Below are 230,686 nucleotides of genomic sequence, written 5' to 3'. Positions count from 1 at the left end.
CTGCGTCCCGAGGCCGGGGGCTTTGAGCATAATCTGCAAAGTCTGCGGGTGGTGGACGAGCTGGAAGAGCGCTATGCCGCCTTCAATGGCCTGAACCTGTGCTTTGAAACCCGCGAGGGGATTTTGAAGCATTGTTCGCTGAAGCACGCCCGTGAATTGGGCGAGGTCGGCCAGCGCTTTATTGATCGTACCCAACCGTCGCTGGAAGCCCAAATGGCCAATCTGGCCGATGAAATTGCTTACAACAATCACGATATTGATGACGGTTTGCGCTCCGGCCTGATCCGCTTGGAACAGTTGCTGGAACTGCGCCTGTTCAACAGTCATTACGAGCATGTACAAGCCCAATATCCGGGCTTGAGCGGTCAACGTTTGGTGGCGGAGATTATCCGCGGCATGATCAATACGCTAGTGGTGGATTTAACGGAAACCACGCGCGCCAAGCTGGAAGAGCATCGCCCGGACAGCGTGGATGCGATTCGTCATTTGCCTCGTTTGGCCGGATTCTCGCCAGAGATGCGGGCGCAGGCTGATGAGCTCAAACGCTTCTTGCACGCGAATCTGTATCGCCATTACAAGGTGGTGCGCATGATGAGCAAGGCGCAGAATATTGTGCGTGAACTGTTCCACGCTTTTCTGGATGATCCTCGTTTGCTGGCGGCGGAGCATCGCCGTGAAGATCCGATTGCTCAGGCCCGTGCCATTGCTGATTACATCGCTGGCATGACGGACCGCCATGCCATTCGCGAGCACGACGCTATCTTCAAGATGTAGCTCTTGCAGCCTGTGGTGGAGTTACGCGATCTGCTATCGGCCAGTAACCGTGTGCTGTTCAGGGGCTCTTCTTCATTGATAAAGCGTCAAAAAACCATGTTTTTGGTGCTCGAGGCCTGAACAGCGTGGTCTTTTAAGGGAGACAGCCTTTAGCGCTGCAATAAAGGCTTCAGATAGCGCCCGGTATGGCTTTGCTCGCAAGCAGCAACCGTCTCCGGGGTGCCTTGCACCACAATCTGCCCACCGCCCTGGCCACCTTCCGGTCCCATGTCCACAATCCAGTCTGCCGTTTTGATCACATCCAGATTGTGCTCAATCACGACCACGCTATTGCCCGACTCAACCAGTTTGTCCAGCACTTCCAGCAAGACAGCAATGTCCTGAAAGTGCAGGCCGGTTGTGGGCTCGTCCAGCACATACAAGGTTTGACCGGTACTGCGCTTGGACAGCTCCAGTGACAATTTCACCCGCTGCGCCTCACCACCAGACAGGGTAGTCGCGCTTTGACCCAGGCGGATGTAGGACAAGCCCACATCAATCAAGGTAGTCAATTTACGCGCGACCGCTGGCACCGCATCAAAGTATTCCAGCGCCTGCTCAACCGTCAGGTCCAGCACTTCGCTGATATTGCGGCCTCGGTAGCGAATGTCCAGCGTTTCACGGTTGTAGCGACGGCCCTGGCAGACATCGCAAGGCACATAGACGTCCGGCAGGAAGTGCATCTCTACCTTGACCACGCCATCGCCCTGGCAGGCCTCGCAGCGGCCGCCTTTAACGTTAAAGGAGAAGCGGCCTGGGTCGTAGCCACGCAAACGCGCCTCGGGCACGCTGGCGAACAGCTCACGAATAGCCGTGAACATGCCCGTGTAGGTGGCTGGATTACTGCGTGGGGTACGACCAATCGGGGTTTGATCGACGTTGATGATCTTGTCGAAATGCTCCAGGCCTTCCATACGATCGTAGGGCGCCGGTTCGGCATGGGCACGGTGCAACAAATGCGAGAAGGCGGTTGCCAGCGTGTCGTTGATCAGCGTGGACTTGCCCGAGCCGGACACGCCCGTAATGCAGACTAGTCGCCCAGCCGGAATCGCCAAATCAACAGACTTCAGGTTATTGCCGCTGGCACCGTACAGACGCAGCCAGTTCAGGCTGTCATCCACCGGGCGACGCTTGGGGATGGCAATCTGGCGCTTGCCGGACAGGTACTGGCCGGTCAGAGAGTCGGGGTTCTGGGCCAGCTCTGCGGGCGAGCCTTGAGCGGTAATTTGACCACCATGTTCACCTGCGCCGGGGCCCATGTCGATGACATAGTCGGCGGTGCGTATCATGTCCTCGTCGTGCTCGACCACGATCACGCTATTGCCTAGGTCCCGCAGGTGCTGCAGGGTCTGGATCAGTTTGTCGTTATCGCGTTGGTGCAGGCCAATGGAAGGCTCGTCCAGCACGTACATCACGCCGGTCAGACCGGAACCGATCTGGCTGGCCAGACGAATGCGCTGGGCCTCGCCACCGGAAATGGTGTCGGCGCTGCGGTCCAGAGACAGGTAGTTCAGACCCACATTGTTCAAAAACTCCAGCCGCAGGCGGATTTCACGCACGATGCGGTCGGCAATTTCTTTTTTCGCACCCGTCAGCGACAGACGCTCGAACCAGGCCAGGCAGTCGGACAGGGCCAGGGCTTCGACTTCATAGATGGCCAGACCTTTGGCTTGTCCTTGCGCTGCGGAGTGAGTCTGCGTGCACTGTGCGGCATTGTCAGACAGCTGGTCGACATTGAGGGTTGCGGAGTGGGCAGACGCGGTGCCTGCATGATGCTTGCACCCAGTATGGCTGGGAATCGGATCATCCCCGATACGGACGTGACGCGCCTCCAGACGCAGGCGTGCGCCATGGCAGGCTGGGCAGGTCTGGGTGCGTCGCAGCTTGTTCAGTTCCTCGCGCACGGCGCTGGAATCAGTTTCCGCCCAGCGACGCTGCAAATTCGGAATCACCCCTTCAAATGGGTGAGTTTTCACGGTGGTGCGGCCTTTCTCATTCAAATAGAGAAAGGGGATTTCTTCCGCGCCGGAGCCATACAGCACGGTGCGACGTAGCGCTTCGGGCAGGGACTCGAAGGGGGCCTCTATATCAAAGTGATAATGAGCCGCCAGGCTGGTCAGCAAAGTGTAGGTAAAGGCATTGCGCCGGTCCCAGCCCGCAATGGCACCGCCTGCCAGGCTCAGTTCCGGAAAGGCCACCACCCGTTCGGGGTCGAATACATCCACTTGCCCCAGGCCGCTACAGTCCGGGCAGGCTCCTGCTGGATTGTTGAAGCTGAACAGGCGTGGCTCCAGCTCGGGCAAGGAGTAATCGCAGACCGGGCAGGCGTAGTGACTGGAATAGGGCTGTTCCAGGCCTGTGTCCAGATTCACCACCAGACAACGCCCGTTGCTGGTGGACAGGGCGGTTTCCAGGCTCTCGGCCAGACGCTGCTGGCTATCGGGTCGAATGCGCAGACGGTCTATGACCAGGTCCAGGTCGTGTGCCTGTTGGGCATTGAGTGCAGGCAGATCTTCAATGCTGGAGATCTCGCCATCGACGCGTACCCGTACAAAGCCTTGGGCTTGCAGGCCGCGCAGTTCAAGCTGCAGGTCACCAACCAGGCCACGGTGCATGGGTGCCAGCACAGCAATACGGGTTTCAGGTTCCCATTGCAGAATCTGGTCTACCATCTGGCTCACGCTATGAGCCTGCAAGGCCAAGTGGTGTTCCGGGCAGTAAGGAGTCCCGACCCGCGCGTACAATAGGCGCAAATAATCGTGGATTTCGGTAGTGGTCCCCACGGTGGAACGCGGGTTATGGCCTGCTGCTTTTTGCTCGATGGCAATGGCAGGCGACAAACCTTCGATCAAGTCCACATCTGGCTTGTCCATCAGTTGCAAGAACTGACGTGCATAAGCGGACAGGCTTTCCACATAGCGCCGCTGGCCTTCGGCATACAAGGTGTCGAAGGCTAGAGAGGATTTCCCAGAACCGGACAGCCCCGTCAGCACGACCAACTGGTGGCGTGGCAGGTCTACGGAGACATTTTTCAGGTTGTGGGTACGGGCACCACGAATGCGGATGGCTTCCATCGCTTTATTTAGGCTTGTCAAAAGGCAACTTGCTACTATAGCGCGTTGCGTCAGAATTTATGTGAACGGGTATCCGGGCTCTCTGCTAGCCCAGTTGTGACAGAGTATTAAATGAGTACACACCAAACCATGAATACGGCCGGATCGCGCCCAGCGCGCCTGAGTCTGACTCAGCAAGAGCGCAAGGCCAGCATCCTGCTTGCCCTGTTGTTTGCCTGTCGAATGCTGGGTCTGTTTTTGCTGACCCCGGTCTTTGCAGTGGCCGCGCACTCCTTGCCCGGCGGTAATGATGCCGCCCGTGTGGGTCTGGCATTGGGGGCCTATGGTCTGACGCAGGCTGTCTTGCAGATCCCCTTGGGGATGGCATCGGATCGCTTCGGACGCCGACCGATTATCGTCATCGGCATGGCCTTGTTCGTGATCGGTGGGGTGATCTCCGCGCTGGCCCAGAATATTGACTGGGTGACGGTAGGCCGCTGTATTCAAGGTCTGGGGGCAGTTTCAGCGGCAATTTCCGCCTGGGTTGCCGACTCCACCCGTCCCGAAGTGCGCACACGTGCCATGGCGATGGTGGGTGGCTCCATTGGGCTGTCTTTTGCTGTATCGCTGGTGCTCTCGCCAGTGCTGGTGGGGCAATTTGGTTTGTCGGGACTGTTCTGGGCCATCAGTTTGCTGGGCTTTGTCTGCTTGTTGATTGCCGCTTTTGTCGTGCCCAGCGCGCCTAAAGCACCCGCCTCGATTGTGCAGGTTACCGCCGGACAGGTGTTGCGTCATTTGGACTTGCTGCGCCTGAACTTTGGCGTGTTCTGCCTGCACTTTATCCTGATGTCCTTGTTCATCGTCGTACCGGGCATTCTGGCGACCTTGGGTGGCTACGGTACTCAGGATTTGTGGAAGGTGTACCTGCCCGTTATTCTGGTTTCCTTTGTGCTGATGGTTCCTGCGGTGTTCTGGACAGAGACCCGCAAGCGTCACAAGCATGCGCTGGAACTGTCTGTGTTGCTGCTGATTGTGGTGCTGGCCGTGATGCCATGGGCACGCGATTCGCTGGTTCCCATGGTGGCCGCGCTGACGTTTTTCTTCATCGGCTTTAATGTGCTGGAAGCCTTGCAGCCTTCCTTGGTGTCGCGTGTGGCGCCACCAGAATACAAAGGTTTGGCGCTGGGTTTTTACAACACCTCTCAGTCCCTGGGCGTGTTTGCTGGCGGCCTGATCGGCGGCATCCTGGCAGGGCGAGGGCTCACCCAATGGGTCTTGTGGACCGGCGCTGCCCTGGCTTTGCTCTGGTTGCTGACAGCGCGTGGTTTCAAAGACAAATATTAAAAGGCATTGCCTGTTACGCTTGTGCAAAGACGTGGCAGGCAGCAACAAGTAAAGTGGCTGGATTGGCCGCAAGAATCAAGAGCTGGGCGGAACAGGTGACACCATCAGGTGCTTAGCCATATACGCCGTTCAAGGTGCCGTAACAGGATCGATGGCATGGATAAAACTGCCCTTCCCGGAGCGGGGAGGGAGTGTTAATTAAGGCACGAATCCACGATAATACGGCTTGATTTAGAATTTTTGACTACAGGATTTTTTCATGGCATCGGTAAATAAAGTCATTCTGGTCGGCAATCTTGGCCGCGACCCAGAAGTACGCTACAGCGCGGAAGGCTCGGCCATCTGCAATATTTCCATTGCCACGACTTCGCAGTGGAAAGACCGTACCTCTGGCGAGCGCCGCGAGGAAACCGAATGGCACCGTGTGGTGTTCTACAACCGTTTGGCTGAAATTGCAGGTGAGTACCTGCGTAAAGGCCGTCCCGTCTACGTAGAAGGTCGTCTGCGCACCCGTAAATGGACAGGTCAGGACGGTCAGGAGCGTTTCACGACCGAAATCATTGCCGAGCAAATGCAAATGTTGGGTGGCCGTGACGGTGGTGATATGGGCGGCGGCAGCATGGGTGGTGGCGAATACGGTGGCGGCGGTGGTGGTGCACCAGCTCCGCAACGTGCTCAGCGCCCAGCGCCTCAACAACAGCAGCAACAACAGGCCCCACGTAATAACGCTCCTATGTCGGACAATCTGGCCGATATGGATGACGATATTCCGTTCTAATTGGGCAAGATGAAGCTCGGCCTGGCCCTGTCAGGACAAAGGGTCTCTCTTTCCTGAACTGTTGATTGGCTCGGCAATACTAAAAACCCCCGGCGAATTTAAAATTCACCGGGGTTTTTTATGCATCTCTGCGCGGCGCTGCGGCGCAAGAGTGGGGCAGAATGGGCTGCCTTGTCGTACTGCGATTAGAAACGGTGCGTGAGTGTAGCCAAGGCAGTGCGCCCTTCGCCGTAATATACCGAGTTGTAAAAGCCCATGGCACGGTAATAGCGTTTATCGGCCAGGTTACGCACATTGAGCTGCAACTGAGTTCGTTTGCCAAGGTCGTATTGCGCCATCAGATCGAACAAGGCATAAGGTTTTTGTTCAACCGATGCTGACTGTTCGCCGTAATAGCCTTGTGCATGGGTGCGGCTTTGCCAACGTATTCCCGCTCCTACCACCAGGTTCTTCAAGGTGCCTGGCAATCGGTACGTGGTATTAAGCTTGAGCATTTGTTCGGGTTGCGTAGTCTGGACCTTGCGCCCTTCGTTGTCCTTGGACACGCGGTAGGTATAGCCGATAAAGGCATTCCAGCCAGGGCTTAGTTCGCCGGCCAGTTCCAGTTCCACGCCCCGCGTTCGTGTGCCATCCAGCATTTCGTACCACGATTCGTTACGAGCGACATCAAAGCCGCCGTACTCGGCCACGTCTTTCTGATTGGTCTGGAAAACAGCCAGCGATCCGTTCAGGCGTCCATCCAGGTAGGACGCTTTGATACCTGCCTCGTAGTTGTGTCCGTACGCTGGCCCTGTCATTTCCCAGTCTTTGGTCTTGTACATCTGGGGCTGGAAGATGTTGGTGTAGCTGGCATAGACCGTATAAGTGTCATTCAGGTCATAGGTCACGCCCAGATACGGTGTTATTTCCGAGTAGCGCTGTGACTGGGACAGAATGATGGGGGTGGTGCCCGGTGTCCATTGGTTCCAGCGGTACTCATCGGCTTCCCAGCGTGTCCAGCGTGCCCCGGCGAGCAGGTGCAGATCATCGGTCAAATTAAAGCGGGTTGTGCCGAAAATTCCCGTCTGGGTGGTACGCAGGATTTGATCGGAGACGGCTTGATCCCAGACAGGTTCTGGCCAGTTGCCGTGCCAGTCATGAATATTGGGTATGGGATAGCTTGCCTGGTCGGAAGAATTCCATCCCTTGGTTTGACTACGAGATTTGGAGTGTGAGAAGCCCAGATTGAACTCGTGGTTTGCTCCCAGCAGATCGAAATCCCCTGTCAATGAGCCGCCATATACATCTTGCTTGCTATCGCCTTTGTATTTGCGCAGGGTGGGTGTCCCGGATAGCAAGCCCGTATTGGCATCGACAGGAAAGTCGGCGGCAAACAACAGGGAGGCATTAAAGTCATTGTTCAGCCTGGAATAGGACAGTCTGCCGTCCCAGCCATTGGCAAATGTGTGCTCCAGCGAGGCAAAGTATTCTGTCGCGTCGGTATCCCAGGTCGTCCATTTGGCGCCGACCGTTTGCCCTTTCTCCCAATCGACTTGCTCGCCATTGGTGTCAAAAATGGGCAAACCACCCCACATAACGCCTTTGGGACGAGAACGCTGAGTGGACACACCTGCGCTCAAGGTGGTGGCTTCACCCACGTCGGCTTCGATAATGCCGTAGAGAACATCGCGTTTTTTGCGATAAAAATCCAGCGTATCGCCTCTTCGCTCTTTGGCACCGACCAGGCGGGCGCGCAAGGAGCCTGACTCGTTCAGTGCAGAGGATAGATCCAGCTCGCCGCGGTAGGTATCGTTGCTGCCGCCCATGGCGCGGATAGTGCCCTGGAACTCACGGCCAGGACGTTTGCGGATGAAGTTCATGGAGCCGCCTGGGTTGCCGGTACCACTCATCAGGCCCGTTGCACCGCGAATAATCTCTACGTGATCATAGATAATCGGATCCAGATTGCCATCTCCGAACTGGTAGGTATCGTCCAACGGCTTGACCACACCATCAAACTGCATGGTGTCCATCTTGAAACCGCGTGAATAGTAGCTGAGCCGGTCAGTTTCGCTTTGCTGCACGTTCATGCCGGTGGCATTTTCCATAATGTCGCGCACGCTGCTCATCGCGTGATCATCCAGTTGTTGTCGGGTCAGGCTGCTGGTTGATTGTGGAGTATCGCGTTGCGTCAGAATCAGGCCGTTGGCCGAGCGCATCCAGTCAGTTGTATAGGAGCCTGTATGTTCCGTGGTATCGCCTGCACCGCGCACCACAACGGTGCCCAGTTGCGTGATGGGGGCGTTGGGAGTGTCCGTCAGGGTATAGCTGCCGTCAGTTTGCCGCTGAATCTGCAAGGGGGTTTGACTCAGGAGCTGTGCAAAACCCTCGTCAAGGCTATGGATTCCTTGCAGGCCAGGGGTCTGAAGGCCATCGGTTTGGGAGGGAGGGAATGAGAGCAGCACCTGCATGTGCTGGGCGTAACGTGCCAGAGCCGGTCCCAACGGCCCGGCAGGAATGTTAATGGCGCGCCCGCTGTTTTGCGCTGACCCTTGTGCCCATACGAGGGAGCTGGGGGGCAGGACACCTAACAAGGAGATCAGGATGGCAGTGGCCAGGGGGGCCAAGGTATGGCGCGGCTGGCAGGTGCCGCGAGAGTGCAGGGAAGGGGTGTACATAGTGTTTGGTTTCCGGGAAGAGGTTTACTACTTCACCCTGTATGCCAAACGAGATTGGAAAAGTGACAATTTTTAGTGCTTAACGTGCAATGATCCGCGTCCAGTACGCCGTGCGGCGTTCTGTTCGAACTGGTAAAACTCGTTCGATAGCACTAAGGCTGCGCTCAATGTCGCTTAAGGGGTAGGCACCAGAGATGCGCAGCGCGCCCACGGCTGGATCACAACTAAGAAAGCCTGGCTGGTAGCGGGCCAGGGCGGCTATCAATTCATCAAGGCGCATATTGTCGGCATAGAGCATGCCATCTAGCCAGGCGTGTTGTTGAGTGGGCATAGCCGTGGGGATGCTGGCTCGGTGCGCATCCAGTGTGGAGCTCATGCCTGCGGGCACGATCGTGGTCAAGTTAGCGGCCAGCGCAGGTTCCAGCCTGACGCTGCCTTGACTGACATGAATATGGGCTCTGTCTTCGCTCCAGTAAACAGAGAACTGCGTGCCCAACGCCACGATTCGCCCTGCTGGGGTGCTGACCACCAATGATCTGGCTGGCAAGTGAGGATCGGCGTGCGTTGCAATGTGGATTTCTCCCCGGCGCAGCTTGATTTCACGGATTTGATTGTTATAGGAAATGTCGACAGCGCTATCCGTGTTCAGGCTTAGCTGGCTGCCATCTTCAAGTGTAGTCTGCCGGCGCTGGCCAACGGCCGTGCGCTGATCAGCGGTCCATACCTGCAGGGGAAGCTGCTGAATCAATGCCGCACTGGCACCAGCGGTCAGCACAAAGGCAAAAGACTTGAGTACGGTACGTCGGCGTCGAAAGAGCGGTGTGCTTAATGCATGGAAACCAGCGGCCTGATCAAACTGGCCAAATTGCTGATTCAGTAATTCGATACGTTTCCAGGCATGTTGATGCAAGGGGCTGGCGGCGAGCCATGCTTGCCAGGCTTGGTGGTCGGCGGGAGTGCACTCTTCCGCGCTCAAGCGCACAAACCATTCGCTGGCCGTAGCGATGACCTTTTCAGGCAAGTTTCCCGTATCCGGTGGATTCAACACGATGTCAGGCAATGTCGAATAGCCAGGGCTAAGTACTGCCGAACCGAACTGACAGAAACTTGCAGCTGTGCAGCGATCTGTGCGTGTTTCAGCCCCTCTAGCTGCAGCAATAAAAAGGCCTGGCGGGCTTTGGGAGGCAGGCCGTCAAGCAGTCTGTCTATCTCGACCAGTGCTTCCACGGCCAGGGCACGACGCTCCGGGGACGGCGCAGAATCGTCTTGGCGAGCAGCCAGTGCTTGCAGATAGGCACGCTCGATATCTCGTCGACGAAACATATTGACCAGCAGGCCGTGTGCGATGGTGACCAGATAAGCACGAGGTTCGCGAAAGCTGCGAACATCGTCACGGCGCATGAGCACTTTCAGGTAAGTGTCGTGGGTCAGGTCCGCCGCATCCTCCGGGCATCCGGTTTTGCGACGCAGCCAGTCGCACAGCCAAGACTGGTGCTGGCTGTAGAGCCCTTCAAACGAGGCGTCCGGACTGCTTTGGGTCATGATCAGGTGGAAATATACGACAGTTGCTAATAATAACCATTATCAATAATTGATCGCAATGTCCCACACAAACAATGCCTGGTTCGTACAAACACCAATGTGTACCAATATCAATTCTTGTATACAATCCATAAAAAATGAATGCAAAATAGGAAAACAATGACCACGATCAAAACAGCAAGTCACAGCGATGGGGTGTATGAGTCGGTGCGGGCTCACGTTCTTGGCCTGGTGAAAAACATTGATGAGCCCGTGCGGGTTCGGGAAGAAGAACTGGCCAAGATGCTCAATGTCAGCCGCACGCCGGTACGGGAAGCACTGCTGCGTCTGGGGCAGGAAGGTATTTTGACCATGGAGCCTCGTCGCGGCGCCTTGCTCTCGCCCTTGACCAAGCAGGACTACATCGAGTGGCTGAAGCTGCGCATTGAACTGGAGGCCTTTGCGGCGCGTGAAGCCGCCTTGAATGCCTCGCAGCGGGATGTGGATGCCTTGCGCGCGCTGTTTGCGCCCTTCAATCAAGACAATGTGGAAGAGCGTGTCAGCGAATATGCGGCAGCCAATGTGGAATTCCACGCGGCCATCATGCGTCTGGCTGCAAATAGCTTGCTGGAGAAGGTATGGAAGTCCTTTGGGCACCGCGACATGCTCAAGACCAAAACCATCGAGCGCCTGAAACGGGCGCACGAGTCTTTGGCCGAGCACCTGGCCATGATCGACGCGATTGAAAAACGGGACGCAGCGCTGGCAGATCGTCTGGCGCGCGAGCACGTTCAAGGGCTGCTGACGCAAACCTTGAACAGTTCCAACAACATCCGATAAGGAGGTTTGCTGTCATGAAGTTACTGACCTTTGTAGCCGCAGGGGAAACGCATTTGGGCGGCATGCTGGACGATGATCGGGTGGTGGATCTGACACAGGCCTGGGGGATGTACGAGCATCCTTTACGTGCTCGGCAGGCTCCCACTGAGGTCATTGACGCTATTTTTATGGGCGATGAGATCCTGATCAGCCTGCAGCTTTTGATGGAGCAGGCAAGCCAGGCCAAGGCTCCCGTCCATGCTGCTTCAGATCTGTGCTTTCTGGCTCCTGTCCCGAATCCGGCCAAAAACATTTTCTGTGTGGGGCGCAATTACCGTGCCCATATCGTGGAAGGCAATCTGGCACGTGGCCGTGCGGCGGATGACTTCCCCAAAGCCTTGGAGTTCTTCAGCAAACCGCCCACCACGGTGGTGGGGCATCAGGCCCTGGTCAGCCGCCATGCGGCTCACACAAAGATGCTGGATTATGAAGTGGAGCTGGGCATTGTGATCGGCAAGGAAGGCCGGGACATACCAGTTGAAGACGCGCTGGACTATGTCTTTGGCTACACGGTGATCAACGATATTACGGCGCGTGATCTGCAAGCGCTGCATGGTCAGTGGTTCAAGGGCAAGTCACTGGACGGCACCTGTCCGATTGGGCCGGTAGTGGCATTGAAGACCTCCATTGCCGACCCCAACGCGCTGGATCTTGAATTGGAAGTGAATGGCGAACTGCGCCAATCGGCCAATACGTCGGACATGTTGTTCGATGTGCCCAACATCATCGCCCAGTTGTCGGCGGGCATGACCTTGGAGCCTGGGGACATTATTGCAACAGGCACGCCCTCCGGGGTTGGCTTTGCCATGCAGCCTCCACGCTCTTTGGAACCAGGCGATGTCATCAAAGCTCGTATCCCCGCTATAGGCGAGCTGGTCACTACTATTGAGTAAGGTTGACGACTATGCGCTTTAAATTAATCCTGTCAGGCGTGGCTGTATTAAGCGCTTTAACGGCTGTGCCCTCGCTTGCGACGGCACAGGAATATCCCACCAAACCCATCACCATCATTGTTCCGTTCCCGGCGGGCGGCACACTGGATAATCTGACCCGCAGTCTGGCGCAGAAAATGTCGGATGACTTCAAACAGCCCGTCATCATCGACAACAAGCCCGGTGCCGGTACGGTGATTGGTACGGAAATCGTGGCCCGCGCCGCGCCGGATGGCTACACCCTGGGGATGGTGGCGAACAGTTTTGCCATCAATCCCAGCCTGTACGACAAGCTGCGTTACGACACGGTGAAGGACTTTACGCCGGTTAGCTGGGTGGCCTACACACCGCACCTGCTGGTGGCGAATCCGGATGTGCCCGTCAAGAGCCTGGCGGATGTCATTGCTACAGCGAAATCCAAACCGGGCGAGCTGTCCTTTGCGTCCTTTGGTGCAGGTACATCGCCGCATATTGCCATTGAACGCTTGAAAGCAGAAGTCAAGATTGATGTGCTGCATATTCCGTACAAAGGCCAGGCTCCGGCGTTGAACGATTTGCTGGGCGGTCATGTAGACATGATGTTTGCTAACACGCCTGATGTTTTGCCCCACGTGAAATCCGGCAAGCTGCGTGCAATTGCCCTGGCGAACGATACTCGTCTGGAATCTATCCCCGAAGTGCCTACTTTCAAAGAAGCAGGCGTGGACAATATGAACTCCAACTCCTGGTATGGCGTGATAGTGCCTTCTGGTACCCCAGCACCGATTGTGGAGAAGCTCAGTGCTGAATTTGTCCGTATTGTGAACCTGCCCGAAATTCGTGAACGCTTGTTGGCCCAAGGACTGGAACCTGCGGGTACGACGTCGGCCGAGTTTGCCGAGTATCTGAAGTCTGAAATGGAAATGGCCGCCAAAGTGGTAAAAGCCTCCGGCGCCAGCGTGCAGTAAACCCTTAACGAATACGAAAGAGCCCAGAGAGCTCAAGCTACTAATCAGGAGATGAATATGATCAAAGAAATTATCCGTTCCGACAAAGTGACTCCCCCTCGTGCCCCCTTGTCGCCTGCTGTGCGATCCAATGGCTTTGTGTTTGTGTCGGGCCAGCCAGGTTTTTTTGATGATCGCCAGATCGCTGAAAACGACTTCGACGCACAGATGCACCAGGTCATGGCCAATGTGAAAGCGCTGCTGGAAGAGGCGGGCTCCACCCTGGACCATATCGTCAAAGCCAATGTGATTCTGAAGAACGCTGGTGACTTTGCTCGCATGAACGAGATCTATCGCACTTACTTCAAGGACGGCGAATACCCGGCCCGCACCACGATTGCGGCGGATATGGGGAACCCCTTGTTCCTGCTGGAAATTGAATGCATCGCCGCTGTCGCGGAATGATGAAATGAAAAAAGGCCGACATGAAGTCGGCCTTTTTGTTTCAGAACGCTCCTTGAGCGGAACGTCGCAAGGTAATCAAACCTAGGCCAGTTAAAACCGCAAAGATTGCACCAGCGGCAAAGGTGCCTTGGAAACCTATGGTGTCCCAGAGCACGCCGGCAATGACGCTGGCCAGCAGCAGAGCGATACCGGTTAGCAGGTGGAACATGCCAAAGGCGGTGCCGCGCAGTTCGGCGGGGGCGCTGTCAGCGATCAAGACGTTGAACAGGCCCTGGGTAAAGCCCATATGCAGGCCCCACAAGGCAACGCCCAGGCCCAGACCCAGCAAGCCGGGCACGAAAGCCAGGATCAGGTCCGCTGCGATCAGCAGGGCCACACCGATCAGCAGCAGGTCAGTTTTACGCATACGATCTGACAGCACACCGGCGGGGTAGGCGGACAGGGAAAAAGCCACGCTCATGACGACCAGCACGGCAGGGGCCCACATGGGCGGCAGTCCGCTGGATTCACCGCGCAAGATCAGAAAAGCTTCGCTGAAACGGGCCAGGGTAAAAGCCAGGCCAATTGCGACAACCCACCAGTAGCGGGAACCCAGGCGGCCCAGATCTTCCCGGTTCAGAGGCAGTTTGCGGGGGCGGGTGGTGGCCGGGATCTTCGGTTCGCGTACAAAGAACACCAGAACGGCGATGGCCGCAAAGGCAGGCAGCACGGCAACCCAGAAGATCAACTGATAGTTGTTTGCTGTCCACCACATCAGGGCGATGGCCAACAGGGGCCCTACAAAGGCGCCAATGGTATCCAGCGTTTGCCGCAAGCCATAGGCTGCGCCGCGCAGCTCGGGCGGGGTGACATCGGCGACCAAAGCATCACGCGGCGCACCGCGTATGCCTTTGCCGATGCGGTCTACAAAGCGGGCACCGACCAGCCAGTCCAGCGAGTTCGCCAGTGGAAAAATGGGTTTGGTCAGGGCGGCCAGGCCATAGCCAATTACTGCCAGCAGTTTGCGCTTCCCAAAACGGTCGCTGACCGCTCCGGAAAACACCTTCATGATGGAGGCGGTGGCCTCGGCAATGCCTTCAATAAAACCGACCGCCAGTACCGATGTACCCATGACGGTGACCATATAAATGGGCAGCAGGGCGTGGATCAGCTCCGAGGAAATATCCATGAACATGGACACAAAGCCCAGTGCCCAGACGCTGCGGTGGATTTTGGCACGGGAGGCGTCGGCCGTCGGGGTAAGCGCGGGATTAGCGGTTTTCTTCATGAGCGTCATAGACCATTTGGGCATACGCATCCAGCCGTGCCTTGCACTCTTGCAGGCGCTCTTGAGCAACCTGTGCCAGGGGGGCGCCATAAAAATCCAGTTTCTGGATTTTCTCGTACCAGTTTTCCAGCTTCTTCAGATCGGTTTCTTCTTCGTCCAGCTCGGCGTAGGTGAATTTCTGAATCGAAATTTCCTTGTCGATTTCGGCCTCGAAGTCTTTGCAACGGCCCAGCAGTTCCTGGTACTGCTCGTTGCGGTCGTCCGTAAAACGGGCGATGACTTTGTCCTCTTGTGCCTTGTCCAGAGCAATGGTCTCCAGCAAGACGCATTCACCTTCCATGGTCGTGATGTCGTTTTCCAGCACCTTCAGACGGCGCACATGCTCGTCGGTTTTAGGCAGAACACATACCCCGTTTTGCAGATACACCGCGCCCAGCGCTTTCAGGCGCCGCCATAAGGCCAGCCGTTTTGCACTGGGTTCAGAGGGGACCTTATAGGTAAGAAGCAGCCAGCTCATTGAAGTCATGATCGTGAATTTAAAGTAACGATCGTTTCATATTAATCGAACTATATGATTCTGAAAAGAAGAACTGAAAATGTCGTTCGAAACCGAGGGTATGTATCCAAGTGTTTGGTCTTGTATCCCGGCTTGTACAGAATCAGGCCATTTTCGGGTCGCGATTGCCGGTAACAATTTCTTCCCCCAAGCCGCATGTGTCATGAGTTCTGGCGACTTTCGCTTAAGGGATTTCCCGGTTTTCTATCCGAAAACAGCCACCTTCCAAGGAAGGAAAACAGCCGTTTTGCGCTTTCCAAGCCAAGGAGCAATCGCTACCATGACAGCACCTATCCACTTTGTTCAGTTTCTTGCACGACCGGTCTCAACCACAAGCAGCGTGCAGACTTCAAGCCCAGGTTTAGGTAAAGCGCTTGTCCTTGGACAAGCTCTTGTTGGTTATGGAGTCAGTGTGTTCGTTTCCGGTTGTTGCGCGATACAGCGCCGCACTTTCGCGGTGGGAATCAATACGGAGGAATGCAATGAGTAAGCAGAAAGCAGTCCAAGCAAGCCAAGGTCCAATCGATGTTGCCGCTATCCGTGCAGCTGCCAAGAAGTTTGTGGACGACGGGGCGGTGGCATCCGGCTACAAGGGTAATCGTGAAGAAATCATTCAGATGCTCAATGAGGCCCTGGCCACCGAGCTGGTCTGTGTGATGCGCTACAAGCGCCACTACTTCACCGCTACCGGCTTGAACAATGAGCCTATCAAAGCCGAGTTTCTGGAACATGCCCAGCAAGAAGCCGAGCATGCCGACCGCATTGCCGAACGTATTGTGCAACTGAACGGCGAGCCGGATTTCAACCCGGCCAATCTGGTCCAGCGTAGCCATGCAGAGTACGACGATAGCGACGATATCAAATCCATGATTCGCGCCAACCTGATTGCCGAGCGTATTGCGATCGAGTCCTATCGTCAGATGATCGAGCGCATTGGCGACACCGACCCGACCACTCGCCAGATGCTGGTTGAAATCATGGCGGTGGAAGAAGAGCACGCCGACGATATGGGCGATCTGCTGGATATCTAAGTAAGTTGCGAAGGTGCCCACCAAAACCCCGGTATTTTCCGGGGTTTTTTTCTGCCTGAATTCTGAAAAGGAGTACAGTAGCGGCTTTCCTACCTATCGGTAGGTAGTTTTGATTGACGTCGCTATATACGGGGGTGTGAGCGTGTTTGAATTTCTGTTCTTCCGCAGTGTAGAGGGTGTGACATGAGCGAGCTGTCACGTGCCAGAAGCCTGGCCTGGCCCTTGATCTTGTTGCTGGCCTTGTTGACGGCATTGGATGCCATGGCCATTGATATGTATTTGCCGGGCATGCCTGCTATCGCGCAGGAGCTGGGGGCTTCCCCCGGCCGGATTCAGCAAACCTTGTCGGTGTTTCTGGCAGGCCTGGCCTTGGGCCAAGGTATTTACGGCCCTTTGCTGGATCGCTTCGGGCGTCGAGTGCCCTTGCTGCTGGGCGTGGTTATTTTTGTGGTGGGCTCGGTTTTTGGCGCTTTGGCCACATCGGTTGAAGCCTTGTTGGCGGCGCGTTTTATCCAGGCGTTAGGCGCCGCAGCGGGCTTGGTCACACCGCGTGCCATTGTGGCGGACTTGTGCGATGTCAAAGAGTCGGCAAGCATCTTTTCCCTGCTGATGCAGGTGATGATGATTGCACCGATTGTGGCCCCCATTCTGGGTGCCTACCTGTTGAGCCATGCAGACTGGCGTGCCATTTTCTGGATGCTGGCGGCATTAGGGACGATGGGGCTGCTCTGGGGACTTAAAGCCATACCGGATTCGCTGCCCGTGAGCCAGCGTGTGCCCTTGAACCCCGGTCATATTGTTCGCGCCTACGGTCGCGAGCTGGGTAACAAGGCTTTCATGGCATATACCGGCTCCGGTGGTTTCGCACTGGCAGCCTTGTTTGTCTACATCAGCGGCTCGGCTTTTGTGTTCACGCAGCATTTTTCCTTGTCGCCGGCCGTATTCAGCTATGTGTTTGCCGGTAACTCGGTGGCGCTGGTTCTGGGTGGGGTCGTCAGCAATTATTTGTTGAAGGCCGGGATGCCCACCTCTCGGGTGCTGGCTTTGGGACTGATTGTTCATACGGCCTCGGCTCTGCTCCTGTATGCGGTGGTGCAAGCTGATGTCGCGGGCCTGATTCTGTATGCCGCCTTGATTGCTGTTTCGGTGGGCTCTTTAGGCATGGTGTTTGGCAACGTGACGGCCTTGACCATGGATGTGGCTGGCCCACAGGCTGGGACGGCTGCAGCCTTGATGGGCATGTTCCATTACTTGATTTCGGCGGTGGTGGGCTATATCGTCAGTCTGGCTGTGCCTGGGCCGCAGGTTTTGCCTGTGGCAATTGGTGGCTGCGGTCTGTTGGCTATTGTTCTGTATGTTCTGGCTGGCCGTTGCCGCACGGTGACCCGATCAGTCAGTGAGCTGGGGGTTGTAAAATAGGCAGTTGCTGCGGGCCGCGAAAGCGGCCCTGATCATTGGCCTTTGACTGAGAGCTGTTGGACTGTGAGCAAAACCACGACTGAAAAACTGCAGGATGCCGCGTTGGCGCGCTTTGCTGTTCAGGGCTTTGATGCCACCACCATGAACGAGATTGCCGCTGATGTCGGCATCAAGAAGCCCTCGGTCTACGCCCATTTCCGCAACAAGGACGAGCTGTTTCTGAACCTGATTCCGAAGATTGTGGAAGATGAGCTGAACCACGCCCGTCAAGTTCTGCAGGGAGGCGATGACATCAAGGAGCAGTTGCGAGCGTACCTGGAAGGGATACAGGAGCGCTTTGAGCAGTCACATCAAGTGCGTTTCTGGATTCGCACCTTGTTTGCGCCGCCTGTGCATTTGTACGATGTGGTGATGCAGCCCATGCATGTGTTCATGGACGATCTGGAACGCATCATCCATCAAGCCTTGGCACAGTCCGCTTTGGCCAAATCGGAAACAGGTTTGAGCGTGGAGACCCTGGCCATGACGTACATGGCCTTGATCGACAGTCTGCAAAGCGAGCTTTTGTTTGGTGGTGCGCACAAATACCAGCGGCGTCTGGCATCGGTCTGGAGGGTATTTGAGGCGGCCTTGAGAGCAGGCCGCCCGGCCTGATCAGGTTTTCTCGCCGTTCTGGGCGTCCTGATAGGCTTTGGCTGCATTGTGCACGTGTTGGGTGGCCAGCAGGTTGGCCAGATCACCATTACCGGCCACAACCGCATTGAGGATCTGGGAGTGATCTTCCCAGTTTTGGCGGATGCGCTGCAAATTGCTGGGCGCAAATAACAGGGCGGTGCGGTCACGCAGGGAGCGCATGAGCTCGGTCAGAACAATATTGCCCGACATGGTGGCCAGGGTTTCATGAAACTGGCGGTTCAGGGATTTGAGCAAATCCAGATTGCCGGCATCCATGGCTTCATGGCCCTGGCTCAGAATGGTTTGCAGCTTTTCGATATTGGCTGGGTCCCGGCGTTGGGCGGCCAGTTTTGCATTCAATCCTTCGAGCGTGGCGCGCACTTCAGCCATGTTGTAGGCAATCTCGGTCGACAGGATAGCCACTGAGGCCCCACGTCGTGGTTCGATCGTGACCAGACCTTCGGAGGCCAGCTCGCGCAGGGCTTCCCGTACCGGAATACGCGAGACGCCCAGTTCGCTAGCCAATTTACCTTCTACAAGGCGATCCCCCGGATGAAATTCTCCGCTCAAGATGCGCTCGCGCAATTGGTCACGGATAACCGCAAACAATGACGCATGTTGATCGCCCAAGCGACGGCTTTCCGCGCCGGAAAGGGTGTTGGGAAGGCTGAAACTGGGGATATTCATGGTGCGACCTGTGCAATTGGGCAAAAGGGCCAGCCACGATTATACGGTGTGAGCGCATTTTTCTGAATATGGTATACAGTTTGCGGCCTAAGCATCCTCATCACACGCTGCGGGCGATCAAGACCACGGCGCTTAGCGAACAAATCCCCAATAGCAGTCTACGCATTAGCGGCATGCTGACTTTATGACGCCATCGTCCTGATAAGGCGAAGCCCAGCAGCATGAAGGGGTAGAGCACAATGCTGAGCATTGCCTGTTGCCAGGAGAACAGGCCAGCCACCATAAGCAGGATCAAGGACAGGCTTGCCCCTAAAAACAGAATAAGACCCAATGAGGCGCGTAGCTGTGCAGGAGCCAGGTTTTGCATGGCAATTGCCAGAGCGGGAGCGCCTACCGAGGTCAGGGTTCCCATGATGCCCGAGGCAATGCCCGCCAGGATCATGTTTCGTTTGGAAGGCAGGATGCGCAAGCCCCAGGCACTCAGTGCGACTGCGGCCAGAATGGCCAGGGCAAAACCCAGATTCACCGCCTCTATGGGTAGTTGTGTCATGGCCAGTATGGCAATGATCGATCCGGTGGAACGGCCACTTAGAGCACAGACAACCACATCGGGCACGATATGTTGACGCTCCCGCAAGGCCGCCAGCAAAGAGACGCTGCCACCCAAGGCCAGTAGAGGGCCAGGAACCAACTGCGGGAATATCAAGGCGGCAATCGGCGCGACCAGCATTGCAAACCCAACTCCGCCAACACCTTGCAAAAAGGCGGCCAACACGACCAGCAAGGCCATGAGCAGCCAGGAGAGCGGGTCCACCAGATCAATCAAAGCCGCCATAGTTTCCTCTTCATTTGTATAAGGTATTCCATCTAAGTGTTTCAAACATAAAACTCTTAGAGTTTTCCCCAGTTTTTGATAGTTTTTTCTGATTGGAAATCACAATTGAAGATAGTATACCGTTTCAGATGTGCTCGATATTCAGAAAAAAGAGAAGGAAGGGGGATACATGCAAAGCGACGTGGTGCTCAGTGCGGCGCACTGGGCTTATTTGATCAGCGTTCTGGTCATCATCATTACGATGATTTTCCGGGCCAATGTGGTGGTGCCATCGGTTATTGGCACCTTGGCGGTCGTCACCGCCATGACTGGCAGCCCTATCCAAGGCTTCATCAGTATTTTTTCAGCCAGCTTTGTGGCGGCCCAGGAACTGTTCAATATTTTCCTGGTAATCACGTTCATGACTGCCCTGCTGAACTCGTTAAAGAGGCTGGAGGCCGATGTGAAGATGGTGGCCCCCTTCCGCAAGGTCATGGTCAATAGTGCCTCGTCCTTTCTGATGATTGCGGCGGCTACCTACTTTATTTCCCTGTTCTTCTGGCCCACACCCGCTGTACCTCTGGTGTCGGCCATTTTGCTGCCGGCGGCGATTGCGGCTGGCTTGCCTCCCCTGGTCGGGGCGATGGCTATCGCCATCTGTGGGCAGGGCATGGCGCTGTCGTCCGACTACATCATTGGCGTTGCTCCTGGCATCAGCGCCAAGGCAGCCGGTGTCGGAGCCGATGTTGCCGTGCTGGCGGATCGTGCGCTGGTGCTTTCCTGGATTACCGGTGGCGTTGCGTTGACGTTGACATTTTTGCTGATGCGCCGCTATTTCAAACCGGCAGATAGCCGTTTGCTGGATGCCTGGATGCGCCAGGCGCCGGATAGCACCCTGGATGAAGTGGAATCCCAAGGCACGTATGACAAGGCCGAGATTGCTCGTGGAACGGCGGGTAATGAACACACGGTGCATCCTGGCCTGAGCCCCAAGGAAGAGCGCTATTCGCGCATTCTGGCCTGGATTACGCCACTGGCGTTTCTGGCGGTGATTGGCATCATGCTGTTGCCCCGCTTTATCCCGTCCTTGCCAGTCCTGCGGGGTGGCGACGCCGCCGGTCTGGTGGGGGGTGTGGCCTTTGTGTTGATGATGATTGCTACCTGTATGGCAGAAGGGCCGCGGCGCATGCTGGACACCTGCCCGGATCATATGACCGATGGTTTTGTATTCGCCTTTCGCGCCATGGGTTCGGTGCTGCCCATCGCCGGTTTCTTCTTCCTGGGCGCCAGTGAAGCAACGTCTGCTATTTTGGGCACCCCACTGGAACAAACACCCAGTCTGCTGTTCGAGCTGATCTCGGCGGGGCAGCATCTGATTCCGGACAATCATTTTCTGGTGGCTTTTGGTGTTCTGTTGGTGGGCATGATCTCGGGCATTGATGGCTCGGGCTTCTCGGGCCTGCCATTGACAGGAACCCTGGCCTCGGCCTTGAGCCCGGTATCCGGGCTGGAGGTTGAAACCTTGGCTGCGGTAGGACAGATCGGTGCTATCTGGACGGGCGGTGGCACTTTGATTGCCTGGTCTTCATTGATTGCCGTGGCGGGCTTTGCCCGAGTGCATGTTCTGGATCTGGTGCGAGCCCTGACGGTTCCTGTGCTGGCGGGGATGGCCCTGTCAACAATTTGCGCTGTGCTGGTGTTCGGATGAGCGATATGGGTACGACAGCCTACCGCGCCGGTGAAAAACAGGGCTTGGGGAAACATTGGGCCGTTGCTGCCGGGCACCCCTTGGCGGTGCGGGCCGCGCAGGCCATGCTGGAACTCAAGGGTAGTGCAGTGGATGCGGCTATTGCTGCCGATGCTGTCATGGGGGTTGTCGAACCTATGGCGACAGGCATTGGTGGCGACCTGTTGGCCATGATTGCATCGCCCGACAGTATGCCAGTGGCCTATAACGGCAGCGGAGCGGCGCCCCTGCTGTTGAAGGCTGAGCATGTTCAGGCTTTGCCTGGGGGACGGATTCCGGAGCGTCATGTGTTGTCCATTACCACGCCTGGCCTGGTGCGAGGGTGGTGGGATATGCACCAGCGCTATGGCCGTCTGGACTGGGCCTGCTTGTTTCAGCCTGCCATTCAGGCAGCGCGGGAAGGGTTTGCGGTAGCGCCGGTGGCGGCGCGTGAATGGCAAATCTTTGATTTTGTACTGCACCGCGATCCCGTGTGTGCCGCCCTTTATAGGGCGGGCAAGCCGCCCAAGGCGGGGGAGCAATACCTGAACCCTGAACTGGCAGCTGTCTTGCAGGACATCGCCACGCAAGGCCCCGATGCCTTCTATCTGGGGCGTCCCGCGCAGCAGGCAGAGCAGGCAATGGAGCAGGTACAGGGGCTGTTGAGGGCTGAGGACTTTCGCCGTCATAAAGGGTTTTTCTGTGAGCCTGTCAGCGCATCGCTGGGAGAGTTCAGTCTTTATGAATGTCCCCCCAACACGCATGGGGTGGCAGTCCTGGACGCCGTGCAACGCGCCTGGAAACGCCCGGTTGACCAGGATGCGGCGGAGCTGGAACTGGTCAAGGCGACCGAAGCGGCGATGGTTCAGGCTTCACGGGTCGTGTGTGATCCGGCAGGCAATACGGTCTGCACGGTTGTGGTCGATGCAGACGGGTTGGCGGTGACGTTCATGTCCAGCATTTTTAAACGATTCGGCTCTGCGTATGCCGTGCCCGGCTGTGGATTTGTGCTGCAAAACCGGGGTTTCGGTTTCTCCGAGCCTGGGCATGTGAATGGCCCTGGGCCGGGAAAACGCCCTTATCACACGGTTGTTCCGTCTTTGGCCTTGAAGTCGGGGCAGTTCCATATGGGGCTGGGTGTGGTGGGTGGTTTGATGCAACCCCAAGGCCAGATACAGATATGGACTCGTGTTCTGCGTGATGGCTGGCCTTTGGAGAAAGCCTTGTTTGCACCGCGCTGGCGTTTGGAGGGGGCTGGGCGGCTGGCCCTGGAAGACGGCTTTGGTGCAAGTCGGGCGGCCTTCCTGCGTGAACATGGGTATGTGCCACCCGATAAAGGCGTAGGCGAGCTGGCTGGTCGCAGCGATTTTGGCGGCGCTCAGGCCGTCGAGCGCTTGGCGGACGGCCGTTTGCAGGCTGTTTCTGACCCACGCAAAGATGGTTGTGTGGCGCTGGATTGATAATCGGGCAGGGTTATTCCCTACTTTCTAAAATAGTAGACGGTATACAATATACTTAAATAGTCCAAAACTCATCTTTCGTCGGCTGCTGTCAGGGCGACGTCTTTCAACAAGGAAACAGTCATGGAAAAACTGCTGAATCGCGATGAATTTCGCACCGCATTGGAAACCGCCATTAAAGGGAAAAGTGCCAATACTTCCCCTTTCAGCATTGCCTGGGCCAGCGGCAAATTAAGCCGTGAGCATCTGGCTCGCTGGGCTGAAAACCACTACCACTATGTCGGCCCTTTTGCTGATTACCTGGGCTATCTGTATGCCCGCACCCCCGCCGAATACGTAGAAGCCAAAGACTTCTTGCTGGCCAATATGTATGAAGAGGAAATTGGGGGCGACCGTCACACAGACCTGCTGATCCGCTTTGGCGAAGCGTGTGGCACGACACGGGCTCGGATCGAAGATCCTGACAATATGAATGCCACCACCCGCGCCTTGCAGGCCTGGTGTTACGCCATTGCCATGCGTGAAGACCCCGTTGTTGCCGTTGCAGGGCTAGTCGTGGGTCTGGAGTCTCAGGTGCCCTCCATTTACCGCAAGCAGACACCGACCCTGCGTGAAAAATACGGCTTCACCGATGAAGAAGTGGAGTTTTTCGATCTGCATATCGTGTCCGACGAGATTCATGGCGAGCGCGGCTACCAGATCGTTCTTGAGCACGCCAATACCGTAGAGCTGCAACAGCGTTGCCTGCGCATCTGCGAAATTGGTGCCGAGATGCGTCTACTGTATACCACCTCCTTGTACAACGATTACGTCAAAGACGAAATCAGCCTGCAAGAACTGCAGCTGGAAGCAGCCTGAGCCAGACAGCCGAGCGGGCAGATGGGCTGCCCGCCGACCTAGAAACAAGGAAGTACAGCGGTGGACAATCTCAAGGACGTCGTTTTCGACAATTACATTGATGGGCAGTGGCTGCCCAGCCAGAGCGGGCGTACGCAGCCCAATCTGAATCCGGCCGATCGTGATGATGTAGTGGGGGCTTTCCCATTGTCCACGGCTGAGGACGCAAAGGCGGCCGTTGCAGCTGCTCAGGCTGCCTTTGCAGGATGGCGAGCCACGCCTATCTCCGCTCGAGCTCGTGTGCTGAATGCGGCGGCAGCCTGGCTTGATGCTAATGTGGACCGTATCGCTCAGGGCCTGACGCGAGAAGAGGGCAAAACGCTGGCGCAAAGCAAGATGGAAGTCGGGCGCTCGGCCCAGACCTTGCGTTTTTATGCGGTTGAAGGCCAGACCTATACCGGCGAGACCTTCCCCCAGGATGATGCGCAGCAACTGGTGTACACCCAGCGTGAACCATTGGGCGTGGTGTCCGTGATTGCGCCCTGGAATTTCCCTATCTCCATCCCGGCACGCAAAATTGCCCCCGCCTTGATCACCGGTAATACCGTCGTGTTCAAGCCTTCATCCGACACACCTTTGACGGGCTATTACCTGTGCGAAGCCTTTGCGCAAGCCGGGATTCCGGCGGGTGTGCTGAATCTGGTGCATGGCAGGGCCAGTGAAGTGGGGCCCACGCTGGTGCAATCTCCTCAGGTACGCGCTATTTCGTTTACTGGTTCGACCCAGGCGGGTGAAGACATTTGTCGTCAGGCACGCATGAGCACCCGGACTCAGATGGAGCTGGGTGGCAAAAATCCCTTGATTGTCATGGAAGACGCCGATCTGGATCTGGCCGTCAAACTGGTGGTTCAAGGCGGATTCTCCTTGAGCGGCCAGGCCTGCACGGGAACCAGCCGTGTGCTGGTGCATCGTCAGGTCAAAGAAGAATTCACGCGGCGCCTGGTAGAGAAAGTCAGCGCTTTGAGCGTGGGTAATGGTTTGAATGGCAACCCCGATCTGGGCCCGATTGCCACCGAAAGCCAGTTGGAAAGCATTCTGGAATATGTGGCCATCGGCAAGCAGGAAGCCACCCATTTACTGGGCGGCGAACGTTTGACTGAAGGTGACTACGCACGGGGCCTGTTCATGCGTCCGGCTTTGTTCACAGACGTGACCCAGCAGATGCGTATTGCCCGCGAAGAGATTTTTGGCCCGGTGATTGCCTTGCTGGAAATCGATTCCTACGAGCAGGCACTGGCCATGGCCAATGACACCGAATACGGCTTGTCTGCCGCCATTGTGACGCGCAGTGCTGAATATGCGCATCGCTTCGCCAATGACATTGAGGCCGGGACGGTCAAGATCAATCGCACCACAACCGGCAACTTGATCAATGCTCCCTTTGGTGGACTGAAACAGTCCAGCACCTCCACCTTCCGCGAGTCGGGCCGGGCGGGCCTGGAGTTCTATACCCAGATCAAGACCGTGTATCGCGGTATCTGAATTTTATTAACCCGAAATACTGAGAAGACATATGAAAAAGATCCTACGTCTCGAACAGCGCGAAGCGCGCTTGATGGTGGACGCGGCGATTGCCAAATCCAAGGAGATTGGCGTGCTGGAGACCGTTTGCGTGGTTGACGAAGGGGGCTACCCCATCGTGATGGAGCGTATGGATGGGGCACGTATTACCGGCGCCCAGATTGCCTGGAACAAGGCGTTTACCGCTGCAGGCCACAAGCGCTCCACCCATTTGTTCACCACGCCGCCTAATGGCCCCGCCTTGCCGGGTAACGAAGCCTTCGGGATTCAGTTGAGCTTTGAAGGTCGCTTTGCTGCTTTTGTAGGCGGCTACCCCATCGTGGTCAACGGCGAAGTCATTGGTGGCATAGGCCTGAGCGGTGGTAACGGCGAGCAGGACACGGCAGCCGGTGTTGCTGGCTTGCAGGCCTTGGCCGAGGCTTTGAAGGCAGAGGGTCTGGACGTGCTGGTTCAGGCGGACATCAAGAAATAGTGGCATCAGGAGGACGGGTCATGGCCCATCGTGTCGATATCAAGGAAACCGGCGAGCAGTTTTGGGTAGAACCGCAAGAGACCATCTTGCAGGCCGCCCAGCGCCAAGGCGTGCGCATTTATAGCGACTGCGAGTTTGGTGGCTGCGGGACCTGCCGCATTCAGGTCACCCGTGGGAAGGTTTGTTATGAGGATGACTGCCTGCCCATGAGCATTGCTGATGAAGAACACGAGCAGGGCCATGCCGCCGCCTGCCAGGCTCGGCTCGATGCCGATATTGAGATCAGTCTGGCCGCGCATCGAGATGACTTGCCTGAAACCCGGCAAGTCCGGGCGCAGGTTCACAGCGTGGAAAGGGCATGTCAGGGGATCTGGCGTCTGATTTTACAGTTGCCGCAGGATGTGCAAGTGCCGTTCCGTCCAGGTCAGTATCTGAACATCTTGTTTGAGGACGGGCGTGCACGCAGTTTTTCCATGGCCAATGCCGATGCCGAACAGGGGCGCATTGAATTGCATGTGCGGGAAGTGGAGGGTGGGCGTTTCACCCAGGTATGTTTGCCGACCCTGAAAGCCGGCGACGAGCTGCTGCTGGAACTGCCCTTGGGCGTGTTCTATTGGCGTGAGCGCGACTGGCGACCCATGGTCATGGTGGCAACCGGAACTGGCATTGCCCCCATCAAGGCGATTCTGGAGTCCTTGCTGGACAAGGATGATTGCCCGCCTGTCAGCCTGTATTGGGGAATGAATCGGCCCGAAGACTTGTATCTGGCCCAGGAGATCGAATCTTGGGCTGAGCGCTTGTGCGAGTTCCGTTTTGTCCCTGTGCTCTCCCATGCTGACGAGAGTTGGCAAGGCGCGCGCGGCTATGTGCAGCAACAGGTGTGCCGGGATGAACCTGACCTGTCAGAGCATGCCATTTACTTGTGTGGCTCGCCCGTGATGATTGAGCAGGCCCGTGGTTTGTTCAAGGAGCATGGCGCCAATGAGCAGTTCATGTATGCCGACGCCTTCAACTTTCAGTCTGATCCCAGCTCGGCAGAGCCTTCTCTTGTCTAGGCTCGGTGGGGGAGTTGGTCCTGACCGGCTTTGGGGTCGCGCTTCTTGCGGCCGCCAAACAGTTCAGTTAATGAGGGCAGGTTGATGAGCGGGATACGACGGCGCAGATGCTTGCGCTTTGCCAAGTGTGGCAGCAACTGCTCGCCGACGGGACGCTGCAGATAGCGAAGTTCGACGGGGGTTTTCATGATGATCTCGTTAATGGGTTTGAATTGAATTAAGTATACCGCAATAGGGGTTTCTACTCAAATTGACGGATATTTGTGTCTAAAAACAAGAAAAACTGTTGCTTGAAGGTTGCGGTTTTTATCTTGGTATACCGTTCTTGGTTTTTTCAGGCGGTCAGGGCTCGCAATCCGGTCGCATTATTGGCAGCCAGCAGGAGGTTTCATGCCAACCATTACTTTTCATAAAAACGGCCAGACGCATGTGGGTGAGGTGCAGGAGAACACCAATCTGGTGGTCCGGGCGGGTATCAAGCAATTTCCCTTTCCGCATTTGACCTACGGTTGTGGCATGGGCAAGTGCGCTAAGTGTGCCTGCCGTGTTCTGGAGGGGGGCGAGCATTTGCCAGCGGCCAACTGGAAAGAGAAAAAACAATTGGGCGAGCGACTCGATCAGGGCTGGCGGCTGGCCTGTCAGCTATGGATTAATCAGGACATCGTTCTGGAGCAAGCTGAAACACAGGAGGTGCAGTGATGTATGTGGTGCTGACCAGCAAGCCAGGGGAATACCGCACGGAACCGGGCGTGGGCGTGGAGATGGTGGCGGCCTATGAATACCATTTTCAGGGTCGCTTCAAGGCGGTGTTTGCCATTGCGCGTATTCAGGAAGGCTCGCGCGTTCGCATTGTGGAAGAGACGCCAAATGGCACGGTCAATGACATCCCTACCCGGCAAATGGAAAAGTTTGCAACAGTCGAACAGGCTTATGAAGAACTGGCCGGATTGACGCACTTTGGCAGCATACAAGCCGAATTGCGTCAGTGTGAGCTTGACGGACACCAGGCAGGGGCACAGACCCCGGCACAGCAGCAATCCTGAGGTAGCAGAATATGGTTCAGATTACATTTGCGTCGAATAATGATTTGGTGGTGTCTGCCGCCGAGAACAGTAACTTGCTGCGGGTTTCCATCCGCGAGCGCGGTGGCATCCCGTTCAAGTGCGGGGGTGGGATCTGCGGCACCTGCAAGTGCCGAATTACGGAAGGGCTGAGCAATACGGATGAGGTCAAGGCCAAGGAACACAAGCATTTGTCCGAGCAGGATCTGGCAGAGGGTTTTCGTATGGCGTGCCAGACCTTTGTTCGTGGTGACGTTACGGTGAGCTGGTAAAAGGAGCGGCCATGCTGCATTTGACCGATCAGCAACTACACGAGCTGCTTGATGCGCCTGCCGTACAAGAGGTGCTGGAGCAGGCTTTCATCGAGTTTGGGCAGGGCCAGGCGGCCCAGCAGCGTCGTGTGCGCACGCAGGTGGGCGATACCCGCTTGTCGACCTTGGGCGCGGTCATCCCAGGCCAGCAAGTGGCGGGTGCCAAGATTTATACGACCGTGCATGGCGCATTCAATTTTGTCATTGTGCTGTTTGATGCACTGAGCGGACAGGCTTTGGCCACTTTGGATGCTGGCGCGATCACGCAATGGCGTACTGCAGCCTGCTCGGTACTGGCAGCACAGCGTGGCGCCAATCCCCATTCGCAAACCTTGGGAGTGCTGGGTCTGGGTGCCCAGGGGATGGCGCATGCCCTGCAGTTTTGCCAGACCTTTGATTTGCAGCGTGTGCTGGTGTGGAGCCCGAATGTCGATGAGAAGCGCTGCCACCAGCTGGAGCTGGAGTGTGGTGTGCCTGTGCGAGCCGCCCGAGCGGAAGAGATCGCCGCACAGGCGGATATTCTGGTCACGGCCAGCCGCAGTCGCGATCCCCTGTTTGATGGACGCAGCCTGAAGCCCGGCTGCTTTGTCGCCGCCGTTGGCTCCAGTTTGCCAACAGCGCGGGAATTGGATGATGCCTGCCTGCAGCGGGCAGGCAAGATTGTGGTGGAGTGGGGCGAGCAGACTCTCTCGGAGGCGGGGGATCTGATTCTGGCCGCGCCCGATTGTGGCGTCTCGGGAAAATTGTGCGAGTTAAGCGATTGGTTGCAATTAGACCGGGGACAAGGCTACGACGCACAGGGAATTTGCGTGTATAAATCAGTGGGTGTGGCGATTGAAGATATTGCCGTCGCTGGATTGGCGTATCGCCGTCATCAGCTTGGCAAGACAGCGCAGGAGGCGCTTGCCGCACACTGAAAAACGACAATAATTCAAGCATGTTGGGAGTAGGCAATGGGGATGGCAGGCTTTTCTTCTTTAGGCGAATTCAAGCAGGCACTGACCCGGGACTACAACCGCATCAACAGCAGTATTTTTGCATCAGGTGTCGTGACGCTGAAGATTGATGTGCTGGAGGATCGGATCAGCATGTTGGCGGTTCATAAACGCCAGCCTGCCTTGCAGACGTTGAGCCGTGAAAATGCACATATTGCTGATCTGGCGGATCTGTATCTGATCAAGGCCTTCAAAAAGGAGATGAAGCAGGTTTTGGTGGACGAATATGGGCTGGATGTGGTGGCCATATTCAAGGACTACGACGCCGCGGCGCAATTGTCTTCCACCATGGTGTTGTTGCAAAAAGGAGTGTGAATGCAGTGGCATTGGTGAGAACCGTTGCCCTGAATTCCGAACCGATAAAAAGAAGCTGACTGGTAGACAGTCTTGTTGTCCTTCCGTCCGCAGTGGATTGCCTGATGTGCAATTTGCTCTGGAGCCAAGCCCAGGCCCTGACAGGTCCGCTTGGGGAAGTTGCCGACAGGAAGTGCTCGCATACCGCCGGCCTCGGACTCTGGGATACCCCAGGGTTCGAGGCCGGCTTTTTATTTGGAGACAAAATCATGGCCTATGTAGCCGATTTGCTGGATGCATTGAACGTAATCACGGGGGGACGCATGGTGTCCTGTATGGATGAGGTCAAATGCGGCCACCATCCCTTCGTGATCTGGAAGTCCTCTGGAATTTACGGCAAGGAAGTACTGGAAATCCCAGGCTTGATTCATGGGGATCCTAACAAGGAAGTGCGCAAGGTGGCGGTGTGCATGACCATGTCCGAATTGAGCATTGAGCTGGCGGGCGCAACCGGGGTGGACGCCATTGTTGCGCATCATCCGATCGCCGATGCCGCCAGTTGCGGCGGCGTGACCCTGAAGGATTACCTGGACCTGTATGGGGTGGCTGCCCTGGAGTGTCATGAGGCGTTTCATGGTCTGCATCCGGGCATCGCGTATCTGCATGGCCACAAAGTAGCAAAAAGCGATATTGCCTATGGAGGCATTCATGGCAATGTGATGTTCGTGGGCGAACCATTGGATGGGGTGAGCACCTTGGGCGACATGCTGGATCGGCTTGACGGCTTCATGGGGCTGGATCTGGAGGATCAGGTCTTGCAGGCTGAACGCCGCATCAAGGGCAATGAAAACATTCTGGAGACCAGCACCTTGACGCGTGGTGCGATTCGGCTAGGGGAGCGCAACAGTCGCGTCGGGCGTATTTTGCACATTTTTCCGCATACGGGATTCAGCCCCGACCATCTGCGTCAGGCGGTGGCCGAGAACCCGGGCGTTGACACGGTGCTGGCCTCTATCAGCCGGGTCTACGACGGTCATGCGCTTATCGAATGTGCTCGTGAATTGGGTCTGAATTTCCTGGTGGGCAATAGCCACGTGCTGGAGATCCTGGAGAATGGCCTGCCCTTGGCCTATGCCTTGAGTGCCTTGCTCGATGGCGTCGAGGTGGTGATGTTCCGTGATCGGGTGACGTCTACGCCTGTGCACCAGGTGGGGGGTGCCCGCCTGCGTGAATACGCCCAGCATTTTTCGACCGCCCACCTGATGGGCAAGAACGTGTTGAGCTTCCAGTAGGTCCAGCTTCCTGAACGGAGAGAGACATGGATAACAAAACAATAGAAATAGACAAAGTAGTGCATGTAGCGCCTGCGGGCCGTCGGCCCATGGAGCGTATCGAGGCGGTGGGCCTGGGCTTGCTGCTGCTCGCCATGCTGACGCTGTTTTTCTTTCCCGCTACCTTGTCGGGCGCGTTTGATACGGTGCTCAACAAGGTCAAGCCCGTGGTGGTGGATGTATTTTTGACCGGGCAGGTTGGGGTGGCTGTCATTATCAGCGTCATCATTGGACGCTTGCTGGAGCGTTTGGGTTTTACCGATGCCATGATGCGAGTGTTCATGCCGGCGATGCGGGCCATTGGAATCAATCCGGCCGTCATTATTCCCAGCGTGTACAACATTTTTGGCGATATCAACGCCGCTGGTCGTATTTCGGGGCCTTTGTTGCGGCAGGCTGGTGCAACAAAGGACGAGCAAAAGATTGCGGTAGCCACGATGGTGCAGTCTCAGCAGTCGTTCTCCACGTTCATGCTGGGCATGATGGCTTTGACCTTTGCCGGGGTGAATGTCTTTGCCGTGGTGCTGATTGCGATCTTCGGCCCCTTGTTGCTCTCCCCCTTATTGCTGTCGCGGCTGGTCTACCGCAATGTTCGTTCGGTGGATTTGCTGGCAGCCCCCCGTTTCACGCCGAATATCGATTTTGCGCCCATGCTGTTCAAGGCTGCCCGCGAAGGGGTGGAACTGTTGCTGCTGATCCTGATCCCGGCTGTGGCCCTGGTGTTCTGTGTCATTGGTTTGCTTGAACATATCGGCATTTGGGCACCTATCAGTGATGTACTTGAACGCGGTTTGCTTGCGCTGAATATTCACCCTGAAACCGGCGTGCTGGCGATGCTGGTCAGCCCCACCTTGGCAATGGGCAAGTTGCAGGCGATGGCTGCAACACTGGATCCATCTCTGGTGGTGGGTTCCTTCGTACTGGCTTCTTCGGGATTGCCGCTGTCGGCCGTCTTTGGGCAGATTCCGGTGGTCTGGGCTGAATGCTCGGATCTGAATGAAAAAGAAGTCATGCTGGCCGCCGTTCTGGGCATTGTGATGCGCTTGTTGACGGCAGTGGTACTGGCTGTGTTTCTCACGCCTTTGATTGTCTGAGTTCCTGTTTGTAGTTCCCCCCACTTTAGGAGCGCTGATGTTGGCGCTCTTTTTTTATTTTGTCTGTTTTCTCCAGGCGTGGTGACTGCCATCGAACTGCCATAAAACTGTAACAGGGCTGAAAGAACACTTGTTTAACCTGAGCCTGTCGTAGTCTTTTTAAGGCAGGGCACCTCGGTGACTCTGGTTCTTTAAGTTGATGCCTTTTTCTGTCCGGCAGCGTGCGCTGCGGCCCATTGCGCTTATTGATGCTTTGCTTTTGTGTCCGGTGTTGCGCCGTGCTGCAAAGCAGGATGCCGGGTGTGGCTTGGCGATGTATTGGCCTGAATGCCTTGTAGGGGACGGAGCATGATCCAGACCCTGGTGACGGTGTTAAGCGGCTATGGAGGCAAAGCGCCAGCCGCCATTCTCGTGCAGGCATGCGGCTTGCGATTGCTGCTGGATGCCGGCGGGCCTTTGTATCCTGGGCAGGTGTGCGATTGGTATGAAGGGCTGGAGGTGGATGCCATTTTGGTGACGCATGATCACCAGGATCATATTGGCTCCTTGTCCAAGCTGCCTGAACACATACCTGTTTATGCCACGGCCTCTACGGCGCGCAGCCTGCCTGCTGGGCGGATCTGGCGTGAGCTGCCAACCCGTGGCACAACTTATATCGGCGATATTGCCGTGCGTACCGGCTTGTCCGGCCATGCTTTGGGGGGTGTCTGGCTGCATCTGGATGTGGGCGGTGGGCTGTTCTATAGCGGGGACTTTTCCTGCGAATCCTTGCTGTTCCCCTTCGATTTGCCGCCGCCTGCGTATCTGGCTTTGCTGGATGCGTCTTACGGTTTGTACGATCAGTCTCATCACGTGGCCTGGAGCATTCTGGAGTCCTTGCTGGAGTCCCATCCCGCCTTGCTGCCCGTACCGCCGTCAGGCCGGGCGATAGAGATTGCCTTATGGCGCCAGCAGCAAGGTTTTGAGGACTGGAGCATGGACGCGTCCTGCTACGAAAACCTGACCCGCATGATCAGCCAAAGCAGTGACTTGTTGTTGCCGGGTGTGCAGCAATCCTTGCGTGAGTTGATGCCGCGTGCGGCTACGTTTGATCCGCAAGCGCACCTGCTGCTGGCCGGTGAGCCGGACGGCTGTCAGGGCAAGGCAGGGGAGCTGATTCGGGAGCGTCAGGCACGGGCTGCGGACCCCAATGCCGAGTCTGGTGAACGCTTGTTGATTCACACCGGCTATGTGGCCCCACATGCACCACGTGGCACGCATACCCTTTGCTGGAATGTGCACCCGCGTTTGACGGATTTACGCTGGCTGGTGGACATGGTGCAGCCACGTTATTGCATGCCTTTGTTCACGCAAATGCATGATTTGCCGACCTGGCGCAATGTGATGGGACCGGCCCTGAGCCTGGAAGGTCACTGGGAACTGCCAGCGACCTCCGTAGGCGTGGTTTAAGCGGTGTAGCGCTCCAGCAAGGCCTCGCGTCGGGCGGGGCTGAGCTTCAAGGCGTTCTGAAAGAAGTTCTCCAGATTGCCGTACGTTTCATCAATCGTCTTGAAGGCGGTTTCCAGAAACTCGGGCTTGACGCCCCATAGAATATCCAGCACTTCGTCACTGATGCCACGGTTGTCGGGCAGATCGGGGCGGCGGAAGAATTGATTGGTCAGCAGATAGTCGTGCATGACATCGTCAGGGTGCACCCCGGCAGCGCGGTGCAGCAGGGCGACGGCAAAGCCGGTGCGGTCTTTCCCTGCCGTGCAATGCATGACTACTGGCGTATCAGCTTGCAGCAGTTGATCAAAGACTTGGCCAAAGGTGGCGGCGTGCCCGGTCACAAATTCGGTGTAGGTCTTGTTCATGGTGCTGTGTGCCGCATCCACATCCACCTGACCTTTGGCCAGCATGTCCATAAAGTCCGGCAAGACGGTGGGCTCGACGGTCAGTGCGTGGCTGGTCAGAAAGCTGTACTGGTAAGGCGAGCGTTTGCGCTCGTGTGCTCCGCGAAAGTCCAGGGAGCGGGCAATGCCCAGCTCTTGCAGGGTGTCCAGGTCCTGGCTGCTCAGATCCGCCAAATGGTCTGAACGATAGACGCGACCCTTACGAAAGGAGCCGGAGTCTGTGGCATAGCCGCCTATATCACGGAAGTTGCTGGCCCCTTCTAAAGGGCAGGATAGGGAACTGGGCAGCGGCGATACGGACACGGCGGACTCCTGTTGAAACGGTGAAAGTCCCATGTTAACGGTCTTGGACGGGATCTGCATATGACAATGCGGTGACAGTTGGGGAGTGCGGGAGGACCGAAAGCACAATGAATGCAAGTGCACGGTTCTGTATCCTCAGAAAGCCATGTATATTCTTTGCTGGCAAGGCCCAGGCAGACAGGCTGGTACACCGCGTTCACGTTCTTGAGGCTTCGGTTTGCTGAAAATGTGAACAGACTTCAAGGTGACGCTGGCGTTTGACAGCCTGCACCGACTAGACAAGAACAGGTGCCGTGCCGAGCCAAGGGGGGACAAGTCTGATGACGCATTCACGCATCGCTCGCGTGCTCATGTGCTGCAAAAAGAGCCCCAGGATATTGGCTAAAGTAGGCCCAAGGTATAAGGTCAATGGTTATTTGAATAGACCGGCGATCAGCCCGGGCGGCCCACAACCGTAATTTTTCAAGGAACAAGCATGTTTGAGCATTTGCAGGCCTATGGTGGCGATCCGATTTTCCGTTTGAACGAGGCATTTCACGCCGATCCGCGCGATCGCAAGGTCAACCTGACCATTGGTTTGTATTACGACGATCAAGGCCGTCTGCCTTTGCTGGATGTGGCTCGCCGGGCTGAAGAACAATGGGCGGCCAAGGGCCAGCCCCGTGGCTATCTGCCTATTGAAGGTTTGGCTTCCTACCGCAGCGCCGTGCAAAAACTGGTTTTTGGTGCCGACAGCAAAGTGCTGCAAGAAGGTCGTGTTGCGACCATTCAGACATTGGGCGGTTCGGGTGCCTTGAAAGTGGGTGGCGACTTCCTGCACGAAGCCTACCCCAATAGCGAAATGTGGATCAGCGATCCAGCCTGGGATAATCACCACTCCATCTTCCGTGGATCGGGCATTCCTACCCACACTTACCGTTACTACGATCCAGCCACGCGCGGTCTGGATTTCACCGGCCTGATGGAAGACATCTCCGTCCTGCCCGAGCACAGCATTGTCTTGCTGCACCCCTGCTGTCATAACCCCACCGGGGCTGATCTGAGCGACGAGCAGTGGCTGCAACTGATCCCTGTGCTGCAACAGCGCAAGCTGATCCCTTTCCTGGACATGGCTTACCAGGGCTTTGGCCGTAGCCTGGATGAAGACGCTTTCGCCGTGCGCGCCATGGTCGATGCTGGCCTGACGTTCTTGCTGGCCAACTCCTTCTCCAAAAACTTCTCCTACTACTCCGAGCGCTGCGGCGGCTTGTCGGTGGTGTGCCAGAGCGCGGATGAAGCTGATCGCGTTTTGGGTCAGCTCAAAGCCGTGGTGCGTCGCATCTACTCCAACCCGCCATCGCACGGTGGTCAGGCCATCGCCACCATTTTGTCCGACGAGTCCTTGCTGGCTGAGTGGACTGCAGAAGTGGAAACCATGCGTCAGCGTATCGCTGCCATGCGCAAGCGTGTACACGATCGTCTGAAAGAACTGGCTCCTCAATACGACAGCAGCTACTTCGTTAAACAGCAAGGCATGTTCTGCTACACCGGCCTGACGAAAGAGCAGATCCAGAAACTGCGTGACGATTTTGGCGTGTACGTTCTGGAGTCGGGCCGCATCAGCGTGCCAGGACTGAATCAGTCCAATGTGGATTACTTTGCGGAGTCGCTGGCTGCTGTCGTGGCCTAAGACGCCGAGGTCTTTCCTGCAGGATTAAAGAGCGTGTTTATGGCCCCTTCGGGGGCGGTAAACACGCTTTTTTTAATGCTGAAAATGCATCCGCAGCTGCGTTGATCGTATGGTGGAAGCCGCTTATACGTACCTGTCTGATTGATGCATTCGACTTGTTCTGGCCACTTGGCTGGGGGCTTGAACCTGAACTGAAAAGCGGAACGGTGTCGAGCTAAACCATTGCATAGCCCTGCGCTTTCATAGCTGAAGCACTCAACGGTTCATTAGTGCTTAGCCATGGTCAGGCAAGCAGGTCAACCGGCAAGCTGACCGTATTTCGTCGTATTGCGACATTGCTCAGGCTAATGCTTGCAGGAGCAGTTCCTTATTGATCTGCTCCTGCTGCCGCGCCCGGTTCAATAAGTAGCGATGAAAATCCTGGCTATGAGGTGACTCAAATGCACCCGCTCGTCGAGTCAGCACATAGGGCCAGGGCAGGGGCAAGGAATGGGAAAAAGGCAGGATCAACTGCCCGCTGCGCACTTCCTTTTCTATCATCGAGCATTGCGCCAATACAAAACCCTGACCGGCCACCGCAGACTCCAGCGCCATATGCGACAGGGAAAAAACCCGGAAGCGGTCCAGTGGCGTATCGCCTATATCTATCTCCAAGGACTCAAACCAGTCGCGCCAGGAGGGGGGCGAGGTAAAGCGTGGCTGCCAGTCCGAGGACAGCAAGGGATAGTTCAATAGATCACGAGGATGTCGCAAGGCGGCTTGCCCTTGGAGCAGGGTCGGGCTGCAGGCGGGAACGACACGGTCTGTATACAGCTCGGTAAAGCTGCGGGGGCGGGCGGCGGCCTGACCGTAGGTAATCCGAAAGTCGATTTGCTCGGCTTCCAGATCGGGCTCGGCATGGCTGCCTTTCAGATGCAGTGTCAGCTCCGGGTCATACTGTTCCTGCCATTGAAATGCCAGCGGTGCCATCCAGGTTTTAAGCATGGACGGCAAAGCGCTGATCGAAAGCAGGCTGGTGTTGCGCGACCGCTCCATTTCTTGCTGGCCGTCGCGCAATAGCTCAAATGCCTGGGTACAGATTTCATGAAAGCGCACCCCCGCCGCTGTCAGTCGCAAGCGTTTGCCTTCTTTGTAGGTCAGGCTGCAGCCCAGCGAGTCTTCCAGCAAACGTAATTGCTGGCTGATGGCACCGGGAGTAATTTTCAGACGACGGGCGGCTTCTTGCAGGCTTTGGCTATGGCCCAGCGTCTCAAAGACTTGCAATGCACGTAAGGGAGGCAAGGTATCCATGATGGTCAGACCCCGTCCAGAAAAGTAATTTAACTTTAGAAATTCTAAACGATATGGATAGTAGGCTGAATTTGATTGCGACTATCATCACAAACAAGAGAGCATGAATGGGCTCGTTCAGCCATCATGCACCGTATTCAGAGTTGGGGGTAAATCATGTTTGTACGCAATGCCTGGTATGTAGGCGCATTGGCTACGCAGCTCGGTCGCAGCTTGCAGCCTGTGCGTATGCTTAGCGAGAACCTGGTGCTGTATCGCCGTGAGGACGGCCAGCCAGTCGCCCTGGAAGATTCCTGTCCGCACCGTCGCCTGCCTTTGTCCAAAGGCCGCTTGATTGGCGATCAGGTGGAATGTGGCTACCACGGCCTGACATTTGATTGCAGCGGCTCCTGTACCAAGGCACCCGGTGTGGCGCAAATCCCTAAAAGCGCGGTGGTGCGCAGCTACCCCTGTACGGAGCGTTTTGGCCTGGTCTGGGTCTGGATGGGTGATCCTGAATTGGCTGATCCGTCCAAACTGATCGACATTCCCGAGTGGGACAATCCCGAGTGGGGTGTGAACCGTGGCGACGCCATGGAACTGGACTGCAATTACCTGTACGTCACCGACAATTTGCTGGACCCCTCGCACGTGTCCTGGGTACACCAAAGCTCATTTGGCAGCCCCGACATCATTGGTCTGCCCTTGACTGTCAAGGTTGAGGACAATGGCGTGACGGTCTCGCGCTGGTCCAAAAATGTGGAAGTTGCGCCGTTTTACAAGCAGTTTGTGAAATTTGAAGGCAATTGCGACCGCAAACAGCAATACGAAGTGCGCTTCCCGTCGCTGGCCGTGATCAAGGCCATCTTTCTGCCCGCCGGTGCGGCTACCGAGGAGCCCAGCGAGTACCACCAGGACGTTTTTCTGATGGATTCCTATAACTTCCTGACGCCTATCGACGAAGAACACACCCGTTACTTCTGGTTCCAGCTGCGCAATTTCAGCCCGGATGACGAGGCGATCTCCAAGATCTTCAACGAAGATGTACGCCACGCGTTCCTGGAAGACAAAGTGGTTCTGGAAGAAGTGCACAAAGCCCTGAAAGAGCGTCCTGCCGCGTTGGATTTGCCCTTGGATTCAGGCCCCTTGCGCTTCCGTCGCAAGATCAGCCAGATGATCCAGGTCGAACAAGCTGTCGCCAGCGAGACAACAACGGCTTGAGCGTGATGAATACGACTGCATCACCTGTGTCCACCGAAGCCGCGGCCAACCGCCGTTTTCGGGACTATCGGGTACTGGAAAAGCTGCGCGAAAGCGACGTGATTACTTCGTTTGTGCTGGAGCCAGTGGACGGTGTTGTGCCACCTTATCAGCCAGGCCAGTATCTGGTGTTCCGTCTGGAGATTGACGGGCAAACTGTGCTGCGCAATTACAGCGTGTCGGGGGATCCCGACTGCACGGATCGTCTGCGCATTTCCGTCAAACACGAGAAGGCCCCGGCAGGGTCAAGCGTGGCGGATGGTTTGGCCTCCTCCTATCTGCACCAACAGGTGCAGCCGGGCGATGTGCTGAGCGCGGCCGGGCCGATGGGCGAGTTCGTGCTGGATGAGAGCAGCCAGCGGCCTGTGGTGTTGCTAAGCGGTGGCGTGGGCCAGACCCCTTTGCTGGCCATGCTGCATCGTCTACTTAAACGCAGCCAGCGTAAGGTGTATGTGATTCATGCGTGCGATAACAGCGTGGTGCATGCCTTTGCCGATGAGATGCGTGAGCTGGTGGCACAACGCGAAGGCGTGCAGCTTTACTTCTGCTATCGCAACCCGACTGAACATGATGAGCAAGCCGGTTTGCACCATGTGGCGGGACTGATTACACGTGAGCAGTTGCAGCGTTGGCTGCCACTGGATGATTACGAGTTTTACCTGTGTGGGCCCAGTGCCTTCATGCAGAGCAATTATGGTGTGCTGCGTAGTCTGGGTGTGGCACGTGAGCGCATTCACTACGAGTTTTTTGGCCCGGCGACGGTGCTGGAAAACACCTTGGCGGATGATGGTGCAGCCAGTGCGGTTCAGGATCAGGTCCAGCCTGCCCCCTCCAGTCGTGTCGATGCGAATGTGTTGGAGCTGGATTCGCCTGTAGAAGCAGTAAGGGGAGCCGCGACAGCAGCGGAAGATGCGGCGCAGACGGTGACATTCCTGCCCGATGGCCGCCAGGCCCAATGGCATGAGGACTGCCCCTCCTTGCTTGATCTTGCGGAAGAAACGGGCTTGAGTCCGGACTTCAATTGCCGGGCGGGTCTGTGCAATACCTGCATGTGCACTCTGGTATCGGGCGAGGTCGACTATTTTGAAGAGCCGCTGGACCCTGTGCCAAAGGGCAAAATCTTGTTGTGCTGTTCCCGTCCCCGTGGTCCGGTGGCCGTGGAATTACCTTAAGAGTTTTTCAATTGCTTGTTGAGGTTTGCCCCGTCCTTTTGGGACGGGGTTTTTTTTCAAAAAAATCATATGCTTCCTTGTTGGAAGTCAGGCGGATTTTCGATGTCTGGAGCAGGGGGCGTGGACATGAGGACTGTTGAAGTGGTGGTACTACATAGACTGGCTACCTTGCTATAGCTGGGCTTGTTCGCTTATCCAATCACTAAAGGCACGGACCTCTGCTTTTTGTGTCGCATCGGGCAAGGTCACCAGATAGTAGGCAAAGCGGGCGGGCCGTTCCTGCGCTGGATTACGGCGCAGGACAATGTATAGGCGCGCAGGCTATACGATGGTTTGACTCAGGCAACAGCGTGGGTGACGTATGACTTGAGTTTGGGGATGGCTGGCGACACACAGAATTGAGTACGTCTGATTGCATTGTCGTCCGCCGTAGCTCGCTCCTGACATTACTCATGAACAGTGACGACGGGTGATCTAAATGAAGGGAAGGCTTATCGAAAGCCTTCCTTTTTTAACCTTAAACCTCGCGTTTGGGCCTTGCCTCCAGCAACATCAAAGCAAGCAAAACCACACTGCTCATTCCCAGCCCAAAGACCACCAGTGGCCATGCCGTATCCCCACCCAGCAAGGTCACAGCTAAGGTACCGAACACGCTAACAATCAGGCTTTCCACGCAAAAGTAGATCGCCACGGCGGAACCGGCCACATCATTGAACTGGGCCAAGGCGCCATTGGCGGTGACGGATACCGTCATCACAATGCCCATGGCGGCTAGCCACATGGGCAGGATAAAGCTGCTAAAGGAGGGTTCCAGCAGGAGTTGTCCTGTTGCCAGCAATAGGGCGGCCAGGGCGATCAAGCCCATGCCGCGTTTCAGGCTCCCGGCAGTGCCCCAACGAGCCACGAAGGTTTTGGACAGGCGGGTGGTGGCAATCATCACCAGGGCAACGCTGGCAAAGGCCAGGCTGAAGCTCATTTCTGAATAAGCCGCTTGTCCGATCAAGACTCGTGGCGCGGTCGAGAAGTAGACAAAAAATGTCCCCATCCCGGTGGAGAAGCCCAGGGTATAGACCCAAAAGGCCGGACTCTTGAAGACGGCCAGTGCGCACTGCTGTGAATGCAGCGGTTTGGCAGGTCGGGTCTCCTGCCATCTGCACAGCGCATGGATCCAGGCTATGAGCCCCATCGCCGCCAAACTCAGGAAGATGGCTTGCCATCCTCCCATGCGGGCAATCAGAGCACCTGCAATAGGCCCCAAGGCGGGAACGAATGCCAGGATGGAACTGAACAGGCTGTAGATCACTACCCCTTCGGGGCGGTCTGCATACACATCGCGCACTGTGGCAAACAGGGCCACAAGGGTGGCCGAAGCCCCCAGTGCCTGCAGCACCCGAAAACCAACAAAAGCCCAGGCGGAACTGGACAAGGCAGCGGCGGTTGAGGCCAACACAAACAGGGCGGCCCCTGTCAGCAAAACAGGTCGTCGGCCTATGCGATCCGACAGGGGGCCAAAGATCAGTTGCCCTGCACCTAATAGCAGCATGTAAAGGCTAAGGGTCAGCTGGATGATGGCTGGGGTCGTACCTAGAAGTTCCGGCATGGCCGGGACGACGGGCAGGTAAATATCCATCCCCAGGGAGGCGAGGATGTCAAAGGGCGCCATCAGCAGCAGGGCAGCCGGCAGCGTATAAGCCCAGGAAGAGCGTGAGGAAGACATAACAAAATTACCACTCGAAAAAGAAATCGGGCGGCGTCTGTTTGTTATCAATCAGCGGGATTGGAAGTACAGAACGCCGCAACAAGACAAGAGCTTGTTGCGGCTTACTCAGTTGCTGACTTAGTGCTCGTCATGCAGACGGCTCCTCTCATCATCGTTTGTTGGTGTGTCGCGGATTGGATGCTTTAAGGCGGCGGCTGGCCTGGCCTTGCTGCGACAACTGCTCATTATAGGGGGAGGTTCTTACAGCCTTGAAGCGTCGGCTTGTGGTGGTTGTTTTTGTACCCGACACCGTTTTGGCAAGATGCGACATCGCTTCTTTGGAGCCGCTGGTCTTGTTCTTCTTTACCCGGATGGCGGCGGCTTTCAGCAAACGCTGGAATGTCGGGCACTGCGTATGGTTGGCGGCCGGGCAGTGCGCGGCGTGGCGCAAACCTTCGCTCATGGTTTTCAGGCGCTTGATGGTGGCATCCAGTTGATCGGCCTTGGATAGCAGCAATTGCCTGTCCACCTGCGCAGAACCATCGGGAGGCAGCATGGCCCGTATTTCTTCCAGCGACAAACCGCCCGCTTGCCCCAAGGCAATCAAGGCCAGTTGATCCAGCACTTGGGGCGTAAAACGACGCCGTTCTCCGGGGGCGCTGACTGCACGGATCAGGCCTTCTTTCTCGTAGTAACGCACGGTGGAGGAGGGTAAGCCGGTTTGCTTGGCAACTTCTGAAATATCCATCTTGTACCTGTTGACTTGAAGTTGACTTCAACTTCTATGATTACTCAAAAATAAGGTGCTTATCAACGGAAAGGATTGCCAATGTTGTCGATCAATGAATGGGTGCATGTGATTCTGATCGGGGTCGGAGCCACTATTTTCATGGATATCTGGGGCCTGATTCAAAGGGCGATGGGCGTTGCCACGCTGAACTACGCCATGGTGGGGCGCTGGGCCGGGCATTTGCTGCGTGGCCGGATCGCACACAGCAGTATCGGCAAGGCTGAGCCGATTGCGGGAGAGTCTGCCTGGGGCTGGTTCATTCACTATGCTGTGGGCATTGTTTTCGCCTTTTTGCTGCTTGCGGTTTACGGCACTGAGTGGCTGCAAGATCCCCGCTGGTTGCCCGCCGTCATGGTGGGCATGGCTACGGTCGTGATGCCCTTTTTTGTCATGCAGCCCGCCATGGGAGCCGGAGTGGCGGCCTCGCGTACCCCCACGCCTTGGACTAACCGTTTGCGCAGCCTGCTGACACACGCGGTTTTTGGTTTGGGCATGTACCTTGCGGCCTTGCTGATCAAGCAGGTGGCTTAAGGAGATGTCATTTGTTGGGGCCTCTGTCATGGGTGGCCTGCTCTTTTTGTGCGTCAGCCAGTCCCAGGATGCCGCTTCCGAGCTGACCGGGGACTGAGCAGGAGGCACTAGCAGTATGTGTTTGGTTAGGCCTGGAAAACCGCCTCGCTCATGCAATTAATAAAGGCGCGCAGCTTGGGCGACAGGTTGCGGCTGGCAGGCCAGACAATCCACAGTGGCACGGTGTTATGGGTGCATTCATCCAGAATGGTTTGCAGCCGTCCGCTGCTTAAATGTTCCCCCACGGTGAAATCTGGCAGGCAAGCGATGCCTTGCCCTTGCAAGCTCAGATGCACCCGCATTTCCACGCTATTGCAAACCAGTGTGCGGGGCAGCTCGGGTACGTCCTGAGTTTCGGAAATTGGCCATTGTTCCAGCCGCCCGGTATTGGGGAAGCGGTAGTGCAGGCAGGCATGGTGTTGCAGATCTTTGGCGTGCAAGGGGCGACCATGCTCTTGTAGATATTCGGGGGAGGCAGCCAGGACGCGACGGAACGTGCACAGACGGCGGCGCATCAGGCCGGAATCACTCAAGGCGCTGGCACGGATGGCAGCATCAAAACCTTCGCCAATCACATCGACCAGACGGTCAGAAAAGTCCAGATCCAGTTCTACAGCCGGATAACGCTGCATGAAGTGGCTGATGGCCTGCTGAAACAGGCCGCTGTAGCGCGGCAAGCTGATTCGCAAGGTGCCACGCGGCATTTCACTGGCTTGGGACATTTCCAGTTCTGCCGCTTCGATTTCACTCAATATGCGTCTGCAGCGCTCCAGAAAAACTTTGCCATCGGCAGTCAGGGCCAGAGTGCGGGTGCTGCGGTGAAACAGGCGCACTTTCAGCCGCTCTTCCAAGCGGGCGATGGACTTGCCTACTGTGGAGGGCGACAGGCCGGACTCGCGGGCCACGGCCGAAAAGCTCAGGCGTTCCGCCACGCGTACGAACAGGCCGATATTGCTCAGGTTTTCCATCATGGTGCCAACTCTATTTAAGAATTTACTTCCTAAGTATTAATAACTGTAGTGTATTTTTCTTTGATGGGGTGACGCTTAAGCTCCTGAAATCGACCCCGATCATGCGGGTATTTCACGCCGTGTTCATTTCTGTTGGGCACGCACGCTTTAGCAGTCAATGAGAACCATGCTTTCCTCTTCTTCATCGCCGGCCATGCGTCGGCTGCAATTATTGTCAGCCTGTTTAACGGCTTTATTGATCCCCTTGTGCTTCACCGGTCCAGCAGTGGTGCTGTCGGCCATCAGTGCAGAGTTAGGTGGTAGTGCCGCCCAACTGAGCTGGATCATGAACGCGTACATCCTGAGTTACGGCGGTGCCATGATGGTGTCAGGCAGCCTGACGGACATTTACGGCCAGCGCCGCATCTGGCTGATTGGCATGCTGTGGTTTTGCGCCTTTACCATTGCCATTCCTTTCATGCCCTCCGTGTTCTGGATTGATATTTTGCGCATGATGCAGGGCCTGGGCGGTGCCGCCGCTTTTGCCGCTGCCATGTCCTCCCTGGCTCCCTTGTTTGAAGGACGTGCACGGGCGCGGGCGTTCAGCTTGTTAGGCACGTCTTTCGGGCTGGGGCTGTCTTTTGGTCCCTGGTTTTTCGGCTGGATTGTGGAGGCGCTGCAATGGCAAGGCGTGTTCTACGCGACCGGGGCTATTGGCGTGGTCGGTTTGTTGCTGGTTCTGATCAGTACCAAGCCCAGTCAGGGCGGCTCGCAGGGTGCATTGGACTGGCCGGGTGCCATCAGCTTTACGCTGGCTTTGGGCCTGTTTACTTATGGCATGTTGCTGATCCCGGAACGGGGCTGGTCCGATAGCTGGGTGCTGTCCACCCTGCTGGCCTCTGTTGTCGCCTTTGTGGGCTTTGTCTGCATAGAGCGCCGCGTTGCGCAGCCCATGATTGATTTGAGTTTCTTTCGTGACCCCGGCTTTGTGGGTGTGCAGGCTTTGGCTGCAGCCCCTGCATTCCTGTTCATCGTGCTGATTGTGTTGTTGCCCGGTCGCTTTATGGGTGTTGATGGTTACGGTGCATTGCAGGCCGGGCAGATGATGGTTTGGCTGGCTGCGCCTTTGTTGATCGTGCCTTTTGTGGCGGCCTTGCTGACTCGCTGGCTATCGGCAGGCACCTTGTCCAGCCTGGGTTTGCTTCTGGTGGCCGTGGGTTTGTGGACTCTGGCTGAAGGCTTTGAGGCAGGTGGCGGTCCAGCCCTGCATCTGCCTTTATTGCTGATCGGCGTGGGTATCGGTTTGCCCTGGGGCTTGATGGACGGGATGGCGGTCAGTGTGGTCAGCCCGGATCGGGTCGGAATGGCGACGGGTATCTTCAATACGGTGCGGATCTCTGCGGATGGTGTGGCCATTGCCGTGGTCAGTGTGCTGCTGGCTACCTTGATTCAGCAGCACCTGAGTGTGGGCAGCACTACGTTTACACAAGCCGCAGTTCTGGAAGCGGCCAGTCGGGCGGCTTTGGGTGAATTGCAGTTGGCCGCGCAACAGCTGCCTGGTTTGGAAGCGCAATTGACTGCCAGTTATGCCGCTTCATTTTTGACGGTGCTGCATGCGCTGGCAGGCCTGGCGGCCTTGATTGCCGGTCTGCTCTTTGTCTTGTTGCGACAGCCCAAGCACGCTTTGCAAACGGCCTAGAAGACACCGCGTGCGCTGCACGCGATGCCCAAGGTGAACGGGCCCCAAACGCCTGGGACAGGTATCCAGGTTTTGGGGGCCGTTCTACACCCAGAGCGGCGGCGTGGGTGTGGGTTACGACAGGTGTTCAGGCCTGTTGTTTGGGCAAGGCCAGCCATTCCTGAGCTGTGATGCGGCTGATATGTTCAGTTCGGTAGTCCTGCAGGAACGGGTTGTACCTGTTTTCCTCGGTGTGATGATGGCGAAAGCCACACTTGGTTTGCGCAATCTGCGATTGGGCATTGTTGGCAAAGTAGCCGCACCACAGGGCCTTCAGCTTCAGCGTTTCAAAAGCGTGTCGCATCACTTCGCGCATGGCCTCGGGGATCAAGCCCTGGCCCCAGTAGGGGACGCCAATCCAATAGGCAATTTCGCCTTCTTCTTCGCCGATCTCGAAGTTGCTGTTCTTGCCGATCAGGATGCCGATGCAACCGACAGCCCGGCCATTATCTTTGTGCTCGACGGCATACACTTCAGGCATATTGAAAACTGTGCGGATAATTTCGGCACTTTCCTCAACGCTGGTATGCACCGGCCAACCTGCAATCGGGCCGACTCGCTCGTCTTTGGCGTATTCGTACAAGTCCTTGGCATCGGTGTCCTGCCAGGGGCGTAAAATAAGTCTTTCTGTTTGAAGTGTCATTTTCTTTACTCACCATTCATCAGAAAACAGAATAGAAGCTGGCTGGTTTGGCGAACAGAGCAGGACCTTGGTAGTTTCGGTACTTTTAGCAAGTCCTGTCGGTTGCCGGGCCATGAAGGGCAGAGGAACACCATGCATCAGATTCCACAACTATTCAGCGCCAAAGATAGCTGGCTGACAGGCCAGACCACGCTGGCTGAAGGCGTGGGAATGCCTTTGTCTTTCGGTCATGCCTATATGGCCTTGATGATCTGCCTGTCGGGTCGTGCTTTGGTCAGCTTGAATTTCAAGGATCAGGTCGTACGGGCCCATGATGTGCTGGTGCTGGCCGAAGATACGATTACCTTGCTGAGACGGCGCTCACGCGGTTTCAAGGTGTTTTTTCTGCTGATGCCCAAGAACCTGGCGTCAGAAGTGGCTTATCAGCTGCCTAATTCCTTGTTCGTGTTCTTGCACGACAATCCGCTGTGTGTGCCTCCGCAGAAAGATCGAGCTTTACTGGCGGCCTGGTTGCTGCAACTGTACGAGATTGTGCAGACCAGCACGCTGCATCAACACATCATGCTGCGTAATCAGCTGCAGAATTTCTTTCTACATATTGCCGAGCAGATTCCGTCCGAGTATCAGGGCGGCCAGCCGTTCAGCCGTCAGGAAATGATCAGCTGGCGGTTTTGGGAACTGGTTGGCCAGCAATGCCGGCAGCACAGAGAGGTGAAGTTTTATGCCGATGCGCTCAACATCACCCCGTTTTATCTGTCCCAACTGAGCAAACAGTTTTTTAACGACAGTCCCAAGGCCTTGATCGACAGGCAAGTGGTCCTGGAGATCAAGGCGCTGCTTTCCTACAGCCAGCTGGCGATCGGGCAGATTGCCGATCAGCTGAATTTTGAGGATCCCTCTTATCTGTGCCGGTACTTCAAGCGCCATACAGGCTTGTCGTTGACCCGCTATCGCCAGCATGAGCAGGCTCGTTCCGGTGTGGTTGGCAAGTGATCAGCTCAAGGGTTGGTCGTGCCAGGTCAATGCGACAAGAAAATGGCGATGGTGTATGACTCAGGAGGCCAGAAGCCTGTGCGCCTGATCGATGCGTTTGGGAGTCAAACTCTAGGCAGAGCAGATTTACGGCCTACATCTTGCCGGTGAATTTGTAGCGATCCCCTGGATGCCACAGTCTGGCGTGCGTTGTGAACTGCTCGCTGGAAAAAGTGCGGCGGTCCATCACCAGACAGGGTTGCTGCTCTTTCATGTGCAGGGCCTGCGCGATTCCGGCGGGCGGCACCAGCACTTCAATGCTGTAAAAGCCGGTTGGCAAGGGGGCAACGCGCACCAAGTACTCATTAGGCGTGATCTGGCTCCAGTCCTGCTCCATGTAATCCGGCGCCATTTGCGCGTCCACCAGACGATCTTCGTACTGGATAGGCAAGCCGTTTTCGGCATGAACAATAATGGAATGAAACAGCGCTGCGCCCGGTGCAATGCCATATAGCCGTGCTTGAGCCGGGCTGGCCTGCAGCCGCTCCATGCTCAGCACTTGGCAACTGTGTTGGTGGCCGCGCTCCCGTATGTCTTGCGCGATGCTGCGTATCTCGATCAGGGTGGACTGGAATTTGGGCTGCGCGACGTAGGTGCCCGAGCCTTTGATGCGGATCAGCAGCTCATCATTCGTCAACTCCCGCAGCGCGCGGTTGACCGTCATGCGCGACACGCCAAATTGTTCGCATAAAGCCAGTTCAGTGGGGATCAGATCACCTTCACGCCATTGGCCGGACTGGATTTTCTCCAGCACAAAATTCTTGATTTGCAGGTAGGCGGGCATGCTTGGTTCAGTTGACGAATGACTCGTCTGGGGGACATCCATTTTTATGCTTTCCTGTAGGACGTGTTCACACTCAAAAGAGTTTCGCGCAGGCCAGATCTGAGGTCGTGCACCAGGCCGCGAGTGATGCCTTCCCATGTTCGCATTCACGGGCTTATGCAAGGCTCTCTTTTATATGTATAGACAACTTGGAAAAATGACTATACATTGGCATGAGCTTACAAGAAAACCGTTGTTTTGTCGGCGCCAGGACCTGCCCTTCGGGTGTGGAAACAGCCTGCCAGATAGAACCAGCGCGTATCCAGAGACACCTCAGATGGAGGACATCACCATGCCTGATCATCGCTCTTCGGCGGCCAGCCACGATCCTCGCTTCGATCCTGCGCGGCAGATTCATGCCCCTACGGGTACCCAGCTCAGCTGCAAGAACTGGGTGGCGGAAGCTGCGTACCGCATGATTCAGAACAACCTGGACCCGGCCGTGGCCGAGAACCCCCAGCATCTGGTGGTGTACGGCGGCATCGGGCGTGCAGCCCGGAACTGGGAATGCTATGACCAGATTCTGGCCAGCCTGCGCCAGTTGGAGGATGACCAGACCTTGCTGATTCAGTCCGGCAAGCCGGTGGGTGTATTCCGTACTCATAGCGATGCGCCACGTGTGCTGCTGGCCAACTCGAATCTGGTGCCCAAATGGGCTACCTGGGAGAAATTTCACGAGTTGGATCAAGCCGGTTTGTTCATGTATGGACAGATGACGGCGGGTAGCTGGATCTACATTGGTAGCCAGGGCATTGTGCAAGGTACGTATGAGACTTTTGCTGAAGCAGGTCGTCAGCATTTTGGTGGTTCGCTGGCCGGGCGCTGGATTCTGACTGCTGGTCTGGGTGGTATGGGCGGCGCACAGCCTTTGGCGGCGACTTTTGCCGGGGCTGTATCGCTGACGATTGAATGCAAGCAAAGCAGTATCGACTTTCGTTTGCAGACCCGTTATCTGGATAAACAGGCGCGGGATCTGGATCATGCGCTGGAGTTGATTGCCCAACACACGGCCGCCAAGGAAGCGGTGTCGATTGGCTTGCTGGGTAATGCTGCCGATGTACTGCCTGAACTGGTGCGACGTGCCCAAGCGGGTGGTTTGAAACCTGATCTGGTGACGGACCAGACCTCTGCCCACGATCTGCTCAATGGCTATTTGCCGTCAGGCTGGACGGTGGAACAGTGGCAGGCGGCGCAGAAAGACCCGGCCCAACACGCCCGCATTCAACAAGCGGCTGCCAAGTCTTGCGCAGTTCATGTACAAGCCATGCTGGATTTCCAGAAAATGGGTATTCCGGTTGTGGACTACGGCAATAACATTCGCCAAGTTGCGTTTGATGAAGGCGTGGCTAATGCCTTCGATTTCCCTGGCTTTGTGCCTGCCTACATTCGCCCCTTGTTTTGCGAGGGGAAAGGCCCGTTCCGTTGGGTGGCCTTGTCGGGCGACCCGGAGGACATCTACAAAACCGATCAAAAAATCAAAGAGCTGTTCCCTGACAATCAGCACGTGCATCGCTGGCTGGACATGGCGCAGGAACGCATTGCTTTCCAGGGCTTACCTTCACGAATTTGCTGGTTGGGACTGGGCGAGCGTCACCGCGCTGGTCTGGCCTTTAACGAAATGGTGCGTAAGGGCGAGCTGAAAGCGCCCATTGTGATTGGCCGCGACCACTTGGATACAGGCTCGGTGGCCAGCCCCAACCGCGAAACTGAAAGCATGCGTGATGGCACGGATGCCGTGTCGGACTGGCCTTTGTTGAATGCCTTGTTGAATACCGCAGGCGGGGCCAGCTGGGTTTCGCTGCACCACGGGGGCGGGGTGGGCATGGGCTACAGCCAGCATGCTGGCATGGTGATTGTGGCCGACGGTAGTGAGCAGGCTGCGGCCCGTCTGGAGCGGGTCTTGATTAACGATTGCGCCAGTGGTGTGATGCGTCATGCGGATGCAGGCTACGAGCTGGCGATTCAAACGGCCAAGAATTTCGGGCTGACATTGCCCATGATCAAGTAAGAAAAACAGGACAGATAAATGAGCAAGAGTATCGAGCTTTCTCCCGGCGCACTGACTTTGGCACAGCTGCGCCAAATCTGGCAGGAACCGACTGTTCTGACTCTGCCACCAGAGGCGATCGGGGCCATGGATGCGTCCTCGGCCATTGTGGCCAAGATCATCCGGGAAGGGAATCCGGCTTATGGCATCAATACCGGCTTTGGCAAGCTGGCTCAGCAACGCATTCCCGACCATGATCTGGAGCAACTGCAAAAGAACCTGATTCTGTCGCACTCCGTGGGGGTGGGCGAGCCGGTGTCCGATGCAGTGGCCCGCTTGATCATGGCCATGAAAATTGCCAGCTTGGCACGGGGCTTTTCGGGCATACGTTCGCATGTGGTTACGACCTTGCTGGATATTCTGAATGCGGGCGTGGTGCCTTTCATCCCGTCCAAGGGTTCGGTGGGCGCATCGGGTGATCTGGCGCCCTTGTCGCACATGACCTTGACGCTGATCGGGGAAGGACAGGCCAAGTGGCAGGGCGAATGGATGCCAGCCCAGCAGGCGTTGGCCAAGGCGGGTATCACTCCCATTGTGCTGGCTGCCAAGGAAGGCTTGGCGCTGATCAATGGCACGCAAGTGTCTACGGCTCTGGCCCTGAACGGCCTGTTCCGTACCCAGACCTTGTTCCGCAATGCGATTCTGGCCGGTGCCTTGAGCGTGGACGCCGCCAAAGGCAGTGATGCGCCTTTTGATGCGCGCATCCATGAGGTCCGTGGACAGCCGGGGCAAATATATGCGGCTCGCCTGTACCGGGAGCTGCTGGCTGGCAGCCAGATTCGTCAGTCGCATCGCGACAATGACAACAAGGTGCAGGATCCTTATAGCTTGCGCTGTCAGCCCCAGGTCATGGGTGCGATTCAGGATCTGATCACGCAGAACGAACGAAGCCTGCTGACGGAAGCCAATGCTGTTACGGATAACCCGCTGGTGTTTCCCGGCAAGAATGGCGAACCGGATCAGGTGATTTCCGGAGGCAATTTCCACGCCGAGCCGGTGGCGTTCGCTGCCGATGGCTTGGCTCTGGCGATTGCTGAAATTGGTGCCTTGGCAGAGCGTCGAGTCGCTTTGTTGATTGATGCCAGCATCTCTGGCTTGCCACCGTTCCTGGTGCCTTCTGCGGGTTTGAATTCGGGCTTCATGATTGCCCATGTGACCGCAGCGGCCCTGGCTTCGGAAAACAAGTCACTGGCACATCCTGCCAGTGTGGATAGTCTGCCTACTTCGGCTAATCAGGAAGACCACGTCAGCATGGCAACCTTTGCAGCGCGCCGTCTGGAAGACATGGCACAGAACACGGCCGCGATTGTGGCAATTGAATTGCTGTGCGCGGCACAAGGCATTGATTTCCATGCGCCCTTGCTGACTTCCGAGCGCTTGAAAAAGGTGCAAGACGCGATTCGCCAGGCCGTGCCTTTTTACGATCAGGACCGTTACTTGGCTCCCGATATCGAGGCCCTGAAAGCCTTGGTGCTGGATGAGAGCCTGGCGGCGACGGCGGCTGATCTTTTCTAGTTTTCATGAAGTACTGCTGATTGTTTTTGTCTCCACGAACTTGTCCCTGGCCTGGATCACCAAGCCGGGGATTTTTTTGCTTCACGACGACCCTAGCATTGCATTTCTCTGGGCTACGCCCTGCTGACATAAGTCCACGGTGAACACGACGGCTGCTGCGTCCCCTACGTAGGCAGGCACGGTATCTGTTATCGAGCGACGGCCTGTATTGCCAACTGAGGCGTGCCAATCAAGATGGATATAAAGCTCACAAGTCACATGGCTGTGGCGATGTGCATGCGCTATGTTCATAAGGAGGATAAGCCCGCGTGGGATGGGGCGAGCGGGTGGCGAATCGGCTGCTCCACGGCGAGAGATTGATAAGTGTATCCGATACGGGTATAGTTTGGAAGTCGATATGACGCGCGTTCTCAAGCGCAAAGACTTTGCGCGATGGCAGGCGGCGGAGAAGCTGCCCGATATTGCCTTGTGCAAGGCAGTTCAGGAGATGGAAAGCGGTCTGATCGATGTGGACTTGGGTGGCGCCTTATACAAGAAGCGGGTAGCTCGTCCGGGTGGTGGCAAAAGCGGCGGCTATCGCAGCTTGCTTTCGGCCAGAATAGGTAGCCGTTATGTGTTCCTGCATGGGTTCTCCAAGAGCGACAAGGGGAACATCACGTCGGATGAAAAGAAAGCGCTGCAATTTGTAGGGAAGGTGTTCCTGGGCTTGTCGCCTGAAGCCTTGTTGAATGCATTGCAGGCTGACGTGTTATTGGAGGTGCATTGTGAGCAAGATCATCGAATCGCTACGCGGCGACCTGGCGGCGCTCCAGGAGGCAGGAGCGATCGACAAGGTGACGATGCGCGAGTTTGACGCAATTTGTCCACCGCCAGTTCGGGAGTTCGATGCGGCCGACATCAAGCGGCTGCGGGAAGGCTTGAAGTTCAGCCAGCCGGTATTTGCGCTTTATTTGCATACTACGGCATCGACCATACGCAAGTGGGAGCAAGGTGAAACCCATCCCACTGGCCCGGCGCTCAAGCTGCTGAATATCATTGCTGACAAGGGCTTACAGGCCATCATTTGATTTTTTTGTAGCTAAGCCTTGTTCAGTAGACTGCTCAATGTTTTTTTATAAGCCGCAAATGCCGCCTCTTCCTGAGGATGATGGCCCTCTGTCACACAGGCCTTACCACTGACGAATACATCACGAATCGGATTGGCGTTGGCGCGTTCGGAAAAGACCAGAGCCGACAGCCAATGCTGCTTATCCAGCCCCGCCAGACTGGGGTGCTCCAGGTCAATCACCATTAAATCTGCCTGATGACCGGGGCTTAGTTGCCCACTGGCTCGACCGGACGCCTGTGCGCCACCACGTGCGCAGGTGTCAAACAAGTAGTCCGCGACGAAAGGTTGTTGGGACGAAGTCAGCACATTGCGTTGCTGGCTGGTCAATCGTTGACCATATTCCAGCAAGCGCAGTTCGGCGCGCCAGTCTACGCAGATATGGCTGTCTGAACCTAGGCCCATACGTCCTTGCTCCGCCAGAAAGGCGGCAGCAGGGAACAGGCCATCACCCAGATTCGCCTCGGTGCTTGGACACAAACCTGCTACGGCACCGCTGCGGGCAATTTGCTTGCGCTCCTGCTCGTCAATATGAGTGGCGTGGATCAGGCACCAGCGTTCGTCCACATTGAAGTTGTCATAGAGATAGGCCACCGGACTGCTGCCTTTGATGTCCCGGCAGGCCAGCACTTCGGCTATCTGCTCGGCAATGTGGATGTGAATCGGGTGGCGTGACGGCAGGCTGTGCAGGCCGTCGATCAAGGTACTGATGGAGCCGACGTTGGCAGCGCGCAGGGAGTGGGGCGCAACACCGTAACGCCGGTCAGCATTCAAGGGGTGGCTGTTGTGCAAGGATTCCAGCAGGTACAGCAACTGTGTAGGGCTATTCAGAAAGCGCTGTTGATCCTGACGCGGCGCCTTGCTGCCGAAATCGCTGTACTGGTACAGCACGGGCAGCATGGTAATGGCCAGCCCGCTGGCGCTGGCCGCTTCCATGACGCCTTGGGCCAGCAGGCCTATGGGTGCGTAATGCTGACCGTCGCGCTGGTGATGCAGATAATGGAACTCGCACACGCTGGTGTAGCCCGCTTTCAGCATCTGTATATAGAGCCATTGGGCAATGGCCTGCATGTGCTCGGGCTCCAGACGGGCAGCGAAGCGGTACATCAGGTCGCGCCAGCTCCAGAAGCTGTCCTGGCCTTGCCCCCGGAATTCAGTCAGCCCGGCCATGGCACTTTGAAAAGCATGTGAATGCAGATTGGGCATGCCCGGCAGTACGGCACCTTGCGCTGTGTGGACGGAACCCGCCGCGTCTATGGCCTGCTGACTGGCTTCGGGCAGAACGTCTGTCAGTGTGCCGTCCTGGTCCCAGCGCAGCAGTACATTCGCTTGCCACTGGCCGTCCAGATAGGCCCAAGGGGCCCAGAGCGCTTCATGTTTTCGGGGGATGCTCATGGCGATTCCTTACGCAGGTCACGGCTGATTGTGCCTTGGTATACGACCAGGGCGCAGCGTGGCAGGCCCAGCCAGTAGATCAGCTCGGGCAGGGAGTCTATGTCCCAGGCGACAAAGTCGGCACGGGCCCCGATGCTGAGTTCACCGTTGATGTCGGGGGCACCCAAGGCCTGAGCAGCATGGCGGGTGACACCTGCCAGGGCTTCGGGGACAGTCAGTCTGAAAAGCGTGCTGCCCATGTTCAGCATCAGTAATAGGGATGCACAGGGGGAGGTGCCAGGGTTGCTGTCAGTGGACAGGGCCATCGGCACGCCGTGTTTGCGCAGCAGTTCAATCGGGGGTAACTGGGTTTCGCGCAGAAAGTAGTAGGCTCCGGGCAGCAGCACGGCCACGGTTCCGGCTTTTTTCATGGCGATGACGCCTGCTTCATCCAGGTATTCCAGATGGTCGGTGGACAGGGCCTGGTAGCGGGTCGCCATTTCCGTGCCGCCCAGATTGGAGAGCTGCTCGGCGTGCATTTTGACGGGCAAGCCCAGCGCTTGGGCCGCTTTCAGAACGCGTTCGGACTGCTTCAGGTCGAAGGCAATACGTTCGCAAAAGACGTCAACCGCGTCGATCAGTCCTTCTTGTGCCAGAGTGGGCAGCATTTGATCACAGACCAGATCCAGGTAGGCATCGGTTTGCCCGGCAAATTCAGGGGGCAGGGCATGGGCACCTAAAAAGGTGGTGCGCACCGTGACCGGGCGCAGCTCGCCCAGACGGCGGGCGACACGCAGCATTTTGCGCTCGCTCTCCAGATTCAGACCGTAGCCGGATTTGATTTCAATCGCGGTGACGCCTTCGTCCAGCAAGGCATCCAGTCGGCGCAGGGCTTGGGCCAGCAGTTGGTCCTCGCTCAGGGAGCGCGTCGCTTTGACGGAGGACACAATGCCGCCACCCTGACGGGCGATTTCTTCATAGGAGGCCCCTGCCAGCCGCAAGGCAAATTCCTGGGCGCGGTTGTCGCCGTACACCAGATGAGTGTGGCAGTCGATCAGCCCAGGGGTGACCCAGCGGTTTCCCAGCTTGTGTTCTTGAGTGGCGTCTTGCCACTGCGCAGGCAGGTCATGACGTGGGCCCATCCAGGCGATACGGTCCGCCTGTACAACCAGGCAGGCATCTTCGATGACGTACTCGGGGTCGGCGGTGGGGGCCAGGCGTAAATCGGTCCAAAGTGTGTAGCTCATCATTTCATTCCGTGGGAGCGATATAGGCGTAGACCAGCGGGGCATCAGCAGGGTCGGCCTGCAGTTGCAGGGACAAGGGGGCGGGTGTGCTGCCTGTCAAGGCTTGTCCGGCGCCCAGGGTCCAGCTGTGTGTGTCGGCCTGGAGTTGATAGCCGCCTTGCGGTGCGTACAGAAAATGCGTACCAGCGGCCAATTTCATGGAGTCGTTCCGTCCTTGCCATGCGTGCAAGCTGCCTTGGGCTCGGCCCCGGCGCAGCATCAGGTTCAAGTCCTGTGTCGGACCGAGTGGTAACAAACAGGCCATCTTGTCCTCGCCAGCGAAGGCGTAGGGCTGGAATGGATGCAGCACATGGACGTGTTGGTCGTGAATCAGCTGCATGTTGTCGCCCTCGATCAACATGATGTGTCGGTCTATGCCGGGAAAGCGGGAAAAATCGCCAGAGGTCTGGACCTGGGCCAGGCTGATACGCCAGTCAAAGTGCTCATAGCCGGCATGTTCGGGATGGCACAGCACCTCGCGCGTGGTGCCGCCACCGTTTTTCCAGGGCTGCGCGGGCAGGCTGCTGATGTTTAGCAGACGAAGCAAAGTGGCAGGGTGGGGCTGGCTCATGGTGGCATGGCTCCGGGCGGTTTTTTAATTGTATATACAATAGCTGAGTATAGACAAAGCGCGACGATCGTCTTGAAGGGCAGGCTGTTTTTTCAGGGTAAATCCCGAGCACAAACCTTTGAGCTACTTGCGCTGCAAGCCGCTTGGTGGCAAGGTATACGCTAATAAACCCGAGTCATAATTCATTCAAAGGTGCAGGATGCCTGGTTTTTTCGGCATCCTGCGTTATTTATTGCAAGCTAGAAAGTTTGCATATGAAGTATTTAATCGTTCTTCTTCAGGACTTCCCCGAATCATGGATACCCTCTCGCAGTCTTTTACCTTTTCCCAACGTGCCCAGAAACTGAGTGGCTCCGCAATTCGTGAAATTCTCAAGGTCACTGCGCGTCCCGAGATTATTTCCTTTGCGGGCGGTCTGCCCACTCCAGTCGGCTTTCCTGTCGAGGAAATGCAAAGCGCGTTCAACAAGGTACTGAGCGAGCAGGGCCGTGTGGCACTGCAATACACCACGACGGAAGGCTATCTGCCCCTGCGCCAATGGTTGGCAGAGCAAATGAGCGCCGAAGGCGCTCCTGTGGACGCCGACGAAATCCTGCTGGTGAACGGTTCGCAGCAAGCCCTGGACATGCTGGGCAAGCTGTTCATTGATGAAGGCAGCAAGGTGCTGGTGGAGTCGCCCACTTACCTGGGCGCTTTGCAGGCTCTGTCTGTGTACGATCCTTCGTTCGTGGCTATTCCTACCGATGGCCAGGGCATGATCCCCGAGTACGTGTCGGCTCCTGAAGCTATGGGTGCCCGTCTGCTGTACGCACTGCCCAACTTCCAGAACCCTACCGGCCTGCGCCTGCCTCTGGAGCGTCGTCAGGACCTGGTAGAGCGATGTGCGGCTGCGCATATCCCGATCGTCGAGGACGATCCCTACGGCGAACTGCGTTACGCCGGCGAGCGTCAGCCCAGCCTGCTGTCCTTGGGCCGCAAAGCCGGTGCTACCGTGATACGCCTGGGTACCTTCTCCAAAGTGCTGGCTCCTGGCCTGCGTCTGGGCTACATCGTGGCTCCCGCCAAGATCATCGACAAACTGGTGCAGATCAAGCAGGCCACGGACTTGCATACCTCCACACTGACACAGATGGCTGTTTACGAAGCCGTCCATAACGGTTTCCTGGAAAAGCACCTGCCCAAAGTGCGCGATATTTACCAGAAACAGTGCGCCATCATGCTGGACGCCATGGACAAGAACTTCCCGACGACGGCTCAATGGACCCGTCCTGAAGGCGGCATGTTCATTTGGGTGACCTTGCCCGAGCATGTGGATGCGACGGTCCTGCTGCAAAAAGCCATTGAGAACCTGGTGGCCTTTGTTCCGGGCGAACCTTTCTACGCCGGCAAGGACGTCAAGCGCAACACCCTGCGCCTGAGCTTTGCCACCGTGCCCGAGGAAAAAATTCGCGAAGGCATCGCCATCTTGGGTAAACTCATCAAGGAAGCCTGATCGCCGTTTGGCAGGCAAGGGACGCAGACTGATGGGTCTGCGTCTTTTCATGCGCTGGCCCGGCCAGCGCTGTGGTTTTCAGCGCCAGCCATTGCGTTTTGCCTGCTCCCAGAGCATGAACAGGTTCCTGGAATCCACCGCATACCCTCTGCCAGAGGGTATGCCTGTTTTCAGTCTATGGCTTGAGGCCTGGATTTAGGTTTTACCTCTATGACATCTCCATCCGCTTCGGAATCTTCCCCGCGTCCTGATCTGTCCGATATGCGCCCCAACAATGACTGGGTGGCCCGCTATTTGCCAGCGTCCTGGGGGCCGTATGCCCGTTTGTGTCGGCTGGATCGGCCTGTCGGCACCTGGCTGACCCTCCTGCCCGCTCTGGCCGCTCTGGTGCAGGCAGCGGACGGTATTCCTACCCTGTGGCGTTTGGTGATCTTTTCTCTGGGCGCCTTGTTGATGCGCGGTATTGGCTGCTGCTTTAACGATATGGCGGACCGTAATTTCGACCATCAGGTTGAACGTACCCGTTTCCGGCCCTTGACCAGTGGCCAGATCACCATGCGTCAGGCGGTGATCTTCGTGCTGGCGCAAATGGCCGTGTGTGCCTTGCTGCTGCTGGCTATCAATGAGTACAGCCGTTGGCTGGCACTGGCCCTGTTCCCGATCGTGATGATTTACCCCCTGTGCAAGCGTTTTACCTACTGGCCGCAAGTGGTTCTGGGTATCTGCTTTAACTGGGGCATGTTGATGGCCTGGTCCGATACGCAGAACATGGTGCCTTTTGGCGCCATCCTGATGTGGGTGGGCGCGATTTTGTGGCAGGTGGGCTACGACTCCATCTATGCCTATATCGACATGGCTGACGATACCAAGCTGGGCCTGCACTCCACGGCTCTGCGTTTCCGCGATGCAGGCAAAACCTGGATTAGCGGTTTTTACATCGCCGCCATGGCCTGCTGGCTGGTGGGCGGTTTTCTGCTGAACGAGCGGATTTTGTATTACGTGGTGATGGCCGTCATCGGCATTCATCTGCTGTGGCAGATGCGGCAGTTTGACGTGCGCTATCCCGAACGAGGCCTGCGCCTTTTCCGTGCCAACATCTGGGTTGGTGTGTTGCTGGTGGTGGCCGCTTTGGCTGGCACGATCAGCCTGGCTTGATCCGCATTCAAGCAATTTACGTAAAGCTTTAAAGGTTTGAAGAATGGCCTCTCCTCTTGAGTATGTCGCAACGGCGCTATTTGCCATTGCCATCGTCCACACCTTCTCGGTTCCGGTATTCGCCCGCCTGGCCAATAAAGGCGGCAGCCACGCGGGGCTGTGGCACATGTTGTCCGAGGTCGAGGCCGTGTTTGGCGTCTGGGCCTGTGTGCTGGTGGCCTATATGGCCGTTTTTGTGGATTTGCAGTCCGCTATCGAGTATCTGGAAACCCGCAACTTCACCGAACCCATGTTCGTGTTCGCGATCATGGTGGTTGCTGCCAGCCGTCCGATTCTGGAACTGGTGAACAAGACGGTGTCGGTGCTGGCGCGTGCCGTGCCCGTGTCTGACAAGATTTCCACTTACTTCATCACTATTTCGATAGTGCCTCTGGCCGGTTCCCTGATTACCGAGCCTGCTGCCATGACGTTGGCGGCGCTGCTGTTGCACAAAGCCTATTTCCGTCACCAAGGCCATGCCGGTTTTAAGTATTTGACCGTGGGCGTACTGTTTGTGAACGTCTCTATTGGTGGCGTGCTGACTGCCTATGCAGCCCCCCCGGTCTTGATGGTGGCCAGCACCTTTGGCTGGGACACCGCCTTTATGGCGACGCATTTTGGTTGGCGTGCTGTCATGGCCGTCTTGATCAATGCCACCCTGGTCACCCTGGTTTGCCGTAAAGCCTTGATGGAAATGGGGCAGGGCATGCCTGAAACAAAACAGGCACAGCGTTCAGTGCCCATTACCGTCATGGCCATTCACGTGGCTTTCCTAGTGGCGATTGTGCTGGGCGCGCATCACCCCATTGTGTTCATGGCCCTGTTGATGCTGTTTATTGGCTACGCTCACTCCTACAAGCATTATCAAAATCCCTTGCTGGTGCGTGAGGGCCTGATGGTTGGCTTCTTCCTGGCCGGCCTGGTGGTCCTGGGCGGTCTGCAAAAGTGGTGGCTGCAGGATCTGCTGGGCGGCTTGTCGCCCACCGTGCTGTTCTGGGGGGCGACGGCCTTGACGGCAGTAACGGATAACGCGGCGCTGACCTATCTGGGCTCTCTGGTGGAAGGCACCTCGGATATCTGGCGCTATATGCTGGTGGCCGGTGCGGTTACGGGCGGTGGTCTGACCGTGATTGCCAACGCGCCCAACCCCGCCGGCTTCTCCATTCTGAAAGGCAGCTTCCCGGATGGTGCGATCTCGCCTCTGCGTTTGCTGCTCAGTGCCATGGTGCCAACCCTGGTCGCAGCCTGCATGTTTTTGATCTGAACCGGATGGCCGCCAGGGGCGGCCTGTCTGGCCGGGGCGAAGTTCAGTGCGATTGAACGCCAAAAGGGCTAAAATCACGGCAGAAGCGCCCCTGGGAACCCTTTGCGGTTGCTGATTGAGCGGGTCTCCGGCTTGAAATTGGCTGGTTTCGACCCTACTTATTTGTATCTCGAAGTTTGTTTCGGCTTTTTGTTAGGATGAGTCGTGCCTATCTATGCGTATAAATGCAGCTCGTGCCAATACGAAAAAGATGTGCTGCAAAAAATGTCGGACCCCGTTTTGGAGGTTTGTCCAGAATGTAACCAGCCTACCTTTACCAAACAGGTAACGGCGGCCGGATTTCAGCTCAAGGGTACGGGCTGGTATGTAACGGATTTTCGTAACCAGGGTGGCAGCAAGCCCGCGGACAGTGGCGCTACGTCCACACCCGCGCCTGCGGCGACACCAGGTTCCTCATCGTCCAGCTAACACCACTTCTTATGCGCCCCTTCAAGCGTTATTTCGTCACTGGCCTGCTCATCTGGGTGCCCTTGGTCATCACCGTTTGGGTGATGACTTTGCTGATCGAAACGCTGGAGAGCGTAGTGCCGGAGTTTCTGTCTTCGCAGGCCCTGTTCGGCCTGCGGATTCCCGGCTTTAGAATTGTGCTGGTGCTGGCCGTCTTGTTTGGCACGGGTTTGCTGGCGGCCAATTATCTGGGCCGTGCCGTTGTGGATCGTTGGGAATTGCTACTTGGGCGTATTCCTTTGGTGCGTTCCATTTATAATTCCGTCAAACAAGTCAGTGATACGGTGTTGGCACCCGATGGTCAGGCGTTTCGCGAGGCCGTTCTGGTGCAGTATCCCAGGGCTGGTTCCTGGACCATTGCCTTTTTGACCGGCACGCCGGGCGGACAAGTGGCGCAGATACTGGGAGAGGACTTTGTCAGCGTCTACGTGCCCACCACGCCCAACCCGACTTCCGGTTTTTTCCTGATGATGCCTCGGGCGGATGTACACAAGCTCGACATGACAGTGGATGCGGCGCTTAAATACATCGTATCCATGGGAGTGGTCAGCCCTACTGAGCCGATCGCTTTGCCCCCTGTTTCTGACCAGCCGGAGGGTCCTGAAGGGACACCCCCCTTGGCTGGAACCTGAATTTTCCAATTTGCAGTTTTTACTATTTCGGAGTCATCCTAGATGCGTACGTGTTATACCGGCGAGGTTTCCAAAGAATACCTGGGCCAGACGGTCAATTTGTTTGGCTGGGTACATCGTCGCCGCGACCACGGGGGTGTGATTTTCATTGATCTGCGCGACCGTGAGGGTCTGGCGCAGGTTGTCGTCAACCCTGACAACGTGCAGGCCTTTGAAGTGGCCGAACGTATCCGTAATGAGTACTGCCTGCGCATTACTGGCCGCGTTCAGGCTCGTCCTGAAGGCACCGTCAACCCGGACCTGCGTTCGGGCGAGATCGAAATCGTTTGCGACGAAATCGAGATCCTGAACGCTTCGGTCACGCCTGCCTTCCAGCTGGATGATGACAATCTGTCCGAAACCACGCGTCTGACGCACCGTGTGCTGGATTTGCGCCGTCCGCAGATGCAGAACAACCTGATGCTGCGCTACAAAGTGGCCATGCAATCCCGTCGCTACCTGGACGACCTGGGTTTCATTGATATTGAAACCCCCATGTTGACCAAGAGCACCCCTGAAGGCGCTCGCGACTACCTGGTTCCCTCGCGTGTGAACGCAGGCGAATTCTTTGCATTGCCCCAGTCGCCCCAGCTGTTCAAGCAGATGCTGATGGTGTCGGGCTTTGACCGTTACTACCAGATCACCAAGTGCTTCCGCGACGAAGACTTGCGTGCTGACCGCCAGCCTGAATTTACCCAGATCGACTGCGAAACCTCTTTCCTGAACGAAGAGCAGATTCGCGATATTTTTGAAGGCATGGTCACGCACATTTTCCGCACTGTGCAAAACGTGGAACTGCCCAAGTTCCCCACCATGAGCTGGACTGAGGCCATGCAGCGCTACGGTTCGGACAAGCCTGACCTGCGCGTCAAGCTGGAGTTCGTGGACGTGGCTGACCTGATGCGTGAAGTGGACTTCAAGGTCTTCTCCGCACCGGCCAACGACCCCTCCTGCCGCGTGGTTGCTCTGCGCATTCCTGGTGGTGGCGCCATGCCGCGTAGCGAAATCGACGCATACACCAAGTTCGTCGGCATCTACGGTGCCAAGGGGCTGGCTTACATCAAGGTCAACGATGTGACCTCGATTCCTGAAGGTCTGCAGTCGCCTATCGTCAAGAACATCAATGTTGAGGTTCTGAAACAGGTGATGGAGCGCACAGGCGCCCAGAACGGCGACCTGATCTTCTTTGGCGCTGACAAGGCCAAGATCGTGAACGATGCGATTGGTGCCCTGCGTATCAAGATCGGTCACAGCGAATTCGGTAAGGCGAACGGTCTGGTTGAAGAAGGTTGGAAACCTCTGTGGGTGGTGGACTTCCCCATGTTCGAATACGACGAGGGTGAAAACCGCTACTTTGCAGCTCACCACCCCTTCACCAGCCCCAAAGACGGTCACGAAGACCTGCTGGAAACAGATCCCGGCAAGGCCTTTGCCAAGGCTTACGACATGGTGCTGAACGGTTGGGAAGTGGGTGGCGGCTCGGTCCGTATCCACCGTGCTGACGTTCAAAGCAAAGTGTTCAATGCCTTGAAGATCGGCCCTGAAGAAGCACAACTGAAGTTCGGCTTCCTGCTGGATGCGCTGCAATACGGCGCGCCTCCACACGGTGGTCTGGCTATGGGTCTGGATCGTCTGGTCACCCTGATGGCCGGTGCCGATTCGATCCGTGACGTGATTGCTTTCCCCAAGACACAGCGTGCTCAGTGTCTGCTCACCCAGGCCCCATCGGCTGTGGACGAGCAGCAGCTGCGCGAGTTGCACATTCGTCTGCGGGCTGTTGAAAACAAGTAAGTCAGAACGGGGGACGGCGTGTCAGTGATTCGGGTAGTTAGCTACAACATTCACAAAGGCCGCTCGGCTTCGGGCAAACGGGAGTCTTTGGCGGATCTGCGCCTGGGACTTTACGGACTGTCTCCCGACTTGTTGTTTTTGCAGGAAGTGCAGGGGCGCAACCAGCTGCAAGGCAGTCTGGACGCCCAGCACGAATCCCTGGCCGCTGCCTTGCGCATGAATACGGCTTACGGGTGTAACGTGGTTCGCCCTCATACGGACCACGGCAACGCCTTGCTGTCGCGCTTTCCCATTCTGCAGTACGAAAACCAGGACATTTCTGACCATCGTATGGAGCAGCGCGGTTTGCTTCATGCCGTCATTGATGTCGATGGCCGTCCGGTGCATTGCATTGTGGTGCACCTGGGATTGTTCAACAGCGGCCGAGTTCGTCAGGTTCAGGCCTTGCTCGATCGCATCAAGCGCATTGTCCCAGCGGACGAGCCCTTGCTGATTGCAGGCGACTTCAACGATTGGAATAACCGCCTGGCACCTATCTTTGTGCAGCAGTTGAATCTGTACGAGGTATTTTCGTTCTCGCCTCGTGGTCAGGCCGATAACCGTTTCCGACTGCGTCAGCCCATCAAATGGCTGCGTACCATGCGCAAAAGCGGGCTGGTCGTGCCGGATCAAGGCATTCAGTTGGGCGTGAACGGTGCCGCACGCATGACGCCACCGCCTCGTACCTTCCCCGCGGCATTTCCCTGGCTACGTCTGGATCGCGTCTACCAGCGTGGTTTTGCAGTGCGTAATGCCCGTGTACTGGTGGGAGACCCCTGGAAACAGTTGTCCGACCATGCCCCCATCCTGACCGAGCTGGAGCTGCCGTAAAGGGGCGTTCAGTGGTTTCTTAACGCATAGGCCTAGCAAGCATGCCGAGTCTGAAGCGCGATCCACTATGGCACGCAGGTAATCAAATCACCTTGCTGCAAAACGGCCAGGAGTTCTTTCCGGCCATTTGCGAAGCTATCGATCAGGCGAAAAAGCGTCTGCATCTGGAAACCTATATCTTCAACCTGGATGACAGCGGTCACAGCGTTCTGGACGCCTTGCGACGAGCCTGTGAGCGGGGTGTACGCGTACGTGTGGTGATTGATGGCTTTGGCAGTGATGTGCATGCCTTGCAGATTGCCGAACAGTTGAAGGCCATGCGTGCCCGCTACCGGATTTATCGCCCCAAACCCCAAGGGTGGCGCGAACCGCGCTTGTCCTTGCGACGTTTGCGCAGACTGCACCGGAAAATGCTGGTGGTCGATGAGCGCATTGGATTTGTGGGGGGCATCAATATTCTGGACGACTTTGATGAGGTGCCCCTGATCAATGGACAGGGCAGGCCGCGCTTTGATTTTGCTGTACGCTGCGAAGGGCCCATTGTCGACGATATGGTGCGTGCTCAGCAGGCTTTATGGCTGCGCATGGCCTGGCGCAGACGCAAGGATTGGGACAGCTTCACCCAGCGCTTTACCCTGTGGCGTGAATGGCGCAAGCGGCGTCAGGCGCGCAAGAAGGCGGAGCAGGCCGGGCAGGTTTTTGAAGGAGTACGGGCCTGCTTGCTGCTGCGGGACAATGTGCGCCATCGGCAGCAGATTGAGCAGGCGTATCTGCACTTGCTCGGCAAAGCGCAGGAGCAGGTGGTGCTGGCCAATGCCTATTTCTTTCCGGGCCGTACCTTGCGTCGCCGTATCGAACAGACGGCGGAACGAGGCGTGCGGGTGCGTTTGTTGCTGCAAGGCCATGCCGAATACTTCCTGCAATATCGGGCCTGTAGATTCATGTACGGGAAGTTGCTGGATCATGGCATCGAACTGTACGAGTACAAGGCCAGCTATTTACACGCTAAAGTCGCCGTTATCGACGATTACTCCATGGTGGGCTCGTCCAATCTGGACCCGTTCAGTCTGCTGTTGGCGCGCGAGGCTAATGTGCTGATTCAGGATGTGCCTTTCACCCAGGACCTGCAGGCCAAGCTGGAGTACGAGATCGAGCATAATGCAGCGCGCGTCTACCCGGAGCAGTATCAGCGGCTGGGTTTGTTCAGTCGACTGGGCGATTATCTGGCTTATGGCATGTTGCGCTTGGGCGTGCTGCTGACGGGTAAATCGTCCTTGTATTGATGCCTGCCAGGTGATTTGTACGGGTCTTTACCCATACAAGGTGCCGCCAGCCGGGCAGCGCCTTATAAAATACTCTCTATACTTTAAGAGTTTGGTCCCGAAGGACCGAGTTTGCCGTAACCATAATTACTTTTACCCGGAGGGTGGACCACATGAAAACACGTGCAGCTGTTGCCTGGAAAGCGGGCGCTCCGCTAACGATTGAAGAGGTCGATCTGGCAGGTCCCAAAGCGGGCGAAGTGCTGGTCGAAATCAAGGCGACGGGCATTTGCCATACCGATTACTACACCTTGTCGGGTGCTGATCCAGAAGGTTTGTTCCCAGCGATTCTGGGCCATGAAGGTGCAGGCGTGGTGCTGGATGTAGGTGCTGGCGTGACTAGCCTGCGTCCCGGCGATCACGTGATCCCTCTGTACACGCCCGAGTGCCGCCAGTGCAAATCCTGCCTGTCGCGCAAGACCAACCTGTGTACCGCGATCCGTTCGACTCAGGGCAAGGGCCTGATGCCCGATGGCACCTCGCGTTTCTCCATTGGCGGCAAGCCAGTGCACCACTACATGGGCACATCGACTTTCGCTAACCACATCGTGGTGCCGGAAATTGCCTTGGCCAAGATTCGTAACGACGCACCTTTCGACAAGGTGTGCTACATCGGCTGTGGTGTGACCACAGGTTTGGGCGCTGTGCTGTTTACCGCCAAGGTGGAAGCGGGCGCTAACGTGGTGGTGTTCGGTTTGGGCGGTATTGGCCTGAACGTGATCCAGGGCGCCAAGATGGTCGGCGCTGGCAAGATCATCGGAGTGGACATCAACCCCGAGCGCGAAGCCATGGCTCGCCAGTTTGGCATGACCGATTTCGTGAACCCCAATGAGGTTGAAAACGTGGTCGACCACATTATTCAACTGACTGACGGCGGCGCGGATTACTCCTTCGAATGTATCGGCAACACCAAGGTGATGCGTCAGGCACTGGAGTGCTGCCACCGCGGCTGGGGCCAGTCCATCATTATTGGTGTGGCCGAAGCCGGTGCCGAAATCTCCACCCGACCGTTCCAGCTGGTCACAGGTCGCGAATGGAAGGGCTCTGCCTTTGGTGGCGCTCGTGGCCGTACCGACGTACCTACGATTGTGGACTGGTACATGGATGGCAAGATCAATATCGATGATCTGATCACCCACACTTTGCCGCTGGAGCGCATCAACGAAGGCTTTGACCTGATGAATGCAGGCAAATCCATTCGTTCGGTGGTGATGTACTGATAGACGTCGCTTGAAAAGGGCGCAGGCAGTCGCCTGCACCCTTTATCCCGGTTTCAGAGCTCGTATGCTGCCCTTGGGCGTGCCACGGGCTTTGGACCGGATCTGCAATTGAGAACACGAGGGGGCTATGACTCAGACACTGGAACTGCTCAACGAACACCGCTGTTTTAATGGTTGGCAGCGCTACTACCAACACGCTTCGCAGACAATTGGCCTGCCCATGCGTTTTTCTGTGTACATGCCGCCGCAACTACAGGCCAGCGCTCAGAAAGGGGCTGCCAGCCTGGCAGAGGCTATCGGGCAAGGCCGTGTGCCTGTGCTGTTTTTTCTGGCAGGGCTGACCTGCACGGAAGAAACCTTCATGATCAAGGCCGGTGCCCAGCGCTACGCTGCCGAGCACGGCATCATGCTGGTCACTCCCGATACCAGCCCGCGTGGCGCTGGTGTGGACGGGGAGGACGATGGCTGGGATCTGGGAACCGGTGCCGGTTTTTATCTGGATGCCACTGAGCCCGGCTGGAGCAAGAATTACCGCATGGAAAGCTATGTGACCCAGGAGCTGTTTGATCTGGTCACGACTATCCTGCCCGGCGACGCCCTCCGTGTCGGTATCTTTGGTCACTCCATGGGCGGGCACGGTGCCTTGACGCTGGCTTTGCGCCACCCTGGCAAGTACCGCTCCGTGTCGGCCTTTGCGCCTATTGCTGCGCCGACCCGCTGCCCTTGGGGCGAAAAGGCCTTTGGTGCCTATTTGGGTCAGGATCGCCAGGCTTGGGAACAACACGACGCCAGTGCCCTGATGGCCAAGACCAGTACGCCGTATCCTGCCGGTATCTTGGTGGACCAGGGCTTGAGCGATGGCTTTCTGGCCGAACAACTGTATCCGGAAGTATTCGAGCAGGCGTGCGAGCAGGCCAAACAGCCTTTGACCCTGCGCCGTCACGACGGCTATGACCACGGCTACTACTTCATCTCGACCTTCATTCAGGACCATCTGAATTTCCACGCCGAGCGACTGTGATCGCTGGATAAACAAGGTCGCACTTTGTTATTTTCAGGTGGGTGTTAAGGCGTTATTCTCGGGCAGCCACGGTTTTTTGCCTGTTTGTGGCGTCCTGCCCACCGATTTGCCGCAGTTTTCCCTCCAGTAGTGAACTTTTTCTTGCTGCGACGCTCTTATTCCTGTACTCGAAATTTTTAGCACTCCAGACCATCGAGTGCTAAACTCAATGATTGTTGAAATACGTTTTCTGCGGTTTGAGAGCCTTGTTTAGTGCTCTCGCCGGCTGACTTTTGAAGGATTTTCCATGACACAACAAGCGAACGCTTTGGCCCTGACGTCTGGTAATGAACTCGTCGCCGCCGTGTCTAATCCAGGCGCACTGGGGACGATCGAAGCGTATATTTCTGCTGTTAACCGCCTGCCCATGCTCAGCGCCGAACGCGAAACCGAGCTGGGTCAGCGCCTGCGCGACCAGGATGACCTGGATGCTGCGCGTGAACTGATTTTGTCGCACCTGCGTCTGGTGGTCTCCATTGCCCGCCAGTACCTGGGCTACGGCTTGCCGCATGCCGACCTGATTCAGGAAGGTAACGTGGGCCTGATGAAGGCCGTCAAACGCTTTGACCCCGATCGCGGTGTACGTCTGGTGTCCTTTGCCGTGCACTGGATCAAGGCCGAGATCCACGAATATGTCGTGCGCAACTGGCGCATGGTGAAAGTGGCCACCACCAAGGCCCAACGCAAACTGTTTTTCAATCTGCGCCGCATGCGTCCGGACGGTCAAACGCTGGATACGGCCCAGGTAGACGCGATTGCACGTGAACTCGATGTGCGTCCTCAGGACGTCAGCGAGATGGAAGTGCGTCTGTCCGGTCACGATATGGCCCTGGAAGCCCCGGCCAACGACGACGATGACAATTTCGCGCCTATCTCCTACCTGTCCGATGAAGGACACGAGGAACCCACACGCGTGCTGGAGCGTCGTGCCCAGGACATGCTGGAAGGCAGCGGCCTGGAAGAAGCGATCGACACGCTGGACGAGCGTTCGCAGCGCATTGTGCGCGCCCGCTGGTTGCAGGACGATGGCGGTGCCACCTTGCACGATCTGGCCGCCGAATTCGGCGTGTCGGCAGAGCGTATCCGTCAGATCGAAGTGGCGGCGTTCAAGAAGCTGCGCGTCGCCTTGGCGCCTGCGGCTTAAGTCGTTTTAAAGAGTTACAACTTTTCGGGGAATCTGAAGAACTTAAGCTGATCTTCGCGGACTAAACAATACATTTGCTGATTTTTGCCACCTATGCAATTCGGCATTTGCGCATCCGCTTCGGCTTCTCCTCTTCCCCTCCCTTTTGAAGCGGATGTTTACGGGACACCAGCTAGGTGTCCCTTTTTTTTGCCCTGATTTTTCAGCTATTTTGCCTGCCGAGTCAGACCGACCCGGCAGGCAAAAACGGTTAGAAGGTCAGAGCGGCACGCAGCCAGACGGTGCGGCCAGGGTCATTAAAGCGGCTTGCTGCGCCAAAACCAAAACCACTGTTCCCGGCCAGATTCAGGTGTTCGCCGTAAGTTTTGTCGAACACATTATCCACACCGGCTGTCAGGGACAGATTGCGGTTGATCTTGTAGCCGCCATACAGCGACAAGGTGTTGAAACCACCCGTAGGCCCGAAGTCGTAACCCACCACATTCCCTTGTCCCTGCGAATAGCGATTTTGCTTGGCCACAATGCGCCAGACACCGCCGGCAGACCAGGGGCCTTGCACATAATCCGCTGTCAAACGCAGATCCAGCGGGGGCATTTGCGGCAGTGCTCGGCCATCCGTACTGTTACGGCCCCAGGCATAGGCCAGGCTGCCGCCCAAGGTCCAATTGGGCGTCGCTTTCCAGTCCGCACCCAATTCGCCGCCCATGATGCGGGCCTTGACGTTTCTGGCCTGGGTTTTCATGCCCATCATGCCACCGGGCAGGTAGTCGAACAGGATGTAATCCTGGATCTGGCCAATATAGGCGGAAGCCCAGGCCGAGACCGTTTCATCCTTGTACTGAGCACCAAAATCCAGCTGTGTGGTCTTTTCAGGCTGAATGCCCAGGAAGGCACTGGCGCTACCTTGCGGGCCGCTGGCCGGGGAAATCAGCTCCCAGTAGTCCGGCATGCGTTGGACATGGCCAATACCGGCGTACAGGCTCAAGGGCAGGGAATTCAGATCATGCTCGATACGCAGGAAGGCACTGGGCAGGGTTTCTCTACGGCGCTCGTTCGCACCGGGGTTGGGTTTACTCATCATGCCACTGCCCAGGCTGGGTCGCAGGTCGCGGGCACTGGCCCAATCCAGACGTGCGCCACCAATCAAACGGCTGGCGTCGTTCAGATCCCAACGGGCTTCGGTGAACAGGCCAATATTGTCAAACTCGGCATCTTTCACCCAGTCCTGATCGCGGTAGTCCTGCATGCCCATACCGCTGCGTTTGCGATGGCGGCTGCGCATCAAATCAGCACCCGTGGTCAAGGTCAGGTCCTCGCTCAAGGCCCAATCCATGCTTAGACGGCCACCCCAGGTCAGGCGGTCCACATTGGAGGCCATAGGCATGGACATGCCACCACCCGGTTTGAAGGTGCGCAGCCCGTAGTTGTCCATCACGTGATCGGCGTAGTTGTAGTAGAGCTGGGCCTCTACATTGCGCAGCACGCCTTCGTGCATATCCTTCTTGAAACGCAGACCCAAGGTTTCACGCTTGAATTTCGTGCCATCCATGCCACGACCGGCGTAGCGGGCATAGCCGTCACCCGTACCTGCGCTTAACTCCAGCAAGGTATCGGCATCCGGGGTCAGGCCAATGGCGACGTCTGTATTCCACTTTTTCCAGCGCGAGGGCACACGTTCACCATCCCCGTCCTTGTAGTCCTGAGCGCGATCTTGATTGGCAGTCAGGCGGGCATAGTAAGAGGCATTGCCAGCCGCAAAGTCCACATTGCCTGCGTGACGGCCAGCCGAACCGCCCAGAATACTGGCGTCCAGCGTGGCGTCGTTCTCGGTAAAGCCGGGCGCTTTGCGTTCGAAGCGTACCGTCCCGGCAGAAGCACCCGGGCCCCAGCGCACGCTTTGAGGGCCCTTGATGATGGTCAGTTCATCAAAGGATTGGGGCGAAATGTAGGAGGTTGGCGCATCCATGCGTGACGGGCAGGCACCGGGCATGGAGCTGCCATTGGTCAGCACATTCAGACGCGAGCCAAACATGCCACGCAGCACGGGGTCCCCGTTGCTGCCGCCATTACGAATGGCGGCAAAGCCAGGAATGGTTTTCAAGTAATCCGTGCCGTCGCTGGCAGGCAAAGGCAAGCGGGGCAGTTTGGGGTTGGTGCTGAACTGCAAGGGGGATTCAGGAGCCACCCCGGTCACCACAATGGGGCTCAGTTGTTCAATAACGGTGGATTGGGCCAGGGCCATAGAGGGCACGCAGGCCAGCACACCGGCGCTGATCAGGCCGGGGTTTATTAATTTCTTCATGACTAAATTCCGAAGAGCAGCCGTCGTCCAGCGGCAAACCCGCTTGGGCGATAGCAACAAAGGAGAAAAGGCGTGGCGGCAGAGCCGAACGCGGGGAATCAGACAGGAAGAAGAGAGGGCGGGGCGCGTTGCCCCACAGGCGGGCCACGAATAAAGGCCTGCGCCAGAGCGGGGCTAAGAGGGGGAAGCAGGAAGGGCCGGAACTGACCCAGGCTCAAAGGCGTGACGATAGCAATCGGCGCGGGCGTCAATGCGGCTTGCAGCATGACGCAGAACGGACAGGTGGCGCTGGTGGTGGCCTCGTCCGAATGGGACGTGGCGTCCTCGCCTAACAAGGCCGCCCAGTGCTGAATCATTTCAGGGGGAAGGCTTTGTCCTGAAGGCAGACAGAAGGCCAGCGCATACCCCTGATCTGTCTGCTTGGGCATATAGCCCGCAGGGACCATGCCGCGCAGCACCACAGCCAGTAACAACAAGCACAGGCCCAGACGATGGGGCCAGTGAGTCGCAGCGAGGAAGGTGCGCGGGAAATTCATGATGCGAAAGTATAACGAGTTATGTCAGACGTGAACTTGCGCTGGCGCAGATTTTGGCTTGCCGCCGTATCACCGTCCATTTGTGTTTCTGAATGCGGGTCCATAGGCCAAAAAACGTAAATTTTGCGAGAAAAAGATAATTCGGCGGCTGTGTGTCCGGAAAAAGGCGCTATTCTGATTCATGCGGAAAGCGGGGGGATTTTCCGTGCCGATCTGGCCTGCCCATGCCTGAATGCGTATGTACATGCCGATCGACTCAATGCCGATGACAAAGGATGTCGCGATGCAGATTGGGCAGTTTGTTTTTGGGTTGGCAGGCCTGCTGGGGCTGGTTGCCTTTATGCCGCCTTTGGCTGGACGCTTGCGACTGCCGTACTCCGTACTTCTGGCCTTGATCGGCTTTGCGCTGGGCATTTTGCTGCACCTGCATGCCTGGGCGCCCAAGATGGTGTCCGACTTCCTGGATACCTTGCAGGCCTTTGACATCTCCTCCGAGACCTTTCTCTACGCTTTCCTGCCCATCCTGCTGTTCGAGACTTCGCTGGCCATGAACTTGCGCCGCCTGCTCGACGATATCGGCGCCATCTTGATGATGGCCATCGTGGCTGTAGTGGTCTGTACCTTTGCCGTTGGCTACGCCTTGAACGCGGCTTCGTCTTATGGGCTGGTGGTCTGTTTGATGTTGGGCGCGATTGTGGCCACGACGGACCCTGTGGCCGTGGTGGGCATTTTCCGTGAAGTGGGCGCACCCAAACGCTTGTCTACCTTGGTGGAAGGCGAGGCTCTGTTTAACGATGCGGCTTCCATTGCCTTGTACTCCGTGCTGTTGGCAGTCTTGACGGGGGGTGGGGAATTAAGTGGCAGCAAGGTGTTGGGCAGCTTCCTGTTCAGTTTTCTGGGCGGTGGTGTCGCGGGTTTCTTGATGGGGCGTCTGGCCAGCGGCCTGTTTGTGCTCTTGCGCGGTTGGCCGGCTGCTGAAGTCACGCTGACCATTGCCTTGGCGTACCTGGCCTTTTTTGTGTCCGAGCACTATCTGGGCGTATCCGGTGTGGTCGCCACGGTCATTTCCGGCCTGGTGGTGGGCTCGACAGGCCGCACCCGCATGTCGCCTGCGACCTTCGAGCTTTTGAGCAGCTCCTGGACTCAGATGGGTTTTCTGGCCAACTCCCTGATCTTCCTGTTTGCCGCCATGCTGATTCCACGCCTGATGGCTGAAATCACCTGGATGCAGATCGGCCTGGTGGCCTTGCTGTTTGTGGTGACCTTGCTGGCACGGGCCGTTATGGTGTTTGCCGTTCTGCCCTTGCTGGGGCGCACCCGCTTTGGCACCCGAGTCAGTCGCCCCTATCGGGTAGTGATTCTGTGGGGCGGCCTGCGTGGCGCTGTTTCCCTGGCACTGGCCCTGGCGGTTACGGAACAGCACGCCATTCCGCATGATGTGCGCCAGTTCATTGGTGTGGCCACCACGGGCTTTGTGTTGCTGACCCTGTTTGTGAACGGGATCAGTTTACGCCCCTTGATTCGTCGTTTAGGCCTGAATCAGCTGACCCCGCTGGAGCGCCACTTGCGCGATCAGGCGGTGAGTCTGGCCTTGGAAGAGCTGCGCGACAAGACCGAAGAACTGGGTCGGCAAGAGCAGATCAAGCCACAGGTCATCGAGCGCCTGTGTACGGTGTTCGATGCCAGCCAGGCCGGTGTGGCATCCGGCCAGATCCAAAGCCTGACCGAAGCACAGAAAGTAAAAATGGGGATGGCGATTCTGTCGGCCCGCGAGGTGGAGCTGTTTTACGAACTGCTGAAATCGCAGATTGTGGATTGGAAAACAGCCGAGTCCTTGTTGAGCCGCGCCGAACGCATGAATGATACGGTGCGTCTGGCTGGCTTGGCCGGTTTCGAGGCCGCCATTGCCAATGATTTGCGCTATTCCCGAGGTTTCCGGTCTGCTTTGCGCTTGCACTATCTGTTTGGCCTGCAAGGCTGGCTGGTGCGGGAACTGGACAAGCGTTTCTCGAACCTGATCGCCAAGCGCTCGGTGGCCCAGCGTCTGATACGTTTTGCCGAAACCGAGCTGGCTCCTTTACTGGGACAACAGGCTACGGGCACGATTGTGCAGGCTCACAAGTTGCGTCTGTCTCAACTGGAAGATGCCTTGCACTCGCTGACACTGCAATACCCGGTGTTCGCGCAGTGGCTGCAAGAGTCCTATTTGGCGCGCGTCGCCGCTTCGCAAGAACGTGCCCACTACCGCACCATGTTGTCCCACTCTCTGATTACCAGCGAGATGTACGCTGATCTGGTCAAGCAGATCACACAACGCTGGCGTTATCTGGACGAGCGTCCCACGCTGGACATGACCATGAGCGCCATGGAACTGATTGCCCAGGTGCCCATGTTCGATGGCATTTCCGAGCAAGCCAAGAAGGAGCTGGCGCGACGTTTACGCCCACGTCTGGCGCTGCCAGACCAGAAAATTCATCTGCGTTATGGTGGCATGCGTGTCATGTTCTTTGTGGCGTCCGGGGCGCTGGAACTGACTTTGCCTGATGGTAGCCTGGTGGAACTGGGGACAGGGCAAACGATTGGTGAAGTCAATGTCGTGGAACATAGCGACCACGTTGGTGAGGTGCGCTCCCTGGGCTATAGCCGCTTGCTGATGCTGACTGAGCGTGATTTCGATACCTTGCGTGGCAAAGATCCCATCTTCAGTGAAAAGATCGAGGCCGTGGTGCGACAGCGCCAACGCGCGTATCAAGTGTGGCAGGAGTTCGAGTCCGGCCAACGCCAACATGAGGAACTGCCACCGCTGTTTGGTTTGGCTCATGCCTTGAGCGAGGCAGAAAGTTTTGTAGGCCCGCCTTTACCCCCGGACTGGGTACGACAGGCGCAGCCCCCCGAGGGACAGGCATAAAAAAAAGCGAGCCGATCATGGCTCGCTTTTTTATTGGGCGTGATCAGATCAAGCGCACCCAGTGATCCAGCAGCAATGCCCCAAACAAGACCGCCAGATAAATAATGGAAAAGCGGAACAGCTTGCGAGACAGCTCATCGCTGTAGTTGCGGTGCAGTTGGTGGGCGTATTGAATGAAGCGTGCGCCCAGCAAGATCGCCGCAGCCAGGTACAACGGCCCGCTCATGCGGATGATAAAGGGCAGCAGGCTGGAAGCCATCAGGATGTAGCTGTAGAGCAGCACATGCAGCGTCGTAAAGGTCTTGCCGTGGGTGACGGGTAGCATGGGCAGGCCGGAGCGCTGGTAGTCGTGTTGACGGTAGAGCGCCAGGGCCCAGAAGTGCGGCGGCGTCCAGATGAAGATGATCAGCACCAGCAGCCAGGCTTCAGCCGGTACGGCATTGGCAATGGCTGCCCAGCCCAGGGCAGGGGGCATGGCACCGGACAAACCGCCGATCACGATGTTCTGTGGGGTCAGGGGCTTGAGAATCACGGTATAGATCACCGCATAACCAATGAAGGTGGCCAAGGTCAGCCACATGGTCAGCGGGTTCACCCAGTAATACAGCACCAGCATGCCCATGCCGCCCAGCAAGCCGGACATGGCCAGCACTTGCGGCGGGGTAATGGTGCCGCGTGCCGTACCGCGCCGAGCGGTGCGCAACATGCGGGCATCAATCTGGCTTTCGATCAGGCAGTTGATGGCAAAGGCGGCAGCCGCCAGCATCCATATGCCCAGCGTACCCGCGACCACGGTGCCCGGATCGGGCAGGCCGGGAGCAGCCAGAAACATGCCGATAACGGCACAGAAAACAGCCAGCTGGGTGACTCTGGGTTTAGTCAGTACCAGATACTGGCGCAGGAGCGAGGCGGGAGCCAGGGTAGCGGTGTTTGTCATACTGTATTCCTTGGGGGACAGTCGACTTGCGGGAAAGCCGTACCAACAGGGTGACGCAGCATAAAACGAGACCGGCAGCTCCCCCATTATGCAGGACGGCAATCAAAAGAGGCCATTGGAAAAAGATCGTGGTTAACCCCGTGATGAGCTGGGCCAGCAGCAGCAAAAGCACCAAAGTCGCGGGGCGACGCAAGATGGGATCGGCGCGTAATTTCCACGCAACGGAACCCAGAACCAGAAACACCAGAAAGGCCATATTGCGATGGACCCAATGGATGGCGGTCAGTGCAGCCTGGGAAATCATCTCACCTGAAGGCAGCTCGCCCAACGCGCGGAACAGCGAGAACCCGCCGTGCAGATCCATCTCCGGTATCCATTGACCGTGGCATTGCGGGAAGTCCATGCAGGCCAGCGCCGCGTAGTTGGTGCTGACCCAGCCGCCCAGACCAATCTGAATCGTCAGCAGGATAAAGGCCCCGATCAGCCAGGGTCGCCAACGGCGGGTTACAGGTGAGACTGGCGGTCCTGGGTTTTCGCGCACGGCCAGCCAGGTCATCAAGGCCAGCACGCTCATGCCACCCAGCAAGTGGGTGGTGACAATAATGGGCATCAGCTTGTGAGTGACGGTCCAGGCACCAAAGGCCCCTTGCACGCACACAGCCAGCAAGGTGAACAGAGCCAGCCGTGCCGAATGCCCCAGCGTATGGCGATGCCGCCATGCCATCCAGACAATGGCAATGATCAGCATGCCCAAAGCCGCGCCCACGTAGCGGTGGATCATTTCAATCCAGGCCTTGCCCCAGCTGACCGGGCCATAGGGCATGGCTTGATAGGCTTGTTCGATATGTGCGCCCGCGCCCAGCGGCGTGAGCTTGCCATAGCAACCGGGCCAGTCCGGGCAACCCAGGCCCGAATCTGTCAGACGCACAAACGCGCCGAACATGATCAGGTCCAGGGTCAGGAACCAGGTCAGGTAAACCAGCTTGCGGTAGCGTTGGCGGATATCGGCCATGAGCTTATCCGATGCGTGAATTGTTCAGCAGTTTGCGAATGTCGGTGCGAACCTTGAGCGGGTCGGCATCGTCGGGGAACAGCATCATCAAATTGCCATTGGGGTCGATGATCCACATGCCATTTTTGACAGCTTGTTCGGGGGCCTTGCCAGCGGCTTCAGGGGCCAGGAATTCGGCCAGCTGGCGCGGGTCCGCACGCAGCATATGGGTGCCTTGATAGGCCTCCAGAATTTGCTCTGAAGGCTGGCCCTGGTCAGTCACAAACCAGACGCGTGCCAGGCGTTCCACGTTCTTGCCTTGGCTGGCGTGGGAGTTGCGCAGAATGAACAGCTTGCGCACGCAGCTTTCGGGGCAGGCGCTTTCATCGGCGCTGACCAGTACCCAGCGACCTCGCAGTGATTGCAGATCAAAAGCTTCGCCTTGCAGATTGCGCAGGGGCAGTGCGGCAGGTTCAGGCACGCTGCGTTGAGGCTGAATCAACTGGCCGTAGGCATTGCTCTCGTCTGGCCGCAGTCCCAGTGATGGCATGTAGTAGGCAGCCAGTGCAAACAGTACCGGCGCCAGACTGATCGCCAGCAGCAGATACAGCGGAGTCATGGAACGCGGGCGGGTAGGGGGTTGAGTCGTGTCCACGTCAGGTTTTCCTTGTAGGGGCAGAGTTGAGCCTGGAGCGTCGCAGCCATTTCCACGCTACACCGATCCAGGCACACAGGGCAATCAGGGCAAAACCGAACCATTGCAGTGCGTAGCCACGGTTCTTTTCAAAGTCGATATTCGGGTCGGGCCAATTGGTTTGCAGCTCCGAGGCGGGGGCGGTCTGGGCCAGCACGCGCGGCAGCACAGGCAGATCAATGCGGCTGCGCAGATCTTCCAGGGCCAGGTTCTGCACGACGGGGGGCGTGCCAGACGGGTCGGGCAAGTGTGCAGGCAAGGGGCTGCTGCCCAGCTCAAATAGACGCGGCACGCGTTCCATCAACTCGCCGGAAATGGTTTGGTGGCCGGATGGTGCAGCCGGAACACTAGGGGTTTGCCCCGGTACGCGAGCCAACCAACCACGTAGTACGAGCAGGCTGGAGCCCGCCAAATCGCCCTCATCCAGCACAAAAGGGGTGGCAATCCAGTAGCCCGGCTTACCTTTGAAATTGCGATTATCCAGGAGTACAGTTAACTCACTGCGCCAGGAGCCGTGCACCGCGACAGACTGCCACAAGGCACCTTTATCCAGGCTGGCCTGGGAATCAATATGAAGGGGAGCTTGCTGGCGGCCTTGTTCTATTTGTTGTGCCAGGCTTTGACGTTCCTGCGCGCGGCTCAGTTGCCAGCGCCCCAGGCTAATGAACAGCAGCATCAGCAAACCCAGACAAACCAGGGCAAGCAGGGATCGAGTCGAAGAAGAACGAGGATTGTTGCTGGACATCAATTCAACCTGAAGCGGGGGATACGTAATGCGTGTGCTAGTCCTGATCGTGTTTCTGGGGATTATTGTTTCGCTGGGTTCGGCCCTGGTGTATTTGATGCGGGACCGGGGTAATTCCAATCGCATGGCCTATGCGCTGACCTGGCGAGTGGGCTTGTCCGTGGCCCTGTTCTTGTTTGTGTTGCTGGCCCATTATCTGGGTTGGATTGAAAGCACCGGCGTGCCCTTGACCTGAAGTAAAAACCCAGGCCCGAAGAAACGGGCCTGGGGCATGAATCACTAGAACCAGTAGACGTACAGGTACAGGCCCAGCCACACCACGTCCACAAAGTGCCAGTACCAGGCGGCCCCTTCAAAACCAAAGTGGTGCTCGGCGGTAAAGTGGCCGCGCATCAGCCGTATCAGCATCACCGTCAGCATGGTGGCGCCGATAATCACGTGAAAGCCGTGAAAGCCCGTCAACATATAGAACAAGGCCCCGTAAGCGCCGGAAGTGAACTTCAGGTTCAGCTCGGCGTAGGCGTGCATGTATTCGTAAGCCTGGCAGGCCACGAAGGCAAAGCCCAGCGCAACCGTCATGAACAGCCAGAAAATGGCGCTACTACGCTTGCTGGCTCGCAGCGCGTGGTGAGCAATGGTCAGGGTGACGCCCGAGGTCAGCAGCAAGGCCGTATTGATCGTAGGTAGCCACAGCGGGCCTACGGTCTGGAAAGGAGCAACAGTGCCCGCCGGGCCTTGATTCGGCCAGGTGCCGGTGAAGTCGGGCCAGAGCAGGGCGCGGTGATCCAGGTCGCTTAGTAGCGGCGTGGCAATTTCACGGGTATACCAAAGCGCCCCGAAAAAGGCCGCAAAAAACATGACTTCGGAAAAGATGAACCACGACATGCTCCAGCGATAGGAGATATCGACACGCGTGCTGTTCAGACCCGTTTCAGACTCGCGCACGGCGTCGCTGAACCAGAAGAACAGCACCAGCAAGAAGCTGAGAATCCCGACCAGAAACACCCAGAAGCCGCCCGGCCAGTTATTGATCCAGGTCGCCGCACCCAACAGCGTCAGGCACAGGGAAAGGCTGGCGCGTACCGGATGCCCCGACAAGCCGGGGACGTAGTAATACGGCGCCTTGGACGGGTGAGCCGTAGTCTCGACATGCATAGTGTTCTCCTTCGGGTCATGTGCCCTTGGGCGCAGTATCCGGCCAGGGTTCAGCTGGCCTGACCAATGAACCAGCGGGCCACCATAATCAGGCCCACAACGAAAACAACCGTGGCGATCAAGGCGGCAATAATCAGATAGACCGGATTGATCTTGGCAATGTCCTGCTCATGGTCGCGGCCACGACGGACTCCAAAAAATCCCCAGGCAATGGCTTTCAATGTCTGGAAAAAACTGAGCTTGCGCCGTGTGAGGTCCCGAAAATCGTCATCCATATCACTGTCCTAAAAATTGACTGCCTTTTAGAAAGGTCCAGGCCATGACGGCAATGACGAACACGGCCAGGAGCAATCCCAGACGGCGGTTGCGACGGCGTTGTTCGGGGGTCATACGGCGTTCCTCCAGTGTTACTTGACGACAGGGGGTACTTCAAAGGTGTGGTGCGGAGCGGGCGATGGAACAGTCCACTCCAGACCTTCGGCACCTTCCCAGGGTTTGGCGCTGGCCCCTTCGCCCTTGCCACGCGCCGCCTGGATCACGATGTAGATCAGCAGCAACTGCGACAGACCGAACCAGAAGGCACCAATGGTGGCAATCTGGTGGAAATCCGTGAACTGACCGGCGTAGTCCACATAACGACGTGGCATGCCCGCCAGACCCAGGAAGTGCATCGGGAAGAAGGTGACGTTGAACGAGATCATGGTGGACCAGAAGTGGATCTTGCCCAGACGCTCGTTGTACATGCGGCCGGTCCACTTGGGCAGCCAGTAGTAGGCACCGCCAAACAGGGCAAAGAGCGATCCGGCCACCAGCACATAGTGGAAGTGGGCCACCACGTAATAGGTGTCGTGTACCGCAATATCAATCGGGGCCACGGCCAGGATCAGGCCGGTAAAGCCGCCAATCGTGAACACGAAGATAAAGCCGATGGAAAACAGCATGGGCGTTTCAAAGGACAGCGAACCGCGCCACATGGTGGCTACCCAGTTGAAGATCTTCACCCCGGTCGGAATGGAGATCAGCATGGTGGCATACATGAAATACAGCTGCCCGGTTACCGGCATCCCGGTGGAGAACATGTGGTGGGCCCACACCAGGAAGGACAGAATCGCGATGGCGGCGGTGGCGTACACCATGGAGGCATAGCCAAACAGGGCTTTGCGCGAGAAGGCAGGCACGATGGCAGAGACAATGCCAAAGGCCGGCAAGATCATGATGTAGACCTCGGGGTGGCCGAAGAACCAGAAGATGTGCTGGTACAGAACCGGGTCACCACCACCGGCGGCGTTAAAGAAGTGTGTACCGAAGTGACGGTCCGTCAGCAGCATGGTCACGGCAGCGGCCAGCACGGGCATCACGGCAATCAGCAGATAAGCGGTAATCAGCCAGGTCCAGCAAAACAGCGGCATTTTCATCAGCGTCATGCCAGGCGCGCGCATGTTCAATACCGTCACCACAATATTGATGGCCCCCATGATGGAGGACGCGCCCAGAATGTGAACCGCGAAAATCGTGAAGTCCATGCCTGGTCCCATTTGCAAGGACAGCGGGGCGTACATGGTCCAGCCACCGGCAGGCGCGCCGCCCGGCACAAAGAAGGACGCGGTAAACAGAATCGCGCCCACGGGCAGCAGCCAGAAGCTGAAGTTGTTCATGCGGGCAAAAGCCATGTCCGATGCGCCAATTTGCAGCGGAATCATCCAGTTGGCAAAGCCCACAAAAGCCGGCATGATCGCGCCGAAAATCATGATCAGGCCGTGCATGGTGGTGAACTGGTTGAACAGTTCGGGCCGGAAAAACTGCAGGCCCGGCTGGAACAGTTCGGTACGCAGCAGCAAGGCCAGCACGCCGCCCTCCAGCAACATCACAAAGGAGAAGATCAGGTACATGGTCCCGATATCTTTGTGATTGGTGGCGAACAACCAGCGACGCCAGCCGCTAGGGGTGGCATGGGCATGATGGTGATCATCATGTCCGCTCGGGTTCGCTACATGGTCGACGGTGACGCTACTCATGCTTGACTCCTTGCTGCACTCCCCCTGGCCGTAGTCAGGGATAGATTGATAGTGTGATAGGCGGCGCGCGCAAAATTAGCGCTGTTCCTTGACGTCGGCGGGCATCACGACAGGGTCAGGCCCTTTGCCAGCGTTGCCCCAGGCATTGCGTGTGTAGGTAATGACCGCAGCAATCTGTACATCGGTCAGTTGATTGCGGAAGGCGGCCATTGCGGTGCCAGGGTGACCATTCAACACCGTGTCGATCTGGCCTTTCTTGGGGGCGAGCACGAACTTCGTATCGCCGTCCAGAGCGGGGAAGGTGCCGGGCATGCCTTTGCCATTGGCCTGGTGGCAAGCCACGCAGTTTTGCGCAAAGATCTGTTTGCCGCGCTCGGTCAACTCCTCCTTGGTCCACTCTTTATTGGGATCATCGGCCTGGGCAGTCATCAAGTCGTTCTGCTCCTGGGCCCACTTGTCGTAGTCTTCTTGCGCCATCACTTGCACCACGATGGGCATATAGGCGTGGTCCTTGCCACACAGCTCGGCGCATTGACCGCGATAGGTGCCGACCTTGTCCGCACGGAACCAGGTATCGCGCAAAAAGCCAGGGATGGCATCTTGCTTGACGCCAAACTCGGGCACCATCCAGGAGTGGATGACGTCCTCGGCCGTCAGCATGACGCGCACTTTCTTGTTAACCGGCACGACCAGTGGCTTGTCCACTTCCATCAGATAGTTCGGGCCAATGGGTTCGCGGCCTTCAATCTGGGCGCGTGGGGTGGACAGGTTGGACAGGTATTTCACACCCGTGGCTGGACCGTCCAGATACTCGTAGCCCCATTTCCACTGATAGCCAGTGACCTTGACGGTCAGGTCGGCGCTGCTGGTGTCCTTCATGGCCACCACGGTTTTGGTGGCAGGCAGTGCCATGCCGATCACGATCAGGAAAGGAATGATGGTCCAGGCCACTTCCACACCCAGGTGTTCGTGAAAGCGGGCGGCAATCGCGCCCTTGGACTTGCGGTGCCGGATGATGGAATAGAACATCACGCCGAACACGCCAATAAAGATGATGGTACAGATGATCAGCATCATCCAATGCAGCCAGGCAATGTCCTGGGCGATGGGGGTAACCCCGTTATGCAAATTGAGCTGATTGACACGGGGACCACCCTCCATGTGGGTGATCTGAGCCAGGCTTGGCCCTGCCGTCGAACAGGCGGTCAGAGCAAATAAACTTCTCCACATCTTCATTGTTGTCCCTCTTTTGGTGTTGCCATGCCAAACCGGGGTTCGGCTGCGTCAACGCTCCGAAAAATCCAACGCTGGAAGAAACTGCTGTGTTGCAGTGGCGGGCTTGTCGCATCTAAGTGCTGGTCCGCTCGAAGTTTTTAGTAGCTTATCTGTTCACGGAAATTATATAGAACTTGTTTTAGCCTTCAAGGGCAGGGTATGTCCCTAGAAGACAAGGTTGGACTAAACGCTACAAAAGCCGTAATGGGGCAAGGCTTGAATTACAATCGCCGACTATGACTTTGTTCCAGAACCGATCACTTACTCAGGCCCTGCGTCAGCGCATGGCCAGCTTGACCAGTCAGCTGCAACAATTGCCCCCACCGGGCAGCCGCCCTGTCACTGTTGATGGGCGCGTTGCCGGATGGATCACCCCCAAGGCCGCTCGTTGTATCGAGCCTTTGCCCGGGGTCTCGATTGAAGAAGATGTCTTGCGTCTGAGCGATTGCCCCAGCCAGGAATTGAGCTTGGCTCAGGTCCTGGATCAGGTCGCCTTGCGTTTGCAGGAAGGCGGTTGCATTCGGGCCTGGCGTGACGAGTTGCTGGACGTGGTCGGTGAAGGGCAATGCCTGTCACGCATTGAACGCGGTGCGGTGCGGCCCTTGGGTTTTTTGACGCAAGCCGTGCATTTGAATGGCTGGTCCACAGACGGCCGTATCTGGGCCGCACGTCGTTCACCCACCAAATCGACAGACCCGAATATGTGGGACACGCTGGTCGGTGGATTGGCGGTCAGTGGTGAATCGCTGCATACCTCTCTCATACGCGAAAGTTATGAAGAAGCGGGTTTGGCCGAGTCCGTGCTGGACAATTGCACCCCTTTGCGTGTGTCCTTGCGCATGCACCGTCGCCTGCCGGAAGGCTATCAGGTGGAGAACGCCCTGGTTAGCGATTGCGTGCTGGCCGACGATGTACGGCCCTGCAATATGGACGGCGAGGTTAGTGAGTTTCGCTTATTGACGCTGGATGAAGCCTGGCAAATGATAGAAGCAGATTTGTTCACCCTGGAAGCGCAAGTGGTGCTGATCGACAGCATCAAGCAGCATCTGGAACAGCTGGCCTGAACCTGGGAATCACCGGGCAGGCATCAACCCGATGGGAGCTACGCATGAACCCGAATCCTTTTGGTATACCTGATTTCAATGCCCTGGGCGGCGGCAACAATCCATTGCTGCGCAGCATGGACATGATGGCGCAGGCCTGGAAAAACATGGCCAGCGGCGGGGCGGGCGATTTGAGCTCGGGCATGATGCCCAGCTTGTCCCCCGATGATCTGGATCGTCGTATTCGTGACTTGCGTGCCGTGGAAAGCTGGTTGCAGCTGAACCTGTCCATGCTGAGCACGACCATCCAGGGGCTGGAGATTCAGCGCTCCACCTTGGCGGCCATCAAAACCATGGCACAGCAAGGTACGCAGGCTGCGGGCGGGAAAAATCCCTTTGAAGCCTTTATGGCCTTCAATCCCATGGCAGCGGGTGCTGCGGGTGCAGATAATGCAGCCGGTGCCAAGGCGCAGGCCAGCAAGCCGGAGGCGGCCGCGCATACGGCATCCCAGTCAGCAGCGGCTCAGCCCTCGCCACAGTCTCAACAAGCTGCGCCACAGCCCGAAGCGGCTGCCAAGCAGGACGCCCCAAAAGATAAACAGCCTGGTGCCCAGCAGGATGCCGGTGCAGGCAATCCCGCTGCACAAGCGTGGTGGAACATGCTGCAACAGCAGTTTGATGCCATGGCGACCGCCACAGCCGCATCAATGCAGCAGGTGGAAAACTATCGCCAGCAGGCGACCAAGGCCAAAGCGGCTGGCTCGGCCAAACCCCCTAAACCGGCAGCTGCCCATGCCCAGACTTCGGCCAAGACCAGTGCTCCGGCAGCAGCCAAGCCGGTGAAAACGGCAGCGAAAGCCGCCACTAAAACTGCGGCCAAGGCGGCCACCAAAACGGCGGCTAAAAAAACCGCCACGCGCAGCACCAAAAGCAGTACCAAAAAGAACTGATCGACCAACCTTGTAGGTAAATTTTTATGCTTAATATCGTGATTCTGGCAGCAGGCATGGGCAAGCGTATGCAGTCTGACCTGCCCAAAGTACTGCATCCTATCGCCGGCAAATCCATGCTGGCCCACGTGCTCGACAGCGCACGTGAACTGGAGCCGGAAAAAGTTGTGGTCGTGGTGGGTCATGGCGCCGAGCGCGTTCAGCAAACCTTCGCACAGGCCGAGCTAGCCTTTGCCTTGCAGCAACCTCAGCATGGTACGGGCCATGCAGTGCAACAGGCCGTGCCTGAACTGGTCGGTGGCGACCAGGAAGATGACGCCACGCTGGTTCTGTATGGCGACGTTCCTCTTGTCCAGGCTGACACCTTGCGCCGCTTGCTGCAAGCGCGTGGCCAAGGCGTGGCCGTGCTGACCGAAACACTGGCAGACTCTACCGGCTACGGCCGCATCATTCGCGGTGCAGACGGCACCGTACAACGCATTGTCGAGCACAAGGATGCCAGCGAAGCCGAGCGTGCCGTGAAAGAAGTGAATACTGGCATTCTGGTAGCCCCGACGGCGCGCTTGAAAGATTGGCTGACCCGCATCACCAACGACAATGCTCAGGGCGAGTACTACCTGACCGACATCATTGCCTTGGCGGTTGCCGATGGCGTGCCCGTGCAAGCTGCTCAGCCAGCTGCTGGTTGGGAAACCCTGGGTGTGAACAGCCGCATTCAACAGGCCGAGCTGGAGCGTCTGTGGCAAGCAGAACAGGCTCGCCGTTTGCTGGAAAAAGGCGTGACCTTGGCCGACCCGGCTCGCTTTGATCTGCGCGGCACACTGGAGTGTGGCCGTGATGTGTTCATTGATGTGGGTTGCGTGTTTGAAGGCAAGGTTGTGTTGCAAGACGGCGTGCGTGTCGGCCCGCATAGCGTGCTGCGTGACGTGACGATTGGTGCCGGTACGCAAATCGAAGCTTTCAGCCATCTGCAACAAGCCCAGGTTGGCGAAGAAGCCCGTATCGGCCCTTACGCCCGTCTGCGCCCTGGCGCTGTTCTGGCCAATCACACCCACGTGGGCAACTTTGTGGAAATCAAGAACACCCAGCTGGGCGAAGGCTCCAAAGCCAATCACCTGGCCTATATCGGTGATGCCGATGTGGGGCAGCGTGTGAACATTGGCGCAGGCACCATCACCTGCAATTACGACGGCGTGAACAAGTTCCGCACCGTGATTGGTGACGATGCCTTCATTGGTTCCGATACGCAGTTGGTGGCCCCGGTGACTGTTGGCCGTGGCGCAACAATTGGTGCGGGTACGACCCTGGTGCGCAATGCGCCGGATGATCAGCTGACCTTGTCGCGTTCGGAACAGCGCAGCGTGTCCGGCTGGAAGCGCCCGGTCCGCAAATCTTGATGTGTGTTAGCCCATCTTTGGCATCCCTCCCTTTGCATCGCAAGGGGAGCATTGCTGCGTACGCTTGTGGCACACAGTGCCCGGATGGGCTGATTCTGGATTTTCGCCATGCGCATTCTGCAGCTTAATTTCGAGCGCGGCTGGCGCGGTGGCGAGCGGCAAACCCTGTTGAGTATCCAGCAGATGCAGCAGGCTGGTCATCAGGTCAGTCTCCTGGCCCGACGTGATGAGGAACTGGCCAAGCGTGCTAAAGAGCAGGGTTTGAGCGTGGTGGAATGCGCCTCTGTAGGAGCCGCGTTGCGCTATTTGCTGGTGCACGGTCGTGGTTTTGATATCGTTCACTCCCAAACCGCGTCCTGCATGAGCTGGCTGGCCTTGCTGCATTTCTGGCTGCCCAAGCGGGTGGTCTTTACGCGCCGTACGGCTTTTCCGATTGACCGCAAACGCGTCGAGCAACGTAGCGGACAGCAGCCAGACAGTGCTTTGACTTCCAAGGAACGACGCACGCGTTGGAAGTGGCGCAAGGCGGATCGTTTGGTAGCGATCAGCCAGGCAGCAGCGGCAGAGCCGCGTCGCCTGGGCTTTTCCGTAGATGTGATTCCTAGTGCCATCGAGTACGTCGAGCAGGATGAGGCCTATGTGAACCACTTGCGGCTGCGGTGGAATCCGCAGGGCTTGCACGTTCTGGGGACGATGGCGGCATTGACGTCCGAGAAAGACTCCCAGACTTTGATACGCGCGGTTCATGCCTTGTATCAGCGTCGTCAGGACTTTGTGTTTTTGCATTTCGGTGCGCCTGGCTCCGAGACCTCGGCGGCAGAGGAACTGATTGCGCAGTTGGGGCTGGAAGACTGCTACAAGCTGGCTGGTTTTGAAGCCCGCCCCGAACAGGCTTATCGCTTGATGGACGGCTTTGTCCTGAGCTCCCGGCATGAAGCCCTGGGCTCCAGCGTTCTTGATGCGTTCGTGTACGGCGTGCCCGTTACGGCCACGATGGCGGGCGGTTTGAGTGAGCTGCTGGATAATGGCCGTGGCAAGTTATGCGCGGTAGGGGATGCACAAGCCATTGCACAGGCTCTGGATGACACTTTGAGCAATCCGACAGCAGCGCGGCAACAGGCAGCGCTGGCGCATCGCTGGGTGCAGCAGGAGCATGACCCCGCTGTCATGGTGCAGCGTTACTTGCGTCTGTATCAGCAACTGGTACAGCAACGTGTACGGACCTGAGCCCGGCTTACATCTTTGGTGCAGGTAAAGGCACCCGCGTCTCGAACTTGGCCTGATGAATCGAGAAGAAGCTGCGTATATTGCGGATATTCGCCTGGCTGGTGAATAAAGCGTGAGCCAGCTTGTGATACGCCGTCATATCGCTGACCTGCAGGATCACAATGAAATCCACCCCGGTCGAGACGCGATAGCATTGCGTCACCGCTGCTTCGGGGGCCATCAGGCGCTCGAATTGCTGCAGGTATTCTTCACCCTGACGGTCCAGCGTAATCTCCACAATGGCCGTCAAGCTGGGGCCCAGTTGCTCCGGGTCCAGCAAGGCAACCTGCCTGCGAATTACCCCTTGTTCGCTTAAACGACGTACTCGCCGCAGGCAGGTCGGGGGAGAGGCATGCACGCGCAAAGCCAGCGCTTGATTGCTGATGGAAGCATCATTTTGCAGTTGCTCCAGAATGCGTAAATCCAGCTCGTCCAGTTCAATCATGACAATGTTTATCTATCTATGATGAAATAAAATTCCGTTAAATAAAATTAATTTATCTTTTCTTTCATATTGATTATTAAATGAAATTTTAATTCATGTCAAAGAAAAAATAGACATAAAATTTTTCGTGATTCAGATCAGAATAAGCGGATTGAATTGATTAGTTGGCCCGCCGAAAGGGGCCATGAACAGGAGTTGGCTATGTGTGGAATTGTTGGCGCGGTAGCGCAACGCGATATTGTCCCCGTGCTGCTGGAAGGTTTGAAGCGTCTGGAATACCGGGGCTACGATTCTTGCGGCGTTGCTGTTCATGCGCAGGGCCAGTTGTTGCGGGCACGCAGTACTCAACGCGTGGCCGAACTGCAAGAACAGGTCAAGGCAGATCATCTGCAAGGCTTTACCGGCATTGCTCACACTCGCTGGGCAACGCACGGCGCGCCTGCGACTCATAACGCTCACCCGCATTTCTCCGGCAAGGGCAAAGCGCGTATTGCGCTGGTGCATAACGGCATCATTGAAAACCACGACGAATTGCGCGCCGAGCTGCAAAGCATTGGCTACGTGTTCGAGAGCCAAACCGACACCGAGGTTATCGCTCACCTGATCGACCACCTGTACAACGGGGATCTGTTCGAGGCCGTGCAGCAGGTCATCCGTCGCTTGACCGGTGCTTATGCGATTGCCGTGTTCTGTCAGGACGAACCTCACCGTGTAGTGGGTGCGCGCCATGGTTCTCCGCTGGTTGTAGGTGTGGGTCAGAACGAAAATTTCCTGGCTTCGGATGCTCTGGCATTGGCCGGCACGACCGATCAAATCATCTACCTGGAAGACGGTGATGTGATTGATTTGCAGATCAATAAAGTGTGGATCATGGACAAGGACGGCCGCGCTGTTGATCGTCCGGTACACACCGTACATCTGCACACCGCAGCCGCTGAATTGGGCCCATACCGCCACTTCATGCAAAAGGAAATCTTCGAGCAGCCCCGCGCTGTAGGCGATACCCTGCAAGACATTGAAAGCGTCACACCCGAGTTGTTTGGTGACCAGGCCTACAAGGTTTTCCAGGACATCGACAATGTGCTGATTCTGGCTTGCGGCACCAGCTACTACGCCGGTCTGACCGCCCGCTACTGGATCGAGTCTCTGGCCAAAATCCCCGTCAACGTGGAAATTGCCAGCGAGTACCGCTACCGCGACAGCGTGCCCAACCCGCGCACTTTGGTGGTGACGATTTCCCAGTCCGGCGAAACGGCTGACACGCTGGCCGCCTTGAAACATGCCCGCAGCCTGGGCATGGAACAGACCCTGACCATCTGCAACGTGGCCACCAGCGCCATGGTGCGTGAGTGCAAGCTGTCCTACATCACCCGCGCTGGTGTAGAAATTGGCGTGGCTTCCACCAAAGCCTTCACCACCCAGTTGACCGCCTTGTTCTTGCTGACTATCGCATTGGCTCAAGTCAAAGGTCACTTGAATCAGGAGCAGGAAGGCGACTACCTGAAAGCCCTGCGCCACTTGCCTACCGCTATCGCGGCTGTGCTGGCTCTGGAGCCACAGATCATGGCCTGGGCGGATCGTTTTGCCAGCAAGGAAAACGCCTTGTTCCTGGGCCGTGGCATGCATTACCCCATCGCCATGGAAGGCGCGTTGAAGCTGAAAGAAATCAGCTACATCCACGCCGAAGGCTACCCAGCTGGTGAACTGAAGCACGGCCCTCTGGCCCTGGTCACCGAAGCCATGCCCGTGGTCACTATCGCCCCACGTGATGAACTGCTGGAAAAGCTGAAATCCAATATCGAAGAAGTCCATGCACGCGGTGGTGAGCTGTACGTGTTTGCTGACGCCGATACCCGCATCGGCAGCAGCGAGCGTGTGCATGTGATCCGTATGCCAGAGCACTACGGCAAGCTGTCCCCCATCTTGCACACCGTGACCCTGCAATTGCTGGCGTATCACACGGCTTGCTCGCGTGGCACGGACGTGGATAAGCCACGGAATTTGGCCAAGAGTGTGACTGTCGAATAAGTTTTTCAGATTACATCGACCGTAAAGAGCCGCTTATGCGGCTCTTTTTGCATTCTTCGCCGTTTGGCAATTTTTGGGCGGTTTTCGTAGGGAAATAAATCCTGCGAAAGAGGGTGAGCCTTGCCTGAAAGCCAGTTTATGTGTCGCTGCAAACACACACCGCTAGCGGATTTTGCAGCTCACACTCTATAATTGATAACGATTCTCATTATCTAGCGGTGCGGAGTACCCTCGTGTCATCTTCAGTTCTTCCCTTGTCAGGCGTGTATTCGGCCGAGTCGGTCGAGTCACTTTACTGCGACCACCATAGTTGGTTGCAGCGCTGGCTGCATCACCGCTTGGGTGGCGCGGACCAGGCGGCTGACTTGGCGCAGGACACGTTTGTACGCTTGTTAAGCAGCCGTTCTCGCTGGCAATTTGCCAGTCCCGGCGAGGCCCGCGCCTACTTGCGTAAGACGGCACAAAACCTGTGCATCAATCTGTGGCGACGTCAGGAAATTGAGCAGGCCTGGCTGGATATTCTGGCTGCTACACCCGAGAACTTTTACCCTTCGGCAGAACGCCAGGCCATGATTTTGCAGGCGCTGGAAGAGATCAGCGCCATGCTCAGCAGCCTGTCTCCCAAAGCGGCCAAGGCGTTTACCTTGGCCGTCATTTGCGAGATGACTGATGATGAGGTCGGTGCAGAAATGGGCATTTCCGGCCGCATGGTGCGCAAGTACGTGGCACAAGCCATGTTGGGCTGCATCAGCCTGCATGCTTGCCAGACCGTCGCCGAATTGCGTCAGGAACCTCAATACTAAGCCTCATGAAGCACGGCTCCAGTTTTTCTTCTCCCGCTACACCTCCCCACGCCGTTTTGATGCAAGCCGCTGAATGGTATGCCTGCCTGCGCGATGGCAAAGCCAGTGCGGCGCAGCGCTCTGCCTGGCAGAACTGGCTCAAACAGGACGAGATGCACAGCACCGCTTGGCGTTATGTGGAGGAAGTCAGCCGCAGTTTTGAGCCTGTGCGCACCACGCCGGATTCGCGCCGTGTGGTAGAGAAATTGCATACGGCTAACGAGCGTTTGCATCAGCGCCGTCGCGCGCTGACCAGTGTCGCCGTACTGGCAGGCACGGGAGTTCTAAGCTGGCTGGGCTGGCGTCAGTCCTGGCTGCCCTCCAGTGTTCTGGCTTTGGCGGCTGACCACTCTACACAAACCGGAGAGCAGAACCAGATTGTGCTGGCAGACGGTTCCCGGCTGTGGCTGAACACCGCCTCTGCGATTGATGTGCAGTTCACTGCGCAGGTTCGCCATATTGTTTTGATCTCCGGCGAGATCTTCATTCAGACGGCCAAAGACGATACGGACAGACCGTTCACTGTTCAAACTCCGCAGGGCAATATGCGTGCCTTGGGCACGCAATTCAATGTGCGTATGGACAAGGACTGTACGCAGCTGGCGGTCTACGAAGGGGCTGTGCAGGTGTCTACGGCAAAAGGTCAAAACACCGCCACGGTACAGGCGGGCAAGCAGGTGCACTTTAGTGCACAACGTATCAAGCAAAGCATGGACGCCGATCAGGCGCGCGAAGCCTGGACCCAAGGCGTGCTGGTGGCTGACAACATTGCCTTGCGTAGCGTGATCAAGGAATTGAGCCGTTACCGCAAAGGCTATCTAGGTGTAGATGAGGCAGTGGCCGATCTGAAGGTCTATGGCAGCTTCCCCATTCATGACACGGACCGCGTGCTGAAAATGTTGGCTTCAGCATTGCCGATTCGCATCGATCAGCCCATGCCCTGGTGGACCAGTGTGCAAGCTCTGGATTGATTGAGCAGGGCATTTCACCAACGATGGTCATAAATAATAAAAATAAAAACCTATCAGATTCAAAGGCTTGCCGGATTTTGGCCAAAAAACCTCAAAAAAGATGCAAAAGCAGGTTCCGGGTTTTGGAGACTTGGTGGTTTTAGACAGTAAGAGGACCTGATTGGCGTGAGGCCAATGAAGCAGGAGGCAGCCCGCCGTGGCTGCTCAGTACTGAACATCAACGCAAGAACATCGTTCAGGTTCATCGTTTTTATTGTGACTGACCCGTGTTTTTGAAGGATGTCTCCTTATGCATCGTCGCCCCGATCCCCTTTCCCTGTCCAAGGATGCAGGATCGCATTGCGCCCCTTTGCGTCCACTGGCCTTGGCCCTGTATGTCTTGATGGCCGGTAGCGCGTTTATTGCCAGTACCTCGCCTGCCCAGGCGACCACGCAAAGCAGCCCGACGGCAGACAAGACACAGCGTTATGACATACCAGCAGGCCCCTTGAGCCGGGTGTTGATGCGCTTCTCGCAAGAAAGCGGGGTCTATCTGGTTGGCGCAGGCAGCGTGGCCGAAGGCAAGCAAAGCGCGGGCCTGAAAGGCAATTACAGCGTGACGCAGGCCTTGGATACCTTGCTGGCAGGCACGGGCATTCGCTACTCGCGCGATGCCAATACCGTCAATTTGTGGCCCGTCACGGAAACCACTCAATTGGCCCCCGTGCGTGTGCAGGGCACCTTGAATCGGGCGACTGAAGACACAGGCTTGTACACGCTGAACGGTACCAGCAGCACCGCGACGCGCTTGAACATGGACACCCAGCACACGCCGCAATCGGTCAGTGTAATGACGCGCCAGCAAATGGACGATTTCGGCCTGACCAGCTTCGATGATGTGATGAACTTTACCACCGGCGTGACGGCCAATACGGCTGCGGTGGGAGGCGGGTTTCAGTTTCAGGCCCGTGGCTTTGACATCAGCAATGTGCAAGTGGATGGCGTGCAAAGCAGCTACCGTGCTGCCGGGCGTGGAGCATTTAATCCTATTTCTCTGGATATGGATTTATACGACCGTGTGGAAGTCGTGCGCGGAGCGACAGGTTTGTTGTCGCCTACCGGCGAGCCCTCCGCCTTGATCAATTTGATTCGCAAACGTCCGCAAGCAGAATTTGGCGGCAAGTTAAGCGCCCACTATGGCTCCTGGAGCGACAAACGCGTAACGGCGGACGTGACCGGCCCGCTGACTGAAGACGGCCGTTTGCGTATGCGTGTTATTGGTTCGCGCAAGCAGGCGGATTCCTTCATGGATCGCCAGGACCACAAGAACGATTTGCTGTCCGGCATGCTGGAATTTGACCTGACAGACAGAACCTTGCTGACCGCTGGCTACGACTACCAGACCGCCAAGCTGCGAGGCGAAGGCAATATGGGTGTGCCCTTGTTTACCAGCGAGGGCGACCGTATTGACGTTTCGCGCTCCATGTCGCTGGTGCCGGATTGGACCTACTGGGACAAGAAGCATCAAAACGCTTTCTTCTCGGTCGAGCATGAGTTTGAAAACAAGTGGAATGCCAAGCTCAGCTACAGCCATCAACGTGACGATGGCGATGCCCTGATTACTGGCCTGGGGCAGGGCGTGAATCCGGTGGTGCGCCCGGACGGCTCCGGTATAGGCATCCGCGCCAACCTGGCCGCCAATGGCTATCGCCATCAGGACAACCTGGAGTTGTCGGCCAATGGTCCTTTCGAGCTGTTTGGCCGCGAGCACCAGCTGATGTTCGGTTTTAACGGCACTCGCAAGCGTGACACCACGTACACCATGCAGGTCAGCGATACCCGCAACTGGTTCATCCCCAATATTTACGACTGGGACGGCTATATGCCCGAGCCCAGCGTCAGCCGCACAGGTGAATGGAACCGGGTCCACACACGCGAATACGGTTTCTTTGCCGGCACGCGCTTGAACATTATTGATCCCTTGAATGTGATCATGGGCATGCGCTTGTCGGACTACAAAACCTACCGTGACAACTACGGTAAAACCGGCCAGTTCACCGGCGTGTCCAACGAGCTGCGCAATCGCAATGAAATTACGCCGTACTTTGGGGTGACGTATGACATCAACCCGAACCTGACGGCCTACGCCAGTTATACCCGCCTGTTCCAGCCGCAAAGCTACAAGGACATCAACGAGAACTTCCTGGATCCCATTACTGGGGTGAACCGTGAAATTGGTCTGAAAGGCAGCTTGATGGAGGAGGCCCTGCAGTTCTCCCTGGCCGCTTTCGAGACCCGTCAGAACAATCTGGCCGTGCTGGACCCTTCGGTGCCGGATGACTTCCTATTGCCTGATGGCAGCCGCCCCTACGTGTCTTCGGGCGCTGGCAACAAAACCAAAGGTTTTGAAGTGGAGCTAAGCGGCGCACTGACCAACAACTGGAATGTGTTTGCTTCTTATAGCTACGCCAGCACTAAAAACGGTGAAGGCGAGCGGATCAACACCTACATTCCCAGCCAAACCTTCCGTCTGGGCACCATGTACCAATTCTCCGGTGCGTTGCAAGGCTTGAGCGCCGGCGCCACCGTGAATTGGTTTGGCAAGCGTGATCTGTGGACGGCTGGCCGTCCTTACACCGCCAGCAACGGCAAGGTGCTGGAAGACACCCACAGCAGCTATGCCCTGGTTGGCTTACATGCCAATTACCGCGTGAACCAGCATTGGAATGCCAAGCTCACGGTAAACAATTTGTTCGACAAGCGTTACTACGACAACTTCGTGATCTTCCGGGCACGTTACGGCGCGCCGCGCAATGTGCATCTGTCCATTGATTACCAGTGGTAATTCCTTCCCCCACTTTTATCGAGCCTAAATTATGACGTCGTCTACTACTCGCCATCTTGTGCGTGGTCTGTACCTTGCTATTGCAATGAGCTTGTCGGCCGGCTACGTACACGCCAAAACTCCTGCCCCTGCAGGCTATCAAGCCGTTACCCAAGCACAGATCATGCAAAAACCGACTGCCGCCGAAGTTCTGGAAATCGTCTTCAGCCCTGCGCAATCCAGCTTGTACGTGTCCTCTCCCAACTGGAAGGACGAGACCTTGTCGCGCACGCTGGTGCTGGACCCCAAGACCCTGGAAATCAAGCAAGAGATTCCCATGGAGGCCAAGAGCTTTGGGGTAGCCCTGGATGATGCCGCCAACCGCCTGTATCTGACTCAAGGTTTCAACGGCACGATTGCCGTGGTTGATACCGTCAAGAACGAGGTCATCAAGCGCATTCGGGTGCAGGAAAAAATCAATTTTCAGGACACCATCAACGCGGCTGATTTTGGCCAGGCACGCAAAGACGGTTTGCTGAAGATGATGGAGCGTTTCAAGATTACCGAGGACTTCCAGTACAAGACGCGTGAACTGGTCGTGGACAAGAAAAACCACCGTGTGTTCGCGCCTGGCTTGGGCCTGGGTTTTGACAGTGTGCTGTTCGTGGTGAATACCCGGACATTGGAGCTGGAAAAAGTGCTGCCAGGCTTTGGCTATAACGTCGTGGGCATCACCCTGGACGAGGCCAATAACCGCTTGTTTGTCTCCAATATGCAGGGCCAAATCATGGTGGTAAATAGCCAGACCTTGAACATCGATCAGGTCTGGGAAATTGAAGCCGACCAGTTGCTGAACCTGGCGTATGACCCGGCGCAGAACCGATTGTTCGGGGTGGACCAGGGGATTGACCGTGATGACGCGCGTAACCTGCATCTGGAGCGTGAATACAAGCGCCGCAGCGCTGGTCATCAAGTGTTTGTGCTGGATGCATCCAACGGTAAAACCCTGGCAACCATGCCTACCGGCGAAGTGCCTATTGGTGTGCGTTTTGACGCCGAATCCCAGCGTCTGTTTGTCGCTAACCGAGGCGGTGTGCGCGAGAAAGAGGGCAAGGGTTCGGTCAGTATTTTCGATACGGTGAACTACAAGCCGCTGCAAACCATTGAGCTGGCTCCACACCCCAACAGTCTGGAATACATCCCCGCTGAAAAAGCCTTGTATGTGTCGGTGAAGAACGACGGCAACAGCAAGGAAAAAGGGACTAAAGAGCGTATGGTGCGCATCCAGTTCTAAAAGGCCAAAGCAGCCTGATTGATTGACAAGGTGGGATCCAAAGCCCGGGCTCGGCGTCATGCCGAACTCGGGCTTTTTTACGCGTATGGATTGCTTGCGAAATTTATTCGTAATCTATAAGATTAGATATCTAATCTTATGGCATGCTCCATGTGGAAAGGGTGAAACAGTGCTGCAGTCTTGCGCTGCACGCAGTTTCTTTGTTGCCCCACCTGTAAACGCTACATATCCAATTCTTCAGCCCCTATTACGTATCCTCAGTGAAAGGAAAACAGCCCATGTCTCATTATTTGATCGAGCTTTACACGCCTAATGCCAAGTGGAATGCCTTGCCCGTCGAGCAGCGCCAGACCTTCCTGGCAGGTCTTCAGGAGGCGATGGGCGGCCTCTCAAACCTTGGTATTGAGGTGCTGGCTCTGACCGCTACCGAGCACGATATTGACCAGGCCAGTGAGCACCGCTTTATGGGTGTGTGGCGCTTCCCTGATCAACAAGCTTGCCAGGCTTTGCTGGCTGGCATCAAAGCCAGTGGTTGGTACGAGTATTTCGACCATGTGAATGCAGCGGGTGCACAAGGGGGGTTTGCTCAACACTTGACGGAGCTGGCTAAGGATTCTCAAGCTGTTTGAGGATTAGCAAGTCAGGCGGGATAGTTAAAAAACGTTCATAGATTAGAGTTTATATGATATAAACGGTTATCTATGAACGATAATTGTTGTCTGCACCATGCCCAAGAAACTCGCTCCTACTCCGTTTTACCTGCCAGCCGTCGAGTCACGGACTCTGGTGTGGGGGCGCTGCATTCGTACTCAACGTGTTGCTCAGAAAATTACAGCTCAAGTCTTTAGTTCAAGAGTCGAGGTCTCAGAAAGTACATTACGCCGAATGGAACGAGGCGATCCGGCTGTGGCAATGGGGAGCTATTTGACTGCCTTGGCAGCGCTTGGTCTGCTCGAATCCATCGTGCCTATGCCTGATGCTCATTGGAGCAGTGGAGATATGAAGGGGCGCGCAAGACTGGACAGAGATGACGATGAGTATTTCTAAGCCTTTATACGTCTATTTGCAGCGGCCTGACACGGGGCAATGGGTGACCGTGGGTCGGTACAGCCACGACTCGTCAGCTCAGCTTGGCCAATTCATTTATGCGCCTAGCTATCAGGATGCAGGTCTGCCATGGTCAATTGATCCAGTGAACTTACCGCTGAGTGGCTTTGTTCCCATTCAGGCGAGTCGCTATGGTGGCCTGCATGATGCGCTACGTGATGCGTGTCCCGACGCCTGGGGCCGGTTACTCATTCAAAGGCAACACGGATTAAGTGATCGTTCTCCAAACCATGCCTATCTTCTGAAGGCTGGTAATGCGGAGCGCTGGGGAGCATTGGCGGTCGGCTCTTCGCCTAAACCCTCGATCGCAGAATTGTCCGCACCGCCCATCACAGAAATTGAAAAGCTGAGCGCAGAGCTGCAAGCAATGCAACTGCGCCGCCCTCCGGTGGACCCGTATTTACGTCGCCGGCTGATGGCCACACCCAGTATGGGTGGAGCCAGACCGAAAGCAACCGTTCGTGATGGTGATCAGTTCTGGCTTGTGAAACCGATTCTGCCATCTGATACCGAGGATATTCCGCGTCTTGAACATGCAACTCAAGAGTGGGGTCGGGCAGTGGGCTTGAACTTTGCCCAAACCGCGTACACAGGTTTGGGTGAGGACTCCGCCCTGAGTGTGATGCGCTCATTGAGGTTTGATCGCCAACATGGGCTTAGGGTCATGACATTGAGTGCGGCATCCTTGCTGCAGACGGAGTATCCCGGTCATTCAGGCTCATCGGCCTGGAGTTATCCCAACTTGGCCAGAACGTTGACGATGATAGGTGCCCCTCAGGAGGACGCCATTGAATTGTTCTGTCGCATGATTTTCAATGCGGTCATTGGCAATGATGATGATCATCCCCGCAACCATGCCATTCATTATCTTCATGCTCAGGGCCGATGGCGTTTGACGCCCGCTTTTGATGTCGTTCCTAATCCGGATTTCACCCCTCAGTATCTGGCGATGGAGTTGAGTCATGGAAGCCGCCAGATCAGTCGAGCCAATGCGTTACACGATGCAAAAGCCTTTGGCTTGTCAGGTGATGAAGAGGCGGCGGAGCTGCTTGATCGGCTGCTGGACAGGATAGAAGGGCAGTTTGATCAGGTGCGTCTCCTGCTCGGACCTCGTTTGGAGTCGCTCATGCAGGAGAGGTTGTCTGAAGGACTGCGGCGCATGCGCATTAGGTAGCTACTCGGACATGCCCGAGAAATGCCCCAAAGTTTTGATTTGAGGTACTTGCGAAGCCCTGATTCGGCGTCATGCTGAGCCAGGGCTTTCAATCGCACAAACACAGTGATCAATAAATCGCACGCGGTGCATCCGCCTAGCATGCAAAAGAAGCGTCCAGCCTTTCTTGTCTTGTATTCCCTATAACTCGATTGCTATGGCCCTTGCTATTGGTTGCATCGATAGCCAGTGCGAATTAATCGATTTGTCCCCCTTGGTATGCCTCTCTACGATGACTAGTAACAATAAGGAGGCAAACCATGACGGCGTATTTTTCCAACCCGGTTCGGACCTGCTTCGGCCCGGGAAGTTTGAATGAAATTTCTACCTTGGCGGCCAACAAGAAAGTCACCTTGGTGACCTTTCCGGAGGCTCGTGGGCTGGGTTTGGTTGAGCGTATCGGGAATTTGCTGGGCGACAGGCTGATTCATGTTGTCGAAGATGTGCAGCCAAATCCCGATGTCAGTTACTTGAAGGATGTTTACGAGTCCTTCTGGCAGCAAGCCGGGCAAACGGACATTGTGCTGGCCGTGGGCGGGGGCAGTGCCATTGATACGGCCAAGGCGCTGATTGTGGGGACTCAGACGGGCACCTTCCAGGAACTGCTGGATCTCTTGTCCACCGGCAAGGCTTTTACTCCTGTTCAGGCCAAGTCCTTGATTGCGGTGCCTACAACCGCAGGGACCGGCAGCGAGGTCACTCCGTGGGCCACGATCTGGGATCAGCAAGCACAGAAAAAATACTCTTTGCATCTGGAACAAACCTGGCCTGCCGTTGCGATTATTGATCCGGAGTTGATGCTGACAGTACCGGAAAAAGTGACAGTCTCGACCGGGCTGGATGCCTTGTCGCACGCCCTGGAGTCGATCTGGAATGTGAATGCCAACCCCATTTCCGACACCTTTGCGGTCTCTGCTATTCAGGACATCCTTACCTATTTGCCCTTGCTGCAGAAGGATCTGGGTAATATCCAGCTGCGCTCCAAAATGGCGCTGGCGGCCTTGAAAGCGGGCATGGCGTTTTCCAATACCAAGACCGCCCTGGCGCACTCCATCTCTTACGAAATGACCTTGCGTCACGGCTTGCCGCATGGCATTGCTTGCTCCTTTACCTTGCCCTTTGTACTGGGCCTGGCCTGGGGCTGTGATCCATCCCGGGATCTGGTGTTTGAAAGCCTGTTTGGCCCTGATCGCAAGCAGGCTCAAGCTCACTTGCGGGACTTCTTGCTCAGTGTGGGCGTCAAGACCGAGTTTGAGGACTACGGCGTAGGGCCGGACGAGCAGGCTGCCATGATTACTAATGCCATGCAGGGTGCACGCGGCAAGAACTTTATCGCCGCCTGAGTCATAAAAAAACGAGAGACAAACGAATGAAGGGAGAGAGGAAAGATTCCCCCCCTTCTCATACCGCATGAATAGAGCATTCCTCTGGCCTGGCTTGCCAGCAGCGGGGGAGTGAAAGGAGCTGGTTATGAATCACGCAACAAGTCTGTCGGGGGCCACGGCGGCATCCGGGTCTTCGTTTCGTCGGGCCCAATGGCGCATGCTGCTGGCCGCGATGTTCTGTTATCTATTTTTCTATACCGGGCGGCAGACTTTCGGGTTTGCAATTCCGGGCTTGAAAGAAGAGTTTGGCTTTAGCAGTGCTGCCCTGGGCTGGGTATCGGCCGCCTTGTTATGGGCCTACGCCATTGGACAAGCCATCAATGGCAATCTGGCGGACAAGTATGGCGGTCGTCGCATCATGTCTGCTGGCGCGATTCTGTCGTGTGGCGCGAACTGGGTAGCCAGCTTTGCCACCGGCTTTTTCAGCCTGATCATTCCCTGGGGTGCCAATGGCTACTTTCAGGCGCTGGGCTGGGCACCGGGTAGTCGCCTGATCTCCAACTGGTGGGGTGTGTCCGAGCGCGGCAAGGCTTATGGCTTATATGTGTTTGCTGCAGGCTGTGCGTCGATTCTGTCGTATGTCACCTCGATCGTGGTGATCGATGTCATGCATCTGGACTGGCGCTGGATTTTCCGCCTGCCCGTATTGCTGATGTTGCTGGGCGGAATCGTGTTTTATCTGGTTGCTCGCGAGCGGCCAGAGGATATGGGTTTTGAGCCTTTGGCCGATACGGGAGTGGCCAATGCCAACGATCAGGCCAAGGCGCTGGAGGGGGAGAAGGAGTCCTCTTGGGAGCGTTACAAGGCTGTTCTGAAAAACAAGCGCCTGCTGATCGCTGCCTTGTCCCTGGGCTTTCAGAATGCAGCCCGATACGGCTTGATCGTCTGGGTGCCGGTCCATTTTCTGGGCGCGGACTGGAAGACGGGCGACAGCCTGATTGATCCCAAGTGGATCACGATCGCTCTGCCAGTGGGCATGGCCGTTGGAGCGCTGAGCAATGGCTGGATTTCAGACCGCCTGTTTGGCTCCAAGCGTTACCTGGCCATCATGCTCTATACGAGCCTGGGTGCCTTGACCAGTCTGTGGATGTGGACCTTGCCGGTTCATAGCACTTTGGGCCTGGTGGCGCTATTTCTGTGCGGTTTCTTTGTGTATGGACCCGCTTCCAGCTTCTGGGCCTTGTGTCCCGATCTGGTGGGAGCCAAACGTTCGGGCACGGCAACCGGTGTCATGAACTTTTCTTCCTATCTGTTCGCCGGTCTGGCCGAGCCCATGATCGGGAGCGTCCTGGATTCGACGGGGGATACCTCGCTGATCTTTGTGATTGTGTTGATTGCGTGTGCCTGCAGTGCGCTGGTGGCACTATTCATACGTCGTTAATCATCACTCCTGAGGCTTGTCCATGCACCAGTACCACAAATGGTTGAGATCGTTTTATGCCGTCGCCCATACCGGCGGCTTCACCTCGGCCGCACGTTATCTCAGCATTGGGCAGCCTACCGTCAGCGAACAAGTCCGGGCTTTGGAAAAGCGTTTTGATGTCGAGCTGTTTTATCGCTCCGGCAATCAGCTGGAACTGAGCTCGGCCGGACAGCAGCTCTACGAGATCACCAAGCCCTTGTTTGATCTTGAAGAGGAAGCGGTGCAATTGCTGGAGAGTTTCAAGCAGCGTAAATCCGGCCTGTTGCGAGTGGGGGCGGTCTCGCCACCTATCGCGATGGATCTGATTTTCAAGCTGGGGCAGAACAATCCGGATATTGAATTGAAAACCTACTTTGCCTCGGCCAGCGAGGTGCTGGAAAAGCTGTACGACTTTGATGTGGATGTGGCCTTGCTGGCGCATCCCAAATCAGATCCAAGCTTGTACACCCGGCTTTACCAGCGCTATCCGGTGGTGGCTGTGGTGCCCGAAAAGCATCCCTGGTGCTCGCAGGGTCGGGTATCGGTTCAGCAGCTTCAGGATGAGCCTGTCGTGCTGAGGGAGCAAGGTTCACGCACCCGCCAGATTATTGAGGAGGGTTGCAGGCAGCATCAGATCAGGATCAATTGCGTGATGGAACTGAACAGCCGCGAGGCCATTGTGCATGCCATACGTAAAGGGCTGGGCATTGGTTTTGTCTCAGCGCCGGAGTATGTGGATATTCCCGGTACCCGGCTGATCACGTTCGACCAGCATCCTTTTTATATCGACTACTACCTGTGCTGCCTGGAATTACGAAAAGACCGACCACTTATTAATGATTTGTTCATGGATCTGGAATCCACCCATTAGCTTGTTTACACCGCATTTCGCGTTTGGAGAACGATGATGACGTATCAGCAACCTCAACAAGTACAGGCCGTTATTTTTGACTGGGCAGGCACTGTCGTTGATTTTGGCTCTTTTGCACCCACGCAGATTTTTGTCGAGGCTTTTGCCGAGTTTGGTGTGCAAGTGTCTTTGGAAGAAGCTCGTGGCCCCATGGGGATGGGCAAGTGGGATCACATTCGCACCTTGTGCAATGTGCCCGAGATTGCCGAGCGCTATAAAGCCAAGTTTGGCCGTGTCCCCAGCGACGACGATGTCACGGCGATTTACGAGCGCTTCATGCCTTTGCAGATCGAAAAAATTGCCGAGCACTCGGCCCTGATTCCGGGGGCATTGGAAGTGATCTCCAACCTGAAAAGTACCGGTGTCAAAGTAGGATCGTGTTCTGGCTACCCCAAAGTGGTCATGGATAAAGTGGTCGAACTGGCAGCGAAAAATGGCTACATGGCAGAATGCGTGGTCGCAACGGATGAGGTGCCCAATGGCCGCCCGTACCCGGCTCAGTCGCTGGCCAATGTGATTGCCTTGGGTGTGTCGGACGTGGCCGCCTGCGTCAAAGTAGATGACACTTGGCCCGGCATTGTGGAGGGGCGCAGTGCGGGAATGTGGACCGTGGCACTAACCTGCTCGGGCAATGCTCTGGGTCTGACCTACGATGAGTTCAAGAAGCTGCCTGCCGACAAGCTGCAAAGCGAACGCGAGCGTATTGGGGCCATGTTCAGCGATTCGCGCCCGCATTATCTGATCGATACCATTGTTGATCTGCCCGAGGTGCTGGCAGACATCAACCGCCGCTTGGCCAATGGGGAAATGCCTCAAAGCAGCTGATTTGCTGCACCGCATCTCAAGGAAAACCTCCATGTACGGCGGCTAAGCATGGCGGCACACTGAAAGATAGGCCACGCCCGCCCGGGGCTTGGCCTATTTTCGGGATGAGGTCTGATGCAGTCTTCACATGTGGCACACGTCCAAGAGATCACGGCTGTTTGGCAGGGCAGCCTGTCCCGGCGCGATCAGGCTGTGGTCCACAGCTGGAGACGATGCATTGAGCATCACAGACTGGACCCGGCGCAGGCTTGCGAGGCCTATATCGTGCCGGACTCCCAATTGCGCGAGCATCGTCAGCAGTCCGAAGCCCTGATCAATATTGCGCGCTCCGGGCTGGAGCGTCTTTATCAGCAGGTCTCCGGGCTGAATTACGTGCTGCTGCTATCTGATAACAAGGGCGTCACGGTTGATTTCCTGGGCTCGGATGGACAGCGTGATGCCTTGCGGCAGGCCGGTCTGTATATGGGCTCGGAATGGTCTGAAGAGCGCGCGGGAACGTGCGCGGTGGGTACTTGCTTGCACACGGGTGAGGCCCTGACCATTCACCAAAACGATCATTTCGATCATATGCACGCGCCCCTGTCCTGCACGGCGGCGCCTATCTATCATTACGACGGCGAGCTGGCTGCGGTGCTGGATTTATCCTTGCTGCAGTCGCCGCAGGCCAAGGCCAGCCAAGGTTTGGCCCTGCACCTTGCCAATGCGGCGACCCGCCGTATTGAGCTGGCCAATTTGATGGCCTGTCACCGTCAGGAATGGATTTTATGCTTGTCGCAGTCGCCGGAGTTTCTGGATATTGATCCGGAAGCGGCTATTGCGATTGATGGCTCCGGCCGTATCAAGGGCATGACGCATACGGGTGCTCGCATTCTGGCGCGGGCGGCGGGGGTGGATTGGCGTAATCCTGCGGGCTTGTTGGGGCAGAGCTTGATGCGCTTTCTGCATCTGGAAGTGGACCAGTTGCCTACCTTGATGCGTTACCGCCCCACGCAGGAGCGTGTCGTTATGGCACGTGATGGCAGTGTGCTGTTTGCCCATGCCATTGAACCCCGACGTGTGTTGAGCAACCGGTCTGTGGGGATGGATGGGGCAGCCGTGGATGCCGCCTTGCCACAGGCCTTGCGAGGTTTGGCAGGCACGGATGCGGCCATGCAGTCCATGCTATTGAAAGCCGCGCGTTTGGCAACGCGGGAAATGCCGGTGTTGTTGCAGGGCGAGACAGGTTCGGGCAAAGAGTATTTGGCACGTGCGATTCACACGGCTAGCGGCCGTGGCGGGAATTTTGTGGCCGTCAATTGTGCGGCCTTGCCCGAGAGCCTGATTGAAAGCGAATTGTTTGGCTATCTGGCTGGTACGTACACCGGAGGTGCTGCACGTGGTCGCACGGGTTTGATCGAGGCGGCTGATGGAGGCACCCTGTTCCTGGACGAGATCGGCGATATGCCGCTGGCCCTGCAAAGCCGTTTACTGCGGGTGCTGGCCGAATCCGAGGTGATGCCTTTGGGCGCACGCACTGGCAAGCGGGTAGATTTGCGTGTGATTTCAGCCAGCCACCATGATTTAAGTGCCTTGGTAGAGCAAGGCCGCTTCCGTGCGGATTTGCTGTATCGCTTGAATGCGGCAGTGCTGGCCTTGCCCGCTTTGCGTCAGCGTAGTGATCTGGAATGGTTGGTGCAGCAGATATTGCATCGGCGTAATAAAGGCGATGTGCCCGGTTTGTCTCCCGAGGCCTGGCAAGCGCTGCAAGCCTACGAGTGGCCGGGTAATTTACGCGAGCTGGACAATGCGCTGGTGCTGGCATTGGCCTTGGCGGAAGGTTCCTGCATTGAGGTGCAGGATTTGCCGGAGGCCTTGCGAGAGCGGCGTCTGGCCACATCTACAGGCAGCCCAACGGCCGCAGCCGTCTCTGCCGGAGAGTCGTCCTGGCAGCAGGTTTTGCAGGCCTGTGGCGATAACGTGAGTGCAGCGGCCCGGCAGTTGGGTATCAGCCGGTCCACCTTGCATCGTTATATCAAACGGGCAGGCGTAGCTCGCCAAGAGTCGCCCTCTGACACAGGTTGCGACACCTGATGCACCACCTGTGTCACCGCTGGCACAGTTTCACCGCCTTAAAACAGGCGGCACCCCTTTAAAACAAGCCACTCCCGGTTTGGCACGGTGTTTGCTATGTACTCCATAGCTGGGCAACAAAAGCCCGGCGCAACATTAAAACGATATGGAGACAAATCATGCAAACACAGCAGCAACTGCAGCCGTCTGCGCGACAGTTGGACACGGTTCTTGAACAGCTGACCCATGCGCTTGCCAGCAATGCACCGGACGATGCGGCAGCCCTGTTTGCCGAAGAATGTTTTTGGCGTGATCTGGTCATGTTCACCTGGAATATCCGAACCATGGAAGGACGCGACCAGATCCGCGACATGCTGACGCAGCAACAACAAGGTGCCGTGTCAGCCAGGTTCGAGCGCGACAGTGCCGAGCCGGTCAGTGACGACGGCCAAGGTTTGGTGGAGGGCTGGTTTCGTGTGGAAACTGACGTGGCGCGTGGCTACGGCCATATCCGCGTAAAGGACGGCAAGATCTGGACCTTTCTGACCACCATGTCGGAATTGAAAGGGCACGAGGAGCCTTTGGGTGTGCGCCGCCCCATGGGGGCCGAGCATGGCATTCGCCGTGGGCGTCAGACCTGGCAGGAACGTCGTCAACAGGAGCAGGCTGAGTTGGGCACGACCGAGCAGCCCTATGTGCTGGTGATCGGTGGCGGGCAGGGTGGTATTGCGCTGGGCGCGCGCCTGCGGCAGTTGAACGTACCCGCGCTCATTATTGATCAACATGCCCGCCCTGGCGATAGCTGGCGCAAACGCTACAAGTCGCTGTGCCTGCACGACCCCGTCTGGTACGACCACCTGCCTTACATGCCTTTCCCCGATAACTGGCCTGTCTTTGCACCCAAGGACAAGATTGGCGACTGGCTGGAAATGTACGTCAAGGTGATGGAGCTGAATTACTGGAGCAGCACCGTATGCAAGAAGGTGCGCTACGACGAGTCCAGCCAGACCTGGGAAGTGGAGATCGAACGTGATGGCAAGCCCATGACGTTACGGCCACAGCAATTGGTCTTTGCTACGGGCATGTCCGGCAAGGCGAATGTGCCCAGCATAAGGGGGCAGGATGTGTTCAAGGGTGAACAGCAGCACTCCTCGCAGCATCCCGGACCGGAAGCATATGCGGGCAAGAAAGTAGTGGTGATCGGGGCCAATAACTCGGCGCACGATATTTGCGCGGCGCTGTGGGAGGCGGGGGCAGATGTCACCATGGTGCAGCGTTCGTCTACCCACATTGTGCGATCCGACTCCTTGATGGAGATCGGCTTGGGAGATCTATATTCTGAACGGGCACTGGCATCGGGAGTCACCACGCGCAAGGCAGATTTGCTCTTTGCCTCTCTGCCGTACCGCATCATGGCGGACTTCCAGATTCCTGTGTACGACAAGATCCGCGAGCGCGATGCACAGTTCTATCAGAAGCTGGAGGAGGCAGGCTTCATGCTGGATTGGGGTGACGATGGCTCCGGTTTGTTCATGAAGTATCTGCGTCGTGCTTCGGGCTATTACATCGATGTGGGCGCTTGCGAGCTGATTATTGATGGCAGCATCAAGTTGAAGTCTCGGACCGGTATCAGTCATTTGACCGAGAACGCTGTGGTGCTGACAGACGGTACGGAATTGCCTGCGGACCTGGTGGTGTATGCCACCGGCTACGGCTCCATGAATGGCTGGGTGGCCGATCTGGCAGGCCAGGAAATGGCGGATAGGGTAGGCAAGTGCTGGGGTTTGGGTTCGGAAACCACCAAAGATCCAGGGCCCTGGGAGGGCGAGCAGCGCAATATGTGGAAGCCAACGCAACAGCCGAACTTGTGGTTCCATGGCGGCAATTTGCATCAGTCGCGTCATTATTCCCAGTACCTGGCCTTGCAGCTTAAAGCGCGTCAGGCGGGCTTGCCGGTGCAGGTTTACGGGATGCAGGAGGTGCATCATCTGCGTTGATCGATAGTGACTTTGTTGTTTGGGTGAGAGTGCGCAGTCTGCACCTTGTTCTGATTTTGGCCAGATTATCAATTCGATGATCTGGCTTTTTTTTCCGCTTGTTAGCTGCGGTGGGCGTGTTTGCGCGGCAAGCATCGCGGCCCAGGCGGTGGTTTTGTTAGCAGCCCTGCTAAATTTTTTACTTTATGTATCTGCCCTGAGCGGCTCCTCTCCAGTGAGCGAGGCTCTGCTTGACTGCTCTGTTCGTGCCCAGAATTTTTCGCGTCAAAGGGGCCTCCGTTTCTTCGTCAGGAACGTATGGAAACCAGCCGTGCTGCGTCTCAGGGCGGATTTTGTCTAGCCAGCATGATGGCCAGGATTGGCCTGACACAAGCCGCTTGCCATAAGTGAGGTGAATAGGGATGTGTGAAATTTGAGGAAATTACTTATAAAGAAAACGCTTGTAGCATTTCGTAGTTTCCAGCCTGATCGGGAATGTTACGGTGGAACCATCCATCGCAAACAACGAAATTTTTGTTGATTGATTTGGACTCCTTTTAATAGCAGGGGTAAAGGGTTTTTTAAATTAAAAATTCCCTTTCTGATATTGGAGAACTTATATGAAAAAATCTGCCATCCTATCCAGTGTATTAATGGCTACCGCTTTGAGTTTTGGTTTGCAAAGCGGTGCAATGGCTAATGAGCCAGCCGTTAATCAGGATCACTCGGCAAGCGCAGGTGAAGCCGTCAGCGATACCTGGATCACCACCAAAATCAAGGCTGATCTGGCCAGCACCAAGGATTTGAAGAGCACGGATATCTCTGTTGAGACCAATAATGGCGTCGCAACATTGACCGGTACCGTGCCCAGTGAAATTGAGCACAAGAAAGCCGTTGCTGCAACGGAAAGTGTGAAAGGCGTTGTGAAAGTCGATTCGTCGGGATTGAAAGTAAAACCGGAATAAAAGTTCCGTCATCAATCCTAAATGTGAATTCCCGTTGAAACAGGAGAACGACTATGAATGAAGATACGATCAAAGGTAAATGGAAACAGCTGTCTGGCAAGATTCAGGCCAAATGGGGAAAACTGACCAATGACGATATTGATGTTGCCGAAGGCAATACCGAATATCTGGTCGGCAAAATTCAGGAACGCTACGGCATTGCACGTGAAGAAGCTGAAAAGCAAGTTCGCGACTTTAATGGCGGCGCCTGATCCTTTGGCTTGATTGCCCAGGACTACAAAACGCCCTGCATATGCAGGGCGTTTTTCTTTGTGCCTTGGCAAGGTTGCTGTCAGTCCTCATCCATCTGCTGGTAGCGTTCGACCAGGTAATCCAGCAATGCTCGCACAGCTGGCATCTGCCCCCGGCGGGAGGAAAACACGGCATGAATGATTTCGCGTCGTGGAGCCCAGTCCGGAATCAGTTTCACCAAAGAGCCGTCGGCCAATTGATCGCAGACTACCAGGGTAGGCAACTGCACCACACCAACGCCTTTTAGTGCTGCGCAGCGCAAGGCCGTCATATCGGTGGTAATCAGGCGGGGCGTGTGATGCAGCACGGCTTGTGCGCCATCGGGACCATACAAGGTCCAGGTATGGCTTTGTTGTGGCAGCCCCAATGCCAGGCTGGGATAGTCCGCCAGATCAGCGGGTGAGCCGGGCATTCCGTGGCGGGCAATCAGCTCCGGGCTGGCTATCAAACATTGGCTGCGGTCGGACAGAACACGCATCACCAGATCGCTGTCTTGCAATGGTGGCGGGCGCACGCGGATCGCCATATCCAGCGCTTCCCCGATCAGGTCCACGCGCCGGTTGGTGGCATCCAATTGCACCGTGACATGCGGGTAGCTGACCATGAAGTCGGCCAACATATCACTGACATGGGCGTTCAGTAAGGTGATGGGGCAACTGAGGCGCACCACACCGCGCGGCTCGGCACGTGTCAGTTCGATGGCTGCCTGTGCCGCTTCGGCCTCTACCAGCATGGCCTTGCAGTGCTCGTAATAGGTCTGGCCAATCTCGGTCACGGTAAAGCGGCGGGTGGAGCGCTGGATCAGCCGCACTCCCAGGCGCTCTTCCAGTGCAGCCAGCCTGCGGCTAAGCGTGGATTTGGGTAAACCCAGTGCGCGACCGGCCGGGGCAAAGCCGCCGTGATCCACAATCTGAACGTAGAAGTACAAGTCGTTTAAATCTTGCATGGCAGTTTTATCGTTCCATAAATGGAACATAGATGGCCGATTTAGGGGGCTACTGGCTTCGTTGTCCCGAGTTTATTCTGTCTCTTATGTTGAAACAAGGAGATGGACATGAAGAAAATTCTTGGTATCTATAGCGCTCCCCGTCCTCACTGGGTGGGCGACGGCTTCCCCGTTCGCTCCCTGTTTTCGTACCACACACACGCAAAACAGTTGAGCCCCTTCCTGCTGCTGGACTATGCCGGCCCTGCCGAGTTTGCTCCCAGCAACCACAAGCGCGGCGTTGGCCAGCACCCACATCGGGGTTTTGAAACCGTCACCATCGTCTACAAGGGCGAGGTTTCACACCACGACTCCACGGGTCAGGGCGGCACGATCGGCCCCGGTGATGTGCAGTGGATGACGGCTGGCTCGGGCATCTTGCACGAGGAGTATCACTCCGACGCTTTTGCTCGTTCTGGCGGCACTTTGGAAATGGTGCAGCTGTGGGTCAACCTGCCTGCCAAAGACAAGCGTGCTCCCGCTGGCTATCAGGCCATTACCGACCAGCAAATTCCTGTGGTCGCACTGCCTGATGCTGCTGGCATGGTGCGCGTGATCGCCGGAGAAAAGGACGGTGCCACTGGCCCTGCCAGGACCTTCACTCCCATGAATGTATGGGATATGCGTCTGAATCAGGGTGGCATTGCCGAGCTGGAAAGCCCTGAAGGCTGGACAGCCGCCTTGGTGGTGCTGCAAGGCACCGTACTGGTCAATGGTCAAAGCGTGGCTCGTGAAGGGCAACTGGTCGTGCTGGATCGGACAGGCAGCCAGTTCAGCGTGGAAGCCAATAATGACGCCGTTGTCTTGCTGATCAGTGGTGAACCCATTGATGAGCCCATTGTGGGACACGGCCCCTTCGTCATGAATAGCAAGCAAGAGATTTTGCAGGCTATGGATGACTTCAGCAGTGGCCGCTTTGGTGCGATGGCACCAGGGTCGGCATCGTAGTGCAAGGCCCGCGGGGGCCGCATTCAGGTGGCCCCCGTCTCTCATCCACAGGAGAAACATGATGACTATCCCCAGCAATGTAGCCAACTTTAATGGTGCCGCTGCCGTAATTGATCCCGATGATGCAGTCATGCTGCTGATCGACCACCAAAGCGGCCTGTTTCAGACCGTGAAGGACATGCCCATGACCACCTTGCGTGACCATGCGGCAGCACTGGCCAAATCGCCACCTTGAGCAAGTTGCCCGTGATTACCACGGCTTCCGTGCCACAAGGCCCGAACGGTCCTCTGATTCCCGAGATTCACCAGAATGCTCCCCACGCCCAATACGTGGCACGCAAGGGCGAGATCAATGCCTGGCACAACGAGGACTTTGTTGCCGCCGTCAAGGCAACCGGCCGTAAGACCTTGATCATTGCCGGCACCATTACCAGCGTGTGCATGGCTTTCCCTGCGATCAGCGCGGTGGCTGAAGGCTACAAGGTGTTTGTGGTGATTGATGCCTCCGGCACCTACTCCAAGATGGCCGAGGAAATTACCCTGGCTCGCATGATGCAGGCCGGTGTGGTGCCTATCGATACGGGTGCTGTTGCCTCCGAACTGCAGCGCACCTGGAACCGCCCCGATGCCCAGGAATGGGCCCAGGTCTACACCAAGATTTTCCCCGCCTATCAGTTGCTGATCGAAAGCTATGCCAAAGCACAGGACGTGCTCAAGAATCAGGAACAGCTGGATTCGCAGCGTTAATCAACGCCGCGCTCTTGCAGTACCGGGTGCAGTCCCCGCACCCGCCCCTTTCAATCATCGTTAAGGAAGACTGAGATGACTACGCCTTACAAACGTCTTGATAAAGACCAAGCCGCTGTACTTCTGGTTGATCACCAAACGGGGCTGCTGTCTCTGGTGCGTGACATTGATCCAGACAAGTTCAAGAACAACGTGCTGGCTCTGGCCGATCTGGCCAAGTACTTCAACTTGCCCACCATTCTGACCACCAGCTTTGAAGAAGGCCCTAACGGTCCTTTGGTCCCCGAGCTGAAAGAAACCTTCCCGGATGCGCCTTACATCGCTCGCCCTGGCCAGATCAACGCCTGGGATAACGAAGACTTCGTCAAAGCCATCAAGGCAACGGGCAAGAAGCAGCTGATTATTGCCGGTGTGGTGACTGAAGTGTGCGTGGCTTTCCCGGCCCTGTCGGCTTTGGAAGAAGGCTTTGATGTGTTTGTGGTCACCGATGCATCGGGCACATTCAACGAACTGACACGTCACTCGGCATGGGATCGCATGTCCTCGGCTGGTGCTCAGCTGATGACCTGGTTTGGCGTGGCTTGCGAACTGCACCGCGACTGGCGTAACGACGTGGAAGGTCTGGGTGCCTTGTTCTCCAACCATATCCCCGACTACCGCAACTTGATCAATAGCCACACCAAGTTCACATCCGGTAAGTAAATCGCTTCGGCGCTGCGCTGGTCACTTGAGTGGCCAGCGCTTTTGGCTGTTTGAAACCCAGCCCCCAGATCTGTTTTCAGGAGTTCGACCCATGAGTACACACAGTTCCGAAGTCTCTTCATCCTTTGATTGTCCCGAAGACATCAACGGCGAAAAACGTGTTCAACGTGTTGCCGGGCGCGGCGCACAAGTGGGTGGGGGCATTACCGTCAGCCGGATTCTGCCTTCCTCGCAACGGCGTATGGTGGGGGCCTGGTGCTTTCTGGATCATGCAGGGCCTGCCGTGTTCACGTCGGGCTCCGGCCTGCGTGTGGGCCCTCATCCACATATTGGCCTGCAAACCTTTACCTGGATGATTCAGGGCGAGGTTCTGCACCGTGACAGCCTGGGCCATGTGCAAGTGGTCAAGCCTGGTCAGGTGAACTTGATGACAGCCGGACGCGGTATCAGCCATACCGAGGAGTCCTTGCCCGGCCAGGACAAGCTGCATGCGGTTCAGCTCTGGATTGCCTTGCCGTCCAAGGACGCCACCTGTGAACCCGCTTTTGACCACCATCCTGACTTGCCTCATTGGCGTGAGGGCGAGTGCGACTTTACCCTGCTGGCCGGTACCTATGCACAGCATCAGGCACCCAGCAAAATGTATTCGCCTATGGTGGGGATGGATTTGAGCAGCTCCAAGGCTGGGGAAGTGAGACTGAATTTGAACCCCGAGTTTGAGTATGGCTTTTTAGTCGTGCAAGGCACCCTGGGTATTCAGTCCGAGCAGTTCGAGGCCAATGAACTGGCCTATGTGGGCCGTGGCCTGACGCAGTTGAGCTTGAGTCTGAGTGCCGGCAGCCGAGTCATTGTGCTGGGTGGCGAGCCGTACACCGAGGAGCTGGTGCTGTGGTGGAATTTTGTTGGTGAAAACAAGGAAGTCATCGGGCAGGCACAACGCGATTGGCGTGCGGCCCATGAGCGCTTTGGTGTGGTGCATGGCTATGACGGTGAACCCTTGATTGCGCCGGATCTGCCATGGGAAAGCAACTGATTTTCAGTGACGGCTGCTGGTTCTGATCGTCTATTGCGATGACGCTGGCGGTGGTTTGCTGGATGCCTGTCCTGGTTTCCGAGCAGGGCTATGGCGCATGTGTATTTCGCCCTTATCCCGTTGTTCAGATGGCCCCTTGCGGGGCCATTGTGTCTGTGTACAGTTTGCCTACCGTGACTGGCGGTCTGCCTGTGATCGGAGTACAAAACAGTGTGCTGGTGCAAGCAAGGCCACAGGAAAAGGTCTGTACGGCTGCGGTCAAGCCCTTTTGTTTGCACAACAGCGTTGAACAATTTCTAAAAGGTAGCTGGAATGCGATTGAAAGATAAAGTGGCCATAGTCACCGGTTCGGCAGCTGGAATTGGTTTGGCAACAGCCAGGAAGTTTGCCCAGGAAGGGGCGATTGTGGTGTTGTGCGATCGTAATGCGGATGCCGTCAATCAAGCAGCGCAGTCTTTAAGTGGTAATGGCGTTACCGCCGTAGGCTACACCGTGGATGTGACGGACCGTGCACAGATTGACGCCATGGTGGCGGATGTGACGCAAAAGTTTGGCCGCATTGATGTGCTGGTGAACAATGCCGGGATCACCAAGGACGCCAAGCTGGTGCGCATGACCGAGCAGCAATTTGATGATGTGATTGATGTGAACCTGAAAGCGGTTTTCAACTTCACTCAGGCCGTGGCCGCGGTGATGCTGGAGCAGGAAAGCGGTTCCATTCTGAACGCTTCCAGCGTGGTGGGTTTGTACGGCAATTATGGTCAAACCAATTACGCGGCCAGCAAGTTCGGGGTGATAGGCTTTACCAAAACCTGGGCCAGGGAGTTGGGCCCCAAGGGGATACGCGTCAATGCCGTCTGTCCCGGTTTTATCGAGACAGACATTCTGAAAACCATCCCCGAAAAAGTGCTGCAAGGCTTTCGTGATCATTGCTGGCTGCGCCGCATGGGCAAGCCTGAAGAGATCGCCAATGTGTATGCGTTTTTGGCCTCGGATGAAGCCAGCTTCATCAATGGCACGACGCTGGAAGTGTCGGGCGGTTTGACGGTTTAATACCGTGTTCTGAACGATGGCTTGGAGGATTCTTGTTTGAATCCTGAGCCGCCACAAAAAAGCCTGAATTTGCTTTAAGTCAGATTCAGGCTTTTTCTACGGGAACAAGCGGTTTGGCGTTGTCGCTGTGAAAGTTGCAGGGGGCGTTTCAGGCCCCCCATCCGACAGCATCTACCCTCTATATAGAGAGGACTGTTTTATTAATCCAGCTCGGGGTGGCGGTCCACCAGACGCTGGCGTTTTTGCTTCAAGGCTTCCAGTTCTTCCTCGGCCTTGGCAATGGCTTCTTCCACATCTTGCACGCTTTGTTCGATGTGGTCATACGCTTCTTGCAGCAGTTCCTTGGCTTCCTTGCGGTTGGAGGCGGTAGGTGTATCGCCGCGCAAGGGGCGGTTCGCCGTTTCGGGCAGGAACAGGGCGGTAATCAAGCCGATGACACTGGCAAACATCAAATAGTAGGCAGGCACCAGCAAGTTGTTGGTCTGCTCCACCAGCCAGGCGGCAACCGTAGGCGTCAGGCCCGCCACAATAATGGCGATGTTAAAGGAGGCGGCCAAGGCACTGTAACGTAGCCGGGTCGGGAACAGGGCGGGCAGGGTAGAGGCCATGACCCCGGTCAGGCAGTTCAGTAAAACGGCCAGAATCAGCAGCCCCAGGAAGATCTGCACATTGCTGTCGCTACCAATAAAGTGAAAGGCGGGAATCGCAAAGATCAGCAGGCCTAGACTACCGGCCATCAGAAAGGGTTTGCGACCTATCTTGTCGCTGACAAAACCCACCACCGGTTGCACGAACAGCATCCCTATCATCACCACCACAATAATGAAGACACCATGTTCTTCGGCATAGCCCAGGCTGCTGGACAGATAGGTAGGCATATAGGTCAGCAACATGTAATAGGTGATGTTGGTGACCAGCACCATGCCAATACAAATCAGCAGGGCTTTGCGGTACTTGGAGAAGATCTCGCCAAAGGAAACCGTGGGGCGCTCTGTCAGGGCGGCGCGGTCTTCTTTCTCCATCTTTTCCAGTTGCTCGGTAAAGGCGGGAGTCTCTTCAGCGGCATGGCGCAGGTACAAGCCCAAAATACCCAGTGGACCGGCAATCAGGAAAGGAATGCGCCAGCCCCAATCCTGAAAGGTCTCTTCGGTCAGGGACGTTTGCAGCAGCACGACCAAACCGGCGCCCAGAACAAAGCCCGCGATAGAGCCAAAGTCCAGCCAGCTACCCAGGAACCCGCGCTGCCGGTCGGGCGCGTATTCGGCCACAAAAACTGCCGCGCCAGTGTATTCACCGCCTACGGAAAAGCCTTGGGCCAGCTTGCACAGCAGCAGCAAAATGGGTGCCCAGATGCCGATGGATAGATAAGAGGGAATCAGGCCGATCAGGAAGGTGCTGATGGCCATGATGATGATGGTCAGGGAAAGCACTTTCTGACGCCCGAACTTGTCCCCCATCAGCCCGAAGAACACTCCGCCTAGAGGCCGCACCAAAAAGGGCACCGAGAAGGTACCCAAGGCGGCGATGGTTTGTACTGCGGGAGAGGCATCGGGGAAAAAGACTTTACCCAAGGTGGCGGCCACAAAGCCGTAAACGCCAAAGTCAAACCATTCCATGGCGTTGCCCAAGGCAGCGGCGGTTACGGCTTTTTTAAGTTTGCTGTTATCTACGACGGTAATGTCGTCAATGTGAAGCGGCTTGGCGTTGCTGGATGCCGCGGAGGACTGCGTCATATGGCTTCTCCTGGAGAGCAGGACAATGACCTGCAGGGTCGCCCTGTGTGCGATCGATACCAGAGAAGAAGCACTGGCATGACGGCATTCTGATCAGGCGAGGCTTGAAGGCGATTCTACGTCCGGCTTTGCTGTTCGTCTATCGAAGGGAAAGGGTCGAGCAGTCAGGGCCAAGTCGCGAGAAAAACGGGACGCGACTTGCCGTCCTTATTGTTACTGAGCCCAAGCCTGTCTCCCACCATATTTGCACATGCTTACAGAGCGCGGCATCCAGGCGGTAAAGGAGCTTTTTTCACGTAGGCTCGCACCTCATCGACCAATGCCGCCGCCGCGGGCGTCAAGTCATGTTCTTGGTGAAACATCAGACACAAGGTACGGACCAGCGTGGGGGCCTGCAGCAAGGAGAAGCTCAGACCGGGCATCAAGACCCGTTGTGCAGCCAAGGCGGGCAGCAGGGCAATGGCCAGACCACTTTGCACCAGCGCTGCTTGCGAGGTGGTGCTGGACGCTTCATAAAACGGGGCCGAGGTTTCGATGGGCAGGTCCGGACGGGACTGCAGCACCGCCATGATCCCGGTTTCGTCTACGACGCCGACCAGTTTGCGTTCATCCAGAGCAGACCAGCTGACCGTGTTGTTGGCATCCGGTTTGATCAGCTTGTCGTCGCTGCGATAGAGCACGCCAAACTGGTCTTCCAGCAAGGGTTGACTGTCCAACCCTTGGACATCCGCCCAGGGACTGGTCAGACCAAAGTCGATCTCCCCGGCCACGATCTGGCGTTGAATGCGTCCCGAGTTGTCATCCCGTAAATACAGACGGACCGCCGGATGCTGCTGGGAGAAATTGGCGGCTGCCGGTGCTATCAAATCCGTAATGGCCGACGGCGCTGCGGCCACACTGACCCGCCCGCTTTTCAATTCCCCATAACGCATGACATCGCTGATGGCGCCATCAAAATCTGCCAGCAGGCGGGTGATGCGCGGCAGGAACTCCTGACCAATAGGCGTCAGGGATACACGCCGACTGGTGCGGTTGAACAAGGTGGTGTTCAGGGCAACTTCCAACTGCTGGATCAGGCCCGTGACCGAGGATTGTGTTTGAAAAAGACGACGCGCGGCATGGGTGAAACTGGCCTCCTGGGCCACGGCGACAAACGCGTTCAAGTGCTTGAGCGTGATGTGCTTGGGAAGTCTGTCCATATCATTTTCTGATTAATCAATTAACTTAAACAATTTTTCATATTAATAATACCTTTGGATAATGCGGTCAACTCCCCTTTTTGTGGGAGGGTTAGTGGAGACGTAGATGCAGACAGACGACCGCAGGCTGGACGTCAAGATCAGCAATGGCTGGATTATTGATGGCTTGGCCACCCCGCGTTGGCGTGGTGATGTGGGTATTCGAGAAGGACGGATTGTCGCCGTGGGCGACTTGAGCGCCTGGCACGCCGATCAATCGGTGGACGCCAGCGGCCATGTGGTGGCTCCCGGGTTTATTGATACTCACGGCCATGATGATTTGATGTTCATCGAGCGGCCTGTTCTGGACTGGAAAACCAGCCAGGGCATTACGACAGTTGTGGTCGGCAATTGTGGCGTCAGCGCTTTCCCGGCTCCTTTGCCCGGTAACTCGGCAGCGGCTTTGGCCTTGCTGGGCGATTCTCCCTTGTTTGAAGACATGGCGCAGTACGTGCAAGCCGTGCGCAAGCTCAAGCCCATGATCAACGTGGCGGCTTTGGTCGGTCACGCGAATCTGCGCATGGCCGTGATGCAGGACCCCTTGTCCCAGCCGAATGCCGATGAACAAAAGGCCATGGAAGCTTTGCTGGCCAAGGCCTTGGAAGAAGGCGCCGTGGGCTTTAGCACCGGCCTGGCTTACGAGCCCGGCTGCATGGCCGAGCCGGCCGAACTGGAAGGTCTGGCCCGTGTTGCCGCTTCCAAAGGCTCTTTGCACACCAGTCATATTCGCAATGAAGGCGACACGGTGCAGGAGTCGGTAGAAGAAGTGCTGGCGGTAGGCCGCCAGACGCAGTGCGCCACCCTGGTGTCGCACCACAAGTGCATGATGCCGGCCAACTGGGGCCGCAGCAGCCATACCTTGGCCAATATTGATCGAGCCCGCGCCGATGGCGTGCAGGCCACCCTGGATATTTATCCCTATTCGGGCAGCTCCACGATCCTGATCCCTGAGCGCGCCCACACCATAGACCAGATTCGTATTACCTGGTCCGAGCCTCACCCCGAGTGCAATGGCCTGTATCTGGCCGAGATTGCCGAGCAGTGGGGCTGCGACCGAGAAACTGCCGCACGGCGTTTGCTGCCTGCTGGCGCGATTTATTTTGCGATGGACGAGAAAGAAGTCCAGCGCATTTTCAGCCACCCATGTTGCATGGTGGGCTCGGACGGATTGCCTGCGGATGCGCATCCCCACCCTCGTTTGTGGGGTAGTTTCACGCGCATTTTAGGGCGGTACGTACGCGAAGATGGCCTGATGTCCCTGGAGCAGGCGGTTGCCAAAATGACAGCCATGCCTGCCTCGGTCTTCGGGCTTGAAAACCGAGGCGTGTTGCAAGTCGGCGCCTGGGCGGATCTGGTGGTGTTTAATCCCGAAACGGTGCAAGATTGCGCCACCTGGGAAGAGCCCACCTTACCGTCTCAAGGTGTGCAGACCGTGTTTGTGAATGGCGTACAGGTTCACCCTGTTGCCCCGGAGCAGCGGCCCGGCCAGGTGCTTGATCGCGCCTTTGCCGCTCAGGCACAAAGCCTGGATGCGCCGATTATCCCGCTATAAGCGGCGCGTCGGACAAGAAAACAGTCGCTGTGATCTGGGGCGGTCAACCAGGGCAGGGCGATTGCATCACATGCAGGTCGGTTTTTGAAAACTGGCCAGGAAGGATCGTTAAGGAGACGACATGAGTGTCATTCAGCAACAAATGCCAACGGGCAAGCGCAATGCTGCCATGGTGGTGTTTTTAATTGGCATGGCGATTGCCTTGTACACCCACTTTTACATGCCGGGTGAAAGCTCCCTGTGGGGCTTGACGCCGGTAGTGGTGTTTGCGCTTATCGCCTTGTTGGGTGTGGATATTGTTCTGGCCACGATTGGTGCGATTGTATTGGGCGCCATCATGACCAGTACGACGCCCATTGCCATGGGCAAACTGCTGGCCGAGTCCCTGGGCTCGTTCATTGCCGTGGTGGGTTTGATTATTGTACTGGGCGCCGGGGTGGGTGAAGTGGCTGCCCGTACGGGTGCCGCCGAGCAATTGGTGCGAGCCATTGTGAAGCGTATTGGCTTGTCCAATCCGGTGCGTGTGCGTCTGGGCATCATGGTGGCCTCCACCTTGATCTGTGGCGCTCTGGGTACGCTGGCTGGCGGTAACGCCATTATTGCTGCGGTGGTGATTCCAATTGCCGCGGCCGTGCGTCTGTCCCCTCCTGCTGTGGCTGCCTTGTTCCAAAGCGCCGGTTCCGCCGGTCTGGTGCTGGGCCCATTCACCCCTAACGTGGTGACCGTGACGGGTCTGACCGGTTTGAGCTACACCGATTACCTGCTGGTTGCCGGTCTGCCCATGGCTGCTGCTACCTTGCTGACGGGCTGGTTCATGTCCGGTCGTATTCAGAAGATGACCAAGGATCATTTCCAGTACGAAGAAGCCTCGCAAGGTCAGGCTGCTTTTGACGTGAATGCCAAGGCCTCCCCCAAGGCCGTGCGTGCTGCCTGGGCTTTCTGCATCACCATCGTGGGTTTGGCTGCGGTGGGTATCGCCTCCAAAGCCGGTTTTGCCTACGCCATTATTGTGATGGTGTCCCTGGGTGCTACCACCGGTCTGGCCGGTGGCATGAACCCACGTGAAATTTTGCAGGCCATGTATGCCGGTGCGGGCAAGCTGATCTGGATTTTCTTCCTGTTCTGGCTGTTCAACCCGGTGCTGGTGCTGGTGGATCAGTTGAACGCCTATCACGCCTTGCTGGATTCGGTGCAGCCCTATCTGGTCGGTATTAGTGGCGCCGTGCTGTGCATGTTGATTGTGGCCTTTAACGTGGTCGGTCACATTCCGGGTGCTGCCGTGGCGCAGATGACTTTCACCGCCAAGATCTTTGGTCCTGTGCTGGCGGCCGCCGGTGTGGGCCCCGCAGCCACTGCCGCCGTGATTCTGGGCAGTTCGCAGATTGACTGGTTTGGTCCTTTCCCTTCTTCAGATATGTTCGGCCAGATGGGCCTGGCGCGTTCCACTCAGCTCAAGTACATGTTGTATAACGGCTGGGCGGTCATGGCGGTCAACTTGTTGATGTTCGTCGGCCTGTTCCTGATTCTGGTCTAAGTATTGAAGGAGTGTTTGTATGTTTACCTTAGGAAGCGAGTTGCTGGATGCGCCACTGGTTCGTGAGCGCCTGCAGGAACGACTGGAGCCTTTGCTGACCCAGGAGTCCGCCCGTATTTCGATGGCGGTCTACGCTACCGACGGTACCTCCTTGTTCGAGTGGCAGGCGCAGCGCGTCATGCCCTCGGCCAGCCTGATCAAGACGCCCATGCTCCTGTGCCTGCTGGAACAGGTGGCACAGGGCAAGCTGTCGCTCGATACGGTTTACCCTTTGCCCGAGGGCGACCGTACCCCTGGCACCGGCATTTTGAGTCAGCTACCCGGCGTGCCCAGCCTGAGCCTGCGCGAGTTGGCTCTTTTAATGATTATTCTGAGCGATAACGTCGCTACCAATGCCCTGATCGATTTGCTGGGCATGGATAACATCAACGCCTGGAGCGCCCAGGCCGGCTTGAAACACACGGATTTGCAGCGCCACATGATGGACATGAAGGCGCGCGAGGCCGGTAAAGACAACTGGACGACTGTTCAGGATGCCTGCTCGACCTTGCTGTATCTATTGCATTCGCCTGCCCTGCCGGAAAACCTGCGTCAGCAGGGGCTGGACATGCTGGCGGATCAGCGCGAACGAGGTCACTTTGCGGCAATTTTGCCTTCTATCGCCCAACTGGCGCACAAAACCGGCTCCTTGCCCGGCTTGCGTCACGATGCCGGTATCTTGACGATGGGCGAACGCAGTGTGGTGCTGGCTGTGATGGCCGATGGCTTTACCGATGGCCGCACCAGCACCTCTTTATACGGTGGCCAGGGAGCGGGTGTCTTGTCCCGTCTGGCCTTGGAAACGGCCCGCGCCCTGCAGTATTGAGCCGGTCCGAAAGGATAAAAGTATGTCTACGACACGTGTTGCCTTAGTTCAATTGGATAGCGGCCGCGACCGCCAAACCAATCTGGACCAGCTAGAACATTGGGTGCTGGCCGCTGCCAAAGACGGCGCACAACTGATTGTGACTCCCGAGTACAGCGATGTACGTGGTGATACGGAATGGTTGCAGCAAAATGCCACGCCCATTCCGGGTCTGGTGACGGATCACATGGCCAGCCTGGCGCGCCGCACCGGTGCCTGGATTCATTTGGGTTCCATGCACGAGCGCCGTCCTGATGATCATCGCCTGGGCAACACGAGCGTGACGTTTTCACCAGAGGGCGAAATCGTGGCGCAATACCGCAAAGTGCATTTGTACGATGCGGTGGTGAACGGTCTGGAATACCGCGAGTCCGACGATTTCTGCCACGGTCAGCATCTGCAAAATGTGCAGGTCGGGGATCTGAATCTGGGCCTGAGCATTTGCTACGACATGCGCTTTGCCGAGCTGTTCCGTACCTTGCGTGCCCGTGGCGCGAATGTGCTGGTAGTGCCCGCCGCCTTTAATGTGCATACCGGCCGTGACCACTGGGAAGTGCTGTTGCGCGCCCGAGCCATTGAAAATCAGTGTTACGTGCTGGCCGCCGCGCAGATTGGCGGTCCCGGTCCCGCCATGCCGTGCTTGGGTCGCAGCATGATTATTGACCCTTGGGGCACCGTATTGGCCTGTATGCCTGATCATCCAGGCTATATTTGCGCCGATCTGGACCCCGCTCGCGTGCAGCGCATGCGTGAATCACTTCCGGCCTGGCAGCACCGCCGGGGTGATCTGTATCCTATTCCTTCTTGATTGTGTGCTGAAACAGACTGGAGTCTGCCATGACCGTACCTGCTGCCTTTGAGTTTTATCCGGGCACTGCCCCCTTGTTGATTTCCATGCCCCATTCGGGCACCTACGTGCCTTCGGACTTGCTGGCGCGTTTTACGGAGTCAGCGCGTCAGGTGCCGGATACGGATTGGCATATTCCACGCTTGTATGAGTGCGCCCAGAAACTGGGTGCGTCCGTGCTGGTGGCGACGTATTCGCGGTTTGTGGTGGATCAGAACCGCCCGCCGGACAATGCCAGCCTGTATCCCGGTCAAAGCGTCACCAGCCTGTGTCCCGTGGACACGTTTGGCGATGAACCCATTTACCAGCCTGGCCAGGAACCGGACGAGCGTGAGGTTGCCCAGCGTCGCGAGACCATCTGGTTGCCGTATCACCAGAAGCTGGAAGAAGAGCTGACGCGTTTGCTGGCCCTGCATGGCCGTGTGGTCCTGTGGGATGCGCATTCGATTCGTTCGGTCGTGCCGCGCTTTTTTGAAGGCCGTCTGCCGGATCTGAATTTCGGGACTGCCAATGGTCAGAGTTGCGATCCAGCCTTGAGCGAACGTCTGATGAAAACCGCCTCGGCCAACAAAGACTACAGCAGCGTGTTGAATGGTCGTTTCAAAGGTGGTTACATTACCCGCCACTACGGACGTCCCGAGCAGAACATCCATGCTGTGCAGCTGGAAATGGCGCAGTGCTGTTACATGGAAGAGCAGTGGCCCTTTGAGTACAAGGAAGAGGCGGCCCGTAACATCCAGCCCCTGATCGAGGCCTTGCTGCGCGACGCGCTGGCTTTTGCGACCAAGTCGTAAATTCATCCTGAGCCCCGGCATAGACAGGCCGGGGCGCTACACTATCGCCTTGGCCACGGTGGCCGTAGAGCGATTCATTTATGTCTGACCTTTCCCCGCCCCTGTTCGAGAAACTGTGCTGTCCTTTGGACGGCTTGCCGCTCTCGTTTGAGGCTGCCAGCTGGCGCTGCCCCTCGGGCCATTGTTTCGATACGGCCAGCCAGGGCTATATCAATCTGCTTCCTGTACAAAACAAGCGTTCACGCGATCCGGGCGACAGCAAGGAAATGGTGGCGGCGCGGCGTCGTTATCTGGAGTCCGGGGTGTACGAGCCTATTGCCGCCGGCGTGTGGCGTGCCTTGATGGATGGCCTGGAAGGAGAGGCGCCTTATGCCTGTCTGGATGCGGGCTGTGGCGAGGGCTATTACCCGCGTTATTTGCGTCAGCAGGATCAGAATGGGCAGTTGGCTCTGATTGGTCTGGATATTTCCAAGTGGGCCGTCATGGCAGCGGCGCGCAGTTCCTCGGACATACGTTGGCTGGTGGGTAGCAATGCGCAATTGCCCGTGCCGGATGGTGCTTTGGATGCCTTGCTGTGCATGTTTGGTTTTGCCGTGCCCGAGGAGTTCTTGCGCGTGCTGAAGCCGGGCGGTATCTGGGTGCAGGTTGAAGCGGGCCCAGACCATTTGCTGGAGCTGCGCCGCATTATTTATCCGACCTTGAAAGCCGACAAGGACGAGACTCCGCAGTCCCCGGTCGGTTTCAGTCTGGAAGCTGTTGAACGTGTTCGTTGTCAGATCAGCCTTGATTCACAAGAGAAAATTGCCGATCTGCTCTTGATGACGCCCCATTTGTTCCGAGCCAGCGCGCAAGGGCTGGAGCAGGCTCGTCAATTGACGAGCCTGGATCTTCAGGTGGATGTGCGTATCAAGGTCTTGCGCCGTCTTTAAGCTGATCTGCTCTGAGCGTCGCTGGCGGCCGGATCGCAAATTTCTACGCGGTTGCGTCCATTGCGCTTGGCCTTGTAAAGCGCTTCGTCCGCCAGTTTCAACACTGTGCTGTGTTCTCGGGCATGCAAGGGCCAGTGCGCCAACCCAATGGAAATCGTAATGGGTGAGCCAGTTGGGCTATTGGTTTCGCTGATCAAAATGCGCAGGCGCTCGGCCAGTTGCACGGCCTGGTCTACATCCTGATCGGGCAGAAAAATACAGAACTCTTCACCCCCGACCCGACAGATCAGGTCCGTATCGCGGGTGCAGGCCCGCATGGTGTCGGCCAGAAAGCTCAGCACCAGATCGCCCACATCGTGCCCGTAGGTGTCGTTCACGCGTTTGAAGTGGTCAATATCCACCGTCAGCACGGAAAAGGGGGTGTCCGTTTCCTTCCATTGTTGCAGCACAACAGCCATGCCCCGGCGGTTGTTCAGGCCGGTCAGCGGGTCGGTATTGCGCTCCACATCCATGACGCCCATTTTGCGATTAACACGTTTCAAGCCCAGCAACATGGCCAGCTTGATCTGGCGGGACTCAAAATACCAGGCATGAACTTGTTCGATGCGCGAGCTGGCCTTGGCTGAATCCAGATGCGGAGCCTGACGAGCCAGTTGTCGCAAGGGTTTGGCGATCAGCATGGCCAACATCCAGATCAGGATCTGCACGGCCAGGAAAAAGGGGATGGAATTGCGCAGTACTTTGCCCAGCAGGACCGTTAATTCATCCAGCACCACTTTGGTGGGGCTTTGCACCACGACTCCCCATTTCACATCGTTGCTGGGCGCGAAACCGGCCAGCATGTCTACGCCCTTCACGTTGCGCAGGGACAGAGCGTCACTCTCGCCCTGGCTGACAGCGTCAATGGCCGGGTTGCCGTGTATGACTTCGCCAATCCGGGCGACGTCACGGTGAAAAATCAGCCGTTTGTGCTGGTCGACTACATAAATGTAAGAACCATCACGGTAAAAGTGCTCGCCCAGCAAGGCGTTCAGGCTATTGGGCTCGTGCAGGTAGATGGAACCACCTACCAGGCCTTTGTAATTGCCTTCTGCATCAAAAATCGGGTGCGAAAGGAAGATCAGCAAGCGCCCGGTGGCGGACAGATAGGGTGGGCTGACCACGGGTTTCCTGGTTTTCAGTGCCAGTTGCGTGCCTTCCCCCCGCAGTGTCGTGCCAAGCAGGTTGAGCTGTTGGGGAGCATTGGCCAGAACCCGGCCCTCGGTATTCAGAATCAAAACCGAGTTAAAGCTGTTGTTTTGTTCTTTCAGGCGTCTGACTTCGTCACGTAGCATGGGCTCGTTGCCCTGATTCAGGGAACGGGAGAGTTCGTTGGCGCTATAACGAAGTTGCTGTTGCAAATTGGCGATGAAGGCATCGGTGCTGCTGGCCAGTTTCAGCGCGTAGGCGCGGTTCTTTTCCAGAGCTTGCTCGATCAGCAAGGAACGCTCCGCTGAATAGGCTCCATACAAGGTGTAGCCCATGGTCAGCAGACTGCTGGCAGTAGCCAGCAAGAGAATCAGCCGGCGCAGATCAACAAAAAACATGAGGATGGGCGAACGCTCGAAGTAAAGGGAGGGGCGGGGGAGGCCGAACAGACGGGCGTAAGACGCCTAAAACATTATACGTAAAGAATGTTTCCGAGTTTGAGGAGGTGTGACCTAAGGCCACAGGAAGGACGTCGCGCAGGGCAGGGGATTACGCCAGAGTGTAAGATGTGGAATGGTCTAGACCAATAGACAGTTACCACATGTGTATCGCTGGCTGGGTAGATTGGATGGTATCGGCCGGCACTTTTCCATGGAGATCCCGATATGAAAAGCGTAGATAGTTTTAAGGCTTTGCACCAGTTGGATGTCGGCGGGCAGTCCTACGACTACTATCGGTTAGATGCGGTTCGTGGAGATGGCCTGGATGTTGCCAGCCTGCCTTATGGCTTGAAGATCCTGCTGGAAAACTTGCTGCGCACCGAAGATGGTGGCGATGTCACGGCCGATGATATTCGCGCCCTGGCCGCCTGGGACCCTGCTGCCGAGCCCGATCGTGAAATCGCCTTTACCCCCGCACGCGTTGTGCTGCAGGACTTTACTGGTGTTCCAGCCGTTGTGGACCTGGCCGCCATGCGTGAAGCCATGCAGGCCTTGGGCGGTGACCCGCAAAAAATCAACCCCTTGGCCCCTGTCGAGCTGGTTATCGACCACTCGGTGATCGTGGATGACTTTGGCAAGCCCAGCTCGTTTGAACGCAACGTGGAAATCGAATACGAGCGCAATATGGAGCGCTATCAGTTCCTGCGCTGGGGCCAAAGTGCTTTTGATAACTTCAAGGTCGTGCCACCGGGCACCGGTATTGTTCACCAGGTGAACCTGGAACATTTGGCCCGCGTGGTCTTTACGCGCGACGAACAAGGCCGTCAGCTGGCGTATCCCGATACCTGTGTGGGCACGGACTCGCACACGCCTATGGTGAACGGTCTGGGCGTGGTGGCCTGGGGCGTAGGCGGTATCGAGGCCGAAGCCGCCATGCTGGGCCAGCCCATTTCCATGCTGATCCCTCGCGTTGTGGGTTTCAAGCTGACGGGCCAAATGCCTGAAGGCACCACGGCTACTGACCTGGTGCTGACGATTACCGATATGCTGCGTCAGCATGGGGTGGTCGGCAAGTTTGTGGAGTTCTACGGCCCCGGCGTCAGCGCTGTGCCGTTGGCCAACCGTGCCACTATCGGCAATATGAGCCCTGAATACGGCTCCACCATCTCCATGTTCCCGATTGACGAGGAAACCCTGCGTTATATGGAGCTGACGGGCCGCAGCAAAGAGCAGATCGAACTGGTACGCGCCTACGCCAAGGCTCAGGGCCTGTGGCACGATCCGCAGCACGAGCCTCGCTACTCCGAGCGCCTGGAGCTGGATCTGTCCACCGTTGTTCCTTCGATTGCTGGCCCCAAGCGTCCCCAGGACCGCATTGCGCTGTCCTCGTCCAAACCTGCATTCCGTACCGCTGTGCGCGACTTGCTGGGCGACGATGTAGCGACCTACGATGAGGCCGTGGAAGAAAGTTTCCCCGCGTCGGACGTGCCTTCGCACAAGCCGCCAGCACCCCGTAAAGCTGCTGTGAAATTCACCTTGGCCGACGGTAGCCAGTGTGAGCTGGATCACGGTTCGGTGGTGATTGCCGCCATTACCTCGTGTACCAATACCTCCAACCCCAGCGTCATGATGGCCGCCGGTCTGTTGGCCAAGAAAGCCGTGGAAAAGGGCTTGAGCCGCAAGCCTTGGGTGAAAACCAGTCTGGCCCCCGGATCGCGCGTGGTCACGGACTACTACCAGCGTGCAGGCCTGACTTCCTATCTGGACAAGCTCGGTTTTGATCTGGTTGGCTATGGGTGCACTACATGTATTGGTAACTCTGGCCCCTTGATTCCAGAGGTCAGCCAGGCCATTAACCAGAACGATCTGGCCGTGGTGTCCACGCTGTCCGGTAACCGCAACTTCGAGGGCCGTATTCACCCCGAAGTGAAGATGAACTACCTGATGTCGCCACCGCTGGTGGTCGCCTACGCCTTGGCGGGCACCATGGATATTGACCTGTACCACGAGCCTTTGGGGCAGGGCAGCGATGGCAAGGATGTATTCCTGAAAGACATCTGGCCGTCTGCCGCTGAAGTGCAGGATGTGATCAGCAAGGCGATTGCCTCGGATATGTACCGTGATGGTTATGCCGATGTGTTCGCCGGTGACGAGCGCTGGCGCTCTCTGCCTACCCCCAAAGGGGATCGTTTCGAGTGGCAGGATGATTCCACCTACGTGCGCAAACCGCCTTACTTCATTGACCTGAAGCGCGATCCAAGCCCTGTCTCGGACATTCGTGGTGCTCGCGTGCTGGCCAAGCTGGGTGATTCGGTGACAACCGACCACATCAGCCCCGCCGGTTCGATTGCGCGTACCTCGCCTGCGGCAACGTACTTGATGGATCACGACGTCAAACCGCAGGATTTCAACTCCTACGGCTCGCGTCGCGGTAACCATGAAGTCATGATTCGCGGCACTTTCGCTAACGTGCGTCTGCGCAACCAATTGGCTCCGGGTACAGAAGGCGGCTATACACGCGACTTCACGCAAGATGGCGCACCAGTGGCCACGATTTACGATGCCTCGCGCAATTACTTGAATGCCGCTGTCCCGCTGGTGATTCTGGCCGGCAAGGAATACGGTTCGGGTTCTTCGCGTGACTGGGCGGCCAAAGGCACGGTGCTCTTGGGCGTCCGTGCAGTCATTGCCGAGTCCTACGAGCGTATTCACCGCAGCAACCTGCTGGGCATGGGCGTGATGCCTTTGCAGTTCCCGGCTGGCCAGAACGCCGAAACCTTGGGCCTGGCGGGGGATGAAGTCTTTGATATCGAAGGCATTACCGCCCTGAATCAGGACAAGATTCCCGAGAAGGTCAAAGTGCGTGCGGGCGATATCGAGTTCGAGGCCCTAGTCCGAATTGATACGCCTAGCGAAGCGCATTACTACCGTCACGGCGGTATCATGCAGTACGTTTTGCGGGGCTTGTTGAAAGCGTAAGCCCGGCAGCAGGTCAAGGCGTGTGCATGCACGCCCAACAGTGCGTCAGTTGTGCCCTGTGCAACTGGCGCACTGGTGTGTTTGAAGGGCCGGCACGGTTGCCGGCTCTTTGTTTGGATAAAGAAAAATGGCAAATACCCAAGAAGCGTCTTGGTCTGAACTCCTGTCTGGCCGTAATGGCTTGCGCTCACTGGCCTTGGCCGGGGGCGTGGCCGTTCATGCGATCAACGTCTACGTGGCGACCACGATTCTGCCCTCGGTGGTGGAGGATATCGGCGGGCTGGAGTACTACGCCTGGAATACCACGCTATTTGTGGTGGCCTCGATTCTGGGCTCGGCCCTGTCGCCACAAGTTCTGGAAAAACTGGGTCTGCGTCACAGCTTCTTGATGTCCTTGCTGTTCTTTGCCATTGGCACGACCCTGTGCGCGGCAGCGCCTTCCATGCCTTTCCTGCTCTTTGCCCGCACGATTCAAGGTTTGGGCGGCGGCTTGCTGCTGGGCCTGAGCTATTCTTCGATCCGGCTGGTATTTGAAGAGCGACTTTGGCCGCGCGTCATGGCCTTGGTATCCAGTATGTGGGGTGTGGCAACCTTGTCGGGTCCGGCGATTGGTGGGGTATTTGCCCAGATGGGACAGTGGCGTCTGGCCTTCTGGAGTGTCCTGCCATGTGCCGCTTTGCTGGCGATTCTGGTCTGGACGCAATTGCGCGATGCGCGTGCGCCTGAAACTCGTAAATCCGGTTCCACTTTAGGCAAGGTATTGCTGCTGACCGCTTCTGTGCTGGTCATGTCCGCAGGTAGCCTGTCTACTTCCTGGATGATCAATCTGGGCGGTGTGCTGGGCGGGGCGATTCTGGTTTATTTGATGGCGCGTGTCGACAGCAAGTCCACCAGTCGCCTGTTTCCGCAGGGCACTTACTCCATCAGCACGGCCTTGGGCAGTCTGTATGCCGGTATTGGTCTGGTCAGCGTGGCCGTGGCAACGGAAATTTTCATTCCCTATTTCCTGCAGATCATCCACCACATGAGCCCGCTGAAAGCAGGCTACCTGACGGCCTTGATGTCAGGCGGCTGGACCCTGGGTTCTATTGCCAGCTCCAGCCGGGGGCTGAAAACCGGGGATCGCATGATTATTGCCGGGCCTGTGCTCTCGGGCTTGTCATTGGCTGCCTTGGGCGTCTTTATCCCGTGGGTAGGCTTGGGTGAAGGCACGGACTATTCCTGGGCCTTATACCTGTCTTTATTGGGAGTCGGAGTGGGGATTGGTCTGGCCTGGCCGCATTTGCTGACGCGGGTATTTCATTCCGCGCCCAAGGGGCAGGAGAATATTGCCTCGGCCGCCATTACCACCTTGCAGTTGTTCACGATGGCATTGGGTGCGGCCTTGGCAGGAATCATTACGACAGCCTCGGGCTTTGTGGACCCCGGTGGGGTGCAGGGCGCACGCCAGTCGGCGCAGGCTCTGCTGTGGTTGTTTGCCCTGGCGCCCCTTCTTGCAGCCTTCTTGTCCGGGCCTGCGCGTCGGGTGCGCCCCAAGGCTTAGTCCTGGACGGTGCTTTTGGGCAGGCGGAACAGCTCTGGATCCGGGCCAAGACGGCCGTCGGCCTGATCCAGGCTGGCAATGGCGGCCATATCGGCTTCGCTTAGCTCAAAGCTGAAAATGTCCATATTGTCGCGCTGGCGCTCGGGGGAGTTGGACTTGGTAATCACCATATTGCCCAGCTGAATCTGCCAGCGCAGCATGATTTGCGCCACGGAACGGCCATGTTCCTTGGCAATCTTGTTCAACACCGGGTTGTCCCACAGCGTGCCCAATCCCAGCGGGCTCCAGGCTTGCGTCTGGATGGCGTGGTCTTCGTGGTAATGGCGCGATTCAGCCTGCTGAAAGCCGGGGTGCAGCTCGATCTGGTTCAGTACAGGCAACACACCTGTCTTGTCCAGCAAGGTTTGCAGGTGCTGGGGCAGGAAGTTGCACACCCCAATCGACTTCACACGACCTTCATTGCGCAGATTGATCAGCGTTTCCCAAGTCTGGATGTACTGGCGGTTCTTGGGCACGGGCCAGTGAATCAGGTACAGATCCACATAATCCAGCTGCAGCTTGTCCATGCTTTCTTCAAAGCCTGCACGGGTATTGTCGTGGCCATGCATGTCATTCCACAGCTTGGTGGTCACAAACAGCTCTTCGCGTGGCACCTTGGACTGACGAATCCCTTGGCCCACCTCGGCCTCGTTACCGTAGATGGCGGCGGTATCGATCAGGCGGTAGCCTGCTTCGATGCCACTGCACACCACATCGGCCGTTTGCTCGGCAGGTACCTGCCACACGCCCATGCCCAGTTGTGGCGCACGGTTATCGTCGTGGAAGGTGATTGTTGGGGGGGTAGTCGACATAGGTCTCTCCTCGGTTGAGTGCACGGCAAAACAGCCAGGACATGGCTGATGAAACCACCGCGCATTGGGAACGATCGGGCTCTAGAGTACAGGCGGTGTCAAAGCAAAAGTCCTTAAAAGGACCTGAATCCGCATGGGATGGACACGCGAAGCTTGTACGTAGGCAGGAAATTAGCTTATTGTTTTTTGTCCTGCGGCGATTATAGAGGCGTCGACTGGATTTTTTCTTAAGATGTTGCAATCTGCATCATTCATAATCCCATATAAGCTTTAGCTCTATGGGATTCCAGCTGGAGTAAGTATGAGCGTACATACCACGCAGGTCCGCGTTAGCGTACCCGCCTTGATCGCCTGCAAGGGCAAACAAAAAATTGCTTCATTAACAGCCTACATCGCGCCTATCGCACGTATGCTGGACGAGCACCTGGATATGATTCTGGTGGGCGATTCGACCGCTATGGTGGGCTATGCCATGCCCGATACCTTAAGCATTACGGTCGATATGATGGCGGCCCATGCTGCTGCCGTGGTGCGTGCGACTCAACATGCTTGTATTGTCGTGGATATGCCGTTTGGCAGCTATCAGGAATCACCCCAGCAGGCATTTGCCAATGCATCGCGTATGCTCGCCATCAGCGGTGCCCAATCGGTGAAGCTGGAAGGCGGTCAGGCCATGGCTGAAACCACGCGCTTCCTGGTCGAGCGCGGTGTGCCCGTGCTGGCACACGTGGGTTTGATGCCCCAGTACGTCAACACCATGGGCGGTTACAAGGCTCAAGGCATGACAGATGCGGCTGCCCAACGTGTGCTGGAAGACGCGGTGGCTCACGCACAGGCGGGTGCCTGGGGGGTGGTGCTGGAAGGGGTGGCAGAAGGTCTGGGCCGCCGTATTACTGAAACCATCGCTATTCCGACCATCGGTATCGGTGCTTCTCCCGCATGTGATGGCCAGGTTCTGGTGACGGAAGACATTCTGGGTCTGACCAATGGCAAGATCCCCAAGTTCGCCAAACCCTACGCGGATGTGGGTGCCTTGATCTCCCAGGCAGCCGGTCAATACGCGGCTGAAGTGCGTGATGGTTCTTTCCCCACGCTGGATCAATGTTTCGGTGTGAAACGCTAGTCCGGCTAACTATTCCGCATTAGAATATTCCGTGTTGATAAATGCGGCATTCACATAGAACGACATGGAAATTCGCCAATTAGAAGCCTTTGCAGCGGTAATGTCTGCTGGCAGTGTTACCGCTGCTGGCAGACTGCTGGACCGCTCTCAGCCAGTGGTTAGCCGCCAGATCCAGGAGCTGGAACAGGAACTGGGCTTCAGGCTTTTTACCCGCACCCGTCCGCAGGTCACCTTGACTGAACAAGGGCGCGAGTTCTATCTGGAAGCCCGGCCCGTGCTGATGAATCTGGAGGTGCTGCAAAGCCGCGCTCTGGAAATCGCCCGTGGGGGCCTGCGACCCCTGCGCATCGTGACTACTCACGCCTTGGCGATTGGCTTGGTGCCGCAAGCGCTGGGCATCATGGAGCAGCACGATCCGGCCTTCAAGCAAAAGCTGATTATTGATACGGTAAAGCCGGAAGAAGTGGTGCAAGCCATTGACGAAGGACGGGCCGATCTGGCGGTGACCAGTTTGCCGCTGGACATTGATGGCTGCACCTTGCATTGGTCAGGTCAAAGCCCCTGCCTGCTGGGCATGGCCGTCAATCATCCCCTGGCCAAACAGGAACTGGTGCGTCTCAGTGATATTCAGGGTACCCCCCTGATTTCCATCCAGAACCGCCACCGCTTGCGGCATACCCTGGCAACCGCCTTGCTGCGCGCCAGTCCGGAAGCCCCGGAAGATATCCGTCATATCGAGGTTGCCTCCTCGTTGGAAGGCCTGGTTCTGGCCAGCCAAGGGGTAGGCGTGTCCTTGATTGACCCCTTTACCGCCCACGGCCTGCCACTGCCCAACGTCGTGTTGCGCCCGATTGATATCCACGTTCCTTATATGGTCGGTGTGGTGTCTTTGCGATCCCGCGAACTGCGTCCGGATGCGCAGCGCCTGGTCGAAGCCATGCGGCAGTACGTGCTGCAATTCATCCCGCGCTTTGTGCTGGGGGATGACACCGGCTTGCCAAGCACCCAGGATCCGTTTGACTCGCTGTAATCAACACGCTTGTTGATCAAGGCTCGGGCGGCTTTGCTGGATGCTCGCCCGCCTCTGCAGGGCTTAGGGGATCATTGCGTACGCCAGAACTTCCAGCTTCATGCCCGGCTCCACCAAGGCTGCAACGCCAACACTGGCGCGGTTGGGGAAGGGCGCAGAGAAAAACTCCCTGTACACCTTGTCGATGCTGTCCATGTCGGCAACATCGGTCATGTAGATCAGCACTTGGGTGACATTTTCCAGGCTGCCACCGGCCGCTTGCGTGGCCCGTTGCAGATTGGCAAAGGTCAGGCGAGCTTGCTGCTCGATGCTTCCCGTATCAATGCTGCCGTCCGGCCGCACAGGTCCGTTTACCGTAAACAGCATTTCCCCTTTGGCTTTGACTGCCCAGGAAAACGCTTGCTTCAGGGGTGGCAGTCCGACGTCGACAACTTGTTTCATCACTTGCTCCGAGTAGAGGTGACCGGCAAGGACGCAAAGAGCGCGTGCGTGGCATCTCCCAAGCGGGTGTTGGGACGAGCCTGGTCAAGAATGACATCGAAGTGGTTGCGTGCTGGCATTTCGATGGGGGGCAGATACCGGGCTCCCACTGCATTAAGCGCATCGGCAAAAGCCTGACTCTGGCGTTTGAACTCCGAGGTTTCGATTTCTCCCCAGCTGATGATGGCGGGCGGAAAGCCCGTCAGATCAAGCAGTTGGGGGCTGATCGCTTGTGCGCTCGCCGTGTCCAGAGACAGTGCCTCATTGATGCTGGTGCCAATCAGGGGCTGCAGGTCGTAAATGCCTGAAACGAGTACCGCCGCTGCGGGTGCCCCTACGGGTAAATCGGCATCATCTTTCCATCCACGCAAGCAGCACATGGCAGCCAGATGCGCGCCGGCAGAACTGCCGGACACGACGATACGTTGCGGGTCAAAGCCCAGTTCTTCGCCATGTTGATGCAGCCAGCGCAGAGCCTGGCGGCACTCCAGCACCATGTCGTGGACAGAGGCTTGCGGTGCCAAGGTGTACTCAATGGCGGCAAAGGCAATGCCGGCCTCGGTGCAGTCCGGGGCCGAGAATAAAGAGGAAGCCTTGGAAAGCTCCTGCCAGTAGCCGCCATGAATAAATAGCAGCAGCGGCGGGAGGGATTCCGAGTCGCGGGGTGCAGGTAAAAAGAGGTCAAGCTTATGCGCGGCGGCATTGCCATAGGCAAGCTCGGCATGCCGAGCTCCGCTTTGCAAAGCTGCTGCGCTAAGTGTGGCGTAGTCCTCGATATAGGGTGCGTAGTTCCCGCCTATACAGGAACTGGGCGAGTATTCACGTTCGCGCTCCTGCGCGGAGAGTAAGTCCTGTGGGGCTTGCATTACAGCGCGGTCCGAACAGTCCAGATCTCGGGGAACAGCACCACATCGAGCATCTTGCGCAGGTAGCTGACGCCGCCTGTGCCGCCCGTGCCGCGTTTGAAGCCGATGACGCGCTCAACAGTCGTGACATGGCGGAAACGCCAAAGACGGAAGGCGTCCTCAATGTCGGTCAGCTTCTCGCCCAGCTGGTATAGATCCCAGTGTGCATGCGGGTCACGGTAGACCTCCAACCATGCAGCTTCCACCTCGGGGCTGGCTTCGTAGGGCTGTGTCCAGTCACGGGCCAGGTGATCGGCGGGAATGGCAAAGCCCTGGCGGGCCAGCAGGCGCAGCGACTCGTCATAGAGCGAAGGGGCACGGTACGCCTTGTCGACCATCTGGAGCAGGTCTGGCCTATGGGCATGGGGCTTGAGCATGGCCGCATTCTTGTTGCCCAGAGCAAATTCAATGCAGCGATACTGCGCGCTTTGAAAACCGCTGGAGCTGGCCAGATAAGGGCGCATCGCCGTGTATTCCGGCGGGGTCATGGTCGAGAGCACGGTCCAGGCACTGACCAGCTGCTCCATGATGCGCGAGACCCGCGCCATCATCTTGAAGGTGTCGGCGTAGCGGTCGGCTGCGATGGCTGCAGTGGCGGCGGTCACTTCATGCAGCATCAGTTTCATCCAGAGTTCGCTGGTCTGGTGCTGGATGATGAACAGCATTTCGTCGTGGGCAGGCGAGAGCGGGTGTTGAGCGCCCAGCACCTCGTCCAGGTGCAAGTAGTCGCCATAGCTCATGGATTGGCTGAAATCCAACTGCGCTTTTTCTTCCGAAACAATGCGCTCTGTCTCGCTGATTCCCTTGTCAGCCGATGCTTTGGAAGCATTCATTTGTTCTGTTCCCGGTACGTTAATAATGATCTGCGCGACCTGTGGAACAGGTCGCGTGGGTCGATAGAAAATCAAAGTCGCGTTGCGCGCCGAGGGGAGTTTGCAATACATCTTGCCCGAAGGTCTCCATCAGCGGCAGGATGCGGTCACCTGAGTAGGCGGGCATAGGGGTAAAGCTGAAATGGGTCTGTGGTTTCATAATTTCATCCCACTTAAATTTATGCGTTGATCTTATGGATTTAAGGGTCTTGCGCCAAGCTGTTTTTTATAGAAGCATAACTTTTTCTGAAAAACTTAAAAAACGGGTTTTTTTATGCAAATAGAACTGGATCAGGTGGATGGCAGTTTGCTGGCCGAGCTGCAAGGAAACGCCCGGCTGACAACAAGCGAGCTGGCGCAAAAAGTGGGTATATCGCAGTCGCCTTGCTGGCGCCGGATTCGACGCATGGAAGAAGCCGGGCTTATTTCAGGCTACCACGCCCGGCTGGATCGTCGTGGCCTGGGTTATGGCGTGGTGGCCTTTGTCAGCATCAGTGTGGACTTTCAAAATGAAGAGCGTTCGGTGCAATTTGTGGAGGCCGTGCGCGATATTCCGGAGGTGGTGATGTGCCACGGCATTGCCGGTCCGGCGGATTTTTTGCTGATGGTCGTGGCCAAGGATCTGGACAGCTATTCGGAATTGTTGCAACGAAAATTGCATCGTTTACCCGGTGTTCGGCAAGCGCAGACCAGTTTTTCCTTGCAGGAATTCAAGGGCCTTAACGCACTGCCAATCCCAGCAATGGCCGGCCCTGCAGCCTGATCAAGTGCTCTGCAAAAGCTGATGCGCGGCTCGCTCACAAAGCGTGTCGAGTCGCTCATCACGAATCAGGTGGCTAAGGGTTAGCTCTGATTTGTTGTCGTAGAAGTCCGTCCTTAGAATTGATCAAAAATCACAAATCTTTGCTCGAATTCACGTTGTGACGGAATTTAATGAAACATTCAGATGCTGCAAGCACAAGCGCTCCGCTCGAAGCTTTTCAACCCATCGTTCGGCAATCCGTCAACGAAGCGGTCTATCAAGCCCTACGTAACAAGCTGATGCACGGTGAGTACCGTGCGGGCCAAGTGCTTGGCATTCAGTACCTGGCCGATGCGCTGGGTACCAGCACCATGCCCGTGCGCGAAGCACTGCGCCGTCTGGTGGCACAGCAGGGGCTGGAGCCTTTGCCTAACGGCACTACCCGTGTTCCTTTGATCACCAAAGCCTGCCTGAGCGATATTCGCCGCGCCCGCGTTTTGATCGAAGGCACCGTCACCGAATGGGCGGGGCCTTTCCTGACTCCGTCCGTGCTGGATCAGCTGGAGCAACTGGCGCAAGAAATCACCCAAGAGCGCCGCACGCCCAAAGGCGTGGCCAGCAGCCTGGAAAAAAACCGGATCTTTCATTTCACGATTTACGGAGCCGCTCAGTCTCCCGTCATGCTCGCCATGATCGAGAGCCTGTGGCTGCAGTCGGGCGCTTACTTGCGTGAAACCCGCGAGCAGCTGCACAACGAAGACTCTGCCGATCACCTGCACGAATCCACCGTCAAAGCGCTGCGCGCGGGCAATTTTGCCCAGGCGCGCCAATACATTCAGGAAGATGTTTCCTGGATCTTTGATCGCTTGGACCTGGCCGATTAAGTCGATCTCTTAACTACTCATCACCACCAAAGACCATGCTAAAAAAACATAGATCAAAAGCAGTGACCGAGGGCGTGACTCGCACCCCACACCGAGCCTTTCTGCGTGCAACAGGCCTGGACGATGATGATCTGGACCGTTCGATGGTCGCCATCATTGGAACCGCCGGAGACAACACACCCTGTTCCAAATCGCTGGGCCCACAAGCAGACAGCGTGCGCCTGGGTGTAGCCCAAGGTGGTGGCGTACCCGTCATGATGAACACGATTTCCGTGTCCGATGGCACCTCCATGAACCACGCTGGCATGCGCATGAGCCTGGTCTCGCGCGAGATGATTGCCGACAGCATGGAAATAGCCGTGCGTGGCCATGCCTATGACGCTTTGGTCGGTTTGGGCGGTTGCGACAAGACGCTGCCCGGCACCCTGATGGCCATGGCGCGCCTCAATGTCCCTTCGGTTTTCATTTACGGTGGCTCCATGTTGCCGGGCTACTCGCCCGATGGCACTGAAAACACGGTGCTGACTGCCATTGAGGGTGTGGGTCGTTATCAGACTGGGGCGATTTCCCTGGAGCAACTGCACGGCATTGAGCGCACCTGTGCCATGACCGTGGGCTCCTGTCCGGGCCAGTTCACCGCCAATACCATGGGTATGGTGGCAGAGGCTTTGGGCATGTCCTTCCTGGGTTCGTCGACCACCCCGGCGGTTTACAGCCAGCGGCATGCACTGGCTCGCCGAGCTGGTCGCCGCGTGATGGAGATTCTGGAAAACGGTGGTCCTTTGCCGCGTGATCTCATCACCCGCAAGAGTCTGGAAAATGCCGCAGCGGCTGTTGCAGCGACTGGCGGCTCGACCAACGTGGCCTTGCATATCCCTGCTATTGCGCACGAAGTGGGCATTCGTTTCACCATGGACGATCTGGCCGAAGTGTTCAACCGCACGCCACTGATTGCCGATTTGCAGCCCGGCGGCCGTTATCTGGCCCGCGATCTGGACGTGATTGGCGGGGTGCCTGTAGTGCTCAAGGCACTGCTGAAAAGCGGCCACCTGCACGGCGATGTGTTGACCATTACCGGCGAAACCTTGGCCGAAGCCCTGGAGAGCTTCCCCGATGTGGATGGCCGTATCGTGCGTAGCAGCGATCAGCCCATCCATGCGTCGGGCGGTCTGGTCGTGCTCAAGGGCAATCTGTGCCCCGATGGCGCCTTGCTGAAAATTGCCGGCTTGAAGTCTCTGGTTTTTGAAGGCCGCGCTCGCGTCTTTGAAACCGAGGAAGACTGCATGGCCGTGGTGTCCAAGCAGGCCTACGAGACTGGCGATGTACTGATCATTCGCAACGAAGGACCCAAAGGCGGCCCCGGCATGCGCGAGATGTTAAGCGTTACTGCGGCTATTTACGGCCATGGCAATGGCGAGAAAGTGGCACTGCTGACCGATGGCCGTTTCTCCGGTGCGACACGCGGCATGTGTATCGGCTATGCCAGCCCCGAGGCAGCAGCCGGTGGGAACATCGGCTTGGTGCGCGACGGCGACCGTATCACCATCGATGCCACGCAAAGCAGCATGCAGCTGCATGTGTCCGACGAGGAGCTGGCTGCACGCAGAGAGCAATGGAAACCCTTCGTACGAGATCGTTTGGCTGGCGCGCTGGAGAAGTACGCACGCCTGGTTGGACCGACCAATGAAGGGGCAGTGACTCATTCGGGGGCTGCCGAGTGGCCGCAAGAGCAGCTTGAGGACGTATAAGATGAAACTCGGTTTTTGCGGTTTGGGATTGATGGGTGCTGCCATGGTGCAGCGCCTGCTGAAAGCGGGTCACGAGGTCAAAGTCTGGAATCGCTCCAGGGAAAAGGCCGAGCCGCTGGCAGCGCTCGGCGCGCAGATTGTGGGCACGCCACGTGAAGCGGCTGAAGGCACCGACGGCGTCTTGTTATGCCTGTTTGATGCCAAGGCTGCCGAGGCCGTGGTGTTCGGTGCGGACGGGATTGCTCAGGCTGTGGGCCTTAAATGGCTGGTGGATCATTCCAGTATTGACCCTGAGGCCACACGCAAATTGGCCGCCCGTTTGCTGGAAAGTTGCGGAGCGGACTGGATTGATGCTCCGGTGTCTGGCGGTATTCCAGGTGTGGAGGCCGGTACGCTGGCCATCATGACGGGCGGCAGTGAAACCCATATGGCTGAAGCCGAGGCCGCCATGCGTGCCTATGCCGGCAATATTACGCATATGGGGCCTTCCGGTACCGGGCAGGCGACCAAGCTGTGCAACCAGGCCATCGTGGCGACCTCGATTGCGGCGTTGGCCGAAGCCATTGGCTTTGCCCAGCGCAATAACATCAATGTGGACAAGCTGGCCCCGGCGCTGGCGGGCGGCTGGGCGGACTCCAAGCCTTTGCAGATCTTTGCCCCGCGCATGATAGAAGCCCAAGCGAAAAGCATCGGTGCGCTGTCCACCATGCTCAAGGATATCGACACCTTGATCGCCAATGCTCAACACAGCGGTGCGCCTATGCCGGTTGCGGCCAGCGTGCAGCAAATGTTGCGCGTGGCAAGCGCCATGGGTTTGGGTCAGGCCGAAGTGTCTGCCTTGGTCAGCGTTGTGCTGCCTGAGCAGCGTGACGCCTTCCTTCGCCAGATAGACGCATAAGACAGGCGGCCCCATGCAACTATCCGCTAATCTCAGCTGGTTGTATCGGCATCTGGACTGGAGCGAACGTTTTGAGGCTGCAGCGGCTGACGGTTTTCAGGGCGTCGAGATTTTACTGCCCTATGACTATGCACCCGGCTGGTACGCCAGTCAGTTGAAAGCCGCCAAGCTGGAACTGACACTGATCAATACGCCGATAGGCGAGGGGCAGGGCCGTTTGGGCTGGGCGGCCATTCCCGGCGCACAAGCGCAGTTTCAGGAAGCCTTTGATCGCGCCCGTGCTGTGGCACAGGCTACCGGCTGCCGCCGTATTCATGTGATGGCGGGTGACGTCAGCCCTTTTGCACAGCAAGACTGTCGGGCCGCACTGCTCAGTAATCTGGAACAGGCTTTGGCCTTGGCTGAAGCGGATGATCTGGTGCTGACTCTGGAGGCGCTCAACCGCAGCGATATGGCCGGGTACTTCTATTATTTGCCCGAGCAGGTCATTGAGGTGCTCCAGCATTTCAACTCCCCGCGCCTGCGTCTGCAGTTTGATTACTACCACTGCGTCAAAGAAAGTCTGGATGTCCCGTCCAGCGTGGCAGTCTGTGCTCCCTGGATTGGCTATGTGCAGATCGCGGGCGCCGATGGTCGCTACGAGCCTGATCTTGCACAGCATGATTTGCTGGCAGGCGTAGCCGCTTTGCCCGCCTTGGCTTACGACAGCTGGCTGGGTTGCGAGTATCAGCCTCGCGGCTTGCCTTCAGAAGGTTTGGCTTGGTGCCAGCCCTTGCGTGATCGTGGTGTGCTGGCTGCGCCACGTCAGCGTGATGCTGCTTGCATGCAGGCTGCCGGGAGATAAGCCATGAAGCACGTCTTGATTACCGGCGCCAACGGCTACATCGGTCAAGCGCTTGCTCGTGCGGCGGCCAAACTGCTTGCGGCTAATGAGATTCAAAGCCTGACGCTGACGGATTTGGCTTTTGAAGAGCAAGGCTATCCCCACCTGCCTGGACTGCGTTGCATTAGTGGTGACTTGTCCGATAAAGCCGTGCTGGGGGCGGTGCTAACGCCAGCACCCGACACGGTTTTCCATCTGGCCTCGGTGACCAGTCGGCTGGCTGAAGAGAATTTTGCACTGGGTTTGCGCGTCAATATAGACGGCACGATAGGCTTGTTTGAGCATCTGCGACAGCAAGGCCAGTGTCCCGTTGTGGTGTATGCCAGCAGTATCGGTGTCTTTGGTACGCCACTGCCCCAGCAGGTGGATGACAACACGCCCGTCGCACCCACTTTAAGTTACGGAACGCAGAAGCGGATGGTGGAACTGCTGCTTGCCGATTACAGCCGCCGGGGTTTTCTGGATGGCCGCTCGGTTCGTTTGCCTACTGTGGTTGCTCGCCCCATGACTGCTGAAACAGCCTTGTCTTCATTTGCCAGCTCTTTGATCCATGCCTTGGCTGCTGGAAGCACTTACGAGTGCCCCATCGGCCCCCAAGGCTGGATCTGGCTGCTTTCCTTGCCCGCCTGTGTGCGGCACCTTCTGACAACAGCGAGCCTGGAAGCCGCTCGCTTGCCCGCTGGTCGGGTGTGGAATCTTCCCGCCCAGCGTCTTCAGGTGGCAGACCTGGTACAGGCTGCCAAATCCCGCTATGGCCGGGGGGCCGATGCGGGATTGAGCTTTCAGTCCAACCCTCAGTTTGACCAGCAGTTTGCCCAGTGGCCGCCTTTGACAACGGCAATCGCCACGCAGTTGGGTATGCATCATGACGGCGATGCCGAAACCTTGATTGAGCAGGCCCTTGTCTCCTGACGGGCCTGGCTAACTATACCTATAACGAACTACCACCAAAAAAGGATTTCCCCATGAAGAACCGATGGATTTCTCGCCTGTTGGGTATGGCCTTAACCAGCCTGGCAGTGGCAGCTGGTCCCGCAAAAGCGGACAAGCCTGTGGAGCTGACTTTCTCTGCCTGGATTCCGCAAACGCATGTGCTGGTGGCGAACTTCATGAAGCCCTGGGCCAAAGAGGTGGAGCAGGCCACTGAAGGGCGCGTCAAGATCAACTTTCTGACCAAGGCCGTGACCAACCCGGTAGGGCACCTGGATGCGGTACGCAATGGGATTGTGGATCTGGCCTTTATTTCCTATTCCTATTACCCCGGCAATTTTGATTTGATGAAGTTTGCCATGCTGCCGTTCTCGGGCAATAGCGCCGAGTCTACTTCGCTGGCGGCCTGGGACATTTATAGCAAGTACCTGCAAGATGCCAAAGAGCATCGCGGTATCAAATTGCTAGGCATTTATGGACACGGCCCAGGCAGCGTCTACACCACTGACAAGCAGGTACAGAACATTGTCGACTTCGAGGGCCTGAAGCTGCGCATTGGTGGTGGTATGCAGGCCGACTTGTCCAAGGCCCTGAAGGTGAACGCGGTTGTGAAGCCCGCCTCCGAATCGTATGAGCTGCTGAGCACCGGCGTGGTGGACGGCGTGCTGTTCCCGCCCGAGTCCGTGGCCTCTTTCCGCCTGGATACGGTGGTCAAGCACGCCACGGTTTTCCCCGGTGGCCTCTATGCGGATCTGCACGGCATCATCATGAACCCGAGCGCCTTTGATCGTTTGTCTGAAAAAGACCGCGAGATTCTGATGAGCCTGTCCGGTGAGCATATTGCTCGCCTGGGCGGCAAGGCCTGGGGTGATGCAGACGTGGCCGCCATGAAGGTCCTGGAAGAGCACAAGGTGCAGTTTCATCCTGCCAGCGATGAGCTGATTGCCGCCGTCAAAGAGCGCACAGCGTCCTTCGAGCAGGCATGGCTGGATGCCGCCAAGGCCAAGGGCATAGACGGGCCTGCTGTACTGGCCGAGTTCCGTGCCGACCTGAAGCAGCGGGAAAGCGCGAATTGATCAGTACACGCAGACTGTCTTGAACCTGCTGTGCGCCTCGTGCGCCAGCAGCCCCGGAGCTACAAAGCATGAACTCCATTCTCTCTTTATTAAGAGCGGGTCTTCGACGTTTGACCGAGTTATGCATGGTCTCGCTGGCCTTGCTGACTCTGGCTGATGTATTAGGGCGCTACATTTTCAACGTATCGGTCATGGGGGCGGTAGAGCTGACCGAAATATTGATGGTAGGTGTCATTTTCTGCGGCATCGTTTTTGCCACCATGGAGCGTGAACACGTTGTTGTTGATTTAGTGCCTATTCCTGGTGGGGAGAAGGGTGTCCGTGTCGTCCATGTCACCAGCCACCTGCTGGCTGCTGGAATCAGTGCCTTGCTGGCCATGGTCAGCTGGACACAAGCCGAGTCGGCGGCCGAATACCTGGATCAGACCACTTTGCTGGGGCTGCCATTGGCTCCGGTTGTTTATTTCATGAGCATCATGCTGTTCGTCAACACCATCGTGGAGCTGGCTCAGCTTCGCCGGGATCTGAACGCAGACACCGCCCATCTGGAAGAAGAGGCACAGAATGACTGAAGCACTGATTGGCTTTGCAGCCATGCTCCTCTTGATCTTCCTGCGGGTGCCGGTGGCGTTTTCCATGGCCCTGGTGGGCTTTATTGGCGTTGGCATCATGCGCAATTGGCCTTCTGCCTATGCCATGACCGGCGCAGTCGTGCGTGAAAGCGGATTTCAGTATTTGCTGTCCGTGTTGCCGCTGTTCATCTTGATGGGTAATTTCATTACTCAAGCCAAGTTGTCCAAAGAACTGTATGCCGCGGCGTATGCCTTCCTGGGCCATCGTAAAGGCGGTTTGGCCATGTCTACGGTGGTGGCCTGTGGTGGCTTTGGTGCGGTGTGTGGCTCCAGCCTGGCAACAGCGGCCACCATGTCCAAGGTGGCTTATCCGGAAATGCGCAGACTGGGCTATAGCCGTGCGCTGGCTTCCGGTTCCATCGCCGCCGGTGGCACGCTGGGCATTCTGATTCCGCCCTCTATTGTCATGGTGGTCTATGCCATCTTGACCGAGCAAAGCATCGGCAAGATGTTTGCTGCCGGTATTTTGCCAGGCCTGCTGGCCATTATTTTCTATCTTCTGGCGGTGCGCTGGACGATCTGGCGTGACCCCAATGCGGGCCCTCCCGGCGAGCGCATGAGCTGGAAAGAGCGTTTGCTTGCGTTGCGCGATGTCTGGGGCGTGCTGGTGCTGTTCATCATCGTCATGGGCGGTATTTACGGCGGGATCTTCAGTTCTACCGAAGCGGCGGGGATTGGTGCGTGTGGTGCCTTCCTGTTCGCGCTGTTGCGTGGCCGTTTGACCTGGCAAGTGCTTTCCAACGTGCTGGTCGAGTCGGCGCGTACCACGGGGATGCTGTTCATGGTGCTGATCGGAGCCTTGCTGTTTTCCAGCTTCATCAACTTCACCTCCATGCCTGGCGATTTGCAGGATTGGGTGCAACAGTTCGATATGAGCCCGATCGTGGTGATTCTGCTGATTTGCGCGATTTACATCGTGCTGGGCAGTGTGTTGGAAAGTATGTCCATGGTCTTGCTGACCGTGCCTATTTTCTACCCCTTGGTGCAGCACCTGGGCTTTGACCTGATCTGGTTCGGCATCATCGTGGTGGTGGTGACGGAAATCAGCTTCATCACCCCGCCCGTGGGCATGAACGTGATGGTCCTGAAAAGCCTGCTGCCCGACGTGAAGATGAGCACGCTGTATCGGGGTGTGATTCCCTTCGTGGTAGCCGACGTTTTCCGCCTGGCGGTGCTTTTGGCCTTCCCGGTCATCTCGCTGCTTTTGCCCAAATACCTTGGATAAAAACGGATTCGCAATATGATTATCGACCAAAGAACCTACACCATCCCCACCGGCCTGCTGCGCGATTTCCTGTCCTTGTACGCGACGGAAGGACGTGCCATACAGATCGAACATCTGGGCCCTTGCCACGGCTACTACACCACGGAAGTAGGCGAGTTGAATCAGGTGGTGCACCTGTGGGCATACGAAGATATGGCTGACCGAGAGGCCCGTCGTAATGCCTTGGAGGCTGACCCCCGCTGGTTGGCCTATCGCCGTAAAGCCGCCGCTGCGGGGCATGTCATACGCCAGAGCAATGCACTGTTGAAACAAGTCGATTTCGACGTTTTTACGAGCGAATGATGACCATGAGCCAGAAAATTCTTCAAGCCTGCCCCTTGCCACCACCACTGGCGGGCAAACTGCCCGCCTTGTGCCCGGTCGAAACCCTGAGCGATGCGCCTGATCAAGCGGCGTTCTTGCGTGAGCACGGAGCTGAATCCACGGTGCTGATCACCACCGGAACGCAGGGCGCAGACAAGGCACTGATTGATGCCTTGCCAAACCTGAAAGCGATTTGTAGCTTGGGCGTTGGCTACGATGCCATCGACCTGGATGCCGTCCGTGCGCGTGGGGTGATGCTGAGCAATACGCCGGATGTTCTAAACGATTGCGTGGCCGACTTGGCCATGGGCTTGCTAATCGATACGGTGCGGGGCATTTCTGCTTCTGACCGTCACGTTAGGCGTGGTGACTGGCCGCGTGTCGGCCCCACCATGCCAAGCACGCGGGTCAGCGGCAAGCGTCTGGGCATGTTGGGCATGGGCCGAGTCGGACAGGTGATTGCACGTCGCGCGATCGGCTTTGACATGGAGATCCGCTATCACACACGTAGCGCCAAACCCGAGTTGCCTTGGCAGCACGAGCCTTCGCTGCTGGCCTTGGCGCAATGGTGCGATTTCCTCATCGTGGCGTGCCCCGGCAGCCCGGAAACCTACCACCTGGTGTCTGCCGAGGTCTTGAACGCTCTTGGGCCCCACGGCTACCTTATCAACGTCGCCCGTGGTTCTGTCGTGGATGAAAAAGCCCTGGTCGCCGCTCTTGAAAACGGCCAATTGGCAGGAGCAGGGCTCGATGTGTTCGAGAACGAACCTGAAGTGCCAACTGAATTGCTCAGCAATGATCGGGTCGTAGTATTACCCCATGTAGGGAGCGCGACCCGTGAAACCCGAGCGGCCATGTGTGATTTGGTGTTGAAGAATGTGGAGCGTTTCGTCAAGGAAGGGGAGTTGGTGACGCCGGTGAGGCTATAAGGTGGGGCGGCGGGCTGGCGGCCTTATGTCGTCCGGCAGATTTGGCCCAATGTCTTGTATCCTCTATCGAGTAAGGCGTTCGACGCCCGCTTAAATCAGCGGCGAGAAATTTACTCTTTGGAGGTATGGCTTGTGAGAGGAAGCTGTCTTTGCCAAGGCGTGGTCTTTGATATCACCGGCTCCATTACGGATCTGCTCTATTGCCATTGCCGTATGTGTCGCAAGTCTCATGGTTCTGCGTTCAGGGCGCGGGGCAAGGTAAAGACTAAAGACTTTCATTGGCTTCGCGGGCAGGAGCTGTTGCGCTTTTATGAGTCCTCGCCAGGGGAACACCGTGGCTTTTGCTCTCGGTGTGGATCAAATATTTTGACCAAGTTTGATCAGAAGCCGGGGGAGCTAGGCTTGGCGCTAGGTGTATTGGATGATGACCCTGGTGCGCGTCCGACATGCCATGTGTTCGTAGGTTCGAAAGCATCTTGGCATGAGATTACTGATGATCTGTCTCAGTACGAAGCATTCCCGCCAGAGTAAAGGCAAGATTCCGACAGCAGAAAAACAAAACGCCAAGCTTTCAAAAGCTTGGCGTTTTGTTTTATTCGTGGTGCCGGCTAAAGGAGTTGAACCCTCGACCTTCGCATTACAAGTGCGCTGCTCTACCAACTGAGCTAAGCCGGCGAATTGACGATTATAGCCGGGTTTTTCGCCAAGAAGCAATCACCAGAAAAATATTGCTGTGGTGCACACCACGCCAGCCCAGCCAATAGATAGGTTCTGGTTATAAGAGCATGATTAAAATGTCGTTTTAAATGCCTTTTCCCCTACCCATAATCTGATCTATCCAAGCTGCGCTTATATAGATAGCACGCGATTGAACATCAGTGACGGGCTCCGAAGGCCGCGTCCGGGACCTTTGGGGAACACCATGAAATTGAAGTCTGTTGTTGGCTCTGCCTTGTTGTTGGCATCTTTGCTGGGTGGCACGGCCAGTGCCCAGGTTTCTTTGCTGAACGCCTCGTTTGACGTGGCGCGCGAGACCTTTGCGGCGATTAACCCCAAGTTTGTTGAACACTGGAAAGCGACGACTGGTGAAGACATCAAAATTGACCAGTCTTTTGCCGGTACCTCCCGTCAGGCCCAGGACATTATTCAGGGCAAGAAAGTAGACACCGTGACCTTCAACCAGGTTACCGATATTGAGTTCCTGGCCGAGCGCGGCGCGGTGGTCAAGGACTGGGCCAGCAAGTTCCCGAACAACAGCTCGCCTTACTACAGCACCATCGCTTTTCTGGTGCGCAAGGGCAATCCCAAGAACATCAAGTCCTGGGACGATCTTGTGCGTGACGATGTGAAGCTGGTGTTCCCGAACCCCAAGACCTCGGGTAATGCCCGCTATACCTATCTGGCTTCCTGGTTGTACGCCAACGAGGCTTTCGGCGGTGACGAAGCCAAGATCAAGGAGTTTGTCGGCAAGGTGCTGGGGAATGTAGAAAGCTTCCCCACAGGTGGTCGTGGTGCGACCGTGGCGTTTGCCCAGAATGGTCAGGGCGACGTTTTGCTGACCTTTGAATCCGAAGTGATCAATATTGCTGCCAGCGATGAGTTCAAGGGCAGCGAGCTGGAAGTGGTGGTGCCCCCTGTCAGCGTATTGGCCGAGTTCCCGGTAGCCGTGGTGGACCGTGTGGTCGACCAGAAAGGCACTCGCAAGGAAGCAACCGAGTACCTGAAGTTCCAGTACACCCCCGAGATTCAGCGCCTGCTGGCTGGTTTCAACTACCGTGTGACGGATCCTGCCGTGGCCAAGGAGTTCGAGTCCAAGTACGCGCCGGTCAAGCTGATCAATCCTACTGATGTTCTGGGCTCCTGGACTGACATCCAGAGCCGCCACTTTGCTGCTAACGGGGTGTTGGACCAGTTGCTGGCCAAGTAATTCATGAGTCGTACTCTTGTGGGCGGGGCGCAGGATTCCGGGGCGAAGGCTGCGCTAAAGCCCATCTTCTTTCTGCGCCGCCCCGTCATGCCGGGTTTTGGACTGAGCTTTGGCTTTAGCGTCCTGTACCTGTCCATTATTGTGCTGCTGCCTTTGTCGGCCTTGTTCATGTACGTCAGTGACATGAGTCTGGCCGATTACTGGCGTGCGGTGACTGATAAACGCGTTGTCAGCAGTTATCAGGTCACGATCAGTGCCGCTTTTTACTCCACTGTGATTGCCAGTGTGGTGGGCTTCATCATTGCCTGGATTATCACGCGCTTTGAGTTTCCGGGGCGCCGTCTGATTGATGCTTTGGTGGACCTGCCGTTTGCCTTGCCAACGTCGGTAGCAGGTTTGACCTTGGCGACGCTATTTGTGCCTGGTGGCTGGTTTGGCCAGTTTCTGCCGGAGGGTTGGAAGGTTGCTTATCAATACCCCGGTATTGTGTTGGCCATGACGTTCACCAGTTTGCCCTTTGTGGTGCGTATCGTGCAGCCCGTGATTGAAGAGCTGGGTGCCGAGTATGAAGAGGTTGCCCACACCTTGGGTGCCAGTGGCTGGCAGACCTTCAGCAAGGTGGTGTTCCCACCGCTGATTCCTGCTCTGGTGACTGGAGCGTCTCAAGCTTTTATTCGTAGCCTGGGTGAGTTTGGCGCAGTCATCATGATTGCGGGCAATATTCCCTTCAAAACTGAAGTGTCGTCCCTGATGATTTTTGTGCGGCTGCAAGAGTTCAATTACCCGGCCGCTGCCGCGATTGCCTCGGTGATCTTGATCGCATCCTTGCTGCTCTTGTTCACCTTGCAGATGGTGCAGAATCGTCTATTAGGCTGGCAGCGGAGGGCACCATGAGAAAAACACCTAAAAGCACGGCAGACCGCCTGATTTTGGCCTTGGGCATTGTGTTGGTGCTGGGGCTGCTGGTAGTCCCCTTGGTACTGATTTTCTCCAAAGCCTTGGGCGATGGTTTGCCTGCCTTGTGGAGCAATCTGCAAGAGGACTATATGCTGCATGCCATCGGGTTAACTCTGTTTGTGGCGGTGCTGACGGTGCCCCTGAATATGGTCTTTGGCATCTTGCTGGCCTGGTGTCTGACGCATTACCAGTTCCGTGGTCGTCGTCTGCTAAGTACCTTGGTGGATTTGCCTTACGCGGTCTCTCCGGTGGTGGCGGGCCTGTGTTACCTGGTGGTCTACGGTGTGGAGTCGTCCCTGGGGCAATGGCTAAGCGCGCGTGATATTCAGTTGATGTTCGCCTGGCCGGGTATCTTGATGGTCACTATCTTTGTGACGACGCCTTATGTGGCTCGTATCCTGATTCCCATCATGCAGGCTCAGGGCTCGGATGCACAGGCGGCGGCTTTAAGTCTGGGTGCAAACGGCTGGCAGATCTTCTGGCATGTGACGCTGCCGGATATCAAATGGGCCTTGCTCTATGGCGTGGTGTTGACCAATGCCCGTGCGATTGGGGAGTTTGGGGCCGTGTCCGTGGTGTCGGGCACCATCATGAATCAGACTTTGACCTTGTCCTTGCTGGTGGATCAGCTGAACAACGATAACAAGGCAGCAGCGGCCTTTACAGCGGCTGCGCTGCTGGCGGTGTTCGCGATTGTGTCTGTGATGCTCAAGAGCCTGCTGGAGTGGCGAGTGGCGGCTGGACGTCGCCGTAATCAAGCGGAGGCAGTACAAGGGTAGATGGTGGGCTGGAGGCTTGGGAAATATTTTCAGTGGCGTTAGGTGGCTGAGTATTCCCTGAGGTGGTTTAAGTAGCTGATACTGATCTGCCAAGCCAAGCCAAGCCAAGCCAAGCCAAGCCAAGCCAAGCCAAGCCAAGCCAAGCTAAAGCCAAAGCATGGGTGAATGCCGAGCTTGGAACCCAAATAAATAGAGCCCCATGCGGGGCTCTATTTTTGTCTGCGTCGAACGCGCCTTATTTGACGATCTTCAGGTGCGAGACCTTGTCAGCGTCTTTCTTGGCAGCGGGAGCTTCCGGTGCAGCTTCAGGAGCGGCGTCCGGTGTGTCACCTTCTGCGTAAGGCTCGGACTCCACCACCTCAAAACCCATGCCAGCGCCTGTTTCGCGTGCGTAGATGGCTGATACAGCTGCCACGGGTACGAAAATGTCTTCCGTGACGCCGCCAAAGCGGGCCTGGAATTCAATGTAGTCGTTGCCCAGGATCAGGCCATTGGTGGCCAGATGTCCGATATTCAGGGTGATTTGTCCATCCTGAATATGGCCGCGTGGAACAACCGTGTTGGCGTCTACCGTGACCACGATGTGTGGGGTGTATCCGTGGTCGGAACACCATTCATGTAGAGCGCGCAGCAGGTAAGGCTTGGTCGAGGTTTCTTGCATAGTGGATTAGCGACGCATGACTTTTTCGGAAGGAGTCAGTGCTTCAATGTAAGCAGGACGCGAGAACACGCGCTCGGCGTACTTTTGCACAGGAGCAGCGCTCTTGGGCAGTTCGATACCGTAGTGGTCCAGGCGCCAGAGCAGGGGAGCGATCGCCACGTCCAGCATGGAGAATTCTTCACCCAGCATGTACTTGTTCTTGAGCAAGATGGGAGCCAGCTGCGACAAGTGGTTGCGGATTTGTTGACGGGCCAGTTCTTGTGCCTTGGCATCCGCGTTGCGGCGGTCTTCCAGGGCGGCCACGTGCACAAACAGTTCCTTTTCGAAGTTATACAGGAACAGACGTGTGCGGGCGCGCATGGTGGGGTCCGCAGGCATCAGCTGAGGATGCGGGAAACGCTCATCAATGTACTCATTGATGATGTTCGATTCGTACAAGATCAGGTCACGTTCTACCAGGATTGGCACCTGTCCGTAGGGGTTCATGACGGCGATATCTTCAGGCTTGTTGTACAAGTCGATGTCGCGGATCTCGAAATCCATGCCTTTTTCAAACAACACGAAACGGCAGCGCTGTGAGAATGGGCAAGTTGTTCCAGAGTAGAGCACCATCATGGTAGGAGATTCCAGTCGTAGAAATAAAAACAAGAGCCTCACGGCTCAGAATTTAAAACCCTGCAAGGGGTTTTAACAATAAAAAGCCGGGCAGGCTAGTTAGGCCTGCCCGTCTAGCATAGCGTTTTACTTGATGTCTTTCCAGAAAACGCTGTTCAGGCGCCATGCAACGGCAAAGAACAAGAGCAGGAACAGGATCACGCCCACGCCAATTTTCTTGCGCTCCAGCTGCACAGGCTCGGCCATCCAGTCCATGAAGTTGGCCAGGTCGGCCACGTCGCTGTCGTATTTGGCAGCAGCCTTGGCGTTAACAGGCTCAAGCTTGACGGTGTCAGTAGCGTGGCCGGTGTAATCGGCCAAAACTTCTTTCTTGACGTCGGAGAAGCCGGCTGGATCGTAGGTGGCTGTGGTCTTGACCCATTCCTTGCTGCCATCGTCCTTGGCTTCCTGAGCTACGGTCGTGCGGTGCAAGGTGACGCCACCTTGGCGCTCCCACATGGCGTGAGGCATACCCACGCTTGGGAAAACCAGGTTATCCCAGCCGGTTGGGCGGGATGCGTCACGGTAGAAAGTGCGCAAGTAGGTGTAGATGTAGTCTGCGCCGCTGGGGCCCAAGTTGGTGGACTTGGCACGCGCAATCACGGACAGGTCCGGAGGAGCGGCACCAAACCACTTCTTGCCCATTTCAGGGGTCATGGCGATCTTCATCAGATCACCCACCTTGTCCGAGGAGAACAGCAAGTTTTTCTTGATGTCCTCTTCGGTCAGGCCGATGTCTGTCAGCTTGTTGTAGCGCATGGAGTTGGCGCTATGACAGTTCAGACAGTAGTTCACAAACAGTTTTGCGCCATTTTGCAACGCCGCCATGTCATTCATGCGGTCGGGCGCGCGCTCCAGGGCATAGCCACCTTCGGCGGCACCAGCCACCGTGCAGGTAAGGGACAAGGCCAGAGCGCCAAGCAGTTTCTTAATCATGGTCATTCCGTTTCGTGTTGGGGGCCTAGTGAGGGCGGAAAGTCACGCGATCAGGTTCGGGTTTGAACGTACCCATGCGGCTCCATACTGGCATCAGCAGGAAGAAGGCCAGGTAGATCACCGTACCGATCTGGCTCAGCAGGTTGAACAAGTCGTTCGGAGCCTGTGTGCCCAGGTAACCCAAGATCAGGAAGTTGATGATGAAAATCGCGTACAGCACTTTGTGCCAGGTAGGACGGTAGCGAATCGACTTCACAGGCGATTTATCCAGCCAAGGCAGGAAGAACAGGATCACGACCGTACCACCCATGGCCACCACGCCCCAGAACTTGGCGTCGATAACACGCAGCAGCACAGCAACAGCGATCAGGACAGCGGGTACGACCAGGCGCCAGATACCGGGCAGCTTGCCTTTGACGAACAGCACCAGAGCACCCAGCACGGAAGCACCGGCCAGAACCCAGGTAAAGTCGGCAGTCGTGGCACGCAGCATGGAGTAGAAAGGCGTGAAGTACCAGACAGGAGCAATGTGCGGAGGAGTCTTCAGTGCATCGGCAGGGCTGAAGTTGTTGAACTCCAGGAAGTAGCCGCCCATTTCAGGGGCAAAGAACACAATCGCGGCAAACACAATCAGGAAGCCCGCCACACCCAGGATGTCATGCACGGTGTAGTAAGGGTGGAAGGGGATGCCATCCAAAGGACGACCTTGAGCGTCTTTGGGGCCTTTCTTGATTTCCACGCCGTCGGGGTTGTTGGAACCCACTTCGTGCAGCGCGATCAGGTGAGCCACAACCAGACCCAGCAGGACCAGGGGCACCGCAATCACGTGCAGAGCAAAGAAGCGGTTCAGGGTGGCGTCGGACACCACGTAGTCACCACGGATGAAAATAGCCAGGTCAGGACCAATGAAAGGAATGGCCGAGAACAGGTTAACAATCACCTGGGCGCCCCAGTAGGACATCTGGCCCCATGGCAGCAGGTAGCCCATGAAGGCTTCAGCCATCAGACAGAGGAAAATGGCAACGCCAAAGATCCAGACCAGTTCACGTGGCTTGCGGTAAGAACCGTAGAACAAGCCGCGCAGCATGTGCAGGTACACCACCACGAAGAACATGGAAGCGCCTGTGGAGTGCATGTAGCGGATGATCCAGCCACCGGGCACTTCACGCATGATGTATTCAACCGACTCAAAGGCCAGCTTGGCATCAGGCTTGTAGTTCATGACCAGGAAAATACCCGTCACGATCTGGATAACCAGCACCAGCAGTGCCAGGGAGCCAAAGAAGTACCAGAAGTTGAAGTTCTTCGGCGCGTAATATTCTGACATGTGCTCTTTGTACATGGATGTCAGGGGGAAACGCCTGTCAATCCATCCCAAGAGTCCTGTCGTTTCGACGGTTTTCTCGCCAGCCATGAAACGGCTCCTTTATCTTTTTAAATAGTACGTATTGGGTTACAGCCGCCTTAGGCCTTGTTGTTTTCGTCTACGCCGATGGTAACCATCGTGCCGTCAGCCGAGAACTCGTAGGGCGGGATTTCCAGATTGTCTGGAGCAGGCTTGTTGCTGTAGACGCGGCCGGCCAGGTCGAACGTGGAGCCGTGGCAGGGGCACAGAAAGCCGCCTTCCCAACCACCGGGCAGACCAGCGCCAGCGCCAGCAGCCAGATGCGGGGTAGGGGAGCAACCCAGGTGGGTGCAGATACCGATACAGATAAAGATTTCAGGGCGACGCGAACGGTATTCGTTCTTGGCGTACGCAGGGGTGTAACCGGGGCGATCCGAGTCAGGGTCGGCCAACTGGCTGTCCAGCTTGGGCAGTGCGTCCAGCTGCTCTTTGGTGCGGTGCAGAATCCAGACGGGTTTCCCGCGCCATTCCACGGTGCGCATCTGACCGGGGGCGATACCGGAAATATCGACCTCTACGGGAGCGCCGGCCGCTTTTGCTTTCTCGGAAGGAGCAAAGGAGCTGACAAAGGGAACAGCTGTCGCCACACCAGCGACACCACCTAATGCACAGGCGGTGGCGACCCAGGTGCGGCGCGAAGGATCGGGCGGAAGATTGAAATCAACCGCGCCTATGGCATCGGGCTGTGTCGTATTCTGACTCATTCTAGTATCCTTATTCCTGCCCGACTCGGGCAATACCACAATTTACGGATTTGGGCCTGGGTATATTATTCAACCGCACATTATACGCGTTACCCAGCGCAGCATAACTTGATCAAAGGTGAACATATGAACAAGGCTCGAGGTTTCCTGAACGAATTCCGGGAGTTCGCAGTTAAGGGCAACATGATGGACCTTGCGGTCGGTGTCATTATTGGCGCTGCTTTTGGCAAGATTATCGACTCGCTGGTAAAAGACATCGTCATGCCCGTCATCAGTTTCATCCTTGGCGGCGAAGTGGATTTTACCAACCAGTTCACGGTCTTGCGTACACCAGAGGGCTTTACCGGCCCAGAAACCCTGGAAGCTCTGAATGCGGCCGGTGCTGTTGTTTTGTCGTGGGGTAACTTCCTGACCATTTTCATCAACTTCATCTTGCTGGCCTTCGTGGTGTTTTGCATGGTCAAGATGATTAACCGTATGCGTGCCACCGTGGCCAAGGCTGAAGCTGCTGAGGCCGTACCCGAACCAACCCCTGAAGACGTCATCTTGCTGCGCGAGATCAGGGATTCGCTGAAAAAATAAAAGCCCAGACTTATCAAAGCTTTAAGGTGCCTTTCGGCACCTTTTTGTTTATGTAAACCCACCGGCAGGGTCAAGTTTGCCCGCGCCGGATGCCTGATTTTAGCCTTTCAGGGCCTGGGCTTGTCTAGCCTGTGGCGCTTTAAAGCTTGTTCAAGGTCATATGTGCGGGTTTTTGATGAAATCAGATCGGGTTGTCCAGATCGATGAACTCCACTTCTATGCCAAACTGGCGAGCGATTTCCTCGCCCAAAGCCTTGGCCCCATAGCGTTCGGTTGCATGATGGCCGGCTGCCATGAAGGCAATATTGTTTTCCTGTGCACTGTGAAATGTCTGCTCCGAAGCCTCGCCGCTGATGTAAAGATCGGCCTGCGCGGCGATGGCGCTATCAATAAAGCCCTGTGCCCCTCCTGTGCACCAGGCTATTCGGCGGATTTTCCGTTGTAAATCGCCAACAACCAGTGGTTGCCGTTGTAAATTATTGCAAACTGTCAGGCTGAATGTTTCCAGTGAAACTGGGGTTGGCAGTTCACCCAGCCAGACCAGTCCATCCGGACCACAGGTTTGTGCCACGCCGTCTGCGTCGCGCAGCACCTCGATGCCTAACTGGCGAGCCAACTGGGCGTTATTGCCCAGGACAGGGTGAGCGTCCAGGGGCAGGTGATAGCCCAAGAGGTTAAGCTGATGCGTCAGGACGCGTTCTATACGAGTTTTTCGGGCGCCTACAATGCACGGGTTTTCGTTTTTCCAGAACCAGCCGTGGTGCACCAAAATTGCGTCCGCCTGGCGGGCAATAGCGGCATCAATCAGTGCCAGCGAGGCCGTCACGCCGGTGACGAGTTTGCCAATATAGGGCTTGCCTTCGACCTGAAGCCCATTGGGACAATAGTCCTTGAAACGGGCGACATCCAAGGTGCTATTGAGCCAGCTGGCCAGTTCGGCTGTTGAAACCTGAGTCATGGAAATCCTTATCTGAAAGAGTGCTATGCGTCGATTGTGGCTAGTGTTTGCTCAAGCGGTGACAATTTGTCTGGCGGGCTTTTTTATTGTAGTGACGCTGCGACCGCAGTGGGTGGGCGCGCCCGAGGCTCCCGTCCGCTCTACGAATACGGTGGTTTTGCCTGCACCGGTTCCGCCCCTGATCCCCGCGGCTGCTATGGAGCAGGATGGCCCGCTGTCTTATGCCTCGGCTGTCACTAGCGCCGCGCCGGCGGTCGTTAATGTGTACACCAGCAAGCATTTGGAAGGCAATTCTCCCTTGCTGGAAGATCCTGATCTGCAGCGCCTGTTTCGCGAACTGCCCGACTTGATGGGTCGCCGCTCCACAATCAACCTGGGTTCGGGCGTGATCGTACACGAGCAGGGTTATATCCTGACCAATTACCACGTGATTGAAGCGGCTGATGCCATCGAGGTGGCATTATCGGATGGACGTCAGGCCAAGGCGCGTCTGATTGGCTCGGACCCTGAAAGCGATCTGGCCGTGCTGAAAGTGGATCTGCCCAAGCTGGCTGTGATTCAGACCCAGGAACAGGATCAGTTGCAGGTGGGCGATGTAGTGCTGGCCATTGGCAACCCTTTCGGAGTGGGTCAGACCACGACGATGGGCATTGTCTCCGGCTTGGGACGCAATCGCCTGGGCATCAATATTTACGAAAACTTCATTCAGACCGATGCCGCCATTAATCCCGGCAACTCGGGTGGGGCTCTGGTGGATGCGGTTGGCCGTTTGGTGGGAATCAATACCGCTATTTATTCCGAAACAGGGGGTTCGCTGGGTATCGGTTTTGCCATTCCGTCCTCGACTGCGCTGGCCATCATGAACGAAATTATCCGTAATGGTGAAGTGACACGCGGCTGGCTGGGCCTGGAGCCACAGGACATTACCCCGGACCTGATCAAGTCTTTCAAACTAAAGAGTGATGCAGGTGTGATTATTGCCAGTGTGCAACGTCACGGTCCGGCTGCCGAGGCGCATTTGCAGGTGGGCGATATTGTGTTGCGCTTGAATGGTCAGCAAGTGGCCGATTCAATTGGCCTGCTTAATCAGATTGGGCCAGTACAACCCGGGCAGACCGTGACATTAAGCGTATTGCGCGATGGCAAGGAGCTGGACGTTCCCGTCAAGGTCGGTATGCGACCTCAGGTGCGCAAATAGGGCCAGCAGCTTCTCCTCTTCGCTGGAGTTCACTGAAAGAGCGTAGAGATGCGTTCATGGCCTTGCAGGCCGTACAGGCTCTTGTAGTGTGTTGATGCTTGTGTGGTCAGGCGATTTGCATTTGGCTACGCTGTTTTGCAGATCGTAGTGGCGCGAAGGCTTGGCAAGGTATCTAAAAAAAATGGCTCTCTGGGCTACTCCTTTTGGAGCAAGGCAAGAGAGCCATTTTTGGGTCTGCACGCCATGTGACGCGTACAAACAGGTGTTGCTTTGATCGTTTTACAGATCCAGCTCGCGGCCTTCGCTGTTTTCCGCTTCCCGTTTCTTGATCAGGCTGGCGGCCAGAATCCCTAATTCATAAAGCAGGCATAGCGGGGCGGCCAACAAGATCTGGCTGACCACATCGGGCGGGGTCACGATAGCGGCGATCACAAACGCGCCTACAATTACATAACCACGGATTTCGCGCAGTTTGGCTACCGTTACAACGCCTGTTTTCACCAGCAAAATTACGGCGATAGGCACTTCAAAGGTAATGCCAAAGGCCAGGAACATGGTCATGACAAAGCCCAGATAGGCTTCGATGTCCGGTGCTGGTGTAATCGATTGCGGGGCAAACGAGGCGATGAAGTGAAACACGGTGCGGAACACCACGAAATAACAAAACGCCATGCCGGCAATGAACAGCAAGGTGCTGGTCATGATCAGCGGCAGAGCCAGCTTCTTTTCGTGGTTGTACAAACCTGGCGCAATAAAGGCCCATGCCTGGTAGAGCACGATAGGCAAGGCCAATACGAACGATGCCATCAAGGTGACCTTGACCGGCACCATGAAGGGGGTAATCACCCCGGTGGCAATCATGCGCGTACCCTCGGGCAGAGAGCTCATCATGGGCTGGGCCAGCACATCATAAATGGCCGAAGCGCCCGGATACGTAAACAGCACGATAAAAATCCCGACCACGGCAATGACCGCGCGCAGCAGGCGTGTACGCAGCTCGACCAGGTGGGAGATGAAGGTATCTTCTTGAGGCGCTTCGGTGCTCATGCCGTCGGTCCTTTAGAGGGGTGGGCGGGAGCATCCGTAGGACGGGGAGCGTCGTCACTGGCTGGCGCACTGGGCGCTGGCTGGGCGGCTGCATCCGTATCGGGCTGACTGGCAGCCGATTCTTTCGCGGGGGTGGCGTCGGGGCTCGCCTTGACGCTCTCGGCGGTATCCGAGAAGGCCTTGCGTGCGGACTCCGACGCGTTTTGCAGGGTGTCGCGGGCTTCTGTCAGAGGCTGGCTGATGCTTTTGCCCGTGTCCTCGACCGAACTGCGCACCGAGCGCGCGGCGTCCTCCATCTGGTCTTTGAGCTTGTTCACCTCATCCAGATTGATTTCGCGTTGGATATCGGTCTTGACCTCGTTAACGTAGCGCTGCGCGCGGCCAAGCAAATGGCCGACGGTGCGCGCTACTTTAGGAAGACGTTCGGGACCGATGACGATCAGGGCAACCACTCCAATCAGGAGCAGTTCACTAAAGCTGACATCAAACATTCAGACTCACACAAGAAGGGGATCAGGCGCGATCGGATTTTTCCTTGGCCTGCACGTCGATCGTTTGAGGATCGGCAGCGCGTTGGCTGACGGTTTCGGGTGTTTTTTCTTCTTCACCCACGTCTTTCATGCCTTCTTTGAAACCTTTGACTGCACCGCCCAGATCCGAGCCGATATTACGCAGTTTCTTGGTGCCGAAAACCAGGGCAACGATGACCAGAACGATCAGCCAGTGCCAAATGCTAAAGCTACCCATAATGTATCTCCCTTAAGCAGCCATGGCTGCGCGTTGTTGCCATGGGCGCTCACCGCCCAAGATGTGCATGTGTAAATGGTTGATTTCCTGCCCGCCATCCAAACCGTTGTTGATGACAATGCGGAAACCGCCTTCAGGGCCGGGGCGACAACCAGCCTTTGCGGCCAGGGAAGGTGCCAAAGCCATCATTTTACCCAACCATTCGCTATCCTGGCCCGATACGTCCTGCATGGATACGACGTGTTTCTTGGGGATTACCAGGATATGGATAGGTGCAGCTGGGTTGATGTCGTGAAATGCCAGAAAGTCCTCGTCCTCGTACACTTTTTTGGACGGGATCTGATCGGCAGCAATTTTACAAAACAGACAGTTCTCGCTCATAGCAACCTCGGTAGCGAAGCACTTGCTGGGCAAGTGCCAAAAATCTAGGTATCAGGACAGTGTAGCGCGTCTAAATGACAGAATTACACCTGGTCCTTAGGGCGCGAAGCTTTTTCTTCCAGGCCTGATGTACCTTCGCGGCGCAGCAGTTCTGTCAGGACATCGCGGGGCTCCAGACCGTAGTAAGTCAGGGCCACCAGGCTATGAAACCACAGGTCTGCCGTTTCGTAGACGATGCGCTCGCGTTCTTCATCCTTGGCAGCCATGACCAGCTCGGTCGCTTCTTCCCCGATTTTCTTCAGGAATGCATCCGGTCCCTTGGCCAGCAGCTTGGCGGCGTAGGAAGAGGATGGGTCCCCGCCTTGTGCAGGTAGGCGGGACTTCAGGGTGCGGCCAAGATGATCAAGGATGGTCTCGACAGTAGGTTGTTCGCTCATCGGTAAATATGCTCCGGGTCTTTCAGGACGGGGTCAACCGCCACCCATTGTGCCTGATCGCTCTGGCCTTGCAGCTGGCGATAAAAGCAGCTTTCACGACCCGTATGACAGGCGATCTGGCCAACCTGTTCCACGCTAAGCAAAATAACGTCGCCATCACAGTCCAGGCGCAAGTCGCTGACATGCTGTACGTGACCGGATTCCTCGCCCTTGCGCCACAGGCGCTGGCGGGAACGCGACCAGTACACGGCGCGGCCGGTGCTGACGGTCTCTTGCAGGGACTCCTGGTTCATCCAGGCGACCATCAAGATTTTGCCCGTGGCCTGGTCCTGCGCAATCGCGGGGATCAAGCCTTGTTCATCAAAGCGGATTTCAGCCAGCCAGGCCGGTAAGTCAGCCATTAGCGTCGCACCTGAATACCTTGCGCAGCCATGAAATCCTTGGCTTCGGCAATAGTGTGTTGACCGTAGTGGAAGATGCTGGCGGCCAGTACGGCACTGGCGCCGCCCTTGATCACGCCATCGGCCAGGTCTTGCAGGCCGCCCACTCCACCAGAGGCGATAACGGGAACGGAGACCGCCTCGGACACGGCACGAGTCAGTTCCAGATCAAAGCCGGATTTGGTGCCGTCGCGGTCCATGCTGGTCAGCAGCAGTTCGCCGGCGCCGTATTCGGCCATGCGGACTGCCCATTCCACCACGTCCAGGCCGGTTCCACGACGACCGCCGTGGGTAAAGACTTCCCAGCGTGGTGCTTCGTTCTCAGCACTGACACGGCGTGCATCAATGGCGACGACCATGCATTGCTTGCCATGGTGATCGCTGGCGGCACGCACCAGGTCCGGGTTGCTGATGGCGGCGCTGTTAATGGACACCTTGTCCGCACCGGCATTGAGCAGGCGCTGGATGTCGGCCACTTCGCGCACACCACCGCCCACTGTCAGGGGGATGAAAATCTGACTGGCCACCTGCTCGATGATGGGCAAGATCAGATCACGGTTGTCCGAGGTGGCCGTAATGTCCAGGAAGGTCAGTTCGTCGGCACCCTGGTCGTTGTACTTGCGGGCGATTTCGACAGGGTCTCCGGCATCGACCAGATCCACAAAGTTGATGCCTTTGACCACACGGCCAGCGGTCACGTCCAGACAAGGAATGATGCGGCAGGCTAATTCGTTGGTGACGTCCTGGCTCATGCCTGGTACTCGTCAGCGAAGGTTTGCGCCTCGGCAAAATTCAGGGTGCCTTCGTAAATGCTGCGACCCAAAATCACACCTTCGATGCCTTCGTGCTCTACGGCACACAGGTCTTCAATGTCTTTCAGGTTGGTGACACCGCCGGAGGCGATGACGGGAATCTTCACGTGCTGGGACAGCTTGACGGTGGCTTCGATGTTCACGCCAGTCAGCATGCCGTCGCGGCCAATATCGGTGTAGATAATGGACTCGCAGCCGTAGTCTTCAAATTTCTTGGCCAGATCCAGTACGTCGTGGCGGGTCAGCTTGCTCCAGCCGTCGGTGGCGATTTTGCCGTCACGGGCATCCAGGCCAACAATGATGTTGCCAGGAAAGGCGCTGCAGGCGTCTTGCAGGAAACCAGGGCTTTTGACAGCGGCAGTGCCAATAATGACATAGCTCATGCCAGCGTCCAGGTAGCGCTCGATGGTATCCAGGTCGCGGATACCACCGCCGATCTGTACGGGAATTTCACCGTCGATGGCAGCAATAATGGATTTGATGGCTTCGCTGTTCTTGGGCTTACCGGCAAAAGCGCCGTTCAGGTCCACCAGATGCAGGCGCCGGGCCCCTTGTTCCAGCCATTGTGTTGCTATTTTGGCCGGATCATCCGAGAAAATAGTGGCATCGTCCAGGTCACCCTGGCGAAGGCGCACACAACGCCCGTCTTTGAGGTCGATGGCGGGAATCAAAAGCATGGTCTTTAGCCGTAAAAAACGTAAGAAATACTGGGTCGGAAAAAGTCAGAACAACGCCGGGAAGCTTGCTTGAAAAATCATGGCTTCCAGTTGGCGAAATTCCGGAACAGTTGCAGGCCGTTGTCTGCGCTTTTCTCAGGATGGCATTGCAACGCAAAAATATTAGCGTTTGCTATCGCCGAGGTAAAGCGTTGGCCATAGTGCGTCGAACCACAAGTTTGATCTATATGCAGCGGATCGACAAAGTAGCTATGAACAAAGTAAAAGAACGCGCCATCCTCAATGCCAGCCCATAAGGGATGATCCTGAGTCTGGTGTACGCGGTTCCAGCCAATATGGGGCACTTTCAGCCCGGGGCCGGAGGCGTGGTCGCTGCTTTTGTAGTTCGGGCCCTCAAAACGGCGCACTTGGCCGGGAATCAGACCTAAACAGGGGACATTGCCTTCCTGACTGGAATCGAACAGCATTTGTTCGCCTACGCAGATGCCCAATAGGGGCTTGTTGCGGGCGGCTGTCAGCAAGGCATCGCGCAAACCGGATTGGTCCAGGTGGGCCATGCAATCGGGCATGGCACCCTGGCCGGGTAAGACAACCCGGTCCGCATCCAGAATGGCTTGAGGGGTTTGAGCAAGAACGATGCGCGCATCAGGTGCGGCGGCATGCAGTGCTCGGGCAACCGAGAAAATGTTGCCCGAACCGTAATCGACAATAGCGATAGTGGTCACGATGTGTGTCCGAAGGGCGTTTACAGAACCCCTTTGGTCGAAGGCACCACGCCTTCGCTACGTGGGTCCAGCTCCAGAGCCATACGCAATGCTCGGCCAAAGGCTTTGAACACGGTTTCGCACTGGTGGTGTGCGTTTTCGCCGCGCAGGTTATCGATGTGCATAGAAACCAGGGCGTGATTGACAAAACCCTGGAAAAACTCGCGTGCCAAGTCTACATCGAACTGGCCGATTCGTGCGCGGGTAAAGGGCACAAAATAAAACAGGCCGGGGCGACCGGAGAAGTCCACCACTACGCGCGAGAGCGACTCGTCCAAGGGCACATAGGCATGGCCGTAGCGGCGCAGACCGGCTTTGCTGCCTACGGCCTTGGCAAAAGCCTGGCCCAGTGCAATGCCGATATCCTCGACAGTGTGGTGATCATCGATGTGGGTGTCGCCCTCACAGTGCACGTCCAGGTCAATCAGACCGTGGCGGGCGATCTGGTCCAGCATGTGGTCCAGAAAGGGCACGCCGCTGTTGAGCGAGTGACGGCCGGTGCCGTCCAGGTTAACGGCCACGCGGATGCGGGTTTCATTGGTATTGCGGGTAATCTCGGCGGTACGCATATCAGTGCCGGCGGCAAGGCCGGTATCAGGATTGGTTCAATCGGAATTGCGCGCTGGCAGCGTGGGCGTACAGGCCCTCGCCTTGTGCCAGCGTAGCGGCTATGGGTCCCAATGTTTGGGCGCCTGACTCTGAAACCTGAATAATGCTGCTGCGTTTCTGGAAATCGTAGACGCCCAAAGGTGACGAGAAACGCGCAGTGCGTGCCGTCGGCAGGACATGGTTAGGCCCGGCACAGTAATCGCCCAGCGATTCGGAGCTGTAGGGGCCCAGGAAAATGGCGCCAGCATGGCGGATTTTGCCCAACAAGTCCTGGGCGTTACGGGTAGAGACTTCCAGGTGTTCCGGCGCGATATGGTTGCTGATCTTACAGGCCTCGTCCAGATCGCGGACGTGGATCAGGGCACCGCGACCAGACAGGCTGCGACGGATGATGTCCGCGCGTGGCATGGTGGGGAGCAGACGTTCGATGGCCGCTTCAACCTGGTCCAGGAAGTCCGCATCGGGACACAGCAAGATGGCCTGGGCCAGCTCGTCGTGTTCCGCCTGGGAGAACAGGTCCATCGCCACCCAGTCAGCAGGAGCACTGCCGTCGCTGATGATCAGGATTTCGGACGGGCCGGCAATCATGTCGATGCCAACGACGCCAAAGACGCGGCGTTTGGCAGCGGCGACATAGGCGTTGCCGGGGCCGACAATCTTGTCTACCGGCGGGATGGTGTCCGTACCGTAAGCCAAAGCGCCTACAGCCTGCGCGCCACCAATAGTGAACACGCGATCGACACCGCCCAGGGCGGCAGCCGCCAGCACGATGGGGTTGCGCACGCCATCGGGTGTAGGCGTGACCATGATCAGTTCTGGAACACCAGCCACTTTGGCAGGAATGGCGTTCATCAGAACCGAGGAGGGGTAAGCGGCCTTGCCACCGGGGACATACAGTCCCACACGGTCCAAGGGAGTAACTTGCTGACCCAGCACGGTGCCATCGGCTTCCGTGTAGGTCCAGGTTTCAGTGCGCTGATGCTCGTGGTAACGACGCACACGCTCGGCGGCCTGTTCCAGTGCCTTGCGCTGATCGGCAGGCAGGCTGTCCAGAGCCGCAAACAGTTCTTCTTTGGAGATTTCCAGTGCCGAGGCCTGTTCAACAGCCAGTCGGTCAAAGCGCTGGGTGTAATCCAGCAAGGCCGTGTCCCCTTCATGCTGGATACGATGCAGAATTTCGGCACAAGCGTGCTCGATAGACGCGTCTTCGGACGCTTCGTAAGCCAGTAGAGTGCGCAGTTCGGCATCGAACTGGGCGGATTGGGAGGTCAGGCGATGGATCAGTGACATGTCGCTATAGGAAAAAGCTAAGGTTCAAGGGCCAGTGTATAACATTTCGCTTAGGCAAAAGGCGGTCTGCGCCTTTTGCGCAAGCAGGATTGTCAGGCTGTTTATCCCCCGCCCGTGGCAGGGGAAGTTTTACTCGTCTACCGAAGCGCGAGAGAAAGCGTCGATCAGGGGTTGCAACTGGGCACCACGGTTCTTCATGGCAGCCTGATTGACGATCAAGCGCGAGGAAATGGGGGTGATGTCTTCCACTTCCACCAGCTTGTTGGCACGTAAGGTGCCGCCGCTGGAGACCAGGTCCACAATGGCGTCGGCCAGACCGACCAGCGGAGCCAGTTCCATGGAGCCATACAGCTTGATCAAGTCCACATATACGCCTTTGCTGGCGAAGTGTTCGCGGGCAGCGCGGGTGTATTTGGTGGCGATACGCAGGCGTGAACCTTGCTTGACGGCCGAATGGTAGTCAAAGCCTTCGGCCACGGCCACACACAGGCGGCAACGGGCAATGTTCAGGTCCACGGGCTGGTACAGACCGCCGGGGTGCTGTTCCATGTGCTCGTACAGCACATCCTTGCCGGCAATTCCGATATGGGCGGCACCGTATTGCACGTAGGTTGGCACGTCGGTGGCACGCACAATAATCAGACGCAGGTCCGGGTTATTGGTGGGCAGGATCAGTTTGCGCGACGTTTCGGGGCTTTCCAGCACCTTGATGCCTGCCTCTTCCAGCAAGGGCAGGGTTTCGTCAAAAATCCGGCCTTTGGACAAGGCCAGCGTCAGAGGTTGATTTAAACCGGCGGGACTCATTGGGTTTCCTTGCTGCTGATTCGCTCGATGTTGGCGCCTACGGCTTGAAGCTTGGCTTCCATGCGGTCGTAGCCACGGTCCAGATGGTAGATGCGTTCGACGGTAGTGTCACCCCGAGCCGCCAGGCCTGCAATGACCAGGCTGGCCGACGCACGCAGGTCGGTTGCCATGACGGTGGCGCCAGTCAGGTAAGGAGCGCCGGTAACGACGGCCATATGGCCTTCGATATCGATCTGTGCACCCAGTCGGTTCAGTTCCTGTACGTGCATGTAGCGATTTTCAAAGATGGTTTCCACGACCGAGGCGGTGCCGTCGGCAATGGTGTTCAGTGCCATCAATTGAGCCTGCATGTCCGTGGGGAAGCCGGGGTATTCGCTGGTACGGAAGCTGACCGCCTTGGGGCGACCATTCATGCTGGCCTTGATCCAGTCCGGGCCGGTTTCAATCTGCAGTCCGGCTTCGCGCAGCTTGTCCAGCGTGGCGCCCATGGCGTCAGCATCGGTATTGCGCAAGGTCAGTTCGCCACCGGTAGCGGCAACGGCGCACAGGAACGTACCGGCTTCAATACGGTCGGGGCAGATGGTGTGTTTGGCACCGTGCAGGCGTTCGACACCGTCAATGACGATACGGTCGGTACCGTGGCCCTGGATTTTGGCACCCATTTTGATCAGCAGCTCGGCCAGATCAATAATTTCCGGTTCGCGGGCTGCGTTTTCCAGAATGGTTTGGCCTTCAGCCAGAACGGCGGCCATCATCAGGTTTTCGGTGCCGGTCACCGTCACCATATCCGTGCGCACCACGGCACCGCGCAAGCGTTTGGCGCGGGCATTCACAAAGCCGTGCTCGACATGGATTTCTGCACCCATGGCCGCCAGACCCTTGATGTGCTGATCTACAGGGCGCTGACCAATGGCGCATCCACCGGGCAGGCTGACGCGGGCCTCGCCAAAGCGGGCCAGCAGGGGGCCCAGCACCAGAATGGAGGCGCGCATGGTTTTCACCAGTTCGTAGGGCGCTTCCAGATTGGTGATGTTGCCTGCATTCAGCTCCAGCGTGCCATTGCGCTCCTGGGAGACACCCAACTGTCCCAACAGCTTCAGGGTGGTGTCGATGTCACGCAGACGCGGGACATTGTCCAGGTACACCGTGTCGGCAGTCAGCAGACTGGCGCACAGAATGGGCAGGGCGGCGTTTTTGGCGCCAGAGACGGTGATCTCGCCATTCAGGCGTTGTCCGCCCGTGATGCGTAATTTATCCATTCGGATTGGCCTTGTATTCGTCGGGGGTAAGCGTGCGCATGGACAGGGCGTGGATTTCGGCTTTCATCCGGTCGCCCAGGGCTTTGTAAACCAGTTGGTGACGCGCAATCAGGCGTTTGCCTTCAAAGGCGGTGCTGACGATCAGGGCCTCAAAGTGCGAACCATCGCCTTGCACTTGCAAGTGTTCACAGGGCAGGTTGTCGGCAATGTATTGGTGAACTTGTTCGGGGGTCGGCAACATGAAATCAATTCCGTAATTTATAGCCTGAGGCAAGCAGGCGTAGCGAAATCAGACACAGCGCAACAAAGACGCTGGCGACAACGGTCAGGCTGAACCAGGGAGAAATATCCGAGGCGGCAAAAAAACCGTAGCGGAACCCGTCAATGGTATAGAGCAACGGGTTCCAGTGTGAAACAGTTTGCCAAAACGGCGGCAGGCTATGAATCGAATAGAACACGCCCGACAGGAATGTTGCAGGCATGATCAGAAAGTTCTGGAACGCGGCCAGTTGGTCAAACTTTTCAGACCACAGTCCGGCGATCAGACCCAAGGTGCCCATGATGCCGCAAGACATGACGGCAAACACCAATACCCATAAAGGCTTGGCCACAGGCAGGGAAACGAAGAACAGCGACACCAGCCACACACAGAGGCCCACACAGACACCGCGGGCGATGGACGCCAGCAGATAGGCGGCGAAAATCTCGCGGTGCGACAGCGGTGGCAGCAGGATAAAGACCAGATTGCCAGTGATGCGGCTTTGGATCAGTGATGAGGACGGGTTCGCAAAAGCGTTTTGCAACATGCTCATCATCATCAGGCCCGGAATCAGGAAGGCGGTGTAGGGCACGGAGTCGTATACCGTGACGCGGCCTTCAAGGACGTGGGCGAAAATCAGCAAATACATCAGCGCCGTCAAAACGGGCGCAGCAATGGTCTGAAAGCCCACTTTCCAGAAACGCATCAGCTCTTTGCGCAGCAGCGTAGGAAAGCCCGAGCCCATCTTGGGCTGAGGGGGCAGGCTCAGGGTGCCGATCTTGGCAGCGGGGGCGTCCGTGTTTTGAGGCACGCCCCAGTGTTTGGGAGAATTGTTCTGGTTCACAGTGCGACTCCCATTTTTCCTTCGTTGTGCATGATGCGCACAAATGCATCCTCCAGATCGTGGCCGCCTGCGCGCTCCATAATGGCTTGCGTGGTATCCAGGGCGACGATCTTGCCACTTTTAAGCATGGCCAGGCGACCACAGAGGGCCTGGGCTTCTTCCAGATAGTGGGTGGTCAGCAAGATGGTGTGACCTTGTTGATTCAGGCGAATGATGAACTCCCACAGCGTGCGGCGCAGGTCCACGTCCACACCGGCAGTGGGTTCATCCAGAATAATGACAGGGGGGCGGTGCACCAGCGCCTGGGCGACCAGAACGCGGCGCTTCATGCCGCCGGACAAGGCGCGCATGTTCACATCGGCCTTGTCGCTCAGGGCCAGATTGGCCAGAATCTCGTCGATCCAGTCGTCATTGTTTTTCAGGCCAAAGTAGCCCGATTGCAGACGCAAGGTTTCACGGACGGTGAAAAAGGGATCGTAAACAATTTCCTGTGGCACCACGCCCAGCGATTGGCGGGCTTTTTGATACTGGGTGCGCACATCGTAACCACAGACACTGACCTGGCCGCTGGTGGGACGGGTCAGGCCGGCCAACATGGAAATCAGGGTTGTTTTGCCGGCGCCGTTAGGGCCGAGCAAGCCGAAAAATTCACCATGTTCGATAGTCAGGCTGACCTGATCGACGGCCAGAAAACCGGCATCGGAACGGGGAGGGGAAAACAGGCTTTTGAGTCCCCGGCTTTGGGGAGCGAAGCGTTTACTGACGTTATCGAGTTTGAAGGCGGACATGGCAATTTGGGTTGGCCTGACGCGGGTGTGGCGGTGTAAGTCGTCGCTGTAGCGTCTTTGTTAACTAAACAGGCCTACGCATGGGCGTAGACCTGTTTGGGGGTGATCAGGCTCTTTATTATAGAGTACGACTCTGGTCTGCTTAAGAATGCCCGACCAAAGCGCCCGTGCTTGCCACGGCCTGTCTTAGCTGTTTTGCTTGTTCAGCGCCTGAATCAGGCCATCAATGCCACCTTGCTCAATTTGCTGGGCAAACTGGTTGCGGTAGTTTTGAATCAGCCAGATGCCTTCCACGTTCAAGTCGTAGATTTTCCAGCCTTCAGGTGTTTTTTCCAGACGGTAATCCACGCCAACCGGGCCACCGTTGGATTGAGTCAGCGAGGAGCGCACCACCACGTCGTCTGCAGTGGCATCGCCACGGAACGGCAGGATGGTCAGCTGTGTCTTGTCATCCACGCGGGACAAGGCTCCGCTGTAGGTACGCACCAAGGTGCCCTTGAACGCTTCGACCAGCTTCTGACGCTGTTCGGGGCTGGCTTGACGCCAGTAGCGGCCAGCGGACAGACGTGTCGTCTTTTCCAGGTTCACGTAGGGCATGATGTTTTCGTTCACGGCAGCCAGAATGGCAGCGCGGTCACCCTTGCGGATGGCGTCGCTTTCCTTGACCACTTGCAATGCTTGATTACCGACCGATTCAACAAACTTGTTGGGCTCCCCTTTGGGATCTGCAACTTGTGCCTGGGCTGCGACGGCGTGCAAACACAGAGCCAGGGCCGCACAGACGGTCAGGATCCAGGAAATCAGGCGAGAGGGGGAGGACTGCAAAGCAGTCCCGCCCAAGGCGGGACGGGAAATCATAAAAAACTCCAGAAGAATGTTCTGCGGGCAGCGCGTTTTTATTCGTCTGCGTCCGAGTAGTCAGGCAGGTCCTGGCTGGTGTCGCCACCGGTGCGGCGGGCTTGCACCATCGCATGGCGTCGTTGCAGGTAAGCGTCGCGTATGAAGCTGTAGCGGTCAAGGGCGATGTCGTTAACAAGTTTTTCTGCATCCAGCACGCCAGCACGGGCATCCAAGGCCCACAAACCCAAGATGCTGTTGCGTACCGGTACATCCTTGATCGCCATGATCGGACCCGTGGAGGAGAAGCCTTCCAGGAAGCTGGTGCCACGTGCCACACCGTCGCGAACGGTGCTGGGGCCAAAGAAGGGCAGAACCACGTAAGGGCCAGATTTGACGCCCCATACGCCCAGCGTCACACCAAAGTCGTTGGGGATGCGCTTGGAGCCGTTCATGGTGGCAACGTCAATACAACCGCCCAGGCCCATGGTCGAGTTGAACAGGACGCGACCCAGGGTGTTGAAGAAGTCAACGTGCTCGCCTTGCAGGAAGCTGTTGACGGCCGACCAGGCATCGCCCAGGTTGTTGAAAATGTTACTAATACATGTGCGTGCAGGCTGAGGCGTCAGGGCGTTGTAGCCTTCTGCAATCGGTTTGATCAGCGCGCCGTCCACGGTTTCGTTAAAGGCGTAGATGCCACGGTTCATGCCTTCCCAGGGGTCCTGGGGGTTGGGGTTGGGCACACTGGCGCAACCGGCCACAAGCGCAGCACTGGCACCGATCAGGCTCAAACGGACTCCACGAGGCAGGGAGTAAGAGCGGCGAGTTGTTGTATTCATGGTTGTGTCGTCTGTAATGAGCATGAACGGGCGGGTTTGCTTACTCCGATTTGGAGCCGCCGTCCTTGGAGGCCGTGTTGTAGAGGAACTTGCTGATCAGTTCTTCCAGCACAACCGCGCTTTGAGTATAGGTAATGGTGCTGCCACCTTGCAGGTCCTTGTCGTCGCCACCCGCAGTCAGGCCAATGTACTGTTCGCCCAGCAGGCCTGACGTCAGGATGGAGGCCGAGGTGTCGACAGGAAACTTGTAGTGCTCGTCCATATCCAGGGTGACCACGGCTTTGAAGTCCTGGTTGTCAAAACCAATGGAGCCAACCCGGCCAACGACCACACCGCTGGCCTTGATGGGAGCGCGTGGTTTCAGACCACCCAGATTATCGAACTTGGCCGATACCTGGTAGGTCTTGGCAAAGGAAAAAGAACTGAGGTTACCCGCACGCAGGGCCAGGAATGCCAGTGCGACCAGCCCCAGCAAAACAAACAGGCCAACCCAGAAATCGGTTTTCTCGCGATTCATAGCTGAGCAATTCCTAAATAGTTAACTGAACATAAGGGCGGTGAGCAGGAAGTCCGTGCCCAATACCGCCAAAGCGCCGCTGACGACCGTGCGTGTGGTCGCGCGAGAAACGCCTTCGGGCGTGGCCTTGGCATGCCAGCCCATATACAGCGCAATCAAGGTCACGATCAGGCCAAACACCAGGCTTTTGATCACTCCGTTGAGTACGTCATCAATCACATCGACACCGTTTTGCATTTGCGACCAGAAGGCGCCCGCATCAATGCCGATCATCTGCACACCGACGACATAGCCGCCCAGAATGCCGACCATGGAGAACACGGCGGCCAGAATGGGCATGGCAATAATGCCGCCCCAAAAGCGCGGTACCAGCAGGCGGCGCAAGGGGTCCACCGCCATGACTTCCATGGCGGCAATCTGTTCACCGGCCTTCATCAAGCCGATTTCGGCGGTTAATGATGTTCCGGCTCGGCCTGCAAACAGCAGGGCCGTGACAACCGGTCCCAGTTCACGTACCAGAGACAGGGCGACCAGCAGGCCCAAGGCCTCTTCGGAACCATAGCGGTTCAGTGTGTAATAACCTTGCAAGCCCAGCACAAAACCCACGAACAGCCCGGAAACGGCAATGATCAGCAGCGAATAGTTGCCAATAAAGTGGATTTGCTGGGAAACCAGACGGGGGCGACGCCACAGCAGGGAAGACCGGGCCAGCAAGGCCACGAACAGGCGGCTGAAGGCACCCAGGCCGTAGATGCTATTGCGTATCGCAGCGCCTAGCGCGCTAATCGGGGCGGTGATGAAATTCATGAGCGCGTCGTCCGATTCTGGAGCCAGGCTTCAAAAGCCGGGGTGACGGGATAGTTAAAGGCGATAGGGCCGTCGGGTTCACCACGCAGGAACTGCTGCACGTAAGGATCCTTGGAAGCGCGCAGCTCGGTGGGCGTGCCCTGGGTCAGCAAACGTCCCTGGCCAACAATATAAACCTGGTCGGCAATCGCAAAGGATTCGGCCACATCGTGCGTAATCAATACTGAAGCGCAGTTCAGGCGGTCGGTCAGGTCGCGAATCAGCTGCGCGGTAATGCCCATGGAAATAGGGTCCAGGCCGGCAAAGGGTTCGTCGTACAGAATCAGCTCGGGCTCCAGCACAATGGCACGGGCCAAGGCAACCCGGCGAGCCATGCCGCCAGAAATTTCATTGATGCCCAAATGGGCAGCCGCGCGCAGGCCAACGGCATCCAGCTTGTCCAGTACACGGTCCTGAATGGCGATTTCGGAGTCGTTCGTCAGCTCCCGCAGGGGAAACGCCACGTTTTCAAACACGTTCAGGTCAGTAAACAGGGCACCCTGTTGAAACAGCACACCCATGCGTTGACGCGTCTGGCGCAGAGCCTCGCCGTCCAGCTTGGCCAAGTCCTGGCCAAAAACCGTAACACTCCCTTTCTGAGCACGAATTTGTCCGGTCGCAGCACGCAGAAGTGTTGTTTTTCCGGAACCTGACCCCCCCATCATGGCGACGACCTGACCTTTCTGAACGGTCATGGACACGTCCGCGAGCACGGTAAAGGCACCGTAGCCCAGCGAGGCGGAGTCCAGATTTAGTACGGCTCGGTCAGTATTTACAACCATGTCGCGGGCAAAAGGGGATAAAAGGACCTGCTATTGTACCGCTTGCAGCTCCGGCGTCTCAATGTCTTGCGCGCTATGGGGGCGGGATCGTGGCGCTTTTATGAGCCATTTTGTGGCTCTTGATACAGCCACTTACTTCAAACCGGCTTTGGTGGTGAAGTCGCCCTTTTTTGTGTCGAATTTGTTTTAGATAGCGGGTTGTATCAAGGCGAACAGCAATCCGCCGCCTGCCAGCAACCATAAAGGGTTGATGCGACTTAGCAGCAAAATGGCCGTACAGGCCAGAGCCGTGCCCCAGGCCCACAGTCCGCCCTGGGCCGCTTTCAGAATTGTGCCGCTGGCGGCCAGGATCATGCCGGCGGCAATGGGCAGCAGACCAATTTCAATGGCGCGGATGATGCGTGTGCCCTCATAGCGCTTCCAGATTGTTGCCAGGTAATAGATCAGCAGGGCAGAGGGCAGGAAAATGGCGACGGATGCGGCCAGGGCACCGGCCCAGCCAGCCGCCTTCCAGCCCACCAGGGTTACAAGCAAGGATTTCGGGCCGGGTGTCAGGCGCGACAGGGCGAACAGATCCAGAAATTCCTGATTGCTGAGCCAGCCATGGATTTCTACCGATTGCCGGTGAATCTCCGGGATGATGCTTTGCCCGCCCCCTATGGTCAGAAAAGACAGGGGCGCAAAGACGCGCATGAGCTGGAGCAAAACCGTGATCATGATTGCTCCACCGCTTTGTCTCCAAGTTGCAGCCAGGCATACCAGACGGACAGCGGTGCACAGATCAGAATAACGGGGATCAGGCTCCATTCCATGACGAAAATGCCGACAAAAACGGCCAACATGAGGGCAATGGGCACGATTCCGGTGGCGGCGCTGCGCGCCGAGCGTACGCCCATTTCAAGAGACAGGCCAATAGCGGCGGCGGCAATTCCGGCCATGACTTGAGGCACCAGGGTAGAGCCCGTCAGTTGTTCCAGACCAATCAGCATCAAAATGGCCAGCAGTAGCGGGGGAAGCACCATGCCCAGCGTGGCAACTAACGCCCCAGGCCCGGCCAGCAGACGATAACCAATCCATATAGAGAGGTTCACCACATTGATGCCGGGCAGTGCTTGGGACAGCGCCAGACCGCTAAGAAAATCTGCCTGGCTCATCAGGCGCCGCTGAACAACAAACTCACGCATTAACCAGCCACTCAAGCCCCCACCAAAGCTGGTCAGGCCAATGCGGGCAAAGATCAGAAATAGAGCGCTTAAGGATAAAGGGGCAGCTTCTTGAGACCGGGTCATAGAGCAATGAAGGCGGATAGGGCTCGTCAAAAGTGGAAGTTTGAACATTCTGGCATACAAATTAAGCCGTTTTTGCCCTCTTGTGCGCTCGGGTGGCGGCCTGATCCTTCTTGCTGGGGGTGCGGCGTGGCCTTTATTGGCAAGAAAACGGCTGTCGGGCAGCGGTCGTTCAAATTTTTTTCTACCCTCAAGCGCTGCTTATTTGTTTGAAATATTTAAAGATAAAAATTAATTAAAGTGGGTGCAAAAATTAAATAAAAAATGAATTGAAATAAATAAGAAAAGAATTAAAAAAATAACTTGAAACCATGTGTGATGCCCACTTGAGGGGACGGGGGCTTCCGGCGGCTAATGAAGGGTGTAATGAGCTTTTTATGGGTTCAATCTGTTGAAATAAAAGAGATTGAAACGATCGTTTGAATTTATGGTGGCTTGCTGGAGCGGCTGATCAGCCCGATCCGGATCCAAACATGGACAGTTTCATGAAGATGGATTTGATCTATACCCATCTTTGATTGAAAATAAAAAAGACTTTATGGTCGTAAAAGCGGTTGTGCGTGTACGATTATTCGATTGCCTCGCATCGTAGAGCGTCCGTTTGGGACCTTATGCTGCGTGGGGTTTCAGTTTCCTGGAGACAAACCTATGACATCTAGTTCAGCCAGTGCAGTGACGGGCAGTGCCCGTACCTTGCGTCGGGTCGCCGTATGCGGTGCCGGCGTCATGGGCGCGCAAATTGCCGCCCATTGCGTGAATGCAGGCATACCAGTAGTTCTGTTTGATCTGCCCGCCCGCGAGGGGCCCAAAAATGGCATCGCCCTGCGTGCCATTGCCAATCTGCGCAAAATGAATCCCGCTCCTTTGGGTACGCCAGACCTGGCCGACCTGATCGAGCCCGCCAACTACGACGACAATCTGGACCGTCTGGCCGATTGCGATCTGGTGATCGAAGCCATTGCCGAGCGTCTGGACTGGAAACAGGATCTGTACCGCAAGATCGGGCCAGCACTGAACCCTAATGCCATCATCGCCAGCAACACGTCCGGCCTGTCCATCACTTCCCTGGCAGATGTTTTGCCGGAAGCGCTGCGTCCACGTTTTTGCGGCGTGCACTTTTTCAATCCGCCACGCTACATGAGCCTGGTGGAGCTGATCCCCACGAAATACACCCAGCCAGAGCTGCTGGATGTTCTGGAAACCTTCCTGGTATCGCAACTGGGCAAGGGCGTGGTTCGCGCCAAAGACACCCCCAATTTCATCGGTAACCGCATTGGTGTTTTTGGCATTCTGTCCGTGTTCGAGCAGGCTCGTCGTTTCTCCCTGACTTACGAGCAGGTTGATGAATTGACGGGTACACGTCTGGGTCGCGCCAAATCGGGTACTTACCGTACCGCTGACGTGGTTGGCCTGGACACTCTGGCACACGTGATCCGCACCATGCAGGATCAGCTGCCCGATGACAGCTTCAAAGCACACTTTGGCCTGCCACCAGAAGTGCAGGGCCTGATTGATGCAGGTGCTTTGGGTCAAAAGACCGGTGCCGGTTTCTTCCGCAAGAAGGGCCGTGAAATCCAGCGTTTCGATGCTCAACAGCGCGATTACGTGGCCGCTGACCAGAAGATCGATCCCGATGTCGCTGCCATTCTGGCTGTACGTGACCCGGCTGAGCGCCTGCGCCAGCTGCGCGAGTCCGACAAGCCTCAGGCTCAATTCGTGTGGGCGGTGCTGCGCGACACCTTCCACTACAGCGCCATTCATCTGCAAGACATTGCCGACAACGCCCGTCAGCTGGATCTGGCCTTGAAATGGGGCTTTGGTCACAAGCAAGGCCCGTTCGAGATCTGGCAGGCTGCCGGATGGCGTCAGGTGGCCGAATGGATCAACCAGGATATTCAAGACGGCAAGACACTGAGCAGCCAGCCGCTGCCAGACTGGGCGACTCGTGGTCCTGTGTGGGAAGCGCAAGGCGTGCATACCGCTGCCGGTTCCTGGAATCCGTCGCAAAGCCGCTTTGAAGGCCGTAGCGATCTGCCTGTTTACCTGCGCCACATTGGCACACCTTTGCTGGTGGGCGAGGTCGAGTCTCTGGAAACCACCACGGTTTTCGAGGATGAGTCGGTACGCTGCTGGACGCTGCCTGCACCGCACCCGCAAGACGTGCTGATCGTGTCCTTCAAGACCAAGATGCACACGCTGAGCCCTGGTGTGGTCAATGGCATGTTCAAGGCGATTGAGCTGGCTGAAGCCTCGTATCAGGCTCTGGTGGTGGCCCAGGATGGTGATCCATTCTCCGCTGGCGCTGACCTGAAAGCCATTTTGCCCGTGTTCGAGAAAGAAGGCGTGGCCGGTGTTGAGCCTGTAGAGCGCGCCATGCAGGACATGGTTCTGCGTATCCGCTACGCCCAGGTGCCTGTGGTGGCTGCGGTTGCCGGTCTGGCTCTGGGTGGTGGTTGCGAACTGGCTGTGCATTGCGCGCACCGCGTCGCTCACTTCGAGTCCTACATTGGTCTGGTTGAAGTGGGTGTGGGTCTGGTTCCAGGCGCAGGTGGTCTGGCTTACTCGGCTCGTCGCTCGGCTGAACTGCAAGCCATGGGTGCACCTGATGCCCCGTTGCTGGCCTACCTGAAGCGTTTTGCTCTGGCTATCGCCAGCGCACAAGTGTCGCGCTCCGCTCTGGATGCGCGTCAGCTTGGCTTCCTGAAAGAGTCCGACACCATCGTCATGAACCGTCAGGAACTGGTTTACGTGGCCGTTCGTCAGGCACAGGCTCTGGCCAGCGCCGGTTGGCGTGCTCCATTGCCACGTCGCTTCCCGGTTGCTGGTCGCGATGGCATTGCCACGCTGAAAGCTCAGCTGGTGAACATGAAAGAAGGTGGTTTCATCTCGGAATATGACTTCCATATTGCCGAGAAGGTCGTAACCGTGATCTGCGGGGGCGATGTGGATCCAGGCTCGCTGGTGGATGAAGCCTGGATGATGGCGCAAGAGCGGCAGGCCTTCCTGGAGCTGCTCAATTCCCCCAAGACCCAGGAACGTATTACTGGGATGCTGACCACTGGCAAGCCAGTGCGTAACTAGAGCGGATCAAGGAGTAGACATGACTGTACAACAAGCTTATATCGTCGCTGCCAAGCGTACGCCCATTGGAAAAGCGCCTCGCGGTGTGTTTTCGTCCTACCGTCCTGACGAGCTCTTGGCAGAAGCCATTCGCGGCATGCTGGCCGATGTGCCCAAACTGGACCCTGCCGCCATTGAAGAAGTGGTGGCTGGTTGCGCCCTGCCTGAAGGCCCGCAAGGTTTTAACGTTGCGCGTATTTCTGCCTTGCTGGCAGGCCTGCCTCATACCGTGGCCGGGATGACCGTCAACCGCTTCTGCGCCTCGGGTTTGAGCGCCATTGCGATTGCTGCTGACCGTATCCGTACGGGCCAGGCAGACATCATCGTGGCTTCGGGTGTGGAATCCATGAGTCAGGTGCCGGTGATGGGCGTGAATACCACGTTCAGCCCCGAGATTTTCACTTCGGACGAGAACTACGGGATCGCTTACGGCATGGGTCTGACCGCTGAAGAAGTAGCGCGTCAGTGGAAAGTCTCCCGTGAAGATCAGGACGCGTTTGCCCTGGCTTCACACCAGAAAGCCGTCAAGGCGTGGGAATCGGGCGAGTTCACGGGCGAAGTTCTGCCTGTGACGGTGACACGTCGTCAACCCAACCTGAGCACGCAGGAAATCTCCGTCAAAACTCAAGTGGTTGATCGTGATGAGGGTCCACGCCCTGATACCAGCCTGGAAGTGCTGGGTAAGCTGCGCCCCGTATTTGCGGCGCGTGGCTCGGTCACGGCCGGCAACAGTTCGCAGACTTCGGACGGGGCAGGTGCCTTGCTGGTTGTTTCCGAACGCGCCTTGCGCGAGCACAATCTGACTCCGCTGGCCCGTTTCGTGACTTTCTCGGTCCGTGGTGTGCCGCCAGCAATCATGGGTATCGGTCCTAAAGAAGCCGTGCCTCATGCGCTGGCCTTGGCTGGCCTGAAGCAAGACCAGATGGACTGGATCGAGCTGAACGAAGCCTTTGCTGCTCAATCTCTGGCGGTGATTCGTGATTTGGGCCTGGACCCCGAGCGCGTCAATCCGCTGGGTGGTGCTATTGCCATGGGTCACCCTCTGGGTGCGACTGGTGCCATGCGTGCCGCCACCGTGGTTCATGCCTTGCAGCGTCGTCAGCTGAAATACGGCATGCTCACCATGTGTATCGGTACAGGCATGGGAGCCGCCGGGATTTTCGAGCGGACATAATTTCTGATCTGCTGCTGTTTCTATCGTTGCTGGACAAAGCCGCCTTCGGGCGGCTTTTTTATTGGGGCGTCCCCCGCATCGGTGGGCAATAGCACAATACGTGTAAGCAAATTTGCTTAAAACCCGCTAAATGTCAAAAAAGTAAAGTTTTGTTGTTGTCATAGAGTAGACATGGGCTCGGGCCATAGTCCTTTTCATTGTGTTGAACAGCTCACACGGAGGATGTATGGGATTGCCCTCGCGCATGGTGTCCAGCCTGCACGTTCCCCCCATGTTCTGGCAGGGACGGGTCAAGGCTCGTCTGGAGTCGGGGCAGTTTGAAGTCGACTGCGGCGAGCGCTGCTGGATTGTGCCGCAGGCCGTCAGTTGCCTGGTGCAGCCGCAAGTGGGCGACAAGGTCTGGGTAGGCGGTGCCGATGGCGAGCAGGCCTATGTGTTCGCCGTGCTGGAGCGACCCGAGGGCGGGGCTTTGCATCTGATCGCCGAGCAGGGCTTGCATGTGCAGGCGGCCCAGGGTGGGGTACATATCCAGTCCGAGGCGGACCTGACTTTGCAGGCAGGTGGCCATTTGCGCCAGTCTGGCCGGGAGATGAGCCTGACCGCAGGCACGCTGCGGATTTTGTCGCGCGTGCAGGAAACCGTGGCGGATCGCCTGTCCCAAGTGTGCAATCACGTATTTCGTCTGACTGAAAAAGAGGAGCGTTGGCGTGGGGGCCGCATGGATGTGCAGGCCCAGCATCAAATGCGTTTGCATGCCCGCCATACCTTGATGACTGCGCGCGAGCTGGTCAAAGTCGACGCTGACCAAATCCATATGGGGTAAGCATGCTGACAGAACGCCTTGTACAAGTGCATAGCCCGCTCGGGCCGGAAGTCTTGCTATTTCAGGCTCTGCAAGGTCGGGAAGCCTTGTCCCAGCCTTTTGAATTGCAGGTGGATGTGGTCTGCAATACCCCCTTGCTGGATTTGCGCAGCTTGCTGGGCGAGTCCCTGAGCCTGGAAATCAAAACACCTTTTGCAGTGCCGCGCTTTCTGGATGGTCGTATCAGCGCATTTCGCCTGATGGGTAAAACCGGCCGCAGCGACCGCTTCTACACGTATCGGGCCACCTTGCGCCCCTGGCTCTGGTTCTTGAGCCAGAACATGGACAGCCGGATCTTTCAGGAAAAGACCGTGCCCGAGGTTTTGCAGGATGTGCTGGGCCGCTACCCCTTTGCCTGGGAGTCGCGCCTGACGCAGGACTACCCGCGTCAAACCTATTGCGTTCAGTATCAGGAAAGCGACTTTCAGTTTGTTAGCCGCTTGATGGAGCGCGAGGGGATTTACTACTGGTTTGAGCATCGTAATGGCGCCCATACCTTGGTGATGGCCGACGATGTGGGTCAACATGCGGCTGCGCCCTGGCTTTCTGAGCTGCCCTTTGTTTCCCCCGATCGGGTAGCGCATCCCGATGTTGAGCATATCCATGCCTGGCACCCGTATGAGCAAGTCACTCCGGGCCGCTACGCGACCGCTGACTACGACTATTGCAAGCCGGGAGCCAGCCTGGACGCCACGCGTAGCAACCCGGCTGAACACGCCTTGGGTGATCTGGAAGTCTACGAATGGGCGGGTGGCTACACCGAGCCTCAACATGGTGAACATTACTCCCGCTTGCGGCTGGAAGCCTTGCAGGCAGTACGTAGCCAGGCACAAGCCCAGACTAATGCGCGTGGTGTCGCGCCGGGTTATTTGCTGTCCGTGCGCAATCATCCGCGCCCCGAGGACAACCGCGATTATCTGGTGACCCAGGTCGATTACGACTTTCTGGATGTAGGCCATACCGGCGAGAGCGGCATGGCCAGTCACTACTTCATTGATTTTCTGGTGATCCCGTCCAGCCAGCCGTATCGCCCTTTGCGACGCACACCTATTCCGCGTACCTACGGCCCGCAAACGGCCAAGGTGGTGGGCAAGAGCGGCGAGCAACTGTGGACTGATCAATATGGTCGCATCAAGGTGCAGTTTTTGTGGGATCGCTACGGGCAGGCCAATGAAAACAGCTCCTGCTGGCTGCGTGTTTCCAGCCCGTGGGCAGGTGGCGGCTTTGGGGGCATTCAACTGCCCCGAGTGGGCGACGAAGTGATTGTGGATTTTCTGGGGGGTGACCCGGACCGGCCCATTGCCGTCGGTCGTGTGTATAACGCCAGTAATATGCCGCCCTGGAACCTTCCGGACAATGCCACACAAAGCGGCTTTTTAAGTCGTTCCAAAGACGGTGATCCCAGCAACGCCAACGCCTTCATGTTCGAGGACAGAGCCGGGCAGGAGCGTATCTGGCTGCATGCTGAGCGCAATCTGGATACGGAAGTCGAGGGTGATGAAACCCATACCGTCGACGGTAACCGGACTACTGTGGTCACAGGCCACGATACCTTGAGCGTCATGGCAACCCGCACGACAACGGTGCAGGATCTGGAAACCGAGACATTTAATAGCGGCGTCGTACGTACGGTCATCGGGGATCTGGTTGAAACCATAGAAGGCGAGCAGACCCGAACTCATACCGGTGATGTGACGCGTACCGTGACGGGCAATGTCACCGACACCTTGACCGGTGATTTGACCCGAACCATCACCGGCGAGGTCACTCATACGGTCACGGGCGATGTCACGGATTCCATCACCGGCACTCGCAACTCCACCCAAACCGGCGATTACACCCGCACGATTACCGGCGCGGTGGATTACACCGTGACTGGCGATGTCAAAGAAACCATTACAGGTGATGTGGACCTGACCACCACCGGCAATATCACTGACACCCTGACTGGCAATCTGACCAAAAGCATTTCCGGTCCTGTGGACATTACCGCCGCAGCGGGCGTGAACATCACCACGCCTAGCTGGAAGGTGAATGTCACAGGTATTGAAAAATGGTGGATTCCGCATACCGAAAAAGTGACGGGGTTCCGCCTGAACGGCACGATTTCCTCGCTGGATGCCTGGGGTATTCGGGCGCAGGGCTATCTGGTCAATTTCCAGGCTGCCGTCATGAAGATGGACCACTCGGCCTTCAAGGACGAGAAAGCCTACGCCGCGATCAAGACCAGTGCGGTGTATCTGGGCAAGCAGGCGGTGCGCGTCGGCAGTTCGGCTCTGCGTTTGGCCAAGTCCGGCTTGCACATCTTTTTTTAAGGACGTCCGCGACGATGCTGGGACAGATTATATGGATGGCTTTCAGCGCTTTGATGGGAGCCATCATGATTTCGATTGGTATTGCCCTGGAATGGCGAGATTGGCTGCCTTATCTGGTCATCTTGCCCATGCTGATCGCAGTGGGCGGTTTTGTGGCGGGGTACAGGGGTTTTACGCGCTATTGGCGTGCCCGTCCTGAAGAGCTCTTGTATCAGCGTCTGCATCGTGCCGAAGTCGTCCCCCAACAGGCAATGATCGTCTCTCAGGACGAGCTGCTGCCAGAAGTCTTCAAATCTGCTTATCCGCTAGTGCGCCTGGGCCTGGACGTGGATGGTCAGAAAACCCATGTGGATGTGCTGGTGCAGCCCGAACTGAACAAGCGATTCAAACCGGGTAATTGGGTCAGCGTACTGTGCGATCCGGCCAATGCTCAGCTGTGCGCCCTGAACCGTGAACAGGTGACCCTGCAGTTGAAACCCGCCGCCAACTCCTATGGGGATTGATTGATGGTGGCGCTGGCTTCGCAGTTGATCGGGGATGACGCACACGCGGGTCCGGAGCAGTCGGACAGTGCTCCTGCTCCAAGTCAGTCCTGCTCGTGCTCTCCCAAAGGACAAGTCCCATGCGCATCGTAAAGCCCTTGCGCTTGGGTGTTTTGGCACGCCCCTGGAGCTGGCGCGGACAACACGCGCTAAGCGTGTCGGTACAGGCCTGGTGTTCCATGGATGCCCCGCATGTCTTGAGCACCGATGCACGTATGTGGCAAAGCGTATCCGGCCTGATGCAGGGCGACGATGTGCTGGATCTGGCCTTGCCCAAACCTTGTGCAGAGTTTCTGGTCTCTGGCCATGCCTGCGCTCCTGGTGGTGAGCCGGTATCCCAACTGGCAGTACAAGCACGTGTCGGCCCGATAGAAAAGCAGCTGGCTGTATTTGGGCAACGTCAGTGGCGGCAAGGCAGACCGGGGGAGGCAGAGCCTTTTACCCGCGTGCCTTTGGATGGCAGCCGTAGCTGGGGCGGGCCGCAGTATCCCGATAATCCCGCCGGCATGGGAATGGAAGCAGCCAGTCCGGGCGAACCGCTTTGCTTGCCGCAGGTAGAGCCTTGGGAAGGGCGCTTGCACCGTTCTGGCCAGCAGGGCCGTCCAGCGGGTTTGGGGCCGGTATCGCCTTTGCGACCACGTCGCTTTCGTTTGGCGGGCCGTTATGACCCCGCCTGGCAGCAAGGCGATCCAGGCATGATGCTGGACAGCCTGGACCCACATTTTTTCAATGCTGCTGAACCGGACCAGTGGTGGCGTGAGCAAGGTCATTGGCCCGCAGACAGTTCTTGGGAACTACACCATCTGCACGCCCAGCGACCCCGGTGGAGTGGCAGCTTGCCGCAGTGGGAGGCGATCTGCTGGTATCAGGATCGTCGTCTACCTGGTCTGCAAAAGCTGGACCTGCGGCACACCACCGTTTGGTTCTTTCCTGATTTGGGCCACATGCTCCTGCTGTACCAAGGGAGCGTGCCGCTTCAGGATGCGCAGGCGCAAGATGTGAACTTATTAATGCCTGCCCTGGAGCCCTTGGGCCAAGCGCGTGGCCAGGATCATTACGAGCAAGTGCTGCGCTTGCGTAGCGAAGGCGATCAGGCCGGATTATTTGCCTTGCGCGACCAGGATTTGCTACCCGCTGACTGCTGCGCACCTTTGGATGATTTTCAGACTAGCGCAGACGACCCCTTGTCCCTGACCATGCGGATGCGCCTGGAGCGCTGGGCGCAGGACGCGGCACAGGAACACCCGGCTTGGCAGAACGAGCTGTTTTCCTTGGCGCAGGCTGGGCCTCCCAAACCTATGGATGTGGACCGAACGGATTGGGTGCAGGAAGTGCGCCAAGCCAATCGCCAGCAATGGGATGCGCGTCAGCAGATGGAAGAGGGCATGGCGAAAGTGCAGGACTTGCAGCGTGAATCTCCCTTTCAGGATCAGGCCGGCACTCGTGTGACGGCTCGTGATACACAGCGCATGTTGTGCGAGCTGGATGCAGCGGCCAGCGACCAGGCGCCTGTGTCCGGCTTGCTATCCAAACCTATGGAGCAGGCCAGACGTGCGATGCAAACCTATGCCCCTGCACCGCCTGCTGCCTCTGATCTGCGTCAGCAGCGTTTGCGCAGGCGAGTGGAGTTGATTCTGGCCGGAACTCGCAATCTGTCTGGCCTGGACTTGAGCGGTTTGCATTTGCAGGACTTCGATTTCTCCGGGGTGCGCTGTGTTGGCACCTGCTTTAACGATGCGGTTCTACGGCAAGGCACGTTTGCAGGAGCTGATTGCTCGGGAGCCACATTTGTGCGGGCGCGATTGGAGCAGGTTCAATTCAATCAGTCCCAATTGGATGATGTGGATTTCAGTGCGGCAGTACTGCAATCCGTACAGTTTCGTCAGGTGCAGGCGGCCCGATGGCAGCCGCGCGAGTCCAGTTGGCAGGATGTCTTGTTCCAGCAGTCGAACCTTCAGGAGCAGGAGTGGCTGGATGTGGACTTGCTGCGCTGCACCTTCGAGACCTCGCAGTTAAGTGGCGTGCAATATTTGATGCGCTCGCGCTTGTCCGAATTGTCTTATCTGGATTGCCAGTTGCAGCAATGCGCTTGGCTGGACTGTGATCTGCGGGACCTGTCCTTGAGGGGCTCCAGCCTGGAGGACACGTCCTGGCTGCTGGGTCTGTTGGACGGTGTGCTCGATTGCCGTGACAGCCGCTGGCGTCAAAGCGTGGTGTCCGGCGTGGCTATGCCGGGGTCGGACTGGCGCGGTGCCCGCTTGGAAGAAAGTAATTTGCGTGGGCTGGATTTGTCGCAATCCTGTTTTGAACAGGCCCAACTGATTCGCTGTGATTTATCCGGTGCCAATCTCCAGGGGTCGCAATGGACGCAGGCCCGCCTAAGTGACTGCATTCTGATCGAGACTGACTTTAGCCAAGCCATCATGAACAAGGTGGATATGAGCAATAGCCTGGCCGGGGGCGCGAATGTTCAAGGCACGATGCTGGATACCGTGAACTTCTTCCGCGCTGATTTGATGGGTTTGCAAACGGATGCGCGTACCCGCAGCCGCAATCTGTATTTACGCACGGCACGTCGCGATCCTGCCGGGGGACAAGCCTGATGGACGCACATGCTTTGCGTTTGCGCATTCGGCAAGGCGAGCCTTTGCTGGGACTGGACATCAGCGATCTGTATTTGCCACCGGGCGATTATTCAGGAGCGGTGTTCATCGCTTGCCGCCTGCCGCGTGTGCAAGCCTTGGGCGTCAATCTGGCGGGTAGCCGCTTTCATCAATGTGACTTGAGCGGAGCAGTACTGGATGCCAGTGTGCTGGATGGCTGCGCCTTTATGGAATGCGTGTTGATCGGCTTGTCCTGCAAGCATGTCCAGGCTAGGGAGGTAATGTGGCAGGACTGTGATTTACAGGGCGCTATCTGGCAAGGCGGAGCCTGGAGCGACACTCACTGGGCGCAATGCATTTTGCAATCGGGCAACTTCGACCAAGCTCTTTTGCAGCGTTGCACTTGGACTGGCTGCCGCGCAGGGGACTTGTCCTTGCAGTCGACCCGTCTGGAAGATGTGGTGGTCACCGAAATGGATTGGCGGGGCAGCACTCTGGCCGGTAGTCGCTGGCACAGGGTGACGGCCAAAACCTGCAATTTCCAGGGCATGGATCTGTCGGGGCTGGATTTCAGCGGCAGTGTCTTGATGGAGTCCGACTTTACTCAAGCGGATCTAAGCCACGCTCGTCTTTACGGCACCAATTTCAAGTCTGCCATCTTGAATCAGGCCGTGCTGAACAAGGTCCAAGCCAAGCAGGCTTTATTTGTTCAGGCACAGGCTCAAGGACTGCAGATTCGGGAGGCGGATCTGACACAAAGTCTGTGGGCTCAAGCCCACGCTCCCGAGGCAGATTTTCGTGGCTCTTTTTTGCAGCAGGCCTACTTCGCGCAGGCAGTGTTGGAGCGGGCCCGTTTCGAGCATAGCCAACTGCGCTATGCGGATTTCTCGTATGCAGATTGCCGTCGTGCTCGCTGGGATGGCGCACATTTTGAGCGCACCCAGTTTCATCGTTGCTTGCTGGACAAGGCCGGGCAAGAACAGGCCGCAGGCTGCCTGCCCAATGACCCGGCCTTGCACGAGTCTGAGAGCTGGACCGCGCGTCACATGAATCTTGAATAAGGAGCCCTGATGTTTGCCAATTGCCAACGGGGCGGCATGGATATTGCCTTTCCCGACATCTGCAAGACACCACCGGCTCTGTTGCCGATTCCTTACCCGAATTTTGCGACGGGCCTGATGGGTATTCCCAATGCCTGGAACATCCTGTTGCAGGGTGGGCCTGCCCATAACTTGCTCACAACGATACCCTTGAGTAATGGTGACAATCCGGGTGTGGCTTTGGGCTTGATCTCGCAAACCGTGATGTCGCGTTCGCGCTCCATTACCTGTGTGCCTAATGTGCTGTGGAAGGGAATCCCGGCGACCCGTCTGACTAGCTTGAGCATGCAGAACACGGTGAATACGGTGGGCATGCGGGTAGTGCCCAGCCAGTTCAAAGTGCTGTTGCTAGGTGGCGGTGGAGCCGGGGGTGGCGCCGGTAAAGGCGGCAAGGGCGTGTCGGGCAGCGGGCCGGAGGCGGCGCGTAAAGCGGCAGCACGTGAAGCCAAGCGGGCGCAGCTTAAACGCAACCGGCGTCGGGGTGCGCAGCGAGAGCGCGAGGTCGAGGCCGAGCTGAAGCAGGAAGGCCACGAGGTCATGGGCACGCAGGTGTCTGCGAAAACACCATTGACCCGCCGTGTGATCGATATACTGATCAAGGACAAGAACACGGGCAAAATCCGGGCGGTCGAAGTCAAGAGCGGGGGAGCGCGCCGCTCCGCAACCCAGAAGGCCAAGGACAAGGCAATGGAGAGCAAGGGCGCAGAGTTGATTGGCAAGAATGCACCCAAGCAGCCACTTCCCAAGAACATACGCATACCTACGGAGGTTCGACATTGAAAACGCACACTGATCCCGTTAAATATGACGCTGTGGACTGGCATGTGGGCGGGGACTACCCCTCTGATCTGGGCCCGCAAGGTGGTCGCACGCACATCGGCATGTATCTGGCCTGGCTGGTGGAAAAAGGCCTGCTGGCCAATGCTTTTATGGACCGCTACCCCAACGAGGTGCGCCAGTGCCGTGATCACATGATCAAAGGCTCGCAACTGCTGCAAGAGTGTTGCGACGATGTGCTGGTCAGCGAAGACATGTCCGAGCAGGGCAAAGCCTTTAGCGATTTTTACTACGACGAGCTGTATCTGGATGATTACGTGGATACGCTGGACGACGAGGTTTTGCCATCCATCTATCACGTGCCTGACGATTGGGACAGCTACGAAACCTTGCGGCCGGTTCTGGAGCAACGCTACCAGCACTGGCGACAGGAGCAGGGGTTGGACGACTAGCTTCTCGCCAATTTTTTTCCTTTGAAAAGCGCTGCCTGCGGGTAGCGCTTTTTCTTTATTTGCTTCAAAAAGAGCGTAAATACATCCATTTTGCAAAATAAGTAAGGAAAAATTTTCGTCAAAAAGGTGTCACCTTCAGTTCCTAGACTGGCTCCGTGATCAGTTATCCGAGACGACAGCTATGGTCGAAGGAATACAGGAGCAGTGGCAGCCAGCCTGGATTTTGGCTCCCGAAAACGCCCACTACGGCGAGAACCTGGAATACGAGGCAGACTTTCTGGCCTTGATGCAGGCTTTGCAAGTACAGGGCGAGCAGCAGTTTGGCCAAACCATCATTCCGGCCCAGGTGCCGGACTGGACGCGCATCGTGCGCCTGGTGCAGGATTTGCTGGACCGCTCGGCAGATATTCGCTTGCTGGTGGTGCTGGCCCAGGCGCGTTTGCAGACAGGTGGGCTGCCCGCTTTGGTGGAAGTGTGCGACTGGCTGCTCAGCGCCCTGCAACAAGGCTGGGAGCACGCTCACCCGCGTCTGCACGAGGAGGGTGAGCTGGACCCATTACCGCGCGTCAATGCGTTGGCCGGGCTGTCGGCCATTGATGGTCTGGGCCGCCTGATGCGTGAAGCTCCCGTAGTCAGCCTGGGGCATCGTCAGCTGAATTTACGTGAAGTCGGCCACGTGCTGGATGGCAGTCAGAAAGATACTGGCCTGCCCGGTCGGGATCGACTGGTCGAAGAACTGCGCCGTGCCTTTGCGGCGGGCCAAAGTCAGACAGTGGCCTTGAACCGTTTGCGCCAGTTCCGCCAGGAGCTGGAGGCCTTGGTGCATCACCATCTGGATGCCGAATGGTCCGTGCGTCTGGACGGGGCCTGGGACACCGTGGAAGCCGCCTGCGCAGTGCTGGACGCAGCAACCTCACTCTCTGCTCCTTCCGCTCCCGAGCCTGTGCAGGCAAGCCACCCCACCAACCCTGTGTCGCCACAGCCTGCCAATCAGGCCGCCCCGGTGATGGGCTTGGCGAGTTGGCAAAACCTGCATGTTTCATCCCGCGAAGAGGTGGTGTTGTTGCTGGACAAGCTGGTGGCGTATTTCGAACAGCACGAACCCAGCCATCCTGCCCCTTTGCTGCTGCGTCGTGCCCAGCAACTGGTGCCCATGGGTTTTCACGAGCTGATTCGTGACCTGGCTCCCGGTGCCTGGGATCAGATCCAGGTTTTCATGCCTCGATCCGAAGTGGCGACAGCCGCTTCTTAATTCCATAAATCAACTGGAGAAGACCTGATGTCTGTGAAATCCAATTCTGGCAGCGGCCAGAAATTCCTTGGGCGCAATCGGGCTCCGCGTGTGCAAATTGAGTACGACGTTGAACTGTACGGCGCCGAGCATCGTGTGCAACTGCCTTTCGTGATGGGTGTGCTGGCGGATCTGGCCGGGCACAACACGGAGAGCCAGCCGGAGCTGGGCGAGCGCAAGTTTATGGAAATCGACGTGGACAACTTCGATGACCGCATGAAGTCCATCGCACCCAAGCTGAACATGCAGGTTCCCAACAGCCTGAAGGGCGATGGCGTGCTGGGTGTGGAAGTGTCTTTTGACTCCATGGACAGCTTTTCCCCGGCTGAACTGGCCCGTCAGATCGAACCTCTGGCCCGCCTGCTGGAAGCTCGTACACAGCTGGCGAATTTGCTGACTTATATGGATGGCAAAAGCGGGGCGGAAGAACTCTTGTCCCGTCTCCTGCAGCAGCCCGAACTCTTGCGCGCCCTGGCTGGCCGCCCGCCCCAGGCCCTGACGATGGACGAGTCTCAGTCCGATCAGGACAACGAGCCCAAAGCATAAGGAGCCCGCCCCATGACTTCCACCCAGACCTTGACCGCCACTCGCGATACGGCCCAACTGGATGAACTGTCCAGTCTGTTGCAGCAGGAGTTTCGTCCCAAAACCGAGCAGGCCCAGCAGGCGGTTGAATTTGCCGTCACCACGCTGGCCGAGCAGGCGTTGGACCAGTCCGTGACCTTGAGCGACGACGCTTATCAAACCATTCAGGCAGTGATTGCCCAGATCGATCAGAAGATGACCGAGCAGATCAATCACATCCTGCATCACCCCGAATTTCAGCGCCTGGAAGGAGCATGGCGTGGCCTGCACCATCTGGTCAGCAATACCGAAACTGATGAGCTGCTGCGTATCCGTGTGATGCCTGCCACCAAGAAGGAATTGGCGCGCAACCTGAAGCGCTACAAAGGCGTGGCTTGGGATCAAAGCCCCTTGTTCAAGAAAGTGTACGAACAGGAATACGGCCAGTTTGGTGGCGAACCCTTTGGTTGCCTGGTGGGGGATTATCACTTCGACCACAGCCCGCCTGATGTGGAAATGCTGGGTGAGCTGGCTCGTATCGGCGCTGCCGCGCATAGCCCCTTTATCGCCGGTGCTGCGCCGTCCGTGATGCAGATGGAATCCTGGCAGGAGTTGGCCAATCCGCGTGATCTGACCAAGATTTTTTCCAATACCGAGTACGCCGCCTGGCAAAGCCTGCGCGAATCTGATGATGCCCGTTATCTGGGCCTGGCCATGCCGCGTTTTCTGGCGCGCTTGCCCTATGGCGCACGTACCAACCCGGTTGATGAGTTCGACTTCGAGGAAGACACCGACGGAGCCAGCCATGACCGCTACACCTGGGCCAACTCGGCCTACGCCATGGCGGTGAATATCAACCGATCCTTCAAGCATTTTGGCTGGTGCACGGCAATTCGCGGAGTGGAGTCGGGCGGTGCGGTCGAGAACCTGCCTTGCCATACCTTCCCCACGGACGATGGTGGTGTGGACATCAAATGCCCCACGGAAATTGCCATCAGCGACCGCCGCGAGGCCGAGCTGGCCAAGAACGGATTCATGCCCTTGGTACACCGCAAAAACTCCGATTTTGCGGCTTTTATCGGTGCTCAGTCCTTGCAGAAGCCCCAGGAGTACTACGACGCAGACGCTACCGCCAATGCCCGTTTGGCTGCGCGCTTGCCGTATCTGTTTGCCTGCTGCCGTTTCGCGCATTACCTGAAGTGCATTGTGCGCGACAAGATCGGTTCCTTTCGCGAGCGCGACGATATGGAGCGTTGGCTGAACAGCTGGATCATGAATTACGTGGACGGCGACCCGACCAACTCTTCGCAGGAAACCAAGGCACGCAAGCCGCTGGCCGCCGCCGAAGTCTCGGTGCAGGAAGTGCCGGACAACCCCGGTTATTACGCTGCCAAGTTCTTCTTGCGTCCGCACTACCAGCTGGAAGGCCTGACGGTTTCCCTGCGCCTGGTGTCCCGTTTGCCTTCGCTCAAAGGCGAGCAGAACTGATTCCCACCCTGGCCTTTTGATGGCCTTATTCGACCTCCAAGGAGAAAAGCGTGTCTGTTGATATGTTCATGAAAATTGAAGGCGCCAATGGCGAATCCAAAGACTCCAACCACAAGGATTGGACCGATATCCAGTCCTTTTCGTGGGGTGCCTCGCAACCGGGCAGCATGAGCTCGGGCGGTGGCGGTGGCCAGGGCAAGGCCAATTTCAACGATCTGCATGTGGTCGCCCGCATCGACAAGGCTGCGCCTGCCGTGATGAAGCACTGCGCTAGCGGCAAGCACCTGGGCAAGGTGGAGCTGTCGGTGTGCAAGGCCGGTGGCGAGCAGGTGGAATACTCCAAAATCACCCTGGAAGAAGTGCTGGTGACTTCAGTTCAGCTCAATGCCGAGCGCGATGTGGAAAGCGTAATGGTCAATTACTCCTTCCAGGCCGCACGCGTCAAACAGCAGTACTGGGAACAGTCCGACCGCGGCAGCAAAGGTGCTGAAACGCTGGTGGCCTGGGACATCAAGCAAAACAAAGAAGCCTGATCGGGCTTGGGTTTTCAGGCAGGGCCGCTATGGACCGCTTTCGCTTACCGGGACGCCGCGGGGCCGCGCTGATGCGCGGTCAGGCGGATCGCTTGCAACCTTGTCTGCTCGACAGGCTGACCGACGAGCGGCCCGATCAAACCTGGGAGCCTCCTCAGCCCATGAGCCAGTACCAGATGCGTCAGGCGGTATTGCGCGATCTGGGCCATTTGCTCAACACGCCCAATCAGGGGGCCACCCCCTTGATGCAGGCCTTGGCTCATGTGCGCCGCTCCTGCCTGAATTACGGCATGAGCCCGCTGGCGGGCAAGACCATGAGCGAGGTGGAGTGGCTGGATGTGGAAGAAGCGCTGCGTACCGCCATCCTGCATTTCGAGCCTCGCATTTTGCCCGATACCTTACAAGTGCATTGTCTGGATCACAGGGCTCAGCGCGATTTGCATAACGTCTTGAGCTTGCGTATTCAGGGCCATGTCTGGTGCGAGCCGTATCCGCAGGAATTCTTGCTGCGCACCAGTATTGATCTGGAAAGCGGGCAGTTGGACCTTGAAGAGAGTTACGCGTCGGGATGAATCCGGAGCTGCTGCATTACTACAACCGTGAATTGGCTTACCTGCGCGAGCTAGGAGCCGAATTTGCGCAAGCCTACCCCAAAGTGGCGGCCCGTCTGGGTGTGCACGATACGGCGGTGGCTGACCCCTATGTCGAGCGTCTGCTGGAAGGATTCAGCTTTCTGACGGCTCGCATTCAGATGAAGATGGACGCGGAATTCCCCCGTCTAAGCCAGCAATTGCTGGATGTGATTCAACCTTCCTGGTTGATGCCCACCCCCAGTATGGGACTGGTGCAGTTTCGTCCCAGCATGAGCGAAGGTGCTCTGGCCAAAGGCTTTACCATGCCGCGCCACACCGCCTTGCGCTCCCGTATTCCAGCCGGAGAACAAACCGCCTGCGAGTTTTCTACTTGCCATGCCGTGGACTTGTGGCCCATGAGCTTGTCGCAGGTACGTTTAGGCGATGTAGCAGCTGATCTGCCCCTGGCGGCTTTAGGTAGCCGGCAGGCCGCGCAAGCTCGTTCGGCCTTGAAACTGGACTTCACGGTGCATGGCGGTTTGACACTGGAGGAGCTGGCTCTGGATGAGCTTAGCCTGCATCTGGACGGCCCGGAATCTGACAGCAGCTTGCTGCTGGATGCCTTGCTTCGGCAGGCGTTGGGGGTGTTCATCCAAATGGAGGACGAGGCCCCACAATTTCTGGCTACGTCTGATTGTCTGACACACGATGGCCTGGAAGATGATCAAGCCATCTTGCCCATGGTGTCTCACGAGTTCTCCGGCCATCGCTTGCTGCGGGAGTATTTCGCCTTGCCGGGCCGTTTTGCTTTTGTACGGCTGCGTGGTCTGCAAGCAGCTATCGCCAGAGGACGTGCGCAGGAGCGAAAAAGTCGACGCTGGAGCCTGCATATTGTCCTTAAGCAGGCTTGGCCCGATCTGGCGGCACGCGTTGGCCCTGGCCATGTGCGTTTGTATTGCACGCCTGTCGTGAATTTATTTCGTCGACGCAGTGAACGCATGGCCTTGCGCCCTCAGGCAACAGATCATCATGTGGTCATGGACAGAACGCGTCCCATGGACTTTGAAGTTTGCTTGATGGAGCAAGTGCAAGGACATGGCCGGCAGGGAACAGACGATGTGCTGTTTCGACCCTTGTATGCCAGCACGGCGCAGGATGCAGGACGCTATGGCAGTTACTACACTGTGCGACGCGAACCGCGTGTCGTGTCTGATACCCAGAAACGCTGGGGTGGCCGCAGCAGTTATGGTGGTAGCGAAGTGTATTTATCGCTGGTGAATCAGCACGAGCAGTCCGAGTTTTTTGGCATGAATCAGATCAGTGTTACGGCCTGGTGCAGCAACCGTGATTTGCCCTTGTTGCTGCCGCGCTCGCCCGAGTCTGACTTCAGCCTGCAAGTCTCGGCGCCCGTAGCCGGTGTCAGTTTATTGGGTGGTTTGACCCGTCCTCGACCTGCGTCAACCGGCGGTCGTCAGGCCTGGGATTTGATTTCACAGATGAGTCTGGCCCAGTTGGGTGTGGCCCAGTCCGACCCTAAGCAGGCTGCAGGTCGCTGGCGTGCCTTGCTGGCCCCGCATGTGGACAGCGCGGATGCCGGTGCCTTGCGTCAGTTGGCTTCCATTGTGGCGGTGCAGGCGCGGCCTGTGCAGAGGGCCATGCCGGTGCCAGGACCCTTGGTGATGGCGCGTGGCGTGCATTTTGAGGTCACGCTGGACCAAAGCGGTTTTCCTGGTGGCCGTCCCTTTGTTCTGGCCGCCGTGCTCAGTCGTTATCTGGCCCGTCATGTCAGCCTGAACAGTTTTGTGTCTACCCAGTTTCGTTCCGAGACAGGGGTGGAGCTAGGTGCCTGGGGACCGCAAGCAGGTACGCGGGCAGTGCTGTGAACCGGGCCGAGCAGGAGCAGCTAAAGCCTCAGGCTTCTTTGGAAGAGCTGGGCCGGATCATTCAGCAATGGCCTTATGGCCATGATCTGTTTCGGGTTTTGCGGGCCGTCGATGCCTTGCAAGCCGCCCAGGGCCAGCCCCGTTTGGGAACCGCGCCTACGCCTCGCCAAGAAAATGTGCGGGTAGGTCAGCCGCCTAGTTTGGCTTTTGCGGCCTCCAGTGTGCAAACCGCTCGTTGGGACGATGAACAACTGTATCTGGATGTGCAGGGTTTTGGTTTGTGGGGGCCCAATGGCCCTTTGCCGCTGCACATGACGGAGTACTTTTTTCAGCGTAGTCGCAACTTTGGTGACCGCGCTGGTGTGGCCTTTCTGGACCAGTTTCATCACCGTCTGTTTTTACTGTTTTTCAGAGCCTGGGCACAAGCGCAAGCGGTCTGTGACCTGGAACATGATCAGGATGGTTTTACGCGCTGGCTGGCCAGCTTGGTCGGAGTCGGGAGCCCGAGCGAATCGGCTCCCATGAGCGACCATGCGGTCCATTTTCAGGCACCCGCGCTGGCGTCTCAAACCCGTAGCGCGCCTGCTTTGCAATCGCTTCTAGCCAGCTATTTCCAACTGCCCGTCAGCATTCAGCAGAACGTGCCGGTTTGGGTGCCGCTGGATGATCAAACTCAGATCAGCCTGGGTCGCAGTTGTTCGGGGCTAGGGAAAAATTCCGTTCTGGGTGCACGTATTCTGGACGTGCAGCAAACCATACGAATACGGATTGGCCCTTTGAGTCGGCAGGACTATGGCCGCTTCTTGCCAGGTCGTCCGGCCTGGCGGCAATTGCGCTATTGCCTGGCTTTGTATCTGGGCTTGGAGTGGTCGGTTCAGTTGCAACTGGTGCTGCAAGCCAGCGAACAGCCTGATCTGGGTTTGGGGGCGGGCTTGGGCCTGGGTCAGGAAACCTGGCTGGGCTCGCCCGGCACGCAGGACAGAGCGGATCTGTGCCTGTTTCTGGACAGCCGTCCAGATTGGCAAGATCCGCGCAGCTAAGGCCTAGGCCTGACGCATTCCCTGCAAAAGATCGAACTCGTTTTCCTTGTCGGACAAGGTGCTAACCCACTCCGGGGCGTGGCCCAACTCTGGCTGCCAACTGGCTGCCGGAATGGTGCTGTCGGTGCTGGGTGAACTGGCTGGTTTGGCTGCTGTATCGAAGGGATGCTTGTCCGAGGGCGCAGGCACGGGACCACCGACCGGGACCATGCCGGGAACATGCAGATCTGCGAAAGGATCGGCCGCCGGCGCAGCTGCCAAAGGCGTTTCATCCTGTGTGACGGGGCTGACTCCCGATTCCACCCGGTAGTGCATTTCCCCCAAGGTCAGGCGATCCCCATTCTGCAAGGTCTTGACCTGTGCCAGTGCCAATTCGATGCCATTCACGGCGACCTGGCCGTCTGAGCTGGCTCGTTGAATCGTCAGCACATCGTGCTGGCGACGCAGGTAAGACAGCACGGGCGGCGTCTGATTGTTATCGGGCAAAACCAGATCAGCCTGAGTCCAGGAACCGCAGACCAGACCGGGTTCAGGAACAGGGCGCGGGGCTCCGCCGGACTCTGCTTGCAAACGCCAATCTACAGCTGTGCTCATGGCTGTGCTCCTGCCACTTTTTCATACACCGGGCCCCAGGTGGGGTGACCGCGCTCGGCCTGGGCCAGGGTAAAGCCAGGGTCTACAGCCCGTGCCTGCTTGAAACGCTCTTCACACAAAAAAGTGTAGTCGCGTACGCAAAAGCTGAAGGCCTGCAGTTTCAAGGCTTCGCTGTATTGATTGGGCGCGGCAGCGGGAAGGGTGCTGGAGCGGCCCACTTGCCGGATCACGGTGCTGTAGTCGCCTTCATTGAAGGCAGAGCGTATTTGCTCCAGTTCAGCTTCGGCAGCCGGGCTGAAAACAGCCACTGGTTTGTGCTGGGTTTGGGCGCAGGCTGTCAGTAAAACGGCCAGGGCCGGAACGATCAGGCGGGCAGGTAAATACATGGCAGGAAAAAGAAAAGTTGTACTTGCCCTCAAGACTAGGAAAGGAAAAAGACAGCCACATGACATGACGCGGACGGTTTTGTAAGAGTTGTTGCGCAAGGGTAAGCACCGAAACACCCCGTGTCCTTAACAAAGTTGTCGCATTCATGCTTTTAGATGGGGCGCATTGCCATTCAAGGAGACATCGTGACCGTTCGCCGATTGCTTCGTTTGTGTTCGCTGCTGATGCTGGGTTTGCTGGCCTCGTGTGCGTCCACCTCCAGTCGCATGGCCGTGCCCTACGAGATTGTTCTGACTGCGGATGAGCAGCTCAACCCGGATGCCACGGGTCGGCCCTCCCCGGTACAGGTGTTTGTGTTCGAGCTGCGCTCGGGCAGCACCTTTGAAGCCCGGGACTTCTTTGCCTTGCAGTCTGACCCGCAACAAGCCTTGCAGGCGGATCTGCTCAATGTGGAGCAGATCGTGCTGCGCCCCGGCCAGACTCATACCTTCAAAAGGCCAGGCGATTTGCAAGCCACTGCTGTTGGCGTGGTCGTAGGGTATCGCGAGCTGGATGCCAGTGTGTGGCGTGTCCTCTTGCCGCTGCCCGAGTCGCGCACCACCAATATCTACAAGTTCTGGCAGTCGGCCCCGGACGCCGTCCAGGTCAGTCTGCAATTACGCAAGAACGCCATTCATGTCGTTGATTGATGGGCGTGGAACGGATTATTTCAATGGATAAAGTCATTTGGACCGAAGGGCTGTTTTTACGGCCTCAGCATTTTCAGCAGATGGAGCGCTATCTGGAGCACTATGCCCACGCCGGAAGGCGGGCTACGCAGCCGTTCTGCTGGGGCTTTGAAACCTTGAGTCTGGACGAACAGGCCCTGAGTATGGGCAGTGTCGCCTTACGCGAAGCGCGCGGCTTGCTGCCGGATGGCACGCCCTTTGATTGCCGGCCGGGAGCGATGCAGATTGTGGCCTGGACAGCCCCTGAAGTGGTGCGTCCCGAGCGTCTGATGCTGGTGCTACCTCGTCGTCAGGCCGGGCGGGCAGAGATTCAGTTTGATGGGCACAGCTCGCGTCGTTCGCGTTATGTGGTCAGCGAGCAGGATTTGTATGACAGCAGTGGTTTGTCACCTGAACCGTGCCTGTCGCAACTGGGGCGTTTGCAGCCTGTTTTGCTGCCCGAATCCGAGGTGTATGAAGACAGTGTTGCCATGCCCGTGGCCCGCATTCTGGAGCGCAGACCCGACCGCTCGCTGGTGTTGGACCCGGATTTCATTCCCCCTATCTTGTCCATTCAGGCCCATGCCCGGCTAAGTGCTCTAAGCGCGGATGTGCAGGCTTTACTGCAGGCCCGTGCCCAAGCTCTGGCAGAACGCCTGGGGCCGGGAGGGCGCGGGCAGGGCGATGTGGCCGACTTCATGATGCTGGAGCTGGTCAATCGCTATCGGGCTGCCTTGTGGGCCATGGAGCAGCGCGTACACGTACATCCTGGCGAGCTGTATCAGGCCTGGATGGAATTGCATGGTGCTTTGGCTACCTACACCCAGGACGGGCGTCAGCCGCTGATCTGGCCTTCCTATCAGCATGACGATCTGGCCCAGACCTTCTTGCCGCTGATGTTGGAGTTGCGCCGTGCCTTGTCCGTGGTCCTGGAACAGCAGGCAGTGTCGATTGCGCTGGAGGACAAGGGGCAGGGCGTACGTCTGGCCCAGATTGCGGATCGTGCGCTCTTGCGGCAGGCGGGTTTTGTGTTGGCCGTGCAGGCCGATTTGCCCGCCCAAACCGTGCGGCAGCATTTTGCGGCACAGGTGAAATTGGGGCCGGTAGAACGCATCCGCGATCTGGTGCATCTGCAATTGCCGGGCATCGGTTTGCAGCCTTTGTCTGTCGCGCCACGAGCCTTGCCGTATCACGCAGGATTCACCTACTTCGAGCTGGAAAAAGGCGGCGAGCTGTGGCGTCAGCTGGAGCAGAACGGCGCATTAGCCCTGCATTTGGCCGGAGACTTTCCTGGCCTGCAACTTGAGTTTTGGGCGATACGCCGCTGATCCGGAGCATGGCTATGAATGAGACAGTTTCCTGGAGTAACGGCCCGGTCCCGGACGAGCGCCGATCGCGGGCGGATGCGCCGCGCTTTGTTCCGCAGGGGGCCAATCCCCTGTTGGAGGCCGCCAACCCTTTGCTGGTGATGGTGTCCGATATACGCCGCAGCGCCCGACATGCAGACCCGGCAGGTCTGCGTGCCAAGCTGGTCGCTGAAATCCGTCAATTTGAATTGCGCGCCCAGGCCGTGCCCGTGGCCAATGAAACCATTTTGGCGGCTCGTTATTGCCTGTGCACGACCTTGGATGAAGCGGCCGCGCTAACCCCTTGGGGGCAAGCCGGAGTCTGGTCCTCGCACACCTTGCTGGTCACTTTTCATAATGAAACCTGGGGCGGGGAGAAGTTCTTTCAGCTTCTGGACAAGTTGATGCAAAGCCCGGCGGCGCATTTGCAGCTGCTGGAGCTGATGTATTTCTGCCTGGCTTTAGGTTTTCAAGGCCGCTATCGCGTGCATGAGCAGGGCGCCAGCCAGCTGGAAACCGTGCGCCAACGACTGTACATGAGCTTGCGCCAGTATGGACAGACGGTGCCAGCCGCTCTGTCCCCGCATTGGCGCGACAACCCGGCGCAGAAAGTTGGCAAGCCTTTACCTGTGCCTATCTGGGTGGCCGTTTGTGTGGCCTTGCTGCTGTGCTTGTTGATGTATCTGGGTACCAGTCTGTTGTTGAACCGGCAGTCTGATCGGGCTTTCGAGGACATTGTGGCTTTGCGCCTGCCGGCCTTGCAGACACAGGGCCAGCCGCCGTCTGGTGGCGTCGCACCGCCAGCACCTTTGGCCTTGGCAGAGCTGCTGGCCCCCGAGGTGGCCGAGGGTCTGCTGACCGTGCGAGATCAGGCCGATCGCAGCGTCATTATCCTGCGCGGCGACGGCCTGTTCGATTCAGGAGCTGACCAGATCCGTGCGCCGTTGCTTCCCGTTATTGCACGTATCGCCGATGCGGTGGAAGCCGCGCCGGGCTTGGTGCTGGTAGATGGCTATACCGATAACGTCCCCATACGCAGTGTGCGCTTTCCTTCCAATTTTCATCTCTCGCAGGCTCGTGCCGACTCGGTCAAGGCCGTCTTACAGGAGCGCTTGAGTCAGCCTGAGCGTGTGCGCGCACAAGGCCGGGCCGATGCTGCGCCTGTGGCGGACAATGGCACTGCTCAAGGTCGGGCACAGAACCGTCGGGTGGAGATCACGATTGTGCCCTTGAGCAAGGAGGCCGGGCAATGACACGTCTTTTGAGTCTGGTCTTCAGCCGCAGCGTCTGGACCTTTGTGGGTGTGCTGACCCTGCTGGTGCTGATCTGGTTGCTGGGGCCTTTGTTGGCGATTGGCCAAACCCGGCCATTGGAAACCGAGCTGTCACGCTGGATTGCGATGGCTGTGGTGGTGGTGTTCTGGTTGCTGCGCTTGTTGTGGCGCAGTTGGCGAGAAGGTCGCCTGAACGCGCAGTTGCTAGGCCAATTAAGCCGCCCGGCGCAGAAGGCGTCAGCATCGAGCAATACGGCTACGCCGCATCCTTTGCAAAGCCAGTTTGATGAGGCGATCGAATTGCTCAAGCGGATTCGCTTCGGTTCGCATATGGGCGGGCGTTTGCGTTCCTTGTTGTCGCGTCAGTACGTGTATCAGCTGCCCTGGTATGTGTTCATCGGTGCACCCGGAGCGGGTAAAACCACAGCGCTGGTCAATTCCGGCTTGCAGTTTCCCTTGTCGGAGCGCTACGGAAAAACGTCGCTGCGAGGCGTGGGTGGTACGCGCAATTGTGATTGGTGGTTTACCGACGAAGCCGTCTTGCTGGATACGGCAGGCCGCTACACTACACATGAAAGTGATCCGGTGGGCGATGAACAGGAATGGCGTGGTTTTCTGGGCTTGCTCAAACGCTATCGCCGCAGGCAGCCGATTAATGGCACCTTGTTGACCATCAGTGTGCCGGATTTATTGTCCAGCACGGCCGCGCAACGTCACGATCATGCGCAGGTCTTGCGCCAGCGCCTGGCCGAATTGCGCGAGCGTTTGGGGATTCAGTTTCCTATCTATGTGCTGGTCACCAAAATGGATTTGCTCCAGGGCTTTCAGGAGTATTTCGACCATTGTGATCGTCAGGAACTGGAGCAGGTTTGGGGCTTCACCTTGCCTTATGAAAGCTCGCGCGAAGCGGGATTTTCCTTGTCGCATACCTATGGGCGCGAGTACGAAGCCTTGCATCAACGCCTGGAGCGTGGTCTGGCGGCCGTGATGGCCGAGCAGCCCAACGAAAGCGTGCGTGCCGAAGCCTATCTGCTGCCACAACAGTTTGCTCGCCTGGGGCCGGTGCTGGAGGAGTTTCTGGAACAGGTGTTTAGCCAGTCCCGCTTCGAGGCACCCCTGTTGCTGCGCGGCGTGTACTTCACCAGTGGTCGGCAAGGAGGTGTGCGTCTGGATCAGGTGCGGGACTCCATGCGCGAGTATCTGGAAGTGGATGTGCAGGCGGATCAAGCGCAGCCGGTGGCCGGTCAGGGCCGCAGCTATTTTCTGACCCAGCTGCTGAAAGAGCTGATCTTTCAGGAGGCTGGTGTTGCAGGCCGCGACGAGCGCTGGGAGCGCCGCGTGCGCTTGCGTCATTTTCTGGTCTACGGTCTGGTGGCGGTGGGTGTGTTGCTATTGGGGCTGGCCTGGAGTCGCAGCTTTCTGTTGAACCGCAGCTATGTGGAGCAGGTTGAAGGACGTGTTCCGCATGCTCAGCAACAGGCGGACCAAACACAGGTGCTGGATACCACCCCGGCGGTCGGCTTGCTGCCTTTGCTGGATATGTTGTCGTTGCTGCCGCAAAGCGATCAGTTTCCCTTGAATGCGCCCGGTTTGGAGCGGCGCATGGGCCTGTATCAGGGCGACAAGATGAAGGCCGCCGCCGATACCGTTTATCAACGCGCCTTAGAAAAACTGCTGGCCCCCTTGCTGGCGCGTCGTATCGAAACCGTGTTGCGTAGCGAGCAGGCGCAGGATCTGGAGTACGGCTACGAGGCCCTTCGCGCCTATCTGATGTTGTACGACACGCGACGTTATGACGCGGCCCATTTACAGACGTGGTTGCTGGGTAGTTTGAAACAGGACTTGCCGGCAGGCTTTACCCAGTCGCAATACGACAGGCTGGAGAGCCATGTCCGTGCAGTGACGCAGGCGGGCTTGCTCTTGAATCCCTTCCCGCGCAATGAAGCCTTGATTGAACAAAGCCGGGAACGTCTGGCGCGTATCAGTCTGGAGCAGCGCACTTACAGCCGCATGCGCCGTATTCTGGCGGCCACGCCTGGACTGATGCCCATGTCTGTTGCAGGCATGGCCGGGCCGTACGCGGCCTCTGTGTTCAAGCGTGAAAGCGGTAAACCGCTAACCGAAGGGGTAGACGGTCTATACACCTACGAGGGTTACTGGACCGTGGTTGAGCCACGCATCGACAGCGAGTTGCAGCAGATGCGTGAGGATGATCGCTGGATTCTGGGGCTGGATACGGGAGCCGGACAGTCCGAGGCGGCGCGTCGTGCGGCAAGCCAGGAGCTGCGTCGTCTGTATCTGCTGGATTATGTGCGTGTGTGGGATGAGTATCTGGCTGACTTGCGCCTGTTGCAAGGCGGCAGCTTGCTGGAAAACATTCAGCTGGCCCGCACCCTGTCCATGGCCGATTCTCCCTTGAAGCAGTTGGTCCAGCAGGTGGCTTTGCAAACTCGTCTGTTGCGAGAGGATGCGCAGCAGGGGGCCTCTTTGGGGGTACAAGCCAAAGTGCGGCTGGACGATACCCGGCAGGCGCTGGAGCAGATGTTTGGCCCGGTCGGGTTGGAGGGTAGTCGTCGTAATGAGCCTCAGGCCAAGCAGGTAGAGGCCATCGTGGATCAGCACTTCGAGCCTTATCACCGCCTGGCTTCCAGTAGTGGCGGGGCACCAGCGCCTATTGATGGCACCCTGGAGTTGCTGGATGAGTTCTATGCTTTTTTGACCTCCTCGGATGCTGCTCTGCGCAGCGCGGGTACACCGCCGCAGTCCAATGTCTTGACCAAGTTGCAGGCAGAGGCAGGTCGGTTGCCTGGGCCTTTACGTGATGCGCTGGATCAGTTTTCGGTAGGTGCTTCTGCCGAGATCGCGACGCGGACTCAAGCCAGTTTGGGGCAGTTGGTAAACGCCACTATCGGTCAGTTTTGCCGTAGTGCGATTGCGGGGCGTTATCCTTTCGCCGCTCAATCCAGGCAGGATGTCGCACCTAACGATTTTGCCCGCATGTTTGCGCCGGGTGGCTTGATGGATGCCTTTTTTCAAGAGCATCTGATGCACCAGGTGGATATGTCAGGTGGGCGCTGGCGTTTCAAACCGGGCATAGATGGGCAGGCGGCGGCCAACTTCCGTTATCTGGATGCGTTTCAGCGTGCGGCTGTGATTCGGGATGTGTTCTTCCCGGCAGGCAGTAATCAACCGCGTATTGATATGGCGTTCACCCCGGTTCAGCTGGATGCAGAACTGTCGCAAGTGCTGCTGGATGTGGATGGCCAGGTGCTGCGTTATGCCCATGGCCCGCAGGTCGCCATGGGCGTGCAGTGGCCGGGGCCGCGTGGGGGCCGTCAGGTCAGTCTGGAGGCACAGCCACAATCCGAAGGGTCAGGGATGAGGGCGACAGGTGCCTGGGCGTTGTTGCGATTGCTGGACAAGGCACAGCCTGTATCGGGTGCGTCTGCTGGGGCACAGCGCTTGTCTTTTGCTTTGGGGAGTCGTCAGTTTGTGGTGGATGTGGTGGCCAATAGCTCCAGGAATCCGTGGCGTTTGGCGGAGATGAGAGGGTTTAGCTGCCCAGGGAGCCATTGAGATGCGCCAGGATGATTTCGACTCCAGCCCGGAGGTGATGTGGTACGGCAAGATTCCGGCCATGGGGGACTTTGTGCGCAGACGTATGCCCGAGCCGATTTTGTTGCCGTGGGAGCGCTGGTTCAGCAGTGGTGTCAGCCAGATTCGTTCGCCCAGCAAGACGGCTGGAGCCAATATGCCCAGCTCGCCCGTCCATGCCTGGGGATTTCTGATGTCCTTGCCGCATGGGGGGGTGCAAGCAGGGGCGGTCATGCCCAGTCAGGACCGGGTTGGGCGCGAGTATCTGGTGTGCGCTTTGGTGCCTTTGAATGCCGAGCAATGTCGGCGTGTCCGTCTGCCTGTACTGGCCAATATGGTTGAGCAATTGGGCCTGTCCTTGCAGCAAGGGGTGCGATTTTGCTGGGCGGCAACCCAGTTGGATCAGACTTTGTGTAGTGCCGTGCCTTATGCCGGTTTGCTGGCGGAGAGTGCCGCCGCCCAGTCCGAGCAGCGTGATGCCGGGCAGGACATTCTGAATGTTTTGTATGGCTCTCGTGCGCCGTCTGTGCCACAAGACCCGTGGGCTGTCCTGCAGCCTTGTCTGGAGCCCGGCTCCCACCGTAGTTACTGGTGGTGCCTGGGCATGAACAATCCTAGCTGGTGCAGCGTGACGCACAGTGGCGAGCTAAGTCTGGCCCTGTTTCGGCGCTTGTTCGTGTCAGCAGCAGCGGCAGATGCAGCAAACCGCGCCTATCAACCATGGTGAGACCTTTCATGAAACGTACAAACTCTGCCAAGGATATTCAAGGTCGCCCTTTGGGGCAGATTCTGGACTCTTTGCTGCTGGGCCAACGGCTGGTGATTCTGGATCAATTGGCTTTGCAACTGGCCGAGCTGCATGAGCATCAGGAATGGTATGGCGTGCTGGGGCTGGATACGGTGGTTTTGAGTGATGAAGGTCTGGTTCAGTTATTGCCGCTGGAGCAGAACATGCACAAGCGCAGTCTGGCACAGGCGCGTGCTCAGGGTATGGCCTTTGATGAGCCTTGCGCGGCCCCCGAGCAATATGTGGATGATCCTGTGCGGCCTGCTGGCCCTTGGACGGATGTCTACGCTTATGCGGCCTTGCGCTGGCAACTGACAACGGGCTTTCCTCTGATGGCCGCCCCTTGGCGGCAGTTGAAAGATCCTGTGGTGATGGACGAGGACGCGGACGGTCCGACGCAGGCCATGTTGCAGGGGCTGGCCCTTGACTGGGTGCAGCGGCCTCAGTCCATGGCTTCTTACCGAAGGCTGGAACGATTGGGGCAAGTGCCAGAGCCTGTGCCCGCACATGCTCCCGCTGCGCAAACTGTGCTGCCGATTACGCCTGAACGCCGGTCTTCCTTGCCATTGTGGCTGGCGGGCTTGGCAGTAGTCGTTCTGGCAGGGCTGGGGGCGGCGTATTGGAGCGGTGATGGCGATACTTCCGGGCCCGCTGTTGCATCGTCTGATGCCGATCGTCCGGCGGTGGTGGGCGCCACGCCTGAAGAGCCCACAACAAGGCCGGGACCAACTACGTCGGAGTTGCAGGGCGGGCTGGTGGCGGGTGGGGAGTCCAAGCCGAATGATGTGGCTGCTTTGGGTGCAGGGGTGGGGTCTGCTTCTCAATCGGGGCAGCCTTCGGTGGCAGGATCAGATCAGCTTGGGTCGCAGTCGACAGGTGCACAAAATGACTCGGTGGCAGGGCAGCAATTAGCCCAGGCTTCGGGCTCGCAAGCCGCGACAACACCGGAGTTGAAACTGCTGGTCGAGTCGGGAGCTTTGCAGCCTGCTTTGCCAGTTCAAACACAAAACACATCGGATGATGCAGCTCGCCTGGTTTTGGCCGATCATGCTGCCGGAACAGCCGGAACAGCCGGAACAGCCGGAACAGCCGGAACAGCCGGAACAGCCGGAACAGCCGGAACAGCCGGAACAGCCGGAACAGCCGGAACAGCCGGAACAGCCGGAGCCGCTGGAGGGGGAGCAGCAATAACAGGCGCCTCCGGAGTTAATGAAACTACCGGGGCTGCGGGAAGTGCCGGAGCAATGGGAATTATCGGGACTGCTACGGCCACTGCATCAGGGGTGGCCGCAAGCACGCAAACCGACTCCTCTGAGCCTTCCGCGCAAGTCGATCATGTGGAACAACTGGAGCCGGTCGCTGCCAAGCCTGCGCCACCTGCCAAGGGCACAATCGCCCTGGATATACGGCCTTGGGGGGAGGTCTATGTGAATGGCCGAAAGCAAGGTGTCAGCCCGCCTTTGAAGTCCTTGTCACTGGCTCCAGGCTCGCACCGCATTGTTGTCAAGAATGCGGGATTGCCAGAGTTCAGCACAACCATTCGAGTGCGCTCAGGAAAGACGGCCAGCGTCAGTCACGAGTTCAAATAGGCTGCGAGAACCGAGAACCGAGAACCGAGAACCGAGAACCGAGAACCGAGAACGAAGACGCTTGAAGGCGGCGTAGCTGACTTACGTCGTCTTGCGCTTGCCGATCAGCCCTGTAGCCAGCAATGTCCCGAACAGAACGGTACTCATACCGATCAGCATCTGCGCGGTCAGGGCCTCGTCCAGCAGCAAGGCACCCCACAACACCCCAAAAGGCGGCACCAAAAAGGTCACCGTAATGGTTTTGGAGGGGCCGACATTGGACAGCAGGCGGTAAAAAATCAGGTAAGCGACTGCGGTACACAGCAAGGATAAGGACAGCGCAGCCCCCCAGGCATGCAGGCCCGGAAACTGTGCGGGCCACCAGTAAATGGCTGCGGGCAATAGAACCAATGTTGCGCTGACCATGCTGCCTGCTGCTACTGCCTGTGGCTGCACGCCGCGCAGATAGCGGGCGGTAAAGTTGGCGGCAATACCGTAAAACACTGTGGCCAGCAAAGATGCCAGCACAGCCCAGCCTTCGGCGCCTTTATTGAAGCTGAGCTTGTCGTACACCAGAATCAGAATGCCCAGGAAGCCCAGACACAGGCCCAGAATGCGGCTGGGTGTCAGGCGCTCTTTCAACCAGACTCGTGCCACCAGTGCGCCGAACAAGGGAGCCATGGCATTCAAGACGGCCAGCAAGCCCGACTCCAGTCGCAAGGCTGCGAAGGCGTATAAGGAGAAGGGCACGGCGGCATTCAGAATGCCCAGCGCAAAGATGGGTTTCCAGTTCGCCAGAAAGATGGGCAAGCGTCCCGTGACGGTGATGTAGCTCATCAAGGCCAGGGCGCTGACACCGACCCGTATGGCGGTCAGGGGAAAGGGGCCAAAGTCGGGGACCGCTTGCAGCGTAAATAAAAACGAGCCGCCCCAGATGGCGGCCAGCAGGAATAAATCGCGTAAGTCTTTGGGGGACATGGGAGTCAGATTGGTGGCGGCGGTCCGCATGGGCCGCATAACAGAGCCGATTGTAATCCTCTGGTCGCGACCAGGACACTGATGCGGGGCGTTCAAGTGGAAGGTCTGAAATCCCTTGATGCTTTAAACAGACAGCTCGTTGTTCAAAGCCCGTTTCAGGACGTTGAAGACGCGTTTGTCCCCGCATTGAGCGACGTTGAAGCGCAGAAACTGGACAGCATCAGGAGCTTGGCTGAAAACAGGGCCAGGGGCCAGCACGATGCCATGGGGTAGACAGGCGCGTGTCAACGTCAGGGCATCATGCCCGGCGGGCAGGCGCACCCAGAGAAACATGCCCTCGCGGGGGCGCAGCCATGGCGTCAGGCCAAGTTGCTGCAGCTGTGTCACGGCGTGATCCATGGCTTTGGAGAGCCGGTATCGAACTCGTTCCAGATGTTTGCGATAGCCGCTGTCGCCAAGCGCGCTGTTCAGAATATGTGAGGCCAGGCGGTTGCTGCTGAAACTGGTGGCGGTACGCAAGTCGACCAGGCTCTCGATCCATGGAGTCTGGGCCGCGATATAACCGCAGCGCAAGGCGGCCGACAGTGTTTTGGAAAAACTGCCTATCTGTACTACGCGGGACAGCCCATCCAGTGCCGCCAGTCGGGTAGCGGGTCGGGTCTCCAGATCCCCGAAAATATCGTCCTCAATAATGTAGAGGTCGGCGCGTTGCGCCATGGCCAGCACGCTATGGGCCGTCATGGCCGAAAGGCGTGCGCCGGTTGGATTGTGTATGCCTGAATTGGTGATGTACAGGCGGGGTTTGTGTTCTTTAAGGGCAGCCTCAAAGGCCGCCAGATCAGGGCCCTGATGGGTATAGGGCACGCTGGCGATTTTGGCCCGATGCGCTCGCAGCAGCGCATGGAAATTGAAGTAGCAGGGGTCGTCCACCAGGACCGTATCGCCTGGCTCCAGAAAGAAGCGACAAAGCAGGTCAATAGCTTGAGTGCCCGAGTCGGTCAGCATGATGTGATGCGGGGCAGCATCTATTTCGGACTGCACGAGACGACGGGCCAGCATTTGTCGCAAGGGCTCCAGGCCCAGAGGCGAGCCGTAGTCCGTCAAGTCCGCGCTGGGGCTACGGGCGGCCTTACGTAAACCGCGGCGCACTCCTTGGTCATACATCCAATCCGAGGGCAGCCACCCGCAGCCGGGCATCAGGACATCGGCCTCGGCTTCCAGAGATTGGCGCGAGATCCATAAAGGATCGATATCCTTTTCCAGAGCTGGTTCCAGGGCGGCCAAGCTGAGTGGAGCCAAAGGAGCCGTCACATAAAAGCCGGAACCTGCGCGAGCCTCGATCAGACCTTCGGCGGCCAGCCTGCCATAGGCTTCGACAATCGTGGACACCGACACGCCCGCCGATTTTGCTTGTGCGCGTACGGATGGCAGGCGGGTGCCGGGCGGGTAGGTCCGTGCCGCGATGCGTTCACGTACGGATTGCATGATGTAGTCGATACGGGTCAAAGCAGACATGAGGCGGGCTCGGGTGCGGTGTATGGGTCCGGTGAGCAGTACAGTTTTTTAAAACTGTACTGGACTGTGCCTGTGTATGCTGGCATAGCTGTGTTGTACTGACAAGCATCTTTGTTGGAGAGTGAATGATGGATAGCAAGGCAGTCAGCTGGCTAAATGGCTTTATAGGCGTAGCAATCTTTGCCGGATCTCTGCCGGCTACACGTGTTGCTGTGCTGGGCATGGATCCTTTTTTCCTGACTGGCGCGCGAGCGGTAGTCGCTGCCTTGTTGGCAGCTGTCTGGTTGCTGATCGGGCGTGTGGCACGGCCAAAGCGATCAGACTTGTTACCCCTGGCCGTGGTTGGTTTTGGTGTCGTGCTGGGATTCCCCTTGTTGACGGCGCTGGCCTTGCAGTACATCACTTCGGCGCATTCTATTGTGTATGTCGCCTTGCTGCCTTTGTGCACAGCCCTCTTCGGGGTGGTCTTGGCCGGAGAGCGGCATAAGCCCGTGTTCTGGCTGTGCTCTGTTTTGGGCTGCTTGCTGGTGATGGCCTATGCCGCGCGAGAAGGTCTGGATGCGGCCTGGCAAGGGGACCTGTATATGCTGGCCGCCGTGGTGGTGTGTGGCTTGGGTTATGCCGAAGGTGGACGTCTGTCGCGTCGTTTGGGTGGCTGGCAAGTTATTTGCTGGGCCTTGGTGCTCTCCTCGCCTTTCATGTTCGTCATGATGCTGTGGTTCTGGCCGCAAACATTCAGCAATGTGAATACAGCAGCCTGGTTAGGTTTCGGCTATGTGTCAGTGTTCAGCATGTTCCTGGGGTTTGTGTTCTGGTATCGGGGGTTGGCGCAGGGCGGGATTGCCGCAGTGGGGCAACTGCAGTTGTTGCAGCCTTTTATGGGCCTGGGATTGGCTGCCGCCTTGCTGGGTGAGTCCGTCAATGCCAGCATGATCTGGGTGACTTTAGGCGCTGCCTTGTGCGTGGCGGGGGCGCGGCGCTTTGCCTCCTGATGGCAGAAGCCGGACGATAAAAACCGGCCTGTCCCATTCATGGACAGGCCGGTTTCAAGACAAGCTGAGCAAGCGTTTTAGGCTTCCGCGTGCTTGGCTGCTTCTACCGCTGCATGCGTATCTTCTTTAGCACCATTAAAGAACAAGTTCAGCAGAACGGCAGCAATCGAGGTTAGCAAGATGCCCGATTCGATCAGCGGGTGAATGGCGTGAGGCATCCACTGCATGTAGTTGGGCGCAACCAGCGGAATCATGCCGACGCCAATGGAGATGGCCACGATCATGGAGTTGTTGCGGTTGGTTTTGTAATCCACGTTGGACAGGATGCGGATACCGGTGGCCGTCACCATACCGAACATCACAATCCCGGCGCCGCCCAGCACCACTGTGGGCAGGGACTCAACCAGGGCAGCCATTTTGGGCAGCAGGCCCAGAATGATCAAAATCACACCCCCGGCCACGCAGACAAAGCGGCTGCGCACGCCTGTCACGGCAACCAGGCCCACGTTTTGCGAGAAGCTGGAGTAGGGGAAGGTGTTGAAGATACCGCCCAGCAAGGTGCCCAGACCGTCGGTGCGCAGGCCGCGTGCCAGATCTTTCTGATCCACTTTCTTGCCTGTCATGTCGCTAAGAGCCAGGAACATGCCGGTAGACTCAATCAGCACCACAATCATGACCAGTGTCATGGTCGCAATGTGCAGGATATTGAACTTGGGCATCCCGAAGTGGAAGGGCAGAACCAGATCAACCCAAGCTGCATTGGCGACTTTCTCGTAGGTCATGATGCCCATGGCCGAGGCCACAACGGCGCCAATAACAATACCCAGCAAGACGGCCACGTTAGCCAGAAAGCCTTTGGCAAATTTGGCGATCAGCAGGATCGAGGTCAGCACGATGGCGGCAATGCCCAGGCCAGTCAGGTTGGCGTAGCGCGGGTTCGGTACCGTTGCTTTCAAGGCCAGACCTTCTGGAGGTGGGGGCAAGGCCGAGCCGGGCATTGCTGCGGCCGATTGTGCGTGTTGAATCCAGGCCAGGTGGTCGGGGTTGATGACCGTGGGGGCGGTAGGGCCAACAGGGTTACCGAAAATCCAGTTGATCCCCACTCGCATCAGCGTAATGCCGATCATGGCAATAATGGTGCCGGTGACCACAGGCGGGAAAAAGCGCAGCATGCGGCTGACGGCAGGGGCGATGATCATGGTGATGATCCCCGCCCCGATGACCGTGCCAAAGAGCAACTGGGCTCCTTCCTGGCCGGGGTTGGCCTGTGCCATGGAGACCATGGGGCCGACAGCGGCAAAGGTCACGCCCATCATGACGGGCAGCTTGATACCAAAATACTGCGTAAAGCCCATCGATTGGATGATGGACACGATGCCGCAGACAAACAGGTCAGCAGCAATCAGGATCGATACTTCTTCAGACGTCAGGTTTAATGCCCGGCCCACAATTAGTGGAACCGCGACGGCACCGGCGTACATTACCAGAACGTGCTGCAAGCCCAGTGCAGCCAGCCTGCCGTTCGGTAATCGTTCGTCGACGGGTGCGGTGGTCGCGTTCGTACCCATGAAATGTCTCCAGAGTGGATTAATTATTAGATGAAGCCATTTCAATGTAACGGCGTGCGACAGTCCTGTCATAAGACAATTCGTATAGAGCCTAGGTGGACCTAGCTATAGATGAGGGATAACCCCCAAAAAAAACGCCCTGATTTGGGCGTTTTTGATGCGGCTAAGGGAAAACACTGCTTTGGTGACACATGGTCAGGCCGTGAGGGAAGACCGTTGTATACCGGCACCAGTAACGGGTTTGCGCTCGTCGCGCGTATGTCGTGTTTGTATCAAAAATGAGTTTTTCACTACGACTTGATGGTTGTATCAGGCCTATTGGAACGTCAGCAAGTGTCAGTTATGACTACCTTGTAAGCTGCCTGATAGTCCTGAAAAAGCTCGTCTGGCGGCTTTAACACAGCATCGGATTGTTACAGTGCGGCCCTGCTCGATTTCAATTCTTTATAGATTAGAACAACTGCGTAATGGTAACATTCGCAGCTGCTAATCTTTTTGCAGTGCAGCAGGCTACCGCCAAGTAGGCAGGGTTTTTTGGCGAGGAACAGTCTTTGCTTAATGTCGAATTGAAGTTTTTATTTCGCTAAAGGTGGCGACGGAATAAAAAAACCTTTGATATTTTGCCTAGTGTCTTGATTAGACAGCCTTGGTGAATATACCCAAGGCTTTGTTATTTTTCAAACACTCGTTTTTTGTGCTTAACAATAAATAGAATAATATCGTCAGTGAATATTTAATTTGGATGTTTTGTTTTTGGCATGATTGCTTAAATAAAAATCGAAAATAAATATTATCGGATTACATGGAATTTATATATATTCCATGTAATTAGGGTTTGTAAATCATAGTAACGGGACGTAAGTTTCGCCATTGTTTACTGGTGTGCTGCCTGCGACACGGCTATGTCAGAAGTCGTTGTCCGAAATAGCGTTTTATCAAATATGACTATTCCGTGCTCCGCGGTGACAGGGCAAGTCAGTAAAGATCGAAAGGGTAGGGTGCGTGTCTCAAAATACAGGCAAGGGTGCTAAGGAGTTAGAAGCATCCCGTACGGATATTAATAAAAGCAATACTGCGTCTGGAGCAATCGCCATTATTGGTATGGCGTTTCGCTTTCCGGGTGACCTGTCGCAGCCCGACCAGTTCTGGAATGCCTTAATTGAAAAACGCGACCTGGTTACGGAAATCCCCGCGGATCGCTGGGCGACGGCCGAGTTGCAACACGATAAAAGGTCCGAGCCGGGTCGTAGCATTACTTTTTCGGCCGGTGTCTTGTCGCGCATCGACGAGTTCGATGCGGACTTTTTTGGCATTTCCCCTCGCGAAGCCGCCTGGCTGGACCCCCAGCAGCGCTTGTTACTGGAGCTGTCCTGGGAAGCCATGGAGAATGCGGGCGTCTTGCCCTCCAGTATGGCCGGTAGTGACTGTGCGGTTTATGTTGGTATTTCCGGCCTGGATTACGGCATGCGCGGTCTGGACGATTTAGCCAGCCTGACAGCCCATATGATGACCGGCAATACCATGAGTATTGCCGCCAACCGTCTGTCCTATATCTACGACCTGCACGGTCCGTCCATGGCGGTGGATACCGCCTGCTCGTCTTCTTTGGTCGCTTTGCATCAAGCCTGCTCAAGTTTGCGCAATGGCGAGGCTTCGACCGCCTTGGTCGGTGGCGTCAATCTGTTGCTGCACCCTTATCCCTTTGTTGGCTTTACCAAAGCGTCGATGCTGTCGGCAGATGGCCGTTGCAAGGCGTTCGATGAAGCTGGTAATGGTTACGTGCGGTCCGAAGGTGGCGCGGTACTGATGCTCAAGCCCCTGGAGCAGGCGCTGGCCGATGGCGACCAGGTACAGGCCGTCATTTTGGCAACGGGCGTGAATGCTGATGGGGCTCGCAAGACCGGCATTACTATTCCTAGCTGCCAGGGACAAATCGAGTTGATGCGCTCCGTGCTGGAGCGCAGTGGCCTGACAGCGGCTGATGTGGACTTTGTAGAAGCCCACGGTACCGGTACAGCCGTAGGCGATCCTGTTGAAACCACCGCCATCAGCGCGGTGTATGGCAAATCGCGCGAGCAGCGTTTGCCTATTGGTTCAGTCAAAGCGAACTTGGGCCATATGGAATCGGCCTCCGGCATGGCTGGCCTGGTCAAGACAGTGCTGGCATTGCAGCACCAAGCCTTGCCGCCTGCTTTGCACTTGAATACCCCCAATCCCGCCATTGATTTTGATGGTTTGAATCTGGAGCTGCTGCCTCAGGGCCGCGAGTTGCAGCGTACCGATGGCAAGCCTTTGGTCGCAGGACTTAACTCGTTTGGCTTTGGTGGTGCCAACGCCCACGTCTTGTTGCAGGCTCCTGTAGCGACAACTGCCCAATCGGCAACGGTGCCGAACTCGGGTTTGCCGCCTTTGGTCTTGTCGGCCAAGACAGAAGCCGCTCTGCGTGAGCATGCGGGTAATTATGCGGACTTGCTGGACGGCAAGACGGCACAAGATTTTTACGATGTCAGCTACGCGGTCACTCACCGTCGTCAGACTTTGGCTCGTTGTTTGATCATTCAGCCCGAAACGGTTGAAGAAGGCGTGGCGCAATTGCGTGCTTACGCGCAAGGCGGCCAAGCCCCACAAGGTTTGCAAACCGTAGACGCCCCGAGCAAAGAAGGCCAATTAGCCTTTGTCTACGCCGGTAATGGAGCGCAGTGGCTGGGCATGGGCGTGACCTTGTTGCGCGAGTCCCCTCGTTTCGCGGCTTTGCTGTCTGAGCTGGACGCCATGATGAAACCCTTGGCGGGCTTTTCGCTGCTGGAGCAATTGCAAGCCGAGCCAGCCGCTTCCCGCATGGATGACACAACAGTCGCTCAGCCCTTGTTGTTTGCTGTGCAGGTTATTGTGACGCGCATGTTGCGCGAAGATGGCATTGAACCTGATGCCGTGGCTGGCCACAGTGTGGGCGAAATCGCTGCTGCCTGGGCCGCTGGTGCCTTGGATCTGGAACAAGCCATACGCGTTATTTGTGCCCGTAGTCAGGCTCAAGGTCTGACTCGTGGCCAAGGCCGGATGGCCGTTATCGGTCTGTCGCACGAAGCGGTGAACACCTTGCTGGAAGGCTTGGGTGCGGACTTGGGCGTGAATGTGGCGGGGGTAAACAGCCCTTCCAATATCACTCTGTCCGGCAGTCTGGAAGGCTTGCAGCGTATTCAGTCTGCTCTGGAAGGACAAAGCGTTTTCTTCCGCCTGCTGGATTTGGATTACGCCTTTCACAGTCCCTATATGGATGGCTTGCTGCCGCATCTGGAAAAGAGCCTGGGCGATTTGCAGCCCGGTCAGCAGGCTCCACAAGCCCGTTTTATCTCGACCGTTACGGGTGAAGAACTGTCCCCGCAAGAGCTGGGCGTGGATTACTGGTGGCGCAATATTCGCGAACCCGTGCAGTTCGAGCAGGCTATTGCCTGTCTGGCGAACCAGGGCTGCCGCGTATTTCTGGAAATTGGCCCGCACGCCATTTTGCAGCGCTACATTCGTGAAACCCTGGCTCAGTGTGAGGTTCAGGGTGTGGTGTTGTCCAGCTTGCGCAAGCATGACGATGGCCCGCAGCGGCTGACTGATACGGCCTTGCATACCCTGGCTTTATTGCCGACCCAATTGAAAGCCCGTTTCCCTGTGGCTGGCAATCCAGTGGAGCTGCCCGTTTACCCATGGCAGCGCGAGCGTCATTGGTACAAGAACAGCACAGAAGGGATGCGCTCCATCGAGCGTCGTCGTGTGCATGATTTGCTGGGTTGGCGTTTGCCGGATAGCGATCTCAGCTGGGAAAACGTGCTGGACCCGGTGATTTTGCCTTGGCTGGCGGATCACAAAGTGGGTGGTGCCATGGTGTACCCAGGTGCCGCTTATCTGGAAATGGCTTTGGCTGCAGCTCGTGAGTGGCTGGGCGAAGCATTGATCCTGGTGGACGAGCTGGATATTCTGGCTCCGCTGGTTTTTGATGGTGAACATGCCCGCAGCCTGCGTTTTGTGCTGAGCCCGCGTGATGGCAGCTTCCATATCAAGAGTCGCCAACGCTTGAGCCAGGACGAGTGGGTGGTACACGCCAGCGGTCGTATTCTGGCTTCGGATGAACGCATGCCCGTGGCGGAGCTCTCGCCCCTGGCCTCGGCTGAACTGCAGATTGATCGCGATCGACACTATCGCTTGGCGCATTCCCTGGGTCTGGATTACGGTCCGGCCTTCCAGGGTTTGAAATCATCGCAGGTGCAAGGTACTTATCTGAGTGCCGAACTGGAGATGCCCGTCAGCCTGGAGCAAGATGGCTATCTGTTGCACCCGGCCTTGATGGACGTGTGCTACCAGTCCCTGGTGGATTTCTTCGCACAAGATATTGAAGCAGGCCAAGGCGTGGCCTTGCTGCCTGTGAAAGTAGGCCGTTTCACCCTGTCTACAGAAGGACAGGTAACGCATTTCCGTGCACACCTGCGTCGTAGCAGTGCCCGTTCGGTACTGGCGGATTTCGAGTTGTATGGAGCTGATGGCCGTTTGCTGGCCAGCGCCCAGGCCTGCCGTTTCCGTGCTGCGTATTTCTTGCGCCAGGATCGCCACGCGGTGTCGAACTGGCAAATTACCCCGTATCTGCGTCCTCATCCTCGCGATGAGCGAGTTGCTGTTACGCTCTCGCCTGAGCAACTGGCCCAAAGCGGCTGGGCAGCACTGGCTGACCAGCAGCAAGAGCGAGAAACCTGGTTCCAGCAGACTTTGCCTTTGCTGGATGCCTTGAGCCTGTCCTTTATTTATGAAGCCTTCCAGAACGTAAAGCCTTCCGAACTCAGCACCGAAGTATTGAATAGCCCGTATGGCCGCTGGCTAAGCGAGCTGCTGCGCGCTGAAGAGCTGCTGCAAGATGACGAAGGCTATCGTGTGGTGGAGCAGGCCGATATGCCTGCCGCCCAGGACTTGTGGCGCACAATTTTGCAGGATTCGCCTAGCAGCTTGCCGCAACTGACCCAAATTGGTTCGGTCGGACGCCAATTGCCGGCCTTGTTGCGTGGCGATATTTCAGGCGAAAAACTGCTGGCTTCCTTGCGCCGTTCCCCCGTGGTTGAAGTGCTGTATGACGATGACCCCATGTATCTGGGTGTGCGTCTGGCACTGGAAACTCAGTTGCGAGAACTGGCTGCGAACTTGCCTGCCTCCCAGCGACTGCGCGTGCTGGAAGTCGCCGTAGGCCCAAGCGATTTGCCCAAGACTCTGGCTGCTTGCCTGTCCGAAGACCAGTTTGAATACGTATTGGCTTTGCCAGATGCTGATTTGCAGGCTCGTCAGGCGACGCAGCACCATACTTTGGCCAACGTGCAGGTGCTCGGTTTTGATCTGCAAGACTGGCAACTGGAGCAAGTCGATAAGCCCCAGTTTGATGTCGTGATTTTGCGCCACAGCCTGCACCGTACCGTACATGTTCCTCCCGCCCTGATGCGTAGCAAGCAATGGCTGGCGACGGGTGGGGTCCTGCTGGTGGCCGAGTGTCACCCTGACTGGCATGCAGACTTCTTGTCCGGTCTGGACCAAAGCTGGTGGCACGCCGCCGGTGAGTCGCAATCCTCCTCATTGTTGTCGCCCGAAGGCTGGCACAAGGCGTTGGAGCAAGCAGGTTTTGAGCAGGTGCAAACTGCGCAAGAGCCTGCCGCACAGGAATTGAGTGAAGGAGTCTATTTGTTGCTGGCCAAGGCCGCGACAACGCAGGCGATTCCAAACCAGGAAGCCGTCGCTCCAGCGAAATGGGTCTTGTTGTTTGATGAGGCTTCTCAAGTTCAAGCCCATTCGTTGCAAGCCCGTTTGGAAGCAGCTGGCCAAACAGTTAACGCTCAAATCTGGCCGCTCAGTGCCGACATTTTGGCTGATGAGAGTCCTCTGAATGTAGTGCAGATGCTGGGTTGGGCTGATACTGCTGCTGCGGTCAGCCAGACCAGCGCGCAACTGCTGAGCCTGACGCAGGACTTGTCCGCCCGTACCGTTGCAAGTCGCCTGTTCCTAGTGACGCAAGGCGGTGCCTTGCCGGCGATGGCAGAGGAATTGGATTGGGCGGTGAATCCCGCCCAGTCGGCCTTGTGGGGCTTTGGTCGTGTCGTGATGAACGAGCTGCCCGCCTTGTCCTGCACATTGATTGATCTGGCCGGTGATGTGAATGCCAGCGATATCGCTCAGCGTCTGGAACTGGAGTTGCTGTGGCCGGATGAAGCAACAGAAATTGTCTTGTCTCAAGACGCACGCCATACCTTGGTACTGGAAGAGGCTACTGCGGCAGCGACTGCCCAGCTAAGCCAGGATGCGCGCTTCAAGCTGGACTTTCAGGTGCCCGGACAACTGCGCAATCTGGAATGGCAAGCTGTTCAAGCGCCGAGCCTGGCTGCGGATCAGGTTGAAGTCCGTACCATGGCAGCGGGCCTGAATTTCCGTGACGTGATGTATTTGATGGGTTTGTTGCCGGACGAAGCCGTAGAAAACGGTTTTGCCGGTGCCAGCCTGGGCCTGGAGTTCTCGGGTGTGGTCACCCGCGTTGGTGCTGATGTCACCAATTTGACGGTAGGCCAGCCGGTGATGGGCTTTGGCTCCTCCTGCTTTGCCAGCCATGTGGTGACACGTGCGGATGCTATCGCTCCCATGCCTGAAGGCTGGGATTTCGAAGCTGCCGCCACCGTTCCAACGGTGTTCTTCACTGTCTACTACGCTCTGACACATCTGGCTCATATCCAGCCCGGTGAAAAAGTGTTGATACATGGTGCCGCAGGTGGTGTGGGGATTGCTGCAATCCAGCTGGCCCGTCATTTGGGCGCAGAGATTTATGCCACCGCCGGTACAGACGAGAAACGCGTATTCGCCTCCTTGCTGGGCGCTGACCATGTGTTCGATTCGCGCAGCCTGAGCTTTGCTCAGGACGTGATGGATGCTACTGGCGGCGAAGGTGTGGACGTAGTGCTGAACTCGCTGGCGGGTGAGGCCATGCGCCGCAGTCTGGATGTCCTGAGTCCCTTTGGACGTTTCCTGGAGCTGGGCAAGCGGGACTTCTTCGAGAACACGCCGATTGGTCTACGTCCCTTCAAGAGCAATATCAGCTACTTCGGTATTGATGCCGACCAGTTGCTGACGGGACGCCCAGCCTTGGCGGGACGTTTGTTCAAGGAAGTCATGGAGCTGTTCCATGATGGCGCGCTGTTCCCACTGCCTTACCGTAGCTTCGGTGCCGAGCATGTGGTTGATGCATTCCGCGCCATGCAGCAGGCTCGTCACATCGGCAAGCTGGTGGTGTCCTTGAAGGATGCCCAACCCCGTTTGCCTGCAAAACAAATCGCTGCCCCTCTCGACTTGTCCGAACAGGGCACGTGGTTGGTTACGGGTGGCTTGTCTGGCTTCGGTTTGGCTTCCGCCCAATGGCTGGTCAAGCGTGGCGTGCGCTCTCTGGTCCTGGCTGGTCGCCGCGGTGCCGACACCCCTGGTGCACAAGAGCTGCTGAAGCAGTTCCAGGCACAAGGCTGTCGCGTGCAAATCGTGGCGTGTGACGTTACGGATTCCGCAGCAGTACAAGCTGTTGTCGCGCAGATTCAGACGGGTTATAGCCCACTGACTGGCGTGCTGCATGCTGCCGCCGTGTTTGATGATCGCCTGATCGCCAATATGGATCAGGACAGCTTGAACAAGGTGCTGCAAACCAAGTTGGTGGGTGCATGGAATCTGCACCTGGCTACTCAGGATTTGAAGCTGTCCCACTTCGTGCTGTATTCGTCTGTGACGACCTCTATTGGTAACCCCGGACAGGCGAACTATGTGGCCGCCAATGCAGGCCTGGAAGGCCTGACGCGCTTGCGTCAGAACCTGGGCCTGGCGGCTTCGTGCATCGCCTGGGGGCCGATTGGTGACGCAGGTTACCTGACCCGCAATGAAACCGTGAAGGACAGCTTGGGCAAACGTCTGGGCAAGGCACCGTTGCAGTCGGATCAGGCATTGGATCAACTGGATCGCGTCCTGGCCGTCAATGGCGAAGTGTCCATTGTGGCCAACTTCGACTGGAATGCCTTGGCACGCTTGCTGGCCTCGGCCCAAAGTGAACGCTTTGCCATCTTGAACCGTGCCCGCAAGGATCACGACTCAGGCAGCGATGGCCAGGATATTCACACCTTGATCGCGGGTAAAACGCCCGAGCAAATTCACGCTTTGGTGGCCGAGTGGGTGGCGCAGGAAGTTGCTAACATTCTGCGCACCGAAGTAGACCGTATTGAAACCCAGCGCTCCTTGCATGATCTGGGCATGGACTCCTTGATGGCTGTGGAACTGGCCCTGGGGTTGGAGCAACGCTTTGGCGTGCAGTTGCCCGCCATGGTGCTGAATGATTCTCCCACCGTCTGGAACGTCGCGGCCCGCATTGTGGACAAGCTGACGGCCGGTGGCGAGGACTCGGCAGAGCAGGACGCTGGGCATTTGGTGGCCGATGTCGTACGTCAGCACGGGGACGATATGTCCGAGGCTGACTTGCAAGGCTTGGCAAAAGATGTACAGCGATTGGCAGAAACAGGAACATCACTGATCAATGAGTAAGAACGATCTAGCGCCAGGCAGTAAAGCACAACTGATACAGCGCATTCTGGGACGTAAAACCGGACAAGCGGCCAGCAATGGCCGCATGGCCGAGCAGTCCGCTACCCATCAGGGGGCGGCCAGCCATATCCCGGAGTCCTACACCCGCTTTGACCGTCATCCCGGTTACGAGAAAATGCTGGTGCCCAAGGCCATGGCTGATCGTATGGGCGTGCGTAACCCCTTTTTCCGCAGCCACGATGGTGTGGCTGCTGCGCACACCCGTATCGACGGGCGTGACTATCTGAACTTTGCCAATTACAACTATCTGGGTCTTTCTGCACACCCGGAAGTGAATGCGGCCGCCAAAGCCGCGATGGACCAGTATGGCACATCGGCTTCGGCCAGCCGTTTGGTAGCAGGCGAGCGCCGCGTCCAGCGTGAGCTGGAAGAAGAGCTGGCGCAGAACTATGAGGTCGATGATTGCGTGGTTTTTGTCAGTGGACATGCCACCAACGTCAGCACCATTGGTTACTTGTTCGGCCCCAAGGATCTGGTGATTCACGATAGCCTGATCCACAACAGTATTTTGCAAGGCATCCAGTTGTCGGGTGCCGCCCGCCGTTCCTTCCCTCACAACGACAGCGCCGCTCTGGAGCGCATTCTGGCCGAGATTCGTGGCCAGTTTGAACGTGTGCTGATTGTGATCGAAGGCTTGTACAGCATGGATGGTGACATTCCGAACCTGCCTGCATTTATTGACATAAAACGGCGGTATAAAGCGTTTTTGATGGTCGATGAAGCCCACGCCCTGGGCGTGCTGGGCAAGACAGGCCGCGGCTCGCACGAGCATTTTGGTGTGGCAGGCCGCGATGTCGATATCTGGATGGGCACCTTGAGTAAGACCCTGGCAAGTTGCGGCGGCTATATCGCTGGCGACCGCGCGCTGGTGGAGCTGCTCAAGTACGCTGCCTCCGGCTTTGTGTACAGCGTGGGGATTTCCCCCGTGCTGGCGGCTGCTTCGCTTAAAGCCCTGCAGATCATGCGCCGGGAACCCGAACGTGTGCATACCCTGCAAGAGCGTGGCAGTCAGTTTCTGAATTCGATGCGATCAATGGGAATCAATACCGGCTTTGCCGAAGGCTACGCCGTGATTCCCGCGATTACAGGCAGTTCTCTTAAAGCAGTCAAACTGTCCGGCCAGTTGTTTGATGCCGGTCTGAATGTGCAACCCATTATCCATCCTGCGGTGGAAGAAAAAGCAGCGCGTTTGCGCTTTTTCCTGTCCTCCACGCATAGCCAGGATGACATAGACCTGGCGTGTGAAACCGTTCACACGCTCATGAAGAAATAAGCATGGCTCAATTACTACACACAGCAGTAAGCAAGATTGCAGCAATGGGACGGCCAATACTGGCCAGCACCCTGGTCGTCGTACTGGCCGGATGTGCCACGATGCCCGACTGGATGCCTGCAGACGGCCCCAGCCGCCAGCAAGTACAGGAACGACGTGAAGGCCGTATCGAAGGCATCACCCTGGTCAACGTGACAGACGAGTTGACCAAGAAGTTGGCCGCTAAAAAGCGCATGGGTGACTTTGCCGCCCAGTTCCCCAGCACAGGTTCGAACAACTACCTGATTGGCCCTGGCGATGTGTTGGAAGTGTCAGTTTGGGAAGCACCGCCTGCCATGCTGTTTGGCAGCATTTCCCTGGATCCCAAGGCAACGGCAGCAACCACCAATGCCGTCGCTTTCCCTCAGCAGATGGTCACGCCCGACGGCATGATCAGCATGCCTTTCGCTGGCCGTATTGCCGTCAAAGGCCGCAACACCCAACAGATTGAAGAAAGCATTGCCAAGCGTTTGCAAGGCAAGGCCAATAATCCGCAGGTTCTGGTGCGTGTCATTCAGAACAACACCTCGAACGTGACGGTGGTGGGTGAGGTCAATCAAAGCGTCTTGATGCCCTTGACGCCTAAAGGTGAGCGTTTGCTGGATGCCCTGGCCGCAGGCGGTGGCGTCAAGCAAGCAGTCAACCGCATCGCCATTCAGCTCTCGCGAGAGCTGAACACATCCACCATGGCACTAGATACGATCATTCGTAATCCAAACCAGAACATCATGTTGAAACCGGGCGATGTGATTACGGCGCTGTACCAGAACCAAAGCTTCTCCATTTTGGGTGCCACCGGCAAGAACGAAGAAATTCCGTTTGAAGCTCAGGGCATTTCCCTGGTACAGGCTCTGGCCCGTTCGGGTGGCCTGGATACGTCACGAGCTGATGCCCGCGGTGTGTTTGTCTTCCGCTTTGAGGATGCTGCGCTGGTGGACGGTGCACCTGAATCGACACTGTTGGACAAGAAGGGCGTCGTGCCTGTGGTGTATGAAATCGACCTGCGTGATCCGGCTTCTTTCTTTGTCACACAGAACTTCCCGGTGCAGGATAAGGATGTGATCTATGTCTCGAACTCGCCAGCGGCGGAGTTCCAGAAGTTCCTGCGTCTAGTGGTGTCGGTGGCTGTGCCTAGTACGACCTTGAACAACATGATGAAGTGATCGTGCGCATGTTTAAGAACAACTCCTTCAACAGAGGCCGAGATGAGTAAGCAGGTGCGCAGCCCCATGGCCGTCACTTGGGCGGTCTGGCGGGCGTTAGTTTTGCGAGAGTCGCTGGATCGCTTGTTTGATATGCGGGCTGCCTGGTTCTGGTTGCTGATGGAGCCAGTGCTGCATATCAGTTTCATCACGTTCATCTTCACTGTGATTCGTTTGCGTACAGTCGGTGGCATTGATGTCACTGTCTGGATTGTGGTGGGCATGTTGGCGTTTTTTATGTTTCGCCGTACTGCGATGCAGGTGATGTACGCGGTCGATAGCAATAAGCCTTTATTTGCATACAGACAGGTGCAACCTTTTGATACCTCTATAGCTCGTGGAGTCTTGGAAGCATTTCTAATGACCTTAGTGTCCGCAATTATTTTGACGGGCGCGGCGCTGCTTGGGCATGACGTGCGGCCTGACGATCCTTTGCAGGTTGTGGTGACGATGTTCGGGTTATGGCTCTTTGGCGTGGGCTATGGCTTAGTTGCCTCTGTATTGATGGCCTTGGTTCGCGAAACTGAGCACATACTGAAAATCATGATGATGCCTTTGTATTTGATTTCAGGGGTCATCATGCCTATTTCTGCTGTTCCTCAACCTTATCGGGATCTGCTCTTGTTCAATCCTTTAGTGCATGGGTTGGAGTTAGTGCGCAAAGGCTTTTCGAATTACTACCACATGGTGCCGGGCATCAGCATGGGATACCTGTATCTGTGGGGGATAGTCAGTCTGTTTTTAGGCCTGATTTTGTATAGACGCTTCACACAGCAGTTGGTGATGAAATGATCGTCGTCAATGATGTTTATAAGCGCTACAAGACCGCCCATGGCGTGGGCCGTTGGGTATTGGAAGGAGTAAACCTGACAATTCCACCCAAGGTGAATGTGGGTTTGATCGGCGCTAACGGTGCCGGTAAATCTACCTTGCTGCGCTTGATCGGCGGGGTGGATCATCCCAATAAGGGGACTGTGCAGCGTTTGTGCAGGGTTTCTTGGCCTATGGGGAATGGGGGGTTGGAGGGTACCTTAACGGGCCGTCAAAACGCGAAGTTTGTGTGCCGAGTACATGGGCATCAAGAGGATTTGGCAGATCGGCTCGTTTTTATTAAAGATTTTTCTGAACTGGGCCGAGCTTTTGAGGAGCCAGTCTATACCTATTCCTCTGGCATGCGCTCTCGCCTCCAGTTTGCCTTGTCGTTTGCTTTTAATTTCGATGTGTATATTTCGGACGAGGTGACGGCGGCGGGTGATGCGGCATTCCGTAAGAAAGCAGCTGATGCTTTTAAAACCATGACAAATCGTGCGGGCCTGATCATGGTGGCCCACGACAACAACACCTTAAGACAATTTTGCCAGGCTGGAGTCTGGCTGCATCAAGGGCGAGCGCACTGGTTTGACCAGATTGACGATGCGCTCAATGCCTACAAGGATTCACTTCCAAAATGACAGATACACCTCAAGTCACTACGCAGGCTGCTAGTGCCGCTCCCGATAAGGCTGTTTCAAAGAAACCTTCTTTTGGGGCCCGCCTCCGCTCATGGTTTTCATTGCGCTTATTTGATCATGCCGTACGTGTGATTCTGATCTTGGCTGTTTTGGCTTCGGCGTACTGGTTAGTTTTTGCCTCGAACCGCTATGTATCCGAGGCTAACGTAATTATTCGAAAGACAGACTCGGTAGGGGCGCCGTCTTTTGACCTAGGGATGTTGGTATCGGGTGTAGCTACTGTTGATCGCGCGAATCAGCTGTTGTTACGTGATTACTTGTTGTCCGTGGACATGCTCAAGAAGCTTGATGAGTCTTTGGACTTACGTACGCATTACAGCTCCTCGGACCATGATTTTGTGTCGCGGATGTGGTTTCAGGACGCCTCGCTAGAGTGGTTTCATCGTCATTATCTGCGTCGTGTAGAGGTGGAGTTTGATGACTTTTCTGGTGTGTTACGTATCAAGGTCCAAGCTTACAACCCCGAAATGGCACAGGCTATTACCCAGCAGTTGGTCCAGGAAGGCGAGCGTTACATGAACGTGCTTGGCCATGAAATGGCCCAGGTGCAAGTGAATTTCTTGGTTACTCAAGTTGATCAAGCTCAGGACCGCTTTCAGAAAGCCAGTCAGGACCTGTTGAACTATCAAAACAAGGCCGGTTTGCTGTCGCCCCAAGCTACAGCAGAAAGCATTAATGCCATTGTGGCTGCTTTAGAAGGGCAGCGCGCTCAATTGCAGACGCAACTCGCCTCGTTGCCCAAAACTTTGGATCGAGACCATCCCAATATATTGATGTTGAAGCAATCCTTGAGAGCTGTGGATGCGCAAATTAAAGAGGAAAAGCTGAAGTTGGCGACGCCATCGGGTGGGACATTGAATAAATATGTAGAAGAGTTTTATCGCCTTGAAATGAACGTGCAGTTCACCCAAGAGCTTTACAAGTCCTCTTTGAGTGCTCTGGAGAAAGGGCGTATTGATGCAACTCGCATGTTGGAGAAAGTGTCAGTGTTGCAATCGGCGACTTTGCCTGAGTATCCAATGGAGCCGCGTCGTCTCTATAACACCTTGGTGACCTTGCTGTTGGCGTTGATCCTGGCTGGGATATTGAAGCTGCTCAAGAGTATTGTGCTTGACCATGTGGACTAACAAGAAAGATAGGAAATTCATTTAATGTCTATGTCACCTGTTGTGTCGTCTGAGTTAGGTCAGGAGTGCTCTGAGTCCAAGCAGATGCAGCATATCGAGAAGGAAAACTGCTTGTTGTTAGACCAGTTGCAGGTCGTGCAGGAAGAGTTGTGTCGTTTGTACGAGAGCCCCCAAGGTGTTGGGAGAGGTTTGACGCAGACAGTCATTAATGTGGCGCCTGTAGATTTGCGACTTGTAGAGTCTCAGGCGGAAGCCGCCCGGTTGGAGTGCATGCTCAAGGTGCAAACCCAACTACATGATTTAAAGACTCAACACGCCCTAGCCGCTCAGCTAGGCGATATTTTGATTGAGGGTGTGCAGTCCACTGGCTCGTTAATTTCGGTACCTGGGCGTTTACGCCAAGCTTGGCGTCAAAGTCGTCGTACGCAGCCCCCTGCTGTGTTGGGTGGAAAGTCTTTCGACAAAGTTATTCAGGCTTATCAGCAAGGTGGGGACCAACAGGTCGAGGCCTTGCTGAATCAGGTTTCTGTTTCAAAAAATGTGCAAGCCAGTGCTTGGACGGCTGTCGCCCGCACTTACATGACGACCGAGCCTACCCTGGTCGCAACGATGGCGCGCCGTGCGTTTGCTCTGGAGCCACGAGGGTTTCGTCAAAAGTGGCTGGCATTCCGATTACATGAGTCGGGGGATTTGCTGGAGGCAGAAGCACTCTTGGCGCTCTTGCCGGAAGATGTGACTTTTACTGATTCTGAGGCGCGTCAACGTGATCGGTTGTTGAAGCAAGCAAAAGAAGTGCGTTTGGCTCAAGCCCGTTCTTTGTCTGGGGTTGATGCGCAGTATGAGGATGTGCGGCGCCAATGGGATGAACTGGCCCAGTCGCGCAATACCTTGGCCGGTGCAGTTGAGCAACAAGGTATACAGCTGTCGAATGCGCGAGATGAGGTGCAGCATTTAAGGCAAGAGAAACAAGAGCAACTTGTAATAGCTGAAGAGTTGCGCACACAGATCCAGCAGTTAGAAGAGGCGTACCAGGAAAGGCTCCAAGAGCGAAAGCTTGAAGCCGATCAACAGCGACAACTTGTGCTTCAAGAGCAAGACAATACGCAGGCTGCGCTTAAGCAAGTGGCGGACTTGAAGCGCGAACTTGAGCAGGAAGGACTGTTGAGATCACAGTTGCAGCGTGAGAGCATGGGTTTGCAAGCTGATCTGAAGCGGCTTAAACAAACGCTTCTAGAGAAAGAAGCTCAAGCGGGGCAATGGTTTGAGCAGTGCGTCACTGTGCAGGGCGGCTTAGCGGAGATGGCTCAGCAATATGAGGGCCTGAAGGCGCAGTTGCAGACGCATCATCAGGACAAAGAGGCCGCTTTGTCACAACTTCAAACTTTGATGATCGCTCACGATGAATTGCTTGTCATAGCAGATCAACGCCTGGAGGAAGTTGGGTCCGTATTAGTTCAGCTGGAAGAATCAGTTGCTGAGTCTGAGGAGCTTCGAGGGCAATTGCGGGAGGCGCAGGCAGAGAAGAACTCTTTAGCGTCACAAGTGCAAGAGTTGATAGGTGCTCGTGATGAGCTGGCTGGACTTGCTGCCCAGCGTTTGGATGAAGTGCACTCTTTGCAATCTCAAGCTCAGGCAATAGCCCAGCAACTGGATGAGGCAAGACAGCAGATCCATGTGGAACGAACAGACTATAAGTCTTTGCAGGCTCAGCTGAATCAAGCTGTTCAAGTGCGCGATGAACACATTGCTTTAGCCACACAGCGTCAGGGAGAGCTGCTGCAGCAAGCTAAAGAGCAACTGAGCTTGGAAAAGAGTAAAGCGGCGCTGGAAGTCCGTCAGCTGGAGTTACAGCAATCTTTGGCGGCGCAGATTGCGCGTGAAACAGATCTGCTAGAGGGGCTGAGTGCCCAAGTGCAGTCCTTGGTTGCTCGTGACGAGACAGTTCCGAGAATGCAAGAGGAGTTGTTTAGGAAACAATCTGAAGAATTGCTCCGGGTTCGTCGCCATATTGAAACAACGGTTAAGAACAATAGTGCTAATGCTGTACGGCAGATACAGTCTTTTGTGGGAATGCAAGAGTATTTCGCTACAGGTGTATTACCTGCCTTCAATAGTGAAGCCCACAGTTGGCCGGTGTCTGCCGATTTCGCACTGTGTTTGATGCGGTGTTTGACGCTGAAGTCTTATGACCTTGTGGTTGAGCTTGGCTCTGGTATGTCTACGGTTATTGTTGCCAAGACGCTGGCCTTAATGGCGGAGCGTAATGGCTCTCGCCTGATTCCGTTCGTTTCGTTCGAACATTTGGAATCGTACTATCAACAAACTTTAGCCCACCTTCAACAGGCAGGATTAGAAAAGGCGGTTCAACTGACGTTGGCGCCGTTGGAGGATTGGCAAGCAGCTGACGGTCAAGTCTATCCGTATTACAGCTGTCAAAGCACCCTGGCGAAACTTGCCAAGCAAAGACAAATGTCTCGAAAGCGCATTTTGGTGATTGTAGATGGCCCACCGGCTGCTACTGGTCCACAAGCTCGCTATCCTGCAGGTCCTTTGTTCGTGGAGTACTTCCCAAATGCGCAGATTGATTTCTTGATGGATGACTATATCCGTGAGGATGAAAAGCAAGTCGCTCAACGTTGGTTAGCCGATATAGAAGCTCAAGGACTTGCGGGTACATCTACTGAATACAAGCTTGAAAAAGACGCCTGTTTAATAACTGTTCACCCTAAAGACTCAAAGTAAGTTTATGAAAATTTTGACTGTATTTGGCACACGACCTGAAGCCATCAAAATGGCTCCGGTGGTTAAGGCTTTGGCCGCCGACCCTGCATTTGAAGCGCGCGTTTGCGTCACTGGTCAGCACCGCCAGATGCTGGATCAGGTTCTGGATATTTTTTCCATCAAACCTGATTTTGACTTGAACCTGATGAAGCCAGGCCAGGACTTGTATGACATCACCAGCAACGTGCTGTTGGGTATGCGTGATGTGTACAAACAATGGCAACCAGACATGATTTTGGTGCATGGTGATACGACTACCACCATGGCCGCAGCTTTGTCGGCCTATTACGCCAAGATCAAGGTCGGTCACGTAGAGGCTGGCTTGCGTACTCATAATAAGTACTCGCCGTGGCCAGAGGAAATGAACCGCCGCCAAGCAGGCGTACTGGCTGATGTGCACTTTGCTCCAACCGAGCAATCACAATCGCATTTGTTGCGTGAAGGTGTAGATCCCAAGACGGTACACATTACGGGCAATACCGTCATCGATGCGCTGCTGGATGTGGCAGCACGCGTACGTCAGGACTCGGAACTGCGCAGCCGTTTTGAGGCTCAGTTCTCTTTTATCAATCCAGCCAAGCGCTTGGTTTTAGTGACGGGGCATCGTCGCGAAAACTTTGGCTCTGGCTTTGAAAACATCTGCCTGGCCTTGCGCCAGATTGCCTCCCGTGGCGATGTGCAGGTGGTGTATCCAGTGCACTTGAATCCAAATGTTCAGGAACCAGTACGTCGTATCTTATCCGACGTTTCCGATGTTCATTTGATCGAACCACTGGATTATTTGCCCTTTGTTTACCTAATGGATCGTTGTGACCTTTTGGTCACCGACTCCGGGGGCATCCAGGAAGAAGCGCCTTCTTTGGGCAAACCGGTATTGGTGATGCGTGACACGACCGAGCGCCCTGAAGCCGTGGATGCAGGAACTGTGCGTTTGGTGGGAACAGAAACACAAGCCATTGTCAGCGCTGCCACGCAGCTGCTGGATGACGCTGCTGAATATGAGCGTATGGCACGGGCGCACAACCCTTATGGGGACGGCAAAGCCGCCACCCGCATTAGTGAAATTTTAAAAACCTTGATCTCTTGATTCGGAAGACCAGCATGTTTGAAACTCTCTCCATGATCGGCTTGGGCTATATCGGCCTGCCTACTGCAACATTATTTGCCTCACGCCGCAAAAAGGTCATTGGCGTTGATGTGAACGCTTACGCGGTTGACACGATCAATCAAGGCCGTATTCATATTGTTGAACCTGAACTGGATATGCTGGTGCAGGCTGCCGTGCACGGTGGTTACTTGCGCGCTACGCTGACCCCGGAACCTGCTGACGCGTTTCTTATTGCCGTCCCGACCCCCTTCCTGGAAGGCAACAAGCCTGACCTGAGCTATATCGCCGACGCCGCTAAAGCCATTGCGCCAGTGCTGGCCAAAGGCAATCTGGTTATTCTGGAGTCGACGTCCCCTGTTGGTACGACCGAGCAATTGGCGCAGTGGCTGGCTGAAGCTCGTCCTGATCTGAGCTTTCCTCAGCAAGCGGGCGAGGAGGCTGATATTCAGGTGGCCTACTGCCCAGAGCGTGTTTTGCCTGGTCGCGTAGTGCATGAGCTGGTTAGCAATGACCGTGTTATTGGTGGCATGACTCAAAAAGCTACCGAGATGGCAATTGAGCTGTACCGAATTTTTGTGGAAGGTGCCTTGGTACCAACCAATGCTCGCACGGCCGAAATGTGCAAACTGACAGAGAACAGCTTCCGCGACGTGAATATCGCATTTGCCAACGAGCTGTCCCTGATTTGCGATCGCTTGAATATTAATGTGTGGGAACTGATCAGCCTGGCTAACCGTCACCCACGCGTTAATATTTTGCAGCCTGGTGCCGGGGTGGGTGGTCACTGCATCGCCGTGGATCCTTGGTTCATCGTGGACAAGACGCCTGAAGAGGCTCGCATTGTGCGCTTGGCTCGTGAGATTAACGACTACAAACCTGAATGGGTTGTAGAGAAAGTTAAAGCCGCTATTGCAGGTGTTTTGTCGTTGCGTCCTGATGCGCGTATGGCTGACATCAAAGTGGCTTGCCTGGGCCTGGCGTTCAAACCCGATATCGATGACTTGCGTGAAAGCCCTGCTGTTGGTGTTTCCAAGAAGATTGCCAGCCTGGGTTGCAAGGTCCAAGCCGTAGAACCCAATATCAGCGAATTGCCAGCCAAGCTACAAGGTACGGGTATTGAGTTGTCTGCCCTCGGTAGCGCCATGGCTGATGCCGATGTTGTCTGCGTTCTTGTTAAACACCGTCCATTCATCGAGCAAGTTGCTGAGATTCGTAAGCATGCTCAGTGCATCGATGTTGTAGGTTTGTTTGCGGAATAAGCGCTAGGAAAGCAGAAAAGGCTGATATGTTGCAATCAAAAGTAAGTAGTGCTGCGCGGGCATTCCGTGATGAGGATTACGCAAAGGCGATGACCCTTTATAAAGAGCTGGGGGAGCAGTTGGGACACCAGTTCTTTGCTGCGAATTTGGCTTTATGTCAGTCACGTTTAGGTGCTTCGGTAGGCCAAGGTGAATTGGCCAGCCTGCCAGCTAAGCAGCTACGTGTGGCGGGGGTGATGGATGAGTTTACTTTTCACTCTTACGACCCGGAGTGTGAGCTGTTGCAGTTGCACCCCGAGCACTGCATTGAGCAGCTAGAAAAATTCAAACCCCATATACTTTTTATTGAGTCAGCCTGGCAGGGATTTGAACAGCTCTGGAAACTGAAGATTAGTACAAATGGCCCGGAAATTAATGCTTGTATTGATTGGTGCAAGCGTAATGGCGTGCCTACCTTGTTCTGGAATAAAGAGGATCCTGTGCACTTTGGCACATTTATCCCTTTGGCTAAGCAAGTGGACTACGTCTTTACTACAGATATCGATTGCGTGCCTAAATATAAAGCCCGTGTTGGCCACGATCATGTCTATTTCCTGCCTTTTGCCGCCCAACCAAAAACGCATAACCCTCTGGAGATCTTTGATCGAAAAGATGCTTTTAATTTTGCGGGTTCGTACTATCTCCGTTATCCAGAGCGTCAGCGCGACTTTGCGGCTTTGATCGGTGCTGTTAAGGGTTTGAGATCGGTTGATATATATGATCGCAATGCTGATAACCCTCACCCGCATTACACTTTCCCTGACGAATACAAGCCCATGATTTTGGGTAAATTGCCATTTTCCGAGATTGATCGGGCGTATAAAGGCTACCGATATGGCATAAACATGAATACCATCAAGCAGTCACAGACAATGTTTGCTCGACGGGTATTTGAGTTGTTGGCTTCCAATACTGTTGTTGTTTCAAATTTCTCCCGTGGCACTCGCCTGCTTTTTGGGGATCTCGTTGTATCTTCAGATAATCAAGAGCAGATTGCTGAACGTATGCGGCCAATCATTAGTGATGAACTGCATTATCGTAAGCTGCGTCTTCTAGGTTTACGCAAGGTGATGACTGAGCATACTTATGCTCAGCGTTTAGCCTATATCCAAGCTAAACTGACGGGGAAAAAATTTGCTATTCATCAGCCTTTAGTTGTTCTACTTGCTGAAGTGAAAAATGGGCCGGAACAGCAGCAGATTCTGGACTCTTTTCAGCGCCAAAATTATAAGAACAAGCAGTTGTACCTCGTTACGCCAGAGGGTGTGGCGAATGTTGAAGGTGTTACTTGTTACTCCGTTCTCGAGGATGCCTTCCAGGCCACTATGTCATTGTCGAAAGATGATTTGATAGGTGAAATGCATGCTGATGACTATTATGGAGAGCACTATCTGACGGATTTAGCCTTGGCAAGTACCTATACTACAGCCTCGGCTTTCGGGAAATCAGCTCATTATTGTGCCCGTGATGGTGCCCCCGTCCTGCTAGGGGATTCGCATCAGTACCGAGAAGTAGACATATTGCCTTTACGTGCTGCACTGGTGCGAGGTTCAGCGTGGAAACATCACCAAGTGGCACGTTCCTGGCTGAATCCAGGGCAGGCCAATATCCAGGTTCCTGGAATGCTGGCGATTGACGAGTTCAATTACATCGCTCATGGGTCAGCCCTGTCTGATCAAAGCAGGGCTGTAGCCATGGATCTAATGCTACTAGATCAAGGTGTGTCTTTCTGCAATCATCTGGCCGCTGTTGCGGAGGGGTTGCCAGCATTTTCGCAGGAGGATGCAGACGATAGCAGTAGCCTGCCTCAGTTGGGTGCGAAAGAACTACTGGAGTGGATCCCGTCTAAGGAGGGCGTGACGCTTTCTATTGTTGATGGACAGATACGGTTAGTGTCTACACTTGAATCCGGTCAGCACCTTTATCTGTACTCCAGAAATGCACGAGTTCGTCAGGACTTGAATTTGGTGCTTAATAGCCAGTTTCATCTACATTGTGAGCAATTAATAAATATAAAAACCGTCTTTGAGTTTCAGGACAAACGAGGAAAAAAAATCTCCTACCAAATGAATCCGGCAGGGGATAAACATGCACTTGCGATACCTGCACATTGTACAAAGGTTCGCTTTGGTCTTCGCATTGAGGGGCCTGGTGAAATAACAATAGAAAAGTTGGTGCTAGGTAGTACAGCGGAAAGACCTGCCGCAGTCATTACGAAATCACCTTATTTAGTGCTTGCTAAACAGTACCCAGCATATGACGATCTATATCGTTATGGATTTGTGCATAGCCGTATCCGTGCTTATAAAGAGGCAGGGCAGTTGGTGGATATGTATAAGATTCACAACGGGCCGGCGGAATACAGAGAGTTCGCGAATGTTGATGTTGCAACAGGTGATGCGCGTTTGTTGGAGGCAACACTTGCTACCGGACAGGTGAAACATGTTTTAGTCCATATCATGGATCAGAACATGTGGAAGGCTTTAGAGAAGTACGTAGATAAAATTCAAGTTACTGTGTGGGCGCATGGGTCAGAAATTCAGGCTTGGTGGCGGCGAGAGTTTGAGTTTGAGTTAATGGATGATTCTGAAATAACTCGTCAGAAAAAGCTTAGTGATAATAGGGTTGGTTTTTGGAAGAGGTTGTTCAGTAACCCGCCTGAAAATCTCCACGTGGTTTTTGTGTCTTCTTATTTCGCTGAAGAGGTATTTGAGGATTTGAAGGTAAGGCTTCCAAAAGAGAAGTACAGTATTGTTCATAATCCAATTGATGCTGAGTTATTTGATTATAAAGAAAAGAATGTAGAGCAAAGGAAGAAGGTTCTTTCTATTCGCCCCTATGCTTCAAAAAAATATGCAAATGATTTGAGTGTTCAGGCGATATTGGAACTATCGAAGAAACCAATCTTTAATGATCTTGAGTTTAAGTTGATTGGGGATGGTGTTTTGTTCGAAGAAACCGTCGCGCCACTTCGTCAATTTTCTAACGTAGATATTGAGCGTAAGTTTATTACGCACCGTGAAATTGCTCAGATACATAAGGAGTATGGGGTGTTCTTAACGCCTACTCGCATGGATTCCCAAGGCGTATCTAGAGATGAGGCAATGGCGTCGGGCTTGGTTCCTGTGACGACGGCAGTAACTGCTATTCCAGAGTTCGTTGATAACCGCAGTGGGTTTCTCGTGAAGCCTGAAAGTGCAACTGGATTGGCTGATGCAATCGTTCGCATGTATGAAAATCCGGAGGAGTTTTTGGAGAAATCAATGGAGGCGGCAAGGCGAGTAAGAGGACAATGTGCTGCAGAGTTGATTGCGAAACAGGAGCTTTCGTTGTTCGTTAAACATATGAGCAGTGAAAATTAGAGGTTTGATAGTGTGATTTGGAAAGTGGCTTAATTGAAGTGCGTTATTTTAGTTGAGTAATTTTTAAGTCATTATTTTTCAAGAAAGCTTTATTATGTAAAGAGAAAATTGGGTTTTTGGGGTGGTTTAGATGATGGTTTTTGACGAAGAGTTTGTAAAAAATGCTAAGTTGAAATACCGACTGGTATTGGGTGGGGGGTATGAGGCATTAAAGAGTAATGGTTTTTCGCCTCGTGCAGGCGTCACTCCTATCCAGCTATCATTGCCTTTCCCTTGGAGGCACCCAGACAGAAATGTGGAGTTTAATCTTCATTCGTGGAGATTTATTAATTCATTTATTGGGAAGTTCTTTTCTGATTTCAATGAGGTCTATTTAAAAGAGGCCTTTGAATATATCAAAGACTGGAAGCGTTACAGAGATTCGGAAGGGAAAAAGAGCCAGTTTGTTTGGTATGACATGGCTGTTGGTCTTCGTTCGATTATTTTGGGTTTGTTTTTTGATCTGCATAATCAAAAAATTGTATCGCTTTCAGCAGATGATTTTTCATTATTAAAATCTCTCGTCGATGATCATCTGAAAAATCTCTCGGACAGGGGGAATATTACTGGCGGAAACCATGCTTTGTATCAAGTCATAGGGCTTAGGATACTATCAATTTCCGCAGGGCAGGGTCCTCAGCTTGAGGGATATTGCACTTCAATTTTAGAAGGTCTTTTACGCCTTAGTTTTGATGATTATTCCGTGAATACAGAGAACTCGCCGTTTTATCATGGATATAATCTTGACTTGCTCTCAAGGATGAGGTGCGGTGTATTCCCGAGCTTGGATGAAAAAATAAATAAGATTCTTAGGGAAGGTTCAGCTATTTCTGGTTGGCTTACAGGAGTTGATGGTAATTATTATTCTGTAGGCGATTCTGAGGGCGTGGGTAAAGAGATTAAGAGTGCAGGGCCATTTGATGAGGTGGCCGCTAAGATTAAACATGTGCATAAGGATCTTAGTCGGTCAGGATATGTTGTTGTTCGTACTCATCCTCGGGCTCCGACATTAGGGAATTTTTCTCTTTTGTTTCATGCAACCAACAAAAGTTATATTCACTCGCATTCAGATCATTTGTCATTTATTTTTTTTCGTAGTGGTCATGAGATCATTACTGATCCAGGTAAATTTACTTACGAATATGGTGAATGGCGGGATTATTTTGTATCTGACAAGGCACATAATGTTATTGGTTTGTCAGGGAGGGCGTTCCTGCCTTCAGATGTGAAATTAGGATCTGCTCATTTAAACCCAGTTAAAGTTGGTTTAGATTTTTATGAGCTGTCTGGCTCGGTTAGGAAGAGCGATGACTTCATGTTTAGTCGAAAGATAGTTTATAAACCTGATTTTGGTTTGTTTTTAGAGGATTTTATTGATAATCAGTCTGGGTCTTGTTCTGAAATGAGGTTTCACTTTGGGCAAGGTGTTAGTGCTAGTTTTGAAGATGATTTTGTTTCTTTGAAAAAGGATAATGTCCTTTTGGCGAAACTTAGGCCCGGTCCTGGTTATAAATCTATTTCTATAAGACGTGGTGGTGGGGTAGGATTTGGATGGGCGAGCAAGGTTTATAATAAAAAATTTAAAATTGATGTTTTGGTCATAGAGTATGAGGCAAAAGTTACTTCAGTGAAAACCGATATATTTTTTGTAAAATAATGCTTTGTGAGCTTAAAGAGACGCAGTAATTCTAAGTTAAGAATTAGTGATTTTCTTAGGCATTTTGTTCTTTTATGACCTGCACGCCATAGCTTTCCCCATGGTTTGTATAGGGCCTTAAACAGAGGGCCGGTTGTAGGTCACATGTCTTACGAGTTGGACTTAAAGAGTTCTGTTACATTTTATTGGCATAGGATGGACTTTGGTTTTGGGGAGAATGATATTGTGTATCGCTTAGAGAGATGTGGATGAAATAGCGCGTATGTTTGACGGATATGAGG

General features: G+C 56.6%; 206 protein-coding genes, 1 tRNA gene and 2 pseudogenes (1 of these 209 cut by a window edge). 134 read left to right on the top strand and 75 right to left on the bottom strand.

What is annotated here, in order from left to right:
• Positions 1-774, top strand: the 3' portion of a protein-coding gene (locus OSH04_RS11045; RefSeq protein ID WP_009461973.1) for a deoxyguanosinetriphosphate triphosphohydrolase. The gene continues 351 nt to the left of window position 1, outside the view; the window shows 774 of its 1,125 coding nt (coding positions 352-1,125); its start codon lies beyond the left edge, outside the window; it ends in the stop codon at positions 772-774.
• Positions 775-923: 149 nt separating this feature from the next.
• On the opposite strand, the gene uvrA is transcribed toward OSH04_RS11045, so the two are convergent.
• Positions 924-3,887 (bottom strand): excinuclease ABC subunit UvrA, encoded by a 2,964-nt coding sequence (gene uvrA, locus OSH04_RS11040; protein WP_035269621.1) that lies wholly within the window; start codon positions 3,885-3,887, stop codon positions 924-926.
• 111 nt (positions 3,888-3,998) lie between these two features.
• On the opposite strand from uvrA, the gene OSH04_RS11035 reads away from it, so the two are divergent.
• Both OSH04_RS11035 and ssb read left to right on the top strand, forming a co-directional pair.
• Entirely contained in the window at positions 3,999-5,210 is a 1,212-nt protein-coding gene (locus OSH04_RS11035) for an MFS transporter (RefSeq protein WP_022983677.1), read from the top strand.
• Between the two features lie 259 nt (positions 5,211-5,469).
• Complete coding sequence (gene ssb, locus OSH04_RS11030; RefSeq protein ID WP_063692165.1) at positions 5,470-5,988, top strand: single-stranded DNA-binding protein; 519 nt, start codon at positions 5,470-5,472, stop codon at positions 5,986-5,988.
• A 185-nt stretch (positions 5,989-6,173) separates the two neighbouring features.
• Here the strand turns inward: ssb and OSH04_RS11025 are convergent, their stop codons facing one another.
• The 3 genes from OSH04_RS11025 to OSH04_RS11015 all read right to left on the bottom strand — a co-directional run bounded on the left by OSH04_RS11025 (position 6,174) and on the right by OSH04_RS11015 (position 10,187).
• Positions 6,174-8,645: a TonB-dependent siderophore receptor gene (locus tag OSH04_RS11025; RefSeq protein ID WP_266108460.1), complete on the bottom strand. Its 2,472-nt coding sequence runs from the start codon at positions 8,643-8,645 to the stop codon at positions 6,174-6,176.
• A 79-nt stretch (positions 8,646-8,724) separates the two neighbouring features.
• Positions 8,725-9,666, bottom strand: a complete 942-nt coding sequence (locus tag OSH04_RS11020; RefSeq protein ID WP_035269623.1) for a FecR domain-containing protein — start codon at positions 9,664-9,666, stop codon at positions 8,725-8,727.
• A 20-nt stretch (positions 9,667-9,686) separates the two neighbouring features.
• Positions 9,687-10,187, bottom strand: a complete 501-nt coding sequence (locus tag OSH04_RS11015; protein WP_035269625.1) for a sigma-70 family RNA polymerase sigma factor — start codon at positions 10,185-10,187, stop codon at positions 9,687-9,689.
• Positions 10,188-10,346: 159 nt separating this feature from the next.
• On the opposite strand from OSH04_RS11015, the gene OSH04_RS11010 reads away from it, so the two are divergent.
• From OSH04_RS11010 to OSH04_RS10995, 4 genes are read left to right on the top strand one after another with little or no spacing between them, the layout of a single operon-like run.
• The gene (locus OSH04_RS11010; protein WP_009461966.1) at positions 10,347-11,006 is read left to right on the top strand and encodes a GntR family transcriptional regulator; all 660 of its coding nucleotides are present in this window, start codon (positions 10,347-10,349) and stop codon (positions 11,004-11,006) included.
• 14 nt (positions 11,007-11,020) lie between these two features.
• Complete coding sequence (locus tag OSH04_RS11005) at positions 11,021-11,938, top strand: fumarylacetoacetate hydrolase family protein (protein WP_083055022.1); 918 nt, start codon at positions 11,021-11,023, stop codon at positions 11,936-11,938.
• Between the two features lie 11 nt (positions 11,939-11,949).
• Complete coding sequence (locus tag OSH04_RS11000) at positions 11,950-12,924, top strand: Bug family tripartite tricarboxylate transporter substrate binding protein (RefSeq protein WP_266108459.1); 975 nt, start codon at positions 11,950-11,952, stop codon at positions 12,922-12,924.
• Positions 12,925-12,981: 57 nt separating this feature from the next.
• On the top strand, positions 12,982-13,368 hold the full coding sequence (locus tag OSH04_RS10995; RefSeq protein WP_172400387.1) for a RidA family protein: 387 nt from the start codon (positions 12,982-12,984) through the stop codon (positions 13,366-13,368).
• Between the two features lie 40 nt (positions 13,369-13,408).
• Here the strand turns inward: OSH04_RS10995 and OSH04_RS10990 are convergent, their stop codons facing one another.
• Positions 13,409-14,659 carry an MFS transporter gene (locus tag OSH04_RS10990; RefSeq protein ID WP_257112687.1) on the bottom strand — a complete coding sequence of 417 codons (1,251 nt, stop codon included), beginning with the start codon at positions 14,657-14,659 and terminating at the stop codon, positions 13,409-13,411.
• Complete coding sequence (locus OSH04_RS10985; protein WP_080747983.1) at positions 14,619-15,152, bottom strand: Chromate resistance protein ChrB; 534 nt, start codon at positions 15,150-15,152, stop codon at positions 14,619-14,621. Before OSH04_RS10985 ends, OSH04_RS10990 begins: the two co-directional genes overlap by 41 nt.
• Before the next feature lie 79 nt (positions 15,153-15,231).
• On the opposite strand from OSH04_RS10985, the gene OSH04_RS10980 reads away from it, so the two are divergent.
• The 4 genes from OSH04_RS10980 (at position 15,232) to OSH04_RS10965 (ending at position 18,295) form a co-directional block, all read left to right on the top strand.
• Positions 15,232-15,681, top strand: coding sequence for a hypothetical protein (locus tag OSH04_RS10980; protein WP_137430495.1), 450 nt, complete (start codon positions 15,232-15,234; stop codon positions 15,679-15,681).
• Complete coding sequence (locus OSH04_RS10975) at positions 15,674-16,222, top strand: ferritin-like domain-containing protein (RefSeq protein WP_009461955.1); 549 nt, start codon at positions 15,674-15,676, stop codon at positions 16,220-16,222. The genes OSH04_RS10980 and OSH04_RS10975 overlap by 8 nt, the downstream gene beginning before the upstream one ends.
• 183 nt (positions 16,223-16,405) lie before the next feature.
• Positions 16,406-17,641: a multidrug effflux MFS transporter gene (locus tag OSH04_RS10970; RefSeq protein WP_115634605.1), complete on the top strand. Its 1,236-nt coding sequence runs from the start codon at positions 16,406-16,408 to the stop codon at positions 17,639-17,641.
• A 63-nt stretch (positions 17,642-17,704) separates the two neighbouring features.
• Positions 17,705-18,295 (top strand): TetR/AcrR family transcriptional regulator, encoded by a 591-nt coding sequence (locus tag OSH04_RS10965; RefSeq protein ID WP_009461950.1) that lies wholly within the window; start codon positions 17,705-17,707, stop codon positions 18,293-18,295.
• On the opposite strand, the gene OSH04_RS10960 is transcribed toward OSH04_RS10965, so the two are convergent.
• A complete protein-coding gene (locus tag OSH04_RS10960) occupies positions 18,296-19,003 on the bottom strand; it encodes a GntR family transcriptional regulator (protein ID WP_009461948.1) in 708 nt (235 codons plus the stop codon).
• A 100-nt stretch (positions 19,004-19,103) separates the two neighbouring features.
• Positions 19,104-19,838: a sulfite exporter TauE/SafE family protein gene (locus tag OSH04_RS10955; RefSeq protein WP_266108458.1), complete on the bottom strand. Its 735-nt coding sequence runs from the start codon at positions 19,836-19,838 to the stop codon at positions 19,104-19,106.
• 169 nt (positions 19,839-20,007) lie between these two features.
• Between OSH04_RS10955 and OSH04_RS10950 the strand changes: the two genes are divergently transcribed.
• From OSH04_RS10950 to OSH04_RS10925, 6 genes are all read left to right on the top strand, one after another.
• Positions 20,008-21,525 (top strand): hypothetical protein, encoded by a 1,518-nt coding sequence (locus OSH04_RS10950; protein WP_009461936.1) that lies wholly within the window; start codon positions 20,008-20,010, stop codon positions 21,523-21,525.
• Entirely contained in the window at positions 21,522-23,003 is a 1,482-nt protein-coding gene (locus OSH04_RS10945) for a gamma-glutamyltransferase family protein (protein ID WP_266108457.1), read from the top strand. Before OSH04_RS10950 ends, OSH04_RS10945 begins: the two co-directional genes overlap by 4 nt.
• 123 nt (positions 23,004-23,126) lie before the next feature.
• Positions 23,127-23,861, top strand: coding sequence for a TenA family transcriptional regulator (locus tag OSH04_RS10940; RefSeq protein ID WP_022983674.1), 735 nt, complete (start codon positions 23,127-23,129; stop codon positions 23,859-23,861).
• 60 nt (positions 23,862-23,921) lie between these two features.
• Positions 23,922-25,382 carry an aldehyde dehydrogenase family protein gene (locus tag OSH04_RS10935; RefSeq protein WP_035269645.1) on the top strand — a complete coding sequence of 487 codons (1,461 nt, stop codon included), beginning with the start codon at positions 23,922-23,924 and terminating at the stop codon, positions 25,380-25,382.
• A 31-nt stretch (positions 25,383-25,413) separates the two neighbouring features.
• Positions 25,414-25,893, top strand: a complete 480-nt coding sequence (locus OSH04_RS10930; protein WP_022983673.1) for a GlcG/HbpS family heme-binding protein — start codon at positions 25,414-25,416, stop codon at positions 25,891-25,893.
• A gap of 20 nt (positions 25,894-25,913) precedes the next feature.
• On the top strand, positions 25,914-26,948 hold the full coding sequence (locus OSH04_RS10925) for a 2Fe-2S iron-sulfur cluster-binding protein (protein WP_266108456.1): 1,035 nt from the start codon (positions 25,914-25,916) through the stop codon (positions 26,946-26,948).
• Here the strand turns inward: OSH04_RS10925 and OSH04_RS10920 are convergent.
• Complete coding sequence (locus OSH04_RS10920; RefSeq protein ID WP_266108455.1) at positions 26,945-27,136, bottom strand: hypothetical protein; 192 nt, start codon at positions 27,134-27,136, stop codon at positions 26,945-26,947. The genes OSH04_RS10925 and OSH04_RS10920 overlap by 4 nt on opposite strands.
• 202 nt (positions 27,137-27,338) lie before the next feature.
• Here OSH04_RS10920 and OSH04_RS10915 point away from each other — a divergent pair, with 202 nt between their 5' ends.
• From OSH04_RS10915 to OSH04_RS10880, 8 genes are all read left to right on the top strand, one after another.
• Positions 27,339-27,647: a 2Fe-2S iron-sulfur cluster-binding protein gene (locus OSH04_RS10915; protein WP_009457376.1), complete on the top strand. Its 309-nt coding sequence runs from the start codon at positions 27,339-27,341 to the stop codon at positions 27,645-27,647.
• Positions 27,647-27,991 carry a hypothetical protein gene (locus tag OSH04_RS10910; RefSeq protein ID WP_035269651.1) on the top strand — a complete coding sequence of 115 codons (345 nt, stop codon included), beginning with the start codon at positions 27,647-27,649 and terminating at the stop codon, positions 27,989-27,991. The genes OSH04_RS10915 and OSH04_RS10910 overlap by 1 nt, the downstream gene beginning before the upstream one ends.
• 11 nt (positions 27,992-28,002) lie before the next feature.
• Positions 28,003-28,281 (top strand): 2Fe-2S iron-sulfur cluster-binding protein, encoded by a 279-nt coding sequence (locus tag OSH04_RS10905; RefSeq protein ID WP_009457378.1) that lies wholly within the window; start codon positions 28,003-28,005, stop codon positions 28,279-28,281.
• Between the two features lie 11 nt (positions 28,282-28,292).
• A complete protein-coding gene (locus OSH04_RS10900) occupies positions 28,293-29,237 on the top strand; it encodes an ornithine cyclodeaminase family protein (protein ID WP_226349675.1) in 945 nt (314 codons plus the stop codon).
• Between the two features lie 42 nt (positions 29,238-29,279).
• A complete protein-coding gene (locus tag OSH04_RS10895) occupies positions 29,280-29,630 on the top strand; it encodes a hypothetical protein (RefSeq protein WP_035269656.1) in 351 nt (116 codons plus the stop codon).
• 248 nt (positions 29,631-29,878) lie between these two features.
• A complete protein-coding gene (locus OSH04_RS10890; RefSeq protein ID WP_026483541.1) occupies positions 29,879-30,901 on the top strand; it encodes a Nif3-like dinuclear metal center hexameric protein in 1,023 nt (340 codons plus the stop codon).
• A 26-nt stretch (positions 30,902-30,927) separates the two neighbouring features.
• The gene (locus OSH04_RS10885; RefSeq protein ID WP_035269660.1) at positions 30,928-32,034 is read left to right on the top strand and encodes a hypothetical protein; all 1,107 of its coding nucleotides are present in this window, start codon (positions 30,928-30,930) and stop codon (positions 32,032-32,034) included.
• Between the two features lie 348 nt (positions 32,035-32,382).
• A complete protein-coding gene (locus OSH04_RS10880; protein ID WP_266108454.1) occupies positions 32,383-33,483 on the top strand; it encodes an MBL fold metallo-hydrolase in 1,101 nt (366 codons plus the stop codon).
• Here the strand turns inward: OSH04_RS10880 and OSH04_RS10875 are convergent.
• The gene (locus tag OSH04_RS10875; protein WP_060185509.1) at positions 33,480-34,229 is read right to left on the bottom strand and encodes a tyrosine-protein phosphatase; all 750 of its coding nucleotides are present in this window, start codon (positions 34,227-34,229) and stop codon (positions 33,480-33,482) included. The genes OSH04_RS10880 and OSH04_RS10875 overlap by 4 nt on opposite strands.
• 475 nt (positions 34,230-34,704) lie before the next feature.
• Here OSH04_RS10875 and OSH04_RS10870 point away from each other — a divergent pair, with 475 nt between their 5' ends.
• A complete protein-coding gene (locus OSH04_RS10870; protein ID WP_115634602.1) occupies positions 34,705-35,898 on the top strand; it encodes an amino acid aminotransferase in 1,194 nt (397 codons plus the stop codon).
• A gap of 339 nt (positions 35,899-36,237) precedes the next feature.
• Here the strand turns inward: OSH04_RS10870 and OSH04_RS10865 are convergent, their stop codons facing one another.
• A complete protein-coding gene (locus OSH04_RS10865; RefSeq protein ID WP_266108453.1) occupies positions 36,238-37,188 on the bottom strand; it encodes a LysR substrate-binding domain-containing protein in 951 nt (316 codons plus the stop codon).
• A gap of 156 nt (positions 37,189-37,344) precedes the next feature.
• On the opposite strand from OSH04_RS10865, the gene OSH04_RS10860 reads away from it, so the two are divergent.
• Together OSH04_RS10860 and OSH04_RS10855 are read left to right on the top strand one after the other, a co-directional pair.
• Positions 37,345-38,388: an aromatic ring-hydroxylating dioxygenase subunit alpha gene (locus OSH04_RS10860; protein ID WP_247966263.1), complete on the top strand. Its 1,044-nt coding sequence runs from the start codon at positions 37,345-37,347 to the stop codon at positions 38,386-38,388.
• A gap of 5 nt (positions 38,389-38,393) precedes the next feature.
• Positions 38,394-39,599: an FAD-binding oxidoreductase gene (locus tag OSH04_RS10855; protein ID WP_266108452.1), complete on the top strand. Its 1,206-nt coding sequence runs from the start codon at positions 38,394-38,396 to the stop codon at positions 39,597-39,599.
• Positions 39,600-40,116: 517 nt separating this feature from the next.
• Here OSH04_RS10855 and cml read toward each other — a convergent pair.
• Both cml and OSH04_RS19745 read right to left on the bottom strand, forming a co-directional pair.
• Positions 40,117-41,316, bottom strand: coding sequence for a CmlA/FloR family chloramphenicol efflux MFS transporter (gene cml / locus OSH04_RS10850; RefSeq protein WP_266108451.1), 1,200 nt, complete (start codon positions 41,314-41,316; stop codon positions 40,117-40,119).
• Between the two features lie 151 nt (positions 41,317-41,467).
• Positions 41,468-42,046 carry a helix-turn-helix domain-containing protein gene (locus OSH04_RS19745; RefSeq protein WP_407066158.1) on the bottom strand — a complete coding sequence of 193 codons (579 nt, stop codon included), beginning with the start codon at positions 42,044-42,046 and terminating at the stop codon, positions 41,468-41,470.
• A gap of 81 nt (positions 42,047-42,127) precedes the next feature.
• On the opposite strand from OSH04_RS19745, the gene OSH04_RS10840 reads away from it, so the two are divergent.
• A complete protein-coding gene (locus tag OSH04_RS10840; protein WP_035269689.1) occupies positions 42,128-42,619 on the top strand; it encodes a DUF2938 domain-containing protein in 492 nt (163 codons plus the stop codon).
• A gap of 125 nt (positions 42,620-42,744) precedes the next feature.
• Here OSH04_RS10840 and OSH04_RS10835 read toward each other — a convergent pair whose 3' ends face one another.
• The gene (locus tag OSH04_RS10835; RefSeq protein ID WP_266108477.1) at positions 42,745-43,626 is read right to left on the bottom strand and encodes a LysR family transcriptional regulator; all 882 of its coding nucleotides are present in this window, start codon (positions 43,624-43,626) and stop codon (positions 42,745-42,747) included.
• Between the two features lie 169 nt (positions 43,627-43,795).
• Here OSH04_RS10835 and OSH04_RS10830 point away from each other — a divergent pair, with 169 nt between their 5' ends.
• Positions 43,796-45,307: an MFS transporter gene (locus tag OSH04_RS10830; protein WP_266108450.1), complete on the top strand. Its 1,512-nt coding sequence runs from the start codon at positions 43,796-43,798 to the stop codon at positions 45,305-45,307.
• Positions 45,308-45,434: 127 nt separating this feature from the next.
• On the opposite strand, the gene OSH04_RS10825 is transcribed toward OSH04_RS10830, so the two are convergent.
• The gene (locus OSH04_RS10825; protein WP_137430510.1) at positions 45,435-45,989 is read right to left on the bottom strand and encodes a GNAT family N-acetyltransferase; all 555 of its coding nucleotides are present in this window, start codon (positions 45,987-45,989) and stop codon (positions 45,435-45,437) included.
• 132 nt (positions 45,990-46,121) lie between these two features.
• Here OSH04_RS10825 and OSH04_RS10820 point away from each other — a divergent pair, with 132 nt between their 5' ends.
• Positions 46,122-46,982 carry a helix-turn-helix domain-containing protein gene (locus tag OSH04_RS10820; RefSeq protein WP_266108449.1) on the top strand — a complete coding sequence of 287 codons (861 nt, stop codon included), beginning with the start codon at positions 46,122-46,124 and terminating at the stop codon, positions 46,980-46,982.
• Positions 46,983-47,115: 133 nt separating this feature from the next.
• On the opposite strand, the gene hutC is transcribed toward OSH04_RS10820, so the two are convergent.
• Positions 47,116-47,805 carry a histidine utilization repressor gene (gene hutC, locus OSH04_RS10815; protein ID WP_235332449.1) on the bottom strand — a complete coding sequence of 230 codons (690 nt, stop codon included), beginning with the start codon at positions 47,803-47,805 and terminating at the stop codon, positions 47,116-47,118.
• A gap of 316 nt (positions 47,806-48,121) precedes the next feature.
• Here hutC and hutU point away from each other — a divergent pair, with 316 nt between their 5' ends.
• The 4 genes and pseudogenes from hutU (at position 48,122) to OSH04_RS10795 (ending at position 52,473) form a co-directional block, all read left to right on the top strand.
• Complete coding sequence (gene hutU, locus OSH04_RS10810; RefSeq protein WP_266108448.1) at positions 48,122-49,852, top strand: urocanate hydratase; 1,731 nt, start codon at positions 48,122-48,124, stop codon at positions 49,850-49,852.
• A gap of 18 nt (positions 49,853-49,870) precedes the next feature.
• Positions 49,871-51,406 carry a histidine ammonia-lyase gene (gene hutH / locus OSH04_RS10805; protein WP_060185493.1) on the top strand — a complete coding sequence of 512 codons (1,536 nt, stop codon included), beginning with the start codon at positions 49,871-49,873 and terminating at the stop codon, positions 51,404-51,406.
• 397 nt (positions 51,407-51,803) lie between these two features.
• Positions 51,804-52,184: pseudogene (locus tag OSH04_RS10800) on the top strand (type II toxin-antitoxin system RelE/ParE family toxin); the annotation flags it as partial.
• Positions 52,171-52,473 carry a helix-turn-helix domain-containing protein gene (locus tag OSH04_RS10795; protein WP_266108447.1) on the top strand — a complete coding sequence of 101 codons (303 nt, stop codon included), beginning with the start codon at positions 52,171-52,173 and terminating at the stop codon, positions 52,471-52,473. The pseudogene OSH04_RS10800 and the gene OSH04_RS10795, both read left to right, overlap by 14 nt.
• Positions 52,474-52,484: 11 nt before the next feature.
• Here the strand turns inward: OSH04_RS10795 and OSH04_RS10790 are convergent, their stop codons facing one another.
• From OSH04_RS10790 to OSH04_RS10780, 3 genes are read right to left on the bottom strand one after another with little or no spacing between them, the layout of a single operon-like run.
• Entirely contained in the window at positions 52,485-53,906 is a 1,422-nt protein-coding gene (locus OSH04_RS10790; protein WP_266108446.1) for a formimidoylglutamate deiminase, read from the bottom strand.
• Entirely contained in the window at positions 53,903-55,132 is a 1,230-nt protein-coding gene (gene hutI, locus OSH04_RS10785; RefSeq protein WP_060185573.1) for an imidazolonepropionase, read from the bottom strand. Before hutI ends, OSH04_RS10790 begins: the two co-directional genes overlap by 4 nt.
• A gap of 4 nt (positions 55,133-55,136) precedes the next feature.
• Positions 55,137-55,742: a HutD/Ves family protein gene (locus tag OSH04_RS10780; protein ID WP_266108445.1), complete on the bottom strand. Its 606-nt coding sequence runs from the start codon at positions 55,740-55,742 to the stop codon at positions 55,137-55,139.
• A gap of 295 nt (positions 55,743-56,037) precedes the next feature.
• Between OSH04_RS10780 and OSH04_RS10775 the strand changes: the two genes are divergently transcribed.
• The 11 genes from OSH04_RS10775 to rpoH all read left to right on the top strand — a co-directional run bounded on the left by OSH04_RS10775 (position 56,038) and on the right by rpoH (position 68,277).
• Positions 56,038-57,234, top strand: a complete 1,197-nt coding sequence (locus OSH04_RS10775; protein WP_266108443.1) for an aminotransferase-like domain-containing protein — start codon at positions 56,038-56,040, stop codon at positions 57,232-57,234.
• A 210-nt stretch (positions 57,235-57,444) separates the two neighbouring features.
• A complete protein-coding gene (gene ubiA / locus OSH04_RS10770) occupies positions 57,445-58,389 on the top strand; it encodes a 4-hydroxybenzoate octaprenyltransferase (protein WP_035269713.1) in 945 nt (314 codons plus the stop codon).
• Positions 58,390-58,432: 43 nt separating this feature from the next.
• A complete protein-coding gene (locus OSH04_RS10765; protein WP_266108441.1) occupies positions 58,433-59,692 on the top strand; it encodes a putative Na+/H+ antiporter in 1,260 nt (419 codons plus the stop codon).
• 204 nt (positions 59,693-59,896) lie between these two features.
• Entirely contained in the window at positions 59,897-60,160 is a 264-nt protein-coding gene (locus OSH04_RS10760) for an FmdB family zinc ribbon protein (protein ID WP_266108440.1), read from the top strand.
• Between the two features lie 11 nt (positions 60,161-60,171).
• Positions 60,172-60,831 (top strand): DUF502 domain-containing protein, encoded by a 660-nt coding sequence (locus OSH04_RS10755; protein ID WP_083054980.1) that lies wholly within the window; start codon positions 60,172-60,174, stop codon positions 60,829-60,831.
• A 42-nt stretch (positions 60,832-60,873) separates the two neighbouring features.
• Positions 60,874-62,661, top strand: coding sequence for an aspartate--tRNA ligase (gene aspS / locus OSH04_RS10750; protein WP_009457464.1), 1,788 nt, complete (start codon positions 60,874-60,876; stop codon positions 62,659-62,661).
• A gap of 18 nt (positions 62,662-62,679) precedes the next feature.
• The gene (locus OSH04_RS10745; RefSeq protein WP_009457467.1) at positions 62,680-63,531 is read left to right on the top strand and encodes an endonuclease/exonuclease/phosphatase family protein; all 852 of its coding nucleotides are present in this window, start codon (positions 62,680-62,682) and stop codon (positions 63,529-63,531) included.
• Between the two features lie 41 nt (positions 63,532-63,572).
• Complete coding sequence (clsB, locus tag OSH04_RS10740; RefSeq protein ID WP_266108437.1) at positions 63,573-64,814, top strand: cardiolipin synthase ClsB; 1,242 nt, start codon at positions 63,573-63,575, stop codon at positions 64,812-64,814.
• Between the two features lie 152 nt (positions 64,815-64,966).
• Complete coding sequence (locus OSH04_RS10735) at positions 64,967-66,073, top strand: S-(hydroxymethyl)glutathione dehydrogenase/class III alcohol dehydrogenase (protein ID WP_022983664.1); 1,107 nt, start codon at positions 64,967-64,969, stop codon at positions 66,071-66,073.
• A 127-nt stretch (positions 66,074-66,200) separates the two neighbouring features.
• Positions 66,201-67,094, top strand: a complete 894-nt coding sequence (gene fghA / locus OSH04_RS10730) for an S-formylglutathione hydrolase (RefSeq protein ID WP_266108436.1) — start codon at positions 66,201-66,203, stop codon at positions 67,092-67,094.
• 286 nt (positions 67,095-67,380) lie between these two features.
• Positions 67,381-68,277, top strand: coding sequence for an RNA polymerase sigma factor RpoH (rpoH, locus tag OSH04_RS10725; protein ID WP_009457472.1), 897 nt, complete (start codon positions 67,381-67,383; stop codon positions 68,275-68,277).
• Positions 68,278-68,527: 250 nt separating this feature from the next.
• Here rpoH and OSH04_RS10720 read toward each other — a convergent pair whose 3' ends face one another.
• Positions 68,528-70,579, bottom strand: a complete 2,052-nt coding sequence (locus OSH04_RS10720; RefSeq protein ID WP_266108434.1) for a TonB-dependent copper receptor — start codon at positions 70,577-70,579, stop codon at positions 68,528-68,530.
• Between the two features lie 98 nt (positions 70,580-70,677).
• Positions 70,678-71,115, bottom strand: a complete 438-nt coding sequence (locus tag OSH04_RS10715) for a DUF2946 family protein (RefSeq protein ID WP_239054864.1) — start codon at positions 71,113-71,115, stop codon at positions 70,678-70,680.
• A 283-nt stretch (positions 71,116-71,398) separates the two neighbouring features.
• Between OSH04_RS10715 and OSH04_RS10710 the strand changes: the two genes are divergently transcribed.
• On the top strand, positions 71,399-74,023 hold the full coding sequence (locus OSH04_RS10710) for a cation:proton antiporter (protein ID WP_022983663.1): 2,625 nt from the start codon (positions 71,399-71,401) through the stop codon (positions 74,021-74,023).
• A gap of 43 nt (positions 74,024-74,066) precedes the next feature.
• Here OSH04_RS10710 and cyoE read toward each other — a convergent pair whose 3' ends face one another.
• The 4 genes from cyoE to OSH04_RS10690 are packed head-to-tail and all read right to left on the bottom strand — an operon-like array spanning position 74,067 to position 77,390.
• A complete protein-coding gene (gene cyoE, locus OSH04_RS10705) occupies positions 74,067-74,960 on the bottom strand; it encodes a heme o synthase (protein WP_022983662.1) in 894 nt (297 codons plus the stop codon).
• A complete protein-coding gene (locus tag OSH04_RS10700) occupies positions 74,899-75,972 on the bottom strand; it encodes a COX15/CtaA family protein (RefSeq protein ID WP_266108433.1) in 1,074 nt (357 codons plus the stop codon). Before OSH04_RS10700 ends, cyoE begins: the two co-directional genes overlap by 62 nt.
• Before the next feature lie 4 nt (positions 75,973-75,976).
• Complete coding sequence (locus OSH04_RS10695) at positions 75,977-76,606, bottom strand: SCO family protein (RefSeq protein ID WP_266108432.1); 630 nt, start codon at positions 76,604-76,606, stop codon at positions 75,977-75,979.
• Position 76,607: 1 nt separating this feature from the next.
• Positions 76,608-77,390 carry an SURF1 family protein gene (locus OSH04_RS10690; protein ID WP_060185483.1) on the bottom strand — a complete coding sequence of 261 codons (783 nt, stop codon included), beginning with the start codon at positions 77,388-77,390 and terminating at the stop codon, positions 76,608-76,610.
• Between the two features lie 28 nt (positions 77,391-77,418).
• Here OSH04_RS10690 and OSH04_RS10685 point away from each other — a divergent pair, with 28 nt between their 5' ends.
• Positions 77,419-77,625, top strand: coding sequence for a twin transmembrane helix small protein (locus OSH04_RS10685; RefSeq protein WP_266108431.1), 207 nt, complete (start codon positions 77,419-77,421; stop codon positions 77,623-77,625).
• A 44-nt stretch (positions 77,626-77,669) separates the two neighbouring features.
• Here the strand turns inward: OSH04_RS10685 and OSH04_RS10680 are convergent, their stop codons facing one another.
• The 5 genes from OSH04_RS10680 to coxB all read right to left on the bottom strand — a co-directional run bounded on the left by OSH04_RS10680 (position 77,670) and on the right by coxB (position 81,796).
• The gene (locus OSH04_RS10680; RefSeq protein WP_009457487.1) at positions 77,670-78,545 is read right to left on the bottom strand and encodes a cytochrome c oxidase subunit 3; all 876 of its coding nucleotides are present in this window, start codon (positions 78,543-78,545) and stop codon (positions 77,670-77,672) included.
• A 50-nt stretch (positions 78,546-78,595) separates the two neighbouring features.
• Positions 78,596-78,820: a DUF2970 domain-containing protein gene (locus tag OSH04_RS10675; protein ID WP_003805158.1), complete on the bottom strand. Its 225-nt coding sequence runs from the start codon at positions 78,818-78,820 to the stop codon at positions 78,596-78,598.
• Between the two features lies 1 nt (position 78,821).
• The gene (locus tag OSH04_RS10670; protein WP_009457495.1) at positions 78,822-78,935 is read right to left on the bottom strand and encodes a cytochrome oxidase small assembly protein; all 114 of its coding nucleotides are present in this window, start codon (positions 78,933-78,935) and stop codon (positions 78,822-78,824) included.
• A 17-nt stretch (positions 78,936-78,952) separates the two neighbouring features.
• Positions 78,953-80,560, bottom strand: a complete 1,608-nt coding sequence (gene ctaD, locus OSH04_RS10665; protein ID WP_266108430.1) for a cytochrome c oxidase subunit I — start codon at positions 80,558-80,560, stop codon at positions 78,953-78,955.
• 75 nt (positions 80,561-80,635) lie between these two features.
• Entirely contained in the window at positions 80,636-81,796 is a 1,161-nt protein-coding gene (gene coxB / locus OSH04_RS10660) for a cytochrome c oxidase subunit II (RefSeq protein ID WP_266108429.1), read from the bottom strand.
• Positions 81,797-82,071: 275 nt separating this feature from the next.
• Between coxB and OSH04_RS10655 the strand changes: the two genes are divergently transcribed.
• The 4 genes from OSH04_RS10655 to OSH04_RS10640 all read left to right on the top strand — a co-directional run bounded on the left by OSH04_RS10655 (position 82,072) and on the right by OSH04_RS10640 (position 86,452).
• The gene (locus OSH04_RS10655; protein ID WP_009457498.1) at positions 82,072-82,899 is read left to right on the top strand and encodes an NUDIX hydrolase; all 828 of its coding nucleotides are present in this window, start codon (positions 82,072-82,074) and stop codon (positions 82,897-82,899) included.
• Positions 82,900-82,943: 44 nt separating this feature from the next.
• Positions 82,944-83,828: a PhaM family polyhydroxyalkanoate granule multifunctional regulatory protein gene (locus OSH04_RS10650; RefSeq protein WP_266108428.1), complete on the top strand. Its 885-nt coding sequence runs from the start codon at positions 82,944-82,946 to the stop codon at positions 83,826-83,828.
• A 26-nt stretch (positions 83,829-83,854) separates the two neighbouring features.
• Positions 83,855-85,225 carry a bifunctional UDP-N-acetylglucosamine diphosphorylase/glucosamine-1-phosphate N-acetyltransferase GlmU gene (glmU, locus tag OSH04_RS10645; protein ID WP_035269735.1) on the top strand — a complete coding sequence of 457 codons (1,371 nt, stop codon included), beginning with the start codon at positions 83,855-83,857 and terminating at the stop codon, positions 85,223-85,225.
• A 108-nt stretch (positions 85,226-85,333) separates the two neighbouring features.
• Positions 85,334-86,452: a glycosyltransferase family 4 protein gene (locus tag OSH04_RS10640; RefSeq protein ID WP_266108427.1), complete on the top strand. Its 1,119-nt coding sequence runs from the start codon at positions 85,334-85,336 to the stop codon at positions 86,450-86,452.
• A gap of 7 nt (positions 86,453-86,459) precedes the next feature.
• On the opposite strand, the gene OSH04_RS10635 is transcribed toward OSH04_RS10640, so the two are convergent.
• Positions 86,460-86,936, bottom strand: coding sequence for an Lrp/AsnC family transcriptional regulator (locus OSH04_RS10635; RefSeq protein ID WP_009457505.1), 477 nt, complete (start codon positions 86,934-86,936; stop codon positions 86,460-86,462).
• Positions 86,937-87,137: 201 nt separating this feature from the next.
• On the opposite strand from OSH04_RS10635, the gene glmS reads away from it, so the two are divergent.
• From glmS to OSH04_RS10560, 15 genes are all read left to right on the top strand, one after another.
• Positions 87,138-88,964 carry a glutamine--fructose-6-phosphate transaminase (isomerizing) gene (gene glmS, locus OSH04_RS10630; RefSeq protein WP_022983659.1) on the top strand — a complete coding sequence of 609 codons (1,827 nt, stop codon included), beginning with the start codon at positions 87,138-87,140 and terminating at the stop codon, positions 88,962-88,964.
• Positions 88,965-89,197: 233 nt separating this feature from the next.
• Positions 89,198-89,767 carry a sigma-70 family RNA polymerase sigma factor gene (locus OSH04_RS10625; protein WP_223253978.1) on the top strand — a complete coding sequence of 190 codons (570 nt, stop codon included), beginning with the start codon at positions 89,198-89,200 and terminating at the stop codon, positions 89,765-89,767.
• Positions 89,768-89,826: 59 nt separating this feature from the next.
• On the top strand, positions 89,827-90,777 hold the full coding sequence (locus OSH04_RS10620; RefSeq protein ID WP_266108426.1) for a FecR domain-containing protein: 951 nt from the start codon (positions 89,827-89,829) through the stop codon (positions 90,775-90,777).
• Positions 90,778-91,066: 289 nt separating this feature from the next.
• Positions 91,067-93,601: a TonB-dependent siderophore receptor gene (locus OSH04_RS10615; protein WP_266108423.1), complete on the top strand. Its 2,535-nt coding sequence runs from the start codon at positions 91,067-91,069 to the stop codon at positions 93,599-93,601.
• A gap of 31 nt (positions 93,602-93,632) precedes the next feature.
• Positions 93,633-94,874 carry a YncE family protein gene (locus OSH04_RS10610; protein WP_226348205.1) on the top strand — a complete coding sequence of 414 codons (1,242 nt, stop codon included), beginning with the start codon at positions 93,633-93,635 and terminating at the stop codon, positions 94,872-94,874.
• A 278-nt stretch (positions 94,875-95,152) separates the two neighbouring features.
• Positions 95,153-95,503 (top strand): DUF6616 family protein, encoded by a 351-nt coding sequence (locus OSH04_RS10605; protein WP_266108422.1) that lies wholly within the window; start codon positions 95,153-95,155, stop codon positions 95,501-95,503.
• A gap of 404 nt (positions 95,504-95,907) precedes the next feature.
• Positions 95,908-97,155 carry a type II toxin-antitoxin system HipA family toxin gene (locus tag OSH04_RS10600; RefSeq protein ID WP_266108421.1) on the top strand — a complete coding sequence of 416 codons (1,248 nt, stop codon included), beginning with the start codon at positions 95,908-95,910 and terminating at the stop codon, positions 97,153-97,155.
• 299 nt (positions 97,156-97,454) lie between these two features.
• Entirely contained in the window at positions 97,455-98,537 is a 1,083-nt protein-coding gene (gene psrA / locus OSH04_RS10595) for an iron-containing alcohol dehydrogenase PsrA (protein ID WP_266108420.1), read from the top strand.
• A 127-nt stretch (positions 98,538-98,664) separates the two neighbouring features.
• Positions 98,665-99,960, top strand: a complete 1,296-nt coding sequence (locus OSH04_RS10590; RefSeq protein WP_035269757.1) for an MFS transporter — start codon at positions 98,665-98,667, stop codon at positions 99,958-99,960.
• A gap of 22 nt (positions 99,961-99,982) precedes the next feature.
• Positions 99,983-100,852, top strand: coding sequence for a LysR substrate-binding domain-containing protein (locus OSH04_RS10585; RefSeq protein ID WP_035269759.1), 870 nt, complete (start codon positions 99,983-99,985; stop codon positions 100,850-100,852).
• 36 nt (positions 100,853-100,888) lie between these two features.
• Positions 100,889-101,716, top strand: a complete 828-nt coding sequence (gene phnX, locus OSH04_RS10580) for a phosphonoacetaldehyde hydrolase (RefSeq protein ID WP_035269761.1) — start codon at positions 100,889-100,891, stop codon at positions 101,714-101,716.
• A 114-nt stretch (positions 101,717-101,830) separates the two neighbouring features.
• Positions 101,831-103,786, top strand: a complete 1,956-nt coding sequence (locus OSH04_RS10575; RefSeq protein ID WP_009456881.1) for a sigma-54-dependent Fis family transcriptional regulator — start codon at positions 101,831-101,833, stop codon at positions 103,784-103,786.
• 158 nt (positions 103,787-103,944) lie between these two features.
• Positions 103,945-105,762 (top strand): NAD(P)/FAD-dependent oxidoreductase, encoded by a 1,818-nt coding sequence (locus OSH04_RS10570; protein WP_266108419.1) that lies wholly within the window; start codon positions 103,945-103,947, stop codon positions 105,760-105,762.
• A 599-nt stretch (positions 105,763-106,361) separates the two neighbouring features.
• Positions 106,362-106,706, top strand: a complete 345-nt coding sequence (locus OSH04_RS10565) for a BON domain-containing protein (protein WP_239054854.1) — start codon at positions 106,362-106,364, stop codon at positions 106,704-106,706.
• Positions 106,707-106,759: 53 nt separating this feature from the next.
• Complete coding sequence (locus tag OSH04_RS10560) at positions 106,760-106,957, top strand: CsbD family protein (protein ID WP_009456875.1); 198 nt, start codon at positions 106,760-106,762, stop codon at positions 106,955-106,957.
• A gap of 80 nt (positions 106,958-107,037) precedes the next feature.
• On the opposite strand, the gene OSH04_RS10555 is transcribed toward OSH04_RS10560, so the two are convergent.
• Positions 107,038-107,943, bottom strand: coding sequence for a LysR family transcriptional regulator (locus OSH04_RS10555; protein WP_009456866.1), 906 nt, complete (start codon positions 107,941-107,943; stop codon positions 107,038-107,040).
• 108 nt (positions 107,944-108,051) lie between these two features.
• Between OSH04_RS10555 and OSH04_RS10550 the strand changes: the two genes are divergently transcribed.
• The 6 genes and pseudogenes from OSH04_RS10550 (at position 108,052) to fabG (ending at position 112,465) form a co-directional block, all read left to right on the top strand.
• Positions 108,052-108,930 carry a pirin family protein gene (locus tag OSH04_RS10550; RefSeq protein WP_060185469.1) on the top strand — a complete coding sequence of 293 codons (879 nt, stop codon included), beginning with the start codon at positions 108,052-108,054 and terminating at the stop codon, positions 108,928-108,930.
• Positions 108,931-108,991: 61 nt separating this feature from the next.
• A pseudogene (locus tag OSH04_RS10545) lies at positions 108,992-109,677 on the top strand (isochorismatase family protein).
• A 75-nt stretch (positions 109,678-109,752) separates the two neighbouring features.
• Positions 109,753-110,379, top strand: coding sequence for an isochorismate family cysteine hydrolase YcaC (ycaC, locus tag OSH04_RS10540; RefSeq protein WP_026483600.1), 627 nt, complete (start codon positions 109,753-109,755; stop codon positions 110,377-110,379).
• 91 nt (positions 110,380-110,470) lie between these two features.
• Positions 110,471-111,412: a pirin family protein gene (locus OSH04_RS10535; RefSeq protein WP_266108418.1), complete on the top strand. Its 942-nt coding sequence runs from the start codon at positions 110,471-110,473 to the stop codon at positions 111,410-111,412.
• Positions 111,413-111,474: 62 nt separating this feature from the next.
• On the top strand, positions 111,475-111,741 hold the full coding sequence (locus tag OSH04_RS10530) for a hypothetical protein (protein ID WP_266108417.1): 267 nt from the start codon (positions 111,475-111,477) through the stop codon (positions 111,739-111,741).
• The gene (fabG, locus tag OSH04_RS10525) at positions 111,725-112,465 is read left to right on the top strand and encodes a 3-oxoacyl-ACP reductase FabG (protein WP_266108416.1); all 741 of its coding nucleotides are present in this window, start codon (positions 111,725-111,727) and stop codon (positions 112,463-112,465) included. The genes OSH04_RS10530 and fabG overlap by 17 nt, the downstream gene beginning before the upstream one ends.
• Before the next feature lie 200 nt (positions 112,466-112,665).
• Here the strand turns inward: fabG and proP are convergent, their stop codons facing one another.
• Entirely contained in the window at positions 112,666-114,198 is a 1,533-nt protein-coding gene (gene proP / locus OSH04_RS10520) for a glycine betaine/L-proline transporter ProP (RefSeq protein WP_022983652.1), read from the bottom strand.
• A 254-nt stretch (positions 114,199-114,452) separates the two neighbouring features.
• On the bottom strand, positions 114,453-115,397 hold the full coding sequence (locus tag OSH04_RS10515; protein ID WP_035269784.1) for a LysR family transcriptional regulator: 945 nt from the start codon (positions 115,395-115,397) through the stop codon (positions 114,453-114,455).
• Between the two features lie 106 nt (positions 115,398-115,503).
• On the opposite strand from OSH04_RS10515, the gene OSH04_RS10510 reads away from it, so the two are divergent.
• From OSH04_RS10510 to OSH04_RS10485, 6 genes are all read left to right on the top strand, one after another.
• Complete coding sequence (locus OSH04_RS10510; RefSeq protein WP_035269787.1) at positions 115,504-116,988, top strand: N-acyl-D-amino-acid deacylase family protein; 1,485 nt, start codon at positions 115,504-115,506, stop codon at positions 116,986-116,988.
• Between the two features lie 121 nt (positions 116,989-117,109).
• Positions 117,110-118,522: a hypothetical protein gene (locus OSH04_RS10505; protein WP_035269790.1), complete on the top strand. Its 1,413-nt coding sequence runs from the start codon at positions 117,110-117,112 to the stop codon at positions 118,520-118,522.
• Positions 118,523-118,541: 19 nt separating this feature from the next.
• Positions 118,542-119,387 (top strand): serine hydrolase, encoded by an 846-nt coding sequence (locus OSH04_RS10500; RefSeq protein ID WP_035269792.1) that lies wholly within the window; start codon positions 118,542-118,544, stop codon positions 119,385-119,387.
• A 22-nt stretch (positions 119,388-119,409) separates the two neighbouring features.
• Positions 119,410-120,234, top strand: coding sequence for a carbon-nitrogen hydrolase family protein (locus OSH04_RS10495; protein WP_026483610.1), 825 nt, complete (start codon positions 119,410-119,412; stop codon positions 120,232-120,234).
• 29 nt (positions 120,235-120,263) lie between these two features.
• Positions 120,264-121,067, top strand: coding sequence for an N-formylglutamate deformylase (gene hutG, locus OSH04_RS10490; RefSeq protein WP_257112640.1), 804 nt, complete (start codon positions 120,264-120,266; stop codon positions 121,065-121,067).
• 80 nt (positions 121,068-121,147) lie between these two features.
• Complete coding sequence (locus tag OSH04_RS10485; protein ID WP_266108415.1) at positions 121,148-121,996, top strand: putative RNA methyltransferase; 849 nt, start codon at positions 121,148-121,150, stop codon at positions 121,994-121,996.
• On the opposite strand, the gene OSH04_RS10480 is transcribed toward OSH04_RS10485, so the two are convergent.
• On the bottom strand, positions 121,993-123,582 hold the full coding sequence (locus tag OSH04_RS10480) for a sensor domain-containing diguanylate cyclase (protein ID WP_035269803.1): 1,590 nt from the start codon (positions 123,580-123,582) through the stop codon (positions 121,993-121,995). The two genes, OSH04_RS10485 and OSH04_RS10480, sit on opposite strands and share 4 nt — an antisense overlap.
• A 267-nt stretch (positions 123,583-123,849) precedes the next feature.
• Between OSH04_RS10480 and acnA the strand changes: the two genes are divergently transcribed.
• Both acnA and OSH04_RS10470 read left to right on the top strand, forming a co-directional pair.
• Complete coding sequence (gene acnA, locus OSH04_RS10475) at positions 123,850-126,603, top strand: aconitate hydratase AcnA (protein ID WP_115634553.1); 2,754 nt, start codon at positions 123,850-123,852, stop codon at positions 126,601-126,603.
• Positions 126,604-126,730: 127 nt separating this feature from the next.
• Positions 126,731-128,146, top strand: a complete 1,416-nt coding sequence (locus OSH04_RS10470; RefSeq protein WP_035269806.1) for an MFS transporter — start codon at positions 126,731-126,733, stop codon at positions 128,144-128,146.
• Here OSH04_RS10470 and OSH04_RS10465 read toward each other — a convergent pair.
• Positions 128,143-128,997: an aldo/keto reductase gene (locus OSH04_RS10465; protein WP_022983645.1), complete on the bottom strand. Its 855-nt coding sequence runs from the start codon at positions 128,995-128,997 to the stop codon at positions 128,143-128,145. The two genes, OSH04_RS10470 and OSH04_RS10465, sit on opposite strands and share 4 nt — an antisense overlap.
• Before the next feature lie 301 nt (positions 128,998-129,298).
• Here OSH04_RS10465 and panB point away from each other — a divergent pair, with 301 nt between their 5' ends.
• Together panB and OSH04_RS10455 are read left to right on the top strand one after the other, a co-directional pair.
• Entirely contained in the window at positions 129,299-130,120 is an 822-nt protein-coding gene (gene panB / locus OSH04_RS10460) for a 3-methyl-2-oxobutanoate hydroxymethyltransferase (protein ID WP_009456821.1), read from the top strand.
• A 64-nt stretch (positions 130,121-130,184) separates the two neighbouring features.
• On the top strand, positions 130,185-131,150 hold the full coding sequence (locus OSH04_RS10455) for a LysR family transcriptional regulator (RefSeq protein ID WP_009456820.1): 966 nt from the start codon (positions 130,185-130,187) through the stop codon (positions 131,148-131,150).
• Positions 131,151-131,213: 63 nt separating this feature from the next.
• Here OSH04_RS10455 and OSH04_RS10450 read toward each other — a convergent pair whose 3' ends face one another.
• The 4 genes from OSH04_RS10450 to OSH04_RS10435 are packed head-to-tail and all read right to left on the bottom strand — an operon-like array spanning position 131,214 to position 133,567.
• A complete protein-coding gene (locus OSH04_RS10450) occupies positions 131,214-131,591 on the bottom strand; it encodes a RidA family protein (protein WP_035269810.1) in 378 nt (125 codons plus the stop codon).
• Positions 131,591-132,496 carry an alpha/beta hydrolase gene (locus OSH04_RS10445; RefSeq protein WP_266108414.1) on the bottom strand — a complete coding sequence of 302 codons (906 nt, stop codon included), beginning with the start codon at positions 132,494-132,496 and terminating at the stop codon, positions 131,591-131,593. Before OSH04_RS10445 ends, OSH04_RS10450 begins: the two co-directional genes overlap by 1 nt.
• Positions 132,496-133,368 carry a tryptophan 2,3-dioxygenase gene (gene kynA / locus OSH04_RS10440; RefSeq protein WP_266108413.1) on the bottom strand — a complete coding sequence of 291 codons (873 nt, stop codon included), beginning with the start codon at positions 133,366-133,368 and terminating at the stop codon, positions 132,496-132,498. Before kynA ends, OSH04_RS10445 begins: the two co-directional genes overlap by 1 nt.
• Before the next feature lie 19 nt (positions 133,369-133,387).
• The gene (locus OSH04_RS10435) at positions 133,388-133,567 is read right to left on the bottom strand and encodes a hypothetical protein (RefSeq protein WP_137430537.1); all 180 of its coding nucleotides are present in this window, start codon (positions 133,565-133,567) and stop codon (positions 133,388-133,390) included.
• A gap of 114 nt (positions 133,568-133,681) precedes the next feature.
• Between OSH04_RS10435 and OSH04_RS10430 the strand changes: the two genes are divergently transcribed.
• The 12 genes from OSH04_RS10430 (at position 133,682) to OSH04_RS10375 (ending at position 144,248) form a co-directional block, all read left to right on the top strand.
• Complete coding sequence (locus OSH04_RS10430) at positions 133,682-134,170, top strand: Lrp/AsnC family transcriptional regulator (RefSeq protein WP_035269814.1); 489 nt, start codon at positions 133,682-133,684, stop codon at positions 134,168-134,170.
• A gap of 170 nt (positions 134,171-134,340) precedes the next feature.
• Positions 134,341-135,033, top strand: a complete 693-nt coding sequence (locus tag OSH04_RS10425) for a GntR family transcriptional regulator (protein ID WP_009455428.1) — start codon at positions 134,341-134,343, stop codon at positions 135,031-135,033.
• A 35-nt stretch (positions 135,034-135,068) separates the two neighbouring features.
• Entirely contained in the window at positions 135,069-136,781 is a 1,713-nt protein-coding gene (ilvD, locus tag OSH04_RS10420) for a dihydroxy-acid dehydratase (protein WP_031232959.1), read from the top strand.
• A gap of 1 nt (position 136,782) precedes the next feature.
• A complete protein-coding gene (locus tag OSH04_RS10415; RefSeq protein WP_266108412.1) occupies positions 136,783-137,679 on the top strand; it encodes an NAD(P)-dependent oxidoreductase in 897 nt (298 codons plus the stop codon).
• A 13-nt stretch (positions 137,680-137,692) separates the two neighbouring features.
• Positions 137,693-138,523 (top strand): hydroxypyruvate isomerase family protein, encoded by an 831-nt coding sequence (locus OSH04_RS10410; protein WP_266108411.1) that lies wholly within the window; start codon positions 137,693-137,695, stop codon positions 138,521-138,523.
• A 3-nt stretch (positions 138,524-138,526) separates the two neighbouring features.
• Positions 138,527-139,474 (top strand): NAD-dependent epimerase/dehydratase family protein, encoded by a 948-nt coding sequence (locus OSH04_RS10405; protein ID WP_203145353.1) that lies wholly within the window; start codon positions 138,527-138,529, stop codon positions 139,472-139,474.
• A gap of 53 nt (positions 139,475-139,527) precedes the next feature.
• Positions 139,528-140,568 (top strand): TRAP transporter substrate-binding protein, encoded by a 1,041-nt coding sequence (locus OSH04_RS10400; RefSeq protein ID WP_266108410.1) that lies wholly within the window; start codon positions 139,528-139,530, stop codon positions 140,566-140,568.
• A 68-nt stretch (positions 140,569-140,636) separates the two neighbouring features.
• Positions 140,637-141,140 carry a TRAP transporter small permease gene (locus OSH04_RS10395; protein ID WP_235332453.1) on the top strand — a complete coding sequence of 168 codons (504 nt, stop codon included), beginning with the start codon at positions 140,637-140,639 and terminating at the stop codon, positions 141,138-141,140.
• Entirely contained in the window at positions 141,133-142,425 is a 1,293-nt protein-coding gene (locus tag OSH04_RS10390; protein WP_035269825.1) for a TRAP transporter large permease, read from the top strand. Before OSH04_RS10395 ends, OSH04_RS10390 begins: the two co-directional genes overlap by 8 nt.
• A gap of 15 nt (positions 142,426-142,440) precedes the next feature.
• The gene (locus OSH04_RS10385; RefSeq protein ID WP_035269826.1) at positions 142,441-142,767 is read left to right on the top strand and encodes an NIPSNAP family protein; all 327 of its coding nucleotides are present in this window, start codon (positions 142,441-142,443) and stop codon (positions 142,765-142,767) included.
• On the top strand, positions 142,767-143,717 hold the full coding sequence (locus tag OSH04_RS10380) for a 2-hydroxyacid dehydrogenase (RefSeq protein WP_266108476.1): 951 nt from the start codon (positions 142,767-142,769) through the stop codon (positions 143,715-143,717). Before OSH04_RS10385 ends, OSH04_RS10380 begins: the two co-directional genes overlap by 1 nt.
• Before the next feature lie 132 nt (positions 143,718-143,849).
• A complete protein-coding gene (locus OSH04_RS10375; RefSeq protein ID WP_137430542.1) occupies positions 143,850-144,248 on the top strand; it encodes a GFA family protein in 399 nt (132 codons plus the stop codon).
• A 68-nt stretch (positions 144,249-144,316) separates the two neighbouring features.
• Here OSH04_RS10375 and OSH04_RS10370 read toward each other — a convergent pair.
• Positions 144,317-144,392: transfer RNA gene (locus OSH04_RS10370), tRNA-Thr, on the bottom strand.
• A 247-nt stretch (positions 144,393-144,639) separates the two neighbouring features.
• On the opposite strand from OSH04_RS10370, the gene cysP reads away from it, so the two are divergent.
• The 3 genes from cysP to cysW are packed head-to-tail and all read left to right on the top strand — an operon-like array spanning position 144,640 to position 147,380.
• Complete coding sequence (gene cysP / locus OSH04_RS10365) at positions 144,640-145,644, top strand: thiosulfate ABC transporter substrate-binding protein CysP (RefSeq protein ID WP_266108409.1); 1,005 nt, start codon at positions 144,640-144,642, stop codon at positions 145,642-145,644.
• 3 nt (positions 145,645-145,647) lie between these two features.
• Positions 145,648-146,538, top strand: a complete 891-nt coding sequence (gene cysT, locus OSH04_RS10360) for a sulfate ABC transporter permease subunit CysT (protein ID WP_051359144.1) — start codon at positions 145,648-145,650, stop codon at positions 146,536-146,538.
• A complete protein-coding gene (gene cysW, locus OSH04_RS10355) occupies positions 146,535-147,380 on the top strand; it encodes a sulfate ABC transporter permease subunit CysW (RefSeq protein ID WP_051316283.1) in 846 nt (281 codons plus the stop codon). Before cysT ends, cysW begins: the two co-directional genes overlap by 4 nt.
• Before the next feature lie 235 nt (positions 147,381-147,615).
• On the opposite strand, the gene OSH04_RS10350 is transcribed toward cysW, so the two are convergent.
• The 5 genes from OSH04_RS10350 to petA form a co-directional block, all read right to left on the bottom strand.
• Positions 147,616-148,041, bottom strand: a complete 426-nt coding sequence (locus tag OSH04_RS10350; RefSeq protein WP_009455465.1) for a ClpXP protease specificity-enhancing factor — start codon at positions 148,039-148,041, stop codon at positions 147,616-147,618.
• Between the two features lie 6 nt (positions 148,042-148,047).
• Positions 148,048-148,656, bottom strand: a complete 609-nt coding sequence (locus tag OSH04_RS10345) for a glutathione S-transferase N-terminal domain-containing protein (RefSeq protein WP_009455466.1) — start codon at positions 148,654-148,656, stop codon at positions 148,048-148,050.
• Between the two features lie 126 nt (positions 148,657-148,782).
• Positions 148,783-149,637, bottom strand: coding sequence for a cytochrome c1 (locus OSH04_RS10340; protein ID WP_009455467.1), 855 nt, complete (start codon positions 149,635-149,637; stop codon positions 148,783-148,785).
• Positions 149,638-149,656: 19 nt separating this feature from the next.
• Complete coding sequence (locus tag OSH04_RS10335) at positions 149,657-151,045, bottom strand: cytochrome b (RefSeq protein WP_009455468.1); 1,389 nt, start codon at positions 151,043-151,045, stop codon at positions 149,657-149,659.
• Positions 151,046-151,095: 50 nt separating this feature from the next.
• Complete coding sequence (gene petA / locus OSH04_RS10330; protein ID WP_035269839.1) at positions 151,096-151,740, bottom strand: ubiquinol-cytochrome c reductase iron-sulfur subunit; 645 nt, start codon at positions 151,738-151,740, stop codon at positions 151,096-151,098.
• Positions 151,741-151,866: 126 nt separating this feature from the next.
• Here petA and mscL point away from each other — a divergent pair, with 126 nt between their 5' ends.
• Positions 151,867-152,322, top strand: coding sequence for a large conductance mechanosensitive channel protein MscL (gene mscL, locus OSH04_RS10325; RefSeq protein WP_009455470.1), 456 nt, complete (start codon positions 151,867-151,869; stop codon positions 152,320-152,322).
• A 181-nt stretch (positions 152,323-152,503) separates the two neighbouring features.
• On the opposite strand, the gene OSH04_RS10320 is transcribed toward mscL, so the two are convergent.
• Positions 152,504-153,280, bottom strand: a complete 777-nt coding sequence (locus OSH04_RS10320) for a Nif3-like dinuclear metal center hexameric protein (protein ID WP_009455471.1) — start codon at positions 153,278-153,280, stop codon at positions 152,504-152,506.
• 25 nt (positions 153,281-153,305) lie between these two features.
• Here OSH04_RS10320 and OSH04_RS10315 point away from each other — a divergent pair, with 25 nt between their 5' ends.
• Complete coding sequence (locus OSH04_RS10315) at positions 153,306-154,478, top strand: S1C family serine protease (RefSeq protein ID WP_115634546.1); 1,173 nt, start codon at positions 153,306-153,308, stop codon at positions 154,476-154,478.
• Between the two features lie 279 nt (positions 154,479-154,757).
• Here OSH04_RS10315 and tatC read toward each other — a convergent pair whose 3' ends face one another.
• From tatC to OSH04_RS10200, 23 genes are all read right to left on the bottom strand, one after another.
• On the bottom strand, positions 154,758-155,525 hold the full coding sequence (gene tatC, locus OSH04_RS10310) for a twin-arginine translocase subunit TatC (RefSeq protein ID WP_009455473.1): 768 nt from the start codon (positions 155,523-155,525) through the stop codon (positions 154,758-154,760).
• Positions 155,522-156,016, bottom strand: a complete 495-nt coding sequence (gene tatB / locus OSH04_RS10305) for a Sec-independent protein translocase protein TatB (protein ID WP_254002401.1) — start codon at positions 156,014-156,016, stop codon at positions 155,522-155,524. Before tatB ends, tatC begins: the two co-directional genes overlap by 4 nt.
• Positions 156,017-156,038: 22 nt before the next feature.
• A complete protein-coding gene (tatA, locus tag OSH04_RS10300) occupies positions 156,039-156,272 on the bottom strand; it encodes a Sec-independent protein translocase subunit TatA (RefSeq protein WP_021447245.1) in 234 nt (77 codons plus the stop codon).
• A gap of 12 nt (positions 156,273-156,284) precedes the next feature.
• The gene (locus tag OSH04_RS10295) at positions 156,285-156,653 is read right to left on the bottom strand and encodes a histidine triad nucleotide-binding protein (RefSeq protein WP_026483636.1); all 369 of its coding nucleotides are present in this window, start codon (positions 156,651-156,653) and stop codon (positions 156,285-156,287) included.
• 83 nt (positions 156,654-156,736) lie between these two features.
• Positions 156,737-157,090 carry a phosphoribosyl-ATP diphosphatase gene (locus OSH04_RS10290; RefSeq protein ID WP_021447244.1) on the bottom strand — a complete coding sequence of 118 codons (354 nt, stop codon included), beginning with the start codon at positions 157,088-157,090 and terminating at the stop codon, positions 156,737-156,739.
• A complete protein-coding gene (hisI, locus tag OSH04_RS10285; RefSeq protein WP_009455478.1) occupies positions 157,087-157,491 on the bottom strand; it encodes a phosphoribosyl-AMP cyclohydrolase in 405 nt (134 codons plus the stop codon). Before hisI ends, OSH04_RS10290 begins: the two co-directional genes overlap by 4 nt.
• On the bottom strand, positions 157,491-158,282 hold the full coding sequence (hisF, locus tag OSH04_RS10280; RefSeq protein ID WP_266108408.1) for an imidazole glycerol phosphate synthase subunit HisF: 792 nt from the start codon (positions 158,280-158,282) through the stop codon (positions 157,491-157,493). Before hisF ends, hisI begins: the two co-directional genes overlap by 1 nt.
• Complete coding sequence (gene hisA / locus OSH04_RS10275; protein ID WP_009455480.1) at positions 158,279-159,019, bottom strand: 1-(5-phosphoribosyl)-5-[(5-phosphoribosylamino)methylideneamino]imidazole-4-carboxamide isomerase; 741 nt, start codon at positions 159,017-159,019, stop codon at positions 158,279-158,281. Before hisA ends, hisF begins: the two co-directional genes overlap by 4 nt.
• Before the next feature lie 77 nt (positions 159,020-159,096).
• Positions 159,097-159,744, bottom strand: a complete 648-nt coding sequence (hisH, locus tag OSH04_RS10270; RefSeq protein ID WP_009455481.1) for an imidazole glycerol phosphate synthase subunit HisH — start codon at positions 159,742-159,744, stop codon at positions 159,097-159,099.
• 20 nt (positions 159,745-159,764) lie between these two features.
• Entirely contained in the window at positions 159,765-160,352 is a 588-nt protein-coding gene (gene hisB, locus OSH04_RS10265; RefSeq protein WP_009455482.1) for an imidazoleglycerol-phosphate dehydratase HisB, read from the bottom strand.
• Between the two features lie 25 nt (positions 160,353-160,377).
• Positions 160,378-161,682, bottom strand: a complete 1,305-nt coding sequence (hisD, locus tag OSH04_RS10260; RefSeq protein ID WP_035269855.1) for a histidinol dehydrogenase — start codon at positions 161,680-161,682, stop codon at positions 160,378-160,380.
• Between the two features lie 129 nt (positions 161,683-161,811).
• Complete coding sequence (gene hisG, locus OSH04_RS10255) at positions 161,812-162,486, bottom strand: ATP phosphoribosyltransferase (protein WP_009455485.1); 675 nt, start codon at positions 162,484-162,486, stop codon at positions 161,812-161,814.
• Positions 162,483-163,745 carry a UDP-N-acetylglucosamine 1-carboxyvinyltransferase gene (murA, locus tag OSH04_RS10250; RefSeq protein ID WP_266108407.1) on the bottom strand — a complete coding sequence of 421 codons (1,263 nt, stop codon included), beginning with the start codon at positions 163,743-163,745 and terminating at the stop codon, positions 162,483-162,485. Before murA ends, hisG begins: the two co-directional genes overlap by 4 nt.
• Complete coding sequence (locus OSH04_RS10245) at positions 163,738-163,986, bottom strand: BolA family protein (RefSeq protein WP_009455487.1); 249 nt, start codon at positions 163,984-163,986, stop codon at positions 163,738-163,740. Before OSH04_RS10245 ends, murA begins: the two co-directional genes overlap by 8 nt.
• Positions 163,987-163,990: 4 nt before the next feature.
• Positions 163,991-164,749 (bottom strand): ABC transporter permease, encoded by a 759-nt coding sequence (locus OSH04_RS10240; protein WP_042486095.1) that lies wholly within the window; start codon positions 164,747-164,749, stop codon positions 163,991-163,993.
• A gap of 95 nt (positions 164,750-164,844) precedes the next feature.
• Positions 164,845-165,636: an ABC transporter ATP-binding protein gene (locus OSH04_RS10235; RefSeq protein WP_009455490.1), complete on the bottom strand. Its 792-nt coding sequence runs from the start codon at positions 165,634-165,636 to the stop codon at positions 164,845-164,847.
• Positions 165,637-165,822: 186 nt separating this feature from the next.
• Positions 165,823-166,494, bottom strand: a complete 672-nt coding sequence (locus OSH04_RS10230; protein ID WP_266108406.1) for an MlaC/ttg2D family ABC transporter substrate-binding protein — start codon at positions 166,492-166,494, stop codon at positions 165,823-165,825.
• Between the two features lie 38 nt (positions 166,495-166,532).
• Entirely contained in the window at positions 166,533-167,312 is a 780-nt protein-coding gene (locus OSH04_RS10225; protein ID WP_051359147.1) for an MlaA family lipoprotein, read from the bottom strand.
• Positions 167,313-167,352: 40 nt separating this feature from the next.
• Entirely contained in the window at positions 167,353-167,829 is a 477-nt protein-coding gene (gene mlaD / locus OSH04_RS10220; RefSeq protein WP_009455494.1) for an outer membrane lipid asymmetry maintenance protein MlaD, read from the bottom strand.
• A gap of 21 nt (positions 167,830-167,850) precedes the next feature.
• Positions 167,851-168,636, bottom strand: coding sequence for a lipid asymmetry maintenance ABC transporter permease subunit MlaE (gene mlaE, locus OSH04_RS10215; protein ID WP_009455496.1), 786 nt, complete (start codon positions 168,634-168,636; stop codon positions 167,851-167,853).
• Positions 168,633-169,457, bottom strand: coding sequence for an ABC transporter ATP-binding protein (locus OSH04_RS10210; protein ID WP_266108405.1), 825 nt, complete (start codon positions 169,455-169,457; stop codon positions 168,633-168,635). The genes mlaE and OSH04_RS10210 overlap by 4 nt, the downstream gene beginning before the upstream one ends.
• Before the next feature lie 186 nt (positions 169,458-169,643).
• Entirely contained in the window at positions 169,644-170,174 is a 531-nt protein-coding gene (locus OSH04_RS10205) for a chromate transporter (RefSeq protein WP_021447240.1), read from the bottom strand.
• Positions 170,171-170,746, bottom strand: coding sequence for a chromate transporter (locus OSH04_RS10200; protein ID WP_060185452.1), 576 nt, complete (start codon positions 170,744-170,746; stop codon positions 170,171-170,173). The genes OSH04_RS10205 and OSH04_RS10200 overlap by 4 nt, the downstream gene beginning before the upstream one ends.
• Positions 170,747-171,391: 645 nt before the next feature.
• On the opposite strand from OSH04_RS10200, the gene OSH04_RS10195 reads away from it, so the two are divergent.
• The 16 genes from OSH04_RS10195 (at position 171,392) to tssG (ending at position 191,059) form a co-directional block, all read left to right on the top strand.
• Complete coding sequence (locus OSH04_RS10195) at positions 171,392-173,824, top strand: 3-hydroxyacyl-CoA dehydrogenase/enoyl-CoA hydratase family protein (protein WP_052159288.1); 2,433 nt, start codon at positions 171,392-171,394, stop codon at positions 173,822-173,824.
• A 19-nt stretch (positions 173,825-173,843) separates the two neighbouring features.
• Positions 173,844-175,037 (top strand): acetyl-CoA C-acyltransferase, encoded by a 1,194-nt coding sequence (locus OSH04_RS10190; RefSeq protein WP_009455514.1) that lies wholly within the window; start codon positions 173,844-173,846, stop codon positions 175,035-175,037.
• A 226-nt stretch (positions 175,038-175,263) separates the two neighbouring features.
• On the top strand, positions 175,264-175,860 hold the full coding sequence (locus OSH04_RS10185) for a DUF3540 domain-containing protein (protein WP_060185450.1): 597 nt from the start codon (positions 175,264-175,266) through the stop codon (positions 175,858-175,860).
• Between the two features lie 2 nt (positions 175,861-175,862).
• Complete coding sequence (locus OSH04_RS10180) at positions 175,863-178,214, top strand: type VI secretion system Vgr family protein (protein ID WP_254002396.1); 2,352 nt, start codon at positions 175,863-175,865, stop codon at positions 178,212-178,214.
• Between the two features lie 35 nt (positions 178,215-178,249).
• Positions 178,250-178,717: a hypothetical protein gene (locus OSH04_RS10175; protein ID WP_238441721.1), complete on the top strand. Its 468-nt coding sequence runs from the start codon at positions 178,250-178,252 to the stop codon at positions 178,715-178,717.
• 119 nt (positions 178,718-178,836) lie between these two features.
• Positions 178,837-181,359, top strand: coding sequence for a DUF2169 family type VI secretion system accessory protein (locus OSH04_RS10170; protein ID WP_266108404.1), 2,523 nt, complete (start codon positions 178,837-178,839; stop codon positions 181,357-181,359).
• Positions 181,359-182,420 carry a pentapeptide repeat-containing protein gene (locus OSH04_RS10165; protein WP_266108403.1) on the top strand — a complete coding sequence of 354 codons (1,062 nt, stop codon included), beginning with the start codon at positions 181,359-181,361 and terminating at the stop codon, positions 182,418-182,420. Before OSH04_RS10170 ends, OSH04_RS10165 begins: the two co-directional genes overlap by 1 nt.
• A 9-nt stretch (positions 182,421-182,429) precedes the next feature.
• Positions 182,430-183,239 (top strand): DUF4150 domain-containing protein, encoded by an 810-nt coding sequence (locus tag OSH04_RS10160; protein ID WP_026483655.1) that lies wholly within the window; start codon positions 182,430-182,432, stop codon positions 183,237-183,239.
• Positions 183,236-183,688: a DUF7832 domain-containing protein gene (locus OSH04_RS10155; RefSeq protein ID WP_009455524.1), complete on the top strand. Its 453-nt coding sequence runs from the start codon at positions 183,236-183,238 to the stop codon at positions 183,686-183,688. Before OSH04_RS10160 ends, OSH04_RS10155 begins: the two co-directional genes overlap by 4 nt.
• A gap of 181 nt (positions 183,689-183,869) precedes the next feature.
• Positions 183,870-184,940: a type VI secretion system protein TssA gene (gene tssA / locus OSH04_RS10150; protein ID WP_266108402.1), complete on the top strand. Its 1,071-nt coding sequence runs from the start codon at positions 183,870-183,872 to the stop codon at positions 184,938-184,940.
• A gap of 27 nt (positions 184,941-184,967) precedes the next feature.
• Positions 184,968-185,525: a type VI secretion system contractile sheath small subunit gene (gene tssB, locus OSH04_RS10145; protein WP_088451872.1), complete on the top strand. Its 558-nt coding sequence runs from the start codon at positions 184,968-184,970 to the stop codon at positions 185,523-185,525.
• A 12-nt stretch (positions 185,526-185,537) separates the two neighbouring features.
• Positions 185,538-187,031: a type VI secretion system contractile sheath large subunit gene (tssC, locus tag OSH04_RS10140; protein ID WP_009455530.1), complete on the top strand. Its 1,494-nt coding sequence runs from the start codon at positions 185,538-185,540 to the stop codon at positions 187,029-187,031.
• Positions 187,032-187,081: 50 nt separating this feature from the next.
• Positions 187,082-187,564, top strand: a complete 483-nt coding sequence (locus tag OSH04_RS10135; RefSeq protein ID WP_035270090.1) for an Hcp family type VI secretion system effector — start codon at positions 187,082-187,084, stop codon at positions 187,562-187,564.
• A gap of 29 nt (positions 187,565-187,593) precedes the next feature.
• Entirely contained in the window at positions 187,594-188,136 is a 543-nt protein-coding gene (tssE, locus tag OSH04_RS10130) for a type VI secretion system baseplate subunit TssE (protein WP_021447237.1), read from the top strand.
• Positions 188,133-190,019, top strand: coding sequence for a type VI secretion system baseplate subunit TssF (tssF, locus tag OSH04_RS10125; protein WP_009455539.1), 1,887 nt, complete (start codon positions 188,133-188,135; stop codon positions 190,017-190,019). The genes tssE and tssF overlap by 4 nt, the downstream gene beginning before the upstream one ends.
• Complete coding sequence (tssG, locus tag OSH04_RS10120) at positions 190,016-191,059, top strand: type VI secretion system baseplate subunit TssG (protein ID WP_266108400.1); 1,044 nt, start codon at positions 190,016-190,018, stop codon at positions 191,057-191,059. The genes tssF and tssG overlap by 4 nt, the downstream gene beginning before the upstream one ends.
• A 3-nt stretch (positions 191,060-191,062) precedes the next feature.
• On the opposite strand, the gene OSH04_RS10115 is transcribed toward tssG, so the two are convergent.
• Together OSH04_RS10115 and OSH04_RS10110 are read right to left on the bottom strand one after the other, a co-directional pair.
• Positions 191,063-191,653, bottom strand: coding sequence for an FHA domain-containing protein (locus OSH04_RS10115; RefSeq protein WP_266108399.1), 591 nt, complete (start codon positions 191,651-191,653; stop codon positions 191,063-191,065).
• Entirely contained in the window at positions 191,650-192,039 is a 390-nt protein-coding gene (locus OSH04_RS10110) for a TssQ family T6SS-associated lipoprotein (RefSeq protein WP_266108398.1), read from the bottom strand. The genes OSH04_RS10115 and OSH04_RS10110 overlap by 4 nt, the downstream gene beginning before the upstream one ends.
• 186 nt (positions 192,040-192,225) lie before the next feature.
• Here OSH04_RS10110 and tssJ point away from each other — a divergent pair, with 186 nt between their 5' ends.
• Genes tssJ through OSH04_RS10080 form a run of 6 tightly spaced genes read left to right on the top strand, consistent with a single transcriptional unit; the run spans position 192,226 to position 201,336 of the window.
• A complete protein-coding gene (gene tssJ / locus OSH04_RS10105) occupies positions 192,226-192,729 on the top strand; it encodes a type VI secretion system lipoprotein TssJ (protein ID WP_266108397.1) in 504 nt (167 codons plus the stop codon).
• Between the two features lie 23 nt (positions 192,730-192,752).
• Positions 192,753-194,075, top strand: a complete 1,323-nt coding sequence (tssK, locus tag OSH04_RS10100; RefSeq protein ID WP_266108396.1) for a type VI secretion system baseplate subunit TssK — start codon at positions 192,753-192,755, stop codon at positions 194,073-194,075.
• A 14-nt stretch (positions 194,076-194,089) separates the two neighbouring features.
• A complete protein-coding gene (locus OSH04_RS10095; protein ID WP_266108395.1) occupies positions 194,090-195,346 on the top strand; it encodes a DotU family type VI secretion system protein in 1,257 nt (418 codons plus the stop codon).
• The gene (gene tssM, locus OSH04_RS10090; protein ID WP_266108394.1) at positions 195,343-198,942 is read left to right on the top strand and encodes a type VI secretion system membrane subunit TssM; all 3,600 of its coding nucleotides are present in this window, start codon (positions 195,343-195,345) and stop codon (positions 198,940-198,942) included. Before OSH04_RS10095 ends, tssM begins: the two co-directional genes overlap by 4 nt.
• A gap of 1 nt (position 198,943) precedes the next feature.
• The gene (gene tagF, locus OSH04_RS10085) at positions 198,944-199,687 is read left to right on the top strand and encodes a type VI secretion system-associated protein TagF (RefSeq protein WP_266108393.1); all 744 of its coding nucleotides are present in this window, start codon (positions 198,944-198,946) and stop codon (positions 199,685-199,687) included.
• Positions 199,688-199,695: 8 nt separating this feature from the next.
• A complete protein-coding gene (locus tag OSH04_RS10080) occupies positions 199,696-201,336 on the top strand; it encodes a PEGA domain-containing protein (protein WP_266108392.1) in 1,641 nt (546 codons plus the stop codon).
• An 81-nt stretch (positions 201,337-201,417) separates the two neighbouring features.
• On the opposite strand, the gene OSH04_RS10075 is transcribed toward OSH04_RS10080, so the two are convergent.
• Complete coding sequence (locus OSH04_RS10075) at positions 201,418-202,323, bottom strand: DMT family transporter (RefSeq protein ID WP_021447235.1); 906 nt, start codon at positions 202,321-202,323, stop codon at positions 201,418-201,420.
• Between the two features lie 93 nt (positions 202,324-202,416).
• Positions 202,417-203,808 carry an aminotransferase-like domain-containing protein gene (locus tag OSH04_RS10070; RefSeq protein WP_266108391.1) on the bottom strand — a complete coding sequence of 464 codons (1,392 nt, stop codon included), beginning with the start codon at positions 203,806-203,808 and terminating at the stop codon, positions 202,417-202,419.
• A 128-nt stretch (positions 203,809-203,936) separates the two neighbouring features.
• On the opposite strand from OSH04_RS10070, the gene OSH04_RS10065 reads away from it, so the two are divergent.
• Positions 203,937-204,800, top strand: a complete 864-nt coding sequence (locus OSH04_RS10065; RefSeq protein ID WP_035270575.1) for a DMT family transporter — start codon at positions 203,937-203,939, stop codon at positions 204,798-204,800.
• A gap of 77 nt (positions 204,801-204,877) precedes the next feature.
• On the opposite strand, the gene OSH04_RS10060 is transcribed toward OSH04_RS10065, so the two are convergent.
• On the bottom strand, positions 204,878-206,368 hold the full coding sequence (locus tag OSH04_RS10060) for a nucleobase:cation symporter-2 family protein (protein ID WP_115634524.1): 1,491 nt from the start codon (positions 206,366-206,368) through the stop codon (positions 204,878-204,880).
• Positions 206,369-207,370: 1,002 nt separating this feature from the next.
• On the opposite strand from OSH04_RS10060, the gene OSH04_RS10055 reads away from it, so the two are divergent.
• The 11 genes from OSH04_RS10055 to OSH04_RS10005 all read left to right on the top strand — a co-directional run bounded on the left by OSH04_RS10055 (position 207,371) and on the right by OSH04_RS10005 (position 230,405).
• Complete coding sequence (locus OSH04_RS10055) at positions 207,371-214,948, top strand: type I polyketide synthase (protein ID WP_266108390.1); 7,578 nt, start codon at positions 207,371-207,373, stop codon at positions 214,946-214,948.
• Positions 214,941-216,281, top strand: a complete 1,341-nt coding sequence (locus OSH04_RS10050; protein ID WP_247966317.1) for an aminotransferase class I/II-fold pyridoxal phosphate-dependent enzyme — start codon at positions 214,941-214,943, stop codon at positions 216,279-216,281. Before OSH04_RS10055 ends, OSH04_RS10050 begins: the two co-directional genes overlap by 8 nt.
• A gap of 2 nt (positions 216,282-216,283) precedes the next feature.
• Positions 216,284-217,483: a polysaccharide biosynthesis/export family protein gene (locus OSH04_RS10045; RefSeq protein ID WP_266108389.1), complete on the top strand. Its 1,200-nt coding sequence runs from the start codon at positions 216,284-216,286 to the stop codon at positions 217,481-217,483.
• A gap of 66 nt (positions 217,484-217,549) precedes the next feature.
• Positions 217,550-218,314: an ABC transporter permease gene (locus OSH04_RS10040; protein WP_266108388.1), complete on the top strand. Its 765-nt coding sequence runs from the start codon at positions 217,550-217,552 to the stop codon at positions 218,312-218,314.
• The gene (locus OSH04_RS10035; RefSeq protein ID WP_115634520.1) at positions 218,311-218,973 is read left to right on the top strand and encodes an ABC transporter ATP-binding protein; all 663 of its coding nucleotides are present in this window, start codon (positions 218,311-218,313) and stop codon (positions 218,971-218,973) included. The genes OSH04_RS10040 and OSH04_RS10035 overlap by 4 nt, the downstream gene beginning before the upstream one ends.
• Positions 218,970-220,160, top strand: a complete 1,191-nt coding sequence (locus OSH04_RS10030) for a chain-length determining protein (RefSeq protein ID WP_247966319.1) — start codon at positions 218,970-218,972, stop codon at positions 220,158-220,160. Before OSH04_RS10035 ends, OSH04_RS10030 begins: the two co-directional genes overlap by 4 nt.
• A 24-nt stretch (positions 220,161-220,184) precedes the next feature.
• Entirely contained in the window at positions 220,185-222,902 is a 2,718-nt protein-coding gene (locus OSH04_RS10025) for a coiled-coil domain-containing protein (protein ID WP_266108387.1), read from the top strand.
• A gap of 4 nt (positions 222,903-222,906) precedes the next feature.
• Positions 222,907-224,028, top strand: a complete 1,122-nt coding sequence (gene wecB, locus OSH04_RS10020; protein WP_115634518.1) for a non-hydrolyzing UDP-N-acetylglucosamine 2-epimerase — start codon at positions 222,907-222,909, stop codon at positions 224,026-224,028.
• 14 nt (positions 224,029-224,042) lie between these two features.
• The gene (gene wecC / locus OSH04_RS10015) at positions 224,043-225,308 is read left to right on the top strand and encodes a UDP-N-acetyl-D-mannosamine dehydrogenase (protein ID WP_257112575.1); all 1,266 of its coding nucleotides are present in this window, start codon (positions 224,043-224,045) and stop codon (positions 225,306-225,308) included.
• Positions 225,309-225,334: 26 nt separating this feature from the next.
• Positions 225,335-228,709, top strand: coding sequence for a glycosyltransferase (locus OSH04_RS10010; protein WP_266108386.1), 3,375 nt, complete (start codon positions 225,335-225,337; stop codon positions 228,707-228,709).
• A gap of 130 nt (positions 228,710-228,839) precedes the next feature.
• Entirely contained in the window at positions 228,840-230,405 is a 1,566-nt protein-coding gene (locus OSH04_RS10005) for a heparinase II/III domain-containing protein (RefSeq protein ID WP_266108385.1), read from the top strand.
• Positions 230,406-230,686: the final 281 nt, after the last annotated feature.

Origin of the sequence: Alcaligenes nematophilus (assembly GCF_026344155.1) — a bacterium.
Classification (GTDB): Bacteria; Pseudomonadota; Gammaproteobacteria; order Burkholderiales; family Burkholderiaceae_B; genus Alcaligenes; species Alcaligenes phenolicus.
This window is presented reverse-complemented; position numbering and strand designations above follow the sequence as displayed.

Coding starts and splice junctions, on each gene's coding strand:
- uvrA (WP_035269621.1), bottom strand. CDS start 3,887: ATGGAAGCCATCCGCATTCGTGGTGCCCGTACCCACAACCTGAAAAAT.
- OSH04_RS11035 (WP_022983677.1), top strand. CDS start 3,999: ATGAGTACACACCAAACCATGAATACGGCCGGATCGCGCCCAGCGCGC.
- ssb (WP_063692165.1), top strand. CDS start 5,470: ATGGCATCGGTAAATAAAGTCATTCTGGTCGGCAATCTTGGCCGCGAC.
- OSH04_RS11025 (WP_266108460.1), bottom strand. CDS start 8,645: ATGTACACCCCTTCCCTGCACTCTCGCGGCACCTGCCAGCCGCGCCAT.
- OSH04_RS11015 (WP_035269625.1), bottom strand. CDS start 10,187: ATGACCCAAAGCAGTCCGGACGCCTCGTTTGAAGGGCTCTACAGCCAG.
- OSH04_RS11010 (WP_009461966.1), top strand. CDS start 10,347: ATGACCACGATCAAAACAGCAAGTCACAGCGATGGGGTGTATGAGTCG.
- OSH04_RS11005 (WP_083055022.1), top strand. CDS start 11,021: ATGAAGTTACTGACCTTTGTAGCCGCAGGGGAAACGCATTTGGGCGGC.
- OSH04_RS11000 (WP_266108459.1), top strand. CDS start 11,950: ATGCGCTTTAAATTAATCCTGTCAGGCGTGGCTGTATTAAGCGCTTTA.
- OSH04_RS10995 (WP_172400387.1), top strand. CDS start 12,982: ATGATCAAAGAAATTATCCGTTCCGACAAAGTGACTCCCCCTCGTGCC.
- OSH04_RS10990 (WP_257112687.1), bottom strand. CDS start 14,659: ATGCCCAAATGGTCTATGACGCTCATGAAGAAAACCGCTAATCCCGCG.
- OSH04_RS10985 (WP_080747983.1), bottom strand. CDS start 15,152: ATGAGCTGGCTGCTTCTTACCTATAAGGTCCCCTCTGAACCCAGTGCA.
- OSH04_RS10980 (WP_137430495.1), top strand. CDS start 15,232: ATGTCGTTCGAAACCGAGGGTATGTATCCAAGTGTTTGGTCTTGTATC.
- OSH04_RS10975 (WP_009461955.1), top strand. CDS start 15,674: ATGAGTAAGCAGAAAGCAGTCCAAGCAAGCCAAGGTCCAATCGATGTT.
- OSH04_RS10970 (WP_115634605.1), top strand. CDS start 16,406: ATGAGCGAGCTGTCACGTGCCAGAAGCCTGGCCTGGCCCTTGATCTTG.
- OSH04_RS10960 (WP_009461948.1), bottom strand. CDS start 19,003: ATGAATATCCCCAGTTTCAGCCTTCCCAACACCCTTTCCGGCGCGGAA.
- OSH04_RS10955 (WP_266108458.1), bottom strand. CDS start 19,838: ATGGCGGCTTTGATTGATCTGGTGGACCCGCTCTCCTGGCTGCTCATG.
- OSH04_RS10950 (WP_009461936.1), top strand. CDS start 20,008: ATGCAAAGCGACGTGGTGCTCAGTGCGGCGCACTGGGCTTATTTGATC.
- OSH04_RS10945 (WP_266108457.1), top strand. CDS start 21,522: ATGAGCGATATGGGTACGACAGCCTACCGCGCCGGTGAAAAACAGGGC.
- OSH04_RS10940 (WP_022983674.1), top strand. CDS start 23,127: ATGGAAAAACTGCTGAATCGCGATGAATTTCGCACCGCATTGGAAACC.
- OSH04_RS10930 (WP_022983673.1), top strand. CDS start 25,414: ATGAAAAAGATCCTACGTCTCGAACAGCGCGAAGCGCGCTTGATGGTG.
- OSH04_RS10925 (WP_266108456.1), top strand. CDS start 25,914: ATGGCCCATCGTGTCGATATCAAGGAAACCGGCGAGCAGTTTTGGGTA.
- OSH04_RS10920 (WP_266108455.1), bottom strand. CDS start 27,136: ATGAAAACCCCCGTCGAACTTCGCTATCTGCAGCGTCCCGTCGGCGAG.
- OSH04_RS10915 (WP_009457376.1), top strand. CDS start 27,339: ATGCCAACCATTACTTTTCATAAAAACGGCCAGACGCATGTGGGTGAG.
- OSH04_RS10910 (WP_035269651.1), top strand. CDS start 27,647: ATGTATGTGGTGCTGACCAGCAAGCCAGGGGAATACCGCACGGAACCG.
- OSH04_RS10905 (WP_009457378.1), top strand. CDS start 28,003: ATGGTTCAGATTACATTTGCGTCGAATAATGATTTGGTGGTGTCTGCC.
- OSH04_RS10900 (WP_226349675.1), top strand. CDS start 28,293: ATGCTGCATTTGACCGATCAGCAACTACACGAGCTGCTTGATGCGCCT.
- OSH04_RS10895 (WP_035269656.1), top strand. CDS start 29,280: ATGGCAGGCTTTTCTTCTTTAGGCGAATTCAAGCAGGCACTGACCCGG.
- OSH04_RS10890 (WP_026483541.1), top strand. CDS start 29,879: ATGGCCTATGTAGCCGATTTGCTGGATGCATTGAACGTAATCACGGGG.
- OSH04_RS10885 (WP_035269660.1), top strand. CDS start 30,928: ATGGATAACAAAACAATAGAAATAGACAAAGTAGTGCATGTAGCGCCT.
- OSH04_RS10880 (WP_266108454.1), top strand. CDS start 32,383: ATGATCCAGACCCTGGTGACGGTGTTAAGCGGCTATGGAGGCAAAGCG.
- OSH04_RS10870 (WP_115634602.1), top strand. CDS start 34,705: ATGTTTGAGCATTTGCAGGCCTATGGTGGCGATCCGATTTTCCGTTTG.
- OSH04_RS10865 (WP_266108453.1), bottom strand. CDS start 37,188: ATGGATACCTTGCCTCCCTTACGTGCATTGCAAGTCTTTGAGACGCTG.
- OSH04_RS10860 (WP_247966263.1), top strand. CDS start 37,345: ATGTTTGTACGCAATGCCTGGTATGTAGGCGCATTGGCTACGCAGCTC.
- OSH04_RS10855 (WP_266108452.1), top strand. CDS start 38,394: ATGAATACGACTGCATCACCTGTGTCCACCGAAGCCGCGGCCAACCGC.
- cml (WP_266108451.1), bottom strand. CDS start 41,316: ATGTCTTCCTCACGCTCTTCCTGGGCTTATACGCTGCCGGCTGCCCTG.
- OSH04_RS19745 (WP_407066158.1), bottom strand. CDS start 42,046: ATGGATATTTCAGAAGTTGCCAAGCAAACCGGCTTACCCTCCTCCACC.
- OSH04_RS10840 (WP_035269689.1), top strand. CDS start 42,128: ATGTTGTCGATCAATGAATGGGTGCATGTGATTCTGATCGGGGTCGGA.
- OSH04_RS10835 (WP_266108477.1), bottom strand. CDS start 43,626: ATGGAAAACCTGAGCAATATCGGCCTGTTCGTACGCGTGGCGGAACGC.
- OSH04_RS10830 (WP_266108450.1), top strand. CDS start 43,796: ATGCTTTCCTCTTCTTCATCGCCGGCCATGCGTCGGCTGCAATTATTG.
- OSH04_RS10825 (WP_137430510.1), bottom strand. CDS start 45,989: ATGACACTTCAAACAGAAAGACTTATTTTACGCCCCTGGCAGGACACC.
- OSH04_RS10820 (WP_266108449.1), top strand. CDS start 46,122: ATGCATCAGATTCCACAACTATTCAGCGCCAAAGATAGCTGGCTGACA.
- hutC (WP_235332449.1), bottom strand. CDS start 47,805: ATGCCCGCCTACCTGCAAATCAAGAATTTTGTGCTGGAGAAAATCCAG.
- hutU (WP_266108448.1), top strand. CDS start 48,122: ATGGAGGACATCACCATGCCTGATCATCGCTCTTCGGCGGCCAGCCAC.
- hutH (WP_060185493.1), top strand. CDS start 49,871: ATGAGCAAGAGTATCGAGCTTTCTCCCGGCGCACTGACTTTGGCACAG.
- OSH04_RS10790 (WP_266108446.1), bottom strand. CDS start 53,906: ATGAGCATCCCCCGAAAACATGAAGCGCTCTGGGCCCCTTGGGCCTAT.
- hutI (WP_060185573.1), bottom strand. CDS start 55,132: ATGAGCTACACACTTTGGACCGATTTACGCCTGGCCCCCACCGCCGAC.
- OSH04_RS10780 (WP_266108445.1), bottom strand. CDS start 55,742: ATGAGCCAGCCCCACCCTGCCACTTTGCTTCGTCTGCTAAACATCAGC.
- OSH04_RS10775 (WP_266108443.1), top strand. CDS start 56,038: ATGGATACCCTCTCGCAGTCTTTTACCTTTTCCCAACGTGCCCAGAAA.
- ubiA (WP_035269713.1), top strand. CDS start 57,445: ATGACATCTCCATCCGCTTCGGAATCTTCCCCGCGTCCTGATCTGTCC.
- OSH04_RS10765 (WP_266108441.1), top strand. CDS start 58,433: ATGGCCTCTCCTCTTGAGTATGTCGCAACGGCGCTATTTGCCATTGCC.
- OSH04_RS10755 (WP_083054980.1), top strand. CDS start 60,172: ATGCGCCCCTTCAAGCGTTATTTCGTCACTGGCCTGCTCATCTGGGTG.
- aspS (WP_009457464.1), top strand. CDS start 60,874: ATGCGTACGTGTTATACCGGCGAGGTTTCCAAAGAATACCTGGGCCAG.
- clsB (WP_266108437.1), top strand. CDS start 63,573: ATGCCGAGTCTGAAGCGCGATCCACTATGGCACGCAGGTAATCAAATC.
- OSH04_RS10735 (WP_022983664.1), top strand. CDS start 64,967: ATGAAAACACGTGCAGCTGTTGCCTGGAAAGCGGGCGCTCCGCTAACG.
- fghA (WP_266108436.1), top strand. CDS start 66,201: ATGACTCAGACACTGGAACTGCTCAACGAACACCGCTGTTTTAATGGT.
- rpoH (WP_009457472.1), top strand. CDS start 67,381: ATGACACAACAAGCGAACGCTTTGGCCCTGACGTCTGGTAATGAACTC.
- OSH04_RS10720 (WP_266108434.1), bottom strand. CDS start 70,579: ATGAAGAAATTAATAAACCCCGGCCTGATCAGCGCCGGTGTGCTGGCC.
- OSH04_RS10715 (WP_239054864.1), bottom strand. CDS start 71,115: ATGAATTTCCCGCGCACCTTCCTCGCTGCGACTCACTGGCCCCATCGT.
- OSH04_RS10710 (WP_022983663.1), top strand. CDS start 71,399: ATGCAGATTGGGCAGTTTGTTTTTGGGTTGGCAGGCCTGCTGGGGCTG.
- cyoE (WP_022983662.1), bottom strand. CDS start 74,960: ATGACAAACACCGCTACCCTGGCTCCCGCCTCGCTCCTGCGCCAGTAT.
- OSH04_RS10700 (WP_266108433.1), bottom strand. CDS start 75,972: ATGGCCGATATCCGCCAACGCTACCGCAAGCTGGTTTACCTGACCTGG.
- OSH04_RS10690 (WP_060185483.1), bottom strand. CDS start 77,390: ATGTCCAGCAACAATCCTCGTTCTTCTTCGACTCGATCCCTGCTTGCC.
- OSH04_RS10685 (WP_266108431.1), top strand. CDS start 77,419: ATGCGTGTGCTAGTCCTGATCGTGTTTCTGGGGATTATTGTTTCGCTG.
- OSH04_RS10680 (WP_009457487.1), bottom strand. CDS start 78,545: ATGCATGTCGAGACTACGGCTCACCCGTCCAAGGCGCCGTATTACTAC.
- OSH04_RS10675 (WP_003805158.1), bottom strand. CDS start 78,820: ATGGATGACGATTTTCGGGACCTCACACGGCGCAAGCTCAGTTTTTTC.
- OSH04_RS10670 (WP_009457495.1), bottom strand. CDS start 78,935: ATGACCCCCGAACAACGCCGTCGCAACCGCCGTCTGGGATTGCTCCTG.
- ctaD (WP_266108430.1), bottom strand. CDS start 80,560: ATGAGTAGCGTCACCGTCGACCATGTAGCGAACCCGAGCGGACATGAT.
- coxB (WP_266108429.1), bottom strand. CDS start 81,796: ATGAAGATGTGGAGAAGTTTATTTGCTCTGACCGCCTGTTCGACGGCA.
- OSH04_RS10655 (WP_009457498.1), top strand. CDS start 82,072: ATGACTTTGTTCCAGAACCGATCACTTACTCAGGCCCTGCGTCAGCGC.
- OSH04_RS10650 (WP_266108428.1), top strand. CDS start 82,944: ATGAACCCGAATCCTTTTGGTATACCTGATTTCAATGCCCTGGGCGGC.
- glmU (WP_035269735.1), top strand. CDS start 83,855: ATGCTTAATATCGTGATTCTGGCAGCAGGCATGGGCAAGCGTATGCAG.
- OSH04_RS10640 (WP_266108427.1), top strand. CDS start 85,334: ATGCGCATTCTGCAGCTTAATTTCGAGCGCGGCTGGCGCGGTGGCGAG.
- OSH04_RS10635 (WP_009457505.1), bottom strand. CDS start 86,936: ATGATTGAACTGGACGAGCTGGATTTACGCATTCTGGAGCAACTGCAA.
- glmS (WP_022983659.1), top strand. CDS start 87,138: ATGTGTGGAATTGTTGGCGCGGTAGCGCAACGCGATATTGTCCCCGTG.
- OSH04_RS10620 (WP_266108426.1), top strand. CDS start 89,827: ATGCAAGCCGCTGAATGGTATGCCTGCCTGCGCGATGGCAAAGCCAGT.
- OSH04_RS10615 (WP_266108423.1), top strand. CDS start 91,067: ATGCATCGTCGCCCCGATCCCCTTTCCCTGTCCAAGGATGCAGGATCG.
- OSH04_RS10610 (WP_226348205.1), top strand. CDS start 93,633: ATGACGTCGTCTACTACTCGCCATCTTGTGCGTGGTCTGTACCTTGCT.
- OSH04_RS10605 (WP_266108422.1), top strand. CDS start 95,153: ATGTCTCATTATTTGATCGAGCTTTACACGCCTAATGCCAAGTGGAAT.
- OSH04_RS10600 (WP_266108421.1), top strand. CDS start 95,908: ATGAGTATTTCTAAGCCTTTATACGTCTATTTGCAGCGGCCTGACACG.
- psrA (WP_266108420.1), top strand. CDS start 97,455: ATGACGGCGTATTTTTCCAACCCGGTTCGGACCTGCTTCGGCCCGGGA.
- OSH04_RS10590 (WP_035269757.1), top strand. CDS start 98,665: ATGAATCACGCAACAAGTCTGTCGGGGGCCACGGCGGCATCCGGGTCT.
- OSH04_RS10585 (WP_035269759.1), top strand. CDS start 99,983: ATGCACCAGTACCACAAATGGTTGAGATCGTTTTATGCCGTCGCCCAT.
- phnX (WP_035269761.1), top strand. CDS start 100,889: ATGACGTATCAGCAACCTCAACAAGTACAGGCCGTTATTTTTGACTGG.
- OSH04_RS10575 (WP_009456881.1), top strand. CDS start 101,831: ATGCAGTCTTCACATGTGGCACACGTCCAAGAGATCACGGCTGTTTGG.
- OSH04_RS10570 (WP_266108419.1), top strand. CDS start 103,945: ATGCAAACACAGCAGCAACTGCAGCCGTCTGCGCGACAGTTGGACACG.
- OSH04_RS10565 (WP_239054854.1), top strand. CDS start 106,362: ATGAAAAAATCTGCCATCCTATCCAGTGTATTAATGGCTACCGCTTTG.
- OSH04_RS10560 (WP_009456875.1), top strand. CDS start 106,760: ATGAATGAAGATACGATCAAAGGTAAATGGAAACAGCTGTCTGGCAAG.
- OSH04_RS10555 (WP_009456866.1), bottom strand. CDS start 107,943: ATGCAAGATTTAAACGACTTGTACTTCTACGTTCAGATTGTGGATCAC.
- OSH04_RS10550 (WP_060185469.1), top strand. CDS start 108,052: ATGAAGAAAATTCTTGGTATCTATAGCGCTCCCCGTCCTCACTGGGTG.
- ycaC (WP_026483600.1), top strand. CDS start 109,753: ATGACTACGCCTTACAAACGTCTTGATAAAGACCAAGCCGCTGTACTT.
- OSH04_RS10535 (WP_266108418.1), top strand. CDS start 110,471: ATGAGTACACACAGTTCCGAAGTCTCTTCATCCTTTGATTGTCCCGAA.
- OSH04_RS10530 (WP_266108417.1), top strand. CDS start 111,475: ATGCCTGTCCTGGTTTCCGAGCAGGGCTATGGCGCATGTGTATTTCGC.
- fabG (WP_266108416.1), top strand. CDS start 111,725: ATGCGATTGAAAGATAAAGTGGCCATAGTCACCGGTTCGGCAGCTGGA.
- proP (WP_022983652.1), bottom strand. CDS start 114,198: ATGACGCAGTCCTCCGCGGCATCCAGCAACGCCAAGCCGCTTCACATT.
- OSH04_RS10515 (WP_035269784.1), bottom strand. CDS start 115,397: ATGGACAGACTTCCCAAGCACATCACGCTCAAGCACTTGAACGCGTTT.
- OSH04_RS10510 (WP_035269787.1), top strand. CDS start 115,504: ATGCAGACAGACGACCGCAGGCTGGACGTCAAGATCAGCAATGGCTGG.
- OSH04_RS10505 (WP_035269790.1), top strand. CDS start 117,110: ATGAGTGTCATTCAGCAACAAATGCCAACGGGCAAGCGCAATGCTGCC.
- OSH04_RS10500 (WP_035269792.1), top strand. CDS start 118,542: ATGTTTACCTTAGGAAGCGAGTTGCTGGATGCGCCACTGGTTCGTGAG.
- OSH04_RS10495 (WP_026483610.1), top strand. CDS start 119,410: ATGTCTACGACACGTGTTGCCTTAGTTCAATTGGATAGCGGCCGCGAC.
- hutG (WP_257112640.1), top strand. CDS start 120,264: ATGACCGTACCTGCTGCCTTTGAGTTTTATCCGGGCACTGCCCCCTTG.
- OSH04_RS10485 (WP_266108415.1), top strand. CDS start 121,148: ATGTCTGACCTTTCCCCGCCCCTGTTCGAGAAACTGTGCTGTCCTTTG.
- OSH04_RS10480 (WP_035269803.1), bottom strand. CDS start 123,582: ATGTTTTTTGTTGATCTGCGCCGGCTGATTCTCTTGCTGGCTACTGCC.
- acnA (WP_115634553.1), top strand. CDS start 123,850: ATGAAAAGCGTAGATAGTTTTAAGGCTTTGCACCAGTTGGATGTCGGC.
- OSH04_RS10470 (WP_035269806.1), top strand. CDS start 126,731: ATGGCAAATACCCAAGAAGCGTCTTGGTCTGAACTCCTGTCTGGCCGT.
- OSH04_RS10465 (WP_022983645.1), bottom strand. CDS start 128,997: ATGTCGACTACCCCCCCAACAATCACCTTCCACGACGATAACCGTGCG.
- panB (WP_009456821.1), top strand. CDS start 129,299: ATGAGCGTACATACCACGCAGGTCCGCGTTAGCGTACCCGCCTTGATC.
- OSH04_RS10455 (WP_009456820.1), top strand. CDS start 130,185: ATGGAAATTCGCCAATTAGAAGCCTTTGCAGCGGTAATGTCTGCTGGC.
- OSH04_RS10450 (WP_035269810.1), bottom strand. CDS start 131,591: ATGAAACAAGTTGTCGACGTCGGACTGCCACCCCTGAAGCAAGCGTTT.
- OSH04_RS10445 (WP_266108414.1), bottom strand. CDS start 132,496: ATGCAAGCCCCACAGGACTTACTCTCCGCGCAGGAGCGCGAACGTGAA.
- kynA (WP_266108413.1), bottom strand. CDS start 133,368: ATGAATGCTTCCAAAGCATCGGCTGACAAGGGAATCAGCGAGACAGAG.
- OSH04_RS10435 (WP_137430537.1), bottom strand. CDS start 133,567: ATGAAACCACAGACCCATTTCAGCTTTACCCCTATGCCCGCCTACTCA.
- OSH04_RS10430 (WP_035269814.1), top strand. CDS start 133,682: ATGCAAATAGAACTGGATCAGGTGGATGGCAGTTTGCTGGCCGAGCTG.
- OSH04_RS10425 (WP_009455428.1), top strand. CDS start 134,341: ATGAAACATTCAGATGCTGCAAGCACAAGCGCTCCGCTCGAAGCTTTT.
- ilvD (WP_031232959.1), top strand. CDS start 135,069: ATGCTAAAAAAACATAGATCAAAAGCAGTGACCGAGGGCGTGACTCGC.
- OSH04_RS10415 (WP_266108412.1), top strand. CDS start 136,783: ATGAAACTCGGTTTTTGCGGTTTGGGATTGATGGGTGCTGCCATGGTG.
- OSH04_RS10410 (WP_266108411.1), top strand. CDS start 137,693: ATGCAACTATCCGCTAATCTCAGCTGGTTGTATCGGCATCTGGACTGG.
- OSH04_RS10405 (WP_203145353.1), top strand. CDS start 138,527: ATGAAGCACGTCTTGATTACCGGCGCCAACGGCTACATCGGTCAAGCG.
- OSH04_RS10400 (WP_266108410.1), top strand. CDS start 139,528: ATGAAGAACCGATGGATTTCTCGCCTGTTGGGTATGGCCTTAACCAGC.
- OSH04_RS10395 (WP_235332453.1), top strand. CDS start 140,637: ATGAACTCCATTCTCTCTTTATTAAGAGCGGGTCTTCGACGTTTGACC.
- OSH04_RS10390 (WP_035269825.1), top strand. CDS start 141,133: ATGACTGAAGCACTGATTGGCTTTGCAGCCATGCTCCTCTTGATCTTC.
- OSH04_RS10385 (WP_035269826.1), top strand. CDS start 142,441: ATGATTATCGACCAAAGAACCTACACCATCCCCACCGGCCTGCTGCGC.
- OSH04_RS10380 (WP_266108476.1), top strand. CDS start 142,767: ATGACCATGAGCCAGAAAATTCTTCAAGCCTGCCCCTTGCCACCACCA.
- cysP (WP_266108409.1), top strand. CDS start 144,640: ATGAAATTGAAGTCTGTTGTTGGCTCTGCCTTGTTGTTGGCATCTTTG.
- cysT (WP_051359144.1), top strand. CDS start 145,648: ATGAGTCGTACTCTTGTGGGCGGGGCGCAGGATTCCGGGGCGAAGGCT.
- cysW (WP_051316283.1), top strand. CDS start 146,535: ATGAGAAAAACACCTAAAAGCACGGCAGACCGCCTGATTTTGGCCTTG.
- OSH04_RS10350 (WP_009455465.1), bottom strand. CDS start 148,041: ATGCAAGAAACCTCGACCAAGCCTTACCTGCTGCGCGCTCTACATGAA.
- OSH04_RS10345 (WP_009455466.1), bottom strand. CDS start 148,656: ATGATGGTGCTCTACTCTGGAACAACTTGCCCATTCTCACAGCGCTGC.
- OSH04_RS10340 (WP_009455467.1), bottom strand. CDS start 149,637: ATGACCATGATTAAGAAACTGCTTGGCGCTCTGGCCTTGTCCCTTACC.
- OSH04_RS10335 (WP_009455468.1), bottom strand. CDS start 151,045: ATGGCTGGCGAGAAAACCGTCGAAACGACAGGACTCTTGGGATGGATT.
- petA (WP_035269839.1), bottom strand. CDS start 151,740: ATGAGTCAGAATACGACACAGCCCGATGCCATAGGCGCGGTTGATTTC.
- mscL (WP_009455470.1), top strand. CDS start 151,867: ATGAACAAGGCTCGAGGTTTCCTGAACGAATTCCGGGAGTTCGCAGTT.
- OSH04_RS10320 (WP_009455471.1), bottom strand. CDS start 153,280: ATGACTCAGGTTTCAACAGCCGAACTGGCCAGCTGGCTCAATAGCACC.
- OSH04_RS10315 (WP_115634546.1), top strand. CDS start 153,306: ATGCGTCGATTGTGGCTAGTGTTTGCTCAAGCGGTGACAATTTGTCTG.
- tatC (WP_009455473.1), bottom strand. CDS start 155,525: ATGAGCACCGAAGCGCCTCAAGAAGATACCTTCATCTCCCACCTGGTC.
- tatB (WP_254002401.1), bottom strand. CDS start 156,016: ATGTTTGATGTCAGCTTTAGTGAACTGCTCCTGATTGGAGTGGTTGCC.
- tatA (WP_021447245.1), bottom strand. CDS start 156,272: ATGGGTAGCTTTAGCATTTGGCACTGGCTGATCGTTCTGGTCATCGTT.
- OSH04_RS10295 (WP_026483636.1), bottom strand. CDS start 156,653: ATGAGCGAGAACTGTCTGTTTTGTAAAATTGCTGCCGATCAGATCCCG.
- OSH04_RS10290 (WP_021447244.1), bottom strand. CDS start 157,090: ATGAGCGAACAACCTACTGTCGAGACCATCCTTGATCATCTTGGCCGC.
- hisI (WP_009455478.1), bottom strand. CDS start 157,491: ATGGCTGACTTACCGGCCTGGCTGGCTGAAATCCGCTTTGATGAACAA.
- hisF (WP_266108408.1), bottom strand. CDS start 158,282: ATGAGCCAGGACGTCACCAACGAATTAGCCTGCCGCATCATTCCTTGT.
- hisA (WP_009455480.1), bottom strand. CDS start 159,019: ATGCTTTTGATTCCCGCCATCGACCTCAAAGACGGGCGTTGTGTGCGC.
- hisB (WP_009455482.1), bottom strand. CDS start 160,352: ATGCGTACCGCCGAGATTACCCGCAATACCAATGAAACCCGCATCCGC.
- hisD (WP_035269855.1), bottom strand. CDS start 161,682: ATGTCACTGATCCATCGCCTGACCTCCCAATCCGCCCAGTTCGATGCC.
- hisG (WP_009455485.1), bottom strand. CDS start 162,486: ATGAGTCCCGCCGGTTTAAATCAACCTCTGACGCTGGCCTTGTCCAAA.
- murA (WP_266108407.1), bottom strand. CDS start 163,745: ATGGATAAATTACGCATCACGGGCGGACAACGCCTGAATGGCGAGATC.
- OSH04_RS10245 (WP_009455487.1), bottom strand. CDS start 163,986: ATGTTGCCGACCCCCGAACAAGTTCACCAATACATTGCCGACAACCTG.
- OSH04_RS10240 (WP_042486095.1), bottom strand. CDS start 164,749: ATGGGCTCGGGCTTTCCTACGCTGCTGCGCAAAGAGCTGATGCGTTTC.
- OSH04_RS10235 (WP_009455490.1), bottom strand. CDS start 165,636: ATGTCCGCCTTCAAACTCGATAACGTCAGTAAACGCTTCGCTCCCCAA.
- OSH04_RS10230 (WP_266108406.1), bottom strand. CDS start 166,494: ATGATTTCCCGTCCCGCCTTGGGCGGGACTGCTTTGCAGTCCTCCCCC.
- OSH04_RS10225 (WP_051359147.1), bottom strand. CDS start 167,312: ATGAATACAACAACTCGCCGCTCTTACTCCCTGCCTCGTGGAGTCCGT.
- mlaD (WP_009455494.1), bottom strand. CDS start 167,829: ATGAATCGCGAGAAAACCGATTTCTGGGTTGGCCTGTTTGTTTTGCTG.
- mlaE (WP_009455496.1), bottom strand. CDS start 168,636: ATGAATTTCATCACCGCCCCGATTAGCGCGCTAGGCGCTGCGATACGC.
- OSH04_RS10210 (WP_266108405.1), bottom strand. CDS start 169,457: ATGGTTGTAAATACTGACCGAGCCGTACTAAATCTGGACTCCGCCTCG.
- OSH04_RS10205 (WP_021447240.1), bottom strand. CDS start 170,174: ATGATCACGGTTTTGCTCCAGCTCATGCGCGTCTTTGCGCCCCTGTCT.
- OSH04_RS10200 (WP_060185452.1), bottom strand. CDS start 170,746: ATGACCCGGTCTCAAGAAGCTGCCCCTTTATCCTTAAGCGCTCTATTT.
- OSH04_RS10195 (WP_052159288.1), top strand. CDS start 171,392: ATGACATCTAGTTCAGCCAGTGCAGTGACGGGCAGTGCCCGTACCTTG.
- OSH04_RS10190 (WP_009455514.1), top strand. CDS start 173,844: ATGACTGTACAACAAGCTTATATCGTCGCTGCCAAGCGTACGCCCATT.
- OSH04_RS10185 (WP_060185450.1), top strand. CDS start 175,264: ATGGGATTGCCCTCGCGCATGGTGTCCAGCCTGCACGTTCCCCCCATG.
- OSH04_RS10180 (WP_254002396.1), top strand. CDS start 175,863: ATGCTGACAGAACGCCTTGTACAAGTGCATAGCCCGCTCGGGCCGGAA.
- OSH04_RS10175 (WP_238441721.1), top strand. CDS start 178,250: ATGGCTTTCAGCGCTTTGATGGGAGCCATCATGATTTCGATTGGTATT.
- OSH04_RS10170 (WP_266108404.1), top strand. CDS start 178,837: ATGCGCATCGTAAAGCCCTTGCGCTTGGGTGTTTTGGCACGCCCCTGG.
- OSH04_RS10165 (WP_266108403.1), top strand. CDS start 181,359: ATGGACGCACATGCTTTGCGTTTGCGCATTCGGCAAGGCGAGCCTTTG.
- OSH04_RS10160 (WP_026483655.1), top strand. CDS start 182,430: ATGTTTGCCAATTGCCAACGGGGCGGCATGGATATTGCCTTTCCCGAC.
- tssA (WP_266108402.1), top strand. CDS start 183,870: ATGGTCGAAGGAATACAGGAGCAGTGGCAGCCAGCCTGGATTTTGGCT.
- tssB (WP_088451872.1), top strand. CDS start 184,968: ATGTCTGTGAAATCCAATTCTGGCAGCGGCCAGAAATTCCTTGGGCGC.
- tssC (WP_009455530.1), top strand. CDS start 185,538: ATGACTTCCACCCAGACCTTGACCGCCACTCGCGATACGGCCCAACTG.
- tssE (WP_021447237.1), top strand. CDS start 187,594: ATGGACCGCTTTCGCTTACCGGGACGCCGCGGGGCCGCGCTGATGCGC.
- tssF (WP_009455539.1), top strand. CDS start 188,133: ATGAATCCGGAGCTGCTGCATTACTACAACCGTGAATTGGCTTACCTG.
- OSH04_RS10115 (WP_266108399.1), bottom strand. CDS start 191,653: ATGAGCACAGCTGTAGATTGGCGTTTGCAAGCAGAGTCCGGCGGAGCC.
- OSH04_RS10110 (WP_266108398.1), bottom strand. CDS start 192,039: ATGTATTTACCTGCCCGCCTGATCGTTCCGGCCCTGGCCGTTTTACTG.
- tssK (WP_266108396.1), top strand. CDS start 192,753: ATGGATAAAGTCATTTGGACCGAAGGGCTGTTTTTACGGCCTCAGCAT.
- OSH04_RS10095 (WP_266108395.1), top strand. CDS start 194,090: ATGAATGAGACAGTTTCCTGGAGTAACGGCCCGGTCCCGGACGAGCGC.
- tssM (WP_266108394.1), top strand. CDS start 195,343: ATGACACGTCTTTTGAGTCTGGTCTTCAGCCGCAGCGTCTGGACCTTT.
- tagF (WP_266108393.1), top strand. CDS start 198,944: ATGCGCCAGGATGATTTCGACTCCAGCCCGGAGGTGATGTGGTACGGC.
- OSH04_RS10080 (WP_266108392.1), top strand. CDS start 199,696: ATGAAACGTACAAACTCTGCCAAGGATATTCAAGGTCGCCCTTTGGGG.
- OSH04_RS10075 (WP_021447235.1), bottom strand. CDS start 202,323: ATGCGGACCGCCGCCACCAATCTGACTCCCATGTCCCCCAAAGACTTA.
- OSH04_RS10070 (WP_266108391.1), bottom strand. CDS start 203,808: ATGTCTGCTTTGACCCGTATCGACTACATCATGCAATCCGTACGTGAA.
- OSH04_RS10065 (WP_035270575.1), top strand. CDS start 203,937: ATGGATAGCAAGGCAGTCAGCTGGCTAAATGGCTTTATAGGCGTAGCA.
- OSH04_RS10060 (WP_115634524.1), bottom strand. CDS start 206,368: ATGGGTACGAACGCGACCACCGCACCCGTCGACGAACGATTACCGAAC.
- OSH04_RS10050 (WP_247966317.1), top strand. CDS start 214,941: ATGAGTAAGAACGATCTAGCGCCAGGCAGTAAAGCACAACTGATACAG.
- OSH04_RS10045 (WP_266108389.1), top strand. CDS start 216,284: ATGGCTCAATTACTACACACAGCAGTAAGCAAGATTGCAGCAATGGGA.
- OSH04_RS10040 (WP_266108388.1), top strand. CDS start 217,550: ATGGCCGTCACTTGGGCGGTCTGGCGGGCGTTAGTTTTGCGAGAGTCG.
- OSH04_RS10035 (WP_115634520.1), top strand. CDS start 218,311: ATGATCGTCGTCAATGATGTTTATAAGCGCTACAAGACCGCCCATGGC.
- OSH04_RS10030 (WP_247966319.1), top strand. CDS start 218,970: ATGACAGATACACCTCAAGTCACTACGCAGGCTGCTAGTGCCGCTCCC.
- OSH04_RS10025 (WP_266108387.1), top strand. CDS start 220,185: ATGTCTATGTCACCTGTTGTGTCGTCTGAGTTAGGTCAGGAGTGCTCT.
- wecB (WP_115634518.1), top strand. CDS start 222,907: ATGAAAATTTTGACTGTATTTGGCACACGACCTGAAGCCATCAAAATG.
- wecC (WP_257112575.1), top strand. CDS start 224,043: ATGTTTGAAACTCTCTCCATGATCGGCTTGGGCTATATCGGCCTGCCT.
- OSH04_RS10010 (WP_266108386.1), top strand. CDS start 225,335: ATGTTGCAATCAAAAGTAAGTAGTGCTGCGCGGGCATTCCGTGATGAG.
- OSH04_RS10005 (WP_266108385.1), top strand. CDS start 228,840: ATGATGGTTTTTGACGAAGAGTTTGTAAAAAATGCTAAGTTGAAATAC.